At 72.8% G+C, this 209,998-nt stretch carries 196 protein-coding genes and 5 tRNA genes (1 of these 201 running past the window's edge); 156 read left to right on the forward strand and 45 right to left on the reverse strand.

The genetic code is table 11. From position 1 onward, the window contains the following. From ACWDD9_RS14650 to ACWDD9_RS14665, 4 genes are all read right to left on the reverse strand, one after another. Positions 1 to 441: the 5' portion of a hypothetical protein gene (locus ACWDD9_RS14650; RefSeq protein ID WP_449811766.1), read on the reverse strand. The gene continues 354 nt to the left of window position 1, outside the view; only the first 441 of its 795 coding nucleotides appear in the window; it begins with the start codon at positions 439 to 441; its stop codon lies off the left edge, out of view. Positions 442 to 621: 180 nt separating this feature from the next. Next, positions 622 to 1,260 (reverse strand): hypothetical protein, encoded by a 639-nt coding sequence (locus ACWDD9_RS14655; RefSeq protein WP_387822774.1) that lies wholly within the window; start codon positions 1,258 to 1,260, stop codon positions 622 to 624. Positions 1,261 to 1,298: 38 nt separating this feature from the next. Then, on the reverse strand, positions 1,299 to 2,054 hold the full coding sequence (locus ACWDD9_RS14660; protein ID WP_375876946.1) for an alpha/beta fold hydrolase: 756 nt from the start codon (positions 2,052 to 2,054) through the stop codon (positions 1,299 to 1,301). A gap of 79 nt (positions 2,055 to 2,133) precedes the next feature. After that, a complete protein-coding gene (locus tag ACWDD9_RS14665; protein ID WP_449811767.1) occupies positions 2,134 to 3,357 on the reverse strand; it encodes an FAD-dependent oxidoreductase in 1,224 nt (407 codons plus the stop codon). Between the two features lie 101 nt (positions 3,358 to 3,458). On the opposite strand from ACWDD9_RS14665, the gene ACWDD9_RS14670 reads away from it, so the two are divergent. Beyond that, positions 3,459 to 4,265 carry a TetR/AcrR family transcriptional regulator gene (locus ACWDD9_RS14670; RefSeq protein WP_049651539.1) on the forward strand — a complete coding sequence of 269 codons (807 nt, stop codon included), beginning with the start codon at positions 3,459 to 3,461 and terminating at the stop codon, positions 4,263 to 4,265. Positions 4,266 to 4,370: 105 nt separating this feature from the next. Here the strand turns inward: ACWDD9_RS14670 and ACWDD9_RS14675 are convergent, their stop codons facing one another. Both ACWDD9_RS14675 and ACWDD9_RS14680 read right to left on the reverse strand, forming a co-directional pair. Continuing rightward, a complete protein-coding gene (locus tag ACWDD9_RS14675) occupies positions 4,371 to 5,087 on the reverse strand; it encodes an MOSC domain-containing protein (protein ID WP_117488289.1) in 717 nt (238 codons plus the stop codon). 71 nt (positions 5,088 to 5,158) lie between these two features. Continuing rightward, the gene (locus ACWDD9_RS14680; protein ID WP_117488287.1) at positions 5,159 to 5,911 is read right to left on the reverse strand and encodes a cyclase family protein; all 753 of its coding nucleotides are present in this window, start codon (positions 5,909 to 5,911) and stop codon (positions 5,159 to 5,161) included. Between the two features lie 89 nt (positions 5,912 to 6,000). Here ACWDD9_RS14680 and ACWDD9_RS14685 point away from each other — a divergent pair, with 89 nt between their 5' ends. The 6 genes from ACWDD9_RS14685 to ACWDD9_RS14710 all read left to right on the forward strand — a co-directional run bounded on the left by ACWDD9_RS14685 (position 6,001) and on the right by ACWDD9_RS14710 (position 11,849). Beyond that, the gene (locus ACWDD9_RS14685) at positions 6,001 to 6,675 is read left to right on the forward strand and encodes a UbiX family flavin prenyltransferase (RefSeq protein WP_049651542.1); all 675 of its coding nucleotides are present in this window, start codon (positions 6,001 to 6,003) and stop codon (positions 6,673 to 6,675) included. 119 nt (positions 6,676 to 6,794) lie between these two features. Next, the gene (locus tag ACWDD9_RS14690; RefSeq protein ID WP_049651543.1) at positions 6,795 to 7,253 is read left to right on the forward strand and encodes an Lrp/AsnC family transcriptional regulator; all 459 of its coding nucleotides are present in this window, start codon (positions 6,795 to 6,797) and stop codon (positions 7,251 to 7,253) included. A 3-nt stretch (positions 7,254 to 7,256) separates the two neighbouring features. Continuing rightward, positions 7,257 to 8,219, forward strand: coding sequence for a threonine ammonia-lyase (locus ACWDD9_RS14695; protein ID WP_117488285.1), 963 nt, complete (start codon positions 7,257 to 7,259; stop codon positions 8,217 to 8,219). Between the two features lie 52 nt (positions 8,220 to 8,271). Next, positions 8,272 to 9,435, forward strand: coding sequence for an aminofutalosine synthase MqnE (gene mqnE, locus ACWDD9_RS14700; protein WP_049651548.1), 1,164 nt, complete (start codon positions 8,272 to 8,274; stop codon positions 9,433 to 9,435). A gap of 116 nt (positions 9,436 to 9,551) precedes the next feature. Continuing rightward, positions 9,552 to 10,766, forward strand: a complete 1,215-nt coding sequence (locus ACWDD9_RS14705; RefSeq protein WP_338016324.1) for a L,D-transpeptidase family protein — start codon at positions 9,552 to 9,554, stop codon at positions 10,764 to 10,766. Positions 10,767 to 10,901: 135 nt separating this feature from the next. Beyond that, entirely contained in the window at positions 10,902 to 11,849 is a 948-nt protein-coding gene (locus tag ACWDD9_RS14710) for a beta-ketoacyl-ACP synthase III (protein ID WP_049651545.1), read from the forward strand. A 248-nt stretch (positions 11,850 to 12,097) separates the two neighbouring features. Here ACWDD9_RS14710 and ACWDD9_RS14715 read toward each other — a convergent pair whose 3' ends face one another. Beyond that, entirely contained in the window at positions 12,098 to 12,745 is a 648-nt protein-coding gene (locus ACWDD9_RS14715; RefSeq protein WP_049651546.1) for a TetR family transcriptional regulator, read from the reverse strand. Positions 12,746 to 13,194: 449 nt separating this feature from the next. Here ACWDD9_RS14715 and ACWDD9_RS14720 point away from each other — a divergent pair, with 449 nt between their 5' ends. Further along, positions 13,195 to 15,567 (forward strand): outer membrane protein assembly factor BamB family protein, encoded by a 2,373-nt coding sequence (locus ACWDD9_RS14720; RefSeq protein ID WP_449811768.1) that lies wholly within the window; start codon positions 13,195 to 13,197, stop codon positions 15,565 to 15,567. 37 nt (positions 15,568 to 15,604) lie between these two features. Here the strand turns inward: ACWDD9_RS14720 and galE are convergent, their stop codons facing one another. Continuing rightward, the gene (galE, locus tag ACWDD9_RS14725; RefSeq protein ID WP_049657664.1) at positions 15,605 to 16,591 is read right to left on the reverse strand and encodes a UDP-glucose 4-epimerase GalE; all 987 of its coding nucleotides are present in this window, start codon (positions 16,589 to 16,591) and stop codon (positions 15,605 to 15,607) included. Positions 16,592 to 16,795: 204 nt separating this feature from the next. Between galE and ACWDD9_RS14730 the strand changes: the two genes are divergently transcribed. Continuing rightward, a complete protein-coding gene (locus ACWDD9_RS14730) occupies positions 16,796 to 17,911 on the forward strand; it encodes a S1C family serine protease (protein WP_074004053.1) in 1,116 nt (371 codons plus the stop codon). Positions 17,912 to 18,046: 135 nt separating this feature from the next. On the opposite strand, the gene ACWDD9_RS14735 is transcribed toward ACWDD9_RS14730, so the two are convergent. After that, on the reverse strand, positions 18,047 to 19,216 hold the full coding sequence (locus tag ACWDD9_RS14735) for a sensor histidine kinase (protein WP_049657675.1): 1,170 nt from the start codon (positions 19,214 to 19,216) through the stop codon (positions 18,047 to 18,049). Between the two features lie 341 nt (positions 19,217 to 19,557). Between ACWDD9_RS14735 and ACWDD9_RS14740 the strand changes: the two genes are divergently transcribed. The 11 genes from ACWDD9_RS14740 to htpX all read left to right on the forward strand — a co-directional run bounded on the left by ACWDD9_RS14740 (position 19,558) and on the right by htpX (position 30,881). Then, positions 19,558 to 19,974, forward strand: coding sequence for an NADH-quinone oxidoreductase subunit A (locus ACWDD9_RS14740; RefSeq protein ID WP_049657666.1), 417 nt, complete (start codon positions 19,558 to 19,560; stop codon positions 19,972 to 19,974). Next, positions 19,965 to 20,717, forward strand: a complete 753-nt coding sequence (locus ACWDD9_RS14745) for an NADH-quinone oxidoreductase subunit B (RefSeq protein WP_449811769.1) — start codon at positions 19,965 to 19,967, stop codon at positions 20,715 to 20,717. Before ACWDD9_RS14740 ends, ACWDD9_RS14745 begins: the two co-directional genes overlap by 10 nt. After that, the gene (locus tag ACWDD9_RS14750; protein WP_449811770.1) at positions 20,714 to 21,901 is read left to right on the forward strand and encodes an NADH-quinone oxidoreductase subunit C; all 1,188 of its coding nucleotides are present in this window, start codon (positions 20,714 to 20,716) and stop codon (positions 21,899 to 21,901) included. The genes ACWDD9_RS14745 and ACWDD9_RS14750 overlap by 4 nt, the downstream gene beginning before the upstream one ends. After that, complete coding sequence (gene nuoH, locus ACWDD9_RS14755) at positions 21,898 to 22,857, forward strand: NADH-quinone oxidoreductase subunit NuoH (RefSeq protein WP_369808373.1); 960 nt, start codon at positions 21,898 to 21,900, stop codon at positions 22,855 to 22,857. Before ACWDD9_RS14750 ends, nuoH begins: the two co-directional genes overlap by 4 nt. Further along, positions 22,854 to 23,411, forward strand: a complete 558-nt coding sequence (locus ACWDD9_RS14760; protein ID WP_049660446.1) for a NuoI/complex I 23 kDa subunit family protein — start codon at positions 22,854 to 22,856, stop codon at positions 23,409 to 23,411. Before nuoH ends, ACWDD9_RS14760 begins: the two co-directional genes overlap by 4 nt. After that, positions 23,408 to 24,127, forward strand: a complete 720-nt coding sequence (locus ACWDD9_RS14765; protein ID WP_449811771.1) for an NADH-quinone oxidoreductase subunit J family protein — start codon at positions 23,408 to 23,410, stop codon at positions 24,125 to 24,127. The genes ACWDD9_RS14760 and ACWDD9_RS14765 overlap by 4 nt, the downstream gene beginning before the upstream one ends. Continuing rightward, positions 24,127 to 24,519 carry an NADH-quinone oxidoreductase subunit NuoK gene (gene nuoK / locus ACWDD9_RS14770; protein WP_049660586.1) on the forward strand — a complete coding sequence of 131 codons (393 nt, stop codon included), beginning with the start codon at positions 24,127 to 24,129 and terminating at the stop codon, positions 24,517 to 24,519. The genes ACWDD9_RS14765 and nuoK overlap by 1 nt, the downstream gene beginning before the upstream one ends. Continuing rightward, positions 24,516 to 26,585: an NADH-quinone oxidoreductase subunit 5 family protein gene (locus tag ACWDD9_RS14775; protein ID WP_117488277.1), complete on the forward strand. Its 2,070-nt coding sequence runs from the start codon at positions 24,516 to 24,518 to the stop codon at positions 26,583 to 26,585. The genes nuoK and ACWDD9_RS14775 overlap by 4 nt, the downstream gene beginning before the upstream one ends. A 53-nt stretch (positions 26,586 to 26,638) precedes the next feature. Then, the gene (locus ACWDD9_RS14780) at positions 26,639 to 28,195 is read left to right on the forward strand and encodes a complex I subunit 4 family protein (protein ID WP_380776510.1); all 1,557 of its coding nucleotides are present in this window, start codon (positions 26,639 to 26,641) and stop codon (positions 28,193 to 28,195) included. Between the two features lie 56 nt (positions 28,196 to 28,251). Beyond that, positions 28,252 to 29,796 carry an NADH-quinone oxidoreductase subunit N gene (locus tag ACWDD9_RS14785; protein ID WP_449811772.1) on the forward strand — a complete coding sequence of 515 codons (1,545 nt, stop codon included), beginning with the start codon at positions 28,252 to 28,254 and terminating at the stop codon, positions 29,794 to 29,796. A gap of 221 nt (positions 29,797 to 30,017) precedes the next feature. Next, the gene (gene htpX / locus ACWDD9_RS14790; RefSeq protein WP_117488274.1) at positions 30,018 to 30,881 is read left to right on the forward strand and encodes a zinc metalloprotease HtpX; all 864 of its coding nucleotides are present in this window, start codon (positions 30,018 to 30,020) and stop codon (positions 30,879 to 30,881) included. A 15-nt stretch (positions 30,882 to 30,896) separates the two neighbouring features. On the opposite strand, the gene ACWDD9_RS14795 is transcribed toward htpX, so the two are convergent. Next, positions 30,897 to 32,351, reverse strand: a complete 1,455-nt coding sequence (locus ACWDD9_RS14795) for an aminotransferase-like domain-containing protein (RefSeq protein ID WP_449811773.1) — start codon at positions 32,349 to 32,351, stop codon at positions 30,897 to 30,899. Between ACWDD9_RS14795 and ACWDD9_RS14800 the strand changes: the two genes are divergently transcribed. From ACWDD9_RS14800 to ACWDD9_RS14810, 3 genes are all read left to right on the forward strand, one after another. Next, on the forward strand, positions 32,350 to 33,258 hold the full coding sequence (locus tag ACWDD9_RS14800) for a DMT family transporter (protein WP_375876935.1): 909 nt from the start codon (positions 32,350 to 32,352) through the stop codon (positions 33,256 to 33,258). The two genes, ACWDD9_RS14795 and ACWDD9_RS14800, sit on opposite strands and share 2 nt — an antisense overlap. 175 nt (positions 33,259 to 33,433) lie before the next feature. Then, a complete protein-coding gene (locus tag ACWDD9_RS14805; protein ID WP_049656591.1) occupies positions 33,434 to 33,859 on the forward strand; it encodes a BlaI/MecI/CopY family transcriptional regulator in 426 nt (141 codons plus the stop codon). Between the two features lie 3 nt (positions 33,860 to 33,862). Then, a complete protein-coding gene (locus ACWDD9_RS14810) occupies positions 33,863 to 34,828 on the forward strand; it encodes a M48 family metalloprotease (protein WP_375876934.1) in 966 nt (321 codons plus the stop codon). Positions 34,829 to 34,858: 30 nt separating this feature from the next. Here ACWDD9_RS14810 and ACWDD9_RS14815 read toward each other — a convergent pair whose 3' ends face one another. After that, the gene (locus tag ACWDD9_RS14815; protein WP_449811774.1) at positions 34,859 to 35,554 is read right to left on the reverse strand and encodes an NAD(P)H-dependent oxidoreductase; all 696 of its coding nucleotides are present in this window, start codon (positions 35,552 to 35,554) and stop codon (positions 34,859 to 34,861) included. A gap of 89 nt (positions 35,555 to 35,643) precedes the next feature. Between ACWDD9_RS14815 and ACWDD9_RS14820 the strand changes: the two genes are divergently transcribed. After that, complete coding sequence (locus ACWDD9_RS14820; RefSeq protein ID WP_117491778.1) at positions 35,644 to 36,561, forward strand: sigma-70 family RNA polymerase sigma factor; 918 nt, start codon at positions 35,644 to 35,646, stop codon at positions 36,559 to 36,561. A gap of 39 nt (positions 36,562 to 36,600) precedes the next feature. On the opposite strand, the gene ACWDD9_RS14825 is transcribed toward ACWDD9_RS14820, so the two are convergent. Further along, positions 36,601 to 37,605 carry an NADP-dependent oxidoreductase gene (locus ACWDD9_RS14825; RefSeq protein WP_449811775.1) on the reverse strand — a complete coding sequence of 335 codons (1,005 nt, stop codon included), beginning with the start codon at positions 37,603 to 37,605 and terminating at the stop codon, positions 36,601 to 36,603. A 149-nt stretch (positions 37,606 to 37,754) separates the two neighbouring features. On the opposite strand from ACWDD9_RS14825, the gene ACWDD9_RS14830 reads away from it, so the two are divergent. Next, entirely contained in the window at positions 37,755 to 38,780 is a 1,026-nt protein-coding gene (locus ACWDD9_RS14830) for a LysR family transcriptional regulator (protein WP_449811776.1), read from the forward strand. On the opposite strand, the gene mug is transcribed toward ACWDD9_RS14830, so the two are convergent. The 3 genes from mug to ACWDD9_RS14845 all read right to left on the reverse strand — a co-directional run bounded on the left by mug (position 38,720) and on the right by ACWDD9_RS14845 (position 41,674). After that, positions 38,720 to 39,262, reverse strand: a complete 543-nt coding sequence (gene mug, locus ACWDD9_RS14835; RefSeq protein ID WP_049652089.1) for a G/U mismatch-specific DNA glycosylase — start codon at positions 39,260 to 39,262, stop codon at positions 38,720 to 38,722. The two genes, ACWDD9_RS14830 and mug, sit on opposite strands and share 61 nt — an antisense overlap. 14 nt (positions 39,263 to 39,276) lie before the next feature. Beyond that, positions 39,277 to 40,425 (reverse strand): phosphatase PAP2 family protein, encoded by a 1,149-nt coding sequence (locus tag ACWDD9_RS14840; RefSeq protein ID WP_449811777.1) that lies wholly within the window; start codon positions 40,423 to 40,425, stop codon positions 39,277 to 39,279. A 169-nt stretch (positions 40,426 to 40,594) separates the two neighbouring features. Beyond that, positions 40,595 to 41,674 (reverse strand): M24 family metallopeptidase, encoded by a 1,080-nt coding sequence (locus tag ACWDD9_RS14845; protein ID WP_375876952.1) that lies wholly within the window; start codon positions 41,672 to 41,674, stop codon positions 40,595 to 40,597. 675 nt (positions 41,675 to 42,349) lie between these two features. On the opposite strand from ACWDD9_RS14845, the gene ACWDD9_RS14850 reads away from it, so the two are divergent. Next, positions 42,350 to 42,844: a hypothetical protein gene (locus tag ACWDD9_RS14850; RefSeq protein ID WP_449811778.1), complete on the forward strand. Its 495-nt coding sequence runs from the start codon at positions 42,350 to 42,352 to the stop codon at positions 42,842 to 42,844. Between the two features lie 126 nt (positions 42,845 to 42,970). On the opposite strand, the gene ACWDD9_RS14855 is transcribed toward ACWDD9_RS14850, so the two are convergent. After that, positions 42,971 to 43,459 (reverse strand): YajQ family cyclic di-GMP-binding protein, encoded by a 489-nt coding sequence (locus tag ACWDD9_RS14855; RefSeq protein ID WP_049652087.1) that lies wholly within the window; start codon positions 43,457 to 43,459, stop codon positions 42,971 to 42,973. Between the two features lie 220 nt (positions 43,460 to 43,679). On the opposite strand from ACWDD9_RS14855, the gene ACWDD9_RS14860 reads away from it, so the two are divergent. The 9 genes from ACWDD9_RS14860 to ACWDD9_RS14900 all read left to right on the forward strand — a co-directional run bounded on the left by ACWDD9_RS14860 (position 43,680) and on the right by ACWDD9_RS14900 (position 54,417). Then, a tRNA-Tyr gene (locus ACWDD9_RS14860) sits at positions 43,680 to 43,760 on the forward strand. Between the two features lie 406 nt (positions 43,761 to 44,166). Beyond that, the gene (locus tag ACWDD9_RS14865; RefSeq protein WP_074003983.1) at positions 44,167 to 45,999 is read left to right on the forward strand and encodes an APC family permease; all 1,833 of its coding nucleotides are present in this window, start codon (positions 44,167 to 44,169) and stop codon (positions 45,997 to 45,999) included. Positions 46,000 to 46,231: 232 nt separating this feature from the next. Further along, on the forward strand, positions 46,232 to 46,402 hold the full coding sequence (locus ACWDD9_RS14870) for a hypothetical protein (protein WP_449811779.1): 171 nt from the start codon (positions 46,232 to 46,234) through the stop codon (positions 46,400 to 46,402). Further along, positions 46,399 to 46,488, forward strand: coding sequence for a K(+)-transporting ATPase subunit F (gene kdpF, locus ACWDD9_RS14875; RefSeq protein ID WP_045693083.1), 90 nt, complete (start codon positions 46,399 to 46,401; stop codon positions 46,486 to 46,488). Before ACWDD9_RS14870 ends, kdpF begins: the two co-directional genes overlap by 4 nt. 1 nt (position 46,489) lies before the next feature. Next, entirely contained in the window at positions 46,490 to 48,154 is a 1,665-nt protein-coding gene (gene kdpA, locus ACWDD9_RS14880; protein WP_074003982.1) for a potassium-transporting ATPase subunit KdpA, read from the forward strand. Continuing rightward, positions 48,154 to 50,319, forward strand: coding sequence for a potassium-transporting ATPase subunit KdpB (gene kdpB, locus ACWDD9_RS14885; RefSeq protein WP_449811780.1), 2,166 nt, complete (start codon positions 48,154 to 48,156; stop codon positions 50,317 to 50,319). The genes kdpA and kdpB overlap by 1 nt, the downstream gene beginning before the upstream one ends. Positions 50,320 to 50,339: 20 nt before the next feature. After that, a complete protein-coding gene (gene kdpC / locus ACWDD9_RS14890) occupies positions 50,340 to 50,975 on the forward strand; it encodes a potassium-transporting ATPase subunit KdpC (RefSeq protein WP_449811781.1) in 636 nt (211 codons plus the stop codon). Between the two features lie 121 nt (positions 50,976 to 51,096). Beyond that, positions 51,097 to 53,673 (forward strand): sensor histidine kinase, encoded by a 2,577-nt coding sequence (locus tag ACWDD9_RS14895; RefSeq protein ID WP_053112080.1) that lies wholly within the window; start codon positions 51,097 to 51,099, stop codon positions 53,671 to 53,673. Between the two features lie 69 nt (positions 53,674 to 53,742). Further along, positions 53,743 to 54,417 (forward strand): response regulator, encoded by a 675-nt coding sequence (locus ACWDD9_RS14900; protein ID WP_049652081.1) that lies wholly within the window; start codon positions 53,743 to 53,745, stop codon positions 54,415 to 54,417. Positions 54,418 to 54,686: 269 nt separating this feature from the next. On the opposite strand, the gene ACWDD9_RS14905 is transcribed toward ACWDD9_RS14900, so the two are convergent. Then, positions 54,687 to 55,955 carry an amidohydrolase family protein gene (locus ACWDD9_RS14905; protein ID WP_074003979.1) on the reverse strand — a complete coding sequence of 423 codons (1,269 nt, stop codon included), beginning with the start codon at positions 55,953 to 55,955 and terminating at the stop codon, positions 54,687 to 54,689. Between the two features lie 279 nt (positions 55,956 to 56,234). Between ACWDD9_RS14905 and ACWDD9_RS14910 the strand changes: the two genes are divergently transcribed. The 8 genes from ACWDD9_RS14910 to ACWDD9_RS14945 all read left to right on the forward strand — a co-directional run bounded on the left by ACWDD9_RS14910 (position 56,235) and on the right by ACWDD9_RS14945 (position 61,006). Continuing rightward, positions 56,235 to 56,307 (forward strand) — tRNA-Thr (locus ACWDD9_RS14910). A 43-nt stretch (positions 56,308 to 56,350) separates the two neighbouring features. Continuing rightward, positions 56,351 to 56,423: transfer RNA gene (locus ACWDD9_RS14915), tRNA-Met, on the forward strand. Between the two features lie 83 nt (positions 56,424 to 56,506). Next, on the forward strand, positions 56,507 to 56,671 hold the full coding sequence (gene rpmG / locus ACWDD9_RS14920) for a 50S ribosomal protein L33 (RefSeq protein WP_006604855.1): 165 nt from the start codon (positions 56,507 to 56,509) through the stop codon (positions 56,669 to 56,671). Between the two features lie 116 nt (positions 56,672 to 56,787). Beyond that, entirely contained in the window at positions 56,788 to 57,246 is a 459-nt protein-coding gene (locus ACWDD9_RS14925) for a MaoC family dehydratase N-terminal domain-containing protein (RefSeq protein ID WP_049651991.1), read from the forward strand. Between the two features lie 5 nt (positions 57,247 to 57,251). After that, positions 57,252 to 57,674, forward strand: a complete 423-nt coding sequence (locus ACWDD9_RS14930) for a MaoC family dehydratase (protein WP_049651990.1) — start codon at positions 57,252 to 57,254, stop codon at positions 57,672 to 57,674. Between the two features lie 98 nt (positions 57,675 to 57,772). Continuing rightward, positions 57,773 to 58,336 (forward strand): TetR/AcrR family transcriptional regulator, encoded by a 564-nt coding sequence (locus ACWDD9_RS14935; RefSeq protein ID WP_234348396.1) that lies wholly within the window; start codon positions 57,773 to 57,775, stop codon positions 58,334 to 58,336. A gap of 103 nt (positions 58,337 to 58,439) precedes the next feature. Then, on the forward strand, positions 58,440 to 59,885 hold the full coding sequence (locus ACWDD9_RS14940; protein ID WP_049651988.1) for an MFS transporter: 1,446 nt from the start codon (positions 58,440 to 58,442) through the stop codon (positions 59,883 to 59,885). Between the two features lie 77 nt (positions 59,886 to 59,962). Continuing rightward, on the forward strand, positions 59,963 to 61,006 hold the full coding sequence (locus ACWDD9_RS14945; protein WP_049651994.1) for a UDP-N-acetylmuramate dehydrogenase: 1,044 nt from the start codon (positions 59,963 to 59,965) through the stop codon (positions 61,004 to 61,006). Positions 61,007 to 61,011: 5 nt separating this feature from the next. On the opposite strand, the gene ACWDD9_RS14950 is transcribed toward ACWDD9_RS14945, so the two are convergent. Then, on the reverse strand, positions 61,012 to 62,076 hold the full coding sequence (locus tag ACWDD9_RS14950) for an adenosine deaminase (RefSeq protein ID WP_449811782.1): 1,065 nt from the start codon (positions 62,074 to 62,076) through the stop codon (positions 61,012 to 61,014). 128 nt (positions 62,077 to 62,204) lie between these two features. Then, the gene (locus tag ACWDD9_RS14955) at positions 62,205 to 63,452 is read right to left on the reverse strand and encodes a pyridoxal phosphate-dependent aminotransferase (protein ID WP_449811783.1); all 1,248 of its coding nucleotides are present in this window, start codon (positions 63,450 to 63,452) and stop codon (positions 62,205 to 62,207) included. Between the two features lie 292 nt (positions 63,453 to 63,744). On the opposite strand from ACWDD9_RS14955, the gene ACWDD9_RS14960 reads away from it, so the two are divergent. From ACWDD9_RS14960 to ACWDD9_RS15040, 17 genes are all read left to right on the forward strand, one after another. Next, positions 63,745 to 63,817: transfer RNA gene (locus ACWDD9_RS14960), tRNA-Trp, on the forward strand. A gap of 145 nt (positions 63,818 to 63,962) precedes the next feature. Continuing rightward, a complete protein-coding gene (gene secE, locus ACWDD9_RS14965; protein WP_049651985.1) occupies positions 63,963 to 64,289 on the forward strand; it encodes a preprotein translocase subunit SecE in 327 nt (108 codons plus the stop codon). A gap of 209 nt (positions 64,290 to 64,498) precedes the next feature. Next, a complete protein-coding gene (gene nusG / locus ACWDD9_RS14970; RefSeq protein WP_375876146.1) occupies positions 64,499 to 65,374 on the forward strand; it encodes a transcription termination/antitermination protein NusG in 876 nt (291 codons plus the stop codon). Between the two features lie 167 nt (positions 65,375 to 65,541). Next, on the forward strand, positions 65,542 to 65,976 hold the full coding sequence (gene rplK, locus ACWDD9_RS14975; protein WP_049651984.1) for a 50S ribosomal protein L11: 435 nt from the start codon (positions 65,542 to 65,544) through the stop codon (positions 65,974 to 65,976). A 77-nt stretch (positions 65,977 to 66,053) separates the two neighbouring features. Continuing rightward, on the forward strand, positions 66,054 to 66,776 hold the full coding sequence (rplA, locus tag ACWDD9_RS14980) for a 50S ribosomal protein L1 (RefSeq protein WP_049651983.1): 723 nt from the start codon (positions 66,054 to 66,056) through the stop codon (positions 66,774 to 66,776). 234 nt (positions 66,777 to 67,010) lie between these two features. After that, the gene (locus ACWDD9_RS14985; RefSeq protein WP_049651982.1) at positions 67,011 to 67,790 is read left to right on the forward strand and encodes a hypothetical protein; all 780 of its coding nucleotides are present in this window, start codon (positions 67,011 to 67,013) and stop codon (positions 67,788 to 67,790) included. A gap of 104 nt (positions 67,791 to 67,894) precedes the next feature. Further along, complete coding sequence (locus ACWDD9_RS14990; protein WP_375876147.1) at positions 67,895 to 68,812, forward strand: LolA-like protein; 918 nt, start codon at positions 67,895 to 67,897, stop codon at positions 68,810 to 68,812. Between the two features lie 163 nt (positions 68,813 to 68,975). Then, positions 68,976 to 69,854: a hypothetical protein gene (locus ACWDD9_RS14995; protein ID WP_449811784.1), complete on the forward strand. Its 879-nt coding sequence runs from the start codon at positions 68,976 to 68,978 to the stop codon at positions 69,852 to 69,854. Positions 69,855 to 70,253: 399 nt separating this feature from the next. Then, positions 70,254 to 70,817: a 50S ribosomal protein L10 gene (gene rplJ, locus ACWDD9_RS15000; protein ID WP_045693068.1), complete on the forward strand. Its 564-nt coding sequence runs from the start codon at positions 70,254 to 70,256 to the stop codon at positions 70,815 to 70,817. A gap of 85 nt (positions 70,818 to 70,902) precedes the next feature. Next, entirely contained in the window at positions 70,903 to 71,286 is a 384-nt protein-coding gene (gene rplL / locus ACWDD9_RS15005; protein WP_198959424.1) for a 50S ribosomal protein L7/L12, read from the forward strand. Positions 71,287 to 71,984: 698 nt separating this feature from the next. Continuing rightward, positions 71,985 to 75,461: a DNA-directed RNA polymerase subunit beta gene (gene rpoB, locus ACWDD9_RS15010; RefSeq protein ID WP_074003975.1), complete on the forward strand. Its 3,477-nt coding sequence runs from the start codon at positions 71,985 to 71,987 to the stop codon at positions 75,459 to 75,461. 98 nt (positions 75,462 to 75,559) lie between these two features. Beyond that, positions 75,560 to 79,453, forward strand: coding sequence for a DNA-directed RNA polymerase subunit beta' (locus tag ACWDD9_RS15015; protein WP_074003974.1), 3,894 nt, complete (start codon positions 75,560 to 75,562; stop codon positions 79,451 to 79,453). Positions 79,454 to 79,643: 190 nt separating this feature from the next. Further along, positions 79,644 to 79,717: transfer RNA gene (locus ACWDD9_RS15020), tRNA-Met, on the forward strand. Positions 79,718 to 79,847: 130 nt separating this feature from the next. After that, positions 79,848 to 80,588, forward strand: coding sequence for an SIR2 family NAD-dependent protein deacylase (locus ACWDD9_RS15025; protein WP_375876148.1), 741 nt, complete (start codon positions 79,848 to 79,850; stop codon positions 80,586 to 80,588). A 90-nt stretch (positions 80,589 to 80,678) separates the two neighbouring features. Next, positions 80,679 to 81,893 (forward strand): cytochrome P450, encoded by a 1,215-nt coding sequence (locus ACWDD9_RS15030; RefSeq protein WP_387967129.1) that lies wholly within the window; start codon positions 80,679 to 80,681, stop codon positions 81,891 to 81,893. After that, a complete protein-coding gene (locus ACWDD9_RS15035) occupies positions 81,890 to 82,912 on the forward strand; it encodes an ADP-ribosylglycohydrolase family protein (RefSeq protein WP_449811813.1) in 1,023 nt (340 codons plus the stop codon). The genes ACWDD9_RS15030 and ACWDD9_RS15035 overlap by 4 nt, the downstream gene beginning before the upstream one ends. Positions 82,913 to 82,959: 47 nt before the next feature. Continuing rightward, positions 82,960 to 84,279 (forward strand): serpin family protein, encoded by a 1,320-nt coding sequence (locus ACWDD9_RS15040; RefSeq protein WP_416873602.1) that lies wholly within the window; start codon positions 82,960 to 82,962, stop codon positions 84,277 to 84,279. A 36-nt stretch (positions 84,280 to 84,315) separates the two neighbouring features. Here the strand turns inward: ACWDD9_RS15040 and ACWDD9_RS15045 are convergent, their stop codons facing one another. The 4 genes from ACWDD9_RS15045 to ACWDD9_RS15060 form a co-directional block, all read right to left on the reverse strand. Next, positions 84,316 to 85,428: an ADP-ribosylglycohydrolase family protein gene (locus tag ACWDD9_RS15045; protein WP_049660394.1), complete on the reverse strand. Its 1,113-nt coding sequence runs from the start codon at positions 85,426 to 85,428 to the stop codon at positions 84,316 to 84,318. A gap of 113 nt (positions 85,429 to 85,541) precedes the next feature. Beyond that, a complete protein-coding gene (locus ACWDD9_RS15050) occupies positions 85,542 to 86,813 on the reverse strand; it encodes a DUF2786 domain-containing protein (RefSeq protein ID WP_074003970.1) in 1,272 nt (423 codons plus the stop codon). A gap of 93 nt (positions 86,814 to 86,906) precedes the next feature. Then, positions 86,907 to 88,505, reverse strand: coding sequence for a transporter (locus ACWDD9_RS15055; RefSeq protein WP_375876151.1), 1,599 nt, complete (start codon positions 88,503 to 88,505; stop codon positions 86,907 to 86,909). 11 nt (positions 88,506 to 88,516) lie between these two features. Next, entirely contained in the window at positions 88,517 to 89,338 is an 822-nt protein-coding gene (locus tag ACWDD9_RS15060; protein WP_074003968.1) for an ABC transporter ATP-binding protein, read from the reverse strand. A gap of 259 nt (positions 89,339 to 89,597) precedes the next feature. Here ACWDD9_RS15060 and ACWDD9_RS15065 point away from each other — a divergent pair, with 259 nt between their 5' ends. From ACWDD9_RS15065 to ACWDD9_RS15105, 9 genes are all read left to right on the forward strand, one after another. Next, positions 89,598 to 90,149, forward strand: a complete 552-nt coding sequence (locus ACWDD9_RS15065) for a DUF1707 and DUF4190 domain-containing protein (RefSeq protein ID WP_375876152.1) — start codon at positions 89,598 to 89,600, stop codon at positions 90,147 to 90,149. Positions 90,150 to 90,335: 186 nt separating this feature from the next. Then, on the forward strand, positions 90,336 to 92,024 hold the full coding sequence (locus ACWDD9_RS15070) for a hypothetical protein (RefSeq protein WP_049649028.1): 1,689 nt from the start codon (positions 90,336 to 90,338) through the stop codon (positions 92,022 to 92,024). 47 nt (positions 92,025 to 92,071) lie between these two features. Next, positions 92,072 to 93,673, forward strand: a complete 1,602-nt coding sequence (locus ACWDD9_RS15075) for a DUF2142 domain-containing protein (protein ID WP_049649029.1) — start codon at positions 92,072 to 92,074, stop codon at positions 93,671 to 93,673. A gap of 377 nt (positions 93,674 to 94,050) precedes the next feature. After that, complete coding sequence (gene rpsL, locus ACWDD9_RS15080; protein WP_014144289.1) at positions 94,051 to 94,422, forward strand: 30S ribosomal protein S12; 372 nt, start codon at positions 94,051 to 94,053, stop codon at positions 94,420 to 94,422. Between the two features lie 2 nt (positions 94,423 to 94,424). Beyond that, positions 94,425 to 94,895, forward strand: a complete 471-nt coding sequence (gene rpsG / locus ACWDD9_RS15085) for a 30S ribosomal protein S7 (protein WP_030055803.1) — start codon at positions 94,425 to 94,427, stop codon at positions 94,893 to 94,895. Between the two features lie 39 nt (positions 94,896 to 94,934). Continuing rightward, complete coding sequence (gene fusA, locus ACWDD9_RS15090; protein WP_049649030.1) at positions 94,935 to 97,040, forward strand: elongation factor G; 2,106 nt, start codon at positions 94,935 to 94,937, stop codon at positions 97,038 to 97,040. Positions 97,041 to 97,240: 200 nt separating this feature from the next. Continuing rightward, positions 97,241 to 98,434, forward strand: a complete 1,194-nt coding sequence (gene tuf / locus ACWDD9_RS15095) for an elongation factor Tu (RefSeq protein WP_049649031.1) — start codon at positions 97,241 to 97,243, stop codon at positions 98,432 to 98,434. Positions 98,435 to 98,622: 188 nt separating this feature from the next. Continuing rightward, positions 98,623 to 99,585, forward strand: a complete 963-nt coding sequence (locus ACWDD9_RS15100) for a glycosyltransferase family 2 protein (RefSeq protein WP_049649032.1) — start codon at positions 98,623 to 98,625, stop codon at positions 99,583 to 99,585. Beyond that, entirely contained in the window at positions 99,582 to 100,031 is a 450-nt protein-coding gene (locus tag ACWDD9_RS15105; RefSeq protein ID WP_053111918.1) for a GtrA family protein, read from the forward strand. Before ACWDD9_RS15100 ends, ACWDD9_RS15105 begins: the two co-directional genes overlap by 4 nt. Positions 100,032 to 100,116: 85 nt before the next feature. Here ACWDD9_RS15105 and rfbC read toward each other — a convergent pair whose 3' ends face one another. Further along, positions 100,117 to 100,716 (reverse strand): dTDP-4-dehydrorhamnose 3,5-epimerase, encoded by a 600-nt coding sequence (gene rfbC / locus ACWDD9_RS15110; protein WP_049649033.1) that lies wholly within the window; start codon positions 100,714 to 100,716, stop codon positions 100,117 to 100,119. Continuing rightward, positions 100,713 to 101,588: a glucose-1-phosphate thymidylyltransferase RfbA gene (rfbA, locus tag ACWDD9_RS15115; RefSeq protein ID WP_049649034.1), complete on the reverse strand. Its 876-nt coding sequence runs from the start codon at positions 101,586 to 101,588 to the stop codon at positions 100,713 to 100,715. The genes rfbC and rfbA overlap by 4 nt, the downstream gene beginning before the upstream one ends. An 81-nt stretch (positions 101,589 to 101,669) precedes the next feature. Here rfbA and rfbB point away from each other — a divergent pair, with 81 nt between their 5' ends. From rfbB to ACWDD9_RS15145, 6 genes are all read left to right on the forward strand, one after another. Then, complete coding sequence (gene rfbB, locus ACWDD9_RS15120; protein WP_117488227.1) at positions 101,670 to 102,647, forward strand: dTDP-glucose 4,6-dehydratase; 978 nt, start codon at positions 101,670 to 101,672, stop codon at positions 102,645 to 102,647. Next, the gene (gene rfbD, locus ACWDD9_RS15125) at positions 102,644 to 103,579 is read left to right on the forward strand and encodes a dTDP-4-dehydrorhamnose reductase (protein ID WP_074003961.1); all 936 of its coding nucleotides are present in this window, start codon (positions 102,644 to 102,646) and stop codon (positions 103,577 to 103,579) included. Before rfbB ends, rfbD begins: the two co-directional genes overlap by 4 nt. Before the next feature lie 50 nt (positions 103,580 to 103,629). Next, positions 103,630 to 104,913, forward strand: coding sequence for a lipopolysaccharide biosynthesis protein (locus ACWDD9_RS15130; protein ID WP_449811785.1), 1,284 nt, complete (start codon positions 103,630 to 103,632; stop codon positions 104,911 to 104,913). A gap of 68 nt (positions 104,914 to 104,981) precedes the next feature. After that, on the forward strand, positions 104,982 to 105,671 hold the full coding sequence (locus ACWDD9_RS15135; protein ID WP_049649036.1) for a glycosyltransferase family 2 protein: 690 nt from the start codon (positions 104,982 to 104,984) through the stop codon (positions 105,669 to 105,671). Beyond that, entirely contained in the window at positions 105,668 to 106,066 is a 399-nt protein-coding gene (locus ACWDD9_RS15140) for a DUF2304 domain-containing protein (protein WP_049649037.1), read from the forward strand. The genes ACWDD9_RS15135 and ACWDD9_RS15140 overlap by 4 nt, the downstream gene beginning before the upstream one ends. Before the next feature lie 4 nt (positions 106,067 to 106,070). Continuing rightward, a complete protein-coding gene (locus ACWDD9_RS15145) occupies positions 106,071 to 106,976 on the forward strand; it encodes a glycosyltransferase family 2 protein (protein WP_198959420.1) in 906 nt (301 codons plus the stop codon). An 87-nt stretch (positions 106,977 to 107,063) separates the two neighbouring features. On the opposite strand, the gene ACWDD9_RS15150 is transcribed toward ACWDD9_RS15145, so the two are convergent. Further along, a complete protein-coding gene (locus ACWDD9_RS15150; RefSeq protein ID WP_449811786.1) occupies positions 107,064 to 108,824 on the reverse strand; it encodes a hypothetical protein in 1,761 nt (586 codons plus the stop codon). A 287-nt stretch (positions 108,825 to 109,111) separates the two neighbouring features. On the opposite strand from ACWDD9_RS15150, the gene ACWDD9_RS15155 reads away from it, so the two are divergent. The 37 genes from ACWDD9_RS15155 (at position 109,112) to glmM (ending at position 133,769) form a co-directional block, all read left to right on the forward strand. Next, on the forward strand, positions 109,112 to 110,923 hold the full coding sequence (locus ACWDD9_RS15155; protein ID WP_449811787.1) for a hypothetical protein: 1,812 nt from the start codon (positions 109,112 to 109,114) through the stop codon (positions 110,921 to 110,923). 393 nt (positions 110,924 to 111,316) lie between these two features. Further along, positions 111,317 to 111,625 (forward strand): 30S ribosomal protein S10, encoded by a 309-nt coding sequence (gene rpsJ, locus ACWDD9_RS15160; protein WP_012785157.1) that lies wholly within the window; start codon positions 111,317 to 111,319, stop codon positions 111,623 to 111,625. A 14-nt stretch (positions 111,626 to 111,639) separates the two neighbouring features. Next, positions 111,640 to 112,287, forward strand: coding sequence for a 50S ribosomal protein L3 (rplC, locus tag ACWDD9_RS15165; RefSeq protein WP_030055817.1), 648 nt, complete (start codon positions 111,640 to 111,642; stop codon positions 112,285 to 112,287). A gap of 4 nt (positions 112,288 to 112,291) precedes the next feature. Further along, positions 112,292 to 112,969 (forward strand): 50S ribosomal protein L4, encoded by a 678-nt coding sequence (gene rplD / locus ACWDD9_RS15170; protein ID WP_049649040.1) that lies wholly within the window; start codon positions 112,292 to 112,294, stop codon positions 112,967 to 112,969. Further along, positions 112,969 to 113,286 (forward strand): 50S ribosomal protein L23, encoded by a 318-nt coding sequence (gene rplW / locus ACWDD9_RS15175; protein ID WP_030280768.1) that lies wholly within the window; start codon positions 112,969 to 112,971, stop codon positions 113,284 to 113,286. Before rplD ends, rplW begins: the two co-directional genes overlap by 1 nt. A 43-nt stretch (positions 113,287 to 113,329) precedes the next feature. After that, positions 113,330 to 114,166 (forward strand): 50S ribosomal protein L2, encoded by an 837-nt coding sequence (rplB, locus tag ACWDD9_RS15180; protein WP_030393297.1) that lies wholly within the window; start codon positions 113,330 to 113,332, stop codon positions 114,164 to 114,166. 11 nt (positions 114,167 to 114,177) lie between these two features. Further along, complete coding sequence (gene rpsS / locus ACWDD9_RS15185) at positions 114,178 to 114,459, forward strand: 30S ribosomal protein S19 (RefSeq protein ID WP_030055821.1); 282 nt, start codon at positions 114,178 to 114,180, stop codon at positions 114,457 to 114,459. Between the two features lie 57 nt (positions 114,460 to 114,516). Beyond that, entirely contained in the window at positions 114,517 to 114,864 is a 348-nt protein-coding gene (gene rplV / locus ACWDD9_RS15190; RefSeq protein WP_030055822.1) for a 50S ribosomal protein L22, read from the forward strand. Next, positions 114,864 to 115,688, forward strand: a complete 825-nt coding sequence (gene rpsC, locus ACWDD9_RS15195; protein ID WP_049649041.1) for a 30S ribosomal protein S3 — start codon at positions 114,864 to 114,866, stop codon at positions 115,686 to 115,688. The genes rplV and rpsC overlap by 1 nt, the downstream gene beginning before the upstream one ends. A 5-nt stretch (positions 115,689 to 115,693) precedes the next feature. Further along, complete coding sequence (gene rplP, locus ACWDD9_RS15200) at positions 115,694 to 116,113, forward strand: 50S ribosomal protein L16 (RefSeq protein WP_030055824.1); 420 nt, start codon at positions 115,694 to 115,696, stop codon at positions 116,111 to 116,113. Next, entirely contained in the window at positions 116,113 to 116,337 is a 225-nt protein-coding gene (gene rpmC, locus ACWDD9_RS15205) for a 50S ribosomal protein L29 (protein WP_049649042.1), read from the forward strand. Before rplP ends, rpmC begins: the two co-directional genes overlap by 1 nt. Then, the gene (rpsQ, locus tag ACWDD9_RS15210; protein WP_030055826.1) at positions 116,337 to 116,609 is read left to right on the forward strand and encodes a 30S ribosomal protein S17; all 273 of its coding nucleotides are present in this window, start codon (positions 116,337 to 116,339) and stop codon (positions 116,607 to 116,609) included. Before rpmC ends, rpsQ begins: the two co-directional genes overlap by 1 nt. Before the next feature lie 102 nt (positions 116,610 to 116,711). Next, a complete protein-coding gene (gene rplN, locus ACWDD9_RS15215) occupies positions 116,712 to 117,083 on the forward strand; it encodes a 50S ribosomal protein L14 (protein ID WP_030393301.1) in 372 nt (123 codons plus the stop codon). Between the two features lie 15 nt (positions 117,084 to 117,098). Beyond that, on the forward strand, positions 117,099 to 117,410 hold the full coding sequence (gene rplX, locus ACWDD9_RS15220) for a 50S ribosomal protein L24 (protein WP_030055828.1): 312 nt from the start codon (positions 117,099 to 117,101) through the stop codon (positions 117,408 to 117,410). Continuing rightward, positions 117,410 to 117,979, forward strand: coding sequence for a 50S ribosomal protein L5 (gene rplE, locus ACWDD9_RS15225; RefSeq protein WP_030393302.1), 570 nt, complete (start codon positions 117,410 to 117,412; stop codon positions 117,977 to 117,979). Before rplX ends, rplE begins: the two co-directional genes overlap by 1 nt. A 3-nt stretch (positions 117,980 to 117,982) precedes the next feature. Continuing rightward, a complete protein-coding gene (locus tag ACWDD9_RS15230) occupies positions 117,983 to 118,168 on the forward strand; it encodes a type Z 30S ribosomal protein S14 (RefSeq protein WP_030055830.1) in 186 nt (61 codons plus the stop codon). Positions 118,169 to 118,451: 283 nt separating this feature from the next. Then, a complete protein-coding gene (gene rpsH, locus ACWDD9_RS15235; RefSeq protein WP_030055831.1) occupies positions 118,452 to 118,859 on the forward strand; it encodes a 30S ribosomal protein S8 in 408 nt (135 codons plus the stop codon). A gap of 22 nt (positions 118,860 to 118,881) precedes the next feature. Beyond that, positions 118,882 to 119,421, forward strand: a complete 540-nt coding sequence (gene rplF / locus ACWDD9_RS15240; protein WP_049649043.1) for a 50S ribosomal protein L6 — start codon at positions 118,882 to 118,884, stop codon at positions 119,419 to 119,421. A 3-nt stretch (positions 119,422 to 119,424) separates the two neighbouring features. Further along, entirely contained in the window at positions 119,425 to 119,808 is a 384-nt protein-coding gene (rplR, locus tag ACWDD9_RS15245; RefSeq protein ID WP_030280785.1) for a 50S ribosomal protein L18, read from the forward strand. A gap of 48 nt (positions 119,809 to 119,856) precedes the next feature. Beyond that, on the forward strand, positions 119,857 to 120,480 hold the full coding sequence (gene rpsE / locus ACWDD9_RS15250) for a 30S ribosomal protein S5 (RefSeq protein WP_030055834.1): 624 nt from the start codon (positions 119,857 to 119,859) through the stop codon (positions 120,478 to 120,480). Then, the gene (gene rpmD, locus ACWDD9_RS15255) at positions 120,480 to 120,662 is read left to right on the forward strand and encodes a 50S ribosomal protein L30 (RefSeq protein ID WP_049649044.1); all 183 of its coding nucleotides are present in this window, start codon (positions 120,480 to 120,482) and stop codon (positions 120,660 to 120,662) included. Before rpsE ends, rpmD begins: the two co-directional genes overlap by 1 nt. Before the next feature lie 2 nt (positions 120,663 to 120,664). Continuing rightward, positions 120,665 to 121,117 (forward strand): 50S ribosomal protein L15, encoded by a 453-nt coding sequence (gene rplO, locus ACWDD9_RS15260; protein WP_030280790.1) that lies wholly within the window; start codon positions 120,665 to 120,667, stop codon positions 121,115 to 121,117. Between the two features lie 309 nt (positions 121,118 to 121,426). After that, the gene (secY, locus tag ACWDD9_RS15265; RefSeq protein WP_030055837.1) at positions 121,427 to 122,737 is read left to right on the forward strand and encodes a preprotein translocase subunit SecY; all 1,311 of its coding nucleotides are present in this window, start codon (positions 121,427 to 121,429) and stop codon (positions 122,735 to 122,737) included. Continuing rightward, a complete protein-coding gene (locus tag ACWDD9_RS15270) occupies positions 122,737 to 123,390 on the forward strand; it encodes an adenylate kinase (RefSeq protein WP_049649045.1) in 654 nt (217 codons plus the stop codon). The genes secY and ACWDD9_RS15270 overlap by 1 nt, the downstream gene beginning before the upstream one ends. 117 nt (positions 123,391 to 123,507) lie before the next feature. Beyond that, entirely contained in the window at positions 123,508 to 124,347 is an 840-nt protein-coding gene (map, locus tag ACWDD9_RS15275) for a type I methionyl aminopeptidase (protein WP_449811788.1), read from the forward strand. Positions 124,348 to 124,488: 141 nt separating this feature from the next. Continuing rightward, the gene (gene mscL / locus ACWDD9_RS15280; RefSeq protein ID WP_049649047.1) at positions 124,489 to 124,914 is read left to right on the forward strand and encodes a large conductance mechanosensitive channel protein MscL; all 426 of its coding nucleotides are present in this window, start codon (positions 124,489 to 124,491) and stop codon (positions 124,912 to 124,914) included. 194 nt (positions 124,915 to 125,108) lie between these two features. Then, positions 125,109 to 125,330, forward strand: coding sequence for a translation initiation factor IF-1 (infA, locus tag ACWDD9_RS15285; RefSeq protein WP_003956442.1), 222 nt, complete (start codon positions 125,109 to 125,111; stop codon positions 125,328 to 125,330). A gap of 33 nt (positions 125,331 to 125,363) precedes the next feature. Beyond that, positions 125,364 to 125,477, forward strand: coding sequence for a 50S ribosomal protein L36 (rpmJ, locus tag ACWDD9_RS15290; protein ID WP_003956441.1), 114 nt, complete (start codon positions 125,364 to 125,366; stop codon positions 125,475 to 125,477). A gap of 176 nt (positions 125,478 to 125,653) precedes the next feature. After that, entirely contained in the window at positions 125,654 to 126,034 is a 381-nt protein-coding gene (rpsM, locus tag ACWDD9_RS15295; protein ID WP_049649048.1) for a 30S ribosomal protein S13, read from the forward strand. Between the two features lie 72 nt (positions 126,035 to 126,106). Beyond that, positions 126,107 to 126,514, forward strand: coding sequence for a 30S ribosomal protein S11 (rpsK, locus tag ACWDD9_RS15300; protein ID WP_030232513.1), 408 nt, complete (start codon positions 126,107 to 126,109; stop codon positions 126,512 to 126,514). A 143-nt stretch (positions 126,515 to 126,657) separates the two neighbouring features. Then, complete coding sequence (locus tag ACWDD9_RS15305; protein WP_049649049.1) at positions 126,658 to 127,680, forward strand: DNA-directed RNA polymerase subunit alpha; 1,023 nt, start codon at positions 126,658 to 126,660, stop codon at positions 127,678 to 127,680. 126 nt (positions 127,681 to 127,806) lie between these two features. Then, positions 127,807 to 128,280 (forward strand): 50S ribosomal protein L17, encoded by a 474-nt coding sequence (gene rplQ, locus ACWDD9_RS15310; RefSeq protein WP_449811789.1) that lies wholly within the window; start codon positions 127,807 to 127,809, stop codon positions 128,278 to 128,280. 89 nt (positions 128,281 to 128,369) lie between these two features. Further along, positions 128,370 to 129,281: a tRNA pseudouridine(38-40) synthase TruA gene (truA, locus tag ACWDD9_RS15315; RefSeq protein ID WP_449811790.1), complete on the forward strand. Its 912-nt coding sequence runs from the start codon at positions 128,370 to 128,372 to the stop codon at positions 129,279 to 129,281. 41 nt (positions 129,282 to 129,322) lie between these two features. After that, positions 129,323 to 130,981, forward strand: coding sequence for an ABC-F family ATP-binding cassette domain-containing protein (locus ACWDD9_RS15320; RefSeq protein ID WP_049649052.1), 1,659 nt, complete (start codon positions 129,323 to 129,325; stop codon positions 130,979 to 130,981). A gap of 255 nt (positions 130,982 to 131,236) precedes the next feature. Further along, on the forward strand, positions 131,237 to 131,680 hold the full coding sequence (gene rplM, locus ACWDD9_RS15325; RefSeq protein ID WP_030055846.1) for a 50S ribosomal protein L13: 444 nt from the start codon (positions 131,237 to 131,239) through the stop codon (positions 131,678 to 131,680). A gap of 45 nt (positions 131,681 to 131,725) precedes the next feature. Next, the gene (rpsI, locus tag ACWDD9_RS15330; protein WP_049649053.1) at positions 131,726 to 132,235 is read left to right on the forward strand and encodes a 30S ribosomal protein S9; all 510 of its coding nucleotides are present in this window, start codon (positions 131,726 to 131,728) and stop codon (positions 132,233 to 132,235) included. Between the two features lie 169 nt (positions 132,236 to 132,404). Further along, positions 132,405 to 133,769, forward strand: a complete 1,365-nt coding sequence (gene glmM, locus ACWDD9_RS15335) for a phosphoglucosamine mutase (RefSeq protein WP_049649054.1) — start codon at positions 132,405 to 132,407, stop codon at positions 133,767 to 133,769. A 128-nt stretch (positions 133,770 to 133,897) separates the two neighbouring features. On the opposite strand, the gene coaA is transcribed toward glmM, so the two are convergent. Further along, complete coding sequence (gene coaA, locus ACWDD9_RS15340; protein ID WP_049649055.1) at positions 133,898 to 134,893, reverse strand: type I pantothenate kinase; 996 nt, start codon at positions 134,891 to 134,893, stop codon at positions 133,898 to 133,900. A gap of 99 nt (positions 134,894 to 134,992) precedes the next feature. Here coaA and glmS point away from each other — a divergent pair, with 99 nt between their 5' ends. After that, entirely contained in the window at positions 134,993 to 136,849 is a 1,857-nt protein-coding gene (gene glmS, locus ACWDD9_RS15345) for a glutamine--fructose-6-phosphate transaminase (isomerizing) (RefSeq protein WP_117488219.1), read from the forward strand. A 37-nt stretch (positions 136,850 to 136,886) separates the two neighbouring features. Here the strand turns inward: glmS and ACWDD9_RS15350 are convergent, their stop codons facing one another. After that, complete coding sequence (locus ACWDD9_RS15350; RefSeq protein ID WP_449811791.1) at positions 136,887 to 137,411, reverse strand: Uma2 family endonuclease; 525 nt, start codon at positions 137,409 to 137,411, stop codon at positions 136,887 to 136,889. A 107-nt stretch (positions 137,412 to 137,518) separates the two neighbouring features. On the opposite strand from ACWDD9_RS15350, the gene ACWDD9_RS15355 reads away from it, so the two are divergent. From ACWDD9_RS15355 to ACWDD9_RS15375, 5 genes are all read left to right on the forward strand, one after another. Beyond that, positions 137,519 to 138,994: an NAD(P)H-hydrate dehydratase gene (locus ACWDD9_RS15355; RefSeq protein ID WP_449811792.1), complete on the forward strand. Its 1,476-nt coding sequence runs from the start codon at positions 137,519 to 137,521 to the stop codon at positions 138,992 to 138,994. A gap of 186 nt (positions 138,995 to 139,180) precedes the next feature. After that, a complete protein-coding gene (alr, locus tag ACWDD9_RS15360; RefSeq protein WP_449811793.1) occupies positions 139,181 to 140,380 on the forward strand; it encodes an alanine racemase in 1,200 nt (399 codons plus the stop codon). After that, positions 140,377 to 141,609: an alpha/beta fold hydrolase gene (locus tag ACWDD9_RS15365; protein ID WP_449811794.1), complete on the forward strand. Its 1,233-nt coding sequence runs from the start codon at positions 140,377 to 140,379 to the stop codon at positions 141,607 to 141,609. Before alr ends, ACWDD9_RS15365 begins: the two co-directional genes overlap by 4 nt. A 116-nt stretch (positions 141,610 to 141,725) precedes the next feature. Beyond that, complete coding sequence (tsaE, locus tag ACWDD9_RS15370; RefSeq protein WP_049655956.1) at positions 141,726 to 142,223, forward strand: tRNA (adenosine(37)-N6)-threonylcarbamoyltransferase complex ATPase subunit type 1 TsaE; 498 nt, start codon at positions 141,726 to 141,728, stop codon at positions 142,221 to 142,223. Between the two features lie 134 nt (positions 142,224 to 142,357). Beyond that, on the forward strand, positions 142,358 to 142,573 hold the full coding sequence (locus tag ACWDD9_RS15375) for a hypothetical protein (RefSeq protein ID WP_049655953.1): 216 nt from the start codon (positions 142,358 to 142,360) through the stop codon (positions 142,571 to 142,573). 66 nt (positions 142,574 to 142,639) lie between these two features. Here ACWDD9_RS15375 and ACWDD9_RS15380 read toward each other — a convergent pair whose 3' ends face one another. Then, complete coding sequence (locus ACWDD9_RS15380; RefSeq protein WP_049655963.1) at positions 142,640 to 143,206, reverse strand: hypothetical protein; 567 nt, start codon at positions 143,204 to 143,206, stop codon at positions 142,640 to 142,642. A gap of 154 nt (positions 143,207 to 143,360) precedes the next feature. On the opposite strand from ACWDD9_RS15380, the gene tsaB reads away from it, so the two are divergent. The 5 genes from tsaB (at position 143,361) to ACWDD9_RS15405 (ending at position 146,871) form a co-directional block, all read left to right on the forward strand. After that, entirely contained in the window at positions 143,361 to 144,035 is a 675-nt protein-coding gene (tsaB, locus tag ACWDD9_RS15385; protein WP_049655952.1) for a tRNA (adenosine(37)-N6)-threonylcarbamoyltransferase complex dimerization subunit type 1 TsaB, read from the forward strand. A gap of 23 nt (positions 144,036 to 144,058) precedes the next feature. Beyond that, a complete protein-coding gene (rimI, locus tag ACWDD9_RS15390) occupies positions 144,059 to 144,547 on the forward strand; it encodes a ribosomal protein S18-alanine N-acetyltransferase (RefSeq protein ID WP_049655961.1) in 489 nt (162 codons plus the stop codon). Beyond that, positions 144,540 to 145,631 (forward strand): tRNA (adenosine(37)-N6)-threonylcarbamoyltransferase complex transferase subunit TsaD, encoded by a 1,092-nt coding sequence (gene tsaD / locus ACWDD9_RS15395; RefSeq protein WP_117488209.1) that lies wholly within the window; start codon positions 144,540 to 144,542, stop codon positions 145,629 to 145,631. Before rimI ends, tsaD begins: the two co-directional genes overlap by 8 nt. Further along, on the forward strand, positions 145,628 to 145,888 hold the full coding sequence (locus tag ACWDD9_RS15400) for a hypothetical protein (RefSeq protein WP_074003950.1): 261 nt from the start codon (positions 145,628 to 145,630) through the stop codon (positions 145,886 to 145,888). The genes tsaD and ACWDD9_RS15400 overlap by 4 nt, the downstream gene beginning before the upstream one ends. An 80-nt stretch (positions 145,889 to 145,968) precedes the next feature. Next, complete coding sequence (locus tag ACWDD9_RS15405; protein WP_107418825.1) at positions 145,969 to 146,871, forward strand: polysaccharide deacetylase family protein; 903 nt, start codon at positions 145,969 to 145,971, stop codon at positions 146,869 to 146,871. A gap of 52 nt (positions 146,872 to 146,923) precedes the next feature. Here the strand turns inward: ACWDD9_RS15405 and ACWDD9_RS15410 are convergent, their stop codons facing one another. From ACWDD9_RS15410 to ACWDD9_RS15425, 4 genes are read right to left on the reverse strand one after another with little or no spacing between them, the layout of a single operon-like run. After that, positions 146,924 to 148,090 (reverse strand): class I SAM-dependent methyltransferase, encoded by a 1,167-nt coding sequence (locus ACWDD9_RS15410; RefSeq protein ID WP_449811795.1) that lies wholly within the window; start codon positions 148,088 to 148,090, stop codon positions 146,924 to 146,926. A 57-nt stretch (positions 148,091 to 148,147) separates the two neighbouring features. Further along, complete coding sequence (locus ACWDD9_RS15415; protein ID WP_049655944.1) at positions 148,148 to 148,477, reverse strand: hypothetical protein; 330 nt, start codon at positions 148,475 to 148,477, stop codon at positions 148,148 to 148,150. Further along, the gene (locus ACWDD9_RS15420) at positions 148,474 to 148,794 is read right to left on the reverse strand and encodes a hypothetical protein (protein ID WP_375876165.1); all 321 of its coding nucleotides are present in this window, start codon (positions 148,792 to 148,794) and stop codon (positions 148,474 to 148,476) included. The genes ACWDD9_RS15415 and ACWDD9_RS15420 overlap by 4 nt, the downstream gene beginning before the upstream one ends. Continuing rightward, positions 148,791 to 149,126 carry a hypothetical protein gene (locus ACWDD9_RS15425; RefSeq protein ID WP_449811796.1) on the reverse strand — a complete coding sequence of 112 codons (336 nt, stop codon included), beginning with the start codon at positions 149,124 to 149,126 and terminating at the stop codon, positions 148,791 to 148,793. Before ACWDD9_RS15425 ends, ACWDD9_RS15420 begins: the two co-directional genes overlap by 4 nt. 250 nt (positions 149,127 to 149,376) lie before the next feature. Here ACWDD9_RS15425 and groES point away from each other — a divergent pair, with 250 nt between their 5' ends. From groES to ACWDD9_RS15440, 3 genes are all read left to right on the forward strand, one after another. Next, positions 149,377 to 149,682, forward strand: coding sequence for a co-chaperone GroES (gene groES / locus ACWDD9_RS15430; RefSeq protein ID WP_049654366.1), 306 nt, complete (start codon positions 149,377 to 149,379; stop codon positions 149,680 to 149,682). 115 nt (positions 149,683 to 149,797) lie between these two features. Beyond that, positions 149,798 to 151,423: a chaperonin GroEL gene (groL, locus tag ACWDD9_RS15435; protein ID WP_049654364.1), complete on the forward strand. Its 1,626-nt coding sequence runs from the start codon at positions 149,798 to 149,800 to the stop codon at positions 151,421 to 151,423. A 141-nt stretch (positions 151,424 to 151,564) separates the two neighbouring features. After that, complete coding sequence (locus ACWDD9_RS15440; RefSeq protein ID WP_449811797.1) at positions 151,565 to 152,563, forward strand: LysR family transcriptional regulator; 999 nt, start codon at positions 151,565 to 151,567, stop codon at positions 152,561 to 152,563. 99 nt (positions 152,564 to 152,662) lie between these two features. Here the strand turns inward: ACWDD9_RS15440 and ACWDD9_RS15445 are convergent, their stop codons facing one another. Then, positions 152,663 to 152,989 carry a WhiB family transcriptional regulator gene (locus ACWDD9_RS15445; protein WP_049654358.1) on the reverse strand — a complete coding sequence of 109 codons (327 nt, stop codon included), beginning with the start codon at positions 152,987 to 152,989 and terminating at the stop codon, positions 152,663 to 152,665. A 563-nt stretch (positions 152,990 to 153,552) separates the two neighbouring features. On the opposite strand from ACWDD9_RS15445, the gene ACWDD9_RS15450 reads away from it, so the two are divergent. The 4 genes from ACWDD9_RS15450 to ACWDD9_RS15465 all read left to right on the forward strand — a co-directional run bounded on the left by ACWDD9_RS15450 (position 153,553) and on the right by ACWDD9_RS15465 (position 158,285). Continuing rightward, positions 153,553 to 154,164 (forward strand): response regulator transcription factor, encoded by a 612-nt coding sequence (locus ACWDD9_RS15450; RefSeq protein ID WP_014136228.1) that lies wholly within the window; start codon positions 153,553 to 153,555, stop codon positions 154,162 to 154,164. A 335-nt stretch (positions 154,165 to 154,499) separates the two neighbouring features. Then, on the forward strand, positions 154,500 to 155,216 hold the full coding sequence (gene shbA / locus ACWDD9_RS15455) for an RNA polymerase sigma factor ShbA (protein ID WP_074003945.1): 717 nt from the start codon (positions 154,500 to 154,502) through the stop codon (positions 155,214 to 155,216). Positions 155,217 to 155,494: 278 nt separating this feature from the next. Next, positions 155,495 to 156,997 carry an IMP dehydrogenase gene (gene guaB / locus ACWDD9_RS15460; protein WP_074003944.1) on the forward strand — a complete coding sequence of 501 codons (1,503 nt, stop codon included), beginning with the start codon at positions 155,495 to 155,497 and terminating at the stop codon, positions 156,995 to 156,997. A gap of 160 nt (positions 156,998 to 157,157) precedes the next feature. Further along, a complete protein-coding gene (locus tag ACWDD9_RS15465) occupies positions 157,158 to 158,285 on the forward strand; it encodes a GuaB3 family IMP dehydrogenase-related protein (RefSeq protein ID WP_049654353.1) in 1,128 nt (375 codons plus the stop codon). A gap of 114 nt (positions 158,286 to 158,399) precedes the next feature. Here the strand turns inward: ACWDD9_RS15465 and ACWDD9_RS15470 are convergent, their stop codons facing one another. Continuing rightward, positions 158,400 to 158,963: a hypothetical protein gene (locus tag ACWDD9_RS15470; protein ID WP_449811798.1), complete on the reverse strand. Its 564-nt coding sequence runs from the start codon at positions 158,961 to 158,963 to the stop codon at positions 158,400 to 158,402. Positions 158,964 to 159,215: 252 nt separating this feature from the next. Between ACWDD9_RS15470 and ACWDD9_RS15475 the strand changes: the two genes are divergently transcribed. Next, entirely contained in the window at positions 159,216 to 161,198 is a 1,983-nt protein-coding gene (locus ACWDD9_RS15475; RefSeq protein ID WP_449811799.1) for a protein kinase domain-containing protein, read from the forward strand. Positions 161,199 to 161,209: 11 nt separating this feature from the next. On the opposite strand, the gene ACWDD9_RS15480 is transcribed toward ACWDD9_RS15475, so the two are convergent. Next, positions 161,210 to 161,743 carry an SHOCT domain-containing protein gene (locus ACWDD9_RS15480; RefSeq protein WP_074003941.1) on the reverse strand — a complete coding sequence of 178 codons (534 nt, stop codon included), beginning with the start codon at positions 161,741 to 161,743 and terminating at the stop codon, positions 161,210 to 161,212. Positions 161,744 to 161,800: 57 nt separating this feature from the next. Here ACWDD9_RS15480 and ACWDD9_RS15485 point away from each other — a divergent pair, with 57 nt between their 5' ends. The 7 genes from ACWDD9_RS15485 to ACWDD9_RS15515 all read left to right on the forward strand — a co-directional run bounded on the left by ACWDD9_RS15485 (position 161,801) and on the right by ACWDD9_RS15515 (position 174,373). Beyond that, positions 161,801 to 162,931, forward strand: a complete 1,131-nt coding sequence (locus ACWDD9_RS15485; protein ID WP_147409121.1) for a protein kinase domain-containing protein — start codon at positions 161,801 to 161,803, stop codon at positions 162,929 to 162,931. A 161-nt stretch (positions 162,932 to 163,092) separates the two neighbouring features. Further along, a complete protein-coding gene (locus tag ACWDD9_RS15490) occupies positions 163,093 to 164,886 on the forward strand; it encodes a serine/threonine-protein kinase (RefSeq protein WP_049657030.1) in 1,794 nt (597 codons plus the stop codon). A gap of 96 nt (positions 164,887 to 164,982) precedes the next feature. Further along, on the forward strand, positions 164,983 to 166,614 hold the full coding sequence (locus ACWDD9_RS15495) for a succinic semialdehyde dehydrogenase (protein WP_074003938.1): 1,632 nt from the start codon (positions 164,983 to 164,985) through the stop codon (positions 166,612 to 166,614). Between the two features lie 94 nt (positions 166,615 to 166,708). Next, positions 166,709 to 168,514 (forward strand): GMC family oxidoreductase, encoded by a 1,806-nt coding sequence (locus tag ACWDD9_RS15500; RefSeq protein WP_049657027.1) that lies wholly within the window; start codon positions 166,709 to 166,711, stop codon positions 168,512 to 168,514. A 321-nt stretch (positions 168,515 to 168,835) separates the two neighbouring features. Then, positions 168,836 to 170,536 (forward strand): proline-rich domain-containing protein, encoded by a 1,701-nt coding sequence (locus ACWDD9_RS15505; protein WP_449811800.1) that lies wholly within the window; start codon positions 168,836 to 168,838, stop codon positions 170,534 to 170,536. A gap of 1,012 nt (positions 170,537 to 171,548) precedes the next feature. Beyond that, positions 171,549 to 173,144 (forward strand): glutamine-hydrolyzing GMP synthase, encoded by a 1,596-nt coding sequence (gene guaA / locus ACWDD9_RS15510; RefSeq protein WP_049659666.1) that lies wholly within the window; start codon positions 171,549 to 171,551, stop codon positions 173,142 to 173,144. Positions 173,145 to 173,359: 215 nt separating this feature from the next. Continuing rightward, positions 173,360 to 174,373, forward strand: coding sequence for a Rieske 2Fe-2S domain-containing protein (locus tag ACWDD9_RS15515; protein WP_449811801.1), 1,014 nt, complete (start codon positions 173,360 to 173,362; stop codon positions 174,371 to 174,373). Positions 174,374 to 174,400: 27 nt separating this feature from the next. Here the strand turns inward: ACWDD9_RS15515 and ACWDD9_RS15520 are convergent, their stop codons facing one another. Continuing rightward, a complete protein-coding gene (locus ACWDD9_RS15520; protein ID WP_049661234.1) occupies positions 174,401 to 174,610 on the reverse strand; it encodes a hypothetical protein in 210 nt (69 codons plus the stop codon). Continuing rightward, positions 174,607 to 176,058 (reverse strand): PspC domain-containing protein, encoded by a 1,452-nt coding sequence (locus ACWDD9_RS15525; protein WP_388044854.1) that lies wholly within the window; start codon positions 176,056 to 176,058, stop codon positions 174,607 to 174,609. Before ACWDD9_RS15525 ends, ACWDD9_RS15520 begins: the two co-directional genes overlap by 4 nt. A gap of 134 nt (positions 176,059 to 176,192) precedes the next feature. Between ACWDD9_RS15525 and ACWDD9_RS15530 the strand changes: the two genes are divergently transcribed. The 3 genes from ACWDD9_RS15530 (at position 176,193) to pcrA (ending at position 181,053) form a co-directional block, all read left to right on the forward strand. After that, on the forward strand, positions 176,193 to 177,656 hold the full coding sequence (locus ACWDD9_RS15530; RefSeq protein ID WP_375877215.1) for a PspC domain-containing protein: 1,464 nt from the start codon (positions 176,193 to 176,195) through the stop codon (positions 177,654 to 177,656). Then, the gene (locus tag ACWDD9_RS15535; RefSeq protein WP_049658372.1) at positions 177,649 to 178,326 is read left to right on the forward strand and encodes a LuxR C-terminal-related transcriptional regulator; all 678 of its coding nucleotides are present in this window, start codon (positions 177,649 to 177,651) and stop codon (positions 178,324 to 178,326) included. The genes ACWDD9_RS15530 and ACWDD9_RS15535 overlap by 8 nt, the downstream gene beginning before the upstream one ends. A 99-nt stretch (positions 178,327 to 178,425) precedes the next feature. After that, positions 178,426 to 181,053: a DNA helicase PcrA gene (pcrA, locus tag ACWDD9_RS15540; RefSeq protein WP_049658374.1), complete on the forward strand. Its 2,628-nt coding sequence runs from the start codon at positions 178,426 to 178,428 to the stop codon at positions 181,051 to 181,053. A gap of 40 nt (positions 181,054 to 181,093) precedes the next feature. Here the strand turns inward: pcrA and ACWDD9_RS15545 are convergent, their stop codons facing one another. Beyond that, positions 181,094 to 181,885, reverse strand: coding sequence for a M23 family metallopeptidase (locus tag ACWDD9_RS15545; RefSeq protein WP_074003933.1), 792 nt, complete (start codon positions 181,883 to 181,885; stop codon positions 181,094 to 181,096). 347 nt (positions 181,886 to 182,232) lie between these two features. Between ACWDD9_RS15545 and ACWDD9_RS15550 the strand changes: the two genes are divergently transcribed. Continuing rightward, positions 182,233 to 182,637 carry a cobalamin B12-binding domain-containing protein gene (locus ACWDD9_RS15550; protein WP_049660544.1) on the forward strand — a complete coding sequence of 135 codons (405 nt, stop codon included), beginning with the start codon at positions 182,233 to 182,235 and terminating at the stop codon, positions 182,635 to 182,637. Between the two features lie 103 nt (positions 182,638 to 182,740). Here ACWDD9_RS15550 and ACWDD9_RS15555 read toward each other — a convergent pair whose 3' ends face one another. Both ACWDD9_RS15555 and ACWDD9_RS15560 read right to left on the reverse strand, forming a co-directional pair. Continuing rightward, positions 182,741 to 184,336 carry a DUF5691 domain-containing protein gene (locus ACWDD9_RS15555; protein WP_449811802.1) on the reverse strand — a complete coding sequence of 532 codons (1,596 nt, stop codon included), beginning with the start codon at positions 184,334 to 184,336 and terminating at the stop codon, positions 182,741 to 182,743. A gap of 235 nt (positions 184,337 to 184,571) precedes the next feature. Continuing rightward, entirely contained in the window at positions 184,572 to 185,867 is a 1,296-nt protein-coding gene (locus ACWDD9_RS15560) for an SWIM zinc finger family protein (RefSeq protein WP_449811803.1), read from the reverse strand. Positions 185,868 to 186,046: 179 nt separating this feature from the next. Between ACWDD9_RS15560 and ACWDD9_RS15565 the strand changes: the two genes are divergently transcribed. The 5 genes from ACWDD9_RS15565 (at position 186,047) to sucD (ending at position 193,201) form a co-directional block, all read left to right on the forward strand. Further along, positions 186,047 to 187,129 (forward strand): ATP-binding protein, encoded by a 1,083-nt coding sequence (locus ACWDD9_RS15565; RefSeq protein ID WP_049659200.1) that lies wholly within the window; start codon positions 186,047 to 186,049, stop codon positions 187,127 to 187,129. Beyond that, positions 187,126 to 189,522, forward strand: a complete 2,397-nt coding sequence (locus ACWDD9_RS15570) for a DUF5682 family protein (protein ID WP_449811804.1) — start codon at positions 187,126 to 187,128, stop codon at positions 189,520 to 189,522. Before ACWDD9_RS15565 ends, ACWDD9_RS15570 begins: the two co-directional genes overlap by 4 nt. Positions 189,523 to 189,635: 113 nt before the next feature. Then, entirely contained in the window at positions 189,636 to 190,817 is a 1,182-nt protein-coding gene (locus ACWDD9_RS15575; protein ID WP_049659290.1) for a VWA domain-containing protein, read from the forward strand. A 302-nt stretch (positions 190,818 to 191,119) separates the two neighbouring features. Further along, complete coding sequence (sucC, locus tag ACWDD9_RS15580) at positions 191,120 to 192,292, forward strand: ADP-forming succinate--CoA ligase subunit beta (protein ID WP_049659288.1); 1,173 nt, start codon at positions 191,120 to 191,122, stop codon at positions 192,290 to 192,292. Positions 192,293 to 192,310: 18 nt separating this feature from the next. After that, positions 192,311 to 193,201 (forward strand): succinate--CoA ligase subunit alpha, encoded by an 891-nt coding sequence (gene sucD, locus ACWDD9_RS15585; RefSeq protein ID WP_074003930.1) that lies wholly within the window; start codon positions 192,311 to 192,313, stop codon positions 193,199 to 193,201. 77 nt (positions 193,202 to 193,278) lie between these two features. Here the strand turns inward: sucD and ACWDD9_RS15590 are convergent, their stop codons facing one another. Next, positions 193,279 to 195,348, reverse strand: coding sequence for a sigma factor-like helix-turn-helix DNA-binding protein (locus ACWDD9_RS15590; RefSeq protein WP_449811805.1), 2,070 nt, complete (start codon positions 195,346 to 195,348; stop codon positions 193,279 to 193,281). A gap of 132 nt (positions 195,349 to 195,480) precedes the next feature. On the opposite strand from ACWDD9_RS15590, the gene ACWDD9_RS15595 reads away from it, so the two are divergent. Continuing rightward, the gene (locus tag ACWDD9_RS15595) at positions 195,481 to 196,938 is read left to right on the forward strand and encodes a cell division protein PerM (protein WP_449811806.1); all 1,458 of its coding nucleotides are present in this window, start codon (positions 195,481 to 195,483) and stop codon (positions 196,936 to 196,938) included. Positions 196,939 to 196,974: 36 nt separating this feature from the next. Here ACWDD9_RS15595 and ACWDD9_RS15600 read toward each other — a convergent pair whose 3' ends face one another. Continuing rightward, on the reverse strand, positions 196,975 to 197,628 hold the full coding sequence (locus ACWDD9_RS15600; protein WP_449811807.1) for a hypothetical protein: 654 nt from the start codon (positions 197,626 to 197,628) through the stop codon (positions 196,975 to 196,977). A 416-nt stretch (positions 197,629 to 198,044) separates the two neighbouring features. Between ACWDD9_RS15600 and purN the strand changes: the two genes are divergently transcribed. Together purN and purH are read left to right on the forward strand one after the other, a co-directional pair. Next, positions 198,045 to 198,704 (forward strand): phosphoribosylglycinamide formyltransferase, encoded by a 660-nt coding sequence (gene purN, locus ACWDD9_RS15605; protein ID WP_049654788.1) that lies wholly within the window; start codon positions 198,045 to 198,047, stop codon positions 198,702 to 198,704. Then, positions 198,701 to 200,278, forward strand: coding sequence for a bifunctional phosphoribosylaminoimidazolecarboxamide formyltransferase/IMP cyclohydrolase (gene purH / locus ACWDD9_RS15610; protein WP_117488183.1), 1,578 nt, complete (start codon positions 198,701 to 198,703; stop codon positions 200,276 to 200,278). The genes purN and purH overlap by 4 nt, the downstream gene beginning before the upstream one ends. 104 nt (positions 200,279 to 200,382) lie before the next feature. On the opposite strand, the gene ACWDD9_RS15615 is transcribed toward purH, so the two are convergent. After that, positions 200,383 to 200,994, reverse strand: coding sequence for a hypothetical protein (locus ACWDD9_RS15615; RefSeq protein WP_049654791.1), 612 nt, complete (start codon positions 200,992 to 200,994; stop codon positions 200,383 to 200,385). A 555-nt stretch (positions 200,995 to 201,549) separates the two neighbouring features. Between ACWDD9_RS15615 and ACWDD9_RS15620 the strand changes: the two genes are divergently transcribed. From ACWDD9_RS15620 to ACWDD9_RS15645, 6 genes are all read left to right on the forward strand, one after another. Further along, positions 201,550 to 202,404, forward strand: a complete 855-nt coding sequence (locus ACWDD9_RS15620) for a bifunctional methylenetetrahydrofolate dehydrogenase/methenyltetrahydrofolate cyclohydrolase (protein WP_449811808.1) — start codon at positions 201,550 to 201,552, stop codon at positions 202,402 to 202,404. A gap of 19 nt (positions 202,405 to 202,423) precedes the next feature. After that, positions 202,424 to 202,849 carry a DUF3017 domain-containing protein gene (locus tag ACWDD9_RS15625; protein WP_049654793.1) on the forward strand — a complete coding sequence of 142 codons (426 nt, stop codon included), beginning with the start codon at positions 202,424 to 202,426 and terminating at the stop codon, positions 202,847 to 202,849. Positions 202,850 to 203,064: 215 nt separating this feature from the next. Next, complete coding sequence (locus ACWDD9_RS15630; protein WP_074003925.1) at positions 203,065 to 204,057, forward strand: malate dehydrogenase; 993 nt, start codon at positions 203,065 to 203,067, stop codon at positions 204,055 to 204,057. Between the two features lie 180 nt (positions 204,058 to 204,237). Beyond that, positions 204,238 to 205,563 carry a hemolysin family protein gene (locus tag ACWDD9_RS15635; RefSeq protein WP_049654801.1) on the forward strand — a complete coding sequence of 442 codons (1,326 nt, stop codon included), beginning with the start codon at positions 204,238 to 204,240 and terminating at the stop codon, positions 205,561 to 205,563. Positions 205,564 to 205,593: 30 nt separating this feature from the next. Beyond that, positions 205,594 to 206,634 (forward strand): tryptophan--tRNA ligase, encoded by a 1,041-nt coding sequence (trpS, locus tag ACWDD9_RS15640; RefSeq protein WP_049654802.1) that lies wholly within the window; start codon positions 205,594 to 205,596, stop codon positions 206,632 to 206,634. Positions 206,635 to 206,696: 62 nt separating this feature from the next. After that, positions 206,697 to 207,185, forward strand: a complete 489-nt coding sequence (locus ACWDD9_RS15645; protein WP_259316624.1) for a 2'-5' RNA ligase family protein — start codon at positions 206,697 to 206,699, stop codon at positions 207,183 to 207,185. Here ACWDD9_RS15645 and ACWDD9_RS15650 read toward each other — a convergent pair. Then, positions 207,170 to 209,731, reverse strand: coding sequence for a CDP-glycerol glycerophosphotransferase family protein (locus ACWDD9_RS15650; protein WP_449811809.1), 2,562 nt, complete (start codon positions 209,729 to 209,731; stop codon positions 207,170 to 207,172). The two genes, ACWDD9_RS15645 and ACWDD9_RS15650, sit on opposite strands and share 16 nt — an antisense overlap. Between the last annotated feature and the right edge of the window lie 267 nt (positions 209,732 to 209,998).

Here is a 209,998-nt window from a genome sequence, read left to right on the forward strand (position 1 = left end):
CGGGTTCAGCCCGGCCGCGCCGCCGTAGCCCCGCACCGTGCCCCCGGCCCTGATCTCCTCCGCCCACTGCAACGCGGCGGCGAAGCCGTGCGCCCGCAGTACCGTGTGCCGCACCCCGCTGCCGGCGAGCAGCGCCTCGATCCCGCCCTCCGGCCGGCCGGGGACGGCCGAGGACAGGAACACCACCCGCCCGACCTCCCGGGCCAGCACGCCGACGGCCTCCGTGGCCCCGTCCGCCGTCGGGAACGGCCACCCCAGCAGCACCGCGCCGGCGCCCTGCACCGTGGCCTCCAGCGACGCCGGGTCGCGCAGCTCCCGCCGGGGCAGCGTCCGCACCCGCACGCCGGCCGCCGCGAGCTGCAGCCCGAGGTGCCGCCCGACCGCTCCGGAGACGCCGATCACCAGCACCGGCGACGTGTCGTCAACTCGCTCATCTGTCATGCATCGAACGTAGGCGAGAAGGATGAGACGCCCAATGCGCACGGGTCTCGGGTCCATGCGCCAGCGTCTACCCCGCGGCGCGCGCCAACTCCCGCACGCCCCCTGATGCTTCGCGCTCTGGGCGGCCGCCGCCCTCCTCGGCCCCGTGGTGCGGGGTGCGGGTCCGGAGGTGCTGCGGGGTCAGTCGCCCAGGTGGGGGGCGTCCGGGTGGTAGGTCCGCTGGCGTTCGACCGGGGCGGCGGCGAAGTCGCCGTTGCCGTTGACGACCTCGCCGACGCCGACCCGGGTGCCCCGGGCCCGGCCGTGGCCCTTGAGGACGCCGCCGCGACCGTCCGGGTCGGGGTGGGTGTACGGGCGGCCGGCGGCGAGCTCGACCGCGCGGGCGGAGATCGGGCCGAGGACCTGGGCGCCGGTGCCGAGTCGACAACGGCCCGTCAGCTCGGCGCCGTTGGCGATCCTGACCTCGTCCCCGAGCTCGACGGCCTCGCCCGCCCCGGCCCTGACCACGGCGCCGCCCTCGCCGATCCGCGCGCGGCGTCCGACGGTGATCCGCCCGCCGCCGGTCGCGACGATCCGGGCGCCGCCGTACAGGACGGTGCCCGGGCCGATCGCGCAGTCGCTGTCCGCGTCGCACTCGACGGTCGCGCCCGGGTACAGGACGGTCTCCGCCGACAGCGTCACCCGCCGCGCGACCAGTACGGAGAACGGGTCGAGGACGGCCACGCCCCGGTCGGCGAGCAGCACCAGCTCGCCGGGGGTGAGGAGCCCGCGTTCGTGGCGGATGCGGTCCAGACGGTGCCAGAGCTCGTGATCAGTCATGATCGTCGGATCATACGGAGGCCCCGGCCGGGCCGGCCTCAGTTGTGCAGGAAGCCCTCCAGCGCCGTCGCCAGGGCCACCGGGGCCTCGTACATCGGGTAGTGCCCGCTGCCGGCGAGTTCCTCCAGCTCGGCGTTGGGGTAGTGGGCGAGGAAGGTGCCGCGCATCACCTCGGCGGTGAGGGCGAGGTCGTGCTCGCCGACGATCACCTTGACCGGCACCGGGTTGCCGTCGATCCGGCGCCGCAGGTCGGCCGTCGTCCAGTCGTGCACGTAGCGGCCGAAGGCCTCGGGGGTGGACTGCCGCAGGGACTGGTCGACCATGCGGTCGAGCCAGACCCGGCCGGCCCGCTGCCCGGTGACCAGGTCGAGGATCGCGAAGCGCTTCTCCCGGTCCTCGGCCGCGCCGTAGAACAGGGCCTCGCCCGCCGCGTCCATCGGGTACTCCCCGGCCGGCACCGGGGCCAGGCCGACCAGCTTGCGCACCCGCAGCGGCGCCTCGGCGAGCACCTGCTGGGCCGCCTTGCCGCCCATGGAGTGGCCGACCAGCGAGAAGCGGTCCCAGCCGAGCTGGTCGGCCAGGGCGAGCGCGTCGGAGGCGATCTCGGCGAGCGTGTACGCGCCGGTGACGCCCTTGCGCAGCCCGTAGCCGCGGTAGTCGAGGAAGGCGTAGCCGAAGGCCTTGCCGTCGAGGTAGTCGAGGAACGGGCCCCAGCCCGCGCTGGTGCCGAACCAGTCGTGCAGGACCAGGACGTGGTGGTCGCCGGTGCCGATCAGGCGGTGAGGGATCGTCATGCCAACGGTCGTTCCCCGCGATCCGCCCGTCCGAACGGACGGTTCGCGGGGATCCGGGGCGGATGCCGCCCGCCGGGGCTCAGGCGTCGCGCCGGGCGAAGGCCGGTGCGTGCTCGGGGAGCGGGCCGAAGGCGATCAGGCGGGAGAGCAGTACCGGGAAGCCGGGGACGTGCCGGGCGAGGGCCACCAGCCGGGCGGGCGGGCCGGCCCGCTCGCCGGTGAGGACCGGCTCGAACAGCACGCTGTGCAGGACCCGCTGCATCCGCTGCATGATCACCGTCGGCCGCAGCCGGCGGTGCTGGACCCGGGCCAGGGCCGCCACGGTCGGACGGCCGCGGCGCAGCGGTTCGGCGAGCAGGGTGGCGGCCGCGACGGCGTCCTGGATGGCGAGGTTGATGCCCACCCCGCCGGCCGGGGACATCGCGTGGGCGGCGTCGCCGATCAGCAGCAGCCCGTCGGTGTACCAGCGGCCCAGCCGGTTGAGCCGGACGTCGAGCAGGTGCAGGTCGTCGAGGCTCGCCAACTGGTCGACCCGGTCCGCGTACTGGGGCAGCAGCCGGGCGATCCGCTCGCGGAACCGCTCGATCCCCTCGGCGCGCAGCTGCGGGTCGGCGCCCTTGGCGCGGAAGTAGGCGATCTGGAAGTAGTCGGTCCGGGCGAAGCTCAGCACCATGTCGCCGGACCCGAACCCGGGGACGAGGCTGGGCGGCTGGGCCTGCTCGTGGGGGTGCCGGGGCAGCCGGAACCACCAGGTGTCGAAGGGCACCGGGAACTCCTGGGTGGCCAGGCCGGCCGCCCGGCGCAGGGTGGAGTGCCGGCCGTCGGCGGCGACGGTGAGGTCGGCGCGCAGCTCGCCCTCCTCGCCGTCCCGGGTGCGGTACCGGACTCCGGTGACCCGGCCGCCGTCCCGGAGCAGTCCGGTCGCCTCGGTGTTCATCCGCAGGGTGAAGGCGGGCTCCTGCCGGGCCTCCGCGACCAGGAAGTTCAGGAGGTCCCACTGCGGGATCATGGCGATGTAGTTGTACGGGGGCCGCAGCCGCTCGTAGGCGCTCAGCGCGACGGGGGCGGAGCCGGGCGGCTGCACCACCAGGTTGCCGAGGCGGCTCTGCGGCAGCGCGGCGAACTTCCGGCCGAGGCCGAGCTCGTCCATCAGCCGCACGGTGGAGGCGTGGACGGTGTCGCCGCGGAAGTCGCGCAGGAAGTCCCCGTGCTTCTCCAGCACGGTCACCTCGACACCGGCGCGCGCCAGCATCAGGCCCAGCATCATTCCGGCCGGCCCGCCCCCGGAGATCACGACGCTCATGGCTCTCCCCTTTCAGTGCTCGATCGATCACTGTCCGTGTGGAACCTGCATATACAGAATCTCTGGAACCGTCCCAGGTGTCAAGTAGTACGATGCTTCACATGAAGGAGCTGGTGACGGCCGCCCTCACGGCGGCGAAGGAACGGGGCCAGGACGTCGCGGACGTCCCGCTCACGGCGATCGCCGCGACGGCCGGCATCTCCCGCAGCACGCTGCTGCGCAGGCTCGGCGGCTCCCGGGCGGTGCTGGACGAGGCCGTCCGGGAGGCGGGCGTCGACCCGGGCGGACGGCCGCCGGTGCGCGAGCGCGCGATCGCGGCGGCGGCGCTGCTGGTGGCCGAGCGCGGCCTGGCCGGGGTCACCCTGGACGCCGTGGCCGACCGGGCCGACTGCTCGCTGCCCAGCCTGCACACCGTCTTCGAGGGGCGGGACGGCCTGCTCGCCGCCGTGTTCGAGCGGCACTCCGCGCTGCCCGACCTGGAGGCCCTCGCCGCCGACCCGCCGGAGACCCTGGAGGAGACCGTCCGGGCGCTCCACGCCACCTTCGCCGCGGCCTTCGTGCACGAGCCGCGGATCGTCCCGGCAGTCTTCGCCGACCTGCTCGGCCGCCCGGACGGCCCCGCCGCCCGGGTGATGGCCGCCACCCTGCCGCAGGCGCTCGCCGGCCTGGACCGGCTGCTGCGCCCGCACGTGCGGGCCGGTCGGCTGAGACCGCTGCCCACCCCGGTGCTGACCCAGCTGATGATCGGCCCGCTGCTCAACCACGCGTTGATGCGGCCGGTGCTGGAACCCGCCCTGGGGGACGGGCTGCCGTCGACGGACGAGACCGTCGAGCTCTTCGCCCAGGCCTACCTGCGCGCGGTCGCCCTCCCCGCGGCGGAGTCCGGGAGCGTCGGCGACACCCCCTGAGGAGGACCCGTGACCGGCACCCCGCGGTGCCTCGTCCTCGGCTGCCGGTTCGCGAGGGTCAAGTCGCCCTTCGGGCAAGGGCGGTGACGGACGCGGGGGCCGTGGTCAGCCGAGGAGCAGCCGGTCGCCGACCCGCAGGCGGCCCGGGGCGGCGACCTCGGCGAGGGCGTCGAGCCGGCCGTCGTGGGCGTGCACGACGGCCTTGAGGATCTCGGGGGCGTGCGGCAGTCCGGGCTGCGGGGCGCCGGTCATCGCGCAGCGCTCGCTGGAGGCGACGAAGGAGAGCCGGGCGCTGCCGGGGGCCTCGCCGGAGGCCTGGCGGCCGAGCCAGGCGTCCTCGACGAACGGCGGGGTGCCGGGCGGGGTGCGCAGCACGATGTTGGGGCGGAACCGCCGCTCGTCGACCACGGTGAAGGGGACGGCCTCGCGGACCCAGTCCAGGGTGGCGGTGCTGAGCACGCTGACCGGCAGCCGGTCGAAGTGCGAGACGGCGTCCTCGCGGGCGAGTTCGACGTCCTCGCGCTGGAGGTAGGCGCGCAGGAAGGAGTTCGGCCGGTCGACCGGGCGGCCGAGCGGATCGAACAGTTCGGGGCCGTCGATCCGGTGGCCGAGCCGGGCGGAGAGGCGGAGCAGGCCGTCCATCCGGCGGAAGCGGCGGGTGTTCTTGCCCGAGCCGAGCTTCCCCGCGGCGTCGCGGACGGCGTAGAGGCGGTCGCCGGCCAGGCCGCGCTCGTCCACCTCGACGGAGTCGAGCCGCTCGCCGCCGGTGGACTTCACGGGGTAGCGCCAGAGTCGCTCGATCACTCCGATGATCTCAGCCATGGCCGGAAAGCGTACTGGCGTTGACGGGGGATGGTCTAGACCAAGTCCCCGGCCCGGACGGAGAGTCCGGCTCAGCCCAGCCGGGCCACCGCCCGTACCGGTGCGCCGTCCGCCGCGACCAGCCGCAGCGGGAACAGCGAGACCTCCACCGGCAGGCCGGCCTCCTGGGCCGCCAGCAGCGGCCGCAGGTCGGTCAGGTTCTCGGCGATCACCCCGCCGCCGGGCGCCCCCAGCAGCACCCGGTGCGCGGCCAGCGTGGGCTCGTCGGCGGCGCCGTGGTCGTGCTCGTCGGTGAGGTCGGCGAGCAGGGCGGCCACCGCCGGGTCGCCCGGGCCCGGGTCGGGGGTCGGGTCGACGCTGAGCGCGTCCACCCCGACCGTCCGCACCCCGGCGGCGACGATCGCCTCGGCGGCGGCCGGGGTCAGGGCGGGGTGGGCGAGGTAGGCGTCGGTGCCCCAGTGCCGGGCCCAGCCGGTGGCCAGCAGCAGGACGGTGCCCTCGCCGGAGTCCGCGACCCGCTCCAGCGCGGCCGCCAGCAGCCCGGGGGTGACGGCCGCCCGGGGCTCCAGCCCGCGCAGGTCGGCGACCACGGCGGGGCCGGTGAACCGCTCCAGCGGCAGCCCGTCCAGGGTCGGCCAGGTGACGTCCACGTGGTACGGCGCGTCCACGTGCGTCCCGGACTGCGAGCCGAGGTGCAGGGCCAGCACGTTCACCCCGGCGGTGGCCGTGGTGAGCGCGGGCTCCAGCAGGACGGCCGGATCGCCGGGGTAGACCGGCATCGCGGTGGTCACCTGATGGGTGAGGTCGACGAGGGTCGCTGCCATGCGCCCATCCTCCCAGGGGCGGGCGCTCCCGGACCCCTCCCGGTCGGCCCGGTCCGGAACCACGGGTGGAGCCGGGACAGAATTGCCCCATGGGAACTGCGAAGCGTCAGCCGTGGGTGGTCGGGGTCTCGGGTGCGTCGGGGACGCCGTACGCGGCCTCGGTGATCCGCGCGCTGCTGGCCGCCGGCGAGGCGGTGGACCTGGTCGTCAGCCGCGCCGCCCGGCTCACCATCCTGGACGAGACCGGCATCTCCTTCCGGGACGCCCACTGGCGCACCGACCTCGCCGCCTGGCTCGGGAGCGACGAGGGCCTGGACGACGTCCGCTACTGGCCCGCCGGGGACTTCGCGGCCGGCCCGTCCAGCGGCTCCTACCCGGCCAAGGGCATGCTCGTGGTGCCCGCGACCACCGGCGCGGTGGCCGGGATCGCGCTCGGCCTGAGCAAGGACCTGCTGCAGCGCGTCGCCAGCGTCACCCTCAAGGAGCGCCGCCCACTCGTCGTCTGCGTGCGCGAGACGCCACTCAACGGGGTGACGTTGAAGCACCTGGTGGAGCTCGACGCGCAGGGGGCGGTCGTCCTGCCCGCTTCGCCCGGTTTCTACGCGGGCGGCTCCACCGTGCGCGAACTCGTGGATTTCGTGGCCGGACGGGTGCTGGACGCCGTCGACGTGCCGCATTCCCTGTACCTGCGCTGGGAAGGGGAGTTGGGGGCGGCCGCCCGCAAGACGGCCGCCGGCGAGGGCGCACCGGCTGAGGGGGAGTAAGGAGACCCGGGGCGGGAGAGTATCTTCTCTGCGATATCCGGGTCGTTCGGCGCACGGCGCCTTTGAATCCGGATAATGATCTGTGGGTCTGGTGAGGTTCGGAAGGACGCGGACGGTATATGGACACGGTGGACAGACAGCTCATCCAGGCGCTCCGGGAGAACGGCCGTGCGTCCTACGCCGAGTTGGGCCGGCTGGTCGGGCTCTCCGGCCCGAGCGTCACGGACCGGATCAACCGCCTGGAGCAGGCCGGGGTGATCACCGGCTACCGGGCGACGGTCAACCCGGCCTCGCTCGGCTTCGGCGTCACGGCCCTGATCGGCCTTCAGCTCACCGACGCCGCGGACCACGAGGACGTCGCGCACCGGCTGAAGGACCTCAACGAGGTCGAGGACTGCTGGTTCATCGCCGGTGACGACTCCTACATGCTGAAGGTCAGGGTGGCCGACGTGGCCGGCCTGGAATCGGTGGTCAAGCGGATCTCGGGCACGAAGGGCGTGGCCCGGACCCGCACCACCGTCGTACTCTCCACCAAGTGGGAAAACCGGGTGAGTGAACTTCCTCCTGTAGGAGAGTGACGTATGGCACTGGTCGGACTGGAGGAGCTGCGCGCGGCTCGGCAGCGGATCGCGGGGGTCGCCGTGCGCACCCCGCTGGTTCCCGCCCCCTGGGCGGCCGAGGGGGAGCGGCGGCTCTGGCTGAAGCCCGAGAACCTCCAGCCGACCGGGGCCTTCAAGACCCGCGGCGCCTACAACCGGCTGGCCGCGCTCACCGAGGACGAGCGCGCCCGGGGCGTGGTGGCCCAGTCCAGCGGCAACCACGCGCAGGCGGTGGCGTACGCGGCCCGGGCGCTCGGCATCAAGGCCGTGATCGTGATGCCGGACACCTCGCCCGCGGTGAAGGTGGAGGCCACCCGCTCGTTCGGCGCCGAGGTGATCCTGGTGGCGCCGGAGGAGCGGGACACCCTGCCCGCCGAGCTGGCCGGGAAGCACGGCTACGTCTGGGTGCCCCCGTACGACGACCCGTTCATCATCGCGGGCCAGGGCACGGTCGGCCTGGAGATCGCCGAGGACGCCCCGGCCGACCTGGACACCGTCCTGGTGCCGGTCAGCGGCGGCGGCCTGATCGGCGGGACGGCGGCCGCGCTCAAGCTCACCCGCCCCGGCATCCGGGTGATCGGGGTGGAGCCCGAGCTGGCCGCCGACGCCCGGGCCAGCCTGCGGGCCGGCCGCCGGGTCGAGTGGCCGGTCGCCGACACCTACCGGACCATCGCGGACGGGCTGCGCACCCCGTCGCTCGGCGTGCTGCCGTTCGAGCACGTCGCCGCCTACGTGGACGACATCGTCACCGTCACCGAGGACGAGATCCGTGCCACCGTGGCCGTGCTGGCCCGCCGCGGCCGGCTGGTCGCCGAGCCCTCCGGGGCGGTCGCCCCGGCCGCCTACTTCCACCGCGCCGCCGAGACCGGGGGCCAGTCGGTGGCGGCCGTGGTCAGCGGAGGCAACATCGACCCGACACTGCTCGCCGAGCTGCTCTCGGCATAGGCGTACGCTCATTCCGGCAAGGAATCGAATGTCGGAGGAGGCGGGTCACCGCATGGACGCAGGGCTCAAGCGCGAGCTGGAGGCGAAGGTCTACGCGGGTGAGCGGCTGACCCGCGAGGACGGGATCGCGCTCTACGAGAGCGACGACCTGGCCTGGCTGGGCGGGCTGGCCCACCACGTGCGGACGCGGAAGAACGGCGACGTCGTCCACTTCAACGTCAACCGTCACCTCAACATGACCAACGTGTGCAGCGCGTCCTGCGCGTACTGCTCGTTCCAGCGCAAGCCGGGCGAGAAGGACGCGTACACGATGCGCATCGAGGAGGCCGTCCGCCTCGCCAAGGCGATGGAGGTCGACTCCCTCACCGAGCTGCACATCGTCAACGGGCTGCACCCGACGCTGCCGTGGCGCTACTACCCGCGCTCGCTGCGGGAGCTGAAGGCGGCGCTGCCGAACGTCTCGCTGAAGGCCTTCACCGCCACCGAGATCCACTGGTTCGAGAAGATCAGCGGCCTGCCCGCCGACGAGATCCTGGACGAGCTGATCGACGCCGGCCTGGAGTCGCTGACCGGCGGCGGCGCGGAGATCTTCGACTGGGAGGTCCGCCAGCACATCGTCGACCACGACACCCACTGGGAGGACTGGTCGCGGATCCACCGCCTCGCGCACGGCAAGGGCCTCAAGACGCCCGCCACCATGCTGTACGGCCACATCGAGGAGCCCCGCCACCGGGTGGACCACGTGCTGCGGCTGCGCGAGCTCCAGGACGAGACCGGCGGCTTCCAGGTCTTCATCCCGCTGCGCTACCAGCACGACTTCCACGACTCCAAGGACGGCGTCGTGCGCAACAAGCTGATGGCCCGCACGGAGATGGCCACCGGCGCCGAGGCGCTGAAGACCTTCGCGGTCTCCCGGCTGCTCTTCGACAACGTCCCGCACGTCAAGGTCTTCTGGGTGATGCACGGCGTCACCACCGCCCAGCTGGCGCTCAGCCACGGCGCGGACGACATGGACGGCTCGGTGGTCGAGTACAAGATCACCCACGACGCGGACAACTTCGGCACCCCGAACAAGCTCGGCCGCGACGACCTGCTCGGGCTGATCCGCGACGCCGGCTTCCGCCCGGTGGAGCGCAACACCCGCTACGAGGTCATCCGCGAGTACGACGGCCCCGACCTGGAGCGTCGCGAGACCCCGCAGGCGATGCGCCTCTGACCTGCGAAGATCCCCGCCGCCCGGACCGCTCGTCGGCCCGGGCGGCGGTTGTCTTCACGGCCTCCGCACCTGACCCGGGTTTACCAACGGGTACGGCGTTTGGCAGGATCGACAGCATGTCCGGTTCTCATCGCGCCACCGAGTACCCGTCGTACGAGCCGATGCGGGAGCCGGTGTACGGGGTGCCGCAGCAGTCGTACGAGCAGCCGTACCCCGAGCACGAGGCGTACCGGCAGCCCGTTCCGCAGGAGTACGGCCAGGGCGTGTACCAGCCGTACCAGCAGACTCCTGACGGCTACTCCGAGGCGTACGACCAGCCGTTCCAGGCCTACCAGGGTGAGCCGGAGGGCGGCTACGAGGCGGCGTCGGTGTACCAGCCGGTGCCCGCGCCCGAGACCGTCCCCTTCGAGCCCGGGCCCGTCGTGCTCGCCGCCGCTCCCGCCGCACCCGTGGCGGGTTCCCGGACGGCCGCGCGGGGACGCCGGCGCAAGGCCAAGCAGAAACGTCACGGCAAGGCCGTGATGGCCGGCACCGCGCTGCTGGTCGCCGCCACCGCCGGCTGGTACGCCGTCGGCCAGGACGGCGCCAAGCCCGGCATCGCCGCCGCCGACGGCCCCGGCCCGGAGGGCGTCAGCAAGCCCGACCACCCCGCCCCGGCCCCCGCGGCCGCCCAGGCCGCCTCCGACCGGCAGGCCGCGGCCCCCGCCGCCGACCGCAGCCAGACCCGTACGGACGGCTCGGTCGCCGCGATACCCGGCCTCGGCGCGAAGTTCACCGCGCAGATCCCCGCCGAGACCGCCCAGGTGCTGGTCGCCTCCGGCCAGGACAAGAACACCGACAAGAACGCCGTCACCCTCTGGACCCGCACCCCCGAGGGCCGCTGGCTGGCCGGCGAGACCTGGCAGGGCCACAACGGCAAGAGCGGCTGGACCACCGACCACAACGAGGGCGACCTGCGCAGCCCGATCGGCGTCTTCAGCCTCACCGACGCGGGCGGCCGCAAGGCCGACCCGGGCAGCAAGCTCCCGTACGACAAGGACCCGAGCTTCGTGGTCTCCGGCACGGGCTTCTTCGGGGACCAGCTGGCCGGCTCCTTCGACTACGTGGTCGCGATCAACTACAACCGCGTGCCCGGCAACTCCCCGCTCGACCCGCGCCGCCCGATGGGCTCCAAGAAGGGCGGCGGCATCTGGCTCCACGTGGACCACGACGGCCCGACCCACGGCTGCGTGTCGATCCCCGAGGACAAGATGGCCCAGCTGATCCGCACCCTGGACCCGGCCGCCCACCCCGTCGTCGTGATGGGCGACGCCTCCACGCTGGCACTCTGACCCCGGAGTCCGCGGAAGCCGGGCACGGAACCCGGGCGCCCCAAGGCCCCTTGTCCACCTCCTACAGATCGAGGGGGCGGATCCTGTCGCCGGTCATACCATGCTGACCAGCGGGTAACCCGGTTCCATGGCAGTATGAGCGGTTCGCGCATTGTGGCACTCGGCCACTACCAGCCCCCCAAGGTCCTCACCAACGACGACCTGGCGGGGCTCGTCGACACCGACGACGAGTGGATCCGCACCCGTGTCGGCATCCGCAGCCGGCACATCGCCGAGGACGAGACCCTGGTCGACCTCGCCACCGAGGCCGCGCAGAAGGCGCTCGCCAACAGCGGCCGGACGGCGGACGAGATCGACCTCGTCGTGGTCGCCACCTGCACCGCGATCGAGCGCAGCCCCAACACCGCCGCCGCCGTGGCCGCCCGGCTGGGCGTGCGCTCGCCCGCCGCGTACGACATCAACACGGTCTGCTCCGGCTTCTCGTACGCCCTGGCCACCGCCGACCACGCGATCCGGGCCGGCTCGGCCCGCCGCGCCCTGGTGATCGGCGCCGAGCGGATGTCCGACACGCTCGACTGGACCGACCGCTCCACCTGCGTGATCTTCGGCGACGGAGCGGGCGCCGCGGTGGTCGAGGCCCAGGAGGAGGGCGCCGAGCCCGGCATCGGGCCGGTGGTCTGGGGCTCCGAGCCCGAGCGGGGCGACGCCGTGGTGATCACCGGCTGGGACCCGGTGATCAGCCAGCAGGGCCAGTCGGTCTTCCGCTGGGCCACCACCCAGCTCGCCCCGCTGGCCCGCCAGGCCTGCGAGCGGGCCGGGATCGCCCCGTCCGAGCTGAAGGGCTTCGTCCCGCACCAGGCCAACCTGCGGATCATCGACGCGATCGCGGGCAAGCTGGGCCTCGGCGAGGACGCGGTGGTGGCCCGGGACGTGGTCCACTCCGGCAACACCTCGGCCGCCTCCATCCCGCTGGCCTTCTCCAAGCTGGTCGAGCGCGGCGAGCTCTCGCCCGGCGACCCGGTCCTGCTCTTCGGCTTCGGCGGCGGGCTGGCCTACGCCGGCCAGGTCGTGCGCTGCCCCTGACCCCGACCCGACGGCGCCACGAGGCCGCCTGAGGGCCGCCACAAGGCCGCCCGAGGGCGCCGCGAGGCCGTCCGGACCCGAACAACGCCGCTGGGCGGGCACCCTGTCACGGGTGCCCGCCCAGCGGCATGTCTGGCGCGCTTGCGGTACGTCGGCGGACCTCCCCCGAGGACACGGCCGCCGTCCGTCGTTCCCCGGACAGGAGGCCGGGGCTGCGCGCGGAGCGGATGGTGGGTCGGTGGACGGTCCTACTTGGGCGCCTTCTTGCCGGTGACGCCCAGGTACACCAGGGGAGCGAGGTTGGGCTTGAGGTCCTTGACCTTGACGCCCCAGGAGGTGAAGGCCTTCTGGTGCTCGGCCGCCGAGGCGAGCAGCGAGACCAGGGCCCCGGCCACGGCGTTCGGGTCGAGCGACTTGTCGGCCTGACCCTTCGCCTGGAGTTCCCTGACGGCCTCCGCGAGCGGCTTGGCGACCGCGTTGAGGACCGTCATGCGGATCTTGAAGAACCGCTTGTCCCCTTCGGCGGCACCGAGCGTGACCACTCGGAGAATGGCGTCGTTCTTGCGCCAGAAGGCGAGGAATCCGTCGACCAGTTCTTCCGAAGTGGTCGGTCCGGACTTCCCTGCCCAGGACTTTCCGGCCACCAGCTCTTTGAGCTGGTCGGCGTCCTTGGCCATTTCCTCGGCGATTTCGAGGACAGCGCCCTCGACATCCGGGAAGTACTGGTAGAAGGTCGCGGGGGAGGTACCCGCCATACGGGCGACGTCGATGACCTTGACGTCCCGATAGGGCGACGTGCTGAGCATCTCGCGGAGGCAGTCGAGCAGCTTCTGCCGCGTCTCCTGTCCGCGTCGCCCGGCGACGCGACCGTCGACGGTGCGAACTTGTCCTGTCATGCCGTCAGCTTACCGTGGCACGATCTTGGCGCGATTCGGTGATGCGACTATTACTCCGCACGGGGGTTGGTATAGCGGCATGAACCACTTCGGACGGATATTCACCGGGCTTCGAAGCCCCTGTTTGAAGCCCCCCCGTGTGCTTGCGATCTCACAGCGTGACGGCGAGTCCGCTGAGGGGTGGTCGGGTGACAGAGCGTGACGATGACCGAAGAGTGCGGTGCCGTCCGGAAGTGGACGGTCCGGAGCCCCGAGCGCAAGCCGCCCCCGGAGCGGGCGTCAGGATCCGGTCGTTCCGTCCTCGCTGGTCAGAGGCCTGTCCGGGGCGTCCTCCGGGCCGGGACGACGTGTTTCAGGGGGTGGGGGAGGTTGGATATGCGCGGGACGGCATTGGAGAATCGGGTCCGGCACCACGCGGCGGGTGCGGACAACGGGGAGGTGGCAGCGGAGTGGACCAGCTGACGGCGCACGATCCGAGGCGGATCGGGCCCTTCGAGGTGCTGGGGCGGCTCGGCGCGGGTGGGATGGGGCTGGTCTACCTGGCGCGTTCCGCGGCCGGGCGGCGGGTGGCCATCAAGACCGTGCGGGGTGAGCTGGCCGAGGACGAGCTGTTCCGGGTCCGCTTCGCCCGGGAGATCGCGGCGGCCAAGACGGTCGGCGGCTTCTACACGGCGGCGGTGGTGGACGCCGACGCGGACGCCCGGGTGCCCTGGCTGGCCACCGCCTACATCCCGGCGCCCTCGCTGGAGGACCTGGTCGAGGAGTGCGGCCCGCTGCCGGTGGAGGCCACCCGCTGGCTGGTCGCCGGCATCGCCGAGGCCCTGGAGTCCATCCACGCGGCCAGGCTGATCCACCGCGACCTCAAGCCCTCCAACGTCCTGGTGGTCGAGGACGGCCCGAAGGTGATCGACTTCGGCATCGCGGCCGGGGTCTCCAGCACCCGGCTCACCATGACCAACGTCGCGGTCGGCACCCCCGCCTACATGTCCCCCGAGCAGGCCCGGGACAGCCGCACCGTCCGGGGCGCCAGCGACGTCTTCTCGCTCGGCTCGCTGATGGTCTTCTGTGCCACCGGGCACCCGCCCTACCGGGGCACCAACCCGGTCGAGACGGTGTTCCAGCTGCTGCGCGAGGAGCCGGACCTGACCGGCATGCCGCCCGAGCTGATGGACCTGGTCCGCCGCTGCATGCAGCAGGCCCCCGAGCGCCGGCCCACCCCGGCGCAGATCCAGACCGAGCTCGCCCCGCACCTCTTCTCCCGGGACGACGCCACCGGCGAGGCCGGGGACTGGCTGCCCGCCCACGCGCTGGAGCTGATCGAGCGCAAGCGGGGCCGGCGCCCGGCCGCCCAGCCGCCGCGCCCGCCGGCCGAGCCGGCCCAGCCGCCCCCGCACCCCCAGGCGCCGCCCGCGCACGTCCCGCCGCAGCACCCCGGCCCGGCCGACCCGCGCACCAATCCGGGCGGGAGGCACGCCCAGCCGCCGGCCGGGCCGGTGCACAGCCTGCCGCAGCGCGCCCCGGGCTCGGACGCCGAGATCCCGACCGCGAAGATCGCCTCCCCGAACCGGCACCGGGCGCCCACCGGCGGCGCCGTCGAGGTGCAGCTCTCCGGCGCCTCCGTCCGGATAGGCCCGGGGCCGCGGGCCGAGCACGAGCAGCCCGGCCCGAGCACCGCCCCGGCCACGACCGACTGGGTCCGCCGGGCCCCCGTCCCGCCGCCCCCGCCGGTCGCCCGCTGGCGCCCCTGGCGGTTCCGGATGTCCAACGACGTCTGGGGCACCCCGGTGGTCGCCGACGGGACGCTGTTCGTCTCCAGCTTCGAGGTGCACGCGCTGGACATCGCCTCCGGCGAGCGCCGCTACAAGACCCGGGACGTGGCCTGGGCGCTCGCGGTGGACGCCGGCCGGGTGCACGCCGCGGACGGCCCGCACCTGTACACCGTGGACGCCGCGGACGGCACCGAGCGCTGGCGCACCTCGCTGGACGGCTGGGTCTACTCGCTCTCCGCCGCCGACGGCGTGCTCTGCTGCGGCATCAGGGGCGGCGGCGTCCAGCTCCGCTCGGCCGCCAACGGCGCCGAGCTGTGGCGCGCCGACGACGCCCAGCAGGACTTCGAGAACCCGCAGTCCGGCCCGGTCCTGGTGGGAGGCGCCGCCTACTACTACGGCGGCGGGCGGCTGCGCTGCGTCGACCCGCGCGGCGCGGGCCTGCGCTGGTCCTTCCCGGTCGGCGAGGAGGTGCCCTCGCACCCGGTCGAGCGCGGCGGCGTGCTGTACGTGTCGGCCGGCACCCGGGTGTACGCGCTGGACGCGGCCAGCGGGGCCGAGCGCTGGCGCTTCGACGCCCCGGTGGTGCTGTTCACCCCGCCCGCCCTGGACGCCGACGCGGTCTACGTGGCCGACTACCTGGGCACGGTCTACGCGCTGGACGCGGCCACCGGCCGGGACCGCTGGCGCGGGGTCACCGGCCGCCGCCAGGGGGCCGACCCGGTGGTGGTCTCGGACGGCATGGTGCTGGTCGGCAACGGCGAGGTGCTGTACGCCTTCGAGGCGGCCACCGGCCGGGAGCGCTGGCGCTACACCGCCCGCGGCGAGATCGTCGGCTCCCCGGCGGTGGCCGACGGCCTGGTGCACCTGGGCAGCCGGGACCACTCGCTGCACACCCTGGACCTGGCCAGCGGTCAGCTGCGCTGGGAGCTCGGCACCAAGGGCGAGCTCACCGGCTCGCCGGTGGCGGTCGGCGGCCGGGTCTTCGTCGGCTCCAAGGACCGCTGCGTGTACGCGCTGGACGCCTTCTACGGCACGGCGGTGCCCGCCCGCTGAACCGCGGGGCGGACACCGCCGGACGGGCGCCGTCGGATCAGGCCCTGCGGGCCCCGGGGTGGCGGCTGCACCAGCCGTCCCACGCGGAGGAGACCATCTCGGTCACATCGTGGCGGGCGGTCCAGCCCAGCTCGCGGTGGATCAGGTCGGCGGAGGCCACCACCCGGGCCGGGTCGCCGGCGCGGCGCGGGGTCACCTCGGCGGCGGTGTCGTAGCCGGTGACCTTGCCGATCACCGCCAGCATCTCCTTGACGCTGACGCCCTCGCCGCGGCCGATGTTCAGCACCAGGGAGGTCGCGCCGGCCGGGTCGGCGGCCATCCGCTTGGCGGCCGCCACGTGCGCCGAGGCGATGTCGGAGACGTGGATGAAGTCGCGGACGCAGGTGCCGTCCGGGGTCTGGTAGTCGTCGCCGAAGACCCGCGGGGCCTCGCCGGCGGTGAGCCGCTCGAAGACCATCGGGATCAGGTTGAACACCCCGGCGTCGGAGAGCTCGGGGGAGGCGGCGCCGGCCACGTTGAAGTAGCGCAGGGCCACGGTGGACATGCCGTGGGCCTTGCCGGCCGCGGCGACCAGCCACTCGCCGGCCAGCTTGGTCTCGCCGTACGGGCTCATCGGCGCGCAGGGCGTGGACTCGGTGACCAGGTCGACGTCCGGCATGCCGTAGACCGCGGCGGAGGAGGAGAAGAGGAAGCGCTTCACCCCGCCCTCGGCGGCGGCCTCCAGGACGGTCTGGAGGCCGATCATGTTCTCGCGGTAGTACAGGAACGGCTGCTCGACGGACTCGCCGACCTGCTTCTTGGCGGCGAAGTGCAGGATGCCCTCGACGCCGTGCTCGCGGATCGCGGCGTCCAGGGCGGCGCGGTCCAGGGTGGAGCCCTCGATCAGGGGGACGCCGGCCGGCAGCCGGGAGGCGTCGCCGGTGCTGAGGTCGTCCAGGACGGCGACGCGCTCCCCGGCGTCGAGCAGCTGTCGGACGACGTGTCCGCCGATGTATCCGGCACCGCCGGTGATCAACCAAGTCATGTGCCGATCCTAGGGGCGCGCCTCGGGGATCTCCGGCGCACCCGCGTTCGGATCCGACCGCCACGTTCGGGCGAGTCGAAGCCACAAAGCGGACAAAACGGTGAAAAGCTGACAAGGATTTCCGTGCGCTCATGCCCGCGCCCCCCGGCGTGGTGACGAATCGGAGGCAGCCAGGTGCACCGTCGCAAGGAACACACCAGCCCCCTGCCCGGCGGGCGGCTGCCGGCCGCGGCCGTGGTCGCCGTGGCGGCCGCGCTGGCGCTGGCCGGCTGCAGCAGCGGCACGTCCTCCTCCGCCACCGTCGCCGCCACCGGCTCGCCCTCGTCCCCCGGCTCCACCCAGGCCTCCGCGGCGTCCGGCCAGTCGAACGGCGGGACCCAGCTGCAGGACGCCTACCAGGCGGTGATCGCCAACGTGCTGCCCTCCGTGGTGCAGATCACCACCGGCGACAGCCTCGGCTCCGGGATCGTCTACGACGACAAGGGCGACATCGTCACCAACGCCCACGTGGTCGGCTCCGCGAAGACCTTCACGGTGACCCTCGCCAACAGCACCACGACGCTGGACGCCGGCCTGGTCGCCAGCTACCCCGACTCCGACCTCGCGGTGATCCGGCTGAACAACCCGCCGAGCGGTCTCCGGCCGGCCAGCTTCGGCGACTCGGGCAAGGTCCAGCTCGGCCAGATCACCCTCGCCATGGGCAGCCCGCTGGGGCTCTCCAGCAGCGTCACCCAGGGCATCGTCTCGGCCACCGGGCGGACCGTCTCCGAACCCCAGGGCCCCGGCTCGCCGGGCGCCACCATCGGCAACATGGTGCAGACCTCGGCGGCGATCAACCCGGGCAACAGCGGCGGCGCGCTGGTGAACCTGGACAGCAAGGTGATCGGCATCAACACGCTCGCCGCGACCGAGCCGCAGAGCAACGGCGCGGCCGCCCCCGGCATCGGCTTCGCCATCCCGGCGAGCACCATCACCAACATCGCCGACCAGCTGATCAAGCAGGGCAAGGTCACCAACTCCGGCCGGGCCGCGCTCGGCATCACCGCCCGGACCAGCTTCAACCAGCAGTTCCAGCCGGCCGGCGCGGTCATCGTGGCGGTCACCCCGGGCGGGGCGGCGGCCTCGGCGGGGCTCCGGGCCGGCGACGTCATCACCAGGATCGGCGACACCCAGGTCGACTCGCTGAACGCGCTCACCACCGCGCTCGCCTCGCTCACCCCGGGCAGCAAGGTCACCGTCACCTACACCCGGGACGGCGGCAGCAAGACCGCCGACGTCACCCTCGGCGAACTGGAAGGCGCCCAGACCTCCTCCCCCTGAGCCCCGGTACGGGGACGCCGGGCCGCACGCCGCGCAAGGGTTCAGCGGGCCGGGTGCCGTACCGGAACGGCGCCGGGACCTCGTCTTCGCCTCGACGAGGTCCCGGCGCCCTACTGTGCCGTGCTGTTCCCGTGGTCAGCGGCGGGCGGTGCGGGTGCGCCAGGGCAGCTCGACGGTGACGGTGGTCGGGCCGCCGTCGGGGCTGTCCACCAGGAAGACCCCGTCCACCGCGCGGATCCGCTCGGCCAGCCCGGCCAGGCCGCTGCCCGGGTACGGGGCCGCGCCGCCCTTGCCGTCGTCCTGGACCAGCACCATCAGCTGGTTGTCCGAGCGCCAGACCTCGACCGTGGCGGAGCGGGCGCCGGCGTGCTTGGAGACGTTGGTCAGCAGTTCGCTGACGGTGAAGTAGGCGATGCCCTCGACCGCCGAGTCCGGGCGCTCGGGCTGCCCGTCCGGGCCGCTCAGGTCGACGCTCACCCGGACGCCGCCGGGGACGGTGCAGCGGGCGGCGACCGAGGACAGCGCGGCGTCCAGGCCGCGGTCGGTGAGCACCGCCGGGTGGATGCCGCGGGCCAGGTCGCGCAGCTCCTGGAGGGCCAGCTTCACCTCGCCGTGGGCGTTGTCGACCATCTTCGCGGCGGCCGCCATGTCGTCCTCGGACTCCACCTCGCGCAGCCGCTCCTTGGCCATGCCGAGGTCCATCGCCAGCGCGACCAGCCGGGCCTGGGCGCCGTCGTGCAGGTCGCGCTCGATCCGGCGCAGGTCGGCGGCGGCGGTGTCGACCACGGTGCCGCGGTCGTCCTCCAGTTCGCGCACCCGCTCGGCCAGGGCGCCCGGGAAGAGCAGCGACTCGATCAGGATGCGGTCGACCGAGGCCAGCCCGCGGATCACCCAGGGCAGCACCGGCCAGAGCACGATCACCGAGACCAGGGTCAGGGCGAAGCTGAGCACGCCCCAGGGCAGCATCAGCACGTTGTAGAGCGCCGAGCGCCAGTTCAGCAGGTCGGTGAGCTGGGCGATGGTGTAGCCGACCACCCCCGGGCGGCGCGGCTTCACCGGCTCCGGCTCGTCGATCGCGGAGCCGTACGCGGCGCGCGCCCGCCGCCGGCCCAGCGTGCCCAGGGAGCGCGAGACGGCCAGGCCGCCGGCCAGCATCGGCAGGCCGAGCACGGTGACCGACAGGCCCAGGCCGACCGACAGCGCGGTCATGGCCAGCACGAAGCCGAAGATGCCGAGCGGCAGGTTCAGCAGCAACTGGCCGACCTGGTGCCACATCCTCGTGCCGTACAGCGGTGGGCGCTCCATCCGGGCGTCCTGCTCCTTGATGGCGTCCACGGCGCGGTGCAGCGGCTTCATGCGGATCTACCGTCCCTACTTCGTCGTGCGGCTGGACCAAGCTTCCCGAACCGGGAGCGGTGGGGGCCATGGGGGTGATACATCTTCCCGGCCGGGGGTTAACCCCACCCCCGGGGCCGGTCACCGGACGCCCGCCCGGGTGTCCACCGGCCGTCTTGCGGAGCGGGCAGGGTTCGGGCGGAGCGGAGCGGTCCCCTTAGACTCACGCTTTGGCCATGGTTGGGCCGGTGAGAGCAAACGTCGTAGAACTGTCTTGAGGGCGGGTTCACGGCCGAGGTGGAGGCGAAGGCATGGAGGGGAAGCACGCGGCTGCCGTCGCGGCCGACCCGGCGGTCGGCAGCGGCTACTTCGACGCGTACGCCGCGATGGGCCTGATGGCCGTCGTCGGGGTGCTCTTCGTCGCCGTGGCGTTCACCGCCAACCGGCTGCTGCGGCCCGTGGTGTACTCGCCCGAGAAACTCCTCGCCTACGAGTGCGGGGTGGACCCGGTGGGCGAGGACTGGGCGCACACCCAGATCCGCTACTACGTGTACGCCTTCCTGTACGTGATCTTCGCGGTGGACGCGATCTACCTGTTCCCCTGGGCGACCGTCTTCGCCACCGCCGGGTACGGCGCCGGGACGCTGATCGAGATGTTCCTGTTCATCGGCTTCCTCGCGGTCGGGCTGCTCTACGCCTGGAAGAAGGGCGTTCTGGAATGGACGTGACGCACTCCCACTCGCACGGCGGCGCACAGGGCGGTCCCGTCCCGCTCGGCCTGCCGGACCCCGCGCGCCCCGGCGCCGTCGAGCGCCGCGGCCTCGGCCCGCTGGCCCGGCTCGCGCCGGACCCGGTCAAGGTGGTGCTCAACTGGGGGCGCCGCTACAGCCTCTGGTGCTTCAACTTCGGGCTGGCCTGCTGCGCGATCGAGTTCATCGCCGCCTCGATGGCCAAACACGACTTCATCCGGATGGGTGTCATCCCGTTCGCGCCCGGACCCCGTCAGGCTGATCTGATGATCGTCTCCGGGACGGTCACCGACAAGATGGCGCCCGCCGTCAAGCGCCTCTACGAGCAGATGCCCGAGCCGAAGTACGTCATCTCCTTCGGCGCCTGCTCCAACTCCGGCGGCCCCTACTGGGACTCCTACTCGGTCACCAAGGGCGTGGACCAGATCATCCCGGTGGACGTCTACGTGCCCGGCTGCCCGCCGCGGCCGGAGGCGCTGCTCCAGGGCATCCTCAAGCTCCAGGAGAAGATCGCCGCCGAGTCCCTGCCGGACCGCTACACCGTGCCCGCGCCCGCGGCGGCGCTGCGCCGGCCGCTGGTGGCCGGGCCGTCGGGGGCTTCCGCGGCCGGTGCCGCGAGCGGCTCCGCGGCAGGCTCCGCGCCCGGGACCGCGGCCGGTTCCGCGGCAGGCTCCGCGGCCGGTTCCGCGGCCGGCGCTTCGACCGAGGGAGGGGTCTCGTGACATCCGCCGAGCAGTACGCGGCGTCGGTCGGGGAGTGGGCGACCGGCGCCGAGGCGTACGGGCTGGTCACCGTCGACGTCCCCGCCGAGCACTGGACCGAGGCGCTCACCAACGCCCGGGACGTCCTGGGCCTGGGCTTCTTCGACTGGCTGAGCGCCGTCGACGAGCTCGCCGAGGGCTTCTCCGTGGTCGCCCACCTGGCCGCCGTCGAGGCGCCCGGCGTCCGGCACCTCGCGCTGCGCACCCGGGTGCCGCGCGACCGGGCCGCGCTGCCGACCGCCGTCCCGGTGTACGCCGGTGCCGCCTGGCACGAGCGCGAGACCCACGAGATGTTCGGCATCGACTTCCCCGGGCACCCCCACCTGGCCACCCTGCTGCTGCCGGACGGCTTCGAGGGGAACCCGCTGCGCAAGGAGTTCGTGCTCGCGGCCCGGGTCGCCAAGGACTGGCCGGGCGCCAAGGAGCCCGGTGAGTCCGACCACGGCGGCGGGCCGGCCCGGCGCAAGATGCAGCCGGCCGGCGTGCCGGACCCGAACGAGTGGGGGCCGCTCAAGGGCACCCTGTCGCCGGTCGCCGAGCGGCCCGCGCGCGGTGCGCGGGCGGCGGGGGCGGCGGCGCGGACGCCCCGGGCGGCTGCGGCCGCCGGTGCGGGCGCGGGCGCCGGTGCGGGCGCTGGTGCGGCCGGTGCGGGTGCGGCTGCCGCGGGCGCCGAGGGCGGCGCCCCGGTGCGGGCGGACCGGCCGCGGCGGACCCGGTCGGTGTCCGAGGGGTCGGCTAGCCAGGCGGCCGCCGAGGCTCCCGCGGCCGCTCCGGCCGAGGGCACCCCGCCGGTGCGGGCGGACCGGCCGCGACGGACCCGGTCGGTGTCCGAGGGGTCGGCCAGTCAGACGGCCGCCGAGGCTCCCGCCGAACCGGCCGCCGAGCCGACGGCCGAGCCCGCGGCTCCCGTACGGCCCCGGCCTTCCGACGCGCCCCGGTCCTCCGACGCGCCCTGGCACAACCCGGTGCCCGCCCACGAGGAGAAGCCTTCGGGCGAGAAGCCGGGCGGGCCCGCTGAACCCGCTGAACCCGTTGAGCCCGCTGAGCCCGCTGAGCCCGCCGAGCCCGCCGAGCCGGGCAAGCCGGTCGAGCAGAAGGACGAGACCTCGGCCGGACCGGCCGACCAGGACGGAGAAGGCGCGTGAACCTGCTCGACACGGTGCTGCGCTGCGTCGCCACCCTCGTCGTCTTCCTGGTCCTCCCGCTGGTCATCGGCCAGACCGAGCACAAGGTCATGGCGCACATGCAGGGCCGGCTCGGCCCGATGTACGCGGGCGGCTTCCACGGCTGGGCGCAGCTCGTCGCGGACGGCGTGAAGTTCGCGCAGAAGGAGGACATCGTCCCGGCCGGGGCGGACCGCCGGGTCTTCCAGCTGGCGCCCGCCGTCTCGCTGCTGCCGTACCTCTTCGTGCTGCTGGCGATCCCGGTCGGCCCGGACGGCTTCGTCGGCCAGGCGATCGACGCCGGGCTGTTCTTCGTGCTCGCCGTGATGGGCGTCGGCGTGATCGGCAAGCTGATGGCCGGCTGGGCCTCGGCGAACAAGTTCTCGCTGCTCGGCGGCCTGCGCACGGCCGCGCAGCTGATGTCGTACGAGCTGCCGCTGGTGCTGGCGGCGGCCTCGGTGGCGATGGCCGCCGGCACGCTGTCGCTGCCCGGGATCGTGGACGCCTGGGAGTGGTACTGGCTGCCCTGGCAGCTGATCGGGGCGTTCGTCTTCTTCACGGCCGGGCTGGCCGAGCTCCAGCGCCCGCCGTTCGACATGCCGATCGCCGACTCGGAGATCATCTTCGGCGCGTACACCGAGTACACCGGCCTGCGGTTCGCCCTGTTCCTGCTGTCCGAGTACGTGGGCATCCTGGTGGTGTCCGCACTGACCGCGGTGCTCTTCCTGGGCGGCTGGCACGGACCGCTGCCGGACCAGCTCGGCTGGCTCTGGATGATCCTCAAGACCTTCGCGCTGGCCTTCGTGGTCATCTGGCTGCGGGTCACCTACCCGCGTCTGCGCGAGGACCAGCTGATGCGCTTCGCGTGGACGGTGCTGATCCCGCTCGCGCTGGTCCAGCTGGCCCTCACCGGCATCATCAAGGTGGCGATCTCATGAGTTTCCCCGGTATCGGGCTCGCCAAGGGCCTGGCCGTGACGCTGCGGACGATGACGAGGAAGAGCGTCACCGCGCAGTACCCCGACGTGCAGCCGGTGCTGCCGCCGCGTTCGCGCGGCGTCATCGCGCTGTTGGAGGAGAACTGCACGGTCTGCATGCTCTGCGCGCGCGAGTGCCCGGACTGGTGCATCTACATCGACTCCCACAAGGAGACGCTGCCGGCCGCCGAGCCGAACGCCCGGGCCCGCACCCGCAACGTGCTGGACCGGTTCGCCATCGACTTCTCGCTCTGCATGTACTGCGGGATCTGCATCGAGGTCTGCCCCTTCGACGCGCTGTTCTGGTCGCCGGAGTTCGAGTACGCGGAGACCGACATCCACGAGCTGACCCACGAGCGGGAGAAGCTCCGCGAGTGGATGTGGACCGTCCCCGCGCCGCCGGCGCTGGACCCGGCGGCCGAGGAGCCCAAGGAGATGGCCACCGCGCGCAAGGCCGCGGACAAGCTGGCGGCCGCCGCCGCGGCGGCCCTCGAGGAGAAGGGTGACGACGCGTGACCGGTGCCACCACGCTTCTCGCGGCGACCGGCTCCCTGGAGCCGGCCGCCCGTTCGTTCCTGTCCCCGACCGGGCAGGAGATCGTCTTCCTGCTGGTCGGGATCGCCGTGCTCGGCTCGGCCGTGGTCTCGGTGACCACCCGGCAGCTGGTGCACGCCGCGCTCTGGCTGGTGGTCGCGCTCGGCGGGCTGGCGGTGGAGTTCCTGCTGCTCACGGCCGAGTTCATCGCCTGGGTGCAGGTGCTGATCTACCTCGGCTCGGTGGTCGTCCTGGTGCTGTTCGGGCTGATGCTCACCAAGGCGCCGATCGGGCGCTCGCCGGACGCCGACTCCAAGAACCGCTGGGTGGCCCTGGTCGTGGCGCTGGCCGCGGCCGGGACGCTGGTCACGCTGGTGGTCGACGCCTTCCGGACCTCCTGGATCGACCTCGGCCAAGGCGGCGGCTCGGCCGCCGTCACCGGGGCCAGCCTGTTCCGGCACTGGGTGCTGCCCTTCGAGGCGCTGTCCGTGCTGCTGCTGGCGGCGCTGGTCGGCGCGATCGTGCTGTCGCGCGGCTCGGGGCGGCGGGTGCCGCCGCCCCGGGTGGGCAGGCTGCGCGCCGGGCGGCCGGTCGGGTCCAACGGGACGGTCGCCGCGAACGCGGCCGCGAACGTGAACGCGACGACTACGGCCGCTCCCGCTGCTCCGTCCGCGCCGTCCGCGTCGGAGGAGAGCTGATGCACCTCGCCTACCCCGCCGTCCTCGCCGCGCTGCTGTTCAGCGTCGGCGTGTACGGCGTGCTCGCCCGGCGCAACGCCGTCCTGGTGCTGATGTCCGTCGAGCTGATGCTCAACGCCGTCAACCTCAACCTGGTCGCCTTCGACGCGTGGCTGCGGGACTCGCTGCACGCCGGGCAGGCGCTCACCCTGTTCACCATCACCGTCGCCGCCGCCGAGGTCGGGCTGGGGCTCGCCATCGTCCTGCTGCTGTTCCGGGCCCGGGGCACCGCGGACATCGACCGGGCCACCGCGCTCGGCGACCCGGGCGAGGCGCTCGCCGTCGAGGAGACGCCGGTCGGCGCCGGGACGCCGACCGGAGCCGAGGCACTGAAGGGCCAGGCCGCCGCATGAACCTCGCCCTGCCCGTACTCGTCCCCGCGCTGCCCGCGCTCGGCGCCGCCGCGACCCTGGCCGTCGGCCGGAAGGCGCCCGGGCTGGCCCGGCCGCTGGCGATCGTCCCGGTCGCCGTCGCGGCCGTGCTCGCCCTGGTGGTCGCCCTCCAGCTCGGCACCGGCCGGACCCTGGACGCCGGCACCCGGCTCACCCCGACCGGCGGCCCGGACATCACGCTCGGCCTCCACCTGGACGGCTTCAGCTCGCTGATCTCCGTGCTGGTCGGCCTGGTCGCCACCTGCGTCCAGGTCTACTCGACCGCGTACCTCAAGGAGGACCCGCGCTACCCCTCGTACGCGGCGCTGGTCTCGCTGTTCACCGCGGCGATGTTCCTGGTGGTCTACTCGGGCGACCTGATCGTGCTGCTGGTCGGCTGGGAGGTCATGGGCCTGTGCTCGTACTTCCTGATCGGCCACCACTGGGAGACCGCGGACGCCCGCTCGGCCTCGCTGAAGGCCTTCCTGGTCACCAAGCTCGGTGACGTGCCGTTCCTGTTCGGGATCTTCCTGCTCGGCGCGGACGCCGGCAGCTTCCGCGTCCCGGACGTGCTGGCGGCCGCGACGGAGGGCCGGCTCGGGCACCCGACGCTGACCGCGCTGCTGTTGCTCGCCGGCGTGGCCGGCAAGAGCGCCCAGTTCCCGCTGCACACCTGGCTCCCGGACGCGATGGCCGGCCCGACCCCGGTGTCCGCGCTGATCCACGCCGCCACCATGGTCGCGGCCGGCATCTACCTGGTCGCCCGGCTGCTGCCGGTGTTCCTGCTGTCGGGCGCGGCGCTGGTCGTGCTCGCGGTGATGGCCGCCGTGACGATGATCGGCTCGGCGCTCTGCGCGCTCGCCCAGGACGACCTCAAACGGGTGCTCGCCTACTCCACCGTCGGCCAGCTCGGCTACATGGCCGGCGCGCTGGCCAGCGGGGACCGCGAGGCCTCGGTCTTCCACCTGGTCAGCCACGGCGCGTTCAAGGCGCTGCTGTTCCTGGCCGCCGGCGTGGTGATCCACGCCGCGCACACCAACTCGATCTCCGCGATGTCCCGCATGCCCGGGCTGCGCAAGCGGGTGCCGGACGCCTACTGGACGACGGGCATCGCGCTCGTCGCCCTGGTCGGGCTGCCGCCGTTCTCCGGCTTCTTCAGCAAGGAGGCGGTGCTGACCGCCGCCGAGCACGCCGCCAACGGCGAGGCGCTGACCAACGGGCTCGGCCCGGCCTCGGCGGTGCCGCAGGCGGCCGGGTGGATCGTGCTGATCTCCGCCGGGCTCACCGCGCTGCTCACCGCCGCGTACGCGACCAGGCTCTTCCTGCTGGCGTTCCACAGCCCGGCCGGGGCCGCCGTGCCGACGGCCGCGGCCGCCAAGGCCCGGGTCCAGGCCCCGGTACCGGCACCGGCCGACCACGAGGCCGGCGCGCCGTACTCGCCCGAACTCGACGAGGCCGACCCGGCCACCGCCGAGCCGCCCGCGATGCGCTGGCCGCTCTGGGTGCTGGCCGTGCCGACCATGGGCTTCGGCATCGTCGGCCTGCGCTCGGACTGGCTGCCCGCGCTCCTGGACGGCGGCTCGCTGCGGCCCTCCGCGGTCACCGCCGTCACCGGGACCGGGCTCGCCGCGGTCGGCGTGATCGCCGCGTACGGCGCCTGGCGCTCGGCGACCGCCCGGCTGGGCACCGGCCGCCCGGCCCCGGCCGGAGGTTGGGGGAGGGTGCCCGAGCAGGGCGGAGCCCCGGCCGCCGAGGTGATCGTCGCCGACCCCGGGCGCACCCTGCTGGGCCCGCTGTTCGGCCCGGCCCGGCACGGCTTCGGCGTCGACCGGCTCTACCACGCGCTGTTCGTCCGCCCGGTGGGCGCCGCCGCGAAGCTGGTCCGCTTCCTCGACCGCGAGGTCGTCGAGACCTACGTGCGCGGCAGCGGAGCGGGCGCCAACCTGCTCGGCCGGGCCGTCCGGCTCGCGCAGACCGGCAACGCGCAGACGTACCTCAGCGCCCTGCTGGCCGGCGTCGTCCTGCTGGCCGTCCTGGTGGCGGTGTAGCCGGTGCTGCTGTCCTCGACCTCCGCCACCTCGACCGCTGCTGGGAGCCCCCGATGAACGCAGTCCTCATCGCCCTCCTGCTGCTGCCGCTGCTCGGTGCCGCACTCACCCTGGCGCCGGTGTTCGGGCCGGACCGGGCCGTGGCCGACCGGCGGGCCCTGCGGCTGAACACCGTCGTCACCGGCGCGGTGCTCCTGCTCGCCGTCGCCCTCGCGGCCGGCTTCGACCACGACGAACCCGCCCGGATGCAGGCCACCACCGACGTGTCCTGGATCCCGGCCCTGCACGTGCGCCTCCACCTCGGCGTGGACGGCGTCTCGCTGCCGCTGGTCGTGCTGACCGCGCTGCTCACCTTCCTCTGCGCGCTGTACTCGGAGAAGCGGCTGCCGGACGGGGAGACCGTGCCCTCGGCGCAGGCCTTCGTCGGGCTGTTCCTCCTGCTCGAGGTCGGCATGCTCGCCACCTTCGCGGTCCTGGACCTCCTGCTCTTCTTCCTGGCCTTCGAGATCGTGCTGATCCCGATGTACTTCCTGATCGCCCGCTGGGGGAGCGGCGCGAAGGTGCCGTCCGCCAACCGCTTCATCCTCTACACGCTGCTCGGCTCGGCCGTGATGCTGCTCGGCTTCCTGCTGATCGGCAGCAAGGCCGGCACCTTCGACATGCAGGCCCTGGCCGCCGCGCACGGCAGCGGCCTGAGCCACACCACCCAGGTGATCGCCGCGCTGGCGATCCTGGTCGGGCTCGCGGTCAAGGCCCCCGCCTGGCCGCTGCACAGCTGGCTCCCCGACGCGCACACCGCCGCCCCGACGGTGGGCTCGGTGCTGCTCGCCGGCGTGCTGCTGAAGATGGGCACCTACGGCCTGGTCCGCGTCCTCCTCCCGGTCGTGCCGGACGGCGCCGCCACCCTGGCCCCCTATCTGGGAGCCTTCGCGGCCGTCGGCATCGTCTACGGCTCACTGGCCTGCCTGGCGCTGGCCCGCCCCGGCGCCAAGGGCGACCTCAAGCGCCTGATCGCGTACTCCTCCGTCGGCCACATGGGCTTCGTGCTGCTCGGCATCGCCTCCCTCACCCCGGTGGGCGTCAACGGCGCGCTGTTCGCCAACATCGCCCACGGCCTGATCACCGGCCTGCTGTTCTTCGTCGTCGGTGCGCTCAAGGACCGCTACGGCACGGCCGACCTCGACACCCTGGCCGGCGCCACCGGCGCCGCCCTGTACGGCCGGGCCCCGCGGCTCGGCGTACTGCTCGCCTTCGCCGCCGTCGCCAGCCTCGGGCTGCCCGGCCTGGCCGGCTTCTGGGGCGAGCTGCTCGCCATGTTCGGCGCGTTCGACCCGGCCGCCGGCCTGTCGCGCCCCGCGTTCGTCACCTACATGGTCCTGGCCGGCCTCGGCACCCTCCTCACCGCCGCGTACCTCCTGATCGTGGTCAAGCGCGTCTGCATGGGCGACCCCGAGCAGCCCGCCCCGGTGGCCGAGCTCGCCGACCTGCGCCCGTACGAGGCCGTCAGCTGGACGCCGCTGGCCGCGCTCACCCTGCTCGCCGGACTCTGGCCCGCGCTGCTGCTCGGCCTCTCCGACCCCGCCGTCAAGCACCTCCTCGGGGGTGGCTGACCGTGCTCGCAGCCCAGACCGCCGCACTCGGACCTCACTCCACGGGGCAGCACACTGTGACCTCCCTCGCCGTAGCCAACCCGGGCAGCCTGATCCAGTCCGTGGACTGGGTGGCGATCGCGCCCCCGCTGATCGCCGCCGTGGCCGCCCTCGCCGTGCTGCTCACGGACCTGTTCCTGCCCGAGCGGCACAAGAAGTGGCTCGGCCGCCTCACCGCGGCCGGACTCGCCCTCGCCCTCATCGCGCTCCTTCCCCTCACCGGATCGTCACCCCGCGCCACCTTCTGCGTGCAGAACGTAGCAGGGGGGTCCGACAACGGCGGCTGCTCGTACGTCGCCGACCACTTCGCCCTGGTGTTCCAGCTGCTCGCCCTCGGCGGCGCGCTGATCGCGGCGCTGCTGTCGACGCACACCGTGGAGGACGAGAAGCTGCCGCGCGGCGAGTACTGGTTCCTGCTGCTCTCCAGCGCCACCGGCGCCGCCCTGCTGCCCGCCTCCCGGGACCTCGCCACCATGGTGATCGCCCTGGAGGTCGCCTCGCTGCCCGCCTTCGCCCTGGTCGCGCTGCGCCGGGACGGCCGGGGCGCCGAGGCCGCGTTCAAGTTCTTCGTCTCCTCGGTGACCGCGACCGCCGTGATGCTGCTCGGCGTCGGCTTCGTCTACGCGGCGAGCGGCAGCCTGCACCTCGGCGCCGTCGCCCAAGGCCTGGAGCACGCCCCCGGACAGCTCAGGCCGCTGGCCGAGGCGGGCGCGGTGCTCACTCTGGTCGGCTTCGCCTTCAAGGTCGCCGCCGTCCCGTTCCACTTCTGGGTGCCCGACACCTACACCGGCGCTCCGCTGCCGGTGGCCGGCTACCTCTCGGTGGTCGGCAAGGCGGCCGGCCTGTCCGGGCTCGCGCTCGCCACCACCGTCGCCTTCCGCCCGTACGCCCACACCTGGGGCCTGGTGCTCGCGGTGCTGGCCGCCGTCACCATGACCGTCGGCAACGTCGGCGCGCTGCGGCAGCGCTTCGACACCCGGTACAGCGCGGTGCGGCTGCTCGCCTGGTCCTCGGTCGGCCAGGCCGGGTACCTGCTGGTGCCGCTCGCCGCGGCCGGCTACGCGCCCACCGGCGTCGACCCGCTCGGCGCCACCGCCGCGTACGCGCTGATCTACGGCGTGGTGAACCTCGGCGCCTTCGGGGTGGTCGCCGCCGTCGGCCGCCGGGCCGGGACCAGCGTGGACGACTTCCGCGGCCTGTTCGCCCGCAACCGCTGGACGGCGCTGGCGCTCGCCTTCTTCCTGCTCTGCCTGGCCGGGCTGCCGCCGGGCGTGGTCGGCCTGTTCGGCAAGGTCGTGGTGTTCCGCGCGGCGGTCGACGCCGGGCTGGGCTGGCTGGCCGTGGTGATGGCCGTCAATGTGGTCGTCGCCCTGTACTACTACCTGCTCTGGACGGCCCGGCTGTTCGCCCCGGCGGGCGACGCGCCCCTCGAGGCGGCCGCCGCCGGGCACCGCCTGCCGGTGAGCCTCACCGCGACGCTGGGGCTCACCGCCTCCGCCGCCGTGGTCCTCTCGGTGGCGCCGCAGCTGGTCCTCCAGGTGGCGGGCGGCTCGCTGTTCTGAGCCCGGGCCGGGCCGTGGTTCCGGGCCCGGGTCGGGCCGATCCGGGGGTGAGGCCGGGCCGCTCCGCCGTGACGGCCCGGTGACGGTGCGGTGGTACCGGGGGTGCGGCCCGGCGGTGTCACGTCGGTCACAAGGGAACAAGGTCCCCGGCCCCACCCGTTGACCGGGCAAGAGGGACGAGGCAGAAAGGGCTTCCCCACCGCACCATCGGAGGGCCTGACGTGCACAGCCGGCACAACGGACTGAGGACCGCCGTCCTGCTCGGAGGCCTCTCCGCGCTGATCCTGGTGATCGGCGGCCTCTTCGGCCGCACCGGCTTCGTGATCGCCCTGCTGGTCGCCCTCGGGACCAACGCCTACGCCTACTGGAACAGCGACAAGCTCGCGCTGCGGGCCATGCGGGCCCGGCCGGTCAGCGAGTTCGAGGCACCCGGGCTGTACCGGATCGTCCGCGAGCTCTCCACCTCCGCCCGCCAGCCGATGCCCCGCCTCTACATCTCCCCGACCCCGGCCCCGAACGCCTTCGCCACCGGCCGCAACCCGCGCAACGCGGCGGTCTGCTGCACCGAGGGCATCCTGGGGATCCTGGACGAACGCGAGCTGCGGGGCGTGCTCGGGCACGAGCTGAGCCACGTCTACAACCGGGACATCCTGATCTCCTCGGTGGCCGGGGCGCTCGCCTCGGTGGTGATGTTCCTGGTGAACTTCGCCTGGCTGGTGCCGTTCGGGCGCAGCGACGACGACGACGGCCCGGGGCTGTTCGGGATGCTCGCCATCATGATCCTCGGCCCGCTCGCGGCCGGGCTGATCCAGATGGCGGTCAGCCGTTCCCGCGAGTACCAGGCCGACGCCGACGGCGCCCGGATCACCGGGGACCCGCTCGCCCTCGCGAACGCCCTGCGCAAGCTCGACGCGGGCACCCGTCAGCTGCCCCTGCCGCCCGAGCCGCAGCTCCAGACCGCGAGCCACATGATGATCGCCAGCCCGTTCCGGCCCGGCGAGGCCGGTGCGCGGCTCTTCTCCACCCACCCGCCGATGGCCGAGCGGATCGCCCGCCTGGAGCGGATGGCGGGCGGGCGGGTCTAGCAGCGCCCCGGGGCGTCAGTCCGCGAGCTCCTCGTACGCGAGCCGCAGCCGGTGGACGCCCTCGGCGACCTGGGCGGAGCTCTCGGCGGCGGCATAGCTGAGCCGGAGGTGGGGGGCCGGGGGCTCGGCGGGGTGGTACGGGCGGCCGGGGGAGAGCTGGACGCCGGCGCGCAGGGCGGCCCTGGCGAGGGTGGTGTCGTCGACGCCGTCGGGGAAGCACAGCCACAGGTGGTAGCCGCCGGGGCGGTGGGTGCCGACGACGCCGGGCAGCTCGCGGTGCAGGGCGGCGACGGCGGCGGTGCGGCGGTCGCGCAGTTCGGCGCCGAGGGTGCGCAGGTGGCGGGCCCAGGCGGGGTCGGAGACCAGTTCCAGGGTGGCCTCCTGGAGCGGCCGGGGCACGAAGAAGCTGTCCACCACCTGGGTGGCCCGCAGCCGGGCCAGCGCCGGGCCGCGCGCGGTGAGGGCGCCGACCCGCAGGTTGGGGGAGGCCGCCTTGGTCAGCGAGCGCAGGTGCACCACGACCCCGTCCCGGTCGTCGGCGGCGAGCGGGCGCGGCAGCGCGGGGGCGTCCGCGTGGACCAGCAGCCGGGCGAAGTCGTCCTCGACCACGAAGGCCCCGGCCGCCCGCGAGATCCGCAGCACCTCCTCCCGCCGTACGGGCGACAGCACCGCGCCGGTGGGGTTCTGGAACAGCGGCTGGCAGAGGAAGACCCGCGCCCGGGTGGCCGCGAAGGCCTCCGCCAGCAGGTCGGTGCGCACGCCGTCGGCGTCGACCGGCACCGGGACGGGCCGCAGCCCGGCCGCCCGGACGACCGCCAGGATGCCCGAGTACGTCGGCGACTCCACCAGCACCGGCGAGCCGGGCGCGGCGAGCGCCCGCATGGCGACGGTCAGCCCGCTCTGCCCGCCGGCGGTGATCAGGACGTCCCCGGCGCCGATCGGCCCGCCGTGGCCGCCGATGTCGCGGGCGAACCAGCCGCGCAGTTCGGTCAGCCCGTCGGTGGGCGGGCGGTCCCAGGCGCCCGGCCGCCGGCCGGCCCGGGCGAGGACGGCGGCGAGCAGCCGTTCGGGCAGCAGCGAGGCGTGCGGGTAGCCGCTGTTGAGGTCGATGACGTCGGGCGCGGGCACCCGGAGGGTGTCGAACACCGGGGCGGCGAGCAGGTCGCGCGGGCCGGAGTCGGCGCTGAGCGCGATCTCCTGCCAGGAGAGGTCGCCGGTCCGGCCGGCCGGCGGGGCGGGGACGGCCGGGGCCGCGGCGAAGGCGGCCGCCCGGAACACCCCGGCGCCCGGCCGGGAGACCACGAGCCCCTCGGCGACGAGCACCGCGATGGCCCGGGAGACCGTCACCGGGCTGACCTGGTGGCGTTCCACCAGCGCCCGGCTGGCGGGCAGTTTCCGCCCCTCCGGGTAGCGCTCCACTTCCCGCCGCAGGATGTCGGCGAGTTCGGTCACGCTGCTACGCTCGTTCATGACGGCACAAGATAGCGCTATCCGCTCGAAGGCGATAGCACCTCGACCGGCCCCAGCTTCCGGCACCGCCCTCGCGGCCCTCGGGGTGGCCTCCTTCTCGCTCACCTTCCCCGCCACCGCGTGGGCCCTGACCGGCTTCGGCCCGTGGACCGCGACCGGTCTGCGCGGCGTCCTGGCCGCTGTGCTGGCCGCGCTCTACCTGCTGGCCGTCCGCGCCCGGCCGCCGCGGCGGGGGCAGTGGCCCGGGCTGCTGGTGGTCTCGGCCGGCTGCGTCCTCGGCTTCCCGCTGCTCACCACGCTCGCCCTGCGCACCTCCTCGACCGCCCACTCGGCGGTGGTCATCGGCGTGCTGCCGCTGGCCACGGCGGTGGTCTCGGCGCTGCGCACCGGCCGTCGGCCGTCCGGGGCGTTCTGGGCGGCGGCGCTCGCCGGGGCCGCGGCGGTGCTCGCCTTCACCCTGGTCCAGAGCCACGGCCGGCCGACCGCCGCCGACCTCTACCTCTTCGTGGCGGTGCTGCTCTGCGCCGCCGGGTACGCCGAGGGCGGGCGGCTCTCCCGGGACCTGCCGGGCGGGCAGGTGATCGCCTGGGCGGTGCTGGTCGCGCTGCCCGCGACGCTGCTGACCGCCGTGCTCGGGCTGGGCGCCGAGCCGGTCCGGCTCGGGGCGAAGGCGCTGGCCGGGCTGGCGTACACGGCGGCGGTCTCGCAGCTCGGCGGGCTCGTGCTCTGGTACCGGGGAATGGCCGCGATCGGGGTGCCGAGGGCCAGCCAGCTCCAGCTCGCGCAGCCGCTGCTGACCCTGGTCTGGTCGGTGCTGCTGCTCGGCGAGCACCTGCCGGCCGCGGCGCCGGTCACCGCGGTGGTGGTGCTGGTCTGCATCGCGGTGACCCAGCGGGCCCGGAGCTGACCCGGCGGACGGGACGCGGGTGCGCCTGATCGGGAGAGGCCCGCCCAGGAGCCGCCGAAGGCGGCGCCGTACGCCCCCGAACCCTCGCTCCGACCGGATCGGCGCGGCCCCGCGCTCGTTAGGATGAACCCGCGCCCGCCGGTCCGGGCGCGGCATCCGGAGGGAGTGGGCCGTCATGGCAGACCAGAGGCACGCCCCGACGGCCGGGGACGCGCCGCCCCGACGACGAGGCCAGGGCGAGCTGGAGGCGCAGGTGCTCGCGGTGCTCCAGCAGGCGCCCGGCCCGGCCGCCGCGGGGTGGGTCCAGGAACGCCTGGAGGGCGACCTGGCGTACACCACCGTGATGACCATCCTGTCCCGGCTGCACGCCAAGAACGCCGTGACCCGGACCCGCGCCGGCCGTTCCTACCTGTGGCAGGCCTCCGCGGACGCCGCCGGGCTGGCCGCGCTGCGGATGCGCCGGATGCTCGACGGGGAGGCCGACCGGGACGCGGTCCTGGCCAGTTTCGTCAGCGCGCTGCTGCCGCACGACGAGGAACTGCTGCGGGCGCTGCTGGACGCCGCGTCCGCCGATCCGGCGGCGCCCGACCGTGAGAGCTGACCCGTGGGCTTCTTCGTCTTCCTCCCGCTCGTCCTGCCGCTCACCGCGGTCCCGATCGCGCGCCTGACCGAGCAGCACCTGCATCCGCGCGGCGCGGCCCGGCTGATGACCGTGATCAGCGCGGTGATGGCGGTGTGCAGCGTGCTCTGCCTCGGACTGATCGGCGTGGTCGGCACCGCGCAGATCCCCGGCAACCCGCTGCCGGACAGCTGGTCCGACCCGGAGGTGCGGGCCGCGCTGCCGTACCACGAGACGGTCGGCACGGCCGCGATGTGGCTGCTGGCCCTGGTGGTCCTGGCCTGCGCCCGGACGGTCGTCCGGCACCTGCGGGTGCGGAACCGGGCCCGCCGGGCGCTGAGCGGGCTGCCCGCGGAGCCGGGGGAGTCCGGCGACCTCGCGGTGCTGCCGGACCACAGCCCGTACGCCTACGCGCTGCCCGGCTCGCCCGGCCGGGTGGTGGTCTCCACCGGGATGCTGGCCGGCCTGGCCGCCGACGAGCGCGAGGCGCTGCTCGCGCACGAGCGGGCGCACCTGCGCCACCGGCACCACCGGTACCTGCTGACCACCCAGCTCGCCGCCTGCGTCAACCCGTTCCTGCGGCCGCTGCAGCACGCGGTGGCGTTCAGCGCGGAGCGGTGGGCGGACGAGGAGTCGGCGCAGGCCGTGGGGGACCGCCGGATCACCGCGCGGGCGGTGGCCCGGGCGGCGCTGGTCTCGCACGCCGCCCCGGCCCCCGGCTTCGCGGCCTTCGCGACGCCGACCGCGGCGGCGGCCGCGGCCGGCCCGGTGCCGCGCCGGGTCGCCGCGCTGCTCGGCCCGGTGCCGACCTCCCGCAACTGGCCGCCGGCCAAGACCCCGGCGGGCCTGGCGGCGATGGTCGCGGCGATCGGCACGGCGGTGTCGGCGCTGTGCGCGCTGAACGCCGCCGTGGCCCTGCTGGTGGTGCTCAAGGCCGTCACCCCGCTGTAGCGGCCGCCCGGCCAGGCCTGTCAGGGCGGCTCAGAGCGTCGCGGCCAGCTCGTCGAGGGCGGCCTCGGCCGCCGCCAGCGACTCGGCGGCGAGCGGTTGGAGGGCGTTCAGCGCCGGGACGTCCGCGGCCCTGGTGAGCTCGGCGGTGACCACGTGCAGGTGCTCCGGCGCGACCCCGATCCGGTCGAAGTACGCCCGCAGGTACGGGACCTGGAAGTCGCAGTGGGCGCGCGGGGTGCCCAGTGCGTAGCCGCCGCCGCGGACGGCGACGACCACCACGCGGGTGTCGCGCAGCAGCGGCTCGCCGGTCTCCGGGTCGTGGTGGACGCCGGGGAAGGTGACCCGGTCGATCCACGCCTTGAGGCCGGCCGAGACGGTGTAGTTGTACATCGGGCTGCCGACCAGCAGGGTGCCGGCGGCCCGCAGCTCCTCGATCAGCGGGCGGCTGAGCGTCCACTCGTGCGCCTCGTCCGGCCCTTCGGCGAGGCGGCCGATGTCGTCCAGCGGGAGTATCCCCTTGCGCTCGGTGCGGCGGCCGAGGGCGTCGTAGGCGGCGCGCACCGGGGGCACCGGGTCGGCGGCGAGGTCGCGGTACCGGTACCGGTCCCGGCCGGCGGTGCCGTGCCGGGCGTGCCAGGCGTCGGCGAAGCGGGCGGTCAGGGCGCGGCTTACCGAGCCGGACGGGCTGATGCTGGAGTCCAGGTGGAGCAGCGTGGTGGAGGTCATGGTGGTCTCCCGGTCACCTCGGAGGAGGACGGATCGTCATAGCGGTGACGGGCCGCGCCGAGGAAAGGTGACCGATGGACCGGGACGCGATGTCGGGAGCGGCGGCCGGGGCGGCGGCGGCCCCGGGGCGGCGGGCCGAGGCGCCGGAGGAGCGCTTCGAGGCCGAGCGCGGCCGGCTGCGGGCGATCGCCCAGCGGATGCTCGGCTCGACCGGCGAGGCCGAGGACGCCGTGCAGGAGGCCTGGCTGAGGCTGGTCCGCACCGGTCCGGCGGAGATCGACAACCTGCCCGGCTGGCTGACCACGGTGGTCTCCAGGATCTGCCTGGACCTGCTGCGGGCCCGGGCCGCGCGCCGCGAGGAGCCGGCCGACGAGGCGCTGCCGGAGGCGGCGGGCGGCGGCCCGGAGCCGGAGCGGGAGGCGCTGCTGGTCGAGTCGGTGGGCCGGGCGCTGCTCGTGGTGCTGGACCGGCTGGGCCCGGCCGAGCGGGTCGCCTTCGTGCTGCACGACGGCTTCGCGGTGCCCTTCGACCAGATCGCGCCGATCGTCGGGCGGACCCCGGTGGCCGCGAAGAAGCTGGCCAGCCGGGCCCGGCAGCGGGTCCGGGGGACGGCCGCGCTGCCCCCGGAGCCGCTGGCCGGGCACCGGCGGGTGGTGGAGGCCTTCCTGGCCGCCGCCCGGGGCGGGGACCTGGCCGACCTGCTGGCCGTCCTGGCGCCGGACGTGGTGCGCCGGGCCGATCCGGCGGCGCTGCCACCGGGCCGCGCCCTGGTGGCCCGGGGCGCGCAGGCCGTCGCCCGGGAGACCACGGTCTTCGGCCGCCGGGCCCGCTACGGCGCGGTGGCCTTGGTGGACGGGGTGCCCGGGATCCTGATCGCCCCGGACGGGCGGCTGCGGCTGGTGCTGCGGATGGCGGTCGCGGACGGCCGGGTGGCCGGCTACGAGGTGGTGGCCGATCCGGCCCGGCTCGCCGCGCTCGACCTGGCCGTGCTGCCGTGGCCCGGGTGACTGCCGTCGGGGTGGGCGCTGCGGCGGGGCACGGGGCGGTCAGTCGGCGATCCGGACCAGCATCTTGCCGGTGTTCTCGCCGCGCAGCATGCCGAGGAAGGCGTCCACCACCCGGTCGAAGCCGTCCACGACCGTCTCGTCCGGGACGACGGCGCCCGAGCGCAGGTGCGGGACGAGGAAGTCGTACAGCTCCGGCCGGGCGTCGAGGTGGTCGCGGACCAGGAAGCCCTCCAGCCGCAGGCTCTTCCCGACCACGTCGAACAGGTTGCGCGGGGCGGCCGGCGGGTTCCCGAGCCGGTTGTACTGGGCGACCGCGCCGCACCAGGCGATCCGGCCGCGCTCGCGCAGGGCGCCGATGGCGGCCTCCAGGTGGTCGCCGCCGACGTTGTCCAGGTAGACGTGCAGCCCCTCCGGCGCGGCCTCGCGCAGCCGGTCCGCGATCGGGCCGTCGTGGTAGTCGAAGGCGGCGTCGAAGCCGAGCCGCTCGGTGAGGCGGGCGGCCTTGGCGGCGGAGCCGGTGCTGCCGACGATCCGGCCGGCGCCGAGCAGGCGGGCGAGCTGTCCGGCGGCGGTGCCGACGCCGCCCGCGGCCGCCGAGACGAAGAGCGTCTCGCCGGGCTGGAGCCGGGCGATCCTGGTCAGCGCGACCCAGGCGGACAGGCCGGTGCCGCCGAGCACCGACAGGTGGGCGCTGAGCGGGACGTCGGCGAGGTCGGGGAGCAGGCTCGCCCGTTCGGCGGTGACCACCGAGAGGGTGCGCCAGGCCTGGCGGTGCTGGACCAGCGCCCCGACCGGCAGGGCGTCGGCCCGGGACTCCACCACCCGGCCGAGGGTGCGCCCCTCCAGCGGGGCGTGCAGAGCCCAGCCGCCCTCCTCCATCTCCTCGCGCATGTACGGGTCGACGGACTGGTAGAGGTTCTCGACGAGGGCCTCGCCCGCCGCGAGGGCCGGGACGGTCTCGTCGACGAAGGCGAAGTCCGCGGCGGTCGGCGCGCCGTCGGGGCGGGCGACCAGGTGGACGGCGCGGGTGGTGGGACGGGACATCGGGGCTGCTCCAGGTGCGCGGGGGGCTTGGCGGGACGTGATCACCGTAGGAAGCGCGGGAGCGGCCGGGCAGGGGCGGCGGTTGATGGAACGGGCCGGTCCATGAGCAGGATCGATGGATCGCGGGCCCGCGGATTAGATTCGGGCGCATGACCGATCTCGCCCCGCACGAGCTGCGGACCCTGGTCGCCGTCGAGGAGGAGCGGAGCTTCACGGCGGCCGCCGCACGCCTGGGCACCACCCAGTCCGCGGTCTCGCACGCCGTCCGCGCCTGCGAGCGGAAGCTGGGCACGGTGCTCTTCGACCGCGGGCGCCACGGCGCACGCCCCACCGAGGGCGGCGCGCGGGCGGTGGCGTACGCCCGCCGGATCCTGCGGCTGCTGGACGCGATGGGCCCCGAGGTGCGCGGCGCGGGAGCGGACGGGCCGCTGACCGGCACCCTGCGGATCGCAGCCTTCCGCAGCGCCGCCGCCCACCTGCTGCCACCCGTCCTGGCCCGGCTCGCCGAGCGCCACCCCGGGCTCGGCACCCGGGTCCGGATCGTCCGGGAGCTCGGCCGGGGCAGCGCCGGGGAGGTCGCCGACGGGCGCGCCGACCTCGGGCTGGCAACGCTCGACGCGAGCGGCCCGCCGCCCGTCCCGGGCCTGGTCGCGGTGCGGCTGTACGAGGAGTCGTACGCGCTCGCGCACCCGCAGGGCCACCCGGCGCCGCGCGAACTCCCGCTGGTCGACTGGGACGAGAACTGCGGCTCGTACACCCGGGACTGGTGGCAGCGGCAGGACTGGATCCCGCCCGCGACCGTGGACGTGGAGGACGACACGGTGGCCGTCTCGCTGGTCGCCCAGGGCCTCGGCATGGCGATCATGCCCCGGACCGCCCTGCTCGGCGCCCCGGCCGGCCTCGCCGTCACCGACCTCGGGCCGCGGCCGCCCAGCCGCTCCGTCGGGTACGTCACCACGCCCGAGCTGGCCGGGACGGCCGCCGTCCGGGCGCTGATCCGGGAACTGCGCGAACTGCCGCTGCCCGCCGGGCTGGTGGCGGCCCGGCCCTCGGGGGCGGCACGTCCTTCGGCACCGGCCGGGGCTCCGGAAGAGGCCCCGGCCCCGGCGGCCGCTCAGCCCCCGACGGCCTCCCGGAGCCTGCGGAACTCCTCGGCCAGCCCGTCCAGGGTGTAGTGGGCGTTGAGGCCGCTGGGGTTCGGCAGCACCCACACCTCGGTGTCGCCGATGCCCTCCGGCTGCCGCCCGAGCGGGGCCCGGCGCTGCCCGAAGGCCGTCCGGTAGGCGCCGATGCCGAGCACGGCCAGGGCGCGCGGGCGCAGCCGCAGCACCCGCTCGCGCAGGGCGGCGCCGCCCTCGCGCAGCTCCTCGGTGGTCAGCTCGTCCGCCTTGGCGGTGGCGCGCGGGGCGACGTTGGTGATGCCCAGCCCGAGCGCGAGCAACTCCCGCTGCTCGTCCGGGCGGTACTGGCGCCCGGTGAAGCCGGAGCGGTGCAGGGCGGGCCAGAAGCGGTTGCCCGGGCGGGCGAAGTGGTGGCCGGTGGCGCCGGACCACAGGCCCGGGTTGATGCCGCAGAACAGCACCCGCAGCCCGGGCCCGGAGACGTCCGGGATGGTGCTGTCCTTGGCGGCCAGCAGCTGCTCGGCGGTGGGCTTCATCGGTGCGCTCGGATTCACCCGGCCAAGTCTGCCGTGCCCTTGGCGGGGGCCTCCGTCCGGGCCGTGCCCTCGGCCGGGGCCTCGGTCGCGTCCTCGGCCGAGGCCTCCGTACGGACCGGGGCCGGGGCCTGGGCCGTGCCTTCGGCCGTCGCCTCGGTACGGACCGGGGTCGGGGCCGCGAGCGGGGCCGAGGCCCTGGCCGCCCGGCGGTCGCGCAGCCGGCGCAGGCCGAACACCACCGCGGCCGCGTACGCCCAGCCGACGAAGACGTCGATGATGAAGTGCTCCGCGCCGTACACCAGGGTGAAGGTCATCGCGAGCGGGTAGGCGACCAGCACCGCCCGCAGCCAGCGCTTGGCGGTGGGCCAGAAGAAGAACAGCAGCATCGCCGGGTAGGCGGAGTGCAGCGAGGGCATCGCGGCGACGTCGTTGGCGAACTGGCTGCCGTTCTCCAGCAGCGAGTCGGCCTGCGGCAGCCCGCTCACCGAGATGACCTCCCAGACCACCCGGGACAGGTGCGGCAGGTTGCCCTCCTGGGCGACCAGCCACGGCGGGTCGGCCGGGTAGAGGAGGTAGGTGGCGAAGCCCGCGAAGGTGAGCGTCAGGTAGGCGGCGAGCAGTTGGCGGAAGCGCTGGTGGGCGCGCCGCCAGAGCACCGCGAGCAGCAGGAAGACGACGAAGAAGTGCGAGAGGTAGACGGCCACCGCGGCGTAGTCGTACCAGTGCGGCGAGCCGGCGGTGTAGAGGGCGTGCTGGAGCCGGACGGTCCAGGTCTCGCCGAAGCCGAGCACCTCGTCGAAGCGCAGCTGCGGCAGCCAGTGCGGGGCCCACGGGGTGTGCGCGCCGTAGCCGCGCAGCAGCGAGTACGTCCACACCACGGCCATCACCGGGACCCAGTCGCGCAGGACCAGGAGGAAGCCGCGGGGGCCGTGCCCGCTGTGCACGGCGCCGGTCAGCAGGGCGGCGATCAGCCAGAGGAACAGCACGTCGTTGGCCGCGGGGATGCCCTCGGTGCGCAGGAACCAGAGGAGGCACGTCAGGTAGAGCGGCCAGGCCAGCCATCGGAGTCTCGACCAGCCCGTCACGCGGGGGCGGGGCGGAGGCACCGGGCGCGGCTGCCCGGCCCGCACGTCGTGCGGGGCCGGGGAGAGGGTCTTGGTCATGCGCACTGAAACTAGCAACCCAAACTTGGAGGTCTCTGGGTGAAATATGACCGGATCGTAAGAACGTCCGACCCGGTCGTCACCCGGTTCGACACACGGTCAGGCACCGGAAGGCGCCCTCGGGCACCTGCGGACACCGTCGGGCGCCTTCCGGCACCGTCCGGCGGCCTCAGGCCACGATGCCCAGCTCGTGCGGGGTGTTGTTGAAGCGGCGGCCGCCGGCCGGGGTGACGGTGACGATGTCCTCGATCCGCACCCCGAACCGGCCGGGCAGGTAGATCCCGGGCTCGATGGAGAAGCACATGCCGGGCACCAGCGGCCGCTCCTCGCCCTCGACCAGGTACGGAGGTTCGTGCGTGGTGGTGCCGATGCCGTGGCCGGTGCGGTGGATGAAGTACTCGCCGTACCCGCCCTCGGTGATCACCCGGCGGGCGATCCGGTCGATCTCCTGGCAGCCGACGCCGGGCCGGACCGCCTCGAAGGCGGTCTGCTGGGCCAGCCGGACCAGCTCGTGCACCGTCCGCACCTCGTCCGGCACGTCCGGGCCGACGTGCACGGTCCGGGTGGTGTCGGAGCCGTAGCCGTCCTTGAGACCGCCGAAGTCCAGTACCACCGTGTCACCCGTACGGATGACCCGCTCACCGGCCTCGTGGTGCGGGTCGGCGCCGTTCGGGCCGGAGCCGACCACGGTGAAGTCCACCTGGCTGTGCCCGTACTGGATGAGCAGCGCGCCGAGGTCGGCGGCCACGTCGGTCTCCCGGCGGCCGGCGAAGGGGACCTCCAGGATGCCCCGGTAGGCGGCGTCCGCCGCGCCGCCGGCCGAGGCCAGCCGCTCCAGCTCCTCGGTGTCCTTGACGGCGCGCAGCATCGGCAGGCTGTCGGTGAGCGAGGTGAAGGAGACGCCGGGCAGCGCGGCCTGGAAGCCGAGCAGGTGCAGGGCCCAGGTGTTGTCGGAGACGCCGTACCGGCCGGCCGGGTCGAGCAGCGGGCCCGCGGTGGCGAACGGGTCCTCGCCGTCGGACCAGTCGAGCAGCCGGACGGCCGGGGCGCCGACCGCCTTCTCGGCGTCCGGACGTTCCAATTTGGGAACCACCAGGGTGGGTTCGCGTCCGGCCGCGAGCACGAGGGCGGTCAGCCGCTCGGTGATCGCGGTGGGCGAGTAGCCGCACAGGTAGGCCAGGTCGGGGCCGGGGGCGACGACCAGGCCGGCCAGTCCGGCGGCGGTCGCCTCGGCGGTGGCACGGGTCATCCGGTCGGTGTGGTCCTGCACGGTGAAGGGGCGGGGCACGGCGGTTCCTCCTCTGGGGCCGGACGGGCTCTGCTGAGCCTCCGTCGCGTCAACTCCATCACTTCCGGGAGGAGTTGGTGAAGCCCTCGGGGGAGCCCCGGCGGGCCGGCGCGGTTCCGGCGGGTCCGGCGCTCCCCGGCGTGGGCCGCCGCGGTCCCCGGCGGAGGCCGGTCCTGCCGGTCCTGTTGGCCCTGCTGGTGCGATCGCTCCTGCCGACAGCCGGAGCGCCAGCGCCAGGACGAGGCCGAGCAGGGTGCGGGCCGGCCCGCGGAGCGCCAGGGCCGGTGCGGCGGCGGCCGTCCGGTTCGGCGGGGGTCTGTCCGGCGCATGCATGCGGTCCTCCTCCGTACGGCCCCGGCCGGGAGCGCCCGACCACGCGGGAGCCGGGGGAGGGGTCGGGAAGAGAGGCCGTACCCGGCCAGTCCACCGGGGCGCCGCGGCCGCCGCATGCCGCGAGCACCCGAGCGGGTGACCGGCGGCAGGACCGGAGGAGCCGCGGCCGACGGCGCGATCCGGGCCCCGCGGACCGGCCGCGGACCGCTCCAAAGGCCCCGCAGCCTGCTCTACGGTCTCCGACCGGGCACGGAATCATAAATTCCGGGCCGACTATCGGTGCGGTGGGACACCATGGCCGCCATGTCCTATGAACTCCAGGCGCTGATAGGAACACGGGAGCTGCTGACGGTGGCGGCCGCGGAGGTTCCGGCGGCCCGGGTGGTGTCCTTGGCGCAGGGGCTGGCGATGATCCCGGTCACCTCCGCCGTCCTCGCCGCACTCCAGGGGGACGGCAGCGTGCGCAAGCCGCGCGGCGGGGCCGGGTTCGGCTGGCACTCGGACGGCTTCGAACTCCGGCTGGCCGCCTGGTCGAAGGCCGGCCCGATCGCCTGCGTCGAGGCCGAGTACTTCGGCGGCAGCGGCACCCAGCGCGCCGCCGTCTGGGCGGACGGCGCGGTCACCCTCGGCCCGCTCACCATCGGCGAGTTCGAGCCCGCCCCGGCCGACGGCACCCCGATCTCCCACGTCCTGCGACGGATCGGCGCTCGCACCGAGGAGGGCCGGGCGGACGAGTTCGAGTCGGTCGGCCTGGGCCGGCACCGCAGCACCGCCGGCTGGGCGGAGTCGGCCGGCTGACCCGACCCCCGCGCCCCACCGCCCGTCGGCCCCGCCGCCCGCCCCGGCCCGCCGACGCGAACGGCCCCGCCCCCGAAGCGGGGAGCAGGGCCGCGCCGTCGTCCGTCGAACCGGCCGACCGGAGGGTCAGCGGTAGTTCACGTACTGGATCGCGAAGTCCAGGTCCTTGCCCTTGAGCAGGGCCTGCACGGCCTGGAGGTCGTCGCGGCTCTTCGAGCTGACGCGCAGCTCGTCGCCCTGGACCTGCGCCTTGACGCCCTTCGGGCCCTCGTCACGGATGATCTTCGCGACCTTCTTCGCGTCCTCCGTGGTGATGCCCTCCTTGACGTTGGCGAAGATCTTGTACTCCTTGCCGGACAGCTGGGGCTCGTTGGCGTCCAGGGCCTTCAGCGACAGGCCGCGCTTCACGAACTTGGTCTGGAGGATGTCGAGTACGGCGCGCACGCGCTCCTCGCCGTTCGCCTTCATCTCGATCTTCTCGCCCGAGCGGCTGATCTCGGCGCCCACGTTCTTGAAGTCGAAGCGCGTCGCGATCTCGCGGGAGGTCTGGTTGATCGCGTTGTCGACCTCCTGCCACTCGACCTTCGAGACGATGTCGAAACTGGAGTCGGCCATGGGTATTGGTCTCCTTGATGCTCTGGTCTTCACTGGCACGGGCCCGCCCCTCGGGGGCGCCCGCGACCCCAGCCTATCCAGCGCCACACCGGCCCCGCCCGTAGCGGGCGCCCGCGGTTTCTTGATCGTCGCGTGATCTATCGAGTGGCGGAGCACCCCCCGGCATCGGGTATGGTTTACCAAGTCGAACGGGGTGAACACCCCGGGAAACGAAGATCCTGGCTGGTTGCCCGAGCGGCCAAAGGGAGCAGACTGTAAATCTGTCGCGCAAGCTACGCAGGTTCGAACCCTGCACCAGCCACAGGATAGAGAAACAGCCCCCGATCTGCGGAAACGCGGATCGGGGGCTGTTTCGTTTTGCCCGGGCGGCCTTGCCGGGGGCGGGGGAGCGGGGAGTCGGGAGGGCGGGCGCCGGGCCGACTTATTGCACATTGCTTGCAATTACGGGTGTCAGGCAGCAGAGTGGGGCCCGGGGGTGGGAGTCCTTCGACAGAGCTGATCGTCTTCCCAGCCGGCGACCGCCGGGACAAACGGCTCGCCCCACCCCCGCCAACAGCCACCCGACGGAGGCCGACGCGGCGTGACGGCCGCGTCAAGGGCGCGTCAAGGCCGCTCGTGGCGGCGTCAGGAACGCGTAGGGGCCCGGCGGGCGACGGGCGCGCGGACCGCAGGATCGGAGCAACTACCGACTGCGGAGGTCCCGTCCGATGTCCAGCGCCATCACCACCCCGGCCGTCACGGCCGACTCCGAGCCGCCTGGCACCGGCGCGGGAGACGAGCGGCACCGGCTCAGCGCGCTCGGCGGGCTGGCCGCGCTCTCGCTGGATGCCATGGCCTCGGTCGCGTACGGGCCGGAGTCGATCGTGCTGGTGCTGGCCGCCGCCGGGGCGTACGGGCTGGGCTTCACGCTGCCGGTCACCGCGGCGATCGCCCTGCTGCTGGCGGTGCTGGTGGCCTCCTACCGGCAGGTGATCGCGGCGTTCCCGGACGGCGGCGGCGCCTACGCGGTGGCCAAGGCGCACCTCGGCCGCCGGACCGCGCTGACCGCGGCCGCCTCGCTGGTCGTCGACTACGTGCTGAACGTCGCGGTCTCGGTCACCGCCGGCGTCGCCGCGCTCACCTCGGCCGTCCCGGGCCTGTACGACGACCGGGTCTGGCTCTGCCTGGGGGTGCTCGCGCTGGTCACCGCGGTGAACCTGCGGGGGATCGCCGAGTCGGCGCGCTGGTTCATGGCGCCGACGGCCGTCTTCGTGCTCTCCATCCTGGCGATCGTCGTGGTCGGCCTGTTCCGGGACGCCCCGGCCAGCACCGCGGCCGCCGCCGGCCACGCCTCGACGCTCGCCGAGAACGCCACCACCGTCGGCGCGCTGCTGCTGCTCAAGGCCTTCGCGGCCGGCTGTTCCGCGCTGACCGGGGTGGAGGCGGTGGCCAACGCCGTCCCCTCCTTCCGCACCCCGCGGGTCAAGCGCGCCCAGCACACCGAGGTCGCGCTCGGCGCCCTGCTCGGCGTGATGCTGATCGGACTGGCCGTGCTGATCGGCCGCTTCCACCTCCAGCCGGTCGAGGGCGTCACCGTGCTCGCCCAGCTCGCCGACGCCTCGCTCGGCCACGGCTTCGGCTTCTACGTCGTCCAGTTCGCCACCGTGGTGCTGCTCGGGCTGGCCGCCAACACCTCCTTCGGCGGGCTGCCGGTGCTGCTCGACCTGCTCGCCCGGGACAACCACCTCCCGCACCTGTTCGCGCTGCGCGCCGACCGCCAGGTGTACCGGTACGGCGTGCTGTTCCTGGCCGCGGTGTCGGCGGCGCTGCTGGCCGGCTCCGGCGGGGACGTCAACAGCCTGGTGCCGCTGTTCTCGATCGGCGTGTTCGTCGGCTTCACCATCTGCCAGGTCGGCATGGTCCGGCACTGGCTGCTGCACCGGCCGTCCGGCTGGCGGTGGAAGGCCGCGCTGAACGGCTTCGGGGCGCTGCTCACCGGCGTCGCGGCGCTGGTCGTCACCGGCACCAAGTTCACCGAGGGCGCCTGGGGCATCGTGGTGGCCCTGCCGCTGCTGGTGGTGCTGTTCGAGGCGGTCCACCGCAGTTACGGGCGGATCGGCGAGCGGCTGGAGCTGGGCCGGGTGCCCGGCCCGGTGACCAGGCAGCGCAGCCTGGTCGTCGTCCCGGTGACCGCGATCACCCGGCTGACCAGGGACGGCCTGTCGGCGGCGCTCTCGCTCGGCGACGAGGTGATGGCGGTGACCGTGGTGCACGAGCCGGCCGCCGCCGAGGCGCTGCGCCGGGACTGGGAGCTGTGGCGGCCGGGCGTGCCGTTGGTGGAGATCCCGGATGTCCACCGCCGGCTGGGCCGGCCGATCGCCGACTTCGTCAACGAGCTGGGGGCGGAGCACGCCTACGACCGGCTCACCGTGCTGATCCCCGAGGTGGAGCCGGCCCGCTGGTGGCAGCGGGCGCTCCAGAACCGGCGCGGCGCCGTGATCGACCGCGCCCTGCGGCGGCACACCGACGCGGTGGTCTGCCGGTTGCGCATGCGGATGTGATCAGGGGACGGGTACGGAACGGCCTCGGACGGCAGCCCGCCGTCCGGGGCCGTTCCGTACCCGGGCGTGCCCCCAGCGGCCCGCCGCCGAACGCGCCCCCGGCCCGCCGCCGTGTCTCGGCCCGATCACGACGGTCTCGGTCCGGTGAAGCGCCCGTCAAGGCCGCGTCAACGTCGCGCTGTCACCCGTATGGAGGGCGTCAGGGCCCCATAACGCGCCGCTGACGGCTGGTTTGCTGCATCTGCCGGTCGTCCGCCGGCGCCGCGCGAGCCCCTTCGGCCCAGGTCGCGGCATCTCCCGAACCACTCTGGTGGAGCCCATGTCCGATCTCATCTACGTCGGTGTCACGGTCGCCGTGTTCGCCGTCATCGCCCTGATCGCGCGGGGGGTGGAGAAGCTGTGAGCGCCGAGAACATCGCTGGTCTGGTCGTGGCCGTCGCGCTCGTCGGCTATCTCGTCGTGGCGCTGATCTTCCCGGAGAAGTTCTGACATGGGATCCACTCTCGCGGGCTGGCTCCAGGTCATCGCCCTCGTCGGCGCGCTGGCCCTGTGCTACCGCCCCCTCGGCGACTACATCGCCAAGCTCCTCACCTCCGCCAAGCACCTCAGAGTCGAGCGCGGCATCTACAAGCTGATCGGCGTCGACGGCGACGCGGACCAGCGCTGGCCGTCGTACCTCCGCTCGGTGCTGGCCTTCTCGGCCGTCTCCGTCCTCTTCCTCTACGGCCTGATCCGCCTCCAGGGCTACCTGCTGCTGAACCTGGGTGTTCCGCAGATGGAGGGCCACCAGGCCTGGAACACCGCGATCTCGTTCGTCGCCAACACCAACTGGCAGTCCTACGGCGGCGAGTCCGCGATGGGCCACCTGGTGCAGATGGCGGGCCTGGCGGTGCAGAACTTCGTCTCCGCGGCCGTCGGCATCGCCGTCGTCGCCGCGCTGATCCGGGGCTTCACCCGCAACCGGACGGACCGGATCGGCAACTTCTGGGTGGACCTCACCCGGATCAACCTGCGCCTGCTGCTGCCGATCTCGATCGTCTTCGCCCTGGTGCTGGCCGCCAACGGCGTGATCCAGAACTTCCACGGCTTCCACGAGGTGACCTCGCTGGCCGGCGAGGTCCAGAAGATCCCGGGCGGCCCGGTGGCCTCCCAGGAGGTCATCAAGCTGCTCGGCACCAACGGCGGCGGCTTCTTCAACGCCAACTCGGCGCACCCGTTCGAGAACCCGACCGGGTTCACCAACCTGGTCGAGATCTTCCTGATCCTGCTGATCCCGTTCGCGCTGCCGCGGACCTTCGGCCGGATGGTGGGGGACAACCGCCAGGGCTACGCGATCGTCGCCGTGATGGGCCTGTTCTGGGCCGCCTCGGTGGCCCTGCTGACCCTCGCCGAGTCGCAGCACCACGGCGCCGCCCTGCAGGCCGCGGGCGCCGCGATGGAGGGCAAGGAGCAGCGCTTCGGCATCGCCGCGAGCTCGCTGTTCGCCGCCTCGACGACGCTGACCTCGACCGGCGCGGTGAACTCCTTCCACGACTCGTACACGCCGTTCGGCGGCGGGCTGACGGTCTTCAACATGATGCTGGGCGAGATCGCGCCCGGCGGTGTGGGCTCCGGCCTGTACGGGATGCTCGTGCTGGCGGTCATCGCGGTGTTCGTGGCGGGCCTGATGGTCGGCCGCACCCCCGAGTACCTGGGCAAGAAGCTCGGCGGCCGGGAGATGAAGTTCGCCTCGCTGTACATCCTCACCACGCCGACGATCGTGCTGGTCGGCACAGGTGTGGCGATGGCCCTGCCGGGTGAGCGCGCCGGGATGCTCAACTCGGGCGCCCACGGCTTCTCCGAGGTGCTGTACGCCTTCACCTCGGCGGCCAACAACAACGGCTCGGCCTTCGGCGGCATCACCGTCAACACCGACTGGTACGACACCGCGCTCGGCCTGGCGATGATCTTCGGCCGGCTGCTGCCGATCGTCTTCGTCCTGGCGCTGTCCGGCTCGCTCGCCCAGCAGCAGCCGGTCCCGGCCACCCCGGGCACCCTGCCCACCCACAAGCCGCTGTTCGTGGGCCTGCTGTCGGGCGTGATCCTGATCGTCGTCGGCCTCACCTACTTCCCGGCCCTGGCTCTCGGGCCGATCGCGGAAGGTCTGTCCTCCTGATGTCCACCCCTACGCTCAACCCCGCACCGGCCGACAAGGCGGAGCCCGCCGCGCCGCACAGAGTGTCGAGCGGCCTGCTCGACCCGAAGCTGATCCTCGCGTCCCTGCCGGACGCGGTGAAGAAGCTCGACCCCCGGGTGATGGTCAAGAACCCGGTGATGTTCGTGGTCGAGGTCGGCTCGGTGGTCACCACCGTCGCCGCGATCGTCGACCCGTCCGTGTTCGCCTGGGCCATCACCGTCTGGCTCTGGCTGACCACGATCTTCGCCAACCTGGCCGAGGCCGTCGCCGAGGGCCGCGGCAAGGCGCAGGCCGACACCCTGCGCAAGACCAAGAGCGACACCATGGCCCGCCGGCTCACCGACTGGCCGGCCACCGGCGCCGAGGAGGAGGTGCCCGGCACCGCGCTCCGGCTCGGCGACCACGTGGTGGTCGAGGCCGGGCAGGTCATCCCCGGTGACGGCGACGTGGTCGAGGGTGTCGCGAGCGTCGACGAGTCGGCGATCACCGGCGAGTCCGCGCCCGTCATCCGGGAGTCCGGCGGCGACCGCAGCGCCGTCACCGGCGGCACCAAGGTGCTGTCCGACCGGATCGTGGTGAAGATCGCCTCGGAGCCCGGCAAGTCGTTCATCGACCGGATGATCGCCCTGGTCGAGGGCGCCGCCCGGCAGAAGACGCCGAACGAGATCGCGCTCAACATCCTGCTGGCCTCGCTGACCATCGTCTTCCTGGTCGCGGTCGTCACGCTCCAGCCGATGGCCACCTACGCGGGCGCCCCGCAGTCGATGATCGTCCTGGTCGCCCTGATCGTGGCGCTCATCCCGACCACCATCGGCGCGCTGCTCTCCGCGATCGGCATCGCCGGCATGGACCGGCTGGTGCAGCGCAACGTGCTGGCGATGTCCGGCCGCGCCGTCGAGGCCGCCGGAGACGTCAACACCCTGCTGCTCGACAAGACCGGCACCATCACCCTGGGCAACCGCCAGGCCGCCGAGTTCCTGCCCGCCCCGGGCGTCTCCACCGAGGACCTGGCCAGTGCCGCGCAGCTCTCCTCGCTCGCGGACGAGACCCCGGAGGGCCGCTCGATCGTGGTCCTCGCCAAGACCGAGTACGGTCTGCGGGCCCGCGCCCAGGGCGAGCTGACCCACGCCACCTGGGTCCCGTTCACCGCCCAGACCCGGATGTCGGGCGTCGACCTGGACGAGGAAATGGAAGGGGCGGAGCGCAGCGACTCGGACAAGGGCGGTGGTGGGCGACGGGTGGGCGTCCACCAGGTCCGCAAGGGCGCCGCCGGGGCCGTCTCCAACTGGGTGACCGGGAACGGCGGTTCGGTCGGCGACGAGGTCTCCACCCTGGTCGACGGGATCTCCGCCGCCGGTGGCACCCCGCTGGTCGTGGCCGCGAAGACCGGCAGCGCGCCCGCCCGCGTCCTGGGGGTCATCCACCTCAAGGACGTGGTCAAGGAGGGCATGCGGGAGCGCTTCGACGAGCTCCGCCGGATGGGCATCAAGACCATCATGATCACGGGCGACAACCCGCTGACCGCCAAGGCGATCGCGGAGGAGGCCGGCGTGGACGACTTCCTCGCCGAGGCCACGCCCGAGGACAAGATGGCCCTGATCAAGAAGGAGCAGGAGGGCGGCAAGCTGGTCGCGATGACCGGCGACGGCACCAACGACGCCCCCGCGCTCGCCCAGGCCGACGTCGGCGTCGCGATGAACACCGGGACCATGGCGGCCAAGGAGGCCGGCAACATGGTCGACCTGGACTCCAACCCGACCAAGCTGATCGAGATCGTGGAGATCGGCAAGCAGCTGCTGATCACCCGCGGCGCGCTGACCACCTTCTCGATCGCCAACGACGTGGCCAAGTACTTCGCGATCATCCCCGCGATGTTCGCCGGGGTCTACCCGGGCCTGAGCCACCTCAACATCATGGGCCTGCACAGCCCGCAGTCCGCGATCACCTCGGCGATCATCTTCAACGCCCTGGTCATCATCGGCCTGATCCCGCTCGCCCTGCGCGGCGTGCGCTACCGCCCGTCCGACGCCAGCTCGCTGCTGCGCCGCAACATCGGCGTCTACGGCTTCGGCGGCCTGGTGGTGCCGTTCGTCGGCATCAAGCTGATCGACCTGATCGTCCAGTTCATCCCCGGCCTCAGCTGAAGCGGGAAGGAGAGAAAACCATGTCCAAGCCCCTGCCGACGATCCTCCGCACCCACTTCACGGCCCTGCGAGCGCTCCTGGTGCTCACCGTGATCCTCGGGGTCGTCTACCCGCTCCTGATCACCGGTGTCTCCCAGGTCGCCTTCACCGACAAGGCGAACGGCTCGCCGGTGACGTCCGGCGGCAGGGAGGTCGGCTCCAGCCTGATCGGCCAGAGCTTCAACCTCCCGAAGGCCAACCCGGACGACCCGAAGGAGGAGGCCCAGCCGGACCCGAAGTGGTTCCAGCCCCGCCCCTCCGCCGCCGGGACCGGCTACGACGCCTCCTCCTCCAGCGCCAGCAACCTCGGCCCGAACAGCGAGGACCTGCTGAAGGCCGTCAACGACCGCCGCGCCGCCGTCGCCGCGTTCGACGGCGTCGACCCGGCGAGCGTCCCGGCCGACGCGCTGACCGCCTCCGGCTCCGGCCTCGACCCGCACATCTCCGTCGCGTACGCCAAGGAGCAGGTCGAGCGGGTCGCCAAGCACCGCGACCTGCCGGTGGAGACGGTGGGCAAACTGGTCGAGAAGTACACCGAGAGCCGCTCGCTCGGCTTCCTCGGCAACGAGGGCGTCAACGTCGTGCTGCTCAACAAGGCGCTCAGCGAGCAGAAGTGACACCACCTCGTACAGACGGGTGACCGGGCCGGCCCGGGCACGGGGGCACGCCTCCCGCGCCCGGGCCGGCCGACCCGCGTCCGCAGACGTGCACCACCTCCCGATGGAAAGAGCAGTGCCCATGGCCCGCGACCTCACCCCCGGCACCGGCATCCGCGGCGGCCGGCTGAGGGTGTACCTCGGCTCCGCGCCGGGGGTCGGCAAGACGTACCGGATGCTGGACGAGGCCCGGCGCAGACAGGAGCGCGGGGCCGACGTCGTGGTCGGGTACATCGAGTGCCACGGCAGACCGCACACCGAGGCCATGCTGGCGGGCCTGGAGGTCGTGCCCCGCGTCCACCGCGACTACCGGGACGCCGGGTTCGACGAGATGGACCTCGACGGCGTGCTCGCCCGCCGCCCGTCCGTCGTGCTGGTGGACGAGCTGGCGCACACCAACATCCCCGGCGGCCGGCACGCCAAGCGCTGGCAGGACGTCGAGGAACTGCTCGCCGCCGGGATCGACGTCGTCACCACCGTCAACATCCAGCACCTGGAATCGCTGAACGACGTCGTCCGGAAGATCACCGGCATCCCGCAGCGGGAGACCGTCCCGGACGAGGTGGTCCGCCGGGCCGACCAGATCGAACTCGTCGACATGGCCCCGCAGGCGCTGCGCCGCCGGATGGCCCACGGCAACGTCTACAAGGCGGAGAAGGTGGACGCCGCGCTCTCGAACTACTTCCGGGTCGGCAACCTCACCGCCCTGCGCGAACTCGCCCTGCTCTGGGTGGCCGGGCGGGTGGACGAGGGACTGCGCGACTACCGGGCCAGCCACAACATCGACCGGGTCTGGGAGACCCGCGAGCGGGTCGTGGTCGCCCTCACCGGCGGCCCCGAGGGCGAGACCCTGATCCGCCGCGCCGCCCGGATCGCCGACCGCACGGCCGGCGGCGAACTGCTGGCCGTCCACGTCTCCCGCAGCGACGGCCTGGCCGGCGCCTCCTCCGGCGCCCTCGCCCAGCAGCGGCAGCTGGTGGAGACCCTCGGCGGCAGCTACCACGTGGTGGTCGGCGACGACGTCCCGACCGCGCTGCTCACCTTCGCCCGCGCCCACCACGCCACCCAGCTGGTGCTCGGCACCAGCCGCCGCGGCCGGATCAACCGCTTCCTCACCGGCCCCGGCACCGGGCAGACCACCGTGGACGACTCCGAGGACATCGACGTCCACATGGTCACCCACGAGTTCACCGGCCGCGGCCGGCTGCCCTCGCTCGGCCGCCGCCACTCCCGGCGCCGCACCATCGCCGGCTACCTGGCCGGCCTGGCGGTGCCCTGGCTGCTCACCGTCCTGCTCTCGCAGGCGGACCACAGCATCAACCTGACCACCGACGCGCTGATCTTCCAGCTCGGTGTGGTGATCGTCGCCCTGCTCGGCGGCGCGGTGTCGGCCCTGCTGGCCTCGGTCGTCGCCTCGGTGCTGCTCAACTACTACTTCATCCCGCCGGTCCACAGCCTGACCATCGGCGAGACCAACAACATCGTCGCCCTGGTGGTCTTCGCCGCCATCGCGCTCACCGTCTCCACCGTGGTCGACCACGCCGGCCGGCTCACCAGCCGGGCCGCCCGCGCCACCGCCGAGGCCGAGACCCTCTCCACCCTGGCCGGCAGCGTGCTGCGCGGCGCCGACGCGCTGCCCGCCCTGCTGGAGAAGTCCCGGACGGCCTTCGGCATGCGGGCCGTCGCGCTGCTCTCCCGGGGCGACGGCGAGGTGCTCGCGCACAGCGAGGGGGACCACCAGGGCGACGGCGAGGGGCCGCACGAGACCGCCGAGGTCCCGGTCGGCGCGGACGCCCTCCTGGTGCTCACCGGCCGCCGGCTGCCCGCCGCCGACCAGCGGGTGCTGACCGCCTTCGCCGCCCACGTCGCCGCCGCGCTGGAGCGCGACCGGCTGGCCGTGGTCGCCGCCGAGGTCGAGCCGATCAAGGCCGCCGACCGGATGCGCACCGCCCTGCTCGCCGCCGTCAGCCACGACCTGCGCACCCCGCTGGCCGCCGCCCGCGCCTCGGTCGGCTCGCTGCGCAGCCCCGACGTCGAGTTCTCGCCCGAGGACCAGGCCGAACTCCTCGCCACCGCCGACGAGTCGCTGGTCAAGCTCACCCGGCTGGTCGACAACCTGCTCGACATGAGCCGCCTCCAGGCCGGCGCGCTCACCCTGCACCTCACCGAGACCCACCTCGACGAGATCCTGCCCCGGGCGCTCGACAGCCTCCCCGACCCGTACGCGCCGGTCCAGCCGCTCGACCTGGACACCGCCCCGCCGGTGCTCGCCGATCCGCCACTGCTGGAGCGGGTGCTCGCCAACGTGATCACCAACGCGCTGCGGTACAACGCCCCCGGCGCGCCCGTCCTGGTCACCGCCAGCCACCACGCCGACCAGGTGGAGATCCGGGTGATCGACCGCGGCCCCGGCATCGCCCCCGAGGACCGCGACCGGGTCTTCCTGCCCTTCCAGCGCCTCGGCGACACCGACAACACCACCGGCGTCGGCCTCGGCCTCGCCCTCTCCCGCGGCCTCGCCGAGGCGATGGGCGGCAGCCTGGAGGTCGAGGACACCCCGGGCGGCGGCACCACCATGCTGCTCACCCTGCCCGCCGCCACCACCGCGCCCAGCACCACCGAGCCTGGAGACTCCGGGGAGGAACCTCCACATGAGTGAACGAAGTGAACGAACCATCGAAAGGTGCGTGTCTCGCGAAGCGACTGCCGAGCGAAGCGAGGCGGGCGCATGAGTGAGATTCTGGTCGTCGACGACGAGCCCGCCCTCCTGCGCACCCTGCGGATCAACCTCAGCGCCCGGCACTACGCCGTCCGCACCGCCGCCAGCGGCGGGGAGGCGCTGGACCGCGCCGCGCACAGCGCCCCGGACGCCGTCCTGCTCGACCTCGGCCTGCCCGACCTCGACGGCATGGACGTGCTGCGCGGCCTGCGCACCCACAGCGCGGTGCCGATCATCGTGCTCTCCGGCCGGACGGACGCCGCCGACAAGGTGGGCGCCCTGGACGCGGGCGCCGACGACTACCTCACCAAGCCGTTCCTGATGGACGAGCTGCTGGCCCGGCTGCGCGCCGTGCTGCGCCGGCCGCTGGGCGACGTGCCGCTGGGCCGGCCGGTGATCGGCGACCATACCGTGGATCTCGCGGCCACCGCGGTGCACGGCCCGAACGGACCGGTCCGGCTCACCCCGACCGAGTGGCGCATCCTCGCCCTGCTGCTCGCCAACCCGGGCCGGCTGGTGCCCGGGAGGCAGATCCTGCGCGAGGTGTGGGGTCCGGCCCAGGAGGGGCGCGGCAACTATCTGCGGGTCTACTTCGCGGGGCTGCGCCGCAAGTTGGAGCGCGATCCGGCCCGGCCGCGGCACCTGGTCACCGAGCCGGGGATCGGGTACCGGTACGTGCCGTGACGGACCGGCGCACCGGTGCCGGCGCGCCCCCGTCAACGAGCCGTCAAGAGCGGCCCGGTGGGCGACAGGGGGGCGTCAAGGCCGCTCGGCGGCGGTGTTCCGCGGGCGTAGTGTCGGTGTCGAACGAGCGGCCCCTGCTCCGTGTGGGGGAGGTCCGGGGCCGCTCCAGCCGCCGCCCGAGGCGGCCAGCAGGTGGGGGAGGGGCGCGCGACACCAGTCGCGCGCCCCCATCTGCCGTCAGGGGCCATCAGGCCCACTCCGGGACCGGCTCAGCCGTCCCCGCCCCCGGACTGCCGGGGCAGCGCCAGCGCCACCGTGTCCGCGAACTCCCGGACCGCGCTGGTCCGGCTGACCACCCGGCCGCTGTGCACCACCAGCCGGCTGTGCCCGCCCGCGAGCGCCCCGGCCAGGCTGTCCCCGCGCACCGCCAGCAGCTCCGCCGGGAACCCGGCGTCCACCCGGACGGGTGCCAGGCCGAGCGCCGCCCGGGCCTGGTTCGCCACCGCGTCGTACGCCGCCTCCGGGGTCAACTCCCCACCGGCCGCCAGCAGGTAGGCCGACTCCAGCGGATCCGCCCGGCCGACCGGGTTGGACGGGTCGCGCAGCGCCCCGCTGCCCGCCGCCAGCGGCACCCCGGCGGCCGCCAACTCCCGTACCAGGCCCGGCCGCAGGCCCGCCGAGCGGCCCTCCATGCCGGTGCAGCAGCCGTTCTGCGGCAGGCAGACCACCCGGACCCCGCTGGTCGCCAGCACCGTCGACGCGCCCCGGGGCAGCGCCCCGCACGGGCCGAGTGCCACCCGGGGCCGCAGCGGGGCCAACGCCCCGGTCATCCGGGCGAGTTGGGCGGCGTCGCCGGCGCCGGTGTGCAGGTCCACCGGGCAGTCCGCCTCCCGGGCGGCCTCCAGCAGCAGCTGCACGTACCCGGCCGGGTCCGGGTCCAGCTCCGGGCAGCCGCCGGCCGCCGTGGCGCCCAGCTTGAGCGCCTCGCGCAGCTGCGCCCGCCCGTCCGCGCCGGCCCGTCCGGTGAGCAGTCGGGGCATCGCCACCGCCTGGAGCTCGGCCAGCCCGCCCAGTGCCTGCCGGGCGGTCAGCACCGCCTCCAGCCGGCGCAGCCCGTGCACGTCGCCGATCCGGACGTGGGTGCGCTGGGCGGTGGCGCCGTAGCCGAGCGAGGTCAGCGCGGCCTCGGTGACCCGGCGGGTGAGGTCGGCCGGGGTGTCCGGCGGCGGGGTGGGCAGGGCGGCGGAGAAGGCGGTGTCGTAGTGGGCGTGCGCCTCGGCGGGGGCCGGGAGCAGCAGGTAGCCGCGCAGGTCGATCCGGGCGCCGGTGGTGACGGTGGGCGCGCCGGGCAGGGCGGGCAGCGGGCCGAGGCTGCCGACGGTGCCGACCGCCTGGATCCGGTCGCCGCTGATCCGGACGTCCACCACCCGCCCGTCCGCCAGCCGGGCGCCGGTGAGGAGCAGGACCGGGCCGTGCCCGAGCGGGTTGGCCGCCGGGCCGGGCCCGGAGTGCGGCCCGTCGGCGGCTGCGCTGTCCATCGCCCGGCTCCTTCTCGGGCCGGCCCGTGCGGTCGGCCCCGTACGGCTGGCCCGTACCGCCGGCCAGTCCTCCCGATCAATGAGCGTCGAGCCTATGGGCCCGGGGGGCGGGTCGCCGGGAGGCGGGCAATAGTCGTATCGGGTCGGGCCGTGCGGCTCGCGGGCCGATCGAACGCCGGGCCTTGGATCGTCCGTCCGTACCCCTCGCCCACCTGCGGTCTTCGCCGCGGGATACGGATTTCACCTCCGGGCGCGAAACGTGTAATCTCTTCCTCGTTCGCCCCTATAGCTCAGTCGGTAGAGCGTCTCCATGGTAAGGAGAAGGTCTGCGGTTCGATTCCGCATGGGGGCTCTGGTGAGAAGCGGTCAGCTCCGGCTGTGCCGCGGATCACTGTGGCGGTGTAGCTCAGTTGGTAGAGCAAGCGGCTCATAATCGCTGTGTCACCGGTTCAAGTCCGGTCACCGCTACCCCGCGTAGTCGGTCGGGAGATCGCACTCCCGGTCGGCTACTCTTGTTGTGTTCTTATTCGTTGTCCAAGGAAGGCACTCCCGTGGCTGCCACCGACGTCCGCCCGAAGATCACGCTGGCCTGCGTGGAGTGCAAGGAGCGGAACTACATCACCAAGAAGAACCGGCGTAACGACCCGGACCGTCTTGAGATGAAGAAGCACTGCCCCCGCTGCAACTCGCACACCGCGCACCGCGAGACCCGCTGACCCTCTTGCAGGGCGACGGGCCTGTGTGAATTCAGGTCTCTTGCTCCGGGCCGCATCCCTCACAGGGGTGCGGCCCGGAGTTTTTTTCGTATCCACCCGCGTTCCGAGGAGCCGCCATGGCGCTCGACCCCTCCTTCATCGGGCGTAGCTACCCGCCCACCGAGCCGTACGAGGTCGGCCGGGAGAAGATCCGCGAGTTCGCGACCGCGGTCGGCGACGCCAACCCGGCGTACACCGACCTTGAGGCGGCGAAGGCGCTGGGGCACCCCGACGTGATCGCCCCGCCGACCTTCCCGTTCGTGATCACCTACCGCGCGGCCGGCCAGGTGGTCGAGGACCCGGAGCTGGGTCTGGACTTCAGCCGGGTGGTGCACGGCGACCAGAAGTTCGCCTACACCCGCCCGGTGCGGGCCGGTGACCGGCTGTCGGTCACGGTGACCATCGACAACATCAAGTCGCTGGCGGGCAACGACGTGCTCACCGTGCGTGGCGAGGTGACGGACGCGACCGGCGGGCACGTTGTGACGTCGGTCATGACCCTGGTGGCCCGGGCCGCCGACGAGGCGGGGGAGTGAGCGCGATGGCGATCGACTACGACGAGGTCGAGGTCGGCACCGAGCTGCCGGCGCAGTCCTTCCCGGTGACCCGCGACACACTGGTGCGGTACGCGGGCGCCTCGGGGGACTTCAACCCGATCCACTGGAACGAGAAGTTCGCCCTGGAGGTCGGCCTGCCGGACGTGATCGCGCACGGCATGTTCACCATGGCCGAGGCGATCCGGGTGGTCACCGACTGGGTCGGCGACCCGGCCGCGGTGGTCGAGTACGGCGTGCGGTTCACCCGTCCGGTGCCGGTGCCGAACGACGGGGTCGGCGCGGTGGTCGAGGTCTCGGCCAAGGTCGCCAAGAAGCTGGACGACCGCAGGGTGCAGGTCGACCTGCTGGCCACCACGGGCGGCCAGAAGGTGCTCGGCATGTCCCGGGCCGTCGTCCGGCTCGGCTGAGCGGCCCCGGGGGTCGCGGCGGCCGGGGTCCCGTGCGGGATCTCCGGCCGCCGGCGCGGGCCTTGCGTAGATAGTGATTGGCCACTAACTTGGGGCCCATGGCGAAGTCGAGCATCCGGATGAGCGCGGAGGAGCGGCGCGAGAGCGTCGTCCGGGCCGCCCTGACCGAGTTCGCCCGGGGCGGGTACCACGGCACCTCCACCGAGGCGATCGCCCGCCGGGTGGGCGTCTCGCAGCCGTACCTGTTCCGGCTGTTCCCGAGCAAGCAGGCGATCTTCGCCGCGGCCGCCGAGCGCTGCGTCGAGGAGACCTGGCGGGTGTTCGACGAGGCCTCGGCCGGGCTGTCCGGCGAGGCGGCCGCGGAGGCGATGTCCACCGCGTACCTGGGCCTGGTCGAGAACGGCGACCAGCTCATGATGCAGATGCAGCTCTACGTCTCGGCGTCCGCGGCCAGGGCGGCCGGTGAGGACGAGGTGGGGGAGACCGCCCGGCTGCTGTGGGAGGACCTGTTCGACCGGGTCAGGATCCGGATCGGCGGCGGAATGAAGGACGCCACGCAGTTCTTCGCGTACGGGATGCTGATCAACACCCTGGTGGCGCTCGGCTATCCGCCGGACCACCGGATCTGGGCCGGCTTCGACGGGTGCGAGCCGCCCGAGTAGGCGCGCCGCCCGGATGGACGGGCCGCACGGGGTGTCCGTGCGGCCTCTTTTCGGCCCAAAGAAGTTATTGAGCAATAACTACCTAAGGAACCTGGGGGACGTCATGACGGAGAAACCTGCCATGGGCAGAGCGGCGGTCTGGACCCTGGTGATCGTCAGCGCGGCCAGCTTCATGGCCGCCCTGGACAACCTGGTGGTCACCACCGCGCTGCCGTCGATCCGCGAGGAGCTCGGCGGCGGACTGTCCGACCTCGAATGGACGGTCAGCGCCTACACCCTGAGCTTCGCCGTGCTGCTGATGTTCGGCGCCGCCCTCGGCGACCGCTTCGGCCGCCGCCGGATCTTCCTGGTCGGGCTGGCGGTCTTCACCGCCGGCTCCGCCGCGGCCGCGCTGTCCCCGGGCATCGGCGAACTGATCGCCGCCCGCGCCGTCCAGGGCACCGGGGCCGCGGTGATGATGCCGCTCACCCTCACCCTGCTCACCGCCGCGGTGCCCGAGGGCAAGCGGGGGATGGCCTTCGGCATCTGGTCGGGGGTCAGCGGCCTCGCCGTCGCCGCGGGGCCGCTGATCGGCGGCTCGCTGACCGAGCACTTCTCCTGGCAGTGGATCTTCTGGGTGAACGTCCCGGTCGGCCTCGTCCTGCTGCCGCTGGCCTACCTGCGGCTCGGCGAGAGCCGGGGCCCGGGCCGGGCCCTGGACGTGCCCGGAACCCTGCTGGTCAGCCTGGGGATGTTCGGCGTCGTCCTCGGCCTGATCCGCGGCAACCCGGACGGCTGGACCAGCCCGCTGGTCCTCGGCGCCCTGATCGGCGGCACCCTGCTGCTGGCCGCCTTCGTCCGGTACGAGCAGCGGGTCGCCGCCCACCCGATGCTGCCGATGCGGCTGTTCCGCAGCCGGGCCTTCTCCGCCGTCAACGCGGCCAGCCTGCTGATGTACCTGGGGATGTTCGGCTCGATCTTCCTGATCAGCCAGTACCTCCAGGGCGTCGGCGGCTTCAGCCCCCAGGAGGCGGGCATCCGGATGCTGCCGTGGACGGCGATGCCGCTGCTGGTCTCGCCGATCGCGGGCATCCTCTCCGACCGGATCGGCGGCCGGCCGATCGTGGTCGCCGGGCTGGCGCTGCAGGCCGCGGGCCTGGCGCTGTACGGCCTGGTGGTGGACGGGAGCACCGGCCTCGACTACGTCGCCCAGATACCGGCCACCGTGATCTGCGGGATCGGCATGTCGCTGTACTTCGGCCCGACCGCCCAGCTGGTGATGGCCAGCGTCCGGCCGCAGGAGCAGGGGATCGCCTCCGGCGCCAACAACGCGCTGCGCGAGGTCGGCGGGGCGCTCGGGGTCGCCGTGCTCGCGGCGGTGTTCTCGGGGCAGGGCGGCTACCAGTCGGTGCGGGCCTTCACGGACGGGCTGGTGCCCGCGCTGTACGTCGGCGCCGCCGCCGTCGGGCTCGGCGCGCTCGCCGCGGTGTTCATCCCGCGGCGGCGGAAGGCGCCGGTCGCGGCGGCGGGGGAGCGGGCGGCGGACCGGGCCGAGCCGGCCCGGGTCTGAACGGGGGCGGAGGGGAGGGGCCCGCCGACGGGAATCGCGTTCCGGTCGGCGGATCCCTCCCCCGTACGCTGGTGGGCGTGCTGGTAGAAAACGACGCCCCCCTCGCCCCGCTGACCACGCTCCGGCTCGGCGGCCCGGCCCGCCGCCTGGTGACCGCCCACACCGACGACGAGGTGATCGCCGCCGTCCGCGAGGCCGACGCGGCCGGCGAGCCGCTGCTCGTCCTCGGCGGCGGCTCCAACCTGGTGATCGGCGACGCCGGCTTCCCCGGCACCGTGCTGCGGATCGCCACCGAGGGCTTCGCCCTGGACGGCACCGCGCTGGAGGTCGCGGCCGGCGAGACCTGGTCCGAGGTCGTCCACCGCACCGTGCGCGACCACGGGCTGGCGGGCATCGAGTTCCTGGCCGGCATCCCCGGCTCCGCGGGCGCCACCCCGGTGCAGAACGTGGGCGCGTACGGCCAGGAGGTCGCCCAGTCGATCACCGAGGTGGTCGCGTACGACCGCACCGCCGACGAGGTCGTCACCCTCTCGAACGCCGAGTGCGGGTTCTCCTACCGGCACAGCCGCTTCAAGGCCGAGCCGGACCGCTACGTGGTGCTGCGGGTGCGGTTCCGCCTGGAGGACAACGACGGGCTCTCCACCCCCGTCCGCTACGCCGAGACCGCCCGGCACCTGGGCGTCGAGCCGGGCGCCCGGGTGGCGGTCGGCACGGCCTGGACGGCGGTGCTGCTGCTGCGCTCCGGCAAGGGCATGGTGCTGGACCCGGCGGACCACGACACCTGGTCGGCCGGCTCCTTCTTCACCAACCCGGTGCTCACGGCCGCGCAGTACGAGTCCTTCCGCACCCGCCCGGGCACCGAGGACGCCCCCGCCTACCCGGCCCCGGAGGGCTGCACCAAGACGTCGGCGGCCTGGCTGATCGACCGGGCGGGCTTCGGCAAGGGCTACGGCGGCGGCCCGGCGACGCTCTCCACCAAGCACACCCTGGCGCTCACCAACCGCGGCTCGGCCACCGCCGAGGACCTGCTGGCACTGGCCCGGGAGATCCGGGACGGGGTCCGCGCGGCCTTCGGGGTCGAGCTGGTGAACGAGCCGGTGATGGTGGGCGTCAAGCTCTAGCACCGCTAGGCGGGTACGGCGGCCGCCTCCGCGGGGGCGCGGTCGCCGACCAGCCAGGCGTCGATGTCCGCCAGCAGCTCCTTGCGGACGGCCCCCGGCGCGACCGAGCCGCGCACCGACTGCCGTGCCAGCTCCGCGAGTTCGGCGTCGGAGAAGCCCAGCACGTCCCGGACCAGCTCGTACTGGGCGGCCAGCCGGCTGCCGAACAGCAGCGGGTCGTCCGCGCCCAGGGCGAGCGGCACCCCGGCGTCGAAGAGCCGGCGCAGCGGCACCTCCTCGGGGCGCTCGTAGACGCCGAGCGAGACGTTGGAGGACGGGCAGACCTCGCAGGTGACCTGCCGGTCCGCCAGCCGCTCCATCAGCCGGGGGTCCTCGGCGGCCCGTACGCCGTGGCCGATCCGGGCGGCGCCCAGGTCGTCCAGGCAGTCCCGGACGGACTCCGGGCCGGACAGCTCGCCGCCGTGCGGGGCCGCCAGCAGCCCGCCGTTGCGGGCGATCGCGAAGGCCCGGTCGAAGTCCCGGGCCAGGCCCCGGCGCTCGTCGTTGGAGAGGCCGAAGCCGACCACCCCGTGGTCGGCGTAGCGGACGGCCAGCCGGGCCAGCGTCCGGGCGTCCATCGGGGACTTCATCCGGTTGGCCGCGACCAGGACCCGGATGCCCACCCCGGTCGCCGCGGCGGCGTGCTCCACCGCGTCCAGGATCAGCTCCAGGGCGGGGATCAGTCCGCCCAGCCGGGGCGCGTAGGACGTCGGGTCGACCTGGATCTCCAGCCAGCGGGAGCCGTCCCGCCGCTCGTCCTCGGCGGTCTCCAGGACCAGCCGGCGGATGTCCTCCTCGTCCCGCAGCACCGAGCGGGCGGTGTCGTACAGCCGCTGGAAGCGGAACCAGCCCCGCTCGTCGGTGGCCCGCAGCCGGGGCGGCTCGCCGGAGCTGAGCGCCTCCGGCAGCCGGACGCCGTGCTTGTCCGCCAGCTCCAGGAGGGTGGCGGGCCGCATCGAGCCGGTGAAGTGCAGGTGCAGGTGGGCCTTCGGGAGGCCCCTGACGTCTCGCGGGTTCAACAGGCGTTCCATTCACCGATACTGCCGTATACGGCCCCTGAACGGGAACCGCCCCCTCTACATCCCCTGAAGGGGTGAAAGGGGGCGGTGCGCCGGGTGAAACCCTGGCGTCGGGTTGACGTCGGCGGACGGACCCGAGGTCAGTCGCGGGCCTCGCCGAGCAGCTTCTGGACCCGGCTGACGCCCTCGACCAGGTCGGCGTCGCCGAGCGCGTAGGAGAGCCGCAGGTAGCCGGGGGTGCCGAAGGCCTCGCCCGGGACGACCGCGACCTCGGCCTCGTCCAGGATCAGGGCGGCCAGCTCGGCGGAGGTCTGCGGGCGCCGGCCGCGGATCTCCCTGCCCAGCAGGCCCTTGACCGACGGGTAGGCGTAGAAGGCGCCCTCGGGCTCGGGGCAGAGCACGCCCTCGATCTCGTTGAGCATCCGCACGATGGTCTTGCGGCGGCGGTCGAAGGCCTCGCGCATCTCGGCGACCGCGTCCAGGTCGCCGGCCACGGCGGCCAGGGCGGCGCGCTGGGCGACGTTGGAGACGTTCGAGGTGGCGTGCGACTGGAGGTTGGTCGCGGCCTTGATGACGTCCTTGGGGCCGACCACCCAGCCCACCCGCCAGCCGGTCATCGCGTAGGTCTTGGCGACACCGTTGACCACGATGCACTTCTCGGCCAGCTCGGGCAGCAGGGCCGGCAGCGAGGTGAAGGTGGCGTCGCCGTACACCAGGTGCTCGTAGATCTCGTCGGTGAGCACCCACAGGCCGTGCTCCAGCGCCCAGCGGCCGATCGCCTCGGCCTCGGCCTCGGTGTACACCGCGCCGGTCGGGTTGGACGGCGAGACGAACAGCACCACCTTGGTGTTCTCGGTGCGCGCGGCCTCCAGCTGCTCGACCGAGACCTTGTAACCGGTGGTCTCGTCGGAGACGACCTCCACCGGGACGCCGCCGGCCAGCTGGACCGACTCCGGGTAGGTGGTCCAGTACGGGGCCGGGATGATGACCTCGTCGCCCGGGTCCAGGATCGCCGCGAACGCCTCGTAGATCGCCTGCTTGCCGCCGTTGGTGACGAGCACCTGGGAGGCGTCCACCTCGTAGCCGGAGTCGCGCAGCGTCTTGGCGGCGATCGCGGCCTTCAGCTCGGGCAGGCCACCCGCCGGGGTGTAGCGGTGGTTCTTCGGGTCGCGGCAGGCCTCGACGGCCGCCTCGACGATGTAGTCCGGGGTGGGGAAGTCGGGCTCGCCGGCACCGAAACCGATGACCGGGCGGCCAGCGGCCTTGAGGGCCTTGGCCTTGGCGTCCACGGCGAGGGTCGCGGACTCGGCGATCGCGCCGATCCGGGCGGAGACCCGGCGGTCGGCGGGGCGGATGGACTGGTCGGGCTGCGGGGTGGAAGCGCTCATGCCTGCATCGTCGCAGAACCGGGACCTACCGGGCATCGGGGTATCGGCATCCGTACGTTCCCGTCCGAATCGCGGCCCGACGGTCCGTCGGAAGGGGTCCCGCCGGACCGGACGTCCGCCGGGGACCGGCCGGTCCGGAAGAAGAAGCCGGAAGAAGAAGTTCGACCAAACACCCCTCGACCACGTACACTCGCTGCTCGACGGCCCGCCGAGAACCGGAGCTTTCACCGCCTGTGCAGACAGCGGGGGGAGATACGGTAGGTTGGTCGCCACCGGAGCCGCGAGGCACCGTAGGGCAATAGCTCAATTGGTAGAGCACCGGTCTCCAAAACCGGCGGTTGGGGGTTCGAGTCCCTCTTGCCCTGCTGCTAGATCCGTTTTCAGCCCGTTCGCTCCACAGGAGTGAGCGGGCTTGATGCGGAGATGGCACCGATCAGCACCGCTAGCCGACTGGCCGCCCCCACCGGGTGCGCGGCGAAGCCGGCAGGACCCGGATTCAGGTGAGGACGAGTGACGGAGACCACGGGCTCCACCGCAACGCCTGAGAGCGGCAACCCCGAGGGTGCCGACGGCGCTGCCGAGATCGCATCGGCCGAGGGCGACAAGAAGTCCGGCAAGCAGAAGAAGTCGGGCAAGCGGGCCAAGAAGGGCCTGTTCGCACGGACCGCCCTCTTCTACCGCCAGATCATCGCCGAGCTGCGCAAGGTCGTCTGGCCGACCCGCGGCGAGCTCACCAACTACACCGCCGTGGTCGTCACCTTCGTGGTGGTCATGATGGCCTTCGTGGCCGGCCTGGACTACGGCTTCTCCAAGCTGAGCCTCCTGGTCTTCGGCTGACCGGCCGCCCCACCTCTCGAACAGCCTCCCGACCCGGGCCGATTACTCGGCCCGGGTCGAGCTGTCGGCGCCGGACGTACGCGCGGCTACCGTGGACTCGGTACTGTTGAAGTCTCCGAGACCTCACCTGGCGCCCGCGCGAGCGGCCGTCCGCCGGGCCGGTCGAGGAGCGCGCCACCTTCACCATCTCCAGGAAAGAAGCCGCCACCGTGTCTGAGTCCCCCCTGTACGACGCCGACGAGACCGTCCGCGAGGCGGATGGCGCCGCCGAGCTGGACGCGGCCGAGCCGGCTGACGACGCCGAGTCCGCCGAGCAGATCGTGGACGCCGCGGACAGCGACGAGGACGAGGTCGAGGCGTACGACGAGGCCGAGGCCGGCGAGCCCGCCGAGGAGGCCGCGCTGCACGTGGAGGGCGACGCCGAGGCCGAGGAGTCCGTCGAGGACGCCGAGGAGGCCGAGGAGGAGTCGGCCGACGAGGTCGACCCGGTCGCCAAGTTCCGCGAGGACCTGCGCTTCATGCCGGGCGAGTGGTACGTGATCCACACCTACGCCGGCTACGAGAACCGGGTGAAGCAGAACCTGGAGCAGCGTGCCGTCTCGCTGAACGTCGAGGAGTACATCTTCCAGGCCGAGGTGCCGCAGGAGGAGGTCGTCCAGATCAAGAACGGCGACCGCAAGACCATCCGCCAGAACAAGCTCCCCGGCTACGTCCTGGTGCGCATGGACCTCACCCCCGAGTCCTGGGGCGTCGTGCGCAACACCCCGGGTGTCACCGGCTTCGTCGGCAACGCCTACGACCCGTACCCGCTGACCCTGGACGAGGTCGTCAAGATGCTCGCCCCCGACGTCGAGCGCCAGGCGGCCAAGGAGGCCGGCAAGCCCTCGCCGATCAAGCCGAGCGAGATCCAGGTGCTGGACTTCGAGGTCGGCGACTCGGTCACCGTCACCGACGGTCCGTTCGCGACCCTCCAGGCGACCATCAACGAGATCAACCCGGACTCGAAGAAGGTCAAGGGCCTGGTCGAGATCTTCGGCCGGGAGACCCCGGTCGAGCTCTCCTTCGACCAGATCCAGAAGAACTAGTCATACCGTCTTCGGGTTCGGGGCGGGGGCGAGGAGCCTCCGCCCCGAACCCGTTTTGGTCCAGCGGCGCTGACGCGTTAGCCTGGTCCGATGTGTGTGCTGGCGGCCGGGTGTCGCCCCGGTTTCGCACGCACCAGCAATCACCTCTCGGAAGGACCCGGAGAGACATGCCTCCCAAGAAGAAGAAGGTCACGGGGCTTATCAAGCTCCAGATCAACGCCGGTGCGGCCAACCCGGCGCCGCCGGTCGGCCCCGCGCTGGGCCAGCACGGCGTCAACATCATGGAGTTCTGCAAGGCCTACAACGCTGCGACCGAGTCGCAGCGCGGCATGATCGTGCCGGTGGAGATCACGGTCTACGAGGACCGTTCCTTCACCTTCATCACGAAGACGCCGCCGGCCGCGCGCCTCATCCTGAAGGCCGCGGGTGTCGACAAGGGCTCCAGCGAGCCGCACAAGACCAAGGTCGCCAAGCTCACCAGCGCCCAGGTCCGCGACATCGCCACGACCAAGATGCCCGACCTGAACGCCAACGACCTGGACGCCGCGGAGAAGATCATCGCCGGCACCGCCCGGTCGATGGGCATCACCGTCGAGGGCTGAGTTCCCTTCTCGTCCCCTGTGGTAGGGCCCGCGCAGGCCCGTGACACCACAACTCCATTCATCATTCAGGAGCAGCCATGAAGCGCAGCAAGGCCCTGAAGGCCGCGGACGCCCAGGTCGACCGCGAGCGCCTTTACGCCCCCCTCGAGGCCGTCCGCCTCGCCAAGGCGACCAGCACCACCAAGTTCGACGGCACCGTCGAGGTCGCCATGCGTCTGGGCGTCGACCCGCGCAAGGCCGACCAGATGGTCCGCAGCACCGTGATCCTCCCGCACGGCACCGGTAAGACCGCTCGGGTCCTGGTCTTCGCGACCGGCGAGCGTGCCGAGGCCGCGCGTGCTGCGGGCGCCGACATCGTCGGCTCCGACGAGCTCATCGACGAGGTCGCCAAGGGCCGCCTCGACTTCGACGCCGTCGTCGCCACCCCGGACCTCATGGGCAAGGTCGGCCGCCTCGGCCGCGTGCTCGGTCCCCGTGGCCTGATGCCGAACCCGAAGACCGGCACCGTGACCCCGGACGTGGCCAAGGCCGTGAACGAGATCAAGGGCGGCAAGATCGAGTTCCGCGTCGACAAGCACTCGAACCTGCACTTCATCATCGGTAAGGCCTCCTTCACCGACGAGCAGCTGGTCGAGAACTACGCCGCCGCGCTGGACGAGGTGCTCCGCGCCAAGCCGTCCGCCGCCAAGGGCCGCTACATCAAGAAGACCGCGTTCTCGACCACCATGGGCCCCGGCGTCCTGGTGGACCCGAACCGCACCCGCAACCTCCTCGCCGAGGAGGACCCGGCCGCGGTCTGAGCCCCAGTGCTCTAGAGCAGTCCGTACGACGGGCCCGTACCCCCTTCACCGGGGGTGCGGGCCCGCCGTCGTTCCCGGGGAAGGAGCCGGTACGGGGCCCGGCGCGGGCCGGTCGGGCCGACGGGCCGGAACGGTTGCCGGATCGGGACACCGGCGGATGGGAACGACGGGCCGAACCGTCGTACGCTCTGCCGGTCAGACCATGTGGAGCACCTGTGACCGCCGGAGTGTGCCGTGCTGCCCGCCCCTCGCCCCACCGTTCTCGTGGCGGCCCTGCTGCTGCTCACCACCACCGGGTGCAGCCTGCTGGCCGTCCCGACCACCCGCACCCCCGGGGGCCCCGCGCCGGTGCCGCCCAAGCAGGTGGTGCTCTCGGCCGCGCAGGGGCTGGACGACGCCGGCGGCGCCCGGATCGACGTGGTCCAGGAGGGCCCGGCCGGCCGGCGCACCGCGAGCGGCTCCCTGGTCTGGGGCGCCGCGGACGAGGCCGGGCTGGCCGTCACCGACGAGCTGGGCACCGGACGGCTGACCGTGAAGGACGGCGCGCTCGACCTCGTCTACCAGGGCGGCGCGGCCAAGCACGCGGAGCGGAGCACCGCCGAGTCGGTCGACCCCGCGGCGGGCCCCGACCCGGAGGGCTTCGCGGGCGGCTGGACGACCGCGCTGATCACCAACCCGGGCAGCCGGGCGTACGAGGTCGCGCAGGGCGTCAAGCTCACCTCGCTCGGCGGCGAGCAGCTGGCCGGGGTGACCGTGGCGCACTACCGGGGCTCCGCGCCGGTGGCCGAACTGTTCGGCAAGGACGACGAGTTGAGCCCGCAGCGGCGGGCCGCCACGCTGGACTGGTACCAGCGGCACGGGGTGACGGCGATCGGCTACGACGTCTGGGTCGGCCCTGGTATGCAGCTGCTGCGGCTGCGCGAGACGGTCCGGGGGAGTGCGGGAACCACGGTCACCACGACCGATGTCTCGGCTCCCGGAGCGGCGGACGCGACGCCCGCCGCCGGCGGGTGACGGGGGAGCGGATATCCGGCGCGTGGGGCTTCCGGCGATCCGTTAGAGTCCGGATGAGAAACGCATGAGAAGAGCTGACAATCAGCTCTTCGAGGGGGGAAGTCATGGCTGGAACCCGCAAGGCCGCCGTCACCGTCGTCCTCGCCGCCCTGGCGCTGACCGCGACCGCGTGCGACAACGACAAGTCGGCGGACAAGAACGCCGCCCCGGCCGCGCCGACCACGGCCGCCGCCCCGGCCACCCCGTCGGCCGCCGCCCCGACCGGCGCGAAGCCGGAGAAGGTCAGCCCGGCGGTCTTCCTGGAGCAGGTCACCCAGAAGACCGGTGCGGCCAAGTCGGCGAAGGTCGACGAGCTGATCCAGGTCGGCGAGATCACCATGAAGGGCCAGGGCGCGCTGTCCTGGGCCGACGGCCTGGAGGCCGACCTCACGATGGACCTGTCGGGCTCCCCGCTGGGCAAGGTCCTGGCGCCGATCACCGGCGGGCCGAAGGCGCACTACCTGTACACCAAGGACGCGGTGTTCCTGGGCCTCGGCGGGGAGCTGCTGCAGAACAGCGGCCCGCGCTGGGTGCGCTACACCATGGCCGACATGGCCAAGGCCTCCGGCGGTGCGACCGACCAACTGCAGAGCGCGGACCCGGTGCAGGGCGTCCGGACGCTGATCGCCGGCGGCAAGGTCACCGAGGTCGGCCCGGAGACGGTGAACGGCAAGGCGACCACCCACTACTCCGGCGTGATCAGCGCCGCGGACCTGGCCATCGCCTCCACCCAGGGCATCACCCAGGCGCAGGCCGACCGGATCAAGAAGGGCCTGGACGCGGCCGGCATCGCCAGCGAGCAGGTCGACGTCTGGGTCGACGCCGACAAGCTCGTGGTCAAGCGGACCGAGCAGGCCGAGAGCAAGGTCGGCGCGGTGAACGTCTCCGTCAGCTACTCGGACTACGGCACCCCGGTGATCGCCGCCACCCCGGTGGACTACATCGACCTCGCCGATCTCCAGAAGGCCGCCGCCGGCAGCTGATCCCCGCCGCCCCGGACCGGAGCCCCGGCGCCGGTCCGGGCTCGGCCGACCCGGTGGACCCGCCCGCCCGAGGGGGGCCGCCACCGGGCCGGTCGGAGACGGGTGGCAAGGTGGCCGGAACGGGGCCGCCGTCGGACGGGGGCGGGCGAGAGGGGAACGGACGATGGCGGCACGGCAGCGCTTGGCGGCGGTGGCCGTCGTCGCCCTGCTGACCAGCGGGCTGAGCGGGTGCGGCGGGGGCGGGGAGACGTCCGCCACGCCGTCCGGCAGCCCGAGCCTGAGCACCGCCTCGCCGTCCACCGCCTCCCCGAGCGCCCAGGCCAAGCCCACCGACCGCTCGCCGCACGGGGTGCTGCTCTCCGCCCAGCTGGCCATGCAGACCGCCCGCCGGGCCAAGGTCAGCTACCGGCTCGGCCCGGACGCCGGGTCCGGCCCGCTGTTCTGGCAGCCCAAGACCGCGCTCCAGATCAAGCGCTCCACCCCCGCCGAGGCCGAGCAGCTGATCGTCGTGGACACCGTCGCCTACCAGGGCGGGGACGCCGCCACCGCGGCCAGGCAGAACGGCCGGCACTGGGAGCGCTTCACCGTCCCGCCGGACGCGGACGGCCACAAGGAGGTCCCGTACGCCGGGCTGATCGACCTGCTGAACCCGGTCGAGGCGCTGACCGCGGCCACCGCCGAGGGGACGGACCCGGTCTTCGTCGGCGAGGAGAAGTTCGAGGACTCGACCGTCGAGCACTACCGGGTCGCCACCACCGCCGAGAAGTACGCGGCCGCCCAGGCCCAGCTGACCGCGGCCCGCCGGGACGGCCTGCGGGCCGCGCTCTCGCCCGGCGGCTCGGCCTCGCTCACCCTGGACCTCTGGCTCAACGACAAGGACCAGCTGGTCCGGCTCCAGCGGACCGGCACCGGGGACAGCGGCCGGCAGGACGACTCGGTGCTCTACACCGACCTCGCCGGGGCGCTGCTCTCGGCGCAGGCCCCGGCCGAGTCGGACACCGTGGACACCGGCGTCCGGACGGTCTCCCCGCTGGCCCGCTGAGCCGCCGGCCCGCCGAGCCGTCGGCCCGCCGCACTGACGACCCGTGCCGCGGCGACCCCGGGGGATGCCCCGTCCGAGGGCGATTTGCACCTGGTGAGGGGCTCCGGTTACTGTTGCCGAAGCCAAAGACCGCTGGTTGTCGCCGCGCCCGTCAGGGATCGGTGGCCGAAGGATCTGCGCTTCGTCGCAGGCAGCCCGCGCAGGTGTGTCTGGAGCTTCGACTTCCGGGTCCGCGTTCGCGCGATCGCCCGTCGAGGTCGTCACGAGCCCCGTGCGCCTGCGCACCGGGGCTCATTGCGTTTTCGCAGGAGCTTTCCTTCCCTCCAGTCGGTCCACGGCGACCCAGGTCGACTTTTGCGGTCGGCCCGACTTCGACATCACGGAAGGAGGCGTAAGCCTATGGCCAGGCCCGACAAGGCTGCCGCCGTCGCCGAGATCACGGACAAGTTCCGTGGCTCCTCCGCGGCGCTGCTGACCGAGTACCGCGGTCTCTCGGTGAAGCAGGTCAAGACCCTGCGTCGCTCGCTCGGCGACAACGCCGAGTACGCCGTGGTGAAGAACACGCTGACCAAGATTGCGGCCAATGAGGTCGGGATCACGGAGCTCGACGACCTGTTCAACGGTCCGACGGCTGTCGCCTTCGTCACCGGTGACCCGGTGGAGTCGGCGAAGGCTCTGCGTGACTTCGCCAAGGAGAACCCCGCTCTCATCATCAAGGGCGGTGTCCTTGACGGTAAGGCGCTGTCCGCCGATGAGATCAAGAAGCTCGCGGACCTCGAGTCCCGCGAGGTGCTGCTCGCCAAGCTGGCGGGTGCCCTGAAGGCCAAGCAGTCCCAGGCTGCCGCGCTCTTCCAGGCCCTGCCGTCGAAGCTCGTCCGCACTGTGGACGCGCTGCGCGACAAGGTCGAGCAGGGCGGTGCCGGTACGCCGGCTCCCGCCGCCGAGGACGCGGCCGCCGAGTAATTCGGCAGGCTCACGCCTCGCTGCGGGCCCGTGCCCGCCCAACCCGTACATACGGCACCACCTGCCGATTTAGTGGAAGGACGCCATCATGGCGAAGCTGACCCAGGACGAGCTGCTCGCGCAGTTCGAGGAGCTCACCCTCATCGAGCTCGCTGCCTTCGTGAAGGCCTTCGAGGAGAAGTTCGACGTCACCGCTGCCGCCCCGGTCGCCGTTGCCGCCGCCGGTGGCCCGGCCGCCGTTGAGGCCGTCGAGGAGCAGGACGAGTTCGACGTCATCCTCGATGGTGCCGGCGACAAGAAGATCCAGGTCATCAAGGAGGTGCGCACCCTGACCTCCCTCGGCCTGAAGGAGGCCAAGGACCTCGTTGACACCGCTGGTGCCAAGGTCCTGGAGAAGGTTGCCAAGGACGTTGCCGAGAAGGCCAAGGCCGCCCTCGAGGGTGCCGGCGCCAAGGTCACCGTCAAGTGACTTCTCGCCCCCTCTGAGGGGGCCTGAAGCCGGGCCGATCACCCTTGCGGGTGGTCGGCCCGGCTTTTTCGCGTTCCCGGGCCCCTGGGCCGGGCGCGGGGCCCGTTCCGCCGCCCCCGGCCGGCCCGGTCCACCGGTGTGGCCGAACGCCCACTCGGCACCGTCGGTGCCGGACGGTATGGTGATCACCGTCGTCGAGGGCGGCCCCACCACGGCTTCTGTAACGCCGAGGGGGTCGCGGTCGATAGACCGGTCGAGGCCCGCACCGTCGGCGGGCCCTTGACGAACCCGGCGGGGCGCGCGATTCTCAAGGCGCGAGTCCGCCCGGTTGGTCCGCTACTGGATGCATAACCAGTGGCTCCGGCGGGAAATGACTCCACGTGAGTTAGAGCAGTACCCGGTGGGCGTCCGCGCTCGCCGGCTACCGGGAGGAGTCTCCGATTCGGTCTCCGAATCAGAGCTGGACAGCAGTGTGGCCATTGGCTACACTGTCCCTTTGCGCTGCCTGTTAGCTGCTCCGTGACTCGTCGCCCGGAGTTTGCGTTGCCCTGAAGGGGTCTGGCATCGCCTCCGCAAAGCGGCTCTGACCTGGGACTTCGATCCCGGCGGAGGCCAGTGGCGAGGAGGCGGGACCAAGCCCGTGAAGGCCCGGCTGGTACGCGCGTAGTGAGCTCCGAGCCCTCGGAAGGACCCCCCTCTTGGCCGCGCCGCGCAACGCCTCGAACAATTCCGCCGCATCCACCGCCCCGCTCCGCGTCTCGTTCGCGAAGATCAAGGAGCCCCTCGAGGTCCCCAACCTCCTGGCCCTGCAGACCGAGAGCTTTGACTGGCTGCTCGGCAACGCGGCCTGGAAGTCCCGGGTCGAGGCGGCCCTGGAGAGTGGTCAGGACGTCCCCACGAAGTCCGGTCTGGAGGAGATCTTCGAGGAGATCTCCCCGATCGAGGACTTCAGCGGGTCGATGTCGCTGACCTTCCGCGACCACCGTTTCGAGCCGCCGAAGAACTCCATTGACGAGTGCAAGGACCGCGACTTCACGTTCGCGGCCCCGCTCTTCGTCACCGCCGAGTTCACCAACAACGAGACCGGTGAGATCAAGTCTCAGACGGTCTTTATGGGCGACTTCCCGCTCATGACCCACAAGGGCACGTTCGTGATCAACGGCACCGAGCGTGTCGTCGTGTCGCAGCTGGTCCGCTCCCCGGGTGTGTACTTCGACTCCACCCTGGACAAGGTGTCCGACAAGGACATCTACTCCTGCAAGGTCATCCCCTCGCGTGGTGCCTGGCTGGAGATGGAGATCGACAAGCGCGACATGGTCGGCGTCCGCATCGACCGCAAGCGCAAGCAGTCCGTCACCGTGCTGCTCAAGGCGCTCGGCTGGACCAACGAGATGATTCTCGAGGAGTTCGGCGAGTACGAGTCGATGCGCGCCACCCTGGAGAAGGACCACACCCAGGGCCAGGACGACGCGCTGCTGGACATCTACCGCAAGCTGCGCCCGGGCGAGCCGCCCACGCGCGAGGCCGCGCAGACGCTTCTGGAGAACCTCTACTTCAACCCGAAGCGCTACGACCTCGCGAAGGTCGGCCGTTACAAGGTCAACCGCAAGCTGGGCAACGCCGAGTCGCTGGACTCCGGCGTGCTCACCGAGCCCGACATCATCGGTGCGATCAAGTACCTGGTGAAGCTGCACGCGGGCGAGACCGAGTGGCGTGACGACGAGGGCCGCGACATCGTGGTCGAGGTCGACGACATCGACCACTTCGGCAACCGCCGCCTGCGCAACGTCGGCGAGCTCATCCAGAACCAGGTCCGTACGGGTCTCGCCCGTATGGAGCGCGTCGTGCGCGAGCGCATGACCACCCAGGACGTCGAGGCGATCACGCCGCAGACCCTGATCAACATCCGGCCGGTCGTCGCCTCCATCAAGGAGTTCTTCGGCACCAGCCAGCTGTCGCAGTTCATGGACCAGACGAACCCGCTGTCGGGCCTGACCCACAAGCGTCGTCTGTCCGCGCTCGGCCCCGGCGGTCTCTCCCGTGAGCGCGCCGGCTTCGAGGTCCGTGACGTGCACCCCTCGCACTACGGCCGCATGTGTCCGATCGAGACGCCCGAAGGCCCGAACATCGGTCTGATCGGCTCGCTGGCCTCGTACGGCCGGGTCAACGCGTTCGGCTTCATCGAGACGCCGTACCGCAAGGTCGTCGACGGTGTGGTCACCGAGAAGGTCGACTACCTGACGGCCGACGAGGAGGACCGCTACGTCATCGCCCAGGCGAACGCCCCGCTGACCGCGGACCTGCACTTCGCCGAGCCGCGTGTCCTGGTCCGCCGCCGTGGCGGCGAGATCGACTACATCCCGGGCTCCGAGATCGACTACATGGACGTCTCGCCGCGCCAGATGGTGTCGGTCGCGACCGCCATGATCCCGTTCCTCGAGCACGACGACGCCAACCGCGCGCTCATGGGCTCGAACATGATGCGCCAGGCGGTGCCGCTGCTGAAGAGCGAGGCCCCGCTGGTCGGTACCGGCATGGAGTACCGCTGCGCCGTCGACGCCGCGGACGTCATCACCGCCGAGAAGGCCGGTGTCGTCCAGGAGGTCTCGGCCGACTACGTCACCGTGGCCAACGACGACGGCACGTACACCACGTACCGCGCCGCCAAGTTCACCCGCTCCAACCAGGGCACCGCCTTCAACCAGAAGGTGCTCGTGGACGAGGGCGCCCGGGTCGAGGTCAACCAGGTGCTGGCCGACGGCCCGTGCACCGACGAGGGCGAGATGGCCCTCGGCAAGAACCTGCTCGTGGCGTTCATGTCGTGGGAGGGTCACAACTACGAGGACGCGATCATCCTGTCGCAGCGCCTCGTGCAGGACGACGTCCTCTCCTCGATCCACATCGAGGAGCACGAGGTCGACGCCCGTGACACCAAGCTCGGCCCCGAGGAGATCACCCGGGACATCCCGAACGTCTCCGAGGAGGTCCTGGCCGACCTCGACGAGCGCGGCATCATCCGCATCGGCGCCGACGTCGTCACCGGCGACATCCTGGTCGGCAAGGTCACGCCCAAGGGCGAGACCGAGCTGACCCCGGAGGAGCGCCTGCTCCGCGCGATCTTCGGCGAGAAGGCCCGTGAGGTCCGCGACACCTCGCTGAAGGTGCCGCACGGTGAGTCCGGCAAGGTCATCGGCGTCCGCGTCTTCGACCGCGAAGAGGGCGACGAGCTGCCCCCGGGCGTCAACCAGCTGGTCCGCGTCTACGTGGCCCAGAAGCGCAAGATCACCAACGGTGACAAGCTCGCCGGCCGTCACGGCAACAAGGGCGTCATCTCGAAGATCCTGCCGGTCGAGGACATGCCGTTCCTGGAGGACGGCACCCCGGTCGACATCATCCTCAACCCGCTGGGTGTCCCGTCCCGAATGAACCCGGGACAGGTCCTGGAGATCCACCTCGGGTGGCTCGCCAAGCAGGGCTGGGACGTCTCCGGCCTCGCCGACGAGTGGGCCCAGCGCCTCCAGGCGATCGGCGCCGACACGGTCGAGGGCGGCACCAACCTCGCCACCCCGGTCTTCGACGGCGCCCGCGAGGACGAGATCACCGGCCTGCTGGACAACACCACCCTCACCCGTGACGGTGAGCGCCTGGTGAACTCCACCGGCAAGGCCCGGCTGTTCGACGGCCGCTCCGGCGAGCCGTTCCCGATGCCGGTCTCGGTCGGCTACATGTACATCCTCAAGCTGCACCACCTGGTCGACGACAAGCTGCACGCCCGCTCGACCGGTCCGTACTCGATGATCACCCAGCAGCCGCTCGGTGGTAAGGCGCAGTTCGGTGGTCAGCGCTTCGGTGAGATGGAGGTGTGGGCCCTCGAGGCGTACGGCGCCGCCTACGCGCTCCAGGAGCTGCTCACCATCAAGTCCGACGACGTCCTCGGCCGCGTCAAGGTCTACGAGGCCATCGTCAAGGGCGAGAACATCCCCGAGCCCGGCATTCCCGAGTCCTTCAAGGTCCTCATCAAGGAAATGCAGTCGCTCTGCCTCAACGTGGAGGTGCTGTCCTCGGACGGCCAGTCCATCGAGATGCGGGACTCCGACGAGGACGTGTTCCGCGCCGCCGAGGAGCTCGGCATCGACCTGTCCCGGCGCGAGCCCAGCAGCGTCGAAGAGGTCTGACGGAGGTTGGGCCGGCCGCAGCAGCGGCCGGCCCGCCCCCAGGCCCCCCTCAGACCACATGAACGACTCTCGACTTACGAAAGAGGGCTTGACGACCAGTGCTTGACGTCAACTTCTTCGACGAGCTCCGCATCGGCCTGGCCACCGCCGACGACATCCGCCAGTGGTCGCACGGCGAGGTCAAGAAGCCGGAGACCATCAACTACCGCACCCTGAAGCCGGAAAAGGACGGGCTCTTCTGCGAGAAGATCTTCGGCCCCACCCGGGACTGGGAGTGCTACTGCGGTAAGTACAAGCGCGTCCGCTTCAAGGGCATCATCTGCGAGCGCTGCGGCGTCGAGGTGACCCGCGCCAAGGTGCGCCGTGAGCGGATGGGCCACATCGAGCTGGCCGCCCCGGTCACCCACATCTGGTACTTCAAGGGCGTGCCGTCCCGCCTGGGCTACCTGCTGGACCTGGCGCCGAAGGACCTCGAGAAGGTCATCTACTTCGCCGCCTACATGATCACCTGGGTCGACGACGAGCGCCGCCAGCGCGACCTGCCGTCCCTGGAGGCGCACGTCTCGGTCGAGCGCCAGCAGATCGAGAACCGCCGCGACTCCGACCTCGAGGCCCGCGCCAAGAAGGCCGAGACCGACCTGGCCGAGCTGGAGGCCGAGGGCGCCAAGGCCGACGTGCGCCGCAAGGTGCGCGAGGGCGCCGAGCGCGAGATGAAGCAGCTGCGCGACCGCGCGCAGCGCGAGCTCGACCGCCTCGACGAGGTGTGGGCCCGCTTCAAGAACCTCAAGGTCCAGGACCTCGAGGGCGACGAGCTGCTCTACCGCGAGCTGCGCGACCGCTTCGGCACCTACTTCTCCGGCTCGATGGGCGCGGCGGCCCTCAAGGACCGCCTCGAGACCTTCGACCTGGCGGAGGAGTCCGAGCGCCTGCGCGAGATCATCCGCACCGGCAAGGGCCAGAAGAAGACCCGTGCGCTCAAGCGCCTCAAGGTCGTCTCCGCGTTCCTGCAGACCACCAACAAGCCCAACGGCATGGTGCTGGACTGCGTCCCGGTCATCCCGCCGGACCTGCGTCCGATGGTGCAGCTGGACGGTGGCCGCTTCGCGACCTCCGACCTGAACGACCTGTACCGCCGCGTCATCAACCGCAACAACCGCCTGAAGCGCCTGCTCGACCTCGGTGCCCCCGAGATCATCGTGAACAACGAGAAGCGCATGCTCCAGGAGGCCGTCGACGCGCTGTTCGACAACGGCCGCCGCGGCCGTCCGGTCACCGGCCCGGGCAACCGCCCGCTGAAGTCCCTCAGCGACATGCTGAAGGGCAAGCAGGGTCGTTTCCGTCAGAACCTCCTCGGCAAGCGAGTCGACTACTCGGCCCGTTCGGTCATCGTCGTCGGCCCGCAGCTCAAGCTGCACCAGTGCGGTCTGCCGAAGGCCATGGCGCTGGAGCTCTTCAAGCCGTTCGTGATGAAGCGCCTGGTGGACCTGAACCACGCGCAGAACATCAAGTCGGCCAAGCGCATGGTCGAGCGCGCCCGTCCGGTCGTGTGGGACGTCCTCGAAGAGGTCATCGCCGAGCACCCGGTCCTGCTGAACCGTGCGCCCACCCTGCACCGCCTCGGCATCCAGGCCTTCGAGCCGCAGCTGGTCGAGGGCAAGGCCATCCAGATCCACCCGCTCGTCTGCACCGCGTTCAACGCGGACTTCGACGGTGACCAGATGGCCGTCCACCTGCCGCTCTCCGCGGAGGCGCAGGCCGAGGCCCGCATCCTGATGCTGTCCTCGAACAACATCCTGAAGCCGGCCGACGGTCGCCCCGTCACCATGCCGACCCAGGACATGGTGCTCGGTCTGTTCTTCCTGACCTCGGACCGCGACAACGTGAAGGGCGCCGGCCGCACCTTCTCGTCGACCGCCGAGGCGATCATGGCCTTCGACGCCCGCGACCTGGACGTCCAGGCCCCGATCGAGCTGCGCCTGCCGGCCGGCACCGTCCCGCCGCGCGGCTGGACCCCGCCGGTGGACGAGGAGGGCCAGTCCGGCTGGTTCGACGGCGAGCCGTTCCGTCTGACCACCACCCTGGGCCGCGCGCTCTTCAACGAGCTGCTGCCCGAGGACTACCCGTTCGTCGACTACGAGGTGGGCAAGAAGCAGCTCTCCGCGATCGTCAACGACCTGGCGGAGCGCTACCCCAAGGTCGTCGTCGCGGCGACGCTGGACAACCTGAAGGCGGCCGGCTTCCACTGGTCGACCCGCTCGGGTGTCACCGTCTCGATCTCGGACGTCGTCGTCCCGCCGAACAAGCCCCAGATCCTGGAGGGCTACGAGGCGAAGGCGGAGAAGGTCCAGCGTCAGTACGAGCGCGGCCTGATCACCAACGACGAGCGCAAGCAGGAGCTCATCGGCATCTGGACCCAGGCGACCAACGAGGTCGCCGAGGCCATGAACGAGAACTTCCCGAAGACGAACCCCATCTTCATGATGGTCGACTCGGGTGCTCGTGGAAACATGATGCAGATGCGCCAGATCGCCGGTATGCGTGGTCTGGTGTCGAACGCCAAGAACGAGACCATCCCGCGACCCATCAAGGCGTCGTTCCGTGAGGGTCTGTCCGTGCTGGAGTACTTCATCTCCACCCACGGTGCCCGTAAGGGTCTGGCCGACACCGCCCTCCGTACCGCCGACTCCGGCTACCTCACCCGTCGTCTGGTCGACGTCTCCCAGGACGTCATCATTCGCGAGGAGGACTGCGGCACCGAGCGCGGCCTGAAGCTGGCGATCGGCTCCGTGGGCCCGGACGGCGTGCTGCGCAAGGCCGACGACGTCGAGACCAGCGTCTACGCCCGCATGCTGGCCGAGGACATCACGGTGGACGGCAAGCTCCTCGCCACCGCCAACACGGACCTCGGCGACGTCCTGATCGACGAGCTGATCCGCCACGGCATCGGCGAGGTCAAGACCCGCTCGATCCTGACCTGTGAGTCGGCCGTCGGCACCTGCGCCATGTGCTACGGGCGCTCGCTGGCCACCGGCAAGCTGGTCGACATCGGTGAGGCGGTCGGCATCATCGCCGCCCAGTCCATCGGTGAGCCCGGTACCCAGCTGACCATGCGTACCTTCCACACCGGTGGTGTGGCCGGTGACGACATCACCCAGGGTCTGCCGCGTGTCGTCGAGCTCTTCGAGGCCCGTACCCCCAAGGGTGTGGCCCCGATCTCGGAGGCGCAGGGCCGGGTCCGCATCGAGGACACCGAGAAGACCCGCAAGCTGGTCGTCACCCCGGACGACGGCAGCGACGAGATCGCCTACCCGGTCTCGAAGCGCGTGAAGCTGCTGGTCAGCGAGGGCGAGGCGGTCGAGGTCGGCCAGAAGCTGACCATGGGTGCCACCAACCCGCACGACGTCCTGCGCATCATGGGCCAGCGTGCCGTCCAGGTCCACCTGGTCGCCGAGGTCCAGAAGGTCTACAACTCGCAGGGTGTGTCGATCCACGACAAGCACATCGAGATCATCATCCGGCAGATGCTCCGCCGCGTGACGATCATCGAGTCGGGCGACGCCGAGCTGCTGCCCGGCGAGCTGGTCGAGCGCGGTCGCTTCGAGCAGGAGAACCGCCGCGTCGTCGCCGAGGGCGGTCACCCCGCCTCCGGCCGTCCGCAGCTGATGGGTATCACCAAGGCCTCGCTGGCCACCGAGTCCTGGCTGTCGGCCGCCTCCTTCCAGGAGACGACCCGGGTCCTCACCGACGCGGCGATCCACGCCAAGTCGGACCCGCTGCTGGGCCTCAAGGAGAACGTCATCCTCGGTAAGCTCATCCCGGCCGGTACGGGTCTGCCCCGCTACCGCAACATCCGGGTCGAGCCGACCGAGGAGGCCAAGGCCGCGATGTACTCGGCCGTCGGCTACGACGACTACGACCTGTCGCCCTTCGGCGCCGGCTCCGGCCAGGCGGTCCCGCTGGACGACTACGACTACGGCCCGTACACCGGCTGAGTCGCGCGTCACTGACGCAGGGCGGTCACCCCTCACGGGGTGGCCGCCCTGCGGCGTTCCCAGGGGCCGTCAGGGGCCTTCGGGGCGGGCCGGGCAGCCGGACCCGCCGGGGGCGGCGGGGAGCCTTCAGGGGGCGGACGGAAGCCGATTAGGTCATTCGGCGGAAGTCGCGTAGAGTCGTGTTTACCGACGCGGGGTGGAGCAGCTCGGTAGCTCGCTGGGCTCATAACCCAGAGGTCGCAGGTTCAAATCCTGTCCCCGCTACAAAGAAGAAGGGCCCGGAGGCATCAAGCCTCCGGGCCCTTCGGCGTTTCCCGGGCCGGGGCGTTCGCGGGGCCGGCGCCCCCGGAATTTCGGTGGCCGGGGCCGGGCCGCCGCCCGTACCGTCCGGGGTATGAACGCGAAGCGTCCCCTGATCGCCGTGCTCACCGGCGCGGGCATCTCGACGGACTCCGGCATCCCCGACTACCGCGGCCCGCAGGGCCTGTGGCAGAAGGACCCGTCGGCCGAGGAGCTGGTCACCATCGGGCCGTACCGGGACGATCCGCAGGTGCGCCGGCGGGCCTGGCGGATGCGGCTGGAGACGGGCGCACTGGCCGCCGAGCCGAACGCCGGGCACCGGGCGCTGGTCGACCTGGAGCGCTCCGGTCTGCCGCTGCGGGTGCTCACCCAGAACATCGACGGGTTGCACCAGAAGTCCGGGCTGCCCGCCCGCAAGGTGCTCGAACTGCACGGCACGGCCCGGGAGACGCAGTGCCTGCGCTGCCGGGTGGTCGGGCCGATGGCGGAGGCGCTGGCGCGGGTCGAGGCGGGGGAGCCGGACCCGGCGTGCCGGGCCTGCGGGGGGATCCTGAAGCCGCGCGTGGTGATGTTCGGCGAGAACCTCGACCCGGAGGTGCTCGGGCAGGCCGACGCGATCGTTCGGGCCTGCGACGTGTTCATCGCGGTCGGCACCAGCCTCCAGGTGTTCCCGGTGGCGGCGCTGCCGCTCGACGCGGTGCGGAGCGGGGCGGAGCTGATCATCGTGAACGGCGAGCCGACGCCGTACGACGGGGCCGCGGCCGAGGTGATCCGGGAGCCGATCTCCCGGGCGCTCCCGGAGCTGGTGCGCCGACTTGTCCTGGAGCGGGCCTGAGCAGGGGCCGGAAGGGTCATATTCCCGGACGTACCGCGTGCGTACGATGATCCTTCCGGCTTCCCCCCTCTGGCCTGGAGTGATCGACCGATGACGACGACGGCGAAGTTCGACCCCTGGTCGGCGGCGTTCGTGGCCCACCCGTACGACGCGTACGCCGAGCTGCGCGAGCACGCGCCGGTGACGTACTTCGAGCCGACGAACCAGTGGCTCGTCTCCCGCCACGAGGACGTCAGCGCCCTGCTGCGCGACCGCCGGCTGGGCCGCACCTACACCCACCGCTTCAGCCACGCGGAGTTCGGCCGCCCCGAGCCCGACCCGGCGCACGAGCCCTTCCACACCCTCAACGACAACGGGCTGCTGGACCTGGAGGCCCCCGACCACACCCGGATCCGCCGGCTGGTCTCCAAGGCCTTCACCCCGCGCATGGTCGAGGGCCTGCGCCCCACCGTGCGGCGGCTGGCCGGCGAGCTGGTCGACGAGCTGCTCGCGGCCGGCGGCGGCGACCTGATCGCCACCGTCGCCGAGCCGCTGCCGGTCGCCGTGATCGCCGAGATGCTCGGCGTGCCGGAGGGCGACCGGCACCTGCTGCGGCCGTGGTCCGCCGACATCACCGGGATGTTCGAGCTCAACCCCGGCGAGGAGACCGCCCGCCGGGCCGTCACCGCCAGCACCGAGTTCTCCGACTACCTGCGCACCCTGATCCGCGAGCGCCGGGCGGCCCCGGGCACGGACCTGATCAGCGCGCTGATCCAGGCCCAGGAGGGCTCCGACGCGCTCAGCGAGCAGGAGATGATCTCCACCTGCGTGCTGCTGCTCAACGCCGGCCACGAGGCGACCGTCAACACCACCGGCAACGGCTGGTGGGCGCTGTTCCGCAACCCCGGGGAGCTCGCCCGGCTGCGCGGCTCGGTGGACGAACTGCTGCCCACCGCCGTCGAGGAACTGATGCGCTGGGATACCCCGCTGCAGATGTTCGAGCGCTGGGTGCTGGAGGACATCGAGGTCCGCGGCGTCACCGTCCCGCGCGGCGCCGAGATCGCCCTGCTCTTCGGCTCCGCCAACCGCGACCCCGAGCGCTTCGCCGACCCGGACCGCCTCGACCTCGGCCGCACCGACAACCCGCACATCACCTTCGGCGCCGGAATCCACTTCTGTCTCGGCGCCCCGCTTGCCAGACTGGAGCTCACCGAGTCCTACGGCACCCTGCTGCGCCGGGCGCCGGGCCTGCGGCTGGTCCGCGAGCCCGAGTGGAACCCGGGCTACGTGATCCGGGGGCTCAAGGAGCTGCTGGTCGAGGTCTGACGACTGAGGGGGAGAGGGCCGTGGGCAAGGCGACAGGGGCGCTGCTGGGGCTGGCGATCGGGGACGCGATCGGTCGGCCGACCGAGTTCAAGAGCGTCGAGGTGATCGCTGCCGACCACCCGGACTGGCGGCAGCTCCCGTTGCCGCAGCGGGCGTTGGTCACCGACGACACCCAGATGACCCTCGCCCTCGGCCGCGGCCTGCGCACCGCCCTGGCGCGCGGGCCGCTCACCCCCCTCCGGCTGGTGCGGCCCGTCCGCGAGGAGTTCGTCGACTGGTGGCGCTCCCCGCAGAACGTCCGCGCCCCCGGCATGACCTGCCTGCGCGCCTGCGAGCGGCTCAGCCACGACGAGTACCGCTGGCAGCAGGCCAGCGACGTCGGCTCCAAGGGCTGCGGCGCCAACATGCGGGTCGCCCCGATCGGGCTGATCCGCGAGCTGGACGCCCGGCAGCTCTCCGGCGCCGCCCAGCTGCAGTCCGCGCTCACCCACGGCCACCCGACCGCGCTCGCCGCCGGCGACCTCACCGCGTACGCCGTCCGCAAGCTGGCCGAGGGCGTCCCGCCCGCCGGGCTGCCGGCGGTGCTGCGGGCGTACGCGCTGGCGAGCCGCGAGCGCTACGACGAGTTCTGGCTCGGCGACCTCGCCGACCGCTGGTACGGCAGCTCCCCGCAGGCCGTCATCGCCCGCGGCTGGGACGACTGCCTCACGGTGCTCGACCAGCTGGAGGCCGCCCTCGCCGCCCCCGACGTCGAGGCCGACCCCTGCCTGGCCACCGGCGAGGGCTGGGTCGCCGAGGAGGCCTTCGGCACCGGCCTGCTCTGCTTCCTGCTGCTGCCCGACGACCCGGTCGCCGCCGTCCGGAGGGCCGCCTACTCCAGCGGCGACTCCGACTCCCTCGCCTGCCTGGCCGGCGCCTTCGCGGGCGCCCACCACGGCGAGGCGGCCTGGCCGGCCGACTGGGTGGAGCGGATCGAGCACCGGGACGAACTGCTGGAGCTCGGGGCGCTCTGGGACTGACGCCGTACGGGCCGGAACCCGATCCGGGGGCGGCGCGTCGAAGGGCCATGACGAACCGCAGCACCGGAACCCGTCGCACCCTCCGCCGCCCGGCGGCGCTGCTCCTCGCCGCCGCGCTCGCCACGCCGCTGCTCGCCGGCTGCGGCGGCACCGGAGCCGCCGCGCCCGTGGAGCTCCGGGCGGCCGCGCCCGCGAGCCGCCCGGCCGTCGACCCGGCGCAGGTGGCCGCCACCGCGGCCGCCACCGACGCCTTCGGCCTCGACCTCCTGCACGCCCTGACCGCCCAGCCGGACGCCGCCGGCGGCAACCTCGTGGTCTCGCCGTCCGGCCTGGCCACCCTGCTCGCGATGCTGCTGCCCGGCGCCCGCGGCGCCACCGCCGGGGAACTGGCCAAGGCCCTGCACACCGAGCTCGACCCGCTGCAGTACGCGCTCGCCACCGGCGCGCTGAACCGGCCGGTCCCGGCCACCGACCGGCTCACCCTGCGCCGCAGCGACGACCTCTGGACGCAGCAGGGCCTGGCCGTCGAGCCGGGCTACCTGGCCGACCTGGCCGCCGCCTTCGACACCGGCGTGCACCAGGCCGACTTCGCCAAGGACCCGGACGGGGCCCGCAAGACCGTCAACGCGGCCGTGGAGAAGGCCACCGACGGCCGGATCAAGGACCTGTTCGGCCGGGACGCGATCACCCCGAGCACCCGGCTGGTGCTCACCGACGCGCTCTACCTGAAGGCCCGGTGGGCCGCCGCCTTCAAGCCCTCGCACACCGCCGACCGCCCGTTCCACAAGCTCGACGGCTCCACCCCGGCCGTCCCCACGATGGCGCAGACCGGGGAGTTCAAGTACGCCGACGGCTCCGGCGGGATCCTCGGCGAGCCCTGGCAGGCCGTCGAGCTGCCGTACGCGGACGGCGCACTGGTGATGGACCTGATCGTCCCCGCGCAGGGCGGCTTCGCCGCCTTCGCCAAGGGCCTGGACCAGCCCCAGCTCGACCGCGTCCTCGGCGCCCTCGCCGAGCGGCCGGTCGACCTCCGGCTGCCGCGCTTCCGCTTCGGCACCTCGAAGGAGCTCACCCCCGCGCTGCGCTCGCTCGGCGTCTCCTCGGCCTTCGACAAGGCCGATCTCACCGGCATCGCCAAGGAACCGCTGGTCGTCGGCACGGTGGTGCAGAAGGCCACCGTCGAGGTCGACGAGGAGGGGACGGTCGCGGCGGCCGGCAGCGGTGCCGGGGTCGAGGCGGCGGCGGCGCCGAACGCCGACCGGCCGGTCCAGCTGTACCTGGACCGGCCGTTCCTGTTCCTGATCCGGGACGCCCGGGGCGGGGCGCCGCTGTTCCTCGGCCAGGTCACCGACCCGCTGGCGAAGTAGCCGACGGGCCGGGGCGGCCTCCGAGGGGCCGCGGGCTCACCAGGCCGGGTAGCGCCCGCCGAGCGCCGGGTGCCGGGGGTCGCGGCTGCCGAACAGCACCAGCAGGTCGTCCGCGACCTGCCGCAGCTCCGCCCGGCCCTCGACCGCCCCGGCCCACTCGGCGGGCAGCGCCGCGGCGCCGTACGCCGCCCCGACCAGGTTGCCGCAGACCGCGCCGGTCGAGTCGCTGTCCCCGGAGTGGTTCACCGACAGCAGCAGCGCGGTGCGCACCGGGTCGGGGTCCAGGGTGGCCGCCAGCAGCGAGTACACGGCGATGGCCAGGCACTCCTCGGCGATCCAGCCGAGCCCGACCCGCTCCACCGTCTCCGCCGCGGGCTCGGCCTCCTGGGCCAGCCGCACCGCCCGGGCCAGCGCCTGGACGGTCTCCTTGGAGCTCGGCAGCTCGCGGATCTGCTCCACCGTCTCGCCGACCGCCGCCCACGGCTCGGTGCCGTGGGCGAGCCGCTCGACCAGCGCCGCGAAGGCGCCCGCCGCGAGGTAGCCGGTCGGGTGGCCGTGGGTGAGCTGGGCGCACTGCACCGCCAGCCCGAAGGACTGCTCGACGCCCAGCCGGGCCAGCCCGAACGGCGCCGAGCGCATCACCGTGCCGCAGCCCTTGGAACCCGGGTTGATCGGCCCGGTCAGCCCGATCGCGGACGGCGCCTCGAACACCGGGTGCTCGGACACCCCGCTCAGGCAGGCGTTGCCCGGCGCCCGCCGCGCGTACAGGAAGGGCCGGCTCAGCAGCCAGCCGTCGTACGGGCGGGGCTGCGGCCCGGTGTCCGGCGCGTCCTGGAACTGGGTGCGCAGCCAGCGCCGGTAGGCGCCGTGCACGGCCTCCGGCACCGAGCCGCCGCCACCCGTCCAGCCGCGGACGAAGCCGCGGATCAGGCCCTCGGCGGTGAACAGCGTCATCTGGGTGTCGTCGGTGACCTCGACCGGCCCGGACCCGGCCGGCAGTGTGGTCACGCCCTGCGGCCCGTACCGGTCCTGGATCTGGTGGAGCTGCTGGAACTCCACCGGCCAGCCCAGCGCGTCGCCGATCGCTCCGCCGAGCAGCGTTCCGCGCACCCGGTCCCGGTACCCCGACTCCGCCGCCGGTTCCGTCACGTCGAGCCCCCCTTTGTTCGTGGCGGACTACGTTCTATCAGGTCCCCCGGGAGGCGGGGCGACTCCTGTGGATCTTGCGCGGGTCGGCCGGGGGACCGCCGGGGTGTGACCGCCTACCGGCGGATCGCCCCGGCGCGCCCGTGCAGCGCGGCCCGGTCGGCGGCGGCGCGTCCGGCCGCCCAGCCCACGCCGTCGCTGACCCGCACCCGCTGCGAGACCAGCTTCGGGAACAGCCGGCCGATCTCCTGGTCCACCGCCTCGGAGCGGGCGGCGAGCGCGGGCAGCAGCCGCGCGTCGGGCAGCAGCTGCTCCTCGGTGCCGTCCTCGCGCAGGTGCCGTCCGGCCGCGGCGGCGCTGGTGGCGCGCTCGGTCGCGGCGGTCAGCCGCTCGCGGATCCGCGCCGCGTACGCGACCAGGAAGGACTGCCGGAACGCCTTGCTGCGCGAGTCCTTGCGGGAGCCCGCCTTGTTGAGCGCGTGGGTGGCCTGCACCAGCAGCGAGGTGTAGAGCAGCTCGACGCCGTCCAGGTCCCCGTCGAAGCCGACCACGGTGCAGAAACCGAACTCCTTCGCCCACACCACCCGGCACCGGTTGGCCGCCGCGACCGCGTCCAGCAGCATCGTCTTGGGGCCCTCGTACGGGTTGTCCACCCCGATCCGCAGCGCCGCCGGGGTGTCGCGGTCGGCACCGGACGCGGCCAGCAGCGCGTCGTCGATGCTGTGCTGGGCCATCAGCTGCTGGGCCTTGGCGGTCAGCGCCTCGGCCTCCTCCGGGTACTCGGTGGACTCGGCCTTGGCCAGCAGCGCCCGGATCCGCGCCAGCATCCGCGGCTCGCCGCTCACCGGCCCCGCGTGCTGCGGCCGCACCGCCTGCCCGGGGGCGGGCCCCACCGGGGCGATCGGCGGCAGCCGGCCCCAGGTGCGCAGCAGCTCCAGGGCGGCGGTGGCGAGCGCGAAGCGGTCCAGCCGGTGCCGGTCGGCGAAGGCGCCGAGGTACTCGTCGTCGCCGGACCACCACACCTCGGCCTCCAGCTCGCGCAGCTGCTCCAGCCAGCGCCGGTCCAGGGCGGCCGCGGGGTGGCGGCGGCCCTCGGCGGCGATCAGGTCCACCGCGAGGGCCAGGTGGACGGGCTTCAGCTCGCGCCGCACCACCCGGGCCAGGTCGGCCGGCCGCCACCCGGCGGACCAGCAGCGGCCGACGGCCGTGTCCGCGTACCCGAGCAGCGCCCGGCCGACCTCCGGCCACTGCCCGGCCGAGGCGGCCAGCAGCGAGGCCCCGGTGTCCAGGGCGAGGTCCAGCGCCTCCTCCGGGGCCGTCACCACCGACCGCACCGCCTGCTCCAGCAGCGGTCCGGCGGTCCCGGCCTGCTGCGCGCGCTCGCCCACGGTGTGTCCCTGCTCTCCTCGACGGTGCCACGACGGCCCGGCTCCTCCTGCCCATGATGCCGGAGCGGCGGCGGGGACCGACGGGAGAGCGGTTCAGCGCTCGACGGCCTTGGCGAGGATCTCCGGGGTGCGGTCCAGCAGGCGGGCCGCCGCGAGGCGGACGCCGAGGGCCGCGACCAGGGCGCCGTACAGCGGGCCGACCAGCAGCACCGGCCAGCTCGGGCCGTCGGAGACCAGGGCCCAGGCGAGGTAGCCGCCGACCGGCAGCGCCAGCAGGGCGACGCCGAGCATCGAGCCGAACTGGTTGAGCAGGATCAGCCCGCCCTGGCCCGGGGCGGCGTTGCGCATCGGGTTGCTGTCGGCCGGCATGGTGTACGGCGCCAGGACGCTGAACATCGCGCCCAGCGCGATCCCGCAGCCGAGCAGCGTCAGCGCCAGGCCGAGCGCGGACGGCAGCTCGCTCCACCGGCCGGTGACGGCCGCCAGGACCAGCCCGAGCAGCAGCGTCACGGGGACGGCGTACGACAGCACCGCGTACGCCCGGCCGCGCAGCTCGGAGCGGGCGTCGGCCGGGGTGCGCAGGGTGGCGGCGACCATCCAGAACGCCGAGCCGTCCATGCCGAACAGGTTGAGCATCTGCAGCCCGAGGAACACCCCGGTCATCGCCAGCAGGTAGACGCTCGCCCAGCCCTGGACCATCGACAGCACGCAGATCACCAGCGTCATCCCGATGCTGGTGAACAGCGCCGCCTTGGCCCGCGGCTCGCGCCAGGCGTACCGCAGGTGCCGCTGCATCACCGCGCCGGTCCGGCCCTGGGGCAGGAACCGCCAGCCGCGCGAGTCCTGCACCCCGCGGGCGACCTCCAGGGTGGAGGAGTCGGCGGTCACCATCAGCTCCTGCAGGCTCCGCCGCCACCAGCGCAGCAGCAGCGCCAGCAGCGCGGCGGCCGCGGCGAGCTGGAGCAGCGCCAGCCCGTACCGGCCCTCGCCGGCGGTGCGCGGCGCGTCCGCCGCGCTGATCGGCGGGATCCAGCGCAGCACCGAGGCGATCGGCTTGAGCGGGCTGAGGTCGATCGGCCCGCCCCGGCGGCCGAGGATGCTCTGCGAGCCGACGTTGGCGACCTGCACCAGGAGGGCGAAGGCCAGGCCGCCGAAGATCGCGAAGTCCTTGCCGCGCCGGCTGGAGAGCATCCGGGCGTTGCCCGCCGCGACCGCCCGGGAGAGCGTGACCAGGCAGAGCAGCGCGAGCGGCACGCCGAGCACCGCGACCGCGGCCGAGGCGCCGCCGGTCGCGCCGGCCAGCACCGCGGCGGTCACCAGCACCAGGCTGACCAGCGGCCCCGGTCCGATCAGCGCGGCCAGCAGGGTGCCGCGCAGCAGCGGGCCGGGGCGCAGCGGCAGCATGGTCAGCCGGGTCGGGTCGGCGCTCTCGTCGCTGGAGAAGAGGAACAGCGGCAGCGCGGCCCAGCTCAGGGTCAGCACGCCGAGCAGCATCACCCCGGCGTCCCCGGAGCCCGCGTAGCGCCCGTTCAGCGCGGTCATGGCGACGGCGACGCCGGCCGCGAGGGCCAGGCCCGCGACGCCGCCGATCACGTAGACGGTGGTCCGGCCGGGGCTGCGCCGCAGCCCGTTGCGCAGCAGCCGCAGCTTGAGCGCCACCAGGGCACGGACCACCGTCCGCCCGTCGGGCACCGGGGCATTGTTCACAGGGTGCCCCCGGCCTGCCCGCCGCCGAGCCAGCCGAGCGCCTGCCCGTCGTCCTCGCGGACGCCGATCAGCTCCAGGAAGGCCTCGTGCAGGCTGCGCCCGCCCCGGACGGAGTCCAGCGGCCCCTGGGCTATCACCTGGCCGGCGTTGACCACCGCGACCCAGTCGCAGAGCTGCTCGACCAGCTCCATCACGTGGCTGGAGAAGATCACCGTGGAGCCGGCCGCGGCGTACCGCTTGAGCACGCCGCGGATGGTCTGGGCGGAGACCGGGTCGACGCCCTCGAAGGGCTCGTCCAGGAACAGCACGTCCGGGTTGTGCAGCAGCGCGGCGGCCAGGCCGATCTTCTTGCGCATGCCGGTGGAGTAGTCGGCGACCAGCTTGTCGGCGTCCCGGCCGAGGTCCAGGACGGCCAGCAGCTCCTCGGCCCGCCGGTCCACCTCGGCGCCGGGCAGACCGCGCAGCCGCCCGGTGTACTGGAGCAGCTCGCGCCCGCTGAGCCGCTCGAACATCCGCAGGCCCTCGGGCAGGATGCCGATCCGGGCCTTGACCGTGACCGGGTCCGCCCACACGTCGGCGCCGTGCACCAGGACGGTGCCCTGGTCGGGCCGGAGCAGCCCGGTGACCATCGACAGCGTGGTGGTCTTGCCGGCACCGTTCGGCCCGACCAGGCCGATGAACGCCCCGGCCGGCAGCTCCAGGCTCAGCCCGGCCACCGCGGCCTGGGGGCCGAAGTGCTTCCAGAGCCCCTGGATGCTGACGGCGGACGGGGTTCCCGGCCCGGAGAGGTCGGGGGACGGCGGCGCTGACGCCTGCATGGCGGCCTTCTCTGCTCGTGGTGGTGGACGTCGTCGTGGTGCGGGTCTCTCCGGGCTCAGCCTGTCACCGTGCGGACCGGCTGTCGCCCGAGTTGAGCATCCCCTGAGAGTGTCCGCCGAACGGGTGAGGCACGCCGCCCGTTTTCCTCGTCCGGGCGACTACTGGGCCGATTTGGCAACTACTCAGTTCGGCTGTTCGTCCTGCACTATGAGGGAGCAGTGACGTGCGCGGGGGTGCCGCGCTACCGGGAGGTGGCGGATGTCCGTACAACCATGGGGCGAGCCTGGTTCCGGCTATCCGCCCGGCAGGCCGGCGGGTGGCTGGCAGCCGGCGCCCGCGCCCGCGGTGGCGTCGCAGGCCGCGATGCGGGCGGGCCACGCGGACCGGGACCGCACGCTGGACGTGCTCAAGGCCGCGTTCGCCGAGGGGCGGCTCACCGTCCAGGAGTACGAGCAGCGCCACGAGGCGGTGGCCGCCGCGCAGACCTACGGCCAGCTGGCCGTGCTGGTGGCCGACCTGCCCTCGGGGCCGATGACGGCGCCGCCGCCCACCGCGGCCACGCCCGTTCCGGCCACCTTCATGCCGGTCCCGCCGCCGCCCCAGGCCCGCCAGACCAACGTGCTCGCCGTGGTCTCCCTGGTGGCCGGCCTGGTCGGCCTCTCCGCCCCCGCCGTGGTCACCGGCCACATCGCCCGCGCGGAGATCCGCCGCCGCAACATGGACGGCGACTGGGCGGCCGTCCTCGGCCTGGTCATCGGCTACCTGGGCTGCGCGTTCTGGACCCTGATGATCCTGATCGGCATCGCCTGAGGCGGGCCCGCCCGGGCGGCCCGGGGGCGGTTCGTCCATCTTCCCGATGGGGTCTTCCTCAGGCGTAGGACCTATGATGCCCGGGGCTGCCGCCGTGCGCCCGGAAGCAGTACGGTCTCCGTCACCGGCCGACGCCGAAGGGTGGGGCGGGCCGAGCGAGCGACCACGAGCTGAGGACCGTTACCAGTGACAGTCAGTGCCCAAGAGGCCTCCAGGATCCCGCCGATCGGAGGGCGTCCGCTGATCCCGGGATCCGCGCGCCGCTCCGCGGCTCGGCTCTGGACGTCGGCCCCGGCACTGCTCGCGGGTGAGGCCCTGATCGCCTTCCTGGCCGCCCTGGTGCTCCCCGTGATGGCGAGCAAGTTCCACATGGACCCGCTGGACCGGATCGCCCAGGTGAGCGGTCTCGCCGCGCTGCAGCTGCGGTTCGCGGTCATCGGCTTCCTCCTGCTCGGCGCGGTCGTGCTCGCGATGCGCTTCCGCTCGGGCCGGCATTTCGGCCTGGTGGCCCGGTTCTCCGCGGCCGCCATCGCGGGCCTCGCCAGCGGCTTCGTGGCGGCCGGCGCGGTGATGGCGCTGCTCGGCACGCCCTGGCCGATGTTCGGCCTGAACGGCGACAGCGGGCGCATCGTCGAGTGGGCCCACGCCCTGGCGAACGGCCAGCCCTCGGGCTCGGCGGTCTACCCGCCGGCGCCGCTCTACACCCTGGGCTACTACGCCGAGTGGTTCCGCGGCGGCAACACCGCGTACGCCTTCAAGGACCTCCAGATCCTCGGCGCCGCCGCGTTCGGCCCGCTGGTCTACCTGTCGTGGCGGATGCTGCTCAGCCCGGTCCGGGCGCTCGCCTTCGGCGTGCTGCCGGCCTTCGCCCTGATCGACGCCTACAAGCCGTACAGCCAGACCGTGCTGGTCGTCCTGGTGCCCGTCCTGGTCGCCGTGGTGGTGCACCTGCGCCGGAGCGGGACGGACGGCTGGCGGCTGCTGCTGCTGAAGGCGGCCGGCTTCGGCGCGCTGCTGGGCCTGCTGTTCCTCACCTACTCCGGGTGGTTCCTGTGGAGCGCCATCGGCGTGGTGGTCGCGGCGCTGGCGTACTTCCCCTGGCGTGACAGCCGGCTCAAGGGCCTGGTCTACCTGGCCGCCACCGTGGGCGCGTTCCTGCTGGTCTGCGGCAGCTACCTGGTGACCATGCTGACCGACGGCCAGGACACCAAGGACCCCAACTTCCGCTTCGACAACTTCACCGACCCGGCGTACTTCCTGATGTGGCGCACGGACATGCCGGGCAAGGTGGGGGACTGGCCGATCCCCGGCGAGTTCGGCGGCATGGACCTGTTCGCCGTGGTGATGTTCGTCGCACTGGGCGCCGCCCTCTGGCTGGGCATCCGCAAGCCGGTGGTCGTCACCATCAGCTGCATGTTCGCGAGCGCCTGGGTGATGCGGATGTACATCGCCTCGCACATGTACGAGACGCAGACGGTCCAGCTCTACACCCGGACCAACAACCAGCTGCTGTACTGCGGCCTGCTGCTGTGCGCCCTGCTGGTCCACCTGGTGTCGCTCCGGCTGGCCGAGCACCGCCGGGTCGCGGGGGCCGACGGGACCGGGGAGGCCGCCGGGACCGGGGGACTCGCCGGAACGCCCCTGCCGGGCCCGCAGGCGGCCGTCGTCGGTACGCTGTTCGCTCTCCTCTTCCTGTTCGGTACGGTCTCGTCGTCGATGTCGGACCGCTACCTGCCGGCCAAGGAGAACACCTACCGCATCCTGCCGTGGGTGTCGCACACCGTGCAGAACCTCGACGGCACCTGCCCGAAGTTCGCGCCGGGTGGGCACTGCTCCAAGACCGGTGACCAGTCATGGCTCAGCATGATCAAGTAACCAGTTCCCGCCCATGAGCCCGAACTGACCCCGAAGGCCCAATCCTGATGATGATCACCGCCGTCAAGAGCCTCGCCGACCGGCTCGTCTCCTCGCCGAGGCGTCTGTGGGCAGTGGCTTTCGCGATCCTGTTCGCCCTGAGTGCGTCCTGGTCGATCGCCACCCCGATCGGCGCCTCGCCGGACGAGCACGCCCACCTCATCCGGGCCGCGGCCGTCGCCCGGGGGCAGGTCGAGGGCCGCGAGGTCATGGTCCCGCACCTGGTGGGCGGCATCGAGGGCCAGTTCGCCGAGACCGGGGTTGAGCTCCCGCGGATCTACCAGGAGCTCAAGGACGTCAACTCCTGCTACGTCTTCAAGCCCGAGACCCCGGCCTCCTGCGCGCCGCGGCTCATCGACCGGCCGGGCGAGGCCCTGGTGACCACTGCGGCCGGCCGCTACCACCCGGCGTACTACTTCGCGGTGGGCTGGCCCAGCCTCCTGGTCCCGGGGGCGAAGGGCTTCTACCTGATGCGCCTGATGTCGGCGCTGATCTGCTCCGCCCTGGTGGCGAGCGCGGTGGTCTCGGCGGCCGAGTGGCGGCGGCGGTCCTTCACCCTGCTGGGCACGGTCACCGCGGCCACCCCGATGGCGCTGTTCCTGTTCGGCATGGTGAACCCGAGCGGTCCGGAGATCGCGGCGGGCATCCTGGTCTGGAGCGCCGGGCTGCCGATGCTGATGAACCCGGACCCGCACCTGCTGAACCGCCGGCTGGCCCGGCTGGGCATCGGCGCGCTGGTGCTGATCAGCATCCGCCCGCTGGGCATGATCTGGTTCGCCGGGGCCCTGTTCTTCGCGCTGCTGCTGAGCCAGAAGGGCGCGGTGCGGGAAGTGGTCCGCCGCAAGGTGACCTGGCTCTGGGGAGGCCTGGGCGCCGCGTCCGCCGTCGCGGCCCTGGCCTGGTCGTCGAGCCACCCGGACAACTCGATCATCAACACCCCGAGCGACCTCACCCCGCTGGCCGCGGCCCGGAAGACCTTCGACTTCGGCCTGCTGTACATGAAGCAGATGATCGGCTACTTCGGCTGGCTGGACGCCGAGGCGCCGGCCGCGACGCTGCTGGTCTGGTGCGGGGTGGTGCTCGCCCTGGCGATGTTCGCGCTGTGCTACGCCCGGTTCCGGGACGCCCTGGCGATCGTCGGCGTGATGGTCGGCATCGTGGTGATACCGATAGCGGCTCAGGCCATGCAGGCGCGCCAGCTGGGCATGATCTGGCAGGGCCGCTACCTGCTGCCGTTCGCCGTCGGGCTGCCGATCCTGTGCGCCGCGATCTGCCACGAGCGGCTGCCCTGGGGCGGCTTCGCCTGGCGCCGGCTGCTGGTGATCTCCGGCTTCTCGCTGTCCCTGGTCAACGCCGCGGCCTTCCTCTGGGCGCTGCGCCGCAACACGGTCGGCAGCACCGGCCCGCTGCTGATCAACCCGGCGCACTGGTCCCCGCCCGGCACCTGGATGCTGTGGCTGGCCGTGTACACCCTGGCCGCGCTCGCGCTGGGGCTGTTCGCGGCGGTGTCGGACAACCGGGACCGTCCGCTGCCGCAGTCGGCCGGGGCGGCCGACGGCGGTGCCGCGCAGGATCCGCCCCGGCTCGCCGGGGCCCACGCGGAGGCGTAGGGTCGCGGTGCGGGGGCTGCCCGGTTGTGGTAGGGAGCCCCGCCCCGGCCCGGTTCCCGGGCCGCTTCCGGTGCCGGCCCCGCGACCTGCGGCGTTGCATTTGTTTTGACCGAGCCCGATGCGCTAGGTACGCTCTGACCTTGTGCCTGGGGTGTCCCCGGGTCCTTGTGCGTGCATGCACACCGGTCGCCGCGCCGAGCCGGAGCGCTTCCCAGCGTCCCGCGCGTAGAGCGCCGTCGCTGTACAGCAGCCATGGGATTCCGTGTCGTAACAAGCCCAACACACCCGACCGCGTGGGTCGACCACGGGGCCGTGTGTGAGGGGAGACACCGCAGGTTAGTTCCACCAAGCCTTGGCACACAGAAAACGGAGAAACGGTGCCTACGATCCAGCAGCTGGTCCGAAAGGGCCGGCAGGACAAGGTCGAGAAGAACAAGACTCCCGCGCTGAAGGGTTCCCCGCAGCGCCGTGGGGTCTGCACGCGTGTGTACACGACCACCCCGAAGAAGCCGAACTCGGCTCTCCGCAAGGTCGCCCGTGTGCGCCTCACCAGCGGGATCGAGGTCACCGCTTACATCCCGGGCGAGGGCCACAACCTGCAGGAGCACTCCATCGTGCTGGTGCGCGGTGGTCGTGTGAAGGACCTTCCTGGTGTCCGCTACAAGATCATCCGCGGTTCGCTTGACACCCAGGGTGTCAAGAACCGCAAGCAGGCTCGCAGCCGCTACGGCGCCAAGAAGGAGAAGTAAGAATGCCTCGTAAGGGCCCCGCCCCGAAGCGCCCGGTCATCATCGACCCGGTTTACGGCTCCCCGGTCGTCACCCAGCTGGTCAACAAGATCCTGCTGCACGGCAAGCGTTCCACCGCTGAGCGGATCGTCTACGGCGCCCTCGAGGGCGTCCGTGAGAAGACCGGCTCGGACCCCGTCGTGACGCTGAAGCGCGCGCTGGAGAACGTCAAGCCGGCCCTCGAGGTCAAGTCCCGCCGTGTCGGTGGCGCGACCTACCAGGTTCCGGTCGAGGTCCGTCCGGGCCGCGCCAGCACCCTGGCGCTGCGCTGGATGGTCGGGTACTCCCGCGCCCGTCGCGAGAAGACCATGACCGAGCGCCTGATGAACGAGATCCTCGACGCCAGCAACGGCCTGGGCGCTTCCGTGAAGCGTCGCGAGGACACCCACAAGATGGCCGAGTCCAACAAGGCCTTCGCGCACTACCGCTGGTAGTCCGTACCCCGTCACTAGACAGAGAGAGAACGAGCCACAATGGCTGCAACCTCCCTTGACCTCGCCAAGGTCCGCAACATCGGGATCATGGCGCACATCGACGCGGGCAAGACCACCACCACCGAGCGGATCCTGTTCTACACCGGTGTGTCGTACAAGATCGGTGAGGTCCACGATGGCGCTGCCACCATGGACTGGATGGAGCAGGAGCAGGAGCGCGGCATCACGATCACGTCGGCCGCGACGACCTGTCACTGGACGGTCGACGACGCCGACCACACCATCAACATCATCGACACCCCGGGTCACGTCGACTTCACCGTCGAGGTGGAGCGTTCGCTGCGCGTCCTCGACGGTGCCGTGACGGTGTTCGACGGTGTCGCCGGTGTCGAGCCCCAGTCCGAGACCGTGTGGCGGCAGGCTGACCGCTACGGCGTCCCGCGCATCTGCTTCATCAACAAGCTGGACCGCACGGGCGCGAACTTCTTCTTCTGCGTCAAGACCATCGTGGACCGCCTCGGCGCCACCCCGCTGGTCATGCAGCTCCCGATCGGTGCCGAGTCGGACTTCCAGGGCGTTGTCGACCTGGTCCGCATGAAGGCGCTGGTCTGGTCCGCCGAGGCCGCCAAGGGCGAGATGTACGACATCGTCGACATCCCGGCCGAGCTGCAGGAGCAGGCCGACGAGTACCGCGAGGCGCTCATCGACACGGTCTCGAACGTCAGCGACGAGATCATGGAGCTCGCCCTCGAGGGCGAGGAGATCCCGGTCGAGCTGCTGCAGGCCGCGATCCGCAAGGGCACCCTGAACTCGGACTTCACCCCGATCTTCTGCGGTACCGCCTTCAAGAACAAGGGCGTTCAGCCCCTGCTCGACGCGGTCGTCAAGTACCTGCCGTCCCCGCTGGACATCGAGTCCATCGAGGGCACCAAGCCGGGCGACGACAGCGTCAAGATCTCCCGCAAGGCCTCGGACGACGAGCCGCTCGCCGCGCTCGCGTTCAAGATCATGTCGGACCCGCACCTCGGCAAGCTCACCTTCGTCCGGGTCTACTCGGGCCGCCTGGAGTCCGGCACCTCGGTGCTGAACGCCGTCAAGGGCAAGAAGGAGCGCATCGGCAAGATCTACCGCATGCACGCGAACAAGCGTGAGGAGATCGACTCGGTGGGCGCCGGCGACATCATCGCCGTCATGGGCCTGAAGCAGACCACCACCGGTGAGACGCTGTCCGACGAGAAGAACCCGGTCATCCTGGAGTCCATGGACTTCCCGGCCCCGGTCATCCGCGTCGCGATCGAGCCCAAGTCCAAGGGTGACCAGGAGAAGCTGGGTGTTGCCATCCAGCGTCTCGCCGAGGAGGACCCGTCCTTCCAGGTCAACACGGACGAGGAGACCGGCCAGACCATCATCGCGGGTATGGGCGAGCTGCACCTCGAGGTGCTGGTCGACCGTATGCGCCGTGAGTTCAAGGTCGAGGCCAACGTCGGCAAGCCGCAGGTCGCGTACCGCGAGACCATCCGCCAGGCGGTCGAGCGCATCGACTACACCCACAAGAAGCAGACCGGTGGTTCCGGTCAGTTCGCCAAGGTGCAGATCGCGATCGAGCCGCTCGAGCAGGCCGAGGGCTACGAGTTCGTCAACAAGGTCACCGGTGGCCGCGTTCCGCGGGAGTACATCCCGTCGGTCGACGCCGGTTGCCAGGAGGCCATGGAGTTCGGCATCCTCGCCGGCTACCCGCTGCAGGGTGTCCGCGTGAGCCTGCTGGACGGCCAGTCGCACGACGTCGACTCCTCCGAGCTCGCGTTCAAGATCGCCGGCTCGATGGCCTTCAAGGAAGGCGCGAGGAAGGCCAAGCCGGTCCTCCTCGAGCCGATGATGGCCGTCGAGGTCACCACGCCCGAGGACTACATGGGCGACGTGATCGGCGACATCAACTCTCGCCGTGGCCAGATCCGGTCCATGGACGAGCGTCACGGTGCCCGCGTCGTCACGGCGCTGGTGCCCCTCTCCGAGATGTTCGGCTACGTCGGTGACCTGCGCAGCAAGACCTCTGGTCGCGCGAGCTACTCGATGCAGTTCGACTCGTACGCCGAGGTTCCGAAGAACGTGGCGGACGACATCATCGCCAAGGCCAAGGGCGAGTGACGTCCCGATAATCGGGACGATTACGAAGCCTTAGGCTATTCGGAGGCGTCTCGGGAGGATCCGGTCGGATCCTCCCGGGAGCCTCCGGCCCCCCCACCAGCGGGACGGCACGGGATGTCCTCCGGGCAACCCGCACCAAAACCGATCAAAGACCAACTGGCGTCAGCACGGCGTACAGGAACTGTCCTCAGGAGGACTCAGTGGCGAAGGCGAAGTTCGAGCGGACGAAGCCCCACGTCAACATCGGCACCATCGGTCACATCGACCACGGCAAGACCACGCTGACCGCGGCCATCACCAAGGTGCTGCACGACGCGTACCCGGACCTGAACCCCTTCACGCCGTTCGACCAGATCGACAAGGCCCCGGAGGAGCGTCAGCGCGGTATCACCATCTCGATCGCGCACGTCGAGTACCAGACCGAGGACCGTCACTACGCGCACGTTGACTGCCCGGGTCACGCCGACTACATCAAGAACATGATCACCGGTGCCGCCCAGATGGACGGCGCCATCCTGGTGGTCGCCGCCACCGACGGCCCGATGCCGCAGACCAAGGAGCACGTCCTCCTGGCCCGCCAGGTCGGCGTTCCGTACATCGTTGTCGCCCTGAACAAGGCCGACATGGTGGACGACGAGGAGATCCTGGAGCTCGTCGAGCTCGAGGTCCGTGAGCTGCTCTCCGAGTACGAGTTCCCGGGCGACGACCTGCCGGTCGTCCGCGTCTCCGCGCTGAAGGCCCTCGAGGGCGACGCCGAGTGGGGCCAGAAGCTCCTCGGCCTGATGAAGGCTGTCGACGAGAGCATCCCGACCCCGGCCCGCGCCGTGGACCAGCCGTTCCTGATGCCGATCGAGGACGTCTTCACGATCACCGGTCGTGGCACCGTCGTCACCGGTCGCATCGAGCGCGGCATCCTCAAGGTCAACGAGACTGTCGACATCATCGGCATCAAGGAGACCAAGACCACCACCACGGTCACCGGCATCGAGATGTTCCGCAAGCTGCTCGACGAGGGCCAGGCCGGTGAGAACGTCGGTCTGCTGCTCCGTGGCATCAAGCGCGAGGACGTCGAGCGCGGCCAGGTCATCATCAAGCCGGGTTCGGTCACGCCGCACACCGACTTCGAGGCCCAGTCGTACATCCTGTCGAAGGACGAGGGTGGCCGTCACACCCCCTTCTTCAACAACTACCGCCCGCAGTTCTACTTCCGTACCACGGACGTGACCGGCGTCGTGACCCTCCCCGAGGGCACCGAGATGGTCATGCCGGGCGACAACACCGCCATGACGGTCGCGCTGATCCAGCCGATCGCCATGGAGGAGGGCCTGAAGTTCGCCATCCGTGAGGGTGGCCGCACCGTCGGCGCCGGCCAGGTCACCAAGATCATCAAGTAATTGACGATCTGACCTGCCTGCCTCGTACAGGCTCGTCCGAAGGGCCCCGCGCACCGCACGGTGCGCGGGGCCCTTCGGCGTCTCATGGGCAGTTCACCGGAGCGCACCGCCTTTCAGCGGCCGCTCATCGCAGACTGTTATGGTCGGGCCACCATCCAGCCCGCCGTCGCGGAAAGTGGGACCAACGCATGTCAACGGCACCGCTGTTGTCGGTCGTGATGCCGATCTACAACGAGCAGGAGGCGCTCCCGCTGACCGTCGAACGGCTGCGGCCGATCCTCGACGGGCTCGACGTGGCCTACGAGGTGGTCGGGGTGGACGACGGCAGCACCGACGTCACCCCGGTGCTGATGCAGAAGATCCGCCAGGACTGGCCGGAGTTCCGCATCGTCCGCTTCGCCCGCAACTCCGGGCACCAGGCCGCCCTCACCGCCGGCATCCACCGCGCCCACGGCGACTACGTGGTCTCCATCGACGCCGACCTCCAGGACCCGCCGGAGAAGATCCCCGAGATGCTGGAGCTCGCCCGCGAGCAGCACCTGGACATCGTCTACGGCGTGCGCGGCGACCGCGGCACCGACACCTTCTTCAAGCGGCACACCGCCGGCGGCTACTACTGGCTGATGCGCAAGCTGGTCGGCAAGCGGATGCCCAACCAGGCCGGCGACTTCCGGCTGCTCAGCCGGGCGGCGGTGGACGCGCTCAAGGCGATGCCCGAGCACCAGCCGGTCTACCGGCTGCTGGTGCCGTGGCTGGGCTTCCCCAGCGGCGAGGTGGTCTACGTGCGCGAGGAGCGGGTCGCGGGCAGCACCCACTACCCGCTCTCGAAGATGCTCCGGCTCGCGCTGGACAGCGTCACCAACTTCTCCGCCGCCCCGCTGCGGCTGGCCACCTGGCTGGGGCTGTTCAGCTTCCTGGTCTGCCTCCTGCTGGCGATCTACACCACGGTCGCGTACGCCGTCGGCTCCACCGTGCCCGGCTGGTCCTCGCTGTTCATAGGGATGCTCTTCATCGGCGCCGTGCAGCTGGTCTGCGTCGGCCTGCTCGGCGAGTACGTCGGCCGGATCTACTCGGCGGTCCAGGCCCGGCCCGCGTACTTCGTCGGCTACGACTCCGCCGAGGAGCAGGACCGGTACGGTACGGGCGCGTGAACGAGACCCTCTCCGCGGACCGGGGCGAGCGCGACGAGCCCGCCGGGGCGGCCCGGCCGGTCCGCCGGCAGCTGCCGTCCTTCCTGGTCATCGGGGTGCTGAGCACCCTCTTCTACCTGGCCCTGTTCGTCCTGCTGCGGCTGGTCGCCTCCTCGCAGGCGGCCAACCTGGTGGCCCTGGCGGTCAGCGCGGTGGCCAACACCGCGGCCAACCGCCGCTTCACCTTCGGCATCACCGGCTCGGACGGCGCGGTGCGCCACCAGCTCCAGGGCGCGGTCGCGTTCCTGATCGGGCTGGGCCTCAGCAGCGGCGCGCTGGCGCTGCTGGACGCGGCGCTGCCGCACGCCTCCCGGGTGGTCGAGGTGGCCGGGCTGGTGGCGGCCAACGGCCTCGCCACGGTGGCCCGGTTCGTGCTGCTCAAGCTGTGGGTCTTCCGGAGGCGCTGAGCCCGGCGCGCGGCCGGCGGCCGGTACGACGACGGAGGGGACGCGTGCCGCTGCACGCGTCCCCTCCGTGGGTCGGGCCCCGCCGTTACTGCTGCTTCAGCGAGTCCGTGTAGGCCTTGCAGGCCTGGTAGTCCGGCAGCAGGCCGGTGGCGAGCGCCTCCGCGAGGGTGGGCGCGACCGCGTCACGGGCCGAGAGCTGCGGGGCGTCGGTCGGCCACTCGATGCCGAGGTCCGGGTCCAGCGGGTGCACGCCGTGCTCGCCGGTCGGGTTGTACGTCGCCGAGCAGAGGTAGGTCAGCGTGGCGTCGTCGCTCAGGGCGCAGAAGCCGTGGCCGAGGCCCTCCGGGATGTAGACGGCCGTGCGCTCGGTGTCGTCCAGCCGGACGAACTCCCACTTGCCGAAGGACGGCGAGCCGACCCGCAGGTCGACGATGACGTCCAGCACCGCGCCGCGGGTGCAGGCCACGTACTTGGCCTGGCCGGGCGGGACGTCGGCGAAGTGGATGCCGCGGACGACGTCCTTGGCGGACAGCGACAGGTTGGCCTGGGCCAGGTCCAGCGGGTGGCCGACGACCTCGGCGAGGAGGTCGAAGCGGTACCACTCGGTGAAGTGGCCGCGGGCGTCGCCGTGCACCTGCGGGGTGATCTCGAAGGCGCCCTCGATGGAGAGCTCGCGGAACTTCACTTGGCGGCCGCCTCGTCGAGCAGGTCCACCAGGTACTGGCCGTAGCCGCTCTTCAGCAGCGGCTCGGCGAGCTCGCGCAGCTGGGCGTCGTCGATCAGCCCGGCCCGCCAGACGGCCTCCTCGATGCAGCCGATCTTGAAGCCCTGGCGCTCCTCGATGACCCGGACGAACTCCGAGGCCTGGACCATCGACACGAACGTGCCGGTGTCCAGCCAGGCGGTGCCGCGGTCGAGGGTCGTCACGTGCAGGTCGCCGGTGCGCAGGTAGGCGTCGTTGACGGCGGTGATCTCCAGCTCGCCGCGGGCGCTCGGCTCCAGGGTGCGGGCGATCTCGACGACCCGGTTGTCGTAGAAGTACAGGCCGGGGACGGCGTAGCGGGACTTGGGCTCGGTCGGCTTCTCCTCGATGGAGATGACCTGGCCGCTCTCGTCGAACTCGACCACGCCGTACGCGGTCGGGTCGGCCACGGGGTAGGCGAAGACCCGGCCGCCCTTGATGTCGGAGTGCTCGGTGAGCGAGGTGCCCAGGCCGGTGCCGTGGAAGATGTTGTCGCCGAGGATCAGGGCCACCGGCTCGTCGCCGATGAAGTCCGCGCCGAGCACGAAGGCCTGGGCGATGCCCTCGGGCTTCTCCTGGACGGCGTACTGCAGCTTCAGGCCGAACTGGGAACCGTCGCCCAGCAGCCGTTCGAACTGGTCCCGGTCGTTCGGGGTGGTGATGATCAGGATTTCGCTTATCCCGGCCATCACGAGGGTCGAGAGGGGGTAGTAGATCATCGGCTTGTCGAAGACCGGGAGGAGCTGCTTCGACACCGCACGGGTCAGGGGCCACAGCCGCGAGCCGGTGCCGCCGGCCAGGAGGATTCCACGCATGGGAGCACCCTATTCGAGATCGGTGAACGCGGGAGGGGCCGGGTCGGAGGGGCGTTCGGGCGGCGGTAGACTACGCGCATTATGCGCATCCTCGTGACCGGCGGCGCCGGGTTCATCGGTTCGGAGTTCGTCCGTCAGCTCCTCGGGGCTGACGAGAACGCCCGGATCACGGTCTTTGACAAGCTCACCTACTCGGGCGTCCTGGAGAACCTCGCCCCGGTGGCCGACCACAAGGGCTACACCTTCGTCCAGGGCGACATCTGCGACGCGGACGCCGTCGACCAGGTCATGCCGGGCCACGACGTGGTGGTGCACTTCGCCGCCGAGTCCCACGTGGACCGCTCGATCGCCGGCGCGGGCCCGTTCGTGCTGACCAACGTCGTCGGCACCCAGGTCCTGCTCGACGCCGCGCGCAAGCACGGCGTCGGCCGCTTCGTGCACATCTCCACCGACGAGGTGTACGGCTCGATCAGCGAGGGCTCCTGGACCGAGACCTGGCCGCTGGAGCCGAACTCCCCGTACTCGGCCTCCAAGGCCTCCTCCGACCTGCTGGCGCTGGCGTACCACCGCACCCACGGCATGGACGTCGTGGTGACCCGCTGCTCCAACAACTACGGGCACTACCAGTTCCCGGAGAAGGTCATCCCGCTGTTCACCACCAACCTGATCGACGGCAAGAAGGTGCCGCTGTACGGCGACGGTGGCAACGTCCGCGACTGGCTGCACGTCTCCGACCACTGCCGGGGCATCGAGCTGGTCATGCGCGGCGGCCGCGCGGGTGAGGTCTACAACATCGGCGGCGGCACCGAGGCCACCAACAAGGAGCTGACCGGCCTGCTGCTGGAGGCCGCCGGCGCGGGTTGGGACATGGTCGAGCACGTCGAGGACCGCAAGGGCCACGACCTCCGCTACTCGATCGACATCAGCAAGATCCGTGAGGAGCTCGGCTACGAGCCGCAGGTCCGCTTCGAGGACGGCCTCGCCGCGACCATCGCGTGGTACCGCGAGAACCGCGCCTGGTGGGAGCCGCTGAAGCAGAAGGCGGCCCTGGCCAAGTGACCGCGAACGCCGCCGCGCCCGTGCGCTGGCTGGTCACCGGCGCGGCCGGGATGCTCGGGCAGGACCTGCTCTCGGTGCTGGGCGCCGACGGGACCGCCGAGATCACCGCGCTGCGCCGGGCGGACCTCGACATCACCGACCCGGCGGCCGTCCAGGCCGCCGTCGAGGGCCACGACATCGTGGTCAACTGCGCCGCGTGGACGAACGTCGACGCCGCGGAGGCCGAGGAGGACGCCGCCACCGCCGTCAACGGCACCGGTGTGCGCCACCTGGCCGAGGCCTGCGCCAAGAGCGGCGCGCGGCTGCTGCACGTCTCCACCGACTACGTCCTGCCGGGCGACGCCACCGAGCCCTGCCCGGAGGACGCCCCGACCGCGCCGGTGAACGCGTACGGCCGCGGCAAGCTGGTGGGGGAGCGGGCGGTCGCCGAACTGCTCCCCGAGCACGGCTACGTCGTGCGCACCGCCTGGCTGTACGGCGAGCACGGCCCGAACTTCGTGGCCACCATGCTCAAGCTCGCCGCCCAGCGCGACACCCTGGACGTGGTGGACGACCAGCACGGCCAGCCGACCTGGTCGTACGCGCTGGCCGGCCGCCTGGTCGAGCTCGGCCGGGCCGCGCTCGCCGGGCAGGCCCCGGCCGGCGTCTACCACGGCACCGCGAGCGGCCGGACCACCTGGTGCGGACTGGCCCGCGAGACCTACGCGCTGAGCGGGCTGGACCCGGAGCGGATCCGCCCGACCACGTCGGAGGCCTTCGTCCGCCCGGCCGCCCGCCCCGCCTTCAGCGTGCTGGCCCACGACCGCTGGGCCGCCGCCGGGCTGGCGCCGCTGCCCGAGTGGCGGACCATGCTGGCCGAGGCCCTGGCCACGCCCGTCTTCGCCGAACTGGCCGCCACGGCCCGGACCACGGAGAGCGACAGACCTCAGTGAAGAACGCACTGACGAAGGTGGCTGCCGCGCTACCGCCGGGAACCCTGGCGGTGGCCGGCGGCACTGTCGTACTGGGTGCCGCCTCCTACATCCACCTCGGAGTGGCGGGCCACAGCCTGTCGGTCGACGACATGGCGAACGTCTCGCTGCTGTGGACGATCGTGATGTCGGTCGGCATCGGCGTCTTCTTCCCGATCGAGCAGGAGCTCACCCGGATCGTCTCGGCGCGCGCGGCGCTCGGCCACGGCGCCGCGCCGGTGCTGCGCCGGGCGACCCTGCTCACCGGCGGGATCCTCGCGGCGACCCTGGTCGCCCTCGGCGCCGCCTCCGGCCCGATCGCCCGGTCGATGTTCCACGGCGACCGCTCGCTGGTGCTGGCGCTCGGCGGGGCCTTCACCGGCATGGCCGTCTGCTACCTCACCCGCGGTGTGCTGGCCGGCCTCGGCCGCTTCGGCGCGTATGGCACCCAGCTCGGCCTGGACGGCGGCCTGCGGATCGGCCTGGCCTTCGCCTTCGCCGTGGCCGGTGTGCACTCGGCGCTCGCGTTCAGCCTGATCCTGGCCGTCGCGCCGATCATCGCCACGATCGTCACGCTGCCGCCGCTGCTGCGCGCGGTGAAGCCCGGCGAGCAGGTCGGCTGGTCCGAACTCTGCTCCGGGCTCGGCCTGCTGATCTGCTCGACGCTGCTCTCCCAGGTCGTGGTGAACGCGGCCGTGGTGAGCACCAAGCTGCTCGCGCCCTCCGACTCCGCGCTGATCGCCGCCCTGCTCAACGCGCTGGTGCTGGCCCGGGTGCCGCTGTTCGTCTTCGGCTCGCTCCAGGCCTCGCTGCTGAACGGCCTCTCCGCCGCGATCGCGGTCGGGGACCGGGCCGCCTTCACCGGGATGCTCAAGAAGATCGGCGCCGTGGTCGGCGGACTCGGCGTGCTCGGCGGCATCCCGGCGGTCGCCCTCGGCCCCTGGCTGATCCAGGTGCTGTTCGGCGCCAAGCCGGTGCTCGGCTGCCTCGACTTCTTCTGGATGTCCGCCGGAACCGTGGCGTACATGTTCGCGATGGTGCTCGGCCAGGCGCTGATGGTATTCAAGCGGCACAACCTTCAGCTGCTCTGCTGGGCGGTCGGCACGGCGGTCCTCGCCGCGATCACCTTCATGCCGGGCGACGTGTCCACCCGCGTGGTCGTTGCGTACACGGCGGGTTCCGTGGCCACCGTCCTCGGTATGCTGGCGGTCCTGAGGCAGAGTTTCGCCCGTTCGGCGACGAACTCCGCCGGCCTCGTCCAGCAGTCGGGGGACCCGAACGCCGCGGTGTTGAGCAGCCGGACGGCCGGTGACTGACCGTGTCCGCCCCTCATCTTCAGATCGCCGCGCAGCAGCGCGGGCCAGACCCCATTCATGGAGCCTCCGTGTCCCAGTACGACGATGTTTGGCTGGTGATCCCGGCCTACAACGAGGGCCAGGTGATCGCCGACGTTGTGGAGGGGGCGCGAAAGACGTTCCCGAACATCGTGGTCGTCGATGACGGCAGCGGCGACGACTCGGCCAAGCACATCATGGAGACGGGCGCGCACCTGGTGCGCCACCCGGTCAACCTCGGCCAGGGTGCCGCCCTCCAGACCGGCCTCGCCTACGCCCTGGCCCAGCCGGGCGCCAAGTACTTCGCCACCTTCGACGCGGACGGCCAGCACCAGACCGCCGACGTCGAGAAGATGGTCGCCCTGCTGCGGGAGGGCGACACGGACGTCGTCCTCGGCTCGCGCTTCATCGAGCAGAACGGGCAGGTGCCGTGGATCAAGCGGGTCGTCCTGCGCACCGCGGCGACCGTCAGCCCGACCGCTCGCAAGCTCAAGCTGACCGACGCCCACAACGGTCTGCGCGTGCTGAACCGCGAGGCCGCCGGCCGGCTGCGGATCACCATGAACGGCATGGCGCACGCGTCGGAGATCGTCAGCTTCCTCGCCGGCTCGGACCTCCGGGTCGCCGAACTCCCGGTGGACATCCTGTACACCGACTACTCACGCGCCAAGGGTCAGTCCCTGATCAACGGCGTCAACATCATCTTCGACATCTCGCTGCGGGAGCGTAGCCGCCGATGAAATTCTTCTGGATCCAGCTGGTTCTCATTCTCGGCTCGGTCACTCTCGCCTTCATGTTCATCCGGCGTTGGGACCGTGCCAACACCCGCGCCTGGAAGCGCATCGCGTTCTCGGTCTTCGTGGTCGTGAACATCTACGCGGTGCTGCGTCCCACCGACGTGACCTGGCTGGCCCACCAGCTCGGCGTCGGCCGCGGCACCGACCTGGTGCTGTACGGGATGGTGCTGGGGATGGGCTTCCTGACCCTGAACACCTTCCTGCGCTTCCGCTCGCTGGAGAAGAAGCTCACCGACCTGGCGCGGACCGTGGCGATCAACGAGGGCGCCCGCCTGAACGAGGAGCGCTTCGACCTGGACCTGCCGGTCTCGGCGCCGGTCGACCGCAGCAAGGCCTGATCCCGTGGCGACCTTCGAGTTCATGCTGCCGTACTACGGCGACGTGGCGCTGATGCAGGCCGCGGTGCGGAGCATCCTCGCGCAGACCGACCGGGACTTCCGGCTGACCGTCATAGACGACGGCAAGGAGCCGGACGTCCCGGGCTGGTTCGCCTCGCTCGGCGACGACCGGGTGAGCTACCTGCGCAATGAGCGGAACCTCGGCATCACCAAGAACTTCCAGAAGTGCGTGGAGCTGTCCACGGCCGACCACGTGGTCATCATGGGCTGCGACGACCTGCTGCACCCGCACTACCTGGAGACCGTCCGGGCGATCGTCAAGGACAACCCGGACCTGGGCATGGTGCAGCCGGGCGTCGAGGTCATCGACGGCAACGGCGAGGTCAGCCGCTCCGGCCTGGCGGACAACGTCAAGGAGAAGATCTACGCGCCGACCGTCAAGGGCCGGCGGCTGATGGGCGGCGAGGAGCTGGCCGCGAGCGTGCTGCGCGGCAACTGGCTCTACTTCCCGTCGATCTGCTGGCGGGGCGAGGCGCTGCGCGCGGTCAACTTCCGCGACGAGTACTCGGTGATCCAGGACCTGGCCCTGGTCGTCGACCTGCTGGAGCGCGGCGAGCAGATGCTGGTGGACAACACCACCGTCGTCTTCCAGTACCGGCGGCACGCCGTCAGCGAGTCCTCGGTGCAGGCCTTCTCCGGCACCCGGTTCACCGAGGCGGAGCGGTACTTCAACGCGGTGGCGGAGCGGATGGACGCCCGCGGCTGGCCGAAGGCCGCCCGTGCGGCCCGGTTCCGCAGCGCCTCCCGCCTGCACGCGCTGACCATGCTGCCGGGCGCCCTGAAGCGCGGCGAGCGGGCCGGCGCCAAGGTGCTGGTCCGCCACGCGCTGACCGGCGGCGACCGGCACTGACCGCTCGCACCCACTGGTACGGCACTGGGCCGGTAGTCCGAGTTCGGACTACCGGCCCAGTGGCGTTCGCGGGCGGCCCGCCGGGGGCTACTCGCCGAAGCCGGAGGGGCCCAGCGGGTCGGGCTGCCGGGGCGGGTACGGGTTGACCTTCGGGCACATCAGCTTCCCGGGGTCGGGCAGCGGCACGAGCAGGTCGCTGATGTCCCGCGGCTGCTTGCACTGGCCGTTGGGCGCGTAGCGCGAGCAGTGCCCCTTGGTGTCGGCGGTGCTCTGCGCGATCCAGGCCAGCGCGCCGGGGCCCCAGTGCGGGTCCGGCATGTACTTGCTGGCGGTGGCGGAGCCGGCCATGCCGAAGAGCAGGCCCAGCGCGCAGATGGCGCCGACGGCCACACCGCGCGGGTTGAGGCGCAGCGGCAGCCGGCGGCCGGTGTCCTCGGCCGACTCGGCGGCGGGGGCCGCGGTGGGGCCCTGGCGGCGGCGGACGACCAGGTAGCACGCCAGGCCGACGAGGACCAGCAGGCAGTAGAGCAGCTGGGCGCTGGTGCGCGGGTAGAGCATGACGGCCTGGTCGCGCTCCATGTGGGAGGCGTACCAGTAGCGCATCAGCAGGGCGCTCGCGGTGCAGGCGGCGGCGGTCAGGACGGTGGTCCGGCCGATCCCGAGGGCCAGCGCCACGCCCAGGCCGACCAGCAGCAGGATCGTGAAGAGGCCGACTCCGCCGATCTCGCCGGGGACCGGCCAGGTGCTCTGGCCGTCGGTGCCGGGGAGGTCGTCGCGCCACATCGCGAAGTAGGTCGGCTCGGTGTAGGTGTCGAAGTAGCAGTACCGGTCGATGGTGCTGCCCGCGGAGCCGAGCAGCCGGACCAGGTAGACGCCGGAGACGAGCAGGAAGACGCCGCCGGCGGCGCCGATCGCGCACAGGCCGTTGAGCAGGCCGCGGGTGCCGCCGGTCCGGCGGGCGCGCAGCAGCAGCACCACGGTGAGCACCACCACTCCGGCCGCGGACCACACGAACCAGCCGGAGTAGAGGAGGAACAGCAGCCCGATCCCGAGGCCGAGCACGGCGCCGCGGACGGCCGCGGTGCGGCGCGGGAGCTCCGGGGCGCGCTGGAGGAGCTGCATCAGCTTCGCCAGCACGGGGAGGAAGGCGACGAGCACGAAGGTGGTGTACGGCTTGTACGGCTGCGCCATCGGCAGGGCGGCGGTGACGCCGATCCCGAGCGCCCAGAGCGGGGGCAGCAGCAGGCGCCAGGACAGGTAGGCGAGCGGGCCGAGCATCGCGACGAACAGCAGGTCGACGAGCTTGAGCGCGTAGCCGACCTGCCCGTGGGTGACGTGCTCGGCGACGAAGGCGACGATGTGCGGGAACAGCGGCGGGTAGGCGCCGTCGAGGGACTTGCCGTCCATCAGGGCGCCGACCCAGGCCTGGAGGCTGCCGGAGTCGCCCTGCTGGGCGTACAGCGGCCAGTTGGTGTCGCGCAGCGCGAGCGAGATGCCGGCGGCCAGGACGCCGGAGGACAGGCCGGCGACCGCGGCGGCGGCGAACCGCACCGGGAGGTCCGCCCAGCGGCGCATCGCCGGCACCAGGACCAGGACGACGACGCCGATCAGCAGCAGGAGCCGGAGCTGGAGCGCGGCGAGGCCGCTGACCTGGCCGACCCTCGACATGGGGTTCAGCCGGACGGACCAGGCCAGCCCGGTCATCAGCAGCGCCGCCGTGGCCGCGGTCAGGATCTCCGCGGTCCAGAGGACGGCGGGGAGGCGAAGAGCGGCGGCCCGTCTCCTCTGACTGGGCGGTATGCCCTGATGCCTGCCCTCGGCGGGGGCGGGCTGGACGCTCGTCGTCACTGTTCGGTCCTTCTGCTCTCCCGCAGCGGTTCGGATGCGGGGGCGGTGTGTGGTTTCGGTGGCCGGACACCGCGATTCTGCCAGCACCTCGGTCGGGGGATCCGCACGGGCCGAACCACCGTTCCCGTACGGGCCGTTGTCGTCAACGGGGGAGGCGCGCGTTGGCTCCGGCCGATCACCGCGTGGCACACTGCCGATGCGCTTCGACGAGTGGTGGGAACCGTGGCGCGCCGTCCGGAGCCGGCCATGACGAGATCGTCAACTCATACAAGTAGGGAAGTGTCTCGGTGCAGCCGCTGATCGACTCTGCCCACACGTCCGACGGGCCGGGCCGGGGTGAGGAAGGCGGCGGGAGCGCGCCCGCCACCCGGGCCCTGGCCGTGCCGCCCCGGCTGCGGGCGCTGGCCGCCCACCGCTGGTTCTGGGCGGTGGTCCTGCTGCTCGGGTACGGCGGCCAGGTGGCGTTCCGCCTGGTGCTGTCGATCCACAACTACTTCCCGTCGGTGCACGCCGACGAGGACTCCTACCTGGTGATCGCGCGGGTGCTGGCCGGGCGGCCGACCACCGAGATGCCGGTCGGCGTGGTGATCCCCGGCGGGTACCCGCTGCTGATCTCGCCGGCGCTGCGGATCGCCGACACCCCGGCCGCCGCGTACCACCTGATCATGGGCATCAACGCGCTGCTCAACGCGCTGGTGTTCCCGCTCGCCGTGGCGGCGGCGCGCCGGGTGGGCCTGTCCCGGCCGCACGCGTACCTGGTGGGCGCCGCCGTGGCGCTGGTGCCGCCGGTGGTCTTCTACTCCCAGTTCGTGATGTCGGACACCGTGCTGCCGGTGATCCTGCTGGCCTGGCTGCTCGCGATGCACGGCTGGCTCTCGCCCGGCCCGACGCGCCGCCGCGCGCTGTACGCGGCCGGGACGGGCCTGGCGGCCGGCTTCTCGATGGCCACCCACGACCGCGGCGGCGTGGTCGTGGCGCTGACCGCGCTGGTCCTGGTGGTGGTGCTGGCGCTCGGCTGGGCGCCGCGGCTCGCCTCGCTGGCCGGCGTCGGCGGGCTCGGGCTGTCGTACCTGGGCGCGAAGCTGCTGGCGCGCTTCGTCGAGAACCAGTTCAAGGACGTGCCGCCGAGCACCGTCGGCAACAAGGTCTTCGAGAACCTCGGGGACAGCAAGTACATCGGCACGATCATCGCCCGCACCTTCGGGCAGCTCTGGTACTTCATGACCTCCACGTACGGCTTCGGGGCGGTCGCCCTGGTGCTGTGCGTGGTGGTCGTCTTCCGGCGCCGGTACACGGTGGCCGAGCGGGTGGTGGCCTTCACCATGGTGGCCCTGCTGTTCGGCACCGCGCTGGCCTCGGCGGCCGGGCTGGCGGACAACGACCGGACCGACAACTGGGTGTACGCCCGGTACTGCGCGGTGCTGGTGCCGATGTTCATGGTGGTGGGCCTGGCCGCGCTGTGGCGGGCCGGGGTCCGCGCGCTGCTGTGGACGGCGCTGGCCGGCGTGGCGGCGATCGGGATCATCCAGCTGTCGGTCGGCGCGTACGCGGGTGCCGCGCTCAAGCTCTGGGTCAGTCCGTGGACGGTGCCGGACGCGATGTTCCTGGCCTCGACCTGGGACGACCTGCACATGGTCCGGACGAGCTTCGGCGCGCTGGCGGTGCTGGGCGCCTGCCTGCTGCTGCGGGTGGCCGGCGGGCGCCGGGTGGTGGCCGCGGTGGTGGGCTGCGTGACGCTGTTCGCCGCCTACGCGACGGTCGCCGTCACCGACAACGTCTCCGAGCCGCACGCCAAGGCCCGCAAGTACCAGGCGGTGGGCGTGGCCAAGGAGGCGGGCCTGCGCAAGGGCGACAACGTCGTCCTGGACATGGACCTCGACTGGGACACCCGGATGTCGATGGCCTACGAGGTCTACTGGGGCCGGGTCTGGTCGGACGACCTGAAGGACGGCTCCGCCCCGCCGGAGGCGGCCACCGCGTACCTGGCCGGCTGGAGCAAGGGCGACCTGCCGCAGACCAGCTGGCCGGACGCGCGGCCCGGCTGGCACGTCGCGAAGTTCAACAAGGACCGGGGCTGGGTGCTCTGGCGCAAGGACTGAGCGGGGACGTCACCCCATCGGGGCCGGTGAGGAGCGCCTCACCGGCCCCGATTGGCATCCGGGCTGCTCCATGTGGCAGTATGTCCAAGTTGCTCGGTTGAGTGCCGATGCTGCGCGCCTCCCGCCGGGAGGACCGGAAGCGAGTCCCATGTACTCGTCGTTCCCGTGATGGCCGTCAAGCGTGAGTTCTACGCCACGGCAGCTGCGGGGCGAAAGTACGGGAATCTTCCGGGAAGCGTGTGCGGGGCCTCGACCCGGCACCCCTCACCCCGAAAGTTTTAAACCGACGAATTACTTCGCCGGTTTTTTGCAAGCGCGAGTGCGACACGCCCGAGCGCGGGGGTCGGAGGGGGAGTCGCGAAGTGACTAAGGACAAAGGACTACTGAGTAGCCATGGCGGGACAGAAGATCCGCATCCGGCTCAAGGCCTACGACCACGAGGTCATCGACTCCTCGGCGAAGAAGATCGTCGAGACGGTGATTCGTACTGGTGCGCAGGTCGCGGGCCCGGTGCCGCTGCCCACTGAGAAGAACGTGTACTGCGTCATCCGCTCGCCGCACAAGTACAAGGACTCGCGCGAGCACTTCGAGATGCGTACTCACAAGCGTCTGATCGACATCCTCGACCCCACGCCGAAGACGGTTGACTCGCTCATGCGTCTCGACCTGCCGGCTGGCGTCGACATCGAGATCAAGCTCTGAGAGGCGCACCGAAGATGGCTAAGCAGATTAAGGGCATCCTGGGCGAGAAGCTCGGCATGACCCAGGTCTGGGACGAGAACAACCGGGTCGTCCCGGTGACCGTCGTCAAGGCTGGGCCCAATGTCGTGACCCAGGTCCACACCGCCGACAGCCCGGCCGGCTACGACGCCGTCCAGATCGGCTTCGGCGAGATCGACCCCCGCAAGGTGAACAAGCCCCTCGCGGGCCACTTCGCCAAGGCCGGTGTCACCCCGCGCCGCCACCTGGTCGAGCTCCGTACCTCGGACGCCTCCGAGTACACCCTGGGCCAGGAGATCACCGCCGAGCTGTTCGAGGCGGGTGTCAAGGTCGACGTGACCGGCACCTCCAAGGGCAAGGGCTTCGCCGGTGTCATGAAGCGCCACAACTTCCGGGGCCTCGGCGCCGGTCACGGTGTGCAGCGCAAGCACCGCTCGCCCGGCTCGATCGGTGGCTGCGCCACCCCGGGTCGCGTGTTCAAGGGCGTACGGATGGCCGGCCGGATGGGCCACGAGCGTGTGACCACCCAGAACCTGACCATCCATGCCGTTGACGCGGAGAAGGGGCTGCTCCTGATCAAGGGCGCAATCCCGGGCCCGAACGGCGGCCTCGTCCTCGTCCGCACCGCGGCGAAGGGGCTGTGAGGATATGAGCACCATTGACATCCTGTCGCCCTCGGGCGACAAGACCGGCAGCCTCGAGCTTCCGGCCGAGATCTTCGACGCGAAGGTCAGCGTTCCGCTGATGCACCAGGTCGTCGTGGCGCAGCTCGCTGCGGCCCGTCAGGGCACCCACAAGACCAAGACTCGTGGCGAGGTCCGCGGTGGCGGCAAGAAGCCGTACCGCCAGAAGGGCACCGGCCGCGCCCGTCAGGGCTCGACCCGTGCGCCGCAGTTCGCCGGCGGTGGCGTCGTGCACGGTCCCGTGCCGCGCGACTACTCGCAGCGGACCCCGAAGAAGATGATCGCCGCCGCTCTGCGCGGTGCGCTCACCGACCGGGCCCGCCACAACCGCATCCACGTCGTCACCGACGTGGTCGCGGCCGAGGTGCCGTCGACCAAGGCCGCCAAGAGCCTGTTCGGCAAGATCACCGAGCGCAAGAACGTCCTCCTGGTCGTCGAGCGCGAGGACGAGCTGGGCCTGAAGTCCGCTCGCAACCTGCCGCACGTGCACATCCTGGACGCCGGTCAGCTGAACACCTACGACGTGCTCGTCTCCGACGATGTGGTCTTCACCCAGGCCGCCTTCGAGCGTTTCGTGGCCGGTCCGGCCGCGTCCGCCAAGGCCGTTGCCGCTGAGGGCGAGCTCGAAGGGAGCGCCGCCTGATGAGCGACGTTACGAGCAAGACGTTCACGGACCCCCGTGACGTCCTGGTGAAGCCGGTCATCTCCGAGAAGAGCTACAGCCTTCTCGACGAGAACAAGTACACGTTCATCGTGTCGCCGGGCGCCAACAAGACCCAGATCAAGCAGGCCGTCGAGGCGGTCTTCTCGGTCAAGGTCGAGGCTGTCAACACGATCAACCGTCAGGGCAAGCGCAAGCGCTCCAAGACGGGCTTTGGCAAGCGCAAGGACACCAAGCGCGCCATCGTGACGCTGGCCGAGGGCAACCGCATCGACATCTTCGGTGGTCCGGTCTCCTAACGGAGATCGTGATCGTCGATAAGGACGAGGACGAGAGAGCCAAATGGGCATCCGCAAGTACAAGCCGACTACGCCGGGCCGTCGTGGCTCCAGCGTGGCCGACTTCGTAGAGATCACGCGGTCCACCCCGGAGAAGTCGCTGGTTCGCCCCCTGCACAGCAAGGGCGGCCGTAACAACGCCGGTCGGATCACCGTTCGCCACCAGGGTGGCGGTCACAAGCGCGCCTACCGCGTGATCGACTTCCGTCGTCACGACAAGGACGGCGTGCCGGCGAAGGTCGCGCACATCGAGTACGACCCGAACCGCACCGCGCGCATCGCGCTGCTGCACTACGCGGACGGCGAGAAGCGCTACATCATCGCGCCGCGCGGCATCACGCAGGGCGACCGGATCGAGAACGGCGCTGGCGCCGACATCAAGCCGGGCAACAACCTGCCGCTGCGCAACATCCCGGTCGGTACCACCATCCACGCGGTGGAGCTGCGTCCCGGCGGCGGTGCCAAGCTGGCCCGCTCGGCCGGCTCCGGCATCCAGCTGCTGGCGCGTGAGGGCAAGATGGCGCACCTGCGCATGCCCTCGGGCGAGATCCGCCTGGTCGACGCGCGCTGCCGCGCCACCGTCGGCGAGGTCGGCAACGCCGAGCAGTCGAACATCAACTGGGGCAAGGCCGGCCGCATGCGCTGGAAGGGCGTTCGCCCGACCGTGCGTGGTGTCGCCATGAACCCGATCGACCACCCGCACGGTGGTGGTGAGGGTAAGACCTCTGGTGGTCGCCACCCGGTCTCGCCGTGGGGCCAGAAGGAGGGTCGTACCCGTCGCCCGAAGAAGGCGTCGGACGCTCTCATCGTGCGCCGCCGCAAGACCAACAAGAAGCGCTAGGAGCAGGTCAGATGCCGCGCAGTCTCAAGAAGGGCCCCTTCATCGACGGCCACCTTCTCAAGAAGGTGGACGCGCAGAACGAGGCGGGTACCCAGAACGTCATCAAGACCTGGTCCCGCCGCTCCGTGATCTTCCCGGCCATGCTCGGCCACACGATCGCGGTTCACGATGGTCGCAAGCACGTCCCGGTGTTCGTCACCGAGTCGATGGTCGGCCACAAGCTGGGCGAGTTCGCTCCGACCCGCACCTTCCGCGGCCACGTCAAGGACGACCGCAAGTCGAAGCGTCGCTAGTCGCCTGAGCTTCACCGCCAGAACGACTCAATGACTTACTCCATTAAGGGGACAACCATGGAAGCCAGGGCCCAGGCGCGGTACATCCGCGTCACGCCCATGAAGGCCCGCCGCGTGGTGGACCTCATCCGTGGCCTGCCGGCCACGGAGGCCCAGGCCGTCCTGCGTTTCGCTCCGCAGGCCGCCACCGTGCCGGTCGGCAAGGTGCTCGACAGCGCCATTGCCAACGCCGCGCACAACTACAACCACTCCAACGTGGACGACCTCGTCATCAGCGAGGCGTACGTTGACGAGGGTCCGACCCTGAAGCGGTTCCGCCCGCGTGCCCAGGGCCGCGCCTACCGGATCCGCAAGCGGACCAGCCACATCACCGTGGTCGTCAGCAGCAAGGAAGGGACCCGGTAATGGGCCAGAAGGTTAACCCGCACGGGTTCCGCCTCGGCATCAGCACGGACTTCAAGTCCCGCTGGTACGCCGACAAGCTGTACAAGGACTACGTCAAGGAAGACGTTGCCATTCGTCGCATGATGACGAAGGGCATGGAGCGCGCCGGCATCTCGAAGGTTGAGATCGAGCGCACCCGCGACCGCGTCCGCGTCGACATCCACACCGCCCGCCCCGGCATCGTCATCGGTCGCCGTGGCACCGAGGCCGACCGCATCCGCGGCGACCTCGAGAAGCTGACCGGCAAGCAGGTCCAGCTGAACATCCTCGAGGTCAAGAACCCCGAGCTGGACGCCCAGCTCGTGGCTCAGGGCGTCGCGGAGCAGCTGTCCTCCCGCGTCTCCTTCCGCCGTGCCATGCGCAAGTCGATGCAGGGCACCATGAAGTCCGGCGCCAAGGGCATCAAGGTCCAGTGCTCCGGTCGTCTCGGCGGCGCCGAGATGAGCCGGTCGGAGTTCTACCGCGAGGGTCGTGTGCCGCTGCACACCCTGCGTGCGAACGTCGACTACGGCTTCTTCGAGGCCAAGACCACCTTCGGCCGCATCGGCGTGAAGGTCTGGATCTACAAGGGCGACGTCAAGAACATCGCCGAGGTCCGCGCTGAGAACGCCGCTGCCCGCTCGGGCAACCGCCCGGCCCGTCCCGAGGGTGGTCGTCCCGCCCGCGGTGGCGACCGCCGTGGTGGCGAGCGCGGTGGCCGTGGCCGTCGTCCCGCCGCTGCCGAGGCCCCCGCGGCCCCGGCCGCTGAGGCGCCGGCTGCCGAGAACACCGGAACGGAGGCCTGACTCCCATGCTGATCCCCCGTCGGGTCAAGCACCGCAAGCAGCACCACCCGAAGCGTCGTGGCGCTGCCAAGGGTGGCACCGAGCTCGCCTTCGGCGAGTACGGCATCCAGGCCGTCACCCCGGCCTACGTGACGAACCGGCAGATCGAGTCCGCTCGTATCGCCGTCACCCGTCACATCAAGCGTGGCGGCAAGGTCTGGATCAACATCTACCCGGACCGTCCGCTCACCAAGAAGCCGGCCGAGACCCGCATGGGTTCCGGTAAGGGTTCGCCCGAGTGGTGGATCGCGAACGTGCACCCGGGTCGGGTCATGTTCGAGCTGTCGTACCCCAACGAGAAGGTGGCTCGTGAGGCGCTGACCCGCGCAGCTCACAAGCTCCCGATGAAGTGCCGGATCATCCGGCGCGAGGCAGGTGAGAGCTGATGTCGGCCGGCACCAAGGCTGCTGACCTCCGCGAGCTGGACAACGAGGGTCTCGTTGCCAAGCTCCGTGAGGCCAAGGAGGAGCTGTTCAACCTCCGCTTCCAGGCGGCGACCGGGCAGCTCGACAACCACGGACGGCTCAAGCTCGTCCGTAAGGACATCGCGCGGATCTACACCCTGATGCGCGAGCGCGAGCTGGGCATCGAGACGGTGGAGAGCGCCTGATGACTGAGAACACCAACGAGACGCGCGGTTTCCGCAAGACCCGTGAGGGTCTCGTCGTCAGCGACAAGATGGACAAGACCGTCGTCGTCGCCGTCGAGGACCGCGTCAAGCACGCTCTGTACGGCAAGGTCATCCGCCGTACGAACAAGCTGAAGGCGCACGACGAGGCGAACGCCTGCGGCATCGGCGACCGGGTCCTCCTCGCGGAGACCCGCCCGCTGTCCGCGACGAAGCGCTGGCGCGTCGTCGAGATCCTCGAGAAGGCCAAGTAACGAAGTTGATGCGGTACGGCCGTATGTGCACCAGGTCCCTCGCGGGCGCTGGTGTGAGCAGCGGCCGGCCCGTCAGCTCTCGTTGACGATCAGGAGAAAGCTGTGATCCAGCAGGAGTCGCGACTGCGTGTCGCCGACAACACGGGCGCGAAGGAAATCCTTTGCATCCGCGTTCTCGGTGGTTCCGGTCGCCGCTACGCCGGTATCGGGGACGTCATCGTCGCGACCGTCAAGGACGCGATCCCCGGCGGTTCGGTGAAGAAGGGTGACGTCGTCAAGTGCGTCGTCGTCCGTACCGTGAAGTCGCGCCGTCGTCCGGATGGCTCGTACATCCGCTTCGACGAGAACGCCGCGGTCGTTCTGAAGAACACCGATGGTGACCCCCGTGGTACCCGCATCTTCGGCCCGGTGGGCCGCGAGCTGCGTGACAAGAAGTTCATGAAGATCATCTCGCTTGCGCCGGAGGTGCTCTAACTCATGGCGAACAGCATGAAGATCAAGAAGGGTGACCTGGTTCAGGTCATCACCGGCAAGGACCGCGGCAAGCAGGGCAAGGTCATCCAGGCCATGCCCGCCGAGAACAAGGTCCTGGTCGAGGGTGTGAACCGGGTCAAGAAGCACACCAAGCCGGGCCCGGGCACTCAGGGTGGCATCGTCACCGTCGAGGCGCCGGTGCACGTCTCCAACGTCCAGCTGGTCGTGGAGAAGGACGGCAAGAAGGTCGTCACCCGCGTTGGCTACCGCTTCGATGACGAGGGCAACAAGATCCGCGTTGCCAAGCGAACCGGTGAGGACATCTGATGTCTGAGACGACTGTTGAGAAGGTGACCCCCCGTCTCAAGGAGCGTTACAACTCCGAGATCAAGGGTCAGCTGCAGGAGCAGTTCTCGTACGAGAACGTCATGCTGACGCCCGGCCTGGTCAAGGTCGTCGTCAACATGGGTGTCGGCGAGGCCGCCCGTGACAGCAAGCTGATCGAGGGCGCGATCCGCGACCTGACCGCGATCACCGGTCAGAAGCCGGCCGTGACCAAGGCTCGCAAGTCCATCGCGCAGTTCAAGCTGCGCGAGGGCCAGCCGATCGGCACCCACGTCACCCTCCGTGGTGACCGCATGTGGGAGTTCCTGGACCGTCTGGTGTCGCTGGCCCTGCCGCGTATCCGTGACTTCCGTGGCCTCTCCCCGAAGCAGTTCGACGGCCGTGGCAACTACACCTTCGGTCTGACCGAGCAGGTCATGTTCCACGAGATCGACCAGGACAAGGTCGACCGTCAGCGCGGTATGGACATCACCGTCGTGACCACCGCCCAGACCGACGACGAGGGCCGGGCGCTCCTGCGCGCTCTGGGCTTCCCGTTCAAGGAGGCGTAACACATGGCGAAGAAGTCCCTCATCGCGAAGTCCGAGCGCAAGCCGAAGTTCGGCGTCCGGGCCTACACCCGGTGCCAGCGCTGCGGCCGTCCGCACTCGGTGTACCGCAAGTTCGGCCTGTGCCGTGTCTGCCTTCGTGAGATGGCGCACCGCGGCGAGCTGCCGGGCGTGACCAAGAGCTCCTGGTAGTCCTCTCCCAACAGAGGGACCAGGCACTTTAGGCACACAGCGAAGCAGAGGTGCCCGATCCCACACCGGCCCGTTTTGGGCCTACCGTACGGATTCCCGTAAGGTAGTGGGGTCGGGCCCCCTGCCACGGCTTCCCCATGGACGCCCGTGGCCCTTCCGGAGGGCTCGCACCCAGTCTTACGACGTCGCAGGTCCCCTGCGCTTGTGCCCCTGACGAACTCGGAAGAGTGCGGCAGGGGGACCTGGCGCGGAGAAACCGCGGCGAGAGAGGCCTGAGGCCATCATGACCATGACCGACCCCATCGCAGACATGCTCACGCGTCTGCGTAACGCGAACTCGGCGTACCACGACTCCGTGGCGATGCCGGCCAGCAAGATCAAGGCGCACGTCGCCGAGATCCTGCAGCAGGAGGGGTACATCTCCTCCTACAAGGTTGAGGAGCCCGTCGAGGGCGAGGTCGGCAAGAAGCTGACCATCGAGCTCAAGTTCGGCCCCAACCGTGAGCGCTCCATCGCCGGCATCAAGCGCATCAGCAAGCCGGGTCTGCGCGTTTACGCAAAGTCCACCAACCTGCCGAAGGTGCTCGGCGGCCTGGGCGTGGCGATCATCTCCACGTCTTCGGGTCTCCTCACCGACAAGCAGGCCGCCAAGAAGGGCGTAGGCGGAGAAGTTCTCGCCTACGTCTGGTAATTCGGGAAACGGAGGTACAGCAATGTCGCGCATTGGACGGCTGCCCATCCAGGTCCCCGCTGGCGTGGACGTCACCATCGATGGCCAGGCGGTCTCGGTGAAGGGCCCGAAGGGCACCCTCACCCACGTTGTCGCCGCGCCGATCGAGATCGGTAAGGGCGAGGACGGCACGCTGCTCGTCACCCGCCCCAACGACGAGCGTCTGTCGAAGGCCCTGCACGGCCTTTCCCGCACGCTGGTGGCGAACATGATCACCGGCGTGACCGCGGGCTACCGCAAGTCGCTGGAGATCAGCGGTGTCGGCTACCGAGTTCTGGCGAAGGGCTCCAACATGGAGTTCCAGCTGGGCTACAGCCACCCGATCCTCGTCGAGGCCCCCGAGGGCATCTCCTTCGTCGTCGAGTCGGCCACCAAGTTCCACGTGGACGGCATCGACAAGCAGAAGGTCGGCGAGGTCGCCGCGAAGATCCGCAAGCTGCGCAAGCCGGACCCGTACAAGGCCAAGGGTGTCAAGTACGCGGGCGAGGTCATCCGCCGCAAGGTCGGAAAGAGTGGTAAGTAAGCGATGAGTGTCTCTGTCAAGATCGGCAAGGGCAACGCCTACAAGAGCGCCGCTCGCAAGCGCCGCGCGATCCGCGTTCGCAAGCGCGTCGTCGGCACCGAGGTGCGTCCGCGCCTCGTCGTGACGCGTTCGAACCGTCACATGGTCGCCCAGGTCATCGACGACGCCAAGGGTCACACCCTGGCGTCGGCGTCCACCCTCGACGTGTCCATCAAGGGCGCCGAGGGCGACAAGACCGAGCTGGCCAAGAAGGTCGGGAGCCTGGTCGCCGAGCGCGCCAAGGCCGCCGGCATCGAGTCGGTCGTCTTCGACCGCGCGGGCAACCGGTACGCCGGCCGCATCGCCGCCCTGGCGGACGCGGCTCGTGAGGCCGGGCTCGACTTCTAAGCCGCTCGTCGGCTCAGTCGACGGACGTAATCGAGAGAGGTAATTCCAATGGCTGGACCCCAGCGCCGCGGTAGCGGCGCCGGCGGCGGCACCGGCGGTGGCGAGCGGCGCGACCGTAAGCGTGACGACCGGGGCAACGCCCCCGCCGTCGAGAAGACCGCTTACGTCGAGCGCGTTGTCGCGATCAACCGTGTCGCCAAGGTTGTCAAGGGTGGTCGTCGTTTCAGCTTCACCGCGCTGGTCGTGGTGGGCGACGGTGACGGCACCGTGGGTGTCGGTTACGGGAAGGCGAAGGAGGTTCCGGCCGCCATCGCCAAGGGTGTTGAGGAGGCCAAGAAGAACTTCTTCAAGGTCCCCCGTATCCAGGGCACCATCCCGCACCCGATCCAGGGTGAGAAGGCCGCCGGCGTCGTGCTCCTGAAGCCCGCCGCCCCCGGTACCGGTGTTATCGCCGGTGGTCCGGTGCGCGCCGTCCTGGAGTGCGCCGGCATCCACGACATCCTGTCGAAGTCGCTCGGCTCGGACAACGCGATCAACATCGTGCACGCCACCGTGGCTGCTCTGAAGGGCCTCGTGCGCCCCGAGGAGATCGCCGCTCGTCGTGGCCTGCCGCTGGAGGACGTGGCCCCCGCCGCTCTGCTGCGGGCGCGTGCTGCTGGGGTGAGCGCCTGATGGCTCGCCTGAAGATCACGCAGACCAAGTCGTACATCGGCAGCAAGCAGAACCACCGTGACACCCTGCGTACGCTTGGTCTCAAGCGCATGCACGACGTCGTGGTGAAGGAGGACCGTCCCGAGATCCGCGGGATGGCCCACACGGTCCGTCACCTGGTGACGGTTGAGGAGGTGGACTGATCATGGGCGACAACCCGATCAAGATCCACAACCTGCGTCCCGCCCCGGGTGCCAAGACCGACAAGATCCGCGTGGGTCGTGGTGAGGGCTCCAAGGGTAAGACTGCCGGTCGTGGTACCAAGGGCACGAAGGCCCGCTACCAGGTTCCGCAGCGCTTCGAGGGTGGCCAGATGCCGCTCCACATGCGCCTGCCGAAGCTGAAGGGCTTCAAGAACCCGTTCAAGATCACGTTCCAGGTTGTCAACCTCGACAAGCTGGCCGAGCTCTACCCGCAGGGTGGCGAGGTCACTGTCGAGGACCTGGTCGCCAAGGGCGCGGTTCGCAAGAACTCCCTCGTCAAGGTGCTCGGCACCGGCGAGGTCTCGGTTGCGCTGCAGGTGACGGTCGACGCCGTCTCCGGCTCCGCCGCCGAGAAGATCAAGGCCGCCGGCGGTACGGTCACCGAGCTCGTCTGAGCCCGCTGAGATCCGCCTTCGAGCCCCGCACCTCCTCCGGGAGGTGCGGGGCTCGTGCCGTTCCCGGGGACATCGGGCCGGAAGGCGCTCGTTCTTTTGTGTGGCAAACCCGGGCATCCCGTACCCCGTGAGTGGGGGAGGGGCGGTACGCGCTTCTTCCGAGTGGCTGCGCACTGTTAGAGTCCGTGGAGTTCCCTTGTAGGCTGCGCGTAGGCTCGCCTGTGCCGTCTGTACGGGGGCCCGAACCGCAAACTCCCCATTCAGGACCGACCCTCCCGCCGACGACGCGCGGGAGGCGCAGGAGGCACCGTGCTCAGTGCGTTCGCGCGGGCGTTCCAGACGCCCGACCTGCGCAAGAAGCTGCTGTTCACGCTGGGCATCATGGTGCTGTTCCGCCTGGGCTCGCACATTCCGATGCCGGGCGTGAGCTTCACGGCCGTGAACGAGTGCGTGAAGGAGACCAAGAACAGCGGTCTCTTCGGGCTCGTCAACCTGTTCAGCGGCGGCGCGCTCCTCCAACTGACGATCTTCGCCCTCGGCATCATGCCGTACATCACGGCGAGCATCATCCTCCAGCTCCTCACCGTCGTGATCCCGCGACTGGAGATGCTGAAGAAGGAGGGCCAGGCCGGCCAGGCCAAGATCACCCAGTACACCCGTTACCTGACCATCGCGCTCGCCGTGCTCCAGGGCACCGGCATCGTGGCGACGGCCTCCAGCGGCGCGCTGTTCTCCGGCTGCCCGCTGGCCAACCAGATCGTCCCGGACACCAGCGTGTTCCGGATCGCCGTCATGGTGCTCACGATGACGGCCGGCACCACGGTCATCATGTGGCTCGGTGAGCTGATCACCGACCGCGGCATCGGCAACGGCATGTCGCTGCTGATCTTCACCTCGATCGCGGCGCAGTTCCCGTCCTCGATGTGGGCGATCAAGACCTCCGGCACCATCGGCGGCGGCTGGGTCGAGTTCCTCTCCGTGGTCGCGGTCGGCGTCATCGTCGTGATGCTGGTCATCTTCGTCGAGCAGGCCCAGCGCCGGATCCCGGTCCAGTACGCGAAGCGGATGATCGGCCGCCGCGCGTTCGGCGGGACCTCGACCTACATCCCGCTCAAGGTGAACCAGGCCGGTGTCATCCCGGTCATCTTCGCCTCGTCGCTGCTGTACATCCCCGCCCTGGTGGTCCAGCTGACCAACAGCCAGGCCGGCTGGGCCACGTGGATCCGGACGAACTTCGTCAAGGGTGACCACCCGATCTACATGGCCACGTACTTCCTGCTGATCGTCTTCTTCGCCTTCTTCTACGTCGCCATCTCCTTCAACCCCGAAGAAGTTGCCGACAACATGAAGAAGTATGGTGGGTTCATCCCGGGCATCCGGGCCGGCCGACCGACGGCCGAGTACCTGAACTACGTGCTGACCCGAATCACGTGGCCGGGTTCGCTCTACCTGGGCCTGATCGCGTTGATCCCGATGATCGCCCTGGTCGCCTTCGGACAGCAGACCAACTTCCCGTTCGGCGGCACCAGCGTGCTCATCGTCGTCGGCGTCGGACTCGAAACTGTGAAGCAGATCGAGAGCCAGCTCCAGCAGCGCAATTACGAAGGGTTCCTCCGCTGATGCGTATCGTCCTCGTTGGTCCTCCCGGGGCCGGGAAGGGTACTCAGGCGCACCTGCTCGCCAAGACCCTGTCCATCCCCCACATCTCCACCGGCGACCTGTTCCGTGCGAACATCAGCCAGGGCACCCCGCTGGGCCTCGAGGCCAAGTCCTACATGGACGCGGGGCGCCTGGTGCCGGACGAGGTCACCATCGGGATGGCCAAGGACCGCATGCTCCAGGCGGACGCCGTCAACGGCTTCCTGCTCGACGGCTTCCCCCGCAACCTGGGGCAGGCCAAGGCGCTGGACGAGTTCCTCGCCGAGCAGGGCATCAAGCTGGACGGCGTGCTGGACCTGGAGGTCCCCGAGGACGAGGTCGTCCGCCGGATCGCCGGCCGCCGCCTGTGCCGCAACGACGGTGGCCACGTCTTCCACGTGGACTACAACCCGCCGAAGGTCGACGGCGTCTGCGACGAGTGTGGCGGCGAGCTGTACCAGCGCTCGGACGACACCGAGGACAAGGTGCGCACGCGCCTGGAGGTCTACCACACGGAGACCGAGCCGATCATCGACTACTACGTCCAGCAGGGCCTGGTGGCGACCATCTCGGCCCTCGGCAAGGTGGACGAGGTCACCGCCCGCTCGATCGAGGCGCTGAAGCAGGACAGCTGAGTCTCTCGGCGAACGTACGACGGTACGGCCGGGTCGCCCGCCCCACGCGGGTGGCCCGGCCGTTTCGGCGTCGTACGGTGGTAGCAGTGGTAATCCGGACTTGGAAGGCGTGACCAGATGGTGGAGATCAAGACCCCCGAGCAGATCGCGAAGATGCGAGCGGCCGGGCTGGTCGTCGCCGAGGCCCTGAAGGCCTGCCGCGAGGCGGTCGCCCCCGGGGTGACCACCCAGGAGCTCAACGACGTCGCGGACAAGGTCATCACCGACCACGGCGCCACCTCGAACTTCCGGGCCAACCACGGCGGGCTCTGGTTCCCGGGCGTGATCTGCGCCTCGGTGAACAACGAGGTCGTGCACGGCATCCCCGGCGACCGGGCCCTCCAGGAGGGCGACATCATCTCGATCGACTGCGGCGCCATCCTGGACGGCTGGCACGGCGACTCGGCCATCACCGTGGCGGTCGGCGAGGTCCGCCCGGAGGTCGAGATGCTGAGCCGGGTGACCGAGGGCTCGATGTGGGCCGGCATCGCCCAGATGAAGAAGAACAACCGCCTGGTGGACGTCTCCAAGGCGATCGAGGGCTTCATCCGCCGCCAGCCGCTCCCGCCCAAGGGCAAGTGGGGCATCACCGAGGGCTACGGCGGCCACGGCATCGGCACCGCGATGCACATGGAGCCGCACGTGCTGAACTACGTCGAGCGCGGCCGCGGCAAGGGCCCGAAGCTCGTCCCCGGCACCGTGCTGGCGATCGAGCCGATGGTCTCGCTCGGCACCCCGCACACCACCGTGCTGGAGGACGACTGGACGGTCGTCACCAACGACGGCACCTGGGCCTCGCACTGGGAGCACTCGGTGGCCGTCACCGAGCAGGGCCCGCTGGTGCTGACCGCCTTCGACGGCGGCAGGGCGGAGCTGGCCAAGCTGGGCATCACCGCAGCTCCGGACCCCCTCGGGTAGTCCTGACGGCGCTCAACTGCCGCTGCTGACGAGGGATCAGGGCCCTGGAGGTTTGGACCTCCAGGGCTTTTGTCCTATTTTTATGCGCTGGCAGTGGTCGGCTCCGGCCGGTCCGGTTACGAGCGATGCAGGAGAGAGCACGTGCTCAAGGGATTCCGCGACTTCATGATGCGCGGCAACGTCGTCGACATGGCGGTCGGTGTGGTCATCGGTGCCGCGTTCACCGCGGTGGTGACCGGCTTCGTGTCCGCCTTCCTCACCCCGCTGGTGGGTGTGGTGGTCGGCGCCGCCGGCGACTTCAGCTCGTACAAGGCGCACATCGCGGGGGTGACCTTCCCGTACGGGCAGTTCCTCAACGTGCTGATCGCGTTCTTCATGACCGCCGCGGTGCTGTACTTCTGCGTGGTGCTGCCGATCACCAAGGCGACCGCGCGCTACATGCCGAAGAAGCCGAAGACGCCGAAGCGCCCGTGCCCCGAGTGCCTGACCGACATCCCCGAGGCCGCCCGCCGCTGCTCGGCCTGCACCGCCCACGTCGAGCCGCTGACGGTCCTCAGCAAGGCCTGACGTAGCAGATGTGACGGCGACCGCTTTCCGGGACCCCCGTTTTGGTGCACCGGACGCGCTGGCGTAGGATGGACCGTCGGCTCACTCGTAGCGTGCTTCAGCGCGCCCTCTTCCCCCCGGGGAAGGGGTGAACCCAGGTTCGCACGAGCGTTCCGCATACGGTAGCCGGTCCCGGAAGGTGGATCTCGCAGTTCATGGCTAAGAAGCAAGGCGCCATTGAGATCGAGGGCACCGTGATCGAGTCTCTGCCGAACGCGATGTTCAAGGTCGAGCTGCAGAACGGTCACAAGGTCCTCGCGCACATCAGTGGCAAGATGCGCATGCACTACATCCGCATCCTGCCGGACGACCGGGTCGTCGTGGAGCTCAGCCCCTACGACCTCACGCGCGGGCGGATCGTCTACCGCTACAAGTAAGAACGTCAGATCTAGACCCGGAGAACCTGAAACATGAAGGTCAAGCCGAGCGTCAAGAAGATCTGCGACAAGTGCAAGGTGATCCGCCGCCACGGCCGGGTCATGGTGATCTGCGACAACCTGCGCCACAAGCAGCGCCAGGGCTGATCACTCTTCAGCATTTCTCGTAGTACTTCGCGCGACGCGAAAACGTCATAAGCGGGCTACCCGATCCGTCCGTTCCCGGACGGACTGCCACCCCCGGTCAGAGGCCGGGGCTCCCTCACCGTGAGGTGTCGGAGTAGGTAGCACGCAAGACCTCTGAAGAACCACAGGAGCCTTGAATGGCACGCCTCGCCGGCGTTGATCTCCCCCGTGAGAAGCGGATCGAGATCGCCCTTACGTACGTGTACGGCATCGGCCGTACCCGCGCCCAGCAGACCCTGGCCGAGACCGGTGTCAACCCGGATGTCCGCGTTCGCGACATCTCCGAGGACGACCTCGTCAAGCTGGGCCAGTACATCGACGCCAACTACACGGTCGAGGGTGACCTCCGCCGTGAGGTGGCCGCCGACATCCGCCGCAAGGTCGAGATCGGCTGCTACGAGGGTCTGCGTCACCGCCGCGGCCTGCCGGTCCGCGGCCAGCGCACCCACACCAACGCGCGTACCCGCAAGGGCCCGCGTCGCGCGATCGCCGGTAAGAAGAAGCCGGGCAAGAAGTAGTCCGTCCCGTAACCGGACATCCCTCCGGCCCGCGGGTCAGCGGACCGACCACCTCAGTAGGAGAACAGACTTATGCCCCCCAAGGGTCGTCAGGCTGCCGGCGCGAAGAAGATCCGCCGCAAGGAAAAGAAGAACGTCGCTCACGGCCACGCGCACATCAAGAGCACGTTCAACAACACCATCGTTTCGATCACCGACCCCGCGGGCAACGTGATCTCCTGGGCCTCCGCCGGCCACGTCGGCTTCAAGGGCTCGCGCAAGTCGACCCCGTTCGCCGCGCAGATGGCCGCCGAGGCCGCTGCCCGTCGCGCGCAGGAGCACGGCATGCGCAAGGTCGACGTCTTCGTGAAGGGTCCGGGCTCCGGCCGCGAGACCGCGATCCGTTCGCTCCAGGCCACCGGCCTGGAGGTCGGCTCGATCCAGGACGTCACCCCCACCCCGCACAACGGCTGCCGTCCGCCGAAGCGCCGCCGCGTCTGACGCAGCGCCTTCGGGCACGCGGGTGATGTTTTAACCTCGTACGGGCTCCCACGCAGTGATTGGTCGCTGCCTACGGGAGCCCGTACGCTTGGTCCTGTCGGCATCAAATAGTGGGTGCCGAAGACAACTGGAGGATTCCCCCCATGCTTATCGCTCAGCGCCCCTCGCTGACCGAAGAGGTCGTCGACGAGTTCCGCTCGCGGTTCGTGATCGAGCCGCTGGAGCCGGGCTTCGGCTACACCCTCGGCAACTCCCTGCGCCGCACGCTCCTGTCGTCGATCCCGGGTGCCGCTGTCACCAGCATCCGCATCGACGGCGTCCTGCACGAGTTCACCACCGTGCCGGGCGTCAAGGAGGACGTGACCGACCTCATCCTCAACATCAAGCAGCTGGTCGTCTCCTCGGAGCACGACGAGCCGGTCGTGATGTACCTGCGCAAGCAGGGCCCGGGTGTCGTCACCGCCGCCGACATCGCCCCGCCGGCGGGTGTCGAGGTGCACAACCCGGAGCTGGTCCTCGCCACGCTGAACGGCAAGGGCAAGCTGGAGATGGAGCTGACCGTCGAGCGCGGTCGCGGCTACGTCTCCGCCGTCCAGAACAAGGCCTCCGGCCAGGAGATCGGCCGCATCCCGGTCGACTCGATCTACAGCCCCGTGCTGAAGGTCACCTACAAGGTCGAGGCCACCCGTGTCGAGCAGCGGACCGACTTCGACAAGCTGATCGTCGACGTCGAGACCAAGCCCGCCATGCGTCCGCGCGACGCCATGGCCTCGGCCGGCAAGACCCTGGTGGAGCTGTTCGGCCTCGCCCGCGAGCTGAACATCGACGCCGAGGGCATCGACATGGGCCCGTCCCCGACGGACGCCGCCCTGGCCGCCGACCTGGCGCTGCCGATCGAGGAGCTGGAGCTCACGGTCCGCTCCTACAACTGCCTCAAGCGCGAGGGCATCCACACCGTGGGTGAGCTCGTCGCCCGCTCCGAGGCCGACCTGCTCGACATCCGCAACTTTGGTGCGAAGTCGATCGATGAGGTCAAGGCGAAGCTGGCCGGCATGGGCCTGGCCCTCAAGGACAGCCCGCCCGGGTTCGACCCGACCGCCGCCGCCGACGCCTTCGGCGCCGACGACCTCGACGACTCGCACTTCGCCGAGACCGAGCAGTACTGAGAGAATTGGCCGCGGGGGCGGTTCCACGAACCGCCCCCGTCGTCGTGAAAGTCGTACGGGCAACAGTGCCCGTACGCCCGCTGCGGTACCTGATACGGCCGTAGTCGGAGATTCAAGGAGTAATCCATGCCGCGTCCCACCAAGGGTGCCCGCCTCGGCGGCGGCCCGCACCACGAGCCGCTGCTGCTCGCCGGTCTGTGCCGGGAGCTGTTCCAGTACGGCCGCATCACCACGACCGAGGCCAAGGCCCGTCGGATGCGCCCGCTGGCGGAGAAGCTGATCACCAAGGCGAAGAAGGGCGACATCCACAACCGTCGCCTGGTGCGCAAGACCATCACCGACGTGTCGGTGCTGCACACCCTCTTCACCGAGATCGCGCCGCGCTACGAGAACCGCCCGGGTGGTTACACCCGTATCACCAAGATCGGTCCCCGTCGTGGCGACAACGCCCCGATGGCCGTGATCGAGCTGGTCGAGGCGCTGACCGTCGCGCAGACCGCCGTCGGCGAGGCCGAGGCCGCCACCAAGCGTGCCGTCAAGGATGCCGACGCCAAGGTCGAGGAGACCAAGGCCGACGCCGCCGAGGCCGAGCAGGCCTGACACCTCTAGGTGTGTTGCGGGCCCGCTTCCCCAGTGATGGGGGAGCGGGCCCGTTCCTTGTTCTTCGAGGTCCCGGGAGAAGAGAAGCAGTGGTCAACGAGTGCGTCGAGCAGCCGCCGGTGAAGGACGGCCCGGCCGACGGGTACGTCCGGGTCCGGCTCGACCTCGCCTACCAGGGTGCCGAGTTCTCCGGCTGGGCCCGCCAGAAGGGCGGCCGCCGGACGGTCCAGGAGGAGATCGAGAGCGCGCTGCAGGTCGTCACCCGCAGCCCGGAGCCGTTCCCGCTGACCGTGGCCGGCCGCACCGACGCCGGGGTGCACGCCCGCGGCCAGGTCGCCCACGTCGACCTGCCGGCCGAGCTGTGGGCGGAGCACCGGGAGAAGCTGCTGCGCCGGCTGGCGGGCCGGCTGCCCGGGGACGTCCGGATCTACCGGGTCGGCGAGGCGCCGGCCGGGTTCGACGCCCGCTTCTCGGCCGTCTGGCGCCGGTACGCGTACCGGGTCTCCGACCACCCCGGTGGGGTGGACCCGCTGCTGCGCGGCCACGTGCTCTGGCACGACCGGCCGCTGGACGTGGAGAAGATGAACGCCGCCGCGAAGCTGCTGCTCGGCGAGCACGACTTCGCCGCGTACTGCAAGAAGCGCGAGGGCGCCACCACCATCCGCACCCTGCTGGAGCTGCACTGGGACCGCGTCCCGGTGGACCCGTACGCCGCCCAGGAGGGCTCGCTCGCGGTCGCCACCGTGCGGGCCGACGCCTTCTGCCACAACATGGTCCGGGCGCTGGTCGGCGCGATGCTGCTGGTCGGCGACGGGCACCGGCCGGTGGAGTTCCCCGGCGAGGTGCTGGCCGGCGGGGTGCGCAACTCCGCCGTCAACGTGATCCGGCCGTACGGGCTCACGCTGGAGGAGGTCGGCTACCCGCCGGACGACCAGCTGGCCGAGCGCAACCGCGCGGCCCGGCGGATGCGGACCCTGCCCGGTCAGCCGGCCATCGGTTAATCCGTTTTGGCCCGGCGCGTCCGCTTGGGAGAATCGTTCCCATGGGACACGTCGAGATTTCGCACCTGGAGTACTACCTGCCGGACGGGCGCGTGTTGTTCGACGACGCGTCCTTCCGGGTCGGAGAGGGCGCCGCGGTCGCCCTGGTCGGTGCCAACGGCGCCGGCAAGACCACCCTGCTCCGGATGATCGCGGGGGACATCCAGCCGCACGGCGGCACGGTGACGATCAGCGGCGGGCTCGGCGTGATGCGCCAGTTCGTCGGCACCACCGGCCGCGAGGACCAGCAGTCCACGCCGGGCGCGCTGCCGGCCGACGCCTCGGTGCGCGACCTGCTGGTCTCCGTCGCCCCCGAGCGGATCGCCAAGGCCGCCCGCGCGGTGGACGCCGCCGAGCTGGCGATGATCGCCCAGGACGACGAGAAGACGCAGATGGCCTACGCCCAGGCGCTCTCGGACTGGGCCGACGTCGGCGGCTACGACTACGAGACCGACTGGGACGTCTGCACGATGGCGGCCCTCGGGGTGTCCTTCGACAAGGCCCAGTGGCGCGGCCTGAACACCCTCTCCGGCGGCGAGCAGAAGCGGCTGGTGCTGGAGGCGCTGCTGCGCGGCCCCGAAGAGGTGCTGCTGCTCGACGAGCCCGACAACTACCTGGACGTCCCGGCGAAGCGCTGGCTGGAGGAGGCCCTCAAGGCCACCTCGAAGACCGTCCTGTTCATCTCGCACGACCGCGAGCTGCTCTCCAAGACCGCCGACAAGATCATCTCCGTGGAGTCCGGCGCGGCGGGCAGCAGCGTCTGGGTGCACGGCGGCGGCTTCGACTCCTTCCACGAGGCCCGCAAGGACCGCTTCGCGCGGTTCGAGGAGCTCGGCCGGCGCTGGGACGAGGAGCACGCCAAGCTCAAGAAGCTGGTCGTCACCCTGCGCCAGGCCGCCGCCGTCAGCCACGCCCTGGCCACCCGCTACGCCGCCGCCCAGACCCGGCTGAAGAAGTTCGAGGAGGCCGGGCGGCCGGAGGAGCCCCCGCGCGAGCAGAGCATCACCATGCGGCTCAAGGGCGGGCGCACCGGTGTGCGCTCCTTCACCCTGGAGCAGCTGGAGCTCACCGGCCTGATGCGGCCCTTCGACCTGGAGGTCTTCTACGGCGAGCGGGTCGCGGTGCTGGGCGCCAACGGCGCCGGCAAGTCGCACCTGCTGCGGCTGCTCGCGGGGGACGAGACCGTCGAGCACACCGGCGCCTGGAAGCTCGGCGCCCGGGTCGTGCCCGGCCACTTCCGGCAGACCCACGCCCACCCGGAGCTGTTCGGCCGCACCGTGCGGTCGATCGTCGAGGAGGAGCACGCGCTCAGCCGCGGCGCCGCGATGGGGGCGCTGCGCCGGTACGAGCTGGACCGCCAGGAGGAGCAGAAGTTCGAGTCGCTGTCCGGCGGGCAGCAGGCCCGGCTGATGATCCTCAAGCTCGAACTCTCCGGTGTCACGGCCCTGTTGCTGGACGAGCCGACCGACAACCTGGACCTGGAGAGCGCCGAGGCGCTGCAGGCCGGCCTGGAGGCCTTCGACGGCACCGTGCTGTGCGTCACCCACGACCGCTGGTTCGCCAAGACCTTCGACCGTTTCCTGGTGTTCGGCGCGGACGGCCGGGTGTTCGAGTCGCCGGAACCGGTCTGGGACGTGACCCGTGTGGAGCGCGAACGCTGAGTGACGGCCGGGCCGCGGGCCGGGCCTCCGGCCGGACGGAGCCGACCCATTTTTGACCCCTTCGGATCCGGCCGGTAACCTGGACGCTTGATGTGCGTATTGGCTCGCTCTATCTCACGTGAGAGGTCGGTACGCCGGAGACATCAGGTCGTCGACCAGCGGTCACCCTTGAATTGCGTCCAAGGTTGGCCAGGCTGCTCTGCCGTCCGGGTGCTCCTGTCAGGACTCACTCACTGAAAAGCGAAGGCTACGACCGTGCGTACGTACAGCCCCAAGCCCGGCGACGTCCAGCGTCAGTGGCACGTCATCGACGCGACCGACGTCGTGCTCGGCCGCCTGGCCTCCCAGGCCGCCAACCTCCTCCGGGGCAAGCACAAGGCGATCTACGCGCCGCACGTTGACACTGGTGACTTCGTCATCATCATCAACGCCGACAAGGTGCACCTGTCCGGTAACAAGAAGACCCAGAAGCTGGCCTACCGCCACTCGGGCTTCCCGGGCGGTCTGCGCTCGGTGCGCTACGACGACCTGCTGGCGAACAACCCGGAGAAGGCCGTCGAGAAGGCCATCAAGGGCATGATCCCCAAGAACAGCCTGGGCCGCCAGATGCTCTCGAAGCTGAAGGTCTACTCGGGCGACCAGCACCCCCACGCTGCCCAGCAGCCGGTGCCGTTCGAGATCACCCAGGTCGCGCAGTAATTCGGCCACCAAGCCCCCCAACACTGAAAAGAGCTGAGGAACACCGTGGCCGAGACCACTGAAACCCTTGAGGTCGACTTCGACGAGGCCGTTGAGGCCGTCGAGGGCGAGTACACCTCCGAGGAGAGCTACACCTCCGAGTCGCTGGCCGGCCGCTTCGGCGAGGCCGTCCCCGGCGCCGGCCTGGGCCGTCGCAAGGAGGCGATCGCCCGCGTGCGCATCGTCCCCGGCACCGGCCAGTGGAAGATCAACGGTCGCACCCTCGAGGGTTACTTCCCCAACAAGGTGCACCAGCAGACCGTGAACGAGCCCTTCAAGCTCCTCGAGCTGGACGGCCGTTACGACGTCGTCGCCCGCATCAGCGGTGGCGGCGTCTCCGGCCAGGCCTACGCGCTGCGCCTCGGCGTCGCCCGTGCCCTGAACGAGGCCGACGTGGACAACAACCGCGGCGCGCTGAAGAAGGCCGGCTTCCTGACCCGTGACGCCCGCGCCGTCGAGCGCAAGAAGGCCGGTCTGAAGAAGGCCCGCAAGGCGCCGCAGTACAGCAAGCGCTAATCGCCTCCCCCGGGGGTGCGGTCCGCCCTGGCGGCGCACCCCCTGGTTGCGCGAAAAACCGTCGCCCCGGAGTACCTCGCGTACTCCGGGGCGACGTGTTCCCCGGCTACTGCGCGGCGGCCGGGATCATCGGTTTGGGTTCCGAGCAGTGGTGATGGAGGACGGGACAGTGGGACGACTCTTCGGTACGGACGGCGTGCGCGGGGTGGCCAACGAGGGCCTGACGGCGGAGCTGGCGCTCGGCCTGTCGGTCGCCGCGGCCCATGTGCTCGGCGAGGCCGGCGCCTTCGACGGCCACCGGCCGGTCGCGGTGGTCGGCCGTGACCCGCGCGCCTCGGGCGAGTTCCTGGAGGCCGCCGTCATCGCCGGTCTGGCGAGCGCCGGCGTCGACGTCCTGCGGGTCGGCGTCCTGCCCACCCCGGCCGTGGCGTACCTCACCGGCGCGCTCGGCGCCGACTTCGGCGTGATGCTGTCCGCCAGCCACAACGCCATGCCGGACAACGGCATCAAGTTCCTCGCCCGCGGCGGCCACAAGCTGGATGACCGCATCGAGGACGCGATCGAGACCCACTACCGCAAGCACACCCTCGGCGACGAGGACTGGAACCGTCCGACCGGCGCGGCCGTCGGCCGGGTGCGCGAGTACACCGAGGGCTTCGACAAGTACGTCGCCCACCTGATCGGCGTGCTGCCCAACCGCCTGGACGGCATCAAGGTCGTCATCGACGGCGCCCACGGCGCGGCCGCCTACGTCGCCCCCGAGGCCTTCGCCCGGGCCGGCGCCGAGGTGGTCCACACCCTGGGGGCCGAGCCCACCGGCCTCAACATCAACGACGGCGTCGGCTCCACCCACCTGGACCGGCTGCGCGTCGCCATGAAGGAGCACCGGGCCGACCTCGGCATCGCCCTGGACGGGGACGCCGACCGCTGCCTGGCCGCCGACGCCGAGGGCAACGAGGTGGACGGCGACCAGATCATCGCCATCCTCGCGATCGCCATGAAGGAGGCCGGCACCCTGCGCGGCAACACCGCCGTGGCCACCGTGATGTCCAACCTCGGCTTCAAGCTGGCGATGGAGCGCGAGGGCGTCGAGCTGGTGGAGACCGCCGTCGGCGACCGCTACGTGCTGGAGGCGATGAAGGAGCACGGCTTCGCGCTGGGCGGCGAGCAGTCCGGCCACGTGATCCTGCTGGACCACGCCACCACCGGTGACGGCACCCTGACCGGCCTGATGCTGGGCGCCCGGCTGGCCGCCACCAAGCAGCCGCTGGCCGACCTGGCCGCCGTGATGACCCGGCTGCCGCAGGTGCTGATCAACGTCAAGGGCGTCGACAAGTCCCGGGTGAGGACCAGCACCGAGCTGGCCGCCGCGGTCGCCGAGGCCGAGGCCGAGCTGGGCTCCACCGGCCGGGTGCTGCTGCGCCCGTCGGGCACCGAGCCGCTGGTCCGGGTGATGGTCGAGGCCGCCGACCCGGCACAGGCCGAGACGGTCGGGCAGCGCCTGGCCGAGGCCGTGCGCACCCACCTGGGCTGAGCCCCGGAGACACCGTGAAGGGCCCCCGCGCGCCGCGGGGGCCCTTCGTGTCGTGCGCTCCTCCGGTGGTGCCTCCCCGGGCGCGCCCCTCGGGGGGCGCTCGTCGGGGTGGGCTCGTCGGGGTGGGCTCAGAGCTTGCGCAGCAGGGCCCGGCGGACCTTGTGGTCCTGGCCCTTCTGGAGGATCAGGGTGGCCCGGCCGCGGGTCGGCAGCACGTTCTCCAGCAGGTTGGGCTTGTTGATGGTGCGCCAGACCTGCCGGCCGTACTCCATCGCCTCCTCCTCCGGCACCTCGGTGAAGCGGCGGAAGTAGGAGTTCGGGTCCTGGAAGGCGGTCTGCCGCAGCTTGCGGAAGCGGTCCAGGTACCAGTGCTCGATGTCGTCGGTCCGGGCGTCGACGTAGATCGAGAAGTCGAAGTAGTCGGCCACCGCGAGGCGGGTGCGGCCGTCGCTGCCGGGCAGGGCCGGCTGGAGCACGTTCAGGCCCTCGACGATCAGGATGTCCGGGCGCTCCACGGTCAGCCGCTCGCCCTGCACGATGTCGTACACCAGGTGCGAGTAGACCGGCGCGCTGACCCGCTCCTTGCCCGCCTTCACGTCCGCGACGAAGCGCATCAGCGCCCGGCGGTCGTACGACTCCGGGAAGCCCTTGCGGGCCATCAGGCCGCGGCGGCGCAGCTCGGCGTTGGGGAGCAGGAAGCCGTCGGTGGTGACCAGTTCGACCCGGGGGTGCTCGGGCCAGCGGGCCAGCAGCGCCTGCAGCAGACGGGCGGTGGTGGACTTGCCGACCGCGACGGAGCCGGCCACGCCGATGATGAACGGGGTGCGGGTGCGCTCGGTGTCCGGGGTGTCCAGGAACGTGCCCAGCGTCCCGCGCAGCTCGTGCGTGGCGTGGATGTACAGGTTCAGCAGGCGCGACAGCGGCAGGTAGACGTCGCGGACCTCGTCCAGGTCGAGGGCGGTCCCGAGGCCGCGCAGCCGTTCCACCTCCTCGGCGGTCAGCGGCAGCGGCGTACGCTCGCGCAGCGCGCTCCACTCGGCCCGGCTGAGGTCCACGTAGGGGGACGGGGACGGGCCGGGCGTGGCGGCGCCCGGCGTACAGAGTTCGGTCAGCACATGCTCCATTGTGAGCCGTCGCGGCGTTCACGGTGGCTGTGGTGTCGGTCACGCAGTGTTCCCGCGCGGCGGGAAAACGGCCACAGAACCGCCCTTATGCTGGCACGCATGTGCGGAATTGTTGGATACGTGGGCGCTCAGACCGCCCTCGACGTAGTAATCGCAGGCTTGCAGCGACTGGAGTACCGGGGCTACGACTCGGCCGGTGTCGCGGTGCAGGTCCAGGACTCCGAAGGGCAGTGGAGCCTGGCCACCGACAAGCGGGCGGGCAAGCTCGCCAACCTGGAGAAGTCGCTCGCCGAGACCCCTCTGCCCGGCGGCACCACCGGCATCGGCCACACCCGCTGGGCCACCCACGGCGGCCCGACGGACGCCAACGCCCACCCTCACCTGGACGACCGCGAGCGGGTCGCGGTGGTGCACAACGGCATCATCGAGAACTTCGCCCAGCTGCGCGCCGAGATCGCCGAGCGCGGCCACACCCTCCGGTCCGAGACCGACACCGAGGTCGTCGCCCACCTGCTGGGCGAGGCCTACGCGGGCGACCTCGCCGAGGCCATGCGGGCGGTCTGCCGTCAGCTGGAGGGCGCCTTCACCCTGGTCGCCGTGCACGCGGACGCGCCGGACGTGGTCGTCGGCGCCCGCCGCAACTCGCCGCTGGTGGTCGGCCGCGGCGAGGGCGAGAACTTCCTCGCCTCGGACGTCGCCGCCTTCATCGCCCACACCCGTGAGGCGATCGAGCTGGGCCAGGACCAGGTGGTCGAGCTGCGCCGGGAGGGCGTGACCGTCACCAACTTCGACGGCACCCCGGCCGACGTGCGCGAGTACCACGTCGACTGGGACGCCTCCGCCGCCGAGAAGGGCGGCTACGACTACTTCATGCTCAAGGAGATCGCCGAGCAGCCGAAGGCGGTCGCCGACACCCTGCTCGGCCGGATCGGCACCGACGGCCGGCTGACCCTCGACGAGCTGCGGATCTCCGACGCCGACCTGCGCTCGGTCGACAAGGTCGTCATCGTGGCCTGCGGCACGGCCTTCCACGCCGGCATGATCGCCAAGTACGCGATCGAGCACTGGACCCGCATCCCCTGCGAGGTCGAGGTCGCCTCCGAGTTCCGCTACCGCGACCCGATCATGGGCCCGGGCACGCTGGTCATCGCCATCTCGCAGTCCGGCGAGACCATGGACACCCTGATGGCCCTGCGGCACGCCCGCGAGCAGGGCGCCAAGGTGCTGGCGATCTGCAACACCAACGGCTCCACCATCCCGCGCGAGTCGGACGCGGTGCTGTACACCCACGCCGGTCCGGAGGTCGCGGTCGCCTCGACCAAGGCGTTCCTGACCCAGCTGGTCGCCTGCTACCTGGTCGCCCTGTACCTGGGCCAGGTGCGCGGCACCAAGTGGGGCGACGAGATCTTCGCCGTCATCAAGGAGCTCGGCGACGCGCCGAAGCAGGTCGAGCAGGTCCTGGAGACCATGGAGCCGGTGCGCGAGCTGGCCCGCTCGCTGGCCGACGCCCGCTCGGTGCTGTTCCTCGGCCGCCACGTCGGCTTCCCGGTGGCCCTGGAGGGCGCGCTCAAGCTCAAGGAGCTGGCGTACATGCACGCCGAGGGCTTCGCGGCGGGCGAGCTCAAGCACGGCCCGATCGCGCTGATCGAGGAGGGGCTGCCGGTCGTGGTGGTCGTGCCCTCGCCGCGCGGGCGGTCGATCCTGCACGACAAGATCGTCTCCAACATCCAGGAGATCCGGGCCCGCGGCGCCCGCACGATCGTGATCGCCGAGGAGGGCGACGAGGCCGTCGTCCCGTACGCGGACCACCTGATCCGCATCCCGGCCACCCCGACCCTGCTCCAGCCGCTGGTCTCCACCGTCCCGCTCCAGGTCTTCGCCTGCGAGCTGGCCACGGCCAAGGGCCACGAGGTCGACCAGCCGCGCAACCTGGCGAAGTCGGTCACCGTCGAGTAGCCGCTCGGCCGTACGGCGCCCCTGCGGTGGCTGCGTCCTACCGCAGGGGCGCCGTGTCGAGTGCGAACGAGAACGGGGCGGGCAGGTCGATCGTTCTGCCGAAACCGGTCTCGACGAGGGCGGTGTAGTCCCCGTTCTCGGGCTCGGTGAACAGCGTGACCCTCCCTTCGTCGCGGTCGGCCAATAGATAGCAGGGGATGCCTGCGGCGGCGTAGCCAAGCCGCTTCGGCTCGCGCTCCTTGAGCGGATTGGTCGACGTGATTTCCAGGACCAGCGCGACGCCCGTCGGTGGTGACCACGGTTCCTGGCCCCGGAAGCGGCCGACGGGGGCTACGGTCGCATCCGGGATGAATCGGCCGGTCGGGGTGATCAGGCCCTTGTGCGTGCTGACGTACAGTTCTCCGGCTGCTTCCCGTGCCACGGTACGGGCGAACCGGGCGACGACGTCCTCGTGCGCACCGCCCTGATGAGGAGTCACGATGATCTCTTCCCAGGCCTGGAAGAGTTCGATCTTGCACCCCTGGGGCACGTGCAGCCTCAGGAACGACTGAAGGATGTCCACAGGCGACAACGTAGGCGTACAGCCGGGTGTGCGCGGGGGATCGTTGTAGGGGTCACTCGAAAGTGCGCCCAGGTCTGGTACCGGCCGGCTTCTGAAGGAGTCCCCGAATGCGTCATGCACACCCTGTGGAAACCGTCCGGGCCGCCGAGGCCGAGCTGATGGCGCGGCTGCCGGAGGGCACGCTGATGCAGCGGGCGGCGGCGGGGCTGGCCGCGACCTGTGCGCGGCTGCTGACCGGGCGTCGGGGGCGGGTGTACGGCAGTCGGGTGACGGTGCTCGCGGGCAGCGGGGACAACGGGGGTGACGCCCTGTACGCGGGGGCCGCGCTGGCCCGGCGCGGGGCGCGGGTGACGGCGGTGCTGCTGGTGCCGGAGAAGGCGCACCCGGGCGGGCTGGCCGCGCTGCGGGCCGCCCGTGGGCGGGTGACGGTGGAGCAGGAAGTCGGCCTGGCCGACTTCTCGCGCGCGGACCTGGTGCTGGACGGCATCGTCGGCATCGGCGGCCGGGGCGGGCTGCGCCCCGCGGCGGAGCCGTACGCGCGGGCGGCGCGACGCGGGGCGGTGGTCGCGGTGGACCTGCCGAGCGGGGTGGACGCCGACACCGGCGAGGTGCCGGGCGTGGCGCTGCGCGCGGACGTCACGGTCTGCTTCGGCACGTACAAGCCCGGTCTGCTGATCGACCCGGGGGCCTCGTACGCGGGCGCCGTGCAGCTGGTCGGCATCGGGCTGGAGCCGCCCGCCGCGGAGGTGACGGCGCTCCAGCACGCGGACGTGGCGGCGCTGCTGCCGGTGCCGGGCGCGGAGAGCGACAAGTACCGGCGCGGCGTGGTCGGGGTGGCGGCCGGCTCGGTGACCTACCCGGGGGCGGCGCTGCTCGCGGTGGCCGGGGCGCTGTACGGGGGCGCGGGCGCCGTCCGGTACGTGGGCACGGCGGCCGAGGAGGTGGTGCGGCGCTTCCCGGAGGTGCTGGTCACCGAGGGCGGTCCGGCCGGGGCCGGGCGGGTGCAGGCCTGGGTGGTCGGGCCGGGCGGCGGCGAGGGGGCGCGGCAGGCGCTGGCCGAGGCGCTGGCGAGCGACGTCCCGGTGCTGGTGGACGCGGACGGGCTGACCGAGCTGGGCCGGCTCGGCCCGGACGCGCTGGCCGGCCGCACCGCGCCCACCCTGCTCACCCCGCACACCGGCGAGGCCGCCCGGCTGCTCGCGGGCGCCGGGGGCGGCACGCCGCCGGCCGCCGCCGACCTGGCCGCGGCCCGGCTGGCCACCGCCCGCCGGCTGGCGGCCGACTACCGCGCGACGGTGCTGCTGAAGGGCTCCACCACGGTGGTCGCCGACCCGGGCGGGGCCGTCCGGGTGAACCCCACCGGCACCTCCTGGCTGGCCACGGCCGGCAGCGGCGACGTGCTGGCCGGGCTGGCCGGCTCCCTGCTGGCGGCCGGCCTCGCGCCGCTGGACGCCGCGTCGGCGGCCGCCTACCTGCACGGCCTGGCCGGCCGTGAGGCGGCGGGCGAGCCGGGCGCCCCGACCACGGCGCTCGCGGTGGCCGACGCGCTGCCGGCGGTGTGGCGGGCGGTCCGGACGCCCTGACCGGGAAGGCCGGGAAGGCGCCCGGAGGGCCGGCAACCGGAACCGGACGGTCCGTCGAACGCGTCCGTGCAAGGGATGGACGAGCGGTTCGCCGCAGGTCGGCGCGGTGCGCGCGGCCCGGTCGTCGGCCGCCGCGCCGACGGGCCGTTCGGCGAGGACTCCGGGACGTCTGGGAGACTGACCCTGATGACAACTGCGAACACGATCGGCACAGCCACCCTCACCGACGGCGTACGGGCCGAGGCGACCATCGATCTCGCCGCCCTGCGCGGCAACCTCGCCGCGTTGCGCGAGCGCGTCGGCAGCACGGCGGTGATGCTCGCGGTCAAGGCGAACGCCTACGGCCACGGCGCGGTCGAGTGCGCCCGGGAGGCGGTCGCGAACGGGGTCGGCTGGCTCGGCTGCGCGACGCCGGACGAGGCGCTGGCCCTGCGGGCCGCGGGCATCCGCCCCGAGCAGGCCCGCATCCTGTGCTGGCTGTGGACGCCGGGCGGGCCGTGGCGCGAGGCGCTGCGCGCGGGCCTGGACATCTCGGTCAGCGGCCAGTGGGCGCTGGACGAGCTGCTGCCCGCCGTGCGCGAGACCGGCATTCCGGCCCGGGTGCACCTGAAGGCCGACACCGGCCTCGGCCGCAACGGCTGCCAGCCGCACGACTGGCCGCGGCTGGTGGCGGCCGCCCGCCGGGCCGAGGCGGAGGGGCTGCTGACGGTCGTCGGCGTCTGGTCGCACTTCGCCGCGGCGGACGAGCCCGGCCACCCGTCGATCCAGGCTCAGCTGGACTCCTACCGCGTCGCGCTGGCCATGGCCGAGGCCGCCGGGCTGCGCCCCGAGGTCCGGCACCTGGCGAACTCCCCGGCCACCCTGCTGCTGCCGGAGTCGCACTTCGACCTGGTCCGCACCGGCCTGGCCGCGTACGGGCTGTCGCCGGTGCCCGAGGTGGGCTCGCCGGCGGACTTCGGGCTGCGCCCGGTGATGGCGCTGACCGCGCGGCTGGCGCTGGTCAAGCACGTCCCCGGCGGGCACGGGGTCAGCTACGGCCACCACTACACGACGCCGGGCGAGACGACGCTGGGCCTGGTCCCGGTCGGCTACGGCGACGGCATCCCCCGGCACGCCAGCGGCACCGGCCCGGTGCAGATCGACGGCAAGTGGCGCACGGTGGCCGGCCGGGTCGCGATGGACCAGTTCGTGGTGGACCTCGGCGGCGACGCCCCGGCGATCGGCGACGAGGTGCTGCTGTTCGGCAACGGCGAGCGCGGCGAGCCCACCGCCGAGGACTGGGCCCGCGCCTGCGGCACCGTCTCGTACGAGATCATCACCCGGATCGGTGCCCGGGTGCCCCGCCGCTACCTGGGCGGCAGCCATGCCGAGGTCCGGTCGGCATGACCGGGGGGCCGGCCGAGGGCAGTCCGGTCGCGGCGGTCGCCAGGGCGGCCGGTGCCGCCTCCGGGGTGAGCCGGGCGGGTGTGATCGGGATCTCGGTCGGCGTGCTGGCGGCCGGGGCGGCCGCGGGCGTCGCGATCGAGCGGCTGACCGTCGGCCGGGCGATGCGCCGCCGGGCCCGGGCCGAGCTGGACGCGAACGCCCCGTACGGCTCGCTGCGCGGGCGCCCGAGGACGGTGGCCGCGCCGGACGGCACCGAGCTGTACGTCGAGCTGGACGGCACCGGCTGGAGCGGGCCGGACGGCGGGACCGGTGCCGAGCCGCTGACCGTGGTGTTCTGCCACGGCTACTGCCTCAACCAGGACAGCTGGCACTTCCAGCGGGCCGCGCTGCGCGAGGGCCTGCGGCTGGTCTTCTGGGACCAGCGCAGCCACGGCCGCTCCGAGCGCTCCCGCTCGTACCTGGCGGGCGAGCCGGCCGGCATCGACCAGCTGGGCGGCGACCTCAAGGCGGTGGTCGACGCCGTCGCGCCGACCGGGCCGCTGGTGCTGGTGGGCCACTCGATGGGCGGCATGACGGTGATGGCGCTGGCCGACCAGTACCCGGAGCTGTTCCGCGAGCGCGTCGCCGGGGTGGCGCTGATCGGCACCCTCGCCGGGGACTGGAACGAGGTCAGCCTCGGCCTGCCGAAGGCCGGCGCGAAGCTGTTCAAGAAGGTCGCGCCCGGGGTGGTGAAGCTGCTGGGCCGCCAGGTCGACCTGGTCGAGGCGACCAGGCGGCTGGGCTCGGACGTGGCCGCCGTGTTCTACCGGAGGTTCTCCTTCGGCGGCCGGGACGTCGACCCCGGTGTGGTGCGCTTCGCCGAGCAGCTGCTGGACGCCACCCCGATCGACGTGGTCGCCGAGTTCTACCCGGTGTTCGGCGCGCACGAGAAGTACGGGGCGCTGGACGCCCTGCGCGGCCTGCCCGCACTGGTGCTGGCCGGGACGAAGGACCTGCTGACGCCCTCGACGCACAGCGAGGCGATGGCCGAGCGGCTGCCCGGCGCGGAGCTGGTGCTGGCCGAGGGCGCCGGGCACCTGGTGATGCTGGAGTGCCCGGAGCTGGTCGACCACGAGCTGGCCCGGCTGCTGCGCCGGGCCGTCGGCTTCGCCGGGGCCGCGCCGCTGCCCGCGGCCGTCCTCGACCTGGCCGGGGAGCGGACCGCGGAGACCGTCGTCGACCCCGCCTGAGGCCCGGGTGCCCGCCCGGAGGGCCCACCCGCCGCGCGGGTGCCCGCCGATGTGGCACGGTAGCGGTGGCGGCCGGTGGTCGGCGCGCCGTACGGACCGAAGGGCAAGACACGCGCATGGGCTCGCACGCCACTCTCACCGTCCCCACCCCGGAGCGGATGGGCCGGCTCGGCCGGGAGCTGGCCGCGCTGCTGCGGCCGGGTGACCTGGTGCTGCTCTCCGGCGAGCTGGGGGCGGGGAAGACCACGCTGACCCGGGGCCTGGGGGAGGGGCTGCAGGTCCGCGGGGCGGTGACCTCGCCGACCTTCGTGATCGCCCGGGTGCATCCCTCGCTGGTCGGCGGCCCGGCGCTGGTGCACGTGGACGCGTACCGGCTGGGCGGGGACCTGGACGAGATGGAGGACCTCGACCTGGACGTCTCGCTGCCCGAGTCGGTGGTCGTGGTCGAGTGGGGCGAGGGCAAGGTCGAGCGGCTGTCCGAGGACCGGCTGGAGGTCCGGATCGAGCGCGCCATCGGCGGCACCGAGGGCGGGGACGACCAGGACCCGCGCCGGGTGGTGCTGACCGGCATCGGCCCGCGCTGGGCGGACGCGGCGCTGGCGGAACTCGGATAGCCGGGAGGGCGGCGACGACCCGCCGACGACTCGCCGACATCTTGCCGACAGACTGTCGGCAAGATGTTGCGGCCGGGGTGCCGGGCGTGGTGGGATGGGTGCTGCGGTTAGGTCTGCCTAACTAGGGAGGCGCCATGTCGAGCACCACCCCCGCCCCGCAGCGCGCGGTCACCGCCGCCGGGGCCGGAGAGTCCGCCCGTCGCGTTCCGGGAGAGCCGATGCGGGCGCTGCTGGCCGCCTGCGCGGCCGCCGAGGCGGTGTCCACACCGCCCGGACCGCGCCCCCGGCAGGACGGACCGCGGCCCGGACACGACGAACGGCCCGAGGCGCGGACGCCCCGGGCCGCCTGAGGCCGCTCCTCCCGGACACGAAGCCGAACACGAACCCGAATCCGGGTCGCCCGGTCCCGTCCGGGCTCAGGCGATCACGACCACCTTGGTGTCCTTCGGTGCGAAGTCCCAGAGCAGCTGCCCCTCGGCGCGGCCGCTGCGGATGCCGCCGGTCTTGGCGCTCGGGTCGGTGGTCGGCGTCGCGCCGTCCACCGCCGCGCTGAAGCCGAACACCACGCCGTTCTGCTGCGCGAAGCGCACCACGTGCTCGATCTGCTTGCCGTCCGTCCCGGTGGTGGTCGGTGTGCGGCTGTACACCGCGTAGCTGCCCGGGGCGGGCTCGACCGAGCCCGGGGTGACCGGGAAGGCGGCCGCGACCTGGGGGCTCTTCTTCGGGTCGACCAGCCAGACGTAGTGGCTGCCGACCGAGTACACCACCCGGGTGCCGGTGCCCGAGGTGGCCGGCAGCGGGGGGACGGTCGGGGTGGCCGCGGCGGTGGGCGCCGCGGCGGTGGCCGTGCCGGTCGCCGTGGTGGTGGCGGTGGGCTTGGGGCCGCCGGCCCGGTCCTGGGCGCCGTTGGCCTGGAAGGCCAGCAGGCTCACCACCGCCAGGGCCCCCAGGGTCAACCCCGTGACCACCACTCCAGGACCCATCTTCGCCACGTTGCCGCTCCCGCCGCCGTCCCTTTACGTACGGCCCCATCGTGCCAGGTTCATCCGCGCGGGTCGCAGTGCCTCGGATCTGTGTTCCCGCCTGGTACACCCTGCCGATCGGCCGGTCGGCCCAACGTCGGTCTAACCTTGACCCGTGCTGCTGCTCGCGTTCGACACCGCTACCCCCGCCGTCACCGCCGCCGTCCACGACGGCACGGCCGTCCTCGCCGAGACCCACCAGGTCGACGCCAGGCGCCACGGCGAACTGCTGCTGCCCGCGATCGACCAGGTGCTGCGGGCCGCCGGGGTGGACAAGCACCGGCTGACCGGCATCGCGGTCGGCGTCGGCCCCGGCCCGTACACCGGCCTGCGGGTCGGCCTGGTGACCGCCGCCGCGCTCGGCCACGCCCTCGGGCTGCCGGTGCACGGCGTCTGCACGCTGGACGCGATCGCCTTCCAGGCCCGCGCCGAGGGCCTGGCCGGGCAGCCGTTCACGGCCGCCACCGACGCGCGCCGCAAGGAGGTCTACTGGGCCTCGTACGACGCCGAGGGCCGCCGCACCGAGGGCCCCGCCGTGGACCGCCCGGCCGAGCTGACCCCGCAGCCGCGCTCCGTCGGCGCCGGCGCGCTGCTCTACCCCGACGCCTTCCCGGGCGCGCACGGCCCCGAGCACGTCTCGGCCGGCGCCCTGGCCGGCTTCGCCGCCGCCGAGCTGGCCGCCGGGCGCGAGCTGCTGCCCAACCACCCGCTGTACCTGCGCCGCCCGGACGCCCAGGTCCCTGCGGCCTACAAGAACGTTCTGGGAGGCAAGGCGGTGCTCCCGGCGTGAACCACGGCACCACCCTGCGCCCGATGCGCTGGTGGGACATCGCGCCGGTGCTGGAGCTGGAGCTGCGGCTCTTCCCCGAGGACGCCTGGTCCGCCGGGATGTTCTGGTCCGAACTGGCCGAGTCCCACCCCGGCGGCACCCGCCACTACACCGTCGCGGCCGCCCCGGACGGCAGGATCGTCGGCTACGCCGGACTGATGGCGATCGCCGGCGAGGGCGACGTCCAGACCATCGCCGTCGACGAGCGCCACCAGGGCGCCGGCCTCGGCACGGCGCTGCTCACCGACCTGATCCGGGAGGCCGCCCGGCGCGAGTGCGCCGAGCTGCTGCTGGAGGTGCGGGTGGACAACCCGCGCGCCCAGCGGCTGTACGAGCGCCACGGCTTCGAACCGGTGGGCATCCGGCGCGGCTACTACCAGCCCGCCAACGTCGACGCGCTGGTGATGCGCCTCGACCACCCGAGCACTGACAGCACTGACCCGAAGGACATTGAGGACACCCGCCATGGCTGACGAACCGCTCGTCCTCGGCATCGAGACCTCCTGCGACGAGACCGGCGTCGGCATCGTGCGCGGCACCACGCTGCTGGCCGACGCGGTCGCCTCCAGCGTCAACGACCACGCCCGCTTCGGCGGCGTCGTCCCGGAGATCGCCAGCCGCGCGCACCTGGAGGCGATGGTCCCGACCATCCAGCGCGCCCTGGACACCGCCGGGATCAAGGCGAGCGACCTGGACGGCATCGCCGTCACCGCAGGCCCCGGCCTGGCCGGCGCGCTGCTGGTCGGCGTCAGCGCCGCGAAGGCGTACGCCTGGGCGCTGGACAAGCCGCTGTACGGGGTCAACCACCTCGCCTCGCACATCTGCGTCGACCAGCTGGAGCACGGCCGGCTGCCCTCGCCGACGATGGCCCTGCTGGTCTCCGGCGGGCACTCCTCGCTGCTGCTCAGCGAGGACATCACCAGCGACGTCCGCCCGCTCGGCGCGACCATCGACGACGCGGCCGGCGAGGCCTTCGACAAGGTCGCCCGGGTGCTCGGCCTCGGCTTCCCCGGCGGCCCGATCGTCGACCGCACGGCCCGCGAGGGCGACCCGAAGGCGATCGCCTTCCCGCGCGGGCTGAGCGGCCGCAACGACCCGGCGTACGACTTCTCCTTCTCCGGCCTGAAGACCGCCGTCGCCCGCTGGGTGGAGGCCAAGCGCCGGGCCGGCGAGGAGGTGCCGGTCGCCGACGTGGCGGCGTCCTTCCAGGAGGCGGTCACCGACGTGCTCACCCGCAAGGCCGTCAGGGCGTGCAAGGACAACGGCGTCGACCACCTGATGATCGGCGGCGGCGTGGCGGCCAACTCGCGGCTGCGCGAGATGGCCCAGCAGCGCTGCGACCGGGCCGGCATCCGGCTGCGGGTGCCCCGGCCGGGCCTGTGCACCGACAACGGCGCGATGGTCGCGGCACTGGGCGCCGAGATGGTGTGGCGCGACCGCACGCCGTCCGCGCTCGACCTGTCGGCGGACTCCTCGCTGCCGGTGACCGAGACCCACGTGCCCCACACGGACTTCCACGGCCAGGCCTACGACGCCCTCGGCGGCGGCGCCGCATGACCGTCGCCGCGATGTGGGAGGCCCGGGCGGCGACCGGCCGGGGCGACGAACTCGCCGCCTGGGTACGGGAGTCGGTGCTGCCCGCGGTCCGCGGCTCGGCCGGTCTGGAGCGCCTCGAACTGCTCTCCGCCCCGGGCGAGCGGGTGCTGCTGATCACCTGGTGGAACGGCGAGCCGGTGCCCGTCGCCGACCCGCCCGCCGGGCTGCTCGGCCGTCCGGTGCACCGCTGGTCCTTCACCAGCGAGCACGTCGAGTAGCCCCTGGCCGGGAACCGCCGCGGCGGTCGGTACCGTGCATAGCTGAGAGAAGGCTGGACGGGAACCGGGAGCGCGCAGCGGTGATCAGGCGGAGCAGGACCAGGACGTACGGGGTGGGGGCGCTGGCCCTGCTGGCCTTCGCCACCGCGTGCGGGGACAACGGGGGCGGTGGCGGTGCCGCCCCCGCCGCCACGACGGCGGCGGCCACGCCCCGGCCCACCGGCGCGGCGCCGACCAGCGCCTCCGCGCCCCCTTCGGCGGGCGCCCCGGCGGGCGCGGACGCGGCGGCCTGGGCCAAGTGGAACCTCACCCCGCTCGCCCCCGCCCCGGCGCCGCCCGCCGACAAGCCGATCAAGCTCGAACGGACCGGCCCCGTACCGGTGTTCAGCGATGTGAAGACCAGCGACAAGGTCGTCTTCATCACCATCGACGACGGCGCCGAGAAGGACCCGAAGTTCGTCGAGATGCTCACCGACCTCAAGGTGCCGATCTCGATGTTCCTGACGAAGGACATCGTCAAGAACGACTACGGCTACTTCAAGCCGCTCCAGGCCCTGGGCAACCACATCCAGAACCACACCGTGGACCACCCGGTGATGAGCAAGCTGTCGGCCGACAAGCAGAAGGCCGAGATCTGCGACGACCAGGCCGCGCTCACCCAGCAGTACGGCACCGCCCCGCTGCTGTTCCGCCCGCCGTTCGGCGACGGCGCCAACACCCCGATGCTCAACACCTCGGTGCAGCAGTGCGGCCCGCGCGCGATCGTGCTCTGGCGCGAGTCGATGCAGATCCACGACATGCAGTACCAGGCCGCGGACAAGAAGCTGAAGCCCGGCGACATCGTCCTGGCGCACTTCCGCGGCCCCAAGGAGCTCAAGGGCGCCACGATGACCCAGATGTTCGGCGACCTGCTGGCCCGGATCCAGGAGCAGGGCTTCTCGGTGGCCCGGCTGGAGGACTACATCCAGGCGCCCGCCTCGTAGTCCGGTCCCGGTCCCGGGCCCGGCGCCGTGGGCCGGGCCGCCGCGCCGGGGGTCAGACCGGCTGCCCCAGCATCATCAGCGGCCCGTTGTCGGTGCGGCTGAGGATCACCGTGACGGTGTTCGGCCCGGAGGGCTTGAGCTGACGGCGCAGCTCCTCCGGGGTGATCGCCATCCCGCGCTTCTTGATCACCACCGTGCCGACCGCCCGCTCGCGCAGCAGCGCCTTCAGCTTCTTGATGTTGAACGGCAGCACGTCGGTGAGCTCGAAGGCGTGCGCGTACGGCGTCGCGACCAGCTCGTCCGAGGTCAGGTAGGCGATCTTCGGGTCGATCAGCCGGCCCCCCACCTGCCCGGCCACCTCGGCCACCAGGTGGGCCCGGATCACCGCGCCGTCCGGCTCGTACAGGTAGCGTCCGACCGGGCCGGCCGGCGGGTCGGGCAGGTCGCCGCCGGTCAGGCTGGCGCCGTGCGGCAGCAGGGTGGCGCGGTGCGGGCTGGTGGCCCTGGTGCCGAACCAGAGCACCGCCTCCTTGACGTCGCCGTGGTCCGAGACCCACTCGGCCTCGGCGTCCTCCGGCACGGCCTCGTGCGGGATGCCCGGCGCGACCTTCAGCGCGCCGATCGGCGTCCGCCGGCCGGCCTCGATCGCCCAGGAGAGCGGCGGGGCGTACGCCTCCGGGTCGAACACCCGGCCGCGCGCGGTGCGCCGGGCCGGGTCGGTGAACACCGCGTCGTAGCCGGTGACGTCCACCTCGGCGACGTCCGCGCAGCGCACCTCGACCAGGTCGGCCAGGCCCAGCGCGGCCGCGTTGGCCACGGTGGCGGCGCAGGCCGCCGGGTCCTTGTCGACGGCCAGCACCTCGATGCCGGCCCGGGCCAGCGCCAGCACGTCCCCGCCGATGCCGCAGCACAGGTCCGCCAGCCGCCGTACGCCCAGGTCGGCGAACCGCCGGGCCCGCCACTCGGCCACGCTGCGCCGGGTGGACTGCTCGACCCCGTTGGGCGTGAAGTACATCAGGTCGGCGTCCGCCCCGAACTTCGCCCGCGCCCGCTGCCGCAGCCGCGCCTGCCCGAACGCGGCCGACACCAGCTCCGCCGGGTGCTCCCGCCGCAGGCGGGTCGCCAGCGCGAGCTCCTCCTCGGGGGTGAACTCGCGCAGCTCGGCGAGCAGGGCCTGGCCCTCGGGGGTCAGCAGCGGCTGGAGGTTCTCGGTGTCCACGGGGCCATTCTCGCGGGTCGGCCGGGTGGCCGGTCGGCCGGAGCGGCCGCGCGGCGTTCACCGGCCGATGACGGGGACGTCGGAGGTCAGCCAGAACACCAGCGGCATCAGCGGCGCGGCCGCCAGCGCGGCGTACGGGGTGATCCGGTACCCGAGCCGCCGGGTGCCGAGGCCGGTCAGGGCCAGCAGGACGAGCATCACCACGACGCCGAAGACGTCCAGGGCCTCCACCCCGGGGCCGTACAGGGCGAGCAGCTTCAGCCAGTTGAGCACGAACGACCCGACGGACGCCGCCGCGACGGCCCCGGCGACCACCACCGCGGCGAGCACCAGGTCCGGCGCCCAGTGGACCGGCGGCCGCCCGGGCGCGCCGTGGGGCCGGCTCACCGGAGCCACCCCGCGCCGGCGAGGGCGGTCAGCAGGGCGGGGCTGACCGCGGCGGCGACCGGGGTGATCCGGTAGCCCCGCCGGTGGGTGTACCGGGCCACCGCCACGACCGGGACGAGCAGCAGCGCGGTCGCGGCGCCCCGGGCCGCCCAGCCGCCGATCGCGGGGTGGGCCTCCAGCGCGAGCGCGGCCAGGAAGGCCGCGATCCAGCCGAACCCCAGCAGCGAGGCGGCCCCCAGGACCGTCAGCAGCGCGAGCAGCAGGTCCGTCGGACGGCCGACCGGGCGCAGCGGGTCGGCGGGCGGCAGCCGGTTCACCGCCACAGCACGCCCGAGGAGAGGACCGCCGGCAGCGCGAACGGGGCGAGCCCGGCGGCGACCGGGAGGAGCCGGTAGCCGGACCGCCGGCTGCGGAAGGCCACCACGAGGCCCGCCGCCAGGGCGACCACCGGGGCGGCCAGCATCCCGATGCCCAGGAAGGCCCACCCGCGCCCGTCCCCGTCGTCCCCGTAGCCGGGGATGCTGCCGAGGCAGGCGACGAGGACGAAGGCGACGAACGGCAGCACGCCCCCCAGCAGGGGCAGCGACAGCAGGGCGAGGGCGGCGTCCTTGGGCCGGGACGGGCCGATGCGCACCGGGATCGAGGTCATGGCAGGAGTCTGGCGGGGCCGGGCCCGGTCGTACATGAGTACGGCTACTCAATCGCGAACCGGGGACTTCCGGGACTCGCCGTTGGCACTCTGGTTGACTGAGTGCTAACACGGCCCTATGGTCATCCTTGGCACTCACCACTAGGGGAGTGCTAACGCGACGACGTGTGTCTGACCCCCGCGACGGCAGGCCCGCAGGATCGCCCCTACCCGTTAGAAAACCCCGTAATCTCCGAAGGGGAGCTCGGACGTGACCACCAGCAGCAAGGTTGCCATCAAGCCGCTCGAGGACCGCATCGTGGTCCAGCCGCTCGACGCCGAGACCACCACGGCCTCCGGCCTGGTTATCCCGGACACCGCCAAGGAGAAGCCCCAGGAGGGCGTCGTCCTGGCCGTCGGCCCGGGCCGCTTCGAGGACGGTCAGCGTCTGCCGCTCGACCTCGCCGTCGGCGACATCGTCCTGTACTCGAAGTACGGCGGCACCGAGGTGAAGTACAAGGGCGAGGAGTACCTCGTCCTCTCGGCCCGCGACGTTCTCGCGGTCATCGAGAAGTAAGACGTACCGACCCGCCCCGGATCCGTGTCCCAGTGACAGGGGCCCGGGGCGTGGTTGTTGGTTCACGTAGTTCGGCGGCCGGTGGGCCGGCCGCAGCCCCGAGGGAATAGGGAACATGGCGAAGATCCTGCAGTTCGACGAGGACGCCCGCCGCTCGCTGGAGCGCGGTGTCAACAAGCTGGCCGACACCGTCAAGGTGACCATCGGCCCCAAGGGCCGCAACGTCGTCATCGACAAGAAGTTCGGCGCCCCGACCATCACCAACGACGGTGTCACCATCGCCCGCGAGGTCGAGCTGGACGACCCGTACGAGAACCTTGGCGCGCAGCTCGTCAAGGAGGTCGCCACCAAGACCAACGACGTCGCGGGTGACGGCACCACGACCGCCACCGTGCTGGCCCAGGCCCTGGTCAACGAGGGTCTGCGCAACGTCGCCGCCGGTGCCGGCCCGGCCGCCCTGAAGAAGGGCATCGACAAGGCCGTCGCCGCGGTCTCCGAGCACCTGCTGTCCGTCGCCCGCGAGATCGAGGGCAAGGACGACGTCGCCGCCGTCGCCTCCCTCTCCGCGCAGGACACCCAGGTCGGCGAGCTGATCGCCGAGGCGATCGACAAGGTCGGCAAGGACGGTGTCATCACCGTCGAGGAGTCGAACACCTTCGGCGTGGAGCTGGACTTCACCGAGGGCATGCAGTTCGACAAGGGCTACCTGTCGCCGTACTTCGTCACCGACGCCGAGCGCCAGGAAGCGGTCCTCGAGGACCCGTACATCCTGATCAACCAGGGCAAGATCTCCTCCATCCAGGAGCTGCTGCCGCTGCTGGAGAAGATCCTCCAGGGCGGTGCCTCCAAGCCGCTGCTGATCATCGCCGAGGACGTCGACGGCGAGGCGCTGTCGACCCTGGTCGTGAACAAGATCCGTGGCACCTTCAACGCCGTCGCCGTCAAGGCCCCGGGCTTCGGCGACCGCCGCAAGGCGATCCTCGGCGACCTGGCCGTCCTGACCGGTGGCCAGGTCATCTCCGAGGAGGTCGGCCTCAAGCTCGACCAGGTCGGCCTGGACGTGCTGGGCACCGCCCGCCGCGTGACCATCACCAAGGACGAGACCACGGTCGTCGACGGTGCCGGTGACTCCGAGGCCGTCGCCGGCCGCGTCGCCCAGATCAAGGGCGAGATCGCCGCGACCGACTCCGACTGGGACCGCGAGAAGCTGCAGGAGCGCCTGGCCAAGCTGGCCGGCGGCGTCTGCGTCATCAAGGTCGGCGCCGCCACCGAGGTGGAGCTGAAGGAGCGCAAGCACCGCCTGGAGGACGCCATCTCGGCGACCCGCGCCGCGGTCGAGGAGGGCATCGTCGCCGGCGGTGGCGCCTCCCTGGTCCACGCCGCCAAGGTGCTGGACGAGGGCCTGGGCCTGTCGGGTGACGAGGCCACCGGTGTCGCCGTGGTCCGCAAGGCGCTGCACGAGCCGCTGCGCTGGATCGCCCAGAACGCCGGCCTGGAGGGCTACGTCATCACCTCCAAGGTCGCCGAGCTGGAGATCGGCCAGGGCTACAACGCCGCCACCGGCGAGTACGGCGACCTGGTGAAGGCCGGCGTCATCGACCCGGTCAAGGTCACCCGCTCCGCCCTGGAGAACGCCGCCTCGATCGCCTCCCTGCTTCTCACCACCGAGACCCTCGTGGTGGAGAAGAAGGAGGAGGAGGCCGACAACGGTCACGGCCACGGCCACGGCCACTCGCACTGAGGCTCCGACGCCTGACCGGAGGCCCGGTCCGCTCCCCCGGGGGAGCGGACCGGGCCTCCGGCGTTCCGTCCGAGGTTCCGCTTGAGGCTTCAACTATCAGCAGAATTTTGCAGAATGCAAAGATTGCCTTATAACTAAGGCATGATCGAGGCCCGCCATCTGCGCGTTCTGCGTGCCGTCGCCCGCACCGGCTCCTTCTCCGCCGCCGCCCGCGAGCTGGGGTGTACGCAGCCCGCCATCAGTCAGCAGATGAAGGCCCTGGAGAAGTCGGTGGACACCCCGCTGGTGGTCCGCTCGGGCCGCGGGATGCAGCTCAGCGAGGCCGGCCGGGTCCTGCTCAAGCATGCCACCGGCATCCTGGCCGGGCTCTCCGCCGCCGAGGAGGAGGTGGCCGCGATCGCCGGGCTGCGGGCCGGACGGGTGCGGCTGGTCTCCTTCCCGACCGCGAGCTCCACCCTGGTGCCGCCCGCGGTCGCCCGCCTGCGGGACAGCCATCCGGGGGTGCGCGTGTCGCTGGTCGAGGCCGAGCCGCCGGAGTCGCTGGCGATGCTGCGCGGCGGCGAGTGCGAGATCGCGCTGGCCTTCCGCTACCCGCAGTCCGACGGCGCCGTCGCGCTTCCGGCGCCCGCCCACGGCACGCCGCGCGAGGCCCGGGCCGAGGCCAACCTGGAGGCGCAGCAGCTGACCGCCGGGACCGACTGGTCCGACCTGGTGGTCACCCCGCTGCTGGACGACCCGCTGGTGGGCGTGCTGCCGGCCGGCCATCCGCTGGCCGGGCGGGGCGGGGCGGTGGGGCTGGCCGAGCTGGCGGAGGAGCAGTGGATCGCCGGCTGCCCGCAGTGCCGGGGGCACCTGGTGGAGCTGTGCGCCGGGGCGGGCTTCGAGCCGCGGATCGACTTCGCGACGGACGACTACCCGGCGGTGGTCGGCCTGGTGGCGGCCGGTCTCGGGGTGGCGGTGCTGCCCCGGCTGGCGCTGCGGTCGGTGCGTCCTGACGGCGTGTCGACGGTGCCGGTGCGGACGGCCTCCGGGGCGCCCGCGGTGCGCCAGGTGGTCGCGCTGACCCTCCCGGACCTGGCCGAGGTGCCGGCCGTGGCGCTGATGCTGGAGCGGCTGGCGGGGGCGGCCGCCGACCGCTGACGCTGGGTGACGGGGTTGCCCGGGCCCGGTACGTACGGTGAGCCAGAAGACTGAAGCGCCGCGAAGAAACGTTTCTTCACGGCGCTCAAGGAGACGGGTCTACCGCTGGGCGACCGCCGGCGGGGCCAGCGGAACCTCGACCAGTCGGTGCCGCGAGCGCCCCAGCATCTCCTCGCGTTCGTCCTCGGTCATCCCGCCCCACACGCCGTACGGCTCGCGGACCGCCAGCGCGTGCGCCGCGCACTCGGCGATCACCGGGCAGCGCATGCAGACCTCCTTGGCGCTGGCCTCGCGCGAACTGCGCGCCGCCCCGCGCTCGCCCTCGGGGTGGAAGAAGAGCGAGCTGTCCACGCCACGGCAGGCTGCGGAGAGCTGCCAGTCCCAGAGGTCCGCGTTGGGACCGGGGAGGCGGGAGAAATCTGCCATGGCTCATTCCCTTCAGAGGCTGTCGGCCGTCGGCCGGGCGTTCGGCGGGGCTGCTGCCGAGCGGTGCGGCGGGGCTTCGATGCACTGGTGTGGACACCTGGAAATATGACTTAAGGCAACTCCATGGACAAGTCACCCACACACTGGCACAACAGTCAATGACCATACGAAAGCTATAAAAACGGGCATAGTGGGCAAGGGGCTCCAGCGGGCGCGGATGTGGCAATCGGGTGGTCGACGGGCGCGCGGGGTGCCGAATCGATGTGCGGGTCGTACGCCGACCGCGCGCGAGCTGCGCAAAAGAGCGGCGTGTGCACCGCGATGCGGCTGATCGGTAATGGGTTGGCCACGTACAGTGGTGGAGATGGCCCCGAAGGCCGTAACTCATTCGAGTGACGGTCGTTGGAAGTGCGGAGGCGGTTAGCGGGCGCCGGACGTCGGGAACGATCGCGGGCAGGTTGGGGCGATCACCGCGGAGTCCGTCGCCGATCGGCCGTGTCGTAGAGGTTCGTACCAGCCAGGAGGCTCAACGTGACGCGGATCAGCTGCGGAGGACGACGGTCATGACTTCCGTTCTCGTTTGCGACGATTCCCCGCTCGCCCGCGAGGCGCTTCGCCGCGCGGTCGCGACCGTACCCGGTGTGGACCGGGTCACCACCGCGACGAACGGGGAGGAGGTCCTCCGCCGCTGGGTGGCCGACCGCTCCGATCTCGTTCTGATGGACGTCCGGATGCCCGGCCTCGGCGGGGTCGAGACGGTCCGGCGGCTGCTGTCCGCCGACCCGGGCGCGCGGATCATCATGCTCACCGTCGCCGAGGACCTCGACGGGGTCGCGCTCGCGGTGGCCGCGGGTGCCCGCGGGTACCTGCACAAGGACGCCTCGCGCGCCGAGCTGCGGGCCACCGTCACCCAGGCCCTCGCCGACCCGACCTGGCGGCTCGCCCCCCGCCGGCTGCGCAGCCCCGACATGGGCGCGGCGCCCACCCTGACGGCGCGTGAGATCCAGGTGCTGGAGGGCATGAGCCACGGCCGCAGCAACGCCGAGATCGGCCGCGAGCTGTTCCTCTCCGAGGACACCGTGAAGACCCACGCCCGACGGCTGTTCAAGAAGCTCGGGGCCTCCGACCGGGCGCACGCGGTGGCGCTGGGCTTCCGCTGGGGCCTGGTCCGCTGACCACCGGCGGCGCCGCCGGTTGCGGCGTGCCGCCGGAGGTTCCCGGAGCGGGCGCCGCACGGGCGTGTGACGTTACGGTCCCGAGGTTGCACCATGGAGGAGTGGAGCACCTCGGGGACCAGCGGACAGGCACTGCGGCGAACCACGCAGCCGCAGGACACTCGGCGGACGGCGCGACGGACGGGACCGCCGACGGCGGCGGGGCGGGAGGCGGCACGGTGCAGGAGGGGCCGGTGGTGCGCGGGACGCCGGACGGTGCCGCAGCGCATAACGTTCCGGTGCACAACTCCGGACGCGGTGCCGCGTTTTCCCGCTCGACCAGGCACCATGGACCGATGCGCGACGACGTCGCCGGTGCGACCGGCCAGGCGGACCCGGTGGAGGCCGAGCCCTCCGGTCCGGGCCACGGTCCGTCGTACGCCGAACCCGGCGGTTCCGCCGGTGGGACCGGGCCGGGCCGCCGGCCGGTGCTCGGCACGGGCGGCTCGCCGCTGGTGGGCGAACTGGTCGCGGCCGCGGTGCGCGGCGAGAACCCGGCGATCGACGCGCTGCTCGCCTACGTCCACCCGCTGGCGCTGCGGTACTGCCGCGCCAAGCTGGTCCGGCTGCCCGGCGGGGCCCGCCACCACGTGGACGACGTCGCGCAGGAGGTCTGCGTGGCGGTGCTCTGCGCACTGCCCCGGTACAAGGACCAGGGGCGCCCGTTCGAGGCCTTCGTGTACGGGATCGCCGCGCACAAGATCGCCGATCTCCAGCGGGCCGCGATGCGCGGGCCCGGCTCGACCGTCGTGCCGCAGGACGACCTGCCGGAGGTGCCGGACGAGGCGCTCGGCCCGGAGGAGCAGGCGCTGCTGAGCAGCGACGCGGCCTGGGCGAAGGAGCTGCTCTCCAACCTGCCGGCCCGTCAGCGCGAGCTGGTGCTGCTGCGGGTGGCCGCCGGGCTGTCGGCGGAGGAGACCGGCGAGGTGCTCGGGATGTCACCGGGTGCCGTCCGGGTGGCCCAGCACCGGGCGCTCAGCCGGCTGCGGGCGCTCGCGGAGGAGTCCTCCTGACCACTCCTCCCGTTGCGTGCCGTTTCCGCCGGTTGCGGGCGGAATGATCCACGGGGCGGGGTTGTTGTCAAGGGCACACGAGGACACATTCGCGGTGCCAGTACCATGGGGTATCGGCGCCTGGGCGGGTTGCCAAAGTTTGACGGGTGCGCGCGGGGTCCCCTTGGAGGATCCTCCTATTCGTGCCCGGCTTCGGCGGTCTGCGCGAGTGAGCGATGAATGCGCCCCCACCCTCAGGGCGTGAGCGGATTAGGCCGGCCACGGAAGGTACCCCCCAAATGTCTTACAACGCCGCAGGCGTACCCGAGAAGTTCGCCATGCTCGGGCTCACGTACGACGACGTCCTGCTGCTGCCCGGGGCCTCCGAGGTGCTGCCGAACCAGGTGGACACCTCCTCCCGGGTCTCCCGGAACGTGCGCGTCAACATCCCGCTGCTGTCCGCGGCGATGGACAAGGTCACCGAGTCGCGCATGGCCATCGCGATGGCCCGCCAGGGCGGCGTCGGCGTGCTGCACCGCAACCTCTCGGTCGAGGACCAGGCCAACCAGGTCGACCTGGTGAAGCGGTCCGAGTCCGGCATGGTCACCGACCCGATCACGGTCGGCCCGGAGACCACCCTGGGCGAGGCCGACGCGCTGTGCGCCAAGTTCCGCATCTCCGGCGTGCCGATCGCCGACGAGGCGGGCAAGCTGCTCGGCATCGTCACCAACCGCGACATGGCCTTCGAGTCGGACCGCACCCGCCAGGTCCGCGAGATCATGACCCCGATGCCGCTGATCACCGGCAAGGTCGGCATCTCCGGCGTGGACGCCATGGCCCTGCTGCGCCGCCACAAGATCGAGAAGCTGCCGCTGGTCGACGACGAGGGCCGGATCAAGGGCCTGATCACCGTCAAGGACTTCGTCAAGGCCGAGCAGTACCCGAACGCCGCCAAGGACGCCGAGGGCCGGCTGCTGGTCGGCGCCGCCGTCGGTGCCAGCGCCGAGGCGTTCGACCGGGCCCAGGCCCTGGTCGAGGCCGGTGCGGACTTCCTGGTGGTGGACACCTCGCACGGCCACAGCCACAACGCGCTGGCCTGGATCGCGAAGATCAAGTCGGCCGTCGGGATCGACGTGGTCGGCGGCAACGTGGCCACCCGGGACGGCGCCCAGGCGCTGATCGACGCCGGCGTGGACGGCGTCAAGGTCGGCGTCGGCCCCGGCTCCATCTGCACCACCCGCGTGGTCGCCGGCATCGGCGTCCCGCAGGTCACCGCCATCTACGAGGCCGCCCAGGCCTGCCTGGCGGCCGGCGTGCCGGTCATCGGCGACGGCGGCCTGCAGTACTCGGGCGACATCGGCAAGGCGCTGGCCGCCGGCGCCGACACCGTGATGCTCGGCTCGCTGCTGGCCGGCTGCGAGGAGTCCCCGGGCGAGCTGATGTTCATCAACGGCAAGCAGTTCAAGTCCTACCGCGGCATGGGCTCGCTGGGCGCCATGCAGTCCCGTGGCCAGGGCCGCTCGTACTCCAAGGACCGCTACTTCCAGGCCGAGGTGGCCTCGGACGACAAGCTCGTCCCCGAGGGCATCGAGGGCCAGGTGCCCTACCGCGGCCCGCTGTCGGCCGTGCTGCACCAGCTGGTCGGCGGTCTGCGCCAGACCATGGGCTACGTCGGCGCCGGCACCGTCGCCGAGATGGAGAGCAAGGGCCGCTTCGTCCGGATCACCTCGGCGGGCCTCAAGGAGAGCCACCCGCACGACATCCAGATGACCGTCGAGGCGCCGAACTACTCGGCCCGCTGAGCCACCGGCCACCGAGGGGCCCGCTGCCGCACCGCGGCGGCGGGCCCCTGCCGGTGCGCCCGGGCGCGGGCCGTCGGGGCGGGACCAGCGGCAGTACGGGATACTGGGGGGCGGCCGGGGTGACCCGGCGGGCATGAGCAACAAAGCAGAAGGGCTCGAAGTGACTGAGATCGAGATCGGGCGAGGCAAGCGCGGCCGACGGGCGTACGCCTTCGACGACATCGCCGTCGTCCCCAGCCGCCGGACCCGGGACCCGAAGGAGGTCTCGATCGCCTGGCAGATCGACGCCTACCGCTTCGAGCTGCCGTTCCTGGCCGCCCCGATGGACAGCGTGGTCTCGCCGCAGCAGGCCATCCAGATCGGCCGCCTCGGCGGTCTGGGCGTGCTGAACCTCGAAGGCCTGTGGACCCGCTACGAGGACCCGCAGCCGCTGCTGGACGAGATCGCCGCGATCACCGACGAGTCCACCGCGACCCGCCGGCTCCAGGAGATCTACGCCGCGCCGATCCGCGCCGAGCTGATCAAGCAGCGGATCCAGGAGGTCCGCGACTCCGGCGTGGTCACCGCCGCCGCGCTCTCGCCGCAGCGCACCGCCGAGTTCTCCAAGGCCGTGGTGGACGCCGGCGTCGACGTCTTCGTCATCCGCGGCACCACCGTCTCGGCCGAGCACGTCTCCAGCGCCGCCGAGCCGCTCAACCTCAAGCAGTTCATCTACGAGCTGGACGTCCCGGTGATCGTCGGCGGCTGCGCCACGTACACCGCGGCCCTGCACCTGATGCGGACCGGTGCCGCCGGTGTGCTGGTCGGCTTCGGCGGCGGCGCCGCCCACACCACGCGGAACGTCCTGGGCATCCAGGTGCCGATGGCCACCGCCGTGGCCGACGTGGCGGCCGCCCGTCGCGACTACATGGACGAGTCCGGTGGCCGCTACGTGCACGTCATCGCGGACGGCGGCGTCGGCTACAGCGGGGACATCCCGAAGGCCGTGGCCTGCGGCGCGGACGCGGTCATGATCGGTGCCGCGCTGGCGCGGGCGACGGACGCCCCGGGCAAGGGGATCCACTGGGGGATGGAGGCCGTCCACGAGGAGCTGCCGCGCGGCAAGCGGGTGGACCTCGGGACCGTCGGCACCACCGAGGAGATCCTGACCGGGCCCTCGCACACGCCGGACGGGACCATGAACCTGTTCGGCGCGCTGCGTCGGGCGATGGCCACCACGGGCTACACGGAGCTCAAGGAGTTCCAGCGGGTCGAGGTCACCGTCAACCCGGCGCTCGACCACCGCTGAGTCCTGACCTGACCTGATCGAGGGGCCCCTGCCGGGTGACGGCGGGGGCCTTCTCCTTTTCCCGGTGCGGGAGGCGGGTGCGGGTGCGGTACGGGGAGGGGGCGGGGCGGGCGGTCAACTCCGCGTGGCGCTGCGGCGGGTGAGGAGGAACCCGCCGATGAGGGCGATGGCGTAGAAGGCGGCGTCGAGGGGGCGGAGGTCGGCGCGCCAGGCGGTGACGGTGTCGTGCAGCAGGCCGCCGGGGGCCGGGCCGTCGGCGCGGACGCGGCGGAGGTGCTCGATCAGCTGGCCGAGGAGCAGGGCGCCGGCCGCGAGGAGGGCGCCGAGCGGGGGGAGTAAGCGGCCCTGGCCGCCGAGCCGGCCGAGCGGGAGGGCGACCAGGCCGGCCGGGGCGATGGCCAGCCAGCCGAGGCTGTCGGCGGCGCGCAGCGGGGCGCTGCCGTAGGCGAGGCCGCCGAGGAGCATGGCGAGGAGGGCGAGGGAGACGGCCAGGGCGGTGCGGTGGCGGGGGGTGGTCCTGGGCGTGGGTTCGACGGGGTCGAAGCCGGCCACGGGGGCGCCGGGCATGCCGGGGGCGACGTAGCCCTCGGGGGAGACGGGGGGTGGTGCGACCGAGTAGTGCTGGGCGGTGTGCGGCCGGATCGATGGGCCGTCAGTGCCCGGTGCGGGTGCGGTCATGGGCGTCGAATCCCCCCGGAATACGATGAGCTGCCGAACGGTAGCAGTGGTCCGGACAGATCTTGGCGAGTTTTCGATCACAGATCGGGCACGGAGCGCCGCCTCCGTTCCGGTTCGTACCGGCTCGATGCGGGGGCCGGGTGGTCGCGGGCCCTCCGGACAGGAGATGATGGAGGCTTGGGCGTCCGGGCCCCAGGTCGGGCCGACGCGCCGTCACCACGACCGCCAGCAGCACATGGGGGAACGTTCCGAATGACCCAGGCGCAGGGTTCCACCGGCCGCCTCCTGGCCGGCCGCTACCGCCTGAACGGCGTGCTCGGGCGCGGCGGCATGGGCACCGTCTGGCGCGCCGAGGACGAGATGCTGGGCCGGACCGTCGCGGTCAAGGAACTGCGGATGAACGCCAGCGTCGACGAGGAGGAGAAGCACCGGCTGATCACCCGGACGCTGCGCGAGGCCAAGGCGACCGCGCGGATCCGGCACAGTTCGGCGGTGACGGTCTTCGACGTGGTCGACGAGGACGACCGGCCGTGGATCGTCATGGAGCTGGTCGAGTCCCGCTCGCTGGCCGACGTGGTCCGGGAGGACGGGCCGCTGGCCCCCGCCCGGGCGGCGGAGATCGCGCTCGACGTGCTGGGCGTGCTCAGCGCGGCGCACGCGCTCGGCATCCTGCACCGGGACGTCAAGCCGTCCAACGTGCTGATCGGCGAGGACGGCCGGGTCGTGCTCACCGACTTCGGCATCGCCAGCGTGGAGGGCGACGCCTCCGTCACCTCGACCGGGATGCTCGTCGGCGCGCCCTCGTACATCTCCCCGGAGCGGGCCCGCGGGCAGAAGCCCGGGCCGCCGGCCGACCTGTGGTCGCTGGGCGGCACGCTGTACGCGATGGTCGAGGGCCGGCCGCCCTACGACCGGGGCTCGGCGCTGGCCACGCTGACCGCGGTGATGACCGAGGACCTGATCGCGCCGGTGAACGCCGGGCCGCTGCAGCCGGTGATCGAGGGGCTGCTGGCGAAGGACCCGGCCGAGCGGCTGGACGCCTCGCAGACCCGGTCGATGCTCAAGCGGGTGGTCGCGGAGGCGACCGCGCGGGCCGAGTCCACCACCGAGCACGCGGTGCCGCTGGAGAAGCCGGCCGAGGAGCCGGAGCCGAAGGCCTCGAAGGCGGCGGGGCCGGCGGAGGCGTCGGACGCCGCGGAGCCGTCCGAGCCGTCGGCGTCGACCTCGGCGGAGTCCGCGGAGCCCTCGGAGTCTTCGCCGAAGGAGCCGGAGCAGACCGGGAACGGCCGCAAGCAATTGGTGGGCGGGCTGCTGGGGACGGTCCGGGTCGGGAGTCGGGCCCAGGACGCGGAGCCCGCCGGGACGCCGTCCGAGGAGCCGGGCGCGGAGCCGATCCGGCCGGTGACCAGCGAGTGGACGATGGGCGCGACCCAGGCGGCCGGGGCCGATCCGCGCACCGGCCGGCGACGGCTGGCCATCGCCACCGTGATCGTGGTGCTGCTGCTGATCGCGGGAGTGATGGCGGTCGTCCGGATGGTCGGCACCGACGACGGCGGCGCGAACGGCGCGGCCTCGCAGAGCGCGGTCGCCACCTCGCCGGGGGCGACCGGTACCGAGCCGGTGCCGACGTCGGCACCGACGGGCGAACCCGCGCCCGCCCCGGCGCCCGCCCAGCCGACCGGCGACCCGGCCGCGGCGCCGGACGCGCCCGCGCAGTCCGCCGGTGCGCCGGCGGCTCCCGTCCAGCCCCCGGCGGCACCGGCGCAGCCCGCGCCGGCCGCGCCGGGTGCCGTGCCGGCCGGGTACCACGAGTACAAGGACCCGAGCGGCTTCTCCGTCGTGCTGCCGGACGGTCTGCAGCCGACCGGGTCGGACGCCAACCGGCGGATCTTCAAGAACGCGGCCGACGGCAGCCAGCTGCGGATCGAGTGGACCACGTCGCCCGGGGCGAGCGCGGTCGCGGACTGGCAGGAGTCGGAGCCGAACGTCCGCGGTCAGGTCAGCAACTACCAGCGGCTGAACCTGGCGGCGATCACCTACCGGCAGTGGACCAACGCGGCGGACTGGGAGTGGACCAACGGCACGCCCAGGATGCACTCGCTCAACCGCGGCTTCGTGACCGGGACCCCGCCCAAGTACGGGTACTCGATCTACTGGATAGTCCCGGACGCGGAGTGGGCCGCCCAGGCCCCGCTCCGGGACGTCGTCTTCAACAGCTTCCAGCCCGCGCCGTAGGGCGGCGGGTCCTAACCGATCAGGCGCTGCTTGGCGCGGGTGAACTCGTCCTCGGTGAGCGCACCGGAGGCGCGCAGGGCGGCCAGCCGTTCCAGCTGGCCGATGAGCTGCTCGCCGGCGGACGCCTCGACCGGGGTGGCGGCGGGCCCGGCCTTCGGGGCGTTCCGGGCGGCCCGGGCGGAGGCCCGGAGCTGCTCGGCGAAGAACTCGGCCTTGGCCACGTCCTCGAAGCGGTGCGAGCCGCTGAGCGCCACCACCAGGAGCACTTCGCCGTTGAGCTTGGTGCGGGTCACGGTGACGTCGGTGACGGCGGCGAGCGGAACCGGGACCGGCGGCTTCCCGTCCTTCAGGAAGAGCAGCCGATGGGTGGTCAGCACGAGCACTCCCTTGCGGAAGTGGTCGGGGTGGCGCCCGGCGGTGGAGGCGACCGGCTTCTCGCCGTCGATGACGGTCGCCTCGACGGCGCGGACGGCTTCGGCCTGGTTGGCTTTGCTGCTGTTCCCGGATGCCTCGAAGGCGGTGTCGATCAGATCGGTCCAGTCCATGGGATCGAGCCTAAAGGAGCCGCTCAGTAGGCTGCTCGGTGAGTGAGAGGAACTGGCATGCGAGGCGGCCCCGGTCAGTTGCTGGCGGGGCGGTACCGGCTGACGGACCGCCCCGAACCCTTGCGCGCCCAGGCGGTGGACGAGCGGACCGGTGAATCGGTGCTGCTGGGCGCCCTGGAGCTGCCGGGGGTGCTGACGGCGGGCCAGGATCCGGAGGCGGCCGCCGCGGCGCAGGCGGACCGGATGGTGCGCCGGGTGGCGGCGGTCGGTTCGACCGCGCCGGTCGCGCATCCGCGGCTGCTGCGCGGGGTCGGCGCGTTCGTCGAGGGCGAGCTGCTGTGGACGGTGGAGGAGCGGCCGGTCGGGCGGACGGTGGCCGAGCTGCTCGCCGAAGGGCCGCTGCCGCCTTACCGGGCGGCCGAGTTGGCGGCGGACCTGGCCGGGGCGCTGCGGGCGCTGCACGCGGCCGGGCTGACCCACGGTGCGCTGACCGCGGAGGCGGTGCTGGTCTGCGAGGACGGCGCGGCGATGCTCGGCGGGCTGCTCGCCGGGGTGGCCGAGGAGGCGCTGGCCGAGGAGCTCGGCGGGCCGGGCGGGCGGCGCCGGTACGAGGTGCGGGCGACCCTGGTCGGCCCGGTGGCGGAGCGTTGGCCGCTGGACGGCGGCCCGGCGGGTGACTGCTGGGCGCTCGGGGTGCTGGTGCACCGGCTGGTCACCGGCCGTTCGCCGTACCCGGAGCGGGACGTGCCGGAGCTGGTGACGGCCGTACGGGACGGGCGGCGGGAGCCCTCGGTGGTGTGCGGGCCGCTCGCGCCGCTGGTGGAGCGGCTGTTGCAGCCCGATCCGGTGCTGCGGCCGACGGCGGAGGCGGTGCGCGAGGAGCTGGCGGGGCTGCTGGCGGGGGCGCCGGAGCCGGTCGACGGGGAGGCGGAGGAGCGGAGCCGGGCCGCAGGGGGGCCGGTGCCGGTGCCGGAGACGCCGGCGGTGCCGCGCGGGCGCGGCGGGAGGGCCGTCGGCTCCAGGGCCGGGAGGAGTGCCCGAAAGGGCCGGAACGGTGGGGACTTGGGGGCAGGGGGCGGGGCGAAGCCGCCCCGGATACCCCCTTCCCTGTGGGGCCCGTTGCTGGTGGGCGGAGTGTTCGTGCTGCTGGTGCTGGGAATCGTCGCGGTGGTGCTGTTCGCAGGCTGACGGCCCGCCCGGATTCCGTTCCACCGGTCCGGGGGGTGGGCGTGATTACCGGGGGCGGCAAGGTGCGCCTAATGTGTGCGTGGGATTTGTTCGAACAGTGGTCTGCACCAGGCCCTCCGTCGCGGTGACGGCAGGCGGAATGTGTGGGGGAGCGGGCGCAGATGGGCGTGCAGGACCGGCCGGAGGCGGCCGAGGCGGAGCGTTTGCTGGCCGGGCGGTACGAGCTCGGCGAGCGGCTCGGCCGGGGCGGCATGGGCACCGTCTGGCGGGCCTGGGACCGGATGCTCGACCGGGAGGTCGCGGTCAAGGAGCTGACCGTCAACCACCTGCCCGAGGAGGACCTGCAGATCCTGCACACCCGGATGAAGCGCGAGGCCAGCGCGGCCGCGCGGATCAAGCACCCCGGTGTGATCACCGTGCACGACGTGCTGGAGCAGGACGGCCGGCCGTGGATCGTGATGGAGCTGGTCGACGGCCGCTCGCTGGCCGACGTGATCAGCCAGGACGGCACCCTGCAGCCGCGCGCCGCCGCCGAGGTCGGCAGCCAGGTGCTGGCCGCGCTGCACCGCGGCCACCAGCTGGGCGTGCTGCACCGGGACGTGAAGCCGGCCAACGTGCTGCTGGAGCGCGGCACCGGGCGGGTGGTGCTGCTGGACTTCGGCATCGCGAAGTACGAGGGCTCGACCGAGCTGACCCGGCCGGGCGACCTGGTCGGCTCGCCGGACTACCTGGCCCCGGAGCGCGCCCAGGGCGAGCGGCCCGGTCCCGCCTCCGACCTGTGGGGCCTCGGGGCGACGCTGTACGCGGCGGTCGAGGGCCAGTCGCCGTTCCGGCGGGACTCGCCGATCACCACGCTCGCCGCGGTGGTCGACGAGCCGCTGCCGGAGTCGCGGCGGGCCGGGCCGCTGGGGCCGGTGCTGGCCGCGCTGATGGCGAAGGACCCGGCCGAGCGGCCCACCGCGGACGAGGCGGCCGCGATGCTGGCCGAGGTGCGGGCCGGGCACACGATGGGCCTGAAGTCGGTTCCGTCGGTGCGTACGCCCACCCGGTCGGTGCCGGTGGTGGACCGCACGGAGGGCCCGGTGGCCGTGGCGGAGCCGGCCGAGGGCTCCGAGGAGCCGACCGAGCCGAAGGCCTCCGGGGCCGCCGTCCCCGCTGTCCCTGCTGTGCCCGCCGTCCCTGCGGTCGCCGCTGTTCCTGCCGCGCCCGTCCTCGCCGAACCGGACACCGCCGGGGGCGCGCAGGACGCTGCCCGGGCGCACACCGGTCCCGTCGCGCCGGTGCCGCACTCCATTGCGCCGGAGCGGGGACCGGCCAAGCGCCGCAACCTGCTGAAGATCGTCGGCATAGCGGTGGCCGTCGGCCTGCTGGCCGCCGCGGGCACCTTCCTGGTCACCCGGCACGTGGTCGGCGGCGACACCCCCGACGACCCGACGCCGACCGCCGCCGAGTCCACCGGACCGGAGCCCACCAGCGACGCCACCCCCGCGGCGGCGCCGCCCAGCGGCTACCACTGGGTCGACGACCCGGCCGGCTTCCGCTTCCCGCTGCCGAACGGCACCCCGTCCTGGCAGCGGATCAGCGCCGGGGACAACCAGATCTACTACAGCCCCGACGGCAAGGTGCACTACCTCCAGTTCGCCGTCACGGTCGGCCAGTCGGTCAAGCCGCTGGAGCACATGCGGCAGATGGAGGCCACCGTCGCCAAGTCGCTCAAGGACTACAAGCAGCACCGGATGGCCGGCACGGCGGTGAAGGGCCAGGAGGCGGCGGTCTGGGAGTTCAGCTACCTGGCCAAGGAGGGCGGCCGCCGGCGCGCGATCGAGACCGAGTTCATCAGCCAGGACGGCACCAGCTACGCGATCTACTCGTCCAGCCCGGACCGGGGCAACGAGTGGAACGAGGCCGAGCAGCGCTTCTACGCGGTGCTCAACAACTTCGCCCCGAGCCGCTGACCGGGTCGGGCGGGGGCGCCCGCTTTCGCCCGACTGCGGCAGATTCTTGTTACCGACGGGTACCGGACCGGCCGCCGAGCGCCTAGGCTGCGCCGTATGTCGGACCTCACAGCAGACGCAGTGGCCACCGAACCCTCCGGCGCCGGCAACCCGGCGGCCCCCGGCGGCGGCCGGACCGTCGCCGCGGCCGTCCCGCCGTCCCTGGTCGCCAGGCTTGCCACCGGCGTCACCGCCACCGGTGAACCCGACCTGGTGGAGACCGTCGCCCCGCTGACCGGCGAACGGCTGGCCAGCCTGCCGCAGTCCACCCCGGCCGACGTCGAGGTCGCCTTCCAGCTGGCCCGCCGCGCCCAGGGGGCCTGGGCCGCGCTGCCGGTGCGCCGCCGCGCCGCCGTCCTGCTGCGCTTCCACGACCTGCTGCTCAAGCGGCAGGACGAGGTGCTGGACCTCGTCCAGGCGGAGACCGGCAAGGCCCGGCTGCACGCCTTCGAGGAGGTGCTGGCCGTCGCCATGGCCGCCCGGCACTACGGGCGGGCCGCGCACGGGTACCTCAAGGACAAGCGGCACGGCGGCGCGCTGCCGGTGCTCACCCACGCCGTCGAGGCCCGCCGCCCCAAGGGCGTGGTCGGCCACATCTCGCCGTGGAACTACCCGCTGGAGCTGTCCGTCGGTGACGCCCTGCCGGCCTTCGTGGCCGGCAACGCGGTCGTCAACAAGCCCGACACCCAGACCGCGCTGACCGCGCTGTGGGCCCGCGAGCTGCTGATCGAGGCCGGACTGCCCGCCGACCTGTGGCAGATCGTGATCGGCGACGGCCCGGTGATCGGCCCCGCCGTGGTGGAGCACGCCGACTACGTCTCGTTCACCGGCTCCACCCGCACCGGCCGCGACGTCGCCCAGCGCGCCGCCGCCCGGCTGGTCGGCGCCTCGCTCGAACTCGGCGGCAAGAACGCCATGCTGGTGCTCGCCGACGCCGACCTCGACGCGGCCGCCGCGGGCGCCGTACGGGCCTGCTTCTCCTCCGCCGGACAGCTCTGCATCTCGATCGAGCGGCTGCTGGTGCACCGCTCGGTCGCCGACGAGTTCCTGGAGCGCTTCGCCGCCCGCACCCGGGCGCTGCGCCTCGGCGGCGGCCTCGCGTACGGCGCGGACATGGGCTCGCTGGTCTCCGCCCGCCAGCTGGAGACCACCGGCCGGCACGTGGAGGAGGCGGTCAAGGCGGGTGCCACCGTGGTGGCCGGCGGGCGCGCCCGGCCGGACCTCGGCCCGCTCTTCTACGAGCCGACCATCCTCGACGGCGTCACCCCGGAGATGGCGGTCTGCGCCGAGGAGACCTTCGGCCCGGTCGTCTCCCTCTACCGCTTCGACACCGAGGAGGAGGCGGTGGCCGCCGCCAACTCCACGCCGTACGGCCTGAACTCCAGCGTCTGGACCAGGGACCTGCGGCGCGGCCGGGCGGTCGCTGCCCGGCTGCGCACCGGCACGGTCAACGTCAACGAGGCGTACGCCGCCGCGTACGGCTCGGTCGGCTCGCCGATGGGCGGCATGGGCGACTCCGGGCTGGGCCGCCGGCACGGCGCGGAGGGCATCCTGCGCTTCACCGAGGCGCAGACCGTCGCGACCCAGCGGCTGATGCCGATCGCGCCCTCGTTCGGCCTGGACGACAAGCAGTTCGCCGCCCTGATGACCGGCGGGCTGCGGGCGCTCAAGGCGCTGCGCTTCAAGTAGGCCCCCGTAGACAGGCCCCAGGGCCCCGCACCTGCGGCGGGGCCCGGTTCGCGGTACCCACAGGCAGGTTCACCCGGTGAAGGAGCGGTGGCAGATGGTGCAGTCCGGCGGTGCGGCGGAGTTCGACTACGACGTGGTGGTGGTCGGGTCCGGCTTCGGCGGTTCGGTCGCGGCCCTGCGGCTGACCGAGAAGGGCTACCGGGTCGCCGTCCTGGAGGCCGGCCGGCGCTTCGACCGGGACGAACTGCCCAGGAACTCCTGGGACCTGCCGAACTACCTGTGGGCGCCGGCGCTCGGGCTGTACGGCATCCAGCGGATCCACCTGCTGGCCAACGTGCTGATCCTGGCCGGCGCCGGGGTCGGCGGCGGCTCGCTGAACTACGCCAACACCCTGTACGTGCCGCCGAAGGCCTTCTTCGAGGACCGCCAGTGGCGCCACATCACCGACTGGCAACAGGAGTTGGCGCCGTTCTACGACCAGGCGCAGCGGATGCTCGGGGTCCGGCTCAACCCGACCCTCACCCCCTCCGACGTCCACCTCAAGGCGGCCGCCGAGCGGATGGGCGTCGGTGACACCTTCCACATGGCGCCGGTCGGGGTCTTCTTCGGCGACGGCGAGGACACCGACGGCACCGCCAAGGCGGCCCCCGGGAGCGAGGTCGCCGACCCGTACTTCGGCGGTGCCGGCCCGGCCCGCAAGGCCTGCGTGGAGTGCGGCGAGTGCATGACCGGCTGCCGGCACGGCGCCAAGAACATGCTCACCGAGAACTACCTGTACCTGGCCGAGCGGGGCGGGGCGGAGATCCACCCGCTCACCACGGTGGCCCGGATCCGGGAGATCGAAGGGGCCGACGGGAGCGGCGGCTACGCGGTGGACGTGCGCCGCACCGACGCGCGGTCGAGGACCGACCGGGTGAAGGCGGGCGCGCGGACCGTCACCGCGGCCCGGGTGGTCGTCGCGGCCGGCACCTACGGCACCCAGTCGCTGCTGCACCGGATGCGGGACGGCGGCCACCTGCCCCGGATCTCGGCGCGGCTGGGCGAGCTGACCCGCACCAACTCCGAGGCCCTGGTGGGCGCGCAGACCACCGACCGGCGCTACGGCGGCAAGGCGGACTTCACCAAGGGCGTGGCGATCACCTCCTCGATCCACCCGGACGCCAACACCCACATCGAGCCGGTCCGCTACGGCAAGGGCTCCAACGCGATGGGCGCGCTGTCCATCGCCCAGGTCAGGGGCGGTGGGGCGGTCCCGCGCTGGCTGCGCTACCTGGGCAACACGGCGCTCCACCCGGTGACCTTCGCCCGCTCGATGAACCAGCGCCGCTGGTCCGAGAAGACGATCATCGGCCTGGTGATGCAGTCGCTGGACAACTCGATCACCGTCTCGCTGAAGAAGGGCCCGCTCGGCAAGGCCCGGCTCACCTCCGGCCAGGGCCACGGCGAACCCAACCCGACCTGGATCCCGGCGGCGGAACAGGGCGCCCAGGCGCTGGCCGACGAGATCAACGGCTTCCCGGGCAGCACCGTCGGCGAGATCTTCGACATCCCGATGACGGCGCACTTCCTCGGCGGCTGCCCGATCGGCGACGCCCCCGAGACCGGCGTGGTGGACCCGTACCACCGGCTGTACGGCTACCCCGGGATCAGCGTGGTGGACGGTTCGGCCGTCTCCGCCAACCTGGGCGTCAACCCCTCGCTCACCATCACCGCCCAGGCCGAGCGCGCCATGTCGATGTGGCCGAACAAGGGCGAGGCGGACCAGCGCCCGGCCCAGGGCGCGGAGTACCTGCGGGTGGCGGCGGTGGCGCCGGCCCGGCCGGCCGTGCCCGAGGGCGCGTTCGGCGCGCTGCGGCTGCCGCTGCTGCCCGTCCCGGAGGTCCCGAAGAAGCGCGGCTGAAACCGGCCCGACGGGCCAATCCGCCTGCCCCGGTTCCCGGTTGACATCCGTTCGGGTCCGATGGGATAAACGGGCTCCCTGGAGCGGCCAGGGACTCGTCGAGCGGGGGGAACGCGGGCCATGGCCAACTGCACATCGTGCGGGGCGACTTCGGAGGAGGGGGCGCCCGCCTGCGGGTCGTGCGGTCGGCCGTTCGCGCCCCCTGCCCCGGCGGCCGCCGTCCCGCCCGCCGTCCCGCCGCCTCCGCCGGGTGCGGCTCCGCCCGTCCCGCCGCCGTACGGACCGCAGCCGGGGTACGGACCCCAGCCCGGGTACGGGCCGGTGGCCGCGGTCCCGCCCGCCCTGGGCAGCTGGGGTGCCGGGCAGGAGTACGACAAGCAGCCCGCCTTCCAGCGCCTGCTGACCGCCGCGGACTGGCGCCCGGCCGTCAAGGTGGCCGTCGCGCCGACCCTCGTCCTGCTGGCCGCCGCGCTCGTCGCGGCGATCCCGAGCGACTACCAGTACGAGTACCGGTTCCAGTCGGCCGGCTTCGGCGAGCGCTTCGGCTCGGCGGTGTCGATGGCCCTGAACGCGCTCGGCGCACCGTTCCGGCTCGGGTACCAGAGCCCGCTGGGCCACGACCGGACCGACCGGCTGGAGATCGCCCTCCGGGTGCTGCCGATGACCGTCACCGTCCTGTGGTGCCTGGCGCTCTGGCTCGGCCTGCGGGCCGGGCTGCGCCGGCGCAAGGCCGTGGTGGGCCAGCTCACCCGGGGCCAGGCCGCCGCCGAGGCGCTGCGCACCGCCTTGGTCCTCGCGGCGGTGAGCGGACTGCTCGGGCTGCTCGGCGGCACCGAATGGAACCCCTCGGGCCGCGCCGCGAAACCCGACTACTTCGGCGACTTCGGCTCCGGCGCCCAGAAGTCCGGTCAACCGCTGATCACGGCGGGCTCCGGCTGGCTGGAGGCGGTCGCCTGGACCGCGGTGCTGGCCGGCCTGCTGGCCTTCCTCGTCCACGGCACCGACGCGCTGCGCTGGGCCGCCTGGCGCAGCCGCGCGGTGCGCGGCTGGGCGGTGTCCGCGCTGGCCGCCGGCCAGGCGCTGGCGGTCACGGTCGGGCTGTCCTCGGTGACGGCCTTCGTCCTGGTCGCGGCCACCAGCGAGAGCGGGGCGCAGACCGGGATCTCGCTGGCCTTCCTGCCCAACCTCGGCCTCAACCTGCTCGGCTTCGGCTCGGGGGCGACCTTCCGGGCGCACTCCGGCCTGTCCGGCAGCGACGGCTCCCGCGGCGACTCCTCCTGGGGCGACCGCAGCAGCGAGACCGACTTCTCCTTCTTCGACCTGCACGACCTGACCGGCGACTGGCGCTGGGCCGGGCTGCTCGCGCTCGTCTCGGCGGCCCTGCTCGGCCGGGTGGCGTTCCGGCGGGGGCTGGACGCGGCCGACCGGCTGCGCCTGGCCGCCGTGCACGCCGGGGCGCTCACCCTGCTGATGACGGTCTCCGGCGTGCTGATGACGCGGACCACGTCCAGCTCGGGCTGGATCGGCTCGGCGCGGATGGAGATCTCCCAGGAGGAGTCGGGCGGGCCGGCCTTCGTGAGCGTGCTGGTGGCCAACGCGGTCTGGGCGCTGGCCGGCGCGCTGCTGGTGCCGCCGCTGCTGGCGGCCTTCCGCGGCCGGGGCGCGGGTGCGCCGCAGGGCGCCGTGCCGTACGCCGAGTCCCCGTTCGCCCCGGGGCGGGGCACGGTGCCCCATCCGGCGGTGCCGCCGCAGGTGCCGTACGCGACGCCGCCGTACGGCGTTCCGGCCCAGGGGGTGCCGGCCCAAGGGGTGCCGGCTCAGGGCGTTCCGGGGCACGGGGTGCCGCCGCGGGCCGCCGCGCCGCAGGACGCGCCGTTCGCCCCCGGCGGCGGGGTGAGCGAGGTGCTCGGCTCGCACGAGGAGCCGCCCGCCCCGACCGGCGGGACGCCCGTGCCCGGCGCGGTGCCGCCGCCTCCGGCCGAGGAGCCGGTCGACCCGAGCGTGTGGCGCGAGCACCCCTGAGCGGGCACCCCTGAGCGCGCGTCCCTGAGCGCGCATCCCTGAGGAAGAGGAAAGGGCAAAGGGCCCCGCGGGGGAACGGGGCCCTTTGTCGTTCAGCACTCGGCGTCAGGGCCGCGCCGGTGCTGGGGTGACGGCGCCGGGGGAGGAGCGCCGTCGGGTCGGTCGGCTTCGGGGCGCGCCGCGCGGCTCCGGCGTGGGTGGCCGGCCGCGCGGGGCGCGCACGCCCGTGCGCGGTGGCTCGGCGCACAGGTCTGCGCCGGTCCTACGCTCACGGAGCGTGAACTGAGGAACCGCGGCCGCCTTCCGTGGCGCGGCTGCGGAGAACGCCGTCGCGGGCCCCCTCGGTGAGCCGTGAGGCGCCGGGAGAACCGCGTACAACGAGCATCGTGCTGGACGGAGGGCTCGCTCTGCAACCGGTTCGGCACAGTTCGGCACAGAGCATTTCCTGCCGGGGCCGCCGCCGATGATCACGGTGCGTAGTGGTCCGGATGGTTGTGGCGCACGGGGACGCGCGTAGCGGCGCGGGGTGAAGGGGGAGTGCGCCCGGGCGCGCACCGGACCGGACCGGGGGTGCGACGGCCGGCCCCGGGCGTCCCCGGACTCCGGCCGTCCCACCTCTCGGCCCAGTCGCGGCCGGGGTCGCTGTCCCCTGCTGGCCGGCCGCGGCACCCGCGCACGGTCCCACGGTGCCGCTGCCCGGCGGGCCGGGCGGCGGCACCACGTGCGCCGGTGGACTGGGATGGAACTCCACGCGTGGTCCTGCTGCCGTACGGCGGTGCCCCCGCGGGGGCGGGCGGCGCGTCTGGCGGACGCGGCGCGGCCGTACGTTCGTAGGAAGCAACGAACCGCCGCCCCGCCCGGTCACGGTCGTTCGGACGGGCAGACGAGTGAAACCGGACAGCCCGGTAGAATCGGTGTCCAGACACCCCACACCGTCCGCCGCAGCCGCAGCCCCCCTGCCGGGGAGGCGGTCACGCGCGGGCACCTCGATACCGCTGCCGGAAGGCCGTCTGTGTCCTCTGCAATTCCCGTCCAGTCCGCGCCGGACAACGACCCCGTTCTGGTGGTCGACTTCGGCGCCCAGTACGCCCAGCTCATCGCCCGTCGGGTGCGTGAGGCGCGGGTCTACAGCGAGATCGTGCCGAGCAGCATGCCGGTCGCCGAGATGCTCGCCAAGAACCCCAAGGCGATCATCCTCTCCGGCGGCCCGTCGTCGGTCTACGAAGAGGGCGCGCCGCAGATCGACCGCGCGATCTTCGAGGCCGGTGTCCCGGTCTTCGGCATGTGCTACGGCTTCCAGCTGATGGCCAAGACCCTCGGCGGCACCGTCGACAACAACGGCGCCCGCGAGTACGGCCGCACCCCGCTGACCGTCTCCCGCAGCGGCTCCACCCTGTTCGAGGGCGTCCCGGCGCAGCACTCGGTGTGGATGTCGCACGGCGACGCCTGCTCGGCCGCCCCGGAGGGCTTCGCCGTCACCGCCTCCACCGACCTGGTCCCGGTCGCGGCCTTCGAGAACGACGAGGCCCGGCTGTACGGCGTCCAGTACCACCCCGAGGTGCTGCACTCCGACCACGGCCAGCAGATCCTGGAGCACTTCCTCTACCGCGGCGCCGGCATCGCCCCCACCTGGACCACCGGCAGCGTGGTCGAGGAGCAGGTCGCCCTGATCCGCGAGCAGGTCGGCGACAAGCGCGCCATCTGCGGCCTGTCCGGCGGCGTGGACTCCGCGGTCGCGGCCGCGCTGGTCAACCGCGCCATCGGCGACCAGCTGACCTGCGTCTACGTCGACCACGGCCTGATGCGCAAGGGCGAGACCGAGCAGGTCGAGAAGGACTTCGTGGCCGCCACCGGCGTCCAGCTGAAGGTCGTCGACGCCTCCGAGCGCTTCCTGAACGCGCTGAAGGGGGTCACCGACCCCGAGGAGAAGCGCAAGATCATCGGCCGCGAGTTCATCCGCGTGTTCGAGCAGGCCCAGGCCGAGATCATCGCCGAGGCCGGCGAGCACGGCGAGTCGGTCGACTTCCTGGTCCAGGGCACCCTGTACCCGGACGTGGTGGAGTCCGGCGGCGGCGAGGGCACCGCCAACATCAAGTCCCACCACAACGTCGGCGGCCTGCCCGAGGACCTCCAGTTCCAGCTGGTCGAGCCGCTGCGCAAGCTGTTCAAGGACGAGGTCCGGATGGTCGGCCAGGAGCTGGGCCTGCCGGAGGAGATCGTCCAGCGCCAGCCGTTCCCGGGCCCGGGCCTGGGCATCCGGATCGTCGGCGAGGTCACCAAGGAGCGTCTGGACCTGCTCCGCGACGCCGACGCGATCGCCCGCGAGGAGCTGACCGCGGCCGGTCTGGACCGCGAGATCTGGCAGTGCCCGGTCGTGCTGCTCGCCGACGTCCGCAGCGTGGGCGTGCAGGGCGACGGCCGCACCTACGGTCACCCGATCGTGCTGCGCCCGGTCTCGTCCGAGGACGCCATGACCGCCGACTGGTCGCGCCTGCCGTACGACGTGCTGGCGAAGATCTCCACCCGGATCACCAACGAGGTCCGCGACGTGAACCGCGTCGTCGTCGACGTCACCAGCAAGCCGCCGGGCACCATCGAGTGGGAGTGACCCCTCCCACCGGCCGCCGGGGCGCTTCCTCGTCCTGAGGCCGATGCCTGAACGGCCGCGCCGTCGTTCCCGTACTGAAGGGAGCGACGGCGCGGCCGTTTCGCGGTGCGGGCGCCGCTCTCCGGGAGGGACCTCCCACCGAAAGCGGTCGGGAGCGGGCAGAATGCGGACCGGACCTGTCAGGGAGTGGCGGGCGGCGAGGGAAGGTGTGAGGGATGTCGGAGGCCAGCAACCCGGTGCCGGCCGGTGGGGGAGCGGCCGGCCGGGCCGCCCGGGCGGCGCAGCGGAGGGCGCTCGCGTCCAGGTACGCGCTGCTGCCCCTGCGGCTCTTCCTCGGCGTCACGTTCGTCTACGCCGCCCTCGACAAGCTCTCCGACGCCCACTTCCTGGCCGGAGCGGGCGACCCGGCCTCCTTCGTCTCGCAGACCCAGGCCGCCAAGGCGGGCGGCAGCCCGATCTCCTTCCTGCTCGGCCCCGCCCTCGACCACCCGACCCTGTTCGCGCTCGCCATCGCCTTCGGCGAGCTGGCGGTGGGCCTCGGCACCCTGGTCGGCCTCTGGGGCCGGGCCGCCGCGCTCGGCGGCGCCCTGCTCAACCTCAGCCTGTGGCTGACCGTCAGCTGGAGCGTCTCGCCGTACTACCTCGGCAACGACCTGGCCTACCTGATGGCCTGGACGCCGCTGCTGCTGGCCGGCACGCCGTACCTGTCGGTGGACGGCTACCTGGCCCGCCGGGCCGGGCGGGACCGCGAGCGCGGGCTGGGCGAGGACCACGTCAAGCGCCGGGCCCTGGTGGACGGCGGGATCGCGGCCGTCGCGATCGGCGGGGCCGGGCTGCTCACCGGCTCGCTGACCCGCACCTTCGGCCGGGACCGGACGGCCGCGCCCAAGCAGTCGGCGGCCCCGGCCTCCGGCGCCCCGGCCCCCGCGGTGCCCGCCGCGAGCGTGCCGGTCGGCGGCTCGGCCCAGGTCAAGGACCCGGCCACCGGGGACGCCGTCTACATCGTCCAGCCCAAGGCCGGCCAGTACTGCGCCTTCTCCGCCGTGTGCACCCACGCGGGCTGCGCCGTGGACGCGCCGAAGAACGGCCAGCTGTACTGCCCCTGCCACGGCTCCCGGTTCGACGCCGCGACCGGCGCGGTGGTCAACGGGCCGGCGGTCAAGCCGCTGCCCAGGTACGCCGTCAGCAAGGACGGGGACCGGCTGACCCTGGGCCCGCAGCAGAGCTGACGGCCCGGGGCGGTCGGGCGGGGCGGGTCACTCCTCGCGGTCGGGCCGGCCGCGCCGGGCCACCGCCGCGACCGCGCCGGCCAGGCCGCCGACGCCGAGCACGATGAAGGTGACCGGGATGACGATCCGCCCGTTCACCGACTGGTCGTTGAGCGCCGCGACCAGGTAGAGCACGGCGATCACCGTGAACAGCGCGCCCGCGATCAGCGAGAACAGGTCGAGCCGGTGCTTCCTCACTGCTGGACCACCTTGATGTTGCCGAGCCCGATCCCGAGTTCGAGATTGAGGGTCCCCTTGGCCGGCTGCCCGTTGGCAGGGCCGATCAGGTAGGTGTGCCGCCCGGTGCCGTCGCTCCGGTCACCGGGGAGGGCGACGTTGCCGAGGCCGATCCGGGTCACCAGGTTCACCGTCACGTCGTCCGGCACGGTGACGGTCATGTCGCCGACGCCCAGGTCGACCTTGGTGGCGAGGGCGGCCCCGGCCGGGTCGAGTCCGGACAGGTCCAGCCTGATCTCCCCGGCGCCCAGGTTGTACCGGTCGTGCAGGTCGGACGCCGAGGCGACGGTCCAGGCGCGGTCGCCCACCGCGTCGCGCACGGAGTCCGGCGAGTGGCCGACGAAGGCCAGCGCCAGGGTGAGCAGCAGACCGGTCACCGCCAGCCGCCGGGCCCGGCCGAACTTCGCGCCGACCAGCAGCGTCAGGCCCACCACCAGCAGCGCGGTGGCCAGCACCGTCGCGCTCAGCACGGTGGGGTTGTGGCCGCGGTCGACGGAGGCGGACCAGACCGCGGCGGCGGCGCCGATCGCCAGCAGGAAGCCGAAGAAGCCGAGTGCCGAGCGCTCCCGGGGGCGCCGTGCGGCGGCGGCCTCGGGGCGGCGCTTCGCGCCCTCCTTGCGCAGCGGGTCGCCCTCCGGCAGGTCGGCGCGCTGCCACCAGGGCTGGGCCGGGGTGCCGGCCGGCGGCACCGGGGTGCCGTACGGCGGGGTCGGCGTGCCGTGGGGCGGGGTCGGGGCGGCCGGGGCGGTGGCCCCGTACGGGTTGCGCTCCGGGTGGCGCGGGTCCCACAGGTAGCCGCCGGCGCCGTCGGCGGGGGCCTTCCCGGCGGCCCGGGCGGACCCGTCCTGCTCCGGCCGCGGCCAGCGGTAGGCCCCGGCACCGTCCGCGGCGGTGCCGCCGGTGCCCTCGGACCCGGGGAAGTGGCGGTCGTACGGGCCGCCGTTCCGGTGCTCGCGCCCCCGGCCCCGGCGGCGGTCCGGGTCGTAGCGCACCGCCAGGAAGACCAGGGCGGCGAGCAGCAGCAGCGGGAACAGCTGGCCGCCGTCACCCATCGAGGAGAAGAAGACCCCGGTGCCGATCACGGTCAGCAGCACCGCGCCGACCGACTGGCCGTCCACCCGCCCGGTGAGCACCCGCTGGAGCTCGGTGCGCCCGCCGCGGCCCTTGGCCCCGTCGTCGGTCGGGACGATCAGCCAGGCCAGGCCGTACAGGAACAGCCCGAGGCCGCCGGAGAGGCAGAGCACCACCGTGACAACCCGGAAGACCACCGGGTCGATGTCCAGGTGCCGGCCGAGGCCGCCGCAGACGCCGGCCACCACGCGGTGGTGCTCGGTCCTGGTCAGTGGCGGGCGGTCCGGTTCCGGCGGGGCGGCGGGCCCGGTTTCCTCGATGCGGGGGTCCTCGGTCATGGACACCATCCTTCCGGCAGAGGACCGCCCGGCCCAACCGGGTCGAGCCCTGTCCGTACCCTGACTTGTCCCTGATACGGGATGGGGACACACCCTGATGCGCCCGCGGGTGCCCGCGTGGAACCATCGGTGGCGTGGCAGCCCCCGGTACCGATCCCCGATCCATCGCCCCCGACACCGCGTCGTCGGCCGGCGCCGACCCGAGCGCGCCCGACGACGGGCGGCCCCCCTACCGCCGGCTCTACCGCAGCCCGCAGGGACGGATGCTGGGCGGCGTCGCGCACGGCCTGGCGGTGCACCTCGGGCTGCCGGTGCGGTGGGTGCGGATCGCCTTCGTCGTGCTGTTCTTCGCGCAGGGGATCGGCGCGCTGCTGTACGCCGCGTTCTGGTTCGTGGTGCCGATCGGCATCGGCGAGCCCTCGCAGCGCGCCGGCGCCCAGTGGGTGTACTTCAACGGGGCGTTCGTCCCGGCCTCGCCGGGGGTGCAGGGCGGCCTGCTGAGCAAGGCCGGCCAGGCCGGCGGCTGGGTGGGCCGGATGCGCCGACTGCTCCAGCTCACCCTGCAGGGCGAGCCGGTGGGCGCCCCGGCGGAGGGGGAGGAGGCCGAGTCGGCCGGCAAGGCCGGGCAGGGCGGCCTCGGCCAGCTCGCCGCCCTGGTGATGACGGTGGTCGGCGTGATCGCCCTGCTCAACGTGCTCGGCTGGCAGACCGCCAAGCCGTACACCTGGCCGCTGCTGGCGATCGGCGTCGGCGTGGCGCTGGTCTGGCGGCAGGCCGACGACTCGCGCTGGCAGCGCTGGTTCGGCATCGAGGAGGGTGAGAAGCGGCGCGGCGCCTACACCCGGGTCGGCACCGGCGTGCTGCTCGCCGTCGCGGGCACCATCGCGCTGCTCGCCATGCAGGGCAGCGGCTCCACGCTCGCCTCGGTGATCGAGGCCTCGCTCGCCGTGCTGGCCGGTGTGCTGGTGCTGCTCGGCCCGTACGGCCTGCGGCTCTGGCAGGACCTCGGGGCCGAGCGCACCGCCCGCATCCGGGCCCAGGAGCGCGCCGAGATCGCCGCGCACATCCACGACTCCGTGCTGCACACCCTGACCCTGATCCAGCGCCGGGCCGAGGACCCCAAGGAGGTGCTGCGGCTGGCCCGCTCGCAGGAGCGCGAGCTGCGGCTGTGGCTGTACCGCCCGGAGGCCGCCGCCGAGGCCGCGCCGGACACCATGGCGGAGAGCCTGCGGGCCGCCGTCGCCGAGGTCGAGGACCGGCACGGCGTCCCGGTCGAGCTGGTGATCGTCGGCGACTGCCCGATGGACGAGCGGATCGCGGCCCAGATGCAGGCCGCGAGGGAGGCGACCGTCAACGCGGCCAAGTACGGTGGCGGGGGACCGGTCCAGGTCTACGCCGAGGTCGAGGGGAGGACGGTGTCGGTGTTCGTCCGCGACCACGGCCCCGGCTTCGACCCCGACACGGTGCCCGAGGACCGGATGGGCGTACGGGAGTCGATCATCGGCCGGATGAAGCGCAACGGCGGCACCGCACGGGTGCGGCCGGCGGCGGGCGGCGGCACCGAGGTCGAGCTGGAGATGGAGAGAACGAATGACTGAGGCAGCTCCGGAGCGCACGGCCCGGGTCGTGCTGGTGGACGACCACCGGATGTTCCGGACGGGGGTCAGGGCCGAGATCGGCCGCACCGAGGTGACCGGCATCGACGTGGTCGGCGAGGCCGACGACGTGGACTCGGCGGTCCGGGTGGTCGCCGAGACCAGGCCGGACGTGGTGCTGCTCGACGTCCACCTGCCGGGCGGCGGCGGCGTCGAGGTGCTGCGCCGCTCGGTCGGGGTGATGGGCGAGCAGGGCGGGGTGAAGTTCCTGGCGCTGTCGGTGTCGGACGCCGCCGACGACGTCATCGGCGTCATCCGCGGCGGCGCGCGCGGCTACGTCACCAAGACCATCACCGGCACCGACCTGGTGAACGCGATCTTCCGGATCGCCGACGGCGACGCGGTGTTCTCGCCCCGGCTGGCCGGCTTCGTGCTGGACGCCTTCGCCGCCACCGACACCCCGCCGGTGGACGAGGACCTGGACCGGCTCACCCAGCGCGAGCGCGAGGTCCTGCGGCTGATCGCCCGCGGCTACGCCTACAAGGAGATCGCCAAGCAGCTCTTCATCTCGGTGAAGACGGTCGAGAGCCACGTCTCCGCCGTCCTGCGCAAGCTCCAGCTCAGCAACCGCCACGAGCTGACCCGCTGGGCCACCGCCCGCCGCCTGGTCTGAGGCACCCCGGCGTCCTGGGGCGCCGCCACGGAGCCCGCCCGCCCCGGATCGTCCGGGGCGGGCGGGCTTGTCGGTGGGTGGCCATAGACTCGATGTGCCATGAGTAGCCTCTTTGACGACCTTCCGCTCCCCGGTTTCGAGGCACCCGCCGCCGGGTCGAAGCAGCCCGACGCGCCCGTCGACGCCATCGGTGAGGAGCCCCCGCCGTACGAGGAGGAGGCCCCGTACGACGCGTACGAGGAGGCCATCCCGGACGGCCTGTTCCAGACCGACCACGCCGCCGAGGCGGAGCGGGACGCCTGGTACCGCAACGGTGCCGCGCGGACGGTGGTGGACCCGGCGCAGCTGCTGGAGGGGATGAACGACCCGCAGCGCGAGGCGGTGCTGCACGCGGGCTCGCCGCTGCTGATCGTGGCCGGCGCCGGCTCGGGCAAGACCCGGGTGCTGACCCACCGGATCGCCCACCTGCTGGGCGCCCGCGGGGTGCAGCCGGGGGAGATCCTGGCGATCACCTTCACCAACAAGGCGGCCGGCGAGATGCGCGAGCGCGTCGAGGCGCTGGTCGGCCCGCGCGCCCGGGCGATGTGGGTCTCCACCTTCCACAGCGCCTGCGTGCGCATCCTGCGCCGCGAGTCCAAGCAGCTGGGCTTCACCTCCAGCTTCTCGATCTACGACTCGGCCGACTCGCAGCGGCTGATGTCGCTGGTCTGCCGCGACCTCGACCTGGACCCGAAGCAGTACCCGCCGAAGTCGTTCACGGCGAAGGTCAGCAACCTCAAGAACGAGCTGATCGACGAGGAGACCTTCGCCGACCAGGCCGCCAACCCGATGGAGAAGAAGCTCGCCGAGGCGTACGCGCTCTACCAGCGGCGGCTGCGCGAGGCCAACGCGCTGGACTTCGACGACATCATCATGACGACGGTGAACCTGCTGCAGGCCTTCCCCGACGTCGCCGAGCACTACCGGCGCCGGTTCCGGCACATCCTGGTCGACGAGTACCAGGACACCAACCACGCCCAGTACATGCTGGTCCGGGAGCTCAGCGGAGGATCCGTCGCCGCCGCGCCCAGGCGCACCGTGGACGGGGAGCTGGTGAACCCGGCGGCCGGGCGGCTGGCCGAGGTGCCGCCGGCCGAGCTGTGCGTGGTCGGTGACGCGGACCAGTCGATCTACGCCTTCCGCGGCGCGACCATCCGCAACATCCTCCAGTTCGAGGAGGACTACCCGAACGCGACCACGATCCTGCTGGAGCAGAACTACCGCTCCACCCAGACCATCCTGAGCGCCGCCAACGCCGTCATCGAGCGCAACGCCAACCGCCGCGAGAAGAAGCTGTGGACGGCCGGGGACCACGGCGAGAAGGTCGTCGGCTACGTCGCGGACGACGAGCACGGCGAGGCCCAGTTCATCGCCGACGAGATCGACCGGCTCACCGACAAGGGCGAGGCCAAGCCCGGCGACGTCGCGATCTTCTACCGGACCAACGCCCAGTCCCGCGTGTTCGAGGAGGTGTTCATCCGGGTCGGCCTGCCGTACAAGGTCGTCGGCGGGGTGCGCTTCTACGAGCGCAAGGAGGTCCGGGACGTCCTGGCGTACCTGCGGGTGCTCTCCAACCCGGAGGACACCGTGCCGCTGCGCCGGATCCTCAACGTGCCCAAGCGCGGCATCGGCGAGCGGGCCGAGGCGATGATCGACGCGCTGGCCTCGCGGGAGCGGATCTCCTTCGCCCAGGCGCTGGTGCGGGTCGACGAGGCGTACGGGATGGCCGCGCGCTCGGCCAACGCCGTCAAGAAGTTCAACACCCTGATGGCCGGACTGCGCCAGGTGGTCGAGTCGGGCGCGGGCCCGGCGGCGGTGCTGGAGGCCGTCCTGGAGGAGACCGGCTACCTGGCCGAGCTCCAGGCCTCCACCGACCCGCAGGACGAGACCCGGGTGGAGAACCTCCAGGAGCTCGCCTCCGTCGCCCTGGAGTACGAGCAGGACCCGGGCGAGCGGCCGGACGCCGACGAGGAGGGCACGCCGCCGGTCGGCTCGCTGGCCGACTTCCTGGAGCGGGTCGCGCTGGTCGCCGACTCGGACCAGATCCCGGACGACGACGAGGACGGGCAGGGCGTCATCACGATGATGACCCTGCACACCGCCAAGGGCCTGGAGTTCCCCGTCGTCTTCCTGACCGGCATGGAGGACGGGATCTTCCCGCACATGCGGGCGCTCAACCAGGTCAAGGAGCTGGAGGAGGAGCGCCGGCTCGCGTACGTCGGGCTCACCCGGGCCCGCGAGCGGCTGTACCTGACCCGCTCGGTGCTGCGCAGCGCCTGGGGGCAGCCGGCCTACAACCCGGCCTCGCGGTTCCTGGAGGAGATCCCGGAGACGCTGGTGGAGTGGAAGCGCACCGGGGCGGCCCAGGCGCCGGTCCAGCGCGGCTACTCCTCGGGCTCGTCCTGGGGCAAGTCCTCGTCCGGGGGCGGGAGTTCGCGTTCCTCCTCGTCGGCCGCGGCGGCCAAGCCGAAGGCCGGCTGGGGGCAGTCGGCGCGGCGCGGCGGCCAGCTGGTGGAGCGCGAGGCGGTCTCGCTCGCGGTCGGCGACCGGGTCACCCACGACAGCTTCGGGCTGGGCACGGTGGTGGCCGTCACGGGCGTCGGCGACCGGGCGCAGGCCACCGTCGACTTCGGCACCGACGGGCGCAAGCAGCTGCTGCTGCGCTACGCGCCGGTGGAGAAGCTCTGAGCGGTGGAGCAGCTCTGCTCCGCGGAGCTGCTCCGACCCGCTAGCGCGGGTCCAGCCCGTTCGAGAGGAGCCAGGGCAGCGGGTCGATCGGCCCGTTGCCCTGCGGCCGGATCTCGAAGTGCAGGTGCGGGCCGGTGCTGTTGCCGCTGCTGCCGACGAAGGCGATCACGTCGCCCTGCTTCACCGGGCCCTTGCGCACCTTGTACGCCCGCAGGTGGCAGTACCAGGCCTCGGTGCCGTCGGGCATCTTGAGGATCGTCATGTAGCCGTAGAACGGGTTCCACTGGGTGCGGATCGTGCCGTCGGTCACGGCGTAGACCTCGGAGCCGCCGTCCACCGGGAAGTCGATGCCGGTGTGCCGGTTGGCCCAGTGGGTGCCGGCCTCGCCGAACAGTTCGCCGAGGCCGTGCCGGGCGACCGGCATGACCACCGTGGGCTTCACCGGTTCGGGGGCGGGCTCGGCGGTGGGCTGCGCGGTGGGGGCCTCGGTGGGCTGGGCGCCGGCCAGCGGCTGGCGGGCGTCGCCGCGCGAGGCCTGGGCCGGTGCGCCGGCCGCGAGCGCCTGGGTCGCCGCGTGCGCGGCCGCGGTGTCCGGCGCCGTGGCCTGCGGCGTCCGTCCGGCGGCCTGGGCGCGCTGCTGGTCGGCCTCCCCCTGCACGGTGACCGCCGCGGCGGCGGCCACCCCGAGCGCGGCCACCGAGGGCAGCGCGACCCGGAACAGGGCCGTCCGGGTGGCCGCCTTGGCGGCGCCGCGGCGCTGGGCACGGGACTGCTCGCGGGCGGCGAGGCGCAGCTCCGCGCGGGTCGGACGGGCGGCTGCATCGGGAGCCATCGGGGGCTGCCTCCTCGGTGGGCCTCGGGCGTCGTCGGACGAGGGGAGAACAGCCGTGACTGTAGTCCCAAGGGCAGCCGTGACTGTAGTCCCAAGGACGACGCCCCGGAAAAACCTCCGGATGTCAAGGGGTCGGCCGGGGGGTCTGTGCGGAGGTTGCGGGAAGGACGGGTATACCCGCTGGTAGCAAGGCCCGGAGCTGTGACTTTGCCCTCCTCTTCGGAGGCGGCGCGGTCAACCGTGCCGGGGAGCGCTAACCTCCCCTCAGGTTGGTTATCGACCGTTAACCGCGCCGGCGGCCCACGAGGCCCGGTCGGATGGTGGACGACGAGGTCCAGGAGGCAGTCATGAGTGTGTCGGGGCCGATCCGTGTGGTGGTCGCCAAGCCCGGGCTCGACGGTCACGACCGTGGTGCCAAGGTCATCGCGCGAGCCCTGCGCGACGCCGGTATGGAGGTCATCTACACCGGACTGCACCAGACGCCCGAGCAGGTCGTCGACACCGCGATCCAGGAGGACGCGGACGGCATCGGGCTGTCGATCCTCTCCGGTGCCCATATGACGCTGTGCGCCCGGGTGTTGGAGCTGCTGAAGGAGCGCGACGCGGAGGACATCAAGGTCTTCTGCGGGGGGATCATCCCGGACGAGGACATCGCCGAGCTCAAGGCGCTGGGCGTCGCGGACATCTTCACCCCGGGCACGCCGACCCGGGACGTGGTCGCCTGGGTCGAGTCGAACCTGCGGGCCGGCTGAGCCACGGCGCGTCGAGCGGGCCGGCCCTCCCGGGGGCCGGCCCGCTCCGTCGTCTCCGTCGTCTCCGTCGTCTTCGGAGGCGTACCGCGGGCCCGGCCCGCCCTCAGCCCGCCAGCTCCGCGAGCATCGCCGCCCGGAAGCGCAGGGTGCCGGCCAGCCGGGAGAAGGTCTCGGACCACGCGGAGTCCGGGGCGGCCCCGGCGGCCAGCTCCTCCACCGCGGCGGCCGTCTCCGGGGCGAGCGCGCGCTCCGTCATCCCGAGCACCCCGCTGTGGCTCCACGGGTACGCCCCGGAGGCCGCCGCCCGGGCCAGGGCGGTCACCACGGCGGTGGACAGCGGCGGCGTCCACGGGGTGGCGCAGGCGCCGAGCAGCTGGAAGGCCTCGCCCAGCCCGTGCACCGTGATGAACGCGGCCGTCCAGACCGCCCGCTCCTCCGGCGGGAGGACGGCCAGCAGCTTGGCCGGGGCGCCGGTGGTGCGCAGCGCGCGGGTCCGGGCGCCGCGCCCGGACGGGACCGGGGCCGGGCCGAGCAGCGCCCGGGCCCAGTCGGCGTCCTGCTGGCGGACGGCGGCCCGCGCCCAGGCCTCCCGCAGGTCGTCGGCCCAGCTGCTGCTGGTCTCGTCGATGCTGTCGCCGACCCGCAGGGCGAGCAGCTGCCCGGGCGTCAGCCCGGTGCTCTCCGGCCACAGCGACAGCGGTGCGGCGGCCACCAACTCGCCGAACCACCAGGCCCGTTCACCGCGCCCGGTGGGCGATTTGGGGGCGATCCCGTCGCGCTGCATCTGGGCGTCGCACGCGGTGGGCGGGGTGACCAGCAGGTGCGTGCCGGTGTCGGCGAGCCGGACGGCGGCCCGCGCCCGCTCGGCCATCCGGCGGGCCAGCGCGGAGCCGGGCAGGGTGGAGAGCAGCTCGGCGGCGGTGGCCCGGACGTTCTTGCTGCGGTCGCCGAGGGCGGCTTCCAGGAACGGTTCGTCGGCGGGGGAGAGGCCGTCCTGGAGGGCGTCCAGGAAGAGCAGGCGGTCCTCGGCGCGCTCGGTGGACCAGGTGCCGCGCAGCAGCTCCAGGCCGGCCGCGGGATCGCGGCGGCGCAGCTGCGTGAGGTGGGTGACCCGTTCGGCGAACAGGCCCTCGTGCCAGAGCCGGTCGTCGGCGGGCCGCTGCGGCAGCTCGGGGGCGGTGGTGCGCAGCACGAACCGCCAGTCGGGGTTCTGCTCGGCCAGCCAGCGGCCCGGCGGACCGGCCAACGCCACGGCGTCGGAGCGCAGTTCGCTGCGGGCGCGGGCGGCGTCGAGCAGGCCGGGTATCAGCGCGGCGGGCGGGCGCAGGCCGCTCGCCCGGGCGGTGGCGAGCCACTGCGGCAGCAGCTCGGACAGGTTGGCCAGGGTGCCGCCGGCGCCGGTGCCGCCGCCGGTGCGCCCCGAGAGCAGGACGGCCAGCCGGCGGGCGGCCGGCTCGGGCAGCTCCGGGCGGGTGTCCTCGGCCGCGGGCGGGCCGGGCGGCCCGTCGGCCGGTACGGGCAGCGCGCCGGCCCGGCGGCGGACGGCGGCCAGCGCGGCCAGCTCCAGCAGGGCGGTGGCCGGATCGCCCTGGTCCACGGCGTCGGCGAGCGGCAGGGCGGTGGCCGGGAGCGGACGGCGGTCGGTGCCGAGCAGGGCGCTGGTGTGCAGGGTCTCCCACGGGTCCTGGGTGATCGTCATTCCTGGTGCTCCTGGGCGTGTCTTGTGGGTTTTGTCGGATCAGGGCGCGGCGTTGGGGTGCGTGCATCGCAAGGCGGAGGAGGGAGCCACTGCGGTGGGGGCACCTCCCGGCCGAAGGCTGGGGGCCATTGGCGACCGACGACAACGCGGCGAGGTGCGTTTGTGCCCTGGGGGTACCTCCCGGCCGAAGGCTGGGGGAGCGTCGCGCGCCCGGCAGGGATCCACAAGACACGCCCTAAACGTTGGTGAGGCCGACCGGGCGCTGGTCGGCGGCCCAGGCCGTGACCGGGGCGAAGCCCTGGTGGCCGTACTCGCCGAAGACCGTCAGCGGGCGGCCGGTGGAGACCGCGGCCAGCCGCCACAGCGCGGCCTCCGGGACGGCCGAGGTGCGGACCGGCACGGTGTGGTGGCCGTCCGTCAGGAACCAGCCGTCCGGGGTGCGGACCGGGACGACGTCGCCGAGCACGGTGGGCCGGCTCTCCAGCCACGGGTCGTCGGCGACGGCGGTGCCGTAGCCGGCCACCGCCTCGGCGACGGTGAGCCCGGCGGGCGGGCCGGCGGGGCCCGGCTCGGGGGCGCCGTAGCGCTCGCGGAGGTCGGCGCGCAGCGGGTGGGCGGCGGGGAAGTAGGCGAGGTCGGCCTCGACCAGGCGGCCGGTGGGCAGGGCGAGGGCGGGGGCCTGGCCCTGGTGGCCGAAGGAGAGCAGCAGGGCCGGGCGGCCGGTCTTGGCGCCGCGCAGCCAGACCCGGCGGGTGGTGAGCCGCTCGTCCGTGGTGTCCCGGGTGCCGAGGACCAGCCAGCGGTCGCGGACGGTGGGGCCGGCCGTGCCGGGGTCAGCGGGGAAGCCGACCCGGGTGCGGACGGTGGCGGCCAGTTCGGCCGGCAGTTCGTCCATCCGGGTGGCGGCGGTGGCGAGCAGGTGCAGCATGGCGTACTCCTCCAGCAGCCGCTCCTGCGGCAGCGCGTCCAGTTCGCGGACCCGGGCGGCCAGGCCGGGGGCCTGCGCGTCGACCATCCGGGCGGCGACCTCCTCCCAGGGGCCGGCGGTGGACTGGTCGGCCAGGCCGTGCCGGACCCGGTCGGCCAGCCGCAGCCGCAGCTCGGCGGCGCCGACCGCGACCTTGGCGCCGCGCTTCTCGAGCCGGCGCCGGGTGGCCTCCGGGTCCTCCTCCTTCTTCTCCGCGCGCTTCTCGGCGCGCTCCTGGCGGGAGGCGAGCCACTCGGAGACCCAGTCGGCGGGCTCGCCGGCCGGGACGGCCGCCGGGGTGCCGCTCCACAGCAGGAGGAGCCCGAGCGCGTGCTTGCACGGGAACTTCCGGCTGGGGCAGGTGCACTGGTAGGCGGGCGTGGCGAGTTCGATCGCGGTGCGGTACGGCGTGCGGCCGCTGCCCTTGCACTCGCCCCAGAGCGCGGTGCCGTCGGTGCCGGTGCCGGACCACGGCGCGGGCGCGGAGAGCTTGCCCGCGGCCTTCTGCGAGGCGGCGTCAGGTGCCAGGGACAGGACGTGTTCGGTGCTCCAGCGTTCCTCCATGCGACCGACCGTAGGCGGCGGCACTGACAGTGGCTGACGGCCCGTCCGCAGCCCCCGGCGGGTTGTCAGTGGCTCGGTGCAGGGTTGGTTCCACAGGCCGGGACGCCGACCTGGCTCCCCCCGATCACCACTCCGCCCGGGGCACCCGTGTGCCCGGCGGCCGACCCGAAGGAGCCCCCATGACCGACGTTCTGCGGCAGCACGCCGAGGACGCGTTCGCCGGTGAACTGGCCGCGCTGGCCGCGCAGGACGACCGTCCGCGCCCCGAGCGCTGGAAGCTCTCGCCGTGGGCCGTGGCGACGTACCTGCTCGGCGGCGAACTGCCCGACGGCACCCGGATCACCCCCAAGTACATCGGCCCGCGCCGGATCGTCGAGGTCGCCGTGACGACCCTGGCGACGGACCGGGCGCTGCTGCTGCTCGGCGTGCCGGGCACCGCGAAGACCTGGGTGTCCGAGCACCTGGCCGCGGCGATCAGCGGCGACTCCACGATGCTGGTGCAGGGCACGGCCGGCACCCCCGAGGAGGCCGTCCGCTACGGCTGGAACTACGCGCAGCTGCTCACCAACGGGCCCAGCCGGGACGCCCTGGTGCCCTCGCCGCTGATGCGGGCGATGGCCGACGGGAAGATCGCCCGGGTCGAGGAGCTCACCCGCATCCCGGCCGACGTGCAGGACAGTCTGATCACCATCCTGTCCGAGAAGACGCTCCCGATACCGGAGTTGGGCGCCGAGACGCAGGCCGTACGCGGCTTCAACGTGATCGCCACCGCCAACGACCGCGACCGCGGCGTCAACGAGCTGTCCAGCGCGCTGCGCCGCCGCTTCAACACCGTGGTGCTGCCGCTGCCGGGCTCGCTGGACGAGGAGGTCGACATCGTCACCCGGCGGGTCGGCCAGCTCGGCCGCTCCCTGGACCTGCCCGAACTGCCCGGCGGCGCCGAGGAGATCAGGCGCGTGGTCACCGTCTTCCGCGAGCTGCGGGCCGGGATCACGGTGGACGGCCGGACGAAGGTCAAGACCCCGAGCGGCACCCTCTCCACCGCCGAGGCGATCTCGGTGGTGACCAACGGGCTCGCGCTGGCCGCCCACTTCGGCGACGGCGTGCTGCGGGCCGGGGACGTGACGGCCGGCATCCTCGGCGCCGTCGTCCGCGACCCGGTGGCGGACCGGGCCGTCTGGCGCGAGTACGTCGAAGGAGTGGTGCGCGAGCGCGACGGCTGGAAGGACTTCTACCGCGCCGCCCGCGAGGTGACCGTATGACGAGCCCTGAGGTCGCCCTGCTGGGCATCCGCCACCACGGCCCCGGTTCGGCCCGGGCGGTGGCCGCCGCGCTGGCGCAGTGGCGGCCGGACGCGGTGCTGATCGAGGGCCCGCCGGAGGCCGACGCGATCGTCCACCTGGCGGCCGAGAAGGACCTGGTCCCGCCGGTGGCGCTGCTCGCCCACGCGGTGGACGACCCGGCGAAGGCCGCCTTCTGGCCGTACGCCGAGTTCTCCCCGGAGTGGGTGGCGATCCGCCACGCCGTGGACCACGACCTGCCGGTCCGCTTCATCGACCTGCCCGCCGCGTACGGCTTCGCGCCCGCCGAGCCCGTCGGTCCCGCCGTTCCTGCCGAGGACGGTGAGGCCGGCGACGCCGAGGAGGACGACGCCGAGGAGGCCGGCGCCGACCCGGTCGCCGACCCGCTGGCGCTGCTCGCCGAGGCGGCCGGGCACGACGACGCCGAGCGCTGGTGGGAGGACGTGGTCGAGCACCGCGCGCCCGGCACCGACGCGCTGGCGCCGTTCGCCGCCGTCGCCGAGGCGATGGGCGCGCTGCGCGCCGAGGGCCTCGGCGAGTCCCGCCGGGACCAGCTGCGCGAGGCGTACATGCGCCAGCAGATCCGCGCCGCCCGGCGCGCCGGGCACCTGCGGATCGCCGTGGTCTGCGGGGCCTTCCACGTCCCCGCGCTGGAGCGGATGCCCACCGTCGCCCACGACCGGGCGCTGCTCGCCGGGCTGCCGAAGAAGGTGCGTACGGACATCACCTGGGTGCCGTGGACGCACCGCCGGCTCTCCCAGGCCACCGGCTACGGCGCGGGCGTGCAGTCGCCCGGCTGGTACCACCACCTGTTCACCACCGACGGGGACCCGGTGCCGCGCTGGCTCACCCGGGCCGCCGACCTGCTGCGCGCCGAGGACCACCCGGTCTCCTCCGCGCACGTGATCGAGGCGGTCCGGCTCGCCGAGACCCTGGCCGTGCTGCGCGGCCGCCCGCTCGCCGGGCTGACCGAGACCCTGGACGCCGTGCGCGCGGTGCTCTGCGAGGGCTCGGACGTCGCCCTGGAGCTGGTCCGGGACCGCCTGGTGGTCGGCGACGCGCTCGGCGAGGTCCCGGACGCCGCACCGGCGGTGCCGCTCCAGCGCGACCTGACCCGCTTGCAGCGCTCGCTGCGGCTCAAGCCCGAGGCCGCGCCGAAGGACGTCGACCTCGACCTGCGCAAGGAGAACGACGCGGCCCGCTCCCGGCTGCTGCACCGGCTGCGGCTGCTGGGCGTGGACTGGGGCGTGCCCGCGCGCTCCTCGGTGAACTCGACCGGGACGTTCCGGGAGAGCTGGCGGCTGTGCTGGCAGCCCGAGTTCGCGGTCCGGATCGCCGAGGCCGCCCAGTGGGGCACCACGGTCGAGGAGGCGGCGGCCAACAAGGCCGTCGGCACCGCCCGGGCCGCCGAGGAACTCGCCGAACTGACCGGCCTGGTGGAGACCTGCCTGCTGGCCGGGCTGTCCGGCGCCCTGCCCGCCGTGATGCGGGTGCTCGCCGACTGCGCGGCCCTGGACACCGACGTCGCGCACCTCGCGGGCGCGCTGCCCGCCCTGGTCCGGGCGCTGCGCTACGGCGACGTGCGCGGCACCGACCACGGCGCGCTGGCCGGGGCGGCCTCGGGCCTGGCCGAGCGGATCTGCGTCGGGCTGCCGCCCGCCTGCGTCGGCCTGGACGCCGAGGGCGCGGCGACGATGCGCGGCCGCCTCGACGAGGTGCACGGCGCGATCGGCCTGCTGGCCGCCGATCCGGGCACCGCCGCCGACACCGCTGCCGCCACCGCCGCCGACGCCGTGCCGGAGCCCGACGGCCTGGCCGGCCTGGCCGACCGCTGGGCCGCCGCCCTGGGCTCGCTGGCCCGCCGCGAGCCGGCCGGCGGACCGGCCACCGGAGCCCCCGGGCTGCTGCGCGGCCGGGCCGTGCGACTGCTGCTGGACGACGGCCGGCTCGACTCCGAGGAGGCCGGCCGCCGGCTCCGACTGGTCCTCTCCGTCGCCAACGCCCCGGCGGACGCGGCCGGTTGGGTCGAGGGCTTCCTGACCGGCGGCGGCGCCCTGCTGCTGCACGACCCGCGGCTGCTCGCCCTGCTGGACGAGTGGCTGACCGGGGTGGGCGACGAGGTCTTCACCGACGTCCTGCCGCTGCTGCGCCGCACCTTCGCCGCCCTGGAGGCGGGTGTGCGCACCACCATCGGCGGCCGGGTCGCGGCCGGTCCGCTCGACGAGCTCCCGGCCGTCCGGGCCGAGGCCGGCGAGCTGGACCGGGCCCGCGCCGACGCCGCCGTCCCCGTGGTGGCCCTGCTGCTCGGGATCCGTCCGACGATCCCCCGGCAGGCCGCCGGCCGGGACACCTGACCCCCGGCCCACGACCCCCGGCCCGTGCGCCCCACCCGTGACACCCGACACCCAAGACACCCGACACCCACGACACCCGACCCATGACGCCCGACCCGGCGAAGGAGGACGAGATGGCAGCGCCCACGACCGACGAACGGCTGCGCCGCTGGCGGCTGGTGCTCGGCGGTGAGGCCGACGGCACCGGCTGCACCCTGCGCGGCCGCGACGCCGCGATGGACGGCGCCCTCGGCGCGCTCTACCGCGGCGCCCCCGAGGAGGGCGCCCGGGCCGCCCGCGGCGGCCGCCGCAGTGCCGGGCTGGGCGGCTCGGCCCCGCAGGTGGCCCGCTGGCTGGGCGACATCCGCACGTACTTCCCGTCCACCGTCGTGCAGCTGATGCAGCAGGACGCGATCTCCCGGCTCGGCCTGGACCGGCTGCTGCTGGAGCCGGAGATGCTGGAGGCCGTCGAGCCGGACGTGCACCTGGTCGGCACCCTGCTGTCGCTCAAGCACGCGCTGCCCGAGACCACCCGGGAGACCGCCCGGGCGGTGGTCGGCAAGGTGGTCGCCGACCTGGAGCGCCGGCTCGCCGACCGCACCCGGGCCACCCTCGGCGGCGCCCTCGACCGCAGCGCCAAGGTCAACCGCCCCCGCCACCGCGACATCGACTGGGACCGCACCATCCGGGCCAACCTGAAGAACTACCTGCCCGAGCACGGCACCGTCGTCCCCGAGCGGCTGGTCGGCTACGCCCGCGCCCAGCGCGCCGTGAAGAAGGACGTCATCCTCTGCGTCGACCAGTCCGGCTCGATGGCGCCCTCGGTCGTCCACTCGGCGGTCTTCGGCGCGGTGCTCTCCTCGATGCGCACCCTGGACACCCGCCTGGTCGTCTTCGACACCTCGGTGGTCGACCTCACCGAGCAGCTCACCGACCCGGTCGACGTCCTGTTCGCCACCCAGCTCGGCGGCGGCACCGACATCAACCGCGCGCTCGCCTACTGCCAGTCGAGGATCACCCGGCCCTCCGAGACCGTCGTGGTGCTGATCAGCGACCTGTACGAGGGCGGCATCCGGGACGGCATGCTCAAGCGGGTCGCCGCGATGAAGGCGGCCGGCGTCCAGTTCATCGCCCTGCTGGCGCTCTCCGACGAGGGGGCCCCGGCGTACGACCACGCGCACGCCGCCGCCCTGGCCTCGCTCGGTGCCCCGGCCTTCGCCTGCACCCCGGACGCGTTCCCGGAGATCATGGCGGCGGCCATCGAGAAGCGCCCGATCCCGCGGGGCCTGATCAGGGGGGCCGACCAGGGGGCGTGAGGAATTCACCCGGACGCGCTAATCCGCGTGATCGGCGGACCGGCCGTCCACCCCGTCCCGCCGGGCTGTTTGTGACGGTTCTCACCCGGGGTGGACAGGCCCCGGGCGGAACTGCCCGGCCCTGCGGGGATAACCTGCCAGACGGACGTGACGCGCGTGTTGATTGACGTGAGCGCCCGTGGCTGTGTGGGCCGCAAGGCCGTACCTCTGCGTACCCGCACCGCCCCGACGACCCGCAGCGAAGATCCTGCCGTGGCACGCTCGTAGAGACACAATCCGCGACCACGAACAAGGACAAACACGTGGACCTGTTCGAGTACCAGGCGAGGGACCTCTTCGCCAAGCACGGTGTGCCCGTGCTTGACGGCGATGTCATCGAGACCGCCGCAGACGCTGCCGCCATCGCGGAGCGCTTCGGCGGCCGCGCCGTCGTCAAGGCTCAGGTGAAGGTGGGCGGCCGAGGCAAGGCCGGCGGCGTCAAGCTCGCCGCCGACCCGGCGGACGCCGTCGCCAAGGCCGAGCAGATCCTCGGCATGGACATCAAGGGCCACACCGTTCACAAGGTGATGCTGGCCCAGACCGCGGACATCAAGGACGAGTACTACGTCTCGTTCCTGCTGGACCGCACCAACCGCACCTTCCTGGCCATGGCCAGCGTCGAGGGCGGCGTGGAGATCGAGGTCGTCGCCGAGCAGAACCCCGAGGCGCTCGCCAAGATCCCGGTCGACGCCAACGAGGGCTGCACCCCGGAGAAGGCCGCCGAGATCGTCGCCGCGGCGAAGTTCCCGGCCGAGGTCGCCGACCAGGTCGCCGAGGTCCTGCAGAAGCTGTGGACCGTCTTCATCAAGGAGGACGCCCTCCTCGTCGAGGTCAACCCGCTGATCAAGTCCGGTGACGGCAAGATCATCGCGCTCGACGGCAAGGTCTCCCTGGACGAGAACGCCGAGTTCCGCCAGCCCGAGCACGAGGCCCTGGAGGACAAGGCCGCGGCCAACCCGCTGGAGGCCGCCGCCAAGGCCAAGGGCCTGAACTACGTCAAGCTCGACGGCCAGGTCGGCATCATCGGCAACGGCGCGGGCCTCGTCATGAGCACCCTCGACGTGGTCGCCTACGCCGGTGAGAACCACGGCGGCGTCAAGCCCGCCAACTTCCTCGACATCGGTGGCGGCGCGTCCGCCGAGGTGATGGCGAACGGCCTGGAGATCATCCTGGGCGACCCCGACGTCAAGTCGGTCTTCGTCAACGTCTTCGGCGGCATCACCGCGTGCGACGCGGTCGCCAACGGCATCGTGCAGGCCCTGGCGCTCCTGGAGAGCAAGGGCGAGAACGTCTCCAAGCCGCTGGTCGTCCGCCTGGACGGCAACAACGCGGAGCTGGGTCGCAAGATCCTCGACGACGCCAACCACCCGCTGGTGCAGCGCGTGGACACCATGGACGGCGCCGCTGACCGCGCCGCCGAGCTGGCCAACAAGTAAGGAAGGGGACTTAACACCATGGCTATCTTCCTTACCAAGGACAGCAAGGTCATCGTCCAGGGCATGACCGGCGCCGAGGGCATGAAGCACACCCGCCGCATGCTCGCCTCCGGCACCCAGATCGTCGGCGGCGTCAACCCGCGCAAGGCCGGTACCACGGTCGACGTCGACGGCACCGAGATCCCGGTCTTCGGCACCGTCGCCGAGGCCATGGAGAAGACCGGCGCCGACGTCACGGTCCTCTTCGTCCCGCCGGCCTTCACCAAGGCCGCCGCGATCGAGGCCATCGACGCCGAGATCGGCCTGGCCATCGTCATCACCGAGGGCGTCCCGGTGCACGACACCGCCGCCTTCTGGGCGCACGCCGGTGCCAAGGGCAACAAGACCCGCATCATCGGCCCGAACTGCCCGGGTCTGATCAGCCCCGGACAGTCGAACGCCGGCATCATCCCGGCCGACATCACCAGCTCCGGCAAGATCGGCCTGGTCTCGAAGTCCGGCACCCTGACCTACCAGCTCATGTACGAGCTGCGGGACATCGGCTTCACCTCGGCCGTGGGCATCGGTGGCGACCCGGTCATCGGCACCACCCACATCGACGCGCTCAAGGCCTTCCAGGAGGACCCGGAGACCGAGCTCATCGTCATGATCGGTGAGATCGGTGGCGACGCCGAGGAGCGTGCCGCGGCCTTCATCGCCGAGCACGTCACCAAGCCGGTCGTCGGCTACGTCGCGGGCTTCACCGCCCCCGAGGGCAAGACCATGGGCCACGCCGGCGCCATCGTCTCCGGCTCCTCGGGCACCGCCCAGGCGAAGAAGGAGGCCCTCGAGGCCGCCGGTGTCAAGGTCGGCAAGACGCCGTCCGAGACCGCCCGCCTGGCCCGCGAGATCATCGCCGCCCAGGGCTGATCCCGCCCCGCGCGTGACGAGCGCCCCCGCCCTCCCCGGGCGGGGGCGCTCGCCGTTTCCGGCGCGCCCTCGGTCGCTCAGCGCTCCCTCGGCCCCGTGGTGCAGGGCAGCGGCGACCACAGCGGACAGGCCGCCGGGCCCTGCGGCGGGGGAGCGGCGCCCCGGGCCGCCGCCGGCAGCTCCCAGCGCGCGGCCGCCTGCGGCCGCGGATCCACCAGGACGGCCTCCAGACCGGGCGCCGGGCTGCACCAGATGCTGGTGATGCCGTTCGGCGCCCCGCCGGGCAGCAGTGGCACACCCGGCCCCGCCGCGTTCGCCGCGTCCGCCGAGTCCGCCGCCTCCGACCCGGGGGCGGGCGGAGCGGCGGGCAGACAGGCCGCGGGCGTCGGTGGGGCGGACGGCCGGAACAGCCCCGCCGGGCGAACCCCCGCCAGGGTCGCCAGCACCGCCCCGCCCACCGCGAGCGTCAGCAGCGCCGCCGCACCCGTCCGGCTCGCCGTCCAGAGCCGGTGCCGGGCCCGCAGCACCGCCACCGGCGCACGGTGCGGCTCCGGGCAGCCGCGCACCGCCGCCCGGTGCAGCAGCCCGCTCAGCCCGTCCGCGAAGCCCGGCTCCGCCGGATCCGGCCCGACCAGCTCTGGCACCCACTGCGCCAGCGCCGCCCGCGCCGCCCACACCCGCCCCTCGGCCGCCGCCCGCGTGGACTCCACCTCCACCGCGACCGCCGCCGCCGGGAACCCCAGGCCGTCGTGCAGCACCAGCGCCCGGCGCTGGGGGCGGGACAGCCGCTTCAGCGCCTTCAGCAGCGCCCGGTCCCGGTCGGTCAGCCGGTCGTGGTCCGGCAGCACCGCCTGCGACTCGTCGGCCGGCCGCACCCTGATCCGCCGGTGCGGCAGCCCCCAGGCGTGCGACCGCCGGGGCCCGCCCCGGTGCCACGGGGACAGCGCCAGCTCGCAGGCGCGCACCCGCACCCACCCCTCCGGGTTCCCCGAAGCGGTGACCGCGCCCCAGCTCCGGCGCGCCTCCCCGAACGCCCGCCGGACGCAGTGCACCGCCCGGTGCCGGCAGGCGGTCAGCAGGAACACCTGCTGCACCAGCCGGGTGTGGACGGTCTCGTAGAGCTCCTCGAAGGTGACCGCCGGGGCCTCCGCGTCGAGGTCGTCCTCCGCGCTCGAGGGCGCGGCGGCGGCCAGCGCCGCCCGGCCGGGGCTGACGGGGCCGCGTCCGGCGGGGGCGGCGTGCTCCTTCGGTGCCTGCCCGGGGTCGGCGGACGCGCGCTCCACGGGGGCGGGTGCCGGCTGCGCTCCGTCGGCATCCTGCGCGGCCGGGGCCCGGTACGGAGCACCGCCGCGGCCGTCCGCGTCCGGGGTGGCCGTCGGCGCGTGGCCGGGGTCCGCGGACGGGGAGTTCTCCGTCCGGCCCTGTCCGGTGCCGGGGGCGTCAGCGTGCCGACCGGGATCGGCAGGGGGCGCCGACCCGTCTCCGCCGCCGGGTGGGCCGGGGTCGGCAGGGGCCGTCGGCCCGTGGTCCGCGGCGGCGCCTCCGGTCGGGAGCGCGGGCGTGCACGCCCCCTGCGCGCGCCCGGGGGTGGCGCCCCTTGTGGAGGCCTGGCGCGGATCCTCGGCCGGAGCCCCGGGGCTCACGCCGCCGTCCACGCCCCGCGTCGGCCGGGCCGTCCGCGCGCGCTCGTCGGCGGCGGCCCGCAGGGTGTCGCCGGAGGGTGCCGGGGCGGGCTTCCCGCTCCGGGTGCGGCGCCGCTTCCCGGTCGCGTCCCCGCCTGCCCCCGCCTCTGCCCCCGCTCCGGGGCCGGCAGCGGCCGGGGCGAGGCCGGCGGGGTTCGCGGGGCGCCCGGTCGGGCCGGGGTCCGGGGGGTGCGGCAGCGCGCCCGCCAGCAGGGCGAAGGCCTCCGCCTCGGTGCGGGTGCCGAGCTTGCGCAGGGCGCGCTGGAGGTAGCTGCGGGCGGTGTTCGGGGTGACCCCGAGGGCGGCGGCGGTGCGGGGGAGGTCGTGGCCGGCCGCGAGGTGGGCCAGGGTCTGGGCCTCACGGGGGGTCAGCTTCCGCAGCAGGCGGCCCGCGTCGGTCCCGGCCTGGTCGGGCTTGCGGTGGCGCTCCGGGGTGGGGGAGTCGGCGGTGGGTGGCGTGGTCATCAGACGCTCCGGGCCGGGGCGCCGGCGGCTTGGGGGCAGGGTCTGAAAATGCGCATAAGCCAATAATCTGGGACACGGCGGCGGTTTGGCGCTTCACGGAGCATGGCGAGTCGCCTTGGCACCATGTGGCCCATGACGCAGCTGATGGGTCGTCCGATCCTGGAACCGCCCGGCGTGTTGGGCGGACGCCCCGCGCTGGCCGACCTGTTGGCGGGAGTGCGGACGGCGCTGGTCGGCCTGGCGGCGGTCGGGCTGCCGGTGCTCGGGCTCTGGGTCGCGACGCCGTACGCGGACGACGGCGCGGCCGCTGTCACCCGGTTGGCGGGGGTGCTCTGGCTGCTCGGGCACGGGGCGCCGCTGCTGCGCGGGCCGACGGACGCCCCGCTGACCGTCACTCCGCTGCTGCTCGGCGTCCTGGCCGTGGTCCGGCTCCACCGGGCGGCCGCCGGGGTGGCGGCACGGCGCGGGCCGCGCCCGCGCTGGGGCGGCCCGGCGGCGGTGTGGGCGGGGTACTGCGCGGTGGCCGTGGGGGTGGCGCTGCACTGCGCGGGCGACGGGCTGTTCCGCAGCCGGGTGCTGCTGGACGTCCTGGTGGTGGCGTCGGTCGCGGGCCTGGCGACGGCCGCCGGGGCCCGTTCGGTGACCGTCCTCGACGTGCCGGCCGACTCCCCGTTGGACCTCCTCCCGCCCCCGTACCGCCCGGTCGACGGCGCGCCGGTGGTCCGGGCCGCGGCGCTGGCGGCCGGGGCCGGGCTGGTCGCGGCGGGCGGCCTGCTGGTGGTGTGCTCGGCGGTGCTGGACGCGGTGGCCGGTGGCGGGCGCGGGATGGCGCTGCTGGGGAGCGGGCCCGTCGCGGTGGTGGGGCTGCTGCTGCTCGCGCTGGTGCTGCTGCCGAACGCGGTGCTGTGGGGCGCGGCGTACGCGCTGGGTCCGGGCTTCGCGGTGGGCGCCGGGACGGTGGTGTCGCCGGTCGGTACGGCGCTGGGCCCGGTGCCGGAGTTCCCGCTGTTCGCCCTGCTGCCGGCGGACGGGCCGGGCGGCTGGCGGCTCGCGGTGTCGGTGCTGCCGCTGCTGGCCGGGGTGGTGCCGGCGGTGCTGCTGGGCCGGGCGGCGGCGGGCCGGCGGCTGCCGGGCGCCGGGTCGGGGGAGCGGCCCGAGCCCTGGCCGGCGGCCGCGACGGCGGTGGCCGCGCTGGCGGCGGCGCTGTCGGTCGGGGCCGGGGCGGCGGTGCTGGGCTGGCTCTCCGGCGGGGCGCTGGCGGGGGAGCGGCTGGCCTGGGTGGGGCCGGTGCCGTGGACGGGCCCGGCGGCGGCGGGCTGGATCGCGCTGGTCGCCGTCCCGGGCGCGCTGCTGGTCCGGTACCGCACGCTGGGCCCGGCGGACGGCGGGGGCGTGTACGCCCGGCTCGTGAGGCAGGCCCGCCGGGGCGCACTGGAACTGCGCGCCGGTACGTACGCCTTGGTGCTGCGGCTCTCCGGACCGGGCGTCGGGACCGCCGACGAACCGGGCCCCGAGGACCGGGACCCGGCCGGCCCTAAGGATCAGACCGCCCGCACGGATCAGGCCGTCCGCACGGACCGGACCGAATGAGCCGCCCGGGAGACCCGACCGGTCCCGGAGGCCCGGCTACTCGGCGTTCCCGGTGAAGTCCACGTACCACTGCGGCGCGTACCGGTCGCAGTTCTGGGCGCCGACGGAGGTCAGCGAGTCCTGGACGCAGGTGACGTACTCGCGGTAGTGGTACCCGAGGCCGATCACCGAGGTGGCGACCACGATGGTCATCGCGCCGGTCAGGATCCCGGCGAGCGCGGCCGGGGTGAGCGGGTTCGACGCGGGGGCGACGGGGTACGGGCCGCCCGGCCCGGCGAGCGCGCCGGCGGCCGGGGCGGGCCGCCGGGCCCGCAGCGCGCCGACGCCCCAGACGATGCCGAGCGCCCCGGCCAGCAGGGCGATCCAGTGGAACCCCGTGAACAGGCAGACCAGCGCGAACGGTCCGGCCAGCGCGGCGTTGCGGGCCTTGCGGTGGGCCGGGTCCGCGGGGTCGAGCCGGGGCGGCTGCGGGGCCGGCGGCCGCTGGCCGGGGCGGCCGTCGCCGCCGGGGCCCCACGGCGGCGGAAGCTGCGGGCGCCCGCCGTCCTCGCCGCCGGGGCCTGCCGGTCCGCCGGAGCCGCCCTGGCCCCCGCCGGCCCAGGGGCTGCGCGGCTGCCACGGCTGGTCCGGGGTATCCGCCGGCGGCGGCGCGAAGGGGTTGCGCTCGCCGGTGTCGTCGCCGCTGCTCATGGGTTCAGCCATTCCTTCTCGGTCGGGGCTCGTTCGGAGGTTCTCGGGTCGGAGCGGTCTTCCGCGCCCCAATGATCCCGCAGGCCGATCCGGCGGCCGTCCGGCGGGATGGTCCCGCGGCCGTCCGTCGGGCCGCCCGCTGCCCGTCGGTGGGCCGGTGCGGGCCGGGGCAACTCCGGTGCGGCGGGCCGGAGGAGATCCCCGTCTCAACTACGCGCGTAGCGCCGCCGGGAGGGTGCGGAGGCCGTCCGACCAGCCGTTATCGTGGTGACGGTCAGCAGCCCACAGAGGTTCCCCCGGGCCCGCGTCGCGGCGGGTTTCCCCGGAGTTCCCCCTCGCTCGACCTGCCGTTCGTAGTGGCCCCACCGCCGGTGGACGTACCAGCGGACGGCGCCCGACCTACGGAGAAACGCGCAGTGGCCGCCGCCCCCGCCCAGCACTTCCCGCCCCGTACGCCCGGACCGGCCCGCCTGGTCGTGCTGGTCTCCGGCTCCGGCACCAACCTGCAGGCGCTGATCGAGGCCGCCGCCGATCCGGCGTACGGCGCCGAGATCCTCGCCGTCGGTGCGGACCGGGACGGGATCGCCGGTCTGGAGCGGGCGGAGAAGGCGGGCCTGCCGACCTTCGTCCACCGGGTGAAGGACCACCCGGACCGGGCCGCCTGGGACCGCGCGCTGACCGCCTCCGTCGCCGAGTACCAGCCGGACCTGGTGGTCACGGCCGGTTTCATGAAGATCCTCGGCCCCGAGTTCATCGCCGCCTTCACCGGGCGGATCGTCAACACCCACCCCGCACTGCTGCCCGCCTTCCCCGGCGCCCACGGCGTCACCGACGCGCTCGCGTACGGGGTGAAGGTCACCGGCTGCACCGTCCACCTGGTCGACTCCGGCGTGGACACCGGGCCGATCATCGCGCAGGGCGTCGTCGAGGTCGTCGACGCCGACCACGCCGATGGCGGCGAAGCGCTGCACGAGCGCATCAAGACTGTCGAGCGCAAGCTGCTCGTCGACATCGTGGGCCGGCTGGCCCGCGAGGGTCACCGCATCGAGGACCGAAAGGTATGGATTCCGGCATGAGTGCCAGCTCCACCACCACGCCCGTTTCGGAGAACGTTCGTCCGATCCGTCGCGCGCTGATCAGCGTGTACGACAAGACCGGTCTGGAGGAGCTGGCCCAGGGCCTGCACGCCGCCGGGGTCGCCATCGTCTCCACCGGCTCCACCGCCGGCCGGATCGCCGCCGCCGGCGTCCCGGTGACCGAGGTCTCCGAGCTGACCGGCTTCCCGGAGTGCCTGGACGGGCGCGTGAAGACGCTGCACCCCCGCGTGCACGCCGGCGTGCTGGCCGACCTGCGGCTGGAGTCGCACCGCGCCCAGCTGGCCGAGCTCGGCGTCGAGCCCTTCGACCTGGTCGTGGTGAACCTCTACCCGTTCAAGGCCACCGTCGCCTCCGGCGCCACCCCGGACGAGTGCGTCGAGCAGATCGACATCGGCGGCCCGAGCATGGTGCGCGCCGCCGCCAAGAACCACCCCTCGGTGGCCGTGGTGGTCGACCCGGCCCGCTACGGCGACGTGCTGAAGGCCGCCCAGGAGGGCGGCTTCGACCTGGCCACCCGCAAGCGCCTGGCCGGTGCCGCGTTCGCCCACACCGCCGCCTACGACGTGGCCGTCGCCTCCTGGTTCGAGGCCGGCTACGCGCCCAGCGACGAGCGCTTCCCCGAGTTCCTCGGCGCCACCTGGGAGCGCCAGAACGTGCTGCGCTACGGCGAGAACCCGCACCAGGGCGCCGCGCTGTACAGCGACGGCACCGGCGGCCTGGCCGGCGCGCGGCAGCTGCACGGCAAGGAGATGTCGTACAACAACTACGTCGACACCGACGCCGCCCGCCGCGCCGCCTACGACCACGCCGAGCCGGCCGTCGCGATCATCAAGCACGCCAACCCGTGCGGCATCGCGACCGGCGCCGACGTCGCCGAGGCGCACCGCAAGGCCCACGAGTGCGACCCGGTCTCCGCGTACGGCGGCGTGATCGCCGTCAACCGCCCGGTCACCGTGGCGCTGGCCGAGCAGATCGCCCCGATCTTCACCGAGGTCGTCGTGGCCCCCGGCTACGAGGAGGGCGCCCTGGAGGTGCTCACCCGCAAGAAGAACCTGCGGGTGCTGCTCGCCCCCGAGGCCCCGGCCAACCGCCAGGAGGTGCGCCCGGTCTCCGGCGGCGTGCTGCTCCAGGACGCCGACCGGGTGCACGCCGAGGGCGACGACCCGGCGAACTGGACCCTCGCCACCGGCGAGGCGCTGACCGCGGCCGAGCTGGCCGAGCTGGCCTTCGCCTGGCGGGCCTGCCGGGCCGTCAAGTCCAACGCGATCCTGCTGGCCAAGGACGGCGCGTCGGTCGGCGTCGGCATGGGCCAGGTCAACCGGGTGGACTCCTGCAAGCTCGCGGTCGAGCGGGCCGGCGAGCGCGCCAAGGGCGCCTACGCGGCCTCGGACGCCTTCTTCCCGTTCGCGGACGGTCCGGCGATCCTGATCGCGGCCGGCGTCAAGGCGATCGTCCAGCCCGGTGGCTCGATCCGTGACGAGGAGGTCGTCGCGGCGGCCGCCGAGGCCGGCGTGACCATGTACTTCACCGGCGCGCGGCACTTCTTCCACTGATCCCGCCGCCGGCGTGACGGCGTGACGGTGTGACGGAACGACAGAGCGGCCCGGCCCCCTCCGAGGAGGGAGCCGGGCCGCTCCGGCGTGGTCCTGCGGGCCGGTCAGTACCGCGGCCGGTTGAACCAGTTGACGCCGTCCTGGACGCACATGGCGGTGATCCAGATGATGCTGATCGCCAGCCAGAGCAGGGCCATGACCAGGCCGACCGCGGTGCCGCCGGTGATGGCGCCCAGCAGGATCAGCAGGCCGATCAGGGCGCCGAGCGAGCCGTACACGATGGTGGTGACCCGGACGGCGTTGCCGCCCTTGCCGAACTTCGCGCCGAGCGTGATGGAGAGCGCGGCGAACAGGCCGAACAGCACGGCGACGACGATCAGGACGCCGGCGGCGGCGTCGCCCAGCGCGGTGAACGGGTTGTCCTCGCTCGCGGCCCGGGTGGCGTTGGTGGCGTCCTTGGCGACCGCCCCGATGACCATGTAGAGGATCGCGAGCAGCGTCTGCACGCCGCCGACTATGAACAGCAGCACGCGGGCGGTGGTCACCAGGCCCGGCATGGACGGCGGGGCCATCGGCGCGTAGCCGTAGGCCGGGGCGGCCTGCGGGTAGCCGTAGCCCGGGGCGGCCTGCGGCGGCGGGGCCTGCTGCGGGTAGCCGTAGCCCGGGGCGGCCTGCGGCTGGCCGTACGGGTTGTTCGGGTCGGGCGGGTAACTCATGGATGCCTCCGGGCAGTTACGGGGACGCGGGGACGGGACGCTGACGGCCCGGTGCCGACCGGTGACAAGGGTCACCGGCCGAAGGGGACGTTAGCCGAGCGGGGTGACAGCCCGGCGGCGGTGACGGGCGCCGCGGCTCGGCAGCGTGGTGAGCGTCAGGGGCGCGAGGCAGCCGACGGGTGCGGTGCGGGCGGGACGGTGCCCCCGCGGTCGGACTGCTGGCTCTGCTCTGGTCGGCTCACTGGCTCTTTCCCCCGGGTACGCCCCACCGCGGGTCCGTCGGCCCGTCACCGGGCCGGTTCGCGGCGGGAATGCGCTTATCGTCATCCGGACGACGGCGCCCTGTCCAGCCGGTTCCGCGTGCCGCGCCGAGACTGTGGCGCAACCGCAATGTGCGGTGGACCTTCGTACCCGTCCGTTCACCCGCCGGTTCCCCCGGCTGTTCCCCCGCCCGGCCGGGCGCCCGTTCCCCGGCCCGGCCACCCCCGGAACCGCGGCCCGAGCGGTCGGACGCCCTCGGTACGGAGACCCCCGGCGATCCGGGAGAATGGGGTCATGACTGCCCAGATTCTCGATGGCAAGGCCACCGCCGCCGCGATCAAGTCCGAACTCGCCGCCCGCGTGGCGGCCCTCAAGGCGAAGGGCGTCACGCCCGGCCTCGGCACCGTCCTGGTCGGCGACGACCCGGGCAGCCGCTGGTACGTGAACGGGAAGCACAAGGACTGCGCCGAGGTCGGCATCGCCTCGATCCAGCGCGAGCTGCCCGCCACCGCCACCCAGGAGGACGTGGAGAACGTCGTCCGCGAGCTCAACGCCGACCCGACCTGCACCGGCTACATCGTCCAGCTGCCGCTGCCCAAGGGCCTGGACCAGAACCCGGTCCTGGAGCTGATGGACCCGGACAAGGACGCCGACGGCCTGCACCCGACCTCGCTCGGCCGGCTCGCCCTGGGCATCGACGGCCCGCTTCCGTGCACCCCGCTCGGCATCGTCGAGCTGCTGCGCCGCCACGACGTCGAGATCAACGGCGCCGAGGTGGTCGTGGTCGGCCGCGGCATCACCGTCGGCCGTTCGATCGGCCTGCTGCTGACCCGCCGCAGCGAGAACGCCACCGTCACCCTGTGCCACACCGGCACCCGGGACCTCGGCGCCCACCTGCGCAAGGCCGACATCATCGTGGCCGCCGCCGGCGTGCCGCACCTGGTCAAGCCGGAGGACGTCAAGCCGGGCGCGGCGGTGCTGGACGTGGGCGTCAGCCGCAGCGAGGGCAAGATCGTCGGCGACGTGCACCCGGGGGTGGCCGAGGTGGCCGGCTGGATCTCCCCGAACCCCGGCGGCGTGGGCCCGATGACCCGCGCGATGCTGCTCAACAACATCGTCGAGGCGGCCGAGCGCCGCGCCAGCATCTGACACCCCAGGGACGGCGAGCATGACTGAACCGCGATCGGCCCGGTCCCGCCGCAGGCCGGTCAAGACCACCGGCACCCTGCCGCCCGAGGGCTCGGCCGCGGCCCTCGGACGCGATCACGCCCTGCCGGTCCGGCAGTGGCCGATCACGCTCGTCCTGCTGGTCGTCGGCGCCGGCCTCGCGGTCACCTGGTTCGCCGACTTCAAGGACGGTTTCAAGTACGGGCTGCTGATCCTCGGCGGCGGCGTGCTGCTCGGTGCGGTGCTGCGGCTGGTGCTGCCCGAGGTCGGGATGCTGGCGGTGCGCAGCCGCTTCACCGACGTGATCGTGCTGAGCTTCCTGGGCCTGTCGATCGTGCTGCTGACCCTGGTGGCGCAGCCGAACCCGTGGGTGCAGATCCCGTTGCTCGACAACATCGGCCAGCTGATGGGCCGGCCCCGGCACTGACCCGCGGCCCGTGACGGCCCCCGCCCGACGCCATGGAAATCCAGGGCCCGGGCGGGGGCCGCCTTTCTTCTGTGACGCATCAGCCACGCCGGGACACCAGGCGTACGCTTCCCTTTGCGATAACCTGACGCCGGTCTCTCGACGTCGAGAGAGATCATCCTGGCTCCAGTGCCGGTGTGCCTGGGGCGCCTGGCGATTTGCTGGAGAAGGTAGAAATGACCCGCACCCCCGTCAACGTCACCATCACCGGCGCGGCCGGCCAGATCGGCTACGCGCTGCTCTTCCGCATCGCCTCGGGCCACCTGCTCGGCGCCGACGTGCCGGTGAACCTGCGCCTCCTGGAGATCCCGCAGGGCCTCAAGGCCGCCGAGGGCACCGCCATGGAGCTCGTCGACTGCGCCTTCCCGTTGCTGCGCGACATCACCATCACGGACAACCCGAACGAGGCCTTCGACGGCGCCAACGTCGCGCTGCTGGTCGGCGCCCGTCCGCGCACCGCGGGCATGGAGCGCGGCGACCTGCTGCAGGCCAACGGCGGCATCTTCGGCCCGCAGGGCAAGGCCATCAACGACCACGCCGCGGACGACATCAAGGTCCTGGTCGTCGGCAACCCGGCCAACACCAACGCCCTGATCGCCCAGCGCAACGCCCCGGACGTCCCGGCCGAGCGCTTCACCGCGATGACCCGCCTGGACCACAACCGCGCCGTCGGCCAGCTGTCCGCCAAGACCGGCGCCCTGGTCTCGGACATCAAGCGCGTCACCATCTGGGGCAACCACTCCGCGACCCAGTACCCGGACGTCTTCCAGGCCGAGATCGCCGGCAAGCCGGCCTTCGAGGCCGTCGGCAGCGACCTGGCCTGGCTGGAGAACGACTTCATCCCGACCGTCGCCAAGCGCGGCGCCGCCATCATCGAGGCCCGTGGCGCCTCCTCGGCCGCCTCGGCCGCCAACGCCGCCATCGACCACGTGCACACCTGGGTCAACGGCACCGCCGAGGGCGACTGGACCTCCATGGGTGTCGTCTCCGACGGCTCCTACGGCGTTCCGGAGGGCCTGATCTCCTCCTTCCCGGTCACCACCAAGGACGGCAGGTTCGAGATCGTCCAGGGCCTGGAGATCTCCGACTTCTCGCGCGCCCGCATCGACGCCTCGGTCAAGGAGCTGACCGAGGAGCGCGACGCGGTCCAGGAGCTGGGCCTCATCTGAGCCCGCCCCGCACGGCTCCACCGGCGGCCCGCCGCTTCCTTCCCGGAAGCGGCGGGCCGCCGCCGTGTCCGGACCGGGCTCCGCCGTCGTGCGGGCCCGGGTTCCGCGGCGGTGTCCGAGTCGGTGCTCCGCCGTCGTGTCCGGCCCCGGCCGGTACCGGCCGTCCTACACTGGCCCGCTGTGAACGAAACACTCGGGGACGCCGCGCTCGTCCTCGTCTTCATCCTGCTGGGCGGGTTGTTCAACGTCGCCGAGATCTCGCTGATCTCGCTGCGCGAGGGCCAGATCCGGACGCTGGAGGCGCACGGCACCCGCCGCGCCGCCCGGGCCGCGCACCTGGCCGCCGACCCCAACCGCTTCCTGGCCGCCGTCCAGGTCGGGGTGACCTGCATGGGCTTCCTGTCCGCCGCCTTCGGCGCGGACACCCTGGCCGGCAAGGTCGCCCCGCTGTTCGTCCGGGCCGGGCTGTCCGAGGGGGTGGCCGCTGCGGTGGCCCTGGTCGGCCTCACCCTGGTGATCAGCTACGCCTCGCTGGTGCTGGGCGAGCTGACCCCCAAGCGGATCGGCCTGCAGCGCGCCGAGTCGATCGCGGTCGTCGCCGCCCCGGTGGTGGACGTGATGTCGGTGGTGCTGCGGCCGGTGATCTGGCTGCTCGGCCACTCCACCAACCTGATGGTCCGGCTGCTCGGCGGCGACCCGACCGCGGGCCGCGGCTCGATGAGCTCCGAGGAGCTGCGCGGCCTGGTCGCCGCCAATACCGAACTCGGAAGCGACGAACGGGCGTTGATCGCCGACGTGTTCTCCGCCGGGGAGCGCCAGCTGCGCGAGGTGATGGTCCCGCGCACCGAGGTGACCTTCCTGGACGCCGAGCGCCCGCTGGCCGCCGTCCGGCACCAGGCCGACACCTCGCCGCACTCGCGCTACCCGGTGGTCGAGGGCAGCGCCGACGCGGTGGTCGGCTTCGTCCACGTCCGCGACCTGTACGGCGCGCGCGGCGAGCAGGCCGTCAAGGTCCGTGACCTGGCCCGCCCGGTGAAGCTGCTGCCCGGCACCAAGCGGGTGCTGGAGGCGATGGGCGAGATGCGCCGGGAGGGCCACCACCTGGCCATCGTGGTGGACGAGTACGGCGGCACCGCCGGGATCGTCACCCTGGAGGACCTGGTCGAGGAGGTGATCGGCGAGATCCGGGACGAGTACGACAGCCCGGCGGCCGCCCCCACCCGGCGGCTGGCCGGCGGCGGCATGGAGCTGGACGGTCTGCTCAACCTCGGCGACTTCGCCGAGGAGACCGGCGTCACCCTGCCCGAGGGCCCGTACGAGACGGTGGCCGGCTGCCTGGTCGCCGCGCTCGGCCGGCTGCCCCGGGACGGCGACCAGGTGCGGGTGCCCGTCGAGGGGGGCGGCGGGGTACTGCTGACGGTGGCCAAGGTCGAGGGCCGGCGGATCGCCCGGGTGGGGGTGAGTGCGGTCACACTGGCCGAGCCCGCGGGGGCGGAGGTTTCCTGAGCGGTCGGTGGAACTGGAAGAATGGCCCGCATGGTCAACGCAGCGGTCACTGGTCCGGTCAAGGACCGTCCCCGGGTGCTCTCCGGCATCCAGCCCACTTCCGGCTCGTTCCACCTCGGCAACTACCTGGGCGCGGTGCGCCAGTGGGTCGACCTGCAGAAGGACAACGACGCCTTCTACATGGTCGTCGACCTGCACGCGATCACGGTGCCCCAGGACCCGGCGACGCTGCGCGAGAACACCCGGGTCTCCGCCGCCCAGCTGCTCGGCGCGGGCCTGGACCCGGACCACTGCACGCTGTTCGTCCAGTCGCACGTGCCCGAGCACGCGCAGCTCGCCTGGGTGATGAACTGCCTCACCGGCTTCGGCGAGGCCTCGCGGATGACCCAGTTCAAGGACAAGTCCTCCCGGTACGGCGCCGAGGGCACCACGGTCGGCCTGTTCACCTACCCGATCCTCCAGATCGCGGACATCCTGCTCTACCAGGCCGACGCCGTCCCGGTCGGCGAGGACCAGCGCCAGCACGTGGAGATCACCCGCGACATCGCCGAGCGCTTCAACACCCGCTACGGCCGGACCCTCACGGTGCCGAAGCCGTACATCCTCAAGGAGACGGCGAAGATCCAGGACCTCCAGGACCCGGCCGTCAAGATGAGCAAGTCGGCCTCCTCGCCCAAGGGCCTGGTGAGCCTGCTGGACGACCCGAAGGCCAGCGCCAAGAAGTTCAAGAGCGCCGTCACCGACACCGGCACCGTCGTGTCCTACGACGAGGAGGGGAAGCCGGGCGTCTCCAACCTGCTGCGCGTCCACTCCGCGCTCAGCGGCCAGTCGGTCGAGCAGCTGGTCGCGCACTTCGAGGGCAAGATGTACGGCGCCCTGAAGACCGAGCTGGCCGAGCTGTTCACCGAGTGGGTCACCCCCTTCCAGGAGCGCACCCGGCTGTTCCTGGACGACCCGGCCGAGCTGGACCGGGTGCTGGCGATCGGCGCCGAGAAGGCCCGCGAGGTGGCGTCGGTGACGCTGGAGACGGTGTACGACCGGATCGGCTTCCTCCCGGCCGCCAAGCGGTGAATCCCCTCACACGCCTGCCCGGTGGTGACGGCCTCCCCGAGGTCGTCACCATCGGCGTGTCCGTGAGCGTCCCGGACCCGTACGGCACGGCGATCCAGGACGCCCGGGCCGGGCACGGCGACCCGCTGGCCCGGTCGATACCCACGCACGTCACCCTGCTGCCGCCGACCGAGGTGCCCGCGGGGGAGCTGCCGAAGATCGAGGAGCACCTGGCGGCGGTGGCGGCCGCGCACCGGCCGTTCCGGATGCTGCTGCGCGGCAGCGGGACCTTCCGCCCGGTCTCCCCGGTGGTGTACGTCCGGGTCGAGGAGGGCGCGCAGGAGTGCCGGCTGCTGGAGGCGGACATCCGCTCCGGCCCGCTGGCCCGCGAGCTGGCGTTCCCGTACCACCCGCACGTGACGGTCGCCCACGGTCTGCCGGAGGACGTGCTGGACCAGGCGTACGAGCAGGCGCGCGGCTTCCGGGCGGACTTCCCGGTGCCGGGCTTCGGCCTCTCCCGCTTCGACGCGGACGAGGTCTGGCGGCCCTGGCGGAGCTACCCGTTCGGGTGAACCGGGGCCTGCTCCGGGGCGTGTCCGAGGGTGTGTCCTAGCCCTCCCCGGCCGCCGAGTTCGAGCATCCGGTCGACCACCCGGCGGGCCGCGCCGCCGTCGTCCAGCGCGCAGTGCTCGGCCCGGAAGCGCCGGTAGCGCTCGGCGTAGCCGGGCGGCGGTCCGCCGTCGCCGTCGGCCAGTTCGCGCAGCGCGCCGAGGAGTTCGGCCGACGTGGGCACCAGCGGGCCGGGGGCGTTCGACTCGAAGTCGAAGGAGAAGCCGCGCAGGGTGTCGCGGTAGTGCTCCAGGTCGTAGGTGAAGAAGTACATCGGGCGGCCGGTGATGGCGAAGTCGAACATGATCGACGAGTAGTCGGTCACCAGCACGTCCGCGACCAGCAGCAGTTCCTGCGGGTCGGGGTAGTCCCCGCAGTCGTACAGGAAGCCGTCTCCGGCGCCCGGCAGCGGCTCGCGGACGTGCGCGTGCGGACGGACCAGCAGCACGTGGTCCGCGCCGAGCAGGCGCCGCGCGTGGCCGAGGTCCAGCCGCAGGTCGAGCCGGAACCCGTCGCCGTCGCCGCGCTGCTGGTCCTCGCGCCAGGTCGGCGCGTACAGCACGATCCGCCGGCCCTCGGGGACGCCGAGCCGGCGGCGGACGGCCGCAGCGGCCCGCGGGTCCGGGCGGGCGAGCACGTCGTTGCGCGGGTAGCCGGACTCCAGCAGCTCGCCGCCGTAGCGGAAGGCGCGCCGGAGGATCGGGGTGGCGAACGGGCTGGGGGAGAGCAGCAGGCTCCACTGCGGGGTCTCCCGGTCGAGCGCCCGCAGGTAGCCGCGGTCGGCCAGCCAGGGGCTCTCGACGTCGTGGGCGATCCGCTTCAGCAGGGAGCCGTGCCAGGTCTGCACGACGACCTGGCCGGGGCGGCGCTCCAGGAAGTCCGGGAAGTGGGTGTTGCCGACCAGGTACCGGCAGGTGGCCAGCGCGCGGTACCACTCCGGGCTCCAGCTCCGCACCGGGACGACTCCGGGCGGCAGCGCGGCCTGGGCGTCGTCGACCACCCACAGGTGCTCCAGCCGGCCGTCCCGGCGGGCGAGTTCGGCGTGCACCGCGCGCGGGGAGTCGGCGTAGCCGCGGCCGCCGAACACGTCGTACAGCACCGCCTCGCGCAGCGGCGCGCGGCGGGCGGCCGGGTAGCGTTCGGTGCGCAGCCGGTGCTGGGTCCAGGCGCTGCGCTCGGTGGCGGTGAGCACCGGGGTGGAGTCCACCACCAGGGTGTCGTGCCACCGGCGTTGCAGCAGGATCCGCTTGCCGCCGGCGGTGGTGGCGGCGGGGACGGCGGTCAGCGCGGCGGGGGCGGCGAGCAGCGGCCGGCCGTCCCAGGGGCGGCCGACCGGCTCCAGCGCGGCCTCCCAGACGCCCTTGCGCAGCGGCAGCGCGACGCCGTCCGAGCCGGTCCGGGTGGCGGGCACCCGGGCCCGGAAGCGGCCGTCCGGGCCGGTGCCGACCGGGGTGCGGACCTCGCTCGCGGAGCCGGGGTGGCGCAGCACCAGCTCCAGCGCCGAGGCCGGGCCCGGGCAGTGGCCGGACAGCTCGAAGCCGCCGTCCCGTACGGCGATCCGGTCGACCAGGCCGGCCGCGGGCTGGACGCAGAGCTGGAGCCGGCCGTCGGCGAGGTGCTTGAGGTAGAGCACCCGGTCCGGGGCGCCGGGCAGCGGGTGCTGGCCGGCCACCGGGCCGCCGCGCTCGTCGAGGCAGGGCTGCACGGCGGCGCCGTCGGGGTACAGCAGTTCGGCGTCCCAGTGCTCCAGCCGGCCGCCGCCCCGCCCGTCGGCGGTGAACGGCCGGTACGGCACCCGGACGGTGAAGGTGTTGCCGGTGCGGGCGAGCGGCCGTTCGACCACCGCGTCGCTCTCCCGGTGGCGCAGCCGCAGCACGGTGCCGGAGGGGCAGGTGTCGGCGACCCCGTCCAGGTCCAGGCCGTCGGGGGCGGGGGCGGCCCGGGTGACCAGGACGGCCGGGCGCTCCAGCCGCAGGTGCAGCCGGCCGTCGGCGAAGAACGGCTGGAGCCGGACGTCGTGGTCCACCCAGTGGGCCGGCGGGTACTCGCCGGACCCGCACCAGTACGGGGCGAGGGCGCCGTACCGGCGGCGCACCCGGGCGGGGCGGGGGCGGGTGAAGAGCGTGGCCTCGATCCGCCAGTCGCCGAGCAGCCAGTGGCCCCCGCGGCGCAGCCGGCCGGGGGCTATCAGGGCGGTGAAGCCGGACCAGTCGTGGTTGTGCTCGGACTGGGCGCTGTCGTCGGTGACCTCGGGCATCCGGCGGGGGCGGGAGCGCAGGTGCAGCGGCGGCTGGGAGCGGTTCTGGTGGCGCAGGGTCAGCCAGGTCCAGGCGGAGCCGGGCCGGCCGGTGTCCTGGCCGTCCGGGCGGGCGAAGCCGGTGAGCTCCAGGCCGCGGCCGTGCCAGCGGGCGCGCAGCAGGCCGAAGGCGACGTCCTCGTCGGCGGCGGGGTGGTCGGCGGCCACCCGGGGGGCGGCGTGCGGCAGGACCAGCCGGGTGAGCACAGGCATGGCGGTGGGAGCCCTTCGGGAGGGAGATCCACATCCCATCCAGAAATGGCGCCGGGGTCAATTGCACGCTTTTTCGAATGCCCCGGGGAATCGCGTTTCCGGGAACGCCGGTTCGACATTCGAAATCGGTTTTCCGGTCGTTTCCGGATCCGGCTCCGGAAACGCGCGGGCGCCCCGCCCCCCCCCCCGCCCCGCCCCCCCCCCCCAGGGACCGCGGGGGAAAACAAAAGGGGGCGAAACACCAACACCCCCCCCCGGGGCGAGACC

The organism is Kitasatospora sp. NPDC001119 (genome assembly GCF_053598475.1).

Coding starts and splice junctions, on each gene's coding strand:
- ACWDD9_RS14655 (WP_387822774.1), bottom strand. CDS start 1,260: ATGACTGATCACGAGCTCTGGCACCGTCTGGACCGCATCCGCCACGAA.
- ACWDD9_RS14660 (WP_375876946.1), bottom strand. CDS start 2,054: ATGACGATCCCTCACCGCCTGATCGGCACCGGCGACCACCACGTCCTG.
- ACWDD9_RS14665 (WP_449811767.1), bottom strand. CDS start 3,357: ATGAGCGTCGTGATCTCCGGGGGCGGGCCGGCCGGAATGATGCTGGGC.
- ACWDD9_RS14670 (WP_049651539.1), top strand. CDS start 3,459: ATGAAGGAGCTGGTGACGGCCGCCCTCACGGCGGCGAAGGAACGGGGC.
- ACWDD9_RS14675 (WP_117488289.1), bottom strand. CDS start 5,087: ATGGCTGAGATCATCGGAGTGATCGAGCGACTCTGGCGCTACCCCGTG.
- ACWDD9_RS14680 (WP_117488287.1), bottom strand. CDS start 5,911: ATGGCAGCGACCCTCGTCGACCTCACCCATCAGGTGACCACCGCGATG.
- ACWDD9_RS14685 (WP_049651542.1), top strand. CDS start 6,001: ATGGGAACTGCGAAGCGTCAGCCGTGGGTGGTCGGGGTCTCGGGTGCG.
- ACWDD9_RS14690 (WP_049651543.1), top strand. CDS start 6,795: ATGGACACGGTGGACAGACAGCTCATCCAGGCGCTCCGGGAGAACGGC.
- ACWDD9_RS14695 (WP_117488285.1), top strand. CDS start 7,257: ATGGCACTGGTCGGACTGGAGGAGCTGCGCGCGGCTCGGCAGCGGATC.
- mqnE (WP_049651548.1), top strand. CDS start 8,272: ATGGACGCAGGGCTCAAGCGCGAGCTGGAGGCGAAGGTCTACGCGGGT.
- ACWDD9_RS14705 (WP_338016324.1), top strand. CDS start 9,552: ATGTCCGGTTCTCATCGCGCCACCGAGTACCCGTCGTACGAGCCGATG.
- ACWDD9_RS14710 (WP_049651545.1), top strand. CDS start 10,902: ATGAGCGGTTCGCGCATTGTGGCACTCGGCCACTACCAGCCCCCCAAG.
- ACWDD9_RS14715 (WP_049651546.1), bottom strand. CDS start 12,745: ATGACAGGACAAGTTCGCACCGTCGACGGTCGCGTCGCCGGGCGACGC.
- galE (WP_049657664.1), bottom strand. CDS start 16,591: ATGACTTGGTTGATCACCGGCGGTGCCGGATACATCGGCGGACACGTC.
- ACWDD9_RS14735 (WP_049657675.1), bottom strand. CDS start 19,216: ATGGAGCGCCCACCGCTGTACGGCACGAGGATGTGGCACCAGGTCGGC.
- ACWDD9_RS14740 (WP_049657666.1), top strand. CDS start 19,558: ATGGAGGGGAAGCACGCGGCTGCCGTCGCGGCCGACCCGGCGGTCGGC.
- ACWDD9_RS14745 (WP_449811769.1), top strand. CDS start 19,965: ATGGACGTGACGCACTCCCACTCGCACGGCGGCGCACAGGGCGGTCCC.
- ACWDD9_RS14760 (WP_049660446.1), top strand. CDS start 22,854: ATGAGTTTCCCCGGTATCGGGCTCGCCAAGGGCCTGGCCGTGACGCTG.
- nuoK (WP_049660586.1), top strand. CDS start 24,127: ATGCACCTCGCCTACCCCGCCGTCCTCGCCGCGCTGCTGTTCAGCGTC.
- ACWDD9_RS14775 (WP_117488277.1), top strand. CDS start 24,516: ATGAACCTCGCCCTGCCCGTACTCGTCCCCGCGCTGCCCGCGCTCGGC.
- ACWDD9_RS14780 (WP_380776510.1), top strand. CDS start 26,639: ATGAACGCAGTCCTCATCGCCCTCCTGCTGCTGCCGCTGCTCGGTGCC.
- ACWDD9_RS14800 (WP_375876935.1), top strand. CDS start 32,350: ATGACGGCACAAGATAGCGCTATCCGCTCGAAGGCGATAGCACCTCGA.
- ACWDD9_RS14795 (WP_449811773.1), bottom strand. CDS start 32,351: ATGAACGAGCGTAGCAGCGTGACCGAACTCGCCGACATCCTGCGGCGG.
- ACWDD9_RS14805 (WP_049656591.1), top strand. CDS start 33,434: ATGGCAGACCAGAGGCACGCCCCGACGGCCGGGGACGCGCCGCCCCGA.
- ACWDD9_RS14815 (WP_449811774.1), bottom strand. CDS start 35,554: ATGACCTCCACCACGCTGCTCCACCTGGACTCCAGCATCAGCCCGTCC.
- ACWDD9_RS14820 (WP_117491778.1), top strand. CDS start 35,644: ATGTCGGGAGCGGCGGCCGGGGCGGCGGCGGCCCCGGGGCGGCGGGCC.
- ACWDD9_RS14825 (WP_449811775.1), bottom strand. CDS start 37,605: ATGTCCCGTCCCACCACCCGCGCCGTCCACCTGGTCGCCCGCCCCGAC.
- ACWDD9_RS14830 (WP_449811776.1), top strand. CDS start 37,755: ATGACCGATCTCGCCCCGCACGAGCTGCGGACCCTGGTCGCCGTCGAG.
- mug (WP_049652089.1), bottom strand. CDS start 39,262: ATGAAGCCCACCGCCGAGCAGCTGCTGGCCGCCAAGGACAGCACCATC.
- ACWDD9_RS14840 (WP_449811777.1), bottom strand. CDS start 40,425: ATGACCAAGACCCTCTCCCCGGCCCCGCACGACGTGCGGGCCGGGCAG.
- ACWDD9_RS14845 (WP_375876952.1), bottom strand. CDS start 41,674: ATGACCCGTGCCACCGCCGAGGCGACCGCCGCCGGACTGGCCGGCCTG.
- ACWDD9_RS14850 (WP_449811778.1), top strand. CDS start 42,350: ATGTCCTATGAACTCCAGGCGCTGATAGGAACACGGGAGCTGCTGACG.
- ACWDD9_RS14855 (WP_049652087.1), bottom strand. CDS start 43,459: ATGGCCGACTCCAGTTTCGACATCGTCTCGAAGGTCGAGTGGCAGGAG.
- ACWDD9_RS14865 (WP_074003983.1), top strand. CDS start 44,167: ATGTCCAGCGCCATCACCACCCCGGCCGTCACGGCCGACTCCGAGCCG.
- kdpA (WP_074003982.1), top strand. CDS start 46,490: ATGGGATCCACTCTCGCGGGCTGGCTCCAGGTCATCGCCCTCGTCGGC.
- kdpB (WP_449811780.1), top strand. CDS start 48,154: ATGTCCACCCCTACGCTCAACCCCGCACCGGCCGACAAGGCGGAGCCC.
- kdpC (WP_449811781.1), top strand. CDS start 50,340: ATGTCCAAGCCCCTGCCGACGATCCTCCGCACCCACTTCACGGCCCTG.
- ACWDD9_RS14895 (WP_053112080.1), top strand. CDS start 51,097: ATGGCCCGCGACCTCACCCCCGGCACCGGCATCCGCGGCGGCCGGCTG.
- ACWDD9_RS14900 (WP_049652081.1), top strand. CDS start 53,743: ATGAGTGAGATTCTGGTCGTCGACGACGAGCCCGCCCTCCTGCGCACC.
- ACWDD9_RS14905 (WP_074003979.1), bottom strand. CDS start 55,955: ATGGACAGCGCAGCCGCCGACGGGCCGCACTCCGGGCCCGGCCCGGCG.
- ACWDD9_RS14925 (WP_049651991.1), top strand. CDS start 56,788: ATGGCGCTCGACCCCTCCTTCATCGGGCGTAGCTACCCGCCCACCGAG.
- ACWDD9_RS14930 (WP_049651990.1), top strand. CDS start 57,252: ATGGCGATCGACTACGACGAGGTCGAGGTCGGCACCGAGCTGCCGGCG.
- ACWDD9_RS14935 (WP_234348396.1), top strand. CDS start 57,773: ATGGCGAAGTCGAGCATCCGGATGAGCGCGGAGGAGCGGCGCGAGAGC.
- ACWDD9_RS14940 (WP_049651988.1), top strand. CDS start 58,440: ATGACGGAGAAACCTGCCATGGGCAGAGCGGCGGTCTGGACCCTGGTG.
- ACWDD9_RS14950 (WP_449811782.1), bottom strand. CDS start 62,076: ATGGAACGCCTGTTGAACCCGCGAGACGTCAGGGGCCTCCCGAAGGCC.
- ACWDD9_RS14955 (WP_449811783.1), bottom strand. CDS start 63,452: ATGAGCGCTTCCACCCCGCAGCCCGACCAGTCCATCCGCCCCGCCGAC.
- rplK (WP_049651984.1), top strand. CDS start 65,542: ATGCCTCCCAAGAAGAAGAAGGTCACGGGGCTTATCAAGCTCCAGATC.
- rplA (WP_049651983.1), top strand. CDS start 66,054: ATGAAGCGCAGCAAGGCCCTGAAGGCCGCGGACGCCCAGGTCGACCGC.
- ACWDD9_RS14990 (WP_375876147.1), top strand. CDS start 67,895: ATGGCTGGAACCCGCAAGGCCGCCGTCACCGTCGTCCTCGCCGCCCTG.
- ACWDD9_RS14995 (WP_449811784.1), top strand. CDS start 68,976: ATGGCGGCACGGCAGCGCTTGGCGGCGGTGGCCGTCGTCGCCCTGCTG.
- rplJ (WP_045693068.1), top strand. CDS start 70,254: ATGGCCAGGCCCGACAAGGCTGCCGCCGTCGCCGAGATCACGGACAAG.
- ACWDD9_RS15025 (WP_375876148.1), top strand. CDS start 79,848: ATGAACGCGAAGCGTCCCCTGATCGCCGTGCTCACCGGCGCGGGCATC.
- ACWDD9_RS15030 (WP_387967129.1), top strand. CDS start 80,679: ATGACGACGACGGCGAAGTTCGACCCCTGGTCGGCGGCGTTCGTGGCC.
- ACWDD9_RS15040 (WP_416873602.1), top strand. CDS start 82,960: ATGACGAACCGCAGCACCGGAACCCGTCGCACCCTCCGCCGCCCGGCG.
- ACWDD9_RS15060 (WP_074003968.1), bottom strand. CDS start 89,338: ATGCAGGCGTCAGCGCCGCCGTCCCCCGACCTCTCCGGGCCGGGAACC.
- ACWDD9_RS15065 (WP_375876152.1), top strand. CDS start 89,598: ATGTCCGTACAACCATGGGGCGAGCCTGGTTCCGGCTATCCGCCCGGC.
- ACWDD9_RS15075 (WP_049649029.1), top strand. CDS start 92,072: ATGATGATCACCGCCGTCAAGAGCCTCGCCGACCGGCTCGTCTCCTCG.
- rpsG (WP_030055803.1), top strand. CDS start 94,425: ATGCCTCGTAAGGGCCCCGCCCCGAAGCGCCCGGTCATCATCGACCCG.
- fusA (WP_049649030.1), top strand. CDS start 94,935: ATGGCTGCAACCTCCCTTGACCTCGCCAAGGTCCGCAACATCGGGATC.
- ACWDD9_RS15100 (WP_049649032.1), top strand. CDS start 98,623: ATGTCAACGGCACCGCTGTTGTCGGTCGTGATGCCGATCTACAACGAG.
- rfbA (WP_049649034.1), bottom strand. CDS start 101,588: ATGCGTGGAATCCTCCTGGCCGGCGGCACCGGCTCGCGGCTGTGGCCC.
- rfbB (WP_117488227.1), top strand. CDS start 101,670: ATGCGCATCCTCGTGACCGGCGGCGCCGGGTTCATCGGTTCGGAGTTC.
- ACWDD9_RS15140 (WP_049649037.1), top strand. CDS start 105,668: ATGAAATTCTTCTGGATCCAGCTGGTTCTCATTCTCGGCTCGGTCACT.
- rpsJ (WP_012785157.1), top strand. CDS start 111,317: ATGGCGGGACAGAAGATCCGCATCCGGCTCAAGGCCTACGACCACGAG.
- rplC (WP_030055817.1), top strand. CDS start 111,640: ATGGCTAAGCAGATTAAGGGCATCCTGGGCGAGAAGCTCGGCATGACC.
- rplD (WP_049649040.1), top strand. CDS start 112,292: ATGAGCACCATTGACATCCTGTCGCCCTCGGGCGACAAGACCGGCAGC.
- rplW (WP_030280768.1), top strand. CDS start 112,969: ATGAGCGACGTTACGAGCAAGACGTTCACGGACCCCCGTGACGTCCTG.
- rplB (WP_030393297.1), top strand. CDS start 113,330: ATGGGCATCCGCAAGTACAAGCCGACTACGCCGGGCCGTCGTGGCTCC.
- rpsS (WP_030055821.1), top strand. CDS start 114,178: ATGCCGCGCAGTCTCAAGAAGGGCCCCTTCATCGACGGCCACCTTCTC.
- rplV (WP_030055822.1), top strand. CDS start 114,517: ATGGAAGCCAGGGCCCAGGCGCGGTACATCCGCGTCACGCCCATGAAG.
- rpsC (WP_049649041.1), top strand. CDS start 114,864: ATGGGCCAGAAGGTTAACCCGCACGGGTTCCGCCTCGGCATCAGCACG.
- rplP (WP_030055824.1), top strand. CDS start 115,694: ATGCTGATCCCCCGTCGGGTCAAGCACCGCAAGCAGCACCACCCGAAG.
- rpmC (WP_049649042.1), top strand. CDS start 116,113: ATGTCGGCCGGCACCAAGGCTGCTGACCTCCGCGAGCTGGACAACGAG.
- rpsQ (WP_030055826.1), top strand. CDS start 116,337: ATGACTGAGAACACCAACGAGACGCGCGGTTTCCGCAAGACCCGTGAG.
- rplX (WP_030055828.1), top strand. CDS start 117,099: ATGAAGATCAAGAAGGGTGACCTGGTTCAGGTCATCACCGGCAAGGAC.
- rplE (WP_030393302.1), top strand. CDS start 117,410: ATGTCTGAGACGACTGTTGAGAAGGTGACCCCCCGTCTCAAGGAGCGT.
- ACWDD9_RS15230 (WP_030055830.1), top strand. CDS start 117,983: ATGGCGAAGAAGTCCCTCATCGCGAAGTCCGAGCGCAAGCCGAAGTTC.
- rpsH (WP_030055831.1), top strand. CDS start 118,452: ATGACCATGACCGACCCCATCGCAGACATGCTCACGCGTCTGCGTAAC.
- rplF (WP_049649043.1), top strand. CDS start 118,882: ATGTCGCGCATTGGACGGCTGCCCATCCAGGTCCCCGCTGGCGTGGAC.
- rplR (WP_030280785.1), top strand. CDS start 119,425: ATGAGTGTCTCTGTCAAGATCGGCAAGGGCAACGCCTACAAGAGCGCC.
- rpsE (WP_030055834.1), top strand. CDS start 119,857: ATGGCTGGACCCCAGCGCCGCGGTAGCGGCGCCGGCGGCGGCACCGGC.
- rpmD (WP_049649044.1), top strand. CDS start 120,480: ATGGCTCGCCTGAAGATCACGCAGACCAAGTCGTACATCGGCAGCAAG.
- rplO (WP_030280790.1), top strand. CDS start 120,665: ATGGGCGACAACCCGATCAAGATCCACAACCTGCGTCCCGCCCCGGGT.
- ACWDD9_RS15270 (WP_049649045.1), top strand. CDS start 122,737: ATGCGTATCGTCCTCGTTGGTCCTCCCGGGGCCGGGAAGGGTACTCAG.
- map (WP_449811788.1), top strand. CDS start 123,508: ATGGTGGAGATCAAGACCCCCGAGCAGATCGCGAAGATGCGAGCGGCC.
- infA (WP_003956442.1), top strand. CDS start 125,109: ATGGCTAAGAAGCAAGGCGCCATTGAGATCGAGGGCACCGTGATCGAG.
- rpmJ (WP_003956441.1), top strand. CDS start 125,364: ATGAAGGTCAAGCCGAGCGTCAAGAAGATCTGCGACAAGTGCAAGGTG.
- rpsM (WP_049649048.1), top strand. CDS start 125,654: ATGGCACGCCTCGCCGGCGTTGATCTCCCCCGTGAGAAGCGGATCGAG.
- rpsK (WP_030232513.1), top strand. CDS start 126,107: ATGCCCCCCAAGGGTCGTCAGGCTGCCGGCGCGAAGAAGATCCGCCGC.
- ACWDD9_RS15305 (WP_049649049.1), top strand. CDS start 126,658: ATGCTTATCGCTCAGCGCCCCTCGCTGACCGAAGAGGTCGTCGACGAG.
- rplQ (WP_449811789.1), top strand. CDS start 127,807: ATGCCGCGTCCCACCAAGGGTGCCCGCCTCGGCGGCGGCCCGCACCAC.
- ACWDD9_RS15320 (WP_049649052.1), top strand. CDS start 129,323: ATGGGACACGTCGAGATTTCGCACCTGGAGTACTACCTGCCGGACGGG.
- coaA (WP_049649055.1), bottom strand. CDS start 134,893: ATGGAGCATGTGCTGACCGAACTCTGTACGCCGGGCGCCGCCACGCCC.
- glmS (WP_117488219.1), top strand. CDS start 134,993: ATGTGCGGAATTGTTGGATACGTGGGCGCTCAGACCGCCCTCGACGTA.
- ACWDD9_RS15355 (WP_449811792.1), top strand. CDS start 137,519: ATGCGTCATGCACACCCTGTGGAAACCGTCCGGGCCGCCGAGGCCGAG.
- alr (WP_449811793.1), top strand. CDS start 139,181: ATGACAACTGCGAACACGATCGGCACAGCCACCCTCACCGACGGCGTA.
- ACWDD9_RS15365 (WP_449811794.1), top strand. CDS start 140,377: ATGACCGGGGGGCCGGCCGAGGGCAGTCCGGTCGCGGCGGTCGCCAGG.
- tsaE (WP_049655956.1), top strand. CDS start 141,726: ATGGGCTCGCACGCCACTCTCACCGTCCCCACCCCGGAGCGGATGGGC.
- ACWDD9_RS15375 (WP_049655953.1), top strand. CDS start 142,358: ATGTCGAGCACCACCCCCGCCCCGCAGCGCGCGGTCACCGCCGCCGGG.
- ACWDD9_RS15380 (WP_049655963.1), bottom strand. CDS start 143,206: ATGGGTCCTGGAGTGGTGGTCACGGGGTTGACCCTGGGGGCCCTGGCG.
- rimI (WP_049655961.1), top strand. CDS start 144,059: ATGCGCTGGTGGGACATCGCGCCGGTGCTGGAGCTGGAGCTGCGGCTC.
- tsaD (WP_117488209.1), top strand. CDS start 144,540: ATGGCTGACGAACCGCTCGTCCTCGGCATCGAGACCTCCTGCGACGAG.
- ACWDD9_RS15400 (WP_074003950.1), top strand. CDS start 145,628: ATGACCGTCGCCGCGATGTGGGAGGCCCGGGCGGCGACCGGCCGGGGC.
- ACWDD9_RS15425 (WP_449811796.1), bottom strand. CDS start 149,126: ATGACCTCGATCCCGGTGCGCATCGGCCCGTCCCGGCCCAAGGACGCC.
- groL (WP_049654364.1), top strand. CDS start 149,798: ATGGCGAAGATCCTGCAGTTCGACGAGGACGCCCGCCGCTCGCTGGAG.
- ACWDD9_RS15440 (WP_449811797.1), top strand. CDS start 151,565: ATGATCGAGGCCCGCCATCTGCGCGTTCTGCGTGCCGTCGCCCGCACC.
- ACWDD9_RS15445 (WP_049654358.1), bottom strand. CDS start 152,989: ATGGCAGATTTCTCCCGCCTCCCCGGTCCCAACGCGGACCTCTGGGAC.
- ACWDD9_RS15450 (WP_014136228.1), top strand. CDS start 153,553: ATGACTTCCGTTCTCGTTTGCGACGATTCCCCGCTCGCCCGCGAGGCG.
- shbA (WP_074003945.1), top strand. CDS start 154,500: ATGCGCGACGACGTCGCCGGTGCGACCGGCCAGGCGGACCCGGTGGAG.
- guaB (WP_074003944.1), top strand. CDS start 155,495: ATGTCTTACAACGCCGCAGGCGTACCCGAGAAGTTCGCCATGCTCGGG.
- ACWDD9_RS15470 (WP_449811798.1), bottom strand. CDS start 158,963: ATGACCGCACCCGCACCGGGCACTGACGGCCCATCGATCCGGCCGCAC.
- ACWDD9_RS15475 (WP_449811799.1), top strand. CDS start 159,216: ATGACCCAGGCGCAGGGTTCCACCGGCCGCCTCCTGGCCGGCCGCTAC.
- ACWDD9_RS15480 (WP_074003941.1), bottom strand. CDS start 161,743: ATGGACTGGACCGATCTGATCGACACCGCCTTCGAGGCATCCGGGAAC.
- ACWDD9_RS15485 (WP_147409121.1), top strand. CDS start 161,801: ATGCGAGGCGGCCCCGGTCAGTTGCTGGCGGGGCGGTACCGGCTGACG.
- ACWDD9_RS15490 (WP_049657030.1), top strand. CDS start 163,093: ATGGGCGTGCAGGACCGGCCGGAGGCGGCCGAGGCGGAGCGTTTGCTG.
- ACWDD9_RS15495 (WP_074003938.1), top strand. CDS start 164,983: ATGTCGGACCTCACAGCAGACGCAGTGGCCACCGAACCCTCCGGCGCC.
- ACWDD9_RS15500 (WP_049657027.1), top strand. CDS start 166,709: ATGGTGCAGTCCGGCGGTGCGGCGGAGTTCGACTACGACGTGGTGGTG.
- ACWDD9_RS15515 (WP_449811801.1), top strand. CDS start 173,360: ATGTCGGAGGCCAGCAACCCGGTGCCGGCCGGTGGGGGAGCGGCCGGC.
- ACWDD9_RS15525 (WP_388044854.1), bottom strand. CDS start 176,058: ATGACCGAGGACCCCCGCATCGAGGAAACCGGGCCCGCCGCCCCGCCG.
- ACWDD9_RS15535 (WP_049658372.1), top strand. CDS start 177,649: ATGACTGAGGCAGCTCCGGAGCGCACGGCCCGGGTCGTGCTGGTGGAC.
- pcrA (WP_049658374.1), top strand. CDS start 178,426: ATGAGTAGCCTCTTTGACGACCTTCCGCTCCCCGGTTTCGAGGCACCC.
- ACWDD9_RS15545 (WP_074003933.1), bottom strand. CDS start 181,885: ATGGCTCCCGATGCAGCCGCCCGTCCGACCCGCGCGGAGCTGCGCCTC.
- ACWDD9_RS15550 (WP_049660544.1), top strand. CDS start 182,233: ATGAGTGTGTCGGGGCCGATCCGTGTGGTGGTCGCCAAGCCCGGGCTC.
- ACWDD9_RS15555 (WP_449811802.1), bottom strand. CDS start 184,336: ATGACGATCACCCAGGACCCGTGGGAGACCCTGCACACCAGCGCCCTG.
- ACWDD9_RS15560 (WP_449811803.1), bottom strand. CDS start 185,867: ATGGAGGAACGCTGGAGCACCGAACACGTCCTGTCCCTGGCACCTGAC.
- ACWDD9_RS15565 (WP_049659200.1), top strand. CDS start 186,047: ATGACCGACGTTCTGCGGCAGCACGCCGAGGACGCGTTCGCCGGTGAA.
- ACWDD9_RS15570 (WP_449811804.1), top strand. CDS start 187,126: ATGACGAGCCCTGAGGTCGCCCTGCTGGGCATCCGCCACCACGGCCCC.
- ACWDD9_RS15575 (WP_049659290.1), top strand. CDS start 189,636: ATGGCAGCGCCCACGACCGACGAACGGCTGCGCCGCTGGCGGCTGGTG.
- sucD (WP_074003930.1), top strand. CDS start 192,311: ATGGCTATCTTCCTTACCAAGGACAGCAAGGTCATCGTCCAGGGCATG.
- ACWDD9_RS15590 (WP_449811805.1), bottom strand. CDS start 195,348: ATGACCACGCCACCCACCGCCGACTCCCCCACCCCGGAGCGCCACCGC.
- ACWDD9_RS15595 (WP_449811806.1), top strand. CDS start 195,481: ATGACGCAGCTGATGGGTCGTCCGATCCTGGAACCGCCCGGCGTGTTG.
- ACWDD9_RS15600 (WP_449811807.1), bottom strand. CDS start 197,628: ATGAGCAGCGGCGACGACACCGGCGAGCGCAACCCCTTCGCGCCGCCG.
- purH (WP_117488183.1), top strand. CDS start 198,701: ATGAGTGCCAGCTCCACCACCACGCCCGTTTCGGAGAACGTTCGTCCG.
- ACWDD9_RS15615 (WP_049654791.1), bottom strand. CDS start 200,994: ATGAGTTACCCGCCCGACCCGAACAACCCGTACGGCCAGCCGCAGGCC.
- ACWDD9_RS15620 (WP_449811808.1), top strand. CDS start 201,550: ATGACTGCCCAGATTCTCGATGGCAAGGCCACCGCCGCCGCGATCAAG.
- ACWDD9_RS15625 (WP_049654793.1), top strand. CDS start 202,424: ATGACTGAACCGCGATCGGCCCGGTCCCGCCGCAGGCCGGTCAAGACC.
- ACWDD9_RS15630 (WP_074003925.1), top strand. CDS start 203,065: ATGACCCGCACCCCCGTCAACGTCACCATCACCGGCGCGGCCGGCCAG.
- trpS (WP_049654802.1), top strand. CDS start 205,594: ATGGTCAACGCAGCGGTCACTGGTCCGGTCAAGGACCGTCCCCGGGTG.
- ACWDD9_RS15650 (WP_449811809.1), bottom strand. CDS start 209,731: ATGCCTGTGCTCACCCGGCTGGTCCTGCCGCACGCCGCCCCCCGGGTG.